This window comes from Variovorax sp. F042 (genome assembly GCF_057814215.1).
This window is the reverse complement of the sequence record NZ_JBVASX010000005.1, coordinates 1-223,539: the sequence shown is the minus strand read 5'-3', so window position 1 is coordinate 223,539 and position 223,539 is coordinate 1. Positions and strand designations below refer to the sequence as shown.

The 223,539-nt window shown below is 66.8% G+C and carries 211 protein-coding genes, 2 tRNA genes and 1 pseudogene (1 of these 214 only partly in view); 114 read left to right on the top strand and 100 right to left on the bottom strand.

Translation table 11 applies throughout. The annotated features are described in order from the left end of the window. From ACZYSP_RS18785 to ACZYSP_RS18770, 4 genes are all read left to right on the top strand, one after another. Positions 1-328, top strand: partial view of an acyl-CoA dehydrogenase family protein gene (locus ACZYSP_RS18785; RefSeq protein ID WP_489015849.1) — the 3' end only. The gene continues 806 nt to the left of window position 1, outside the view; 328 of the gene's 1,134 nt are visible here — the last part of the coding sequence; its start codon lies beyond the left edge, outside the window; its stop codon occupies positions 326-328. Positions 329-413: 85 nt separating this feature from the next. Further along, complete coding sequence (locus ACZYSP_RS18780; RefSeq protein ID WP_489015847.1) at positions 414-1,526, top strand: CaiB/BaiF CoA transferase family protein; 1,113 nt, start codon at positions 414-416, stop codon at positions 1,524-1,526. A gap of 11 nt (positions 1,527-1,537) precedes the next feature. Continuing rightward, entirely contained in the window at positions 1,538-3,097 is a 1,560-nt protein-coding gene (locus ACZYSP_RS18775; RefSeq protein WP_489015845.1) for a long-chain-fatty-acid--CoA ligase, read from the top strand. Between the two features lie 40 nt (positions 3,098-3,137). Further along, complete coding sequence (locus ACZYSP_RS18770) at positions 3,138-4,298, top strand: acyl-CoA dehydrogenase family protein (protein WP_489015843.1); 1,161 nt, start codon at positions 3,138-3,140, stop codon at positions 4,296-4,298. 16 nt (positions 4,299-4,314) lie between these two features. Here the strand turns inward: ACZYSP_RS18770 and ACZYSP_RS18765 are convergent, their stop codons facing one another. The 4 genes from ACZYSP_RS18765 to ACZYSP_RS18750 all read right to left on the bottom strand — a co-directional run bounded on the left by ACZYSP_RS18765 (position 4,315) and on the right by ACZYSP_RS18750 (position 9,464). Further along, positions 4,315-4,695, bottom strand: coding sequence for a hypothetical protein (locus ACZYSP_RS18765; protein ID WP_093056673.1), 381 nt, complete (start codon positions 4,693-4,695; stop codon positions 4,315-4,317). Between the two features lie 73 nt (positions 4,696-4,768). Beyond that, positions 4,769-5,578 (bottom strand): AP2 domain-containing protein, encoded by an 810-nt coding sequence (locus ACZYSP_RS18760; protein ID WP_489015841.1) that lies wholly within the window; start codon positions 5,576-5,578, stop codon positions 4,769-4,771. Positions 5,579-5,774: 196 nt separating this feature from the next. Next, entirely contained in the window at positions 5,775-6,605 is an 831-nt protein-coding gene (locus ACZYSP_RS18755) for an AP2 domain-containing protein (protein WP_354338636.1), read from the bottom strand. 180 nt (positions 6,606-6,785) lie between these two features. Then, on the bottom strand, positions 6,786-9,464 hold the full coding sequence (locus ACZYSP_RS18750) for a winged helix-turn-helix domain-containing protein (protein WP_489015838.1): 2,679 nt from the start codon (positions 9,462-9,464) through the stop codon (positions 6,786-6,788). Between the two features lie 105 nt (positions 9,465-9,569). Here ACZYSP_RS18750 and ACZYSP_RS18745 point away from each other — a divergent pair, with 105 nt between their 5' ends. From ACZYSP_RS18745 to ACZYSP_RS18730, 4 genes are all read left to right on the top strand, one after another. Beyond that, a complete protein-coding gene (locus ACZYSP_RS18745) occupies positions 9,570-10,352 on the top strand; it encodes an SDR family NAD(P)-dependent oxidoreductase (RefSeq protein ID WP_489015836.1) in 783 nt (260 codons plus the stop codon). 145 nt (positions 10,353-10,497) lie between these two features. Beyond that, a complete protein-coding gene (locus ACZYSP_RS18740; RefSeq protein WP_489015834.1) occupies positions 10,498-14,292 on the top strand; it encodes a patatin-like phospholipase family protein in 3,795 nt (1,264 codons plus the stop codon). Between the two features lie 102 nt (positions 14,293-14,394). Beyond that, positions 14,395-15,573 (top strand): acetyl-CoA C-acetyltransferase, encoded by a 1,179-nt coding sequence (locus tag ACZYSP_RS18735; RefSeq protein WP_489015832.1) that lies wholly within the window; start codon positions 14,395-14,397, stop codon positions 15,571-15,573. Positions 15,574-15,632: 59 nt separating this feature from the next. Beyond that, on the top strand, positions 15,633-16,802 hold the full coding sequence (locus tag ACZYSP_RS18730; protein ID WP_489015830.1) for a GGDEF domain-containing protein: 1,170 nt from the start codon (positions 15,633-15,635) through the stop codon (positions 16,800-16,802). A gap of 9 nt (positions 16,803-16,811) precedes the next feature. On the opposite strand, the gene ACZYSP_RS18725 is transcribed toward ACZYSP_RS18730, so the two are convergent. From ACZYSP_RS18725 to ACZYSP_RS18705, 5 genes are all read right to left on the bottom strand, one after another. Next, the gene (locus ACZYSP_RS18725) at positions 16,812-17,693 is read right to left on the bottom strand and encodes a DMT family transporter (RefSeq protein WP_489015828.1); all 882 of its coding nucleotides are present in this window, start codon (positions 17,691-17,693) and stop codon (positions 16,812-16,814) included. A 36-nt stretch (positions 17,694-17,729) separates the two neighbouring features. Further along, on the bottom strand, positions 17,730-18,509 hold the full coding sequence (locus ACZYSP_RS18720; protein ID WP_489015826.1) for a helix-turn-helix domain-containing protein: 780 nt from the start codon (positions 18,507-18,509) through the stop codon (positions 17,730-17,732). A 17-nt stretch (positions 18,510-18,526) separates the two neighbouring features. Then, positions 18,527-18,772 carry a hypothetical protein gene (locus ACZYSP_RS18715; RefSeq protein ID WP_093078442.1) on the bottom strand — a complete coding sequence of 82 codons (246 nt, stop codon included), beginning with the start codon at positions 18,770-18,772 and terminating at the stop codon, positions 18,527-18,529. 64 nt (positions 18,773-18,836) lie between these two features. After that, positions 18,837-19,631 carry a phosphodiesterase gene (locus tag ACZYSP_RS18710; protein ID WP_489015823.1) on the bottom strand — a complete coding sequence of 265 codons (795 nt, stop codon included), beginning with the start codon at positions 19,629-19,631 and terminating at the stop codon, positions 18,837-18,839. Between the two features lie 38 nt (positions 19,632-19,669). Continuing rightward, positions 19,670-20,341 carry a nitroreductase gene (locus ACZYSP_RS18705; RefSeq protein ID WP_489015821.1) on the bottom strand — a complete coding sequence of 224 codons (672 nt, stop codon included), beginning with the start codon at positions 20,339-20,341 and terminating at the stop codon, positions 19,670-19,672. A 122-nt stretch (positions 20,342-20,463) separates the two neighbouring features. Here ACZYSP_RS18705 and ACZYSP_RS18700 point away from each other — a divergent pair, with 122 nt between their 5' ends. Beyond that, positions 20,464-22,104 carry a 3-(methylthio)propionyl-CoA ligase gene (locus tag ACZYSP_RS18700; protein WP_489015819.1) on the top strand — a complete coding sequence of 547 codons (1,641 nt, stop codon included), beginning with the start codon at positions 20,464-20,466 and terminating at the stop codon, positions 22,102-22,104. Between the two features lie 218 nt (positions 22,105-22,322). On the opposite strand, the gene ACZYSP_RS18695 is transcribed toward ACZYSP_RS18700, so the two are convergent. The 6 genes from ACZYSP_RS18695 to ACZYSP_RS18670 form a co-directional block, all read right to left on the bottom strand. Continuing rightward, positions 22,323-22,775, bottom strand: coding sequence for a hypothetical protein (locus tag ACZYSP_RS18695; protein WP_093177370.1), 453 nt, complete (start codon positions 22,773-22,775; stop codon positions 22,323-22,325). A gap of 334 nt (positions 22,776-23,109) precedes the next feature. Further along, on the bottom strand, positions 23,110-23,586 hold the full coding sequence (locus ACZYSP_RS18690; protein WP_489015817.1) for a copper chaperone PCu(A)C: 477 nt from the start codon (positions 23,584-23,586) through the stop codon (positions 23,110-23,112). 33 nt (positions 23,587-23,619) lie between these two features. Next, complete coding sequence (locus ACZYSP_RS18685; RefSeq protein WP_489015815.1) at positions 23,620-24,246, bottom strand: SCO family protein; 627 nt, start codon at positions 24,244-24,246, stop codon at positions 23,620-23,622. 115 nt (positions 24,247-24,361) lie between these two features. Continuing rightward, positions 24,362-24,766 (bottom strand): DUF2946 family protein, encoded by a 405-nt coding sequence (locus ACZYSP_RS18680; RefSeq protein ID WP_489015814.1) that lies wholly within the window; start codon positions 24,764-24,766, stop codon positions 24,362-24,364. A gap of 80 nt (positions 24,767-24,846) precedes the next feature. Next, a tRNA-Met gene (locus ACZYSP_RS18675) sits at positions 24,847-24,923 on the bottom strand. Positions 24,924-24,977: 54 nt separating this feature from the next. Continuing rightward, positions 24,978-26,477 carry a vWA domain-containing protein gene (locus ACZYSP_RS18670; RefSeq protein ID WP_489015812.1) on the bottom strand — a complete coding sequence of 500 codons (1,500 nt, stop codon included), beginning with the start codon at positions 26,475-26,477 and terminating at the stop codon, positions 24,978-24,980. A 136-nt stretch (positions 26,478-26,613) separates the two neighbouring features. Here ACZYSP_RS18670 and ACZYSP_RS18665 point away from each other — a divergent pair, with 136 nt between their 5' ends. Together ACZYSP_RS18665 and ACZYSP_RS18660 are read left to right on the top strand one after the other, a co-directional pair. Further along, complete coding sequence (locus tag ACZYSP_RS18665; protein ID WP_489015810.1) at positions 26,614-27,279, top strand: sigma-70 family RNA polymerase sigma factor; 666 nt, start codon at positions 26,614-26,616, stop codon at positions 27,277-27,279. After that, positions 27,276-28,505 (top strand): hypothetical protein, encoded by a 1,230-nt coding sequence (locus tag ACZYSP_RS18660; RefSeq protein ID WP_489015808.1) that lies wholly within the window; start codon positions 27,276-27,278, stop codon positions 28,503-28,505. Before ACZYSP_RS18665 ends, ACZYSP_RS18660 begins: the two co-directional genes overlap by 4 nt. A gap of 5 nt (positions 28,506-28,510) precedes the next feature. Here ACZYSP_RS18660 and ACZYSP_RS18655 read toward each other — a convergent pair whose 3' ends face one another. Beyond that, on the bottom strand, positions 28,511-29,290 hold the full coding sequence (locus ACZYSP_RS18655; protein WP_093078457.1) for an enoyl-CoA hydratase: 780 nt from the start codon (positions 29,288-29,290) through the stop codon (positions 28,511-28,513). A gap of 98 nt (positions 29,291-29,388) precedes the next feature. Between ACZYSP_RS18655 and ACZYSP_RS18650 the strand changes: the two genes are divergently transcribed. Both ACZYSP_RS18650 and ACZYSP_RS18645 read left to right on the top strand, forming a co-directional pair. Then, the gene (locus ACZYSP_RS18650; RefSeq protein ID WP_489015806.1) at positions 29,389-29,724 is read left to right on the top strand and encodes an SMR family transporter; all 336 of its coding nucleotides are present in this window, start codon (positions 29,389-29,391) and stop codon (positions 29,722-29,724) included. 73 nt (positions 29,725-29,797) lie between these two features. Next, complete coding sequence (locus tag ACZYSP_RS18645; protein ID WP_489015804.1) at positions 29,798-30,385, top strand: DUF2325 domain-containing protein; 588 nt, start codon at positions 29,798-29,800, stop codon at positions 30,383-30,385. Here the strand turns inward: ACZYSP_RS18645 and ACZYSP_RS18640 are convergent. The 3 genes from ACZYSP_RS18640 to ACZYSP_RS18630 are packed head-to-tail and all read right to left on the bottom strand — an operon-like array spanning position 30,382 to position 34,120. Next, positions 30,382-32,229, bottom strand: a complete 1,848-nt coding sequence (locus ACZYSP_RS18640; protein WP_489015802.1) for a M61 family metallopeptidase — start codon at positions 32,227-32,229, stop codon at positions 30,382-30,384. The genes ACZYSP_RS18645 and ACZYSP_RS18640 overlap by 4 nt on opposite strands. Continuing rightward, positions 32,229-32,951, bottom strand: coding sequence for a DsbC family protein (locus tag ACZYSP_RS18635; RefSeq protein ID WP_489015800.1), 723 nt, complete (start codon positions 32,949-32,951; stop codon positions 32,229-32,231). Before ACZYSP_RS18635 ends, ACZYSP_RS18640 begins: the two co-directional genes overlap by 1 nt. Before the next feature lie 41 nt (positions 32,952-32,992). Beyond that, positions 32,993-34,120: an FAD-dependent monooxygenase gene (locus ACZYSP_RS18630; RefSeq protein ID WP_489015797.1), complete on the bottom strand. Its 1,128-nt coding sequence runs from the start codon at positions 34,118-34,120 to the stop codon at positions 32,993-32,995. 118 nt (positions 34,121-34,238) lie between these two features. On the opposite strand from ACZYSP_RS18630, the gene ACZYSP_RS18625 reads away from it, so the two are divergent. After that, on the top strand, positions 34,239-35,120 hold the full coding sequence (locus ACZYSP_RS18625; protein ID WP_307615870.1) for an MOSC domain-containing protein: 882 nt from the start codon (positions 34,239-34,241) through the stop codon (positions 35,118-35,120). 19 nt (positions 35,121-35,139) lie between these two features. Here ACZYSP_RS18625 and rbsD read toward each other — a convergent pair whose 3' ends face one another. From rbsD to ACZYSP_RS18595, 6 genes are read right to left on the bottom strand one after another with little or no spacing between them, the layout of a single operon-like run. Beyond that, on the bottom strand, positions 35,140-35,532 hold the full coding sequence (rbsD, locus tag ACZYSP_RS18620; RefSeq protein WP_093056648.1) for a D-ribose pyranase: 393 nt from the start codon (positions 35,530-35,532) through the stop codon (positions 35,140-35,142). Beyond that, positions 35,529-36,497: a ribokinase gene (rbsK, locus tag ACZYSP_RS18615; protein WP_489015794.1), complete on the bottom strand. Its 969-nt coding sequence runs from the start codon at positions 36,495-36,497 to the stop codon at positions 35,529-35,531. Before rbsK ends, rbsD begins: the two co-directional genes overlap by 4 nt. Continuing rightward, positions 36,494-37,585, bottom strand: coding sequence for a LacI family DNA-binding transcriptional regulator (locus ACZYSP_RS18610; protein ID WP_093056646.1), 1,092 nt, complete (start codon positions 37,583-37,585; stop codon positions 36,494-36,496). The genes rbsK and ACZYSP_RS18610 overlap by 4 nt, the downstream gene beginning before the upstream one ends. A gap of 36 nt (positions 37,586-37,621) precedes the next feature. Further along, positions 37,622-38,617 carry an ABC transporter permease gene (locus ACZYSP_RS18605; protein ID WP_489015792.1) on the bottom strand — a complete coding sequence of 332 codons (996 nt, stop codon included), beginning with the start codon at positions 38,615-38,617 and terminating at the stop codon, positions 37,622-37,624. After that, on the bottom strand, positions 38,614-40,206 hold the full coding sequence (locus tag ACZYSP_RS18600) for a sugar ABC transporter ATP-binding protein (RefSeq protein ID WP_093056644.1): 1,593 nt from the start codon (positions 40,204-40,206) through the stop codon (positions 38,614-38,616). Before ACZYSP_RS18600 ends, ACZYSP_RS18605 begins: the two co-directional genes overlap by 4 nt. 44 nt (positions 40,207-40,250) lie before the next feature. Further along, positions 40,251-41,204: a sugar ABC transporter substrate-binding protein gene (locus tag ACZYSP_RS18595; protein ID WP_093056643.1), complete on the bottom strand. Its 954-nt coding sequence runs from the start codon at positions 41,202-41,204 to the stop codon at positions 40,251-40,253. A 208-nt stretch (positions 41,205-41,412) separates the two neighbouring features. On the opposite strand from ACZYSP_RS18595, the gene ychF reads away from it, so the two are divergent. From ychF to ACZYSP_RS18575, 4 genes are all read left to right on the top strand, one after another. Further along, positions 41,413-42,504, top strand: coding sequence for a redox-regulated ATPase YchF (gene ychF, locus ACZYSP_RS18590; RefSeq protein WP_093056642.1), 1,092 nt, complete (start codon positions 41,413-41,415; stop codon positions 42,502-42,504). Between the two features lie 30 nt (positions 42,505-42,534). Beyond that, positions 42,535-43,056, top strand: a complete 522-nt coding sequence (locus tag ACZYSP_RS18585) for an ATPase (RefSeq protein ID WP_093078473.1) — start codon at positions 42,535-42,537, stop codon at positions 43,054-43,056. After that, the gene (locus ACZYSP_RS18580) at positions 43,053-43,238 is read left to right on the top strand and encodes a hypothetical protein (protein ID WP_093056640.1); all 186 of its coding nucleotides are present in this window, start codon (positions 43,053-43,055) and stop codon (positions 43,236-43,238) included. Before ACZYSP_RS18585 ends, ACZYSP_RS18580 begins: the two co-directional genes overlap by 4 nt. A 110-nt stretch (positions 43,239-43,348) precedes the next feature. Further along, a complete protein-coding gene (locus tag ACZYSP_RS18575; RefSeq protein WP_093078474.1) occupies positions 43,349-44,023 on the top strand; it encodes a glutathione S-transferase in 675 nt (224 codons plus the stop codon). On the opposite strand, the gene ACZYSP_RS18570 is transcribed toward ACZYSP_RS18575, so the two are convergent. After that, positions 44,024-44,488, bottom strand: a complete 465-nt coding sequence (locus ACZYSP_RS18570; protein ID WP_093056638.1) for a YqaA family protein — start codon at positions 44,486-44,488, stop codon at positions 44,024-44,026. 174 nt (positions 44,489-44,662) lie between these two features. On the opposite strand from ACZYSP_RS18570, the gene dusB reads away from it, so the two are divergent. The 3 genes from dusB to purH are packed head-to-tail and all read left to right on the top strand — an operon-like array spanning position 44,663 to position 47,605. Next, positions 44,663-45,727 carry a tRNA dihydrouridine synthase DusB gene (dusB, locus tag ACZYSP_RS18565; RefSeq protein ID WP_093056637.1) on the top strand — a complete coding sequence of 355 codons (1,065 nt, stop codon included), beginning with the start codon at positions 44,663-44,665 and terminating at the stop codon, positions 45,725-45,727. 17 nt (positions 45,728-45,744) lie between these two features. After that, on the top strand, positions 45,745-45,981 hold the full coding sequence (locus ACZYSP_RS18560; RefSeq protein WP_007838304.1) for a Fis family transcriptional regulator: 237 nt from the start codon (positions 45,745-45,747) through the stop codon (positions 45,979-45,981). Positions 45,982-45,997: 16 nt separating this feature from the next. Then, positions 45,998-47,605, top strand: a complete 1,608-nt coding sequence (purH, locus tag ACZYSP_RS18555; protein ID WP_093056636.1) for a bifunctional phosphoribosylaminoimidazolecarboxamide formyltransferase/IMP cyclohydrolase — start codon at positions 45,998-46,000, stop codon at positions 47,603-47,605. A gap of 107 nt (positions 47,606-47,712) precedes the next feature. Here the strand turns inward: purH and ACZYSP_RS18550 are convergent, their stop codons facing one another. From ACZYSP_RS18550 to thiD, 3 genes are read right to left on the bottom strand one after another with little or no spacing between them, the layout of a single operon-like run. Then, a complete protein-coding gene (locus ACZYSP_RS18550) occupies positions 47,713-48,198 on the bottom strand; it encodes a hypothetical protein (RefSeq protein ID WP_093078477.1) in 486 nt (161 codons plus the stop codon). 3 nt (positions 48,199-48,201) lie between these two features. After that, entirely contained in the window at positions 48,202-49,482 is a 1,281-nt protein-coding gene (gene hemL, locus ACZYSP_RS18545) for a glutamate-1-semialdehyde 2,1-aminomutase (protein ID WP_093056634.1), read from the bottom strand. Beyond that, positions 49,482-50,444: a bifunctional hydroxymethylpyrimidine kinase/phosphomethylpyrimidine kinase gene (gene thiD, locus ACZYSP_RS18540; protein WP_093056633.1), complete on the bottom strand. Its 963-nt coding sequence runs from the start codon at positions 50,442-50,444 to the stop codon at positions 49,482-49,484. The genes hemL and thiD overlap by 1 nt, the downstream gene beginning before the upstream one ends. A gap of 111 nt (positions 50,445-50,555) precedes the next feature. Between thiD and ACZYSP_RS18535 the strand changes: the two genes are divergently transcribed. The 6 genes from ACZYSP_RS18535 (at position 50,556) to ACZYSP_RS18510 (ending at position 60,642) form a co-directional block, all read left to right on the top strand. Further along, entirely contained in the window at positions 50,556-50,726 is a 171-nt protein-coding gene (locus tag ACZYSP_RS18535) for a rubredoxin (RefSeq protein WP_007838397.1), read from the top strand. An 84-nt stretch (positions 50,727-50,810) separates the two neighbouring features. Beyond that, entirely contained in the window at positions 50,811-51,209 is a 399-nt protein-coding gene (locus tag ACZYSP_RS18530; RefSeq protein ID WP_021012487.1) for a response regulator, read from the top strand. Then, a complete protein-coding gene (locus ACZYSP_RS18525; protein ID WP_093056632.1) occupies positions 51,209-51,574 on the top strand; it encodes a response regulator in 366 nt (121 codons plus the stop codon). The genes ACZYSP_RS18530 and ACZYSP_RS18525 overlap by 1 nt, the downstream gene beginning before the upstream one ends. A 19-nt stretch (positions 51,575-51,593) precedes the next feature. Continuing rightward, positions 51,594-52,127, top strand: coding sequence for a chemotaxis protein CheW (locus ACZYSP_RS18520; protein WP_093056631.1), 534 nt, complete (start codon positions 51,594-51,596; stop codon positions 52,125-52,127). A gap of 42 nt (positions 52,128-52,169) precedes the next feature. Beyond that, a complete protein-coding gene (locus ACZYSP_RS18515) occupies positions 52,170-54,485 on the top strand; it encodes a methyl-accepting chemotaxis protein (RefSeq protein ID WP_093056630.1) in 2,316 nt (771 codons plus the stop codon). Positions 54,486-54,519: 34 nt separating this feature from the next. Beyond that, positions 54,520-60,642 (top strand): hybrid sensor histidine kinase/response regulator, encoded by a 6,123-nt coding sequence (locus tag ACZYSP_RS18510; protein WP_489015780.1) that lies wholly within the window; start codon positions 54,520-54,522, stop codon positions 60,640-60,642. A 54-nt stretch (positions 60,643-60,696) separates the two neighbouring features. Here ACZYSP_RS18510 and ACZYSP_RS18505 read toward each other — a convergent pair whose 3' ends face one another. Then, complete coding sequence (locus ACZYSP_RS18505; protein ID WP_489015778.1) at positions 60,697-62,196, bottom strand: cryptochrome/photolyase family protein; 1,500 nt, start codon at positions 62,194-62,196, stop codon at positions 60,697-60,699. Between ACZYSP_RS18505 and ACZYSP_RS18500 the strand changes: the two genes are divergently transcribed. Genes ACZYSP_RS18500 through ACZYSP_RS18475 form a run of 6 tightly spaced genes read left to right on the top strand, consistent with a single transcriptional unit; the run spans position 62,197 to position 66,768 of the window. After that, positions 62,197-62,796 carry a YqgE/AlgH family protein gene (locus ACZYSP_RS18500; RefSeq protein WP_093056627.1) on the top strand — a complete coding sequence of 200 codons (600 nt, stop codon included), beginning with the start codon at positions 62,197-62,199 and terminating at the stop codon, positions 62,794-62,796. 11 nt (positions 62,797-62,807) lie between these two features. Beyond that, complete coding sequence (gene ruvX / locus ACZYSP_RS18495) at positions 62,808-63,257, top strand: Holliday junction resolvase RuvX (RefSeq protein WP_489015981.1); 450 nt, start codon at positions 62,808-62,810, stop codon at positions 63,255-63,257. Continuing rightward, positions 63,254-63,751, top strand: a complete 498-nt coding sequence (gene pyrR, locus ACZYSP_RS18490) for a bifunctional pyr operon transcriptional regulator/uracil phosphoribosyltransferase PyrR (RefSeq protein ID WP_093056626.1) — start codon at positions 63,254-63,256, stop codon at positions 63,749-63,751. The genes ruvX and pyrR overlap by 4 nt, the downstream gene beginning before the upstream one ends. Further along, positions 63,751-64,713: an aspartate carbamoyltransferase catalytic subunit gene (locus ACZYSP_RS18485; protein WP_093056625.1), complete on the top strand. Its 963-nt coding sequence runs from the start codon at positions 63,751-63,753 to the stop codon at positions 64,711-64,713. Before pyrR ends, ACZYSP_RS18485 begins: the two co-directional genes overlap by 1 nt. Further along, on the top strand, positions 64,710-65,993 hold the full coding sequence (locus ACZYSP_RS18480; protein ID WP_489015775.1) for a dihydroorotase: 1,284 nt from the start codon (positions 64,710-64,712) through the stop codon (positions 65,991-65,993). The genes ACZYSP_RS18485 and ACZYSP_RS18480 overlap by 4 nt, the downstream gene beginning before the upstream one ends. A 28-nt stretch (positions 65,994-66,021) precedes the next feature. Next, the gene (locus ACZYSP_RS18475; RefSeq protein WP_093177416.1) at positions 66,022-66,768 is read left to right on the top strand and encodes a lysophospholipid acyltransferase family protein; all 747 of its coding nucleotides are present in this window, start codon (positions 66,022-66,024) and stop codon (positions 66,766-66,768) included. 179 nt (positions 66,769-66,947) lie between these two features. Here the strand turns inward: ACZYSP_RS18475 and ACZYSP_RS18470 are convergent, their stop codons facing one another. Further along, positions 66,948-70,001, bottom strand: coding sequence for a hypothetical protein (locus tag ACZYSP_RS18470; RefSeq protein ID WP_489015772.1), 3,054 nt, complete (start codon positions 69,999-70,001; stop codon positions 66,948-66,950). A gap of 738 nt (positions 70,002-70,739) precedes the next feature. Next, on the bottom strand, positions 70,740-71,111 hold the full coding sequence (locus ACZYSP_RS18465) for a hypothetical protein (RefSeq protein WP_426390430.1): 372 nt from the start codon (positions 71,109-71,111) through the stop codon (positions 70,740-70,742). Positions 71,112-71,327: 216 nt separating this feature from the next. On the opposite strand from ACZYSP_RS18465, the pseudogene ACZYSP_RS18460 reads away from it, so the two are divergent. Continuing rightward, positions 71,328-71,585, top strand: a pseudogene (locus tag ACZYSP_RS18460) (helix-turn-helix domain-containing protein); the annotation flags it as partial. A gap of 199 nt (positions 71,586-71,784) precedes the next feature. On the opposite strand, the gene ACZYSP_RS18455 reads toward ACZYSP_RS18460, so the two are convergent. Further along, positions 71,785-71,859: transfer RNA gene (locus ACZYSP_RS18455), tRNA-Arg, on the bottom strand. A gap of 230 nt (positions 71,860-72,089) precedes the next feature. Here ACZYSP_RS18455 and ACZYSP_RS18450 point away from each other — a divergent pair. The 4 genes from ACZYSP_RS18450 (at position 72,090) to ACZYSP_RS18435 (ending at position 76,174) form a co-directional block, all read left to right on the top strand. Beyond that, positions 72,090-73,109 (top strand): Bug family tripartite tricarboxylate transporter substrate binding protein, encoded by a 1,020-nt coding sequence (locus ACZYSP_RS18450; RefSeq protein WP_093057507.1) that lies wholly within the window; start codon positions 72,090-72,092, stop codon positions 73,107-73,109. A 124-nt stretch (positions 73,110-73,233) separates the two neighbouring features. Further along, a complete protein-coding gene (locus ACZYSP_RS18445; protein WP_426390429.1) occupies positions 73,234-73,755 on the top strand; it encodes a tripartite tricarboxylate transporter TctB family protein in 522 nt (173 codons plus the stop codon). 24 nt (positions 73,756-73,779) lie between these two features. Further along, the gene (locus ACZYSP_RS18440) at positions 73,780-75,315 is read left to right on the top strand and encodes a tripartite tricarboxylate transporter permease (protein WP_489015769.1); all 1,536 of its coding nucleotides are present in this window, start codon (positions 73,780-73,782) and stop codon (positions 75,313-75,315) included. 22 nt (positions 75,316-75,337) lie between these two features. Next, the gene (locus ACZYSP_RS18435) at positions 75,338-76,174 is read left to right on the top strand and encodes a cytidylate kinase family protein (RefSeq protein ID WP_093079774.1); all 837 of its coding nucleotides are present in this window, start codon (positions 75,338-75,340) and stop codon (positions 76,172-76,174) included. A 284-nt stretch (positions 76,175-76,458) separates the two neighbouring features. Here ACZYSP_RS18435 and ACZYSP_RS18430 read toward each other — a convergent pair whose 3' ends face one another. Then, positions 76,459-77,067 carry a Crp/Fnr family transcriptional regulator gene (locus tag ACZYSP_RS18430; protein ID WP_093057638.1) on the bottom strand — a complete coding sequence of 203 codons (609 nt, stop codon included), beginning with the start codon at positions 77,065-77,067 and terminating at the stop codon, positions 76,459-76,461. 153 nt (positions 77,068-77,220) lie between these two features. On the opposite strand from ACZYSP_RS18430, the gene oxc reads away from it, so the two are divergent. The 11 genes from oxc to ACZYSP_RS18375 all read left to right on the top strand — a co-directional run bounded on the left by oxc (position 77,221) and on the right by ACZYSP_RS18375 (position 89,321). Further along, positions 77,221-79,047: an oxalyl-CoA decarboxylase gene (oxc, locus tag ACZYSP_RS18425; protein WP_093177422.1), complete on the top strand. Its 1,827-nt coding sequence runs from the start codon at positions 77,221-77,223 to the stop codon at positions 79,045-79,047. A 31-nt stretch (positions 79,048-79,078) separates the two neighbouring features. Continuing rightward, positions 79,079-80,341 (top strand): formyl-CoA transferase, encoded by a 1,263-nt coding sequence (frc, locus tag ACZYSP_RS18420; protein ID WP_093177424.1) that lies wholly within the window; start codon positions 79,079-79,081, stop codon positions 80,339-80,341. Positions 80,342-80,415: 74 nt separating this feature from the next. After that, positions 80,416-80,862 carry a PAS domain-containing protein gene (locus ACZYSP_RS18415; protein ID WP_093079768.1) on the top strand — a complete coding sequence of 149 codons (447 nt, stop codon included), beginning with the start codon at positions 80,416-80,418 and terminating at the stop codon, positions 80,860-80,862. Continuing rightward, entirely contained in the window at positions 80,859-82,106 is a 1,248-nt protein-coding gene (frc, locus tag ACZYSP_RS18410) for a formyl-CoA transferase (protein WP_093057514.1), read from the top strand. The genes ACZYSP_RS18415 and frc (ACZYSP_RS18410) overlap by 4 nt, the downstream gene beginning before the upstream one ends. Positions 82,107-82,338: 232 nt before the next feature. Further along, positions 82,339-82,656 (top strand): HAD family hydrolase, encoded by a 318-nt coding sequence (locus ACZYSP_RS18405; RefSeq protein ID WP_093057515.1) that lies wholly within the window; start codon positions 82,339-82,341, stop codon positions 82,654-82,656. Between the two features lie 32 nt (positions 82,657-82,688). Then, positions 82,689-83,861: an ADP-forming succinate--CoA ligase subunit beta gene (sucC, locus tag ACZYSP_RS18400; protein WP_489015765.1), complete on the top strand. Its 1,173-nt coding sequence runs from the start codon at positions 82,689-82,691 to the stop codon at positions 83,859-83,861. 226 nt (positions 83,862-84,087) lie between these two features. After that, a complete protein-coding gene (gene sucD, locus ACZYSP_RS18395) occupies positions 84,088-84,987 on the top strand; it encodes a succinate--CoA ligase subunit alpha (protein ID WP_093057517.1) in 900 nt (299 codons plus the stop codon). A gap of 51 nt (positions 84,988-85,038) precedes the next feature. Further along, entirely contained in the window at positions 85,039-85,815 is a 777-nt protein-coding gene (locus ACZYSP_RS18390) for a fumarylacetoacetate hydrolase family protein (RefSeq protein ID WP_489015762.1), read from the top strand. 47 nt (positions 85,816-85,862) lie between these two features. Then, positions 85,863-86,879, top strand: a complete 1,017-nt coding sequence (locus ACZYSP_RS18385) for a 2-dehydropantoate 2-reductase (RefSeq protein WP_093177591.1) — start codon at positions 85,863-85,865, stop codon at positions 86,877-86,879. Next, positions 86,876-88,294, top strand: coding sequence for a pyruvate kinase (gene pyk, locus ACZYSP_RS18380; protein WP_093057520.1), 1,419 nt, complete (start codon positions 86,876-86,878; stop codon positions 88,292-88,294). Before ACZYSP_RS18385 ends, pyk begins: the two co-directional genes overlap by 4 nt. A 79-nt stretch (positions 88,295-88,373) precedes the next feature. Next, positions 88,374-89,321 carry a LysR family transcriptional regulator gene (locus ACZYSP_RS18375; RefSeq protein WP_354337969.1) on the top strand — a complete coding sequence of 316 codons (948 nt, stop codon included), beginning with the start codon at positions 88,374-88,376 and terminating at the stop codon, positions 89,319-89,321. A 42-nt stretch (positions 89,322-89,363) separates the two neighbouring features. Here the strand turns inward: ACZYSP_RS18375 and ACZYSP_RS18370 are convergent, their stop codons facing one another. Continuing rightward, positions 89,364-89,528 (bottom strand): hypothetical protein, encoded by a 165-nt coding sequence (locus ACZYSP_RS18370; protein ID WP_176928890.1) that lies wholly within the window; start codon positions 89,526-89,528, stop codon positions 89,364-89,366. 674 nt (positions 89,529-90,202) lie between these two features. Between ACZYSP_RS18370 and oxlT the strand changes: the two genes are divergently transcribed. The 7 genes from oxlT to ACZYSP_RS18335 all read left to right on the top strand — a co-directional run bounded on the left by oxlT (position 90,203) and on the right by ACZYSP_RS18335 (position 98,508). Further along, positions 90,203-91,486, top strand: coding sequence for an oxalate/formate MFS antiporter (oxlT, locus tag ACZYSP_RS18365; protein WP_371127396.1), 1,284 nt, complete (start codon positions 90,203-90,205; stop codon positions 91,484-91,486). A 66-nt stretch (positions 91,487-91,552) separates the two neighbouring features. Further along, positions 91,553-92,092, top strand: coding sequence for a gamma carbonic anhydrase family protein (locus tag ACZYSP_RS18360; RefSeq protein ID WP_440532646.1), 540 nt, complete (start codon positions 91,553-91,555; stop codon positions 92,090-92,092). 263 nt (positions 92,093-92,355) lie between these two features. Further along, positions 92,356-92,889 carry a formate dehydrogenase subunit gamma gene (locus tag ACZYSP_RS18355; protein ID WP_489015758.1) on the top strand — a complete coding sequence of 178 codons (534 nt, stop codon included), beginning with the start codon at positions 92,356-92,358 and terminating at the stop codon, positions 92,887-92,889. After that, positions 92,886-94,445, top strand: coding sequence for a formate dehydrogenase beta subunit (locus ACZYSP_RS18350; protein ID WP_489015756.1), 1,560 nt, complete (start codon positions 92,886-92,888; stop codon positions 94,443-94,445). The genes ACZYSP_RS18355 and ACZYSP_RS18350 overlap by 4 nt, the downstream gene beginning before the upstream one ends. 34 nt (positions 94,446-94,479) lie before the next feature. Next, positions 94,480-97,353, top strand: a complete 2,874-nt coding sequence (gene fdhF, locus ACZYSP_RS18345; protein ID WP_093079747.1) for a formate dehydrogenase subunit alpha — start codon at positions 94,480-94,482, stop codon at positions 97,351-97,353. A gap of 13 nt (positions 97,354-97,366) precedes the next feature. After that, positions 97,367-98,218 carry a formate dehydrogenase accessory sulfurtransferase FdhD gene (gene fdhD / locus ACZYSP_RS18340; protein ID WP_489015754.1) on the top strand — a complete coding sequence of 284 codons (852 nt, stop codon included), beginning with the start codon at positions 97,367-97,369 and terminating at the stop codon, positions 98,216-98,218. A gap of 38 nt (positions 98,219-98,256) precedes the next feature. After that, complete coding sequence (locus ACZYSP_RS18335; protein WP_093057526.1) at positions 98,257-98,508, top strand: formate dehydrogenase subunit delta; 252 nt, start codon at positions 98,257-98,259, stop codon at positions 98,506-98,508. On the opposite strand, the gene ACZYSP_RS18330 is transcribed toward ACZYSP_RS18335, so the two are convergent. The 7 genes from ACZYSP_RS18330 to ACZYSP_RS18300 form a co-directional block, all read right to left on the bottom strand. Beyond that, entirely contained in the window at positions 98,450-98,767 is a 318-nt protein-coding gene (locus tag ACZYSP_RS18330; protein ID WP_489015751.1) for a hypothetical protein, read from the bottom strand. The genes ACZYSP_RS18335 and ACZYSP_RS18330 overlap by 59 nt on opposite strands. Before the next feature lie 95 nt (positions 98,768-98,862). After that, on the bottom strand, positions 98,863-102,924 hold the full coding sequence (locus ACZYSP_RS18325; RefSeq protein ID WP_489015749.1) for a translocation/assembly module TamB domain-containing protein: 4,062 nt from the start codon (positions 102,922-102,924) through the stop codon (positions 98,863-98,865). A 9-nt stretch (positions 102,925-102,933) separates the two neighbouring features. Continuing rightward, the gene (locus tag ACZYSP_RS18320; RefSeq protein ID WP_489015747.1) at positions 102,934-104,874 is read right to left on the bottom strand and encodes an autotransporter assembly complex protein TamA; all 1,941 of its coding nucleotides are present in this window, start codon (positions 104,872-104,874) and stop codon (positions 102,934-102,936) included. Between the two features lie 62 nt (positions 104,875-104,936). Further along, complete coding sequence (locus ACZYSP_RS18315; RefSeq protein ID WP_093057530.1) at positions 104,937-106,124, bottom strand: vWA domain-containing protein; 1,188 nt, start codon at positions 106,122-106,124, stop codon at positions 104,937-104,939. Between the two features lie 17 nt (positions 106,125-106,141). Further along, positions 106,142-106,729, bottom strand: coding sequence for a GNAT family N-acetyltransferase (locus tag ACZYSP_RS18310; protein ID WP_489015745.1), 588 nt, complete (start codon positions 106,727-106,729; stop codon positions 106,142-106,144). Between the two features lie 19 nt (positions 106,730-106,748). Further along, positions 106,749-106,994 carry a hypothetical protein gene (locus ACZYSP_RS18305; protein ID WP_093057533.1) on the bottom strand — a complete coding sequence of 82 codons (246 nt, stop codon included), beginning with the start codon at positions 106,992-106,994 and terminating at the stop codon, positions 106,749-106,751. Positions 106,995-106,998: 4 nt separating this feature from the next. Continuing rightward, the gene (locus tag ACZYSP_RS18300) at positions 106,999-107,853 is read right to left on the bottom strand and encodes an AAA family ATPase (RefSeq protein WP_093057534.1); all 855 of its coding nucleotides are present in this window, start codon (positions 107,851-107,853) and stop codon (positions 106,999-107,001) included. 160 nt (positions 107,854-108,013) lie between these two features. Between ACZYSP_RS18300 and ACZYSP_RS18295 the strand changes: the two genes are divergently transcribed. Further along, the gene (locus tag ACZYSP_RS18295; protein ID WP_093057535.1) at positions 108,014-108,706 is read left to right on the top strand and encodes a c-type cytochrome; all 693 of its coding nucleotides are present in this window, start codon (positions 108,014-108,016) and stop codon (positions 108,704-108,706) included. 66 nt (positions 108,707-108,772) lie between these two features. On the opposite strand, the gene pcaG is transcribed toward ACZYSP_RS18295, so the two are convergent. After that, a complete protein-coding gene (pcaG, locus tag ACZYSP_RS18290) occupies positions 108,773-109,381 on the bottom strand; it encodes a protocatechuate 3,4-dioxygenase subunit alpha (RefSeq protein WP_440532640.1) in 609 nt (202 codons plus the stop codon). 17 nt (positions 109,382-109,398) lie between these two features. Then, positions 109,399-110,124: a protocatechuate 3,4-dioxygenase subunit beta gene (gene pcaH / locus ACZYSP_RS18285; protein ID WP_093057537.1), complete on the bottom strand. Its 726-nt coding sequence runs from the start codon at positions 110,122-110,124 to the stop codon at positions 109,399-109,401. 104 nt (positions 110,125-110,228) lie between these two features. Here pcaH and ACZYSP_RS18280 point away from each other — a divergent pair, with 104 nt between their 5' ends. Next, a complete protein-coding gene (locus ACZYSP_RS18280) occupies positions 110,229-111,218 on the top strand; it encodes a LysR substrate-binding domain-containing protein (RefSeq protein WP_489015741.1) in 990 nt (329 codons plus the stop codon). 4 nt (positions 111,219-111,222) lie between these two features. Here ACZYSP_RS18280 and ACZYSP_RS18275 read toward each other — a convergent pair whose 3' ends face one another. Continuing rightward, positions 111,223-111,657, bottom strand: a complete 435-nt coding sequence (locus ACZYSP_RS18275; protein WP_093057539.1) for a DUF1841 family protein — start codon at positions 111,655-111,657, stop codon at positions 111,223-111,225. 314 nt (positions 111,658-111,971) lie between these two features. Here ACZYSP_RS18275 and ACZYSP_RS18270 point away from each other — a divergent pair, with 314 nt between their 5' ends. From ACZYSP_RS18270 to ACZYSP_RS18245, 6 genes are all read left to right on the top strand, one after another. After that, positions 111,972-116,081, top strand: a complete 4,110-nt coding sequence (locus tag ACZYSP_RS18270) for a hypothetical protein (RefSeq protein ID WP_489015739.1) — start codon at positions 111,972-111,974, stop codon at positions 116,079-116,081. 97 nt (positions 116,082-116,178) lie between these two features. Continuing rightward, entirely contained in the window at positions 116,179-116,682 is a 504-nt protein-coding gene (pal, locus tag ACZYSP_RS18265) for a peptidoglycan-associated lipoprotein Pal (RefSeq protein ID WP_093057541.1), read from the top strand. A 111-nt stretch (positions 116,683-116,793) separates the two neighbouring features. Further along, positions 116,794-119,910, top strand: coding sequence for a glutamate ligase domain-containing protein (locus ACZYSP_RS18260; protein ID WP_489015737.1), 3,117 nt, complete (start codon positions 116,794-116,796; stop codon positions 119,908-119,910). A gap of 357 nt (positions 119,911-120,267) precedes the next feature. Then, positions 120,268-122,088 (top strand): peptidase domain-containing ABC transporter, encoded by a 1,821-nt coding sequence (locus tag ACZYSP_RS18255; RefSeq protein ID WP_258352953.1) that lies wholly within the window; start codon positions 120,268-120,270, stop codon positions 122,086-122,088. 31 nt (positions 122,089-122,119) lie between these two features. Then, on the top strand, positions 122,120-123,436 hold the full coding sequence (locus tag ACZYSP_RS18250; protein ID WP_489015734.1) for an HlyD family type I secretion periplasmic adaptor subunit: 1,317 nt from the start codon (positions 122,120-122,122) through the stop codon (positions 123,434-123,436). Next, complete coding sequence (locus ACZYSP_RS18245) at positions 123,433-125,007, top strand: TolC family protein (protein ID WP_489015732.1); 1,575 nt, start codon at positions 123,433-123,435, stop codon at positions 125,005-125,007. Before ACZYSP_RS18250 ends, ACZYSP_RS18245 begins: the two co-directional genes overlap by 4 nt. 15 nt (positions 125,008-125,022) lie before the next feature. Here the strand turns inward: ACZYSP_RS18245 and ACZYSP_RS18240 are convergent, their stop codons facing one another. From ACZYSP_RS18240 to ACZYSP_RS18165, 16 genes are all read right to left on the bottom strand, one after another. Continuing rightward, positions 125,023-126,462 (bottom strand): sigma 54-interacting transcriptional regulator, encoded by a 1,440-nt coding sequence (locus tag ACZYSP_RS18240; RefSeq protein ID WP_093079715.1) that lies wholly within the window; start codon positions 126,460-126,462, stop codon positions 125,023-125,025. A 13-nt stretch (positions 126,463-126,475) separates the two neighbouring features. Then, on the bottom strand, positions 126,476-128,518 hold the full coding sequence (locus tag ACZYSP_RS18235; RefSeq protein ID WP_489015730.1) for a TadG family pilus assembly protein: 2,043 nt from the start codon (positions 128,516-128,518) through the stop codon (positions 126,476-126,478). 16 nt (positions 128,519-128,534) lie between these two features. Next, entirely contained in the window at positions 128,535-129,044 is a 510-nt protein-coding gene (locus ACZYSP_RS18230) for a TadE/TadG family type IV pilus assembly protein (RefSeq protein ID WP_489015728.1), read from the bottom strand. Continuing rightward, positions 129,041-129,514 (bottom strand): TadE/TadG family type IV pilus assembly protein, encoded by a 474-nt coding sequence (locus ACZYSP_RS18225; protein ID WP_426390411.1) that lies wholly within the window; start codon positions 129,512-129,514, stop codon positions 129,041-129,043. The genes ACZYSP_RS18230 and ACZYSP_RS18225 overlap by 4 nt, the downstream gene beginning before the upstream one ends. A gap of 27 nt (positions 129,515-129,541) precedes the next feature. Then, the gene (locus ACZYSP_RS18220) at positions 129,542-129,955 is read right to left on the bottom strand and encodes a DUF3613 domain-containing protein (RefSeq protein WP_489015726.1); all 414 of its coding nucleotides are present in this window, start codon (positions 129,953-129,955) and stop codon (positions 129,542-129,544) included. Continuing rightward, entirely contained in the window at positions 129,952-130,926 is a 975-nt protein-coding gene (locus tag ACZYSP_RS18215; RefSeq protein WP_489015724.1) for a tetratricopeptide repeat protein, read from the bottom strand. The genes ACZYSP_RS18220 and ACZYSP_RS18215 overlap by 4 nt, the downstream gene beginning before the upstream one ends. Beyond that, a complete protein-coding gene (locus tag ACZYSP_RS18210) occupies positions 130,923-131,882 on the bottom strand; it encodes a type II secretion system F family protein (RefSeq protein WP_258352962.1) in 960 nt (319 codons plus the stop codon). Before ACZYSP_RS18210 ends, ACZYSP_RS18215 begins: the two co-directional genes overlap by 4 nt. Beyond that, complete coding sequence (locus tag ACZYSP_RS18205) at positions 131,879-132,877, bottom strand: type II secretion system F family protein (RefSeq protein ID WP_489015722.1); 999 nt, start codon at positions 132,875-132,877, stop codon at positions 131,879-131,881. Before ACZYSP_RS18205 ends, ACZYSP_RS18210 begins: the two co-directional genes overlap by 4 nt. Next, a complete protein-coding gene (locus tag ACZYSP_RS18200) occupies positions 132,870-134,192 on the bottom strand; it encodes a TadA family conjugal transfer-associated ATPase (protein WP_093079695.1) in 1,323 nt (440 codons plus the stop codon). Before ACZYSP_RS18200 ends, ACZYSP_RS18205 begins: the two co-directional genes overlap by 8 nt. A 4-nt stretch (positions 134,193-134,196) precedes the next feature. Beyond that, a complete protein-coding gene (locus tag ACZYSP_RS18195; RefSeq protein ID WP_489015719.1) occupies positions 134,197-135,480 on the bottom strand; it encodes a CpaE/TadZ family protein in 1,284 nt (427 codons plus the stop codon). Between the two features lie 43 nt (positions 135,481-135,523). After that, a complete protein-coding gene (locus tag ACZYSP_RS18190; RefSeq protein WP_489015717.1) occupies positions 135,524-136,915 on the bottom strand; it encodes a type II and III secretion system protein family protein in 1,392 nt (463 codons plus the stop codon). Positions 136,916-136,954: 39 nt separating this feature from the next. After that, complete coding sequence (gene cpaB, locus ACZYSP_RS18185; protein ID WP_258352966.1) at positions 136,955-137,950, bottom strand: Flp pilus assembly protein CpaB; 996 nt, start codon at positions 137,948-137,950, stop codon at positions 136,955-136,957. An 81-nt stretch (positions 137,951-138,031) separates the two neighbouring features. Further along, the gene (locus ACZYSP_RS18180; protein ID WP_489015715.1) at positions 138,032-138,532 is read right to left on the bottom strand and encodes an A24 family peptidase; all 501 of its coding nucleotides are present in this window, start codon (positions 138,530-138,532) and stop codon (positions 138,032-138,034) included. A gap of 10 nt (positions 138,533-138,542) precedes the next feature. Further along, positions 138,543-138,734: a Flp family type IVb pilin gene (locus ACZYSP_RS18175; RefSeq protein WP_435466242.1), complete on the bottom strand. Its 192-nt coding sequence runs from the start codon at positions 138,732-138,734 to the stop codon at positions 138,543-138,545. Positions 138,735-139,159: 425 nt separating this feature from the next. Continuing rightward, complete coding sequence (locus tag ACZYSP_RS18170; RefSeq protein ID WP_489015712.1) at positions 139,160-140,644, bottom strand: L,D-transpeptidase family protein; 1,485 nt, start codon at positions 140,642-140,644, stop codon at positions 139,160-139,162. After that, positions 140,611-141,714 carry a YybH family protein gene (locus ACZYSP_RS18165; protein WP_489015710.1) on the bottom strand — a complete coding sequence of 368 codons (1,104 nt, stop codon included), beginning with the start codon at positions 141,712-141,714 and terminating at the stop codon, positions 140,611-140,613. The genes ACZYSP_RS18170 and ACZYSP_RS18165 overlap by 34 nt, the downstream gene beginning before the upstream one ends. A 157-nt stretch (positions 141,715-141,871) precedes the next feature. Here ACZYSP_RS18165 and ACZYSP_RS18160 point away from each other — a divergent pair, with 157 nt between their 5' ends. The 10 genes from ACZYSP_RS18160 (at position 141,872) to ACZYSP_RS18115 (ending at position 151,833) form a co-directional block, all read left to right on the top strand. After that, positions 141,872-142,834 (top strand): LysR family transcriptional regulator, encoded by a 963-nt coding sequence (locus ACZYSP_RS18160; RefSeq protein WP_489015708.1) that lies wholly within the window; start codon positions 141,872-141,874, stop codon positions 142,832-142,834. A gap of 130 nt (positions 142,835-142,964) precedes the next feature. Then, positions 142,965-143,486 carry a cupin domain-containing protein gene (locus ACZYSP_RS18155; protein WP_097198029.1) on the top strand — a complete coding sequence of 174 codons (522 nt, stop codon included), beginning with the start codon at positions 142,965-142,967 and terminating at the stop codon, positions 143,484-143,486. A 37-nt stretch (positions 143,487-143,523) separates the two neighbouring features. Next, on the top strand, positions 143,524-144,531 hold the full coding sequence (locus ACZYSP_RS18150; RefSeq protein WP_489015705.1) for a hydroxyquinol 1,2-dioxygenase: 1,008 nt from the start codon (positions 143,524-143,526) through the stop codon (positions 144,529-144,531). Between the two features lie 83 nt (positions 144,532-144,614). Continuing rightward, positions 144,615-146,078, top strand: a complete 1,464-nt coding sequence (locus ACZYSP_RS18145) for an aldehyde dehydrogenase family protein (protein ID WP_489015978.1) — start codon at positions 144,615-144,617, stop codon at positions 146,076-146,078. A 43-nt stretch (positions 146,079-146,121) separates the two neighbouring features. Continuing rightward, entirely contained in the window at positions 146,122-147,375 is a 1,254-nt protein-coding gene (locus tag ACZYSP_RS18140; protein ID WP_489015703.1) for an ABC transporter substrate-binding protein, read from the top strand. Between the two features lie 5 nt (positions 147,376-147,380). Next, a complete protein-coding gene (locus ACZYSP_RS18135; protein WP_489015701.1) occupies positions 147,381-148,100 on the top strand; it encodes an ABC transporter ATP-binding protein in 720 nt (239 codons plus the stop codon). After that, positions 148,097-148,813: an ABC transporter ATP-binding protein gene (locus tag ACZYSP_RS18130; RefSeq protein WP_097198031.1), complete on the top strand. Its 717-nt coding sequence runs from the start codon at positions 148,097-148,099 to the stop codon at positions 148,811-148,813. Before ACZYSP_RS18135 ends, ACZYSP_RS18130 begins: the two co-directional genes overlap by 4 nt. Further along, on the top strand, positions 148,806-149,669 hold the full coding sequence (locus ACZYSP_RS18125) for a branched-chain amino acid ABC transporter permease (protein ID WP_489015698.1): 864 nt from the start codon (positions 148,806-148,808) through the stop codon (positions 149,667-149,669). Before ACZYSP_RS18130 ends, ACZYSP_RS18125 begins: the two co-directional genes overlap by 8 nt. Positions 149,670-149,683: 14 nt before the next feature. After that, a complete protein-coding gene (locus ACZYSP_RS18120) occupies positions 149,684-150,691 on the top strand; it encodes a branched-chain amino acid ABC transporter permease (protein ID WP_426390398.1) in 1,008 nt (335 codons plus the stop codon). Between the two features lie 134 nt (positions 150,692-150,825). Continuing rightward, entirely contained in the window at positions 150,826-151,833 is a 1,008-nt protein-coding gene (locus ACZYSP_RS18115) for a Bug family tripartite tricarboxylate transporter substrate binding protein (RefSeq protein ID WP_093079659.1), read from the top strand. A 21-nt stretch (positions 151,834-151,854) separates the two neighbouring features. Here ACZYSP_RS18115 and ACZYSP_RS18110 read toward each other — a convergent pair whose 3' ends face one another. Together ACZYSP_RS18110 and ACZYSP_RS18105 are read right to left on the bottom strand one after the other, a co-directional pair. Next, positions 151,855-153,312: an esterase-like activity of phytase family protein gene (locus ACZYSP_RS18110; RefSeq protein WP_489015695.1), complete on the bottom strand. Its 1,458-nt coding sequence runs from the start codon at positions 153,310-153,312 to the stop codon at positions 151,855-151,857. Positions 153,313-153,391: 79 nt separating this feature from the next. Further along, a complete protein-coding gene (locus ACZYSP_RS18105; protein WP_093057569.1) occupies positions 153,392-154,177 on the bottom strand; it encodes an IclR family transcriptional regulator domain-containing protein in 786 nt (261 codons plus the stop codon). Positions 154,178-154,315: 138 nt separating this feature from the next. Between ACZYSP_RS18105 and ACZYSP_RS18100 the strand changes: the two genes are divergently transcribed. The 4 genes from ACZYSP_RS18100 to ACZYSP_RS18085 all read left to right on the top strand — a co-directional run bounded on the left by ACZYSP_RS18100 (position 154,316) and on the right by ACZYSP_RS18085 (position 158,092). Continuing rightward, positions 154,316-155,017 carry a 3-oxoacid CoA-transferase subunit A gene (locus ACZYSP_RS18100; protein ID WP_093177477.1) on the top strand — a complete coding sequence of 234 codons (702 nt, stop codon included), beginning with the start codon at positions 154,316-154,318 and terminating at the stop codon, positions 155,015-155,017. Positions 155,018-155,077: 60 nt separating this feature from the next. Further along, entirely contained in the window at positions 155,078-155,719 is a 642-nt protein-coding gene (locus ACZYSP_RS18095) for a 3-oxoacid CoA-transferase subunit B (RefSeq protein ID WP_093057571.1), read from the top strand. A gap of 32 nt (positions 155,720-155,751) precedes the next feature. Then, entirely contained in the window at positions 155,752-156,957 is a 1,206-nt protein-coding gene (pcaF, locus tag ACZYSP_RS18090) for a 3-oxoadipyl-CoA thiolase (protein ID WP_093057572.1), read from the top strand. A gap of 130 nt (positions 156,958-157,087) precedes the next feature. Continuing rightward, positions 157,088-158,092, top strand: a complete 1,005-nt coding sequence (locus tag ACZYSP_RS18085; protein ID WP_489015692.1) for a Bug family tripartite tricarboxylate transporter substrate binding protein — start codon at positions 157,088-157,090, stop codon at positions 158,090-158,092. Positions 158,093-158,108: 16 nt separating this feature from the next. Here ACZYSP_RS18085 and ACZYSP_RS18080 read toward each other — a convergent pair whose 3' ends face one another. Further along, positions 158,109-158,546 carry a ribbon-helix-helix domain-containing protein gene (locus ACZYSP_RS18080; protein WP_489015690.1) on the bottom strand — a complete coding sequence of 146 codons (438 nt, stop codon included), beginning with the start codon at positions 158,544-158,546 and terminating at the stop codon, positions 158,109-158,111. 82 nt (positions 158,547-158,628) lie between these two features. After that, entirely contained in the window at positions 158,629-159,207 is a 579-nt protein-coding gene (locus ACZYSP_RS18075; RefSeq protein WP_489015688.1) for a DJ-1/PfpI family protein, read from the bottom strand. Between the two features lie 357 nt (positions 159,208-159,564). Here ACZYSP_RS18075 and ACZYSP_RS18070 point away from each other — a divergent pair, with 357 nt between their 5' ends. After that, positions 159,565-159,981, top strand: a complete 417-nt coding sequence (locus ACZYSP_RS18070; protein WP_093057575.1) for a hypothetical protein — start codon at positions 159,565-159,567, stop codon at positions 159,979-159,981. 22 nt (positions 159,982-160,003) lie between these two features. Here the strand turns inward: ACZYSP_RS18070 and ACZYSP_RS18065 are convergent, their stop codons facing one another. Continuing rightward, positions 160,004-160,519: a DinB family protein gene (locus ACZYSP_RS18065; RefSeq protein WP_489015685.1), complete on the bottom strand. Its 516-nt coding sequence runs from the start codon at positions 160,517-160,519 to the stop codon at positions 160,004-160,006. A gap of 124 nt (positions 160,520-160,643) precedes the next feature. On the opposite strand from ACZYSP_RS18065, the gene ACZYSP_RS18060 reads away from it, so the two are divergent. Next, positions 160,644-161,240: a TetR/AcrR family transcriptional regulator gene (locus tag ACZYSP_RS18060; RefSeq protein WP_489015683.1), complete on the top strand. Its 597-nt coding sequence runs from the start codon at positions 160,644-160,646 to the stop codon at positions 161,238-161,240. Positions 161,241-161,244: 4 nt separating this feature from the next. Here ACZYSP_RS18060 and ACZYSP_RS18055 read toward each other — a convergent pair whose 3' ends face one another. The 8 genes from ACZYSP_RS18055 to ACZYSP_RS18020 form a co-directional block, all read right to left on the bottom strand. Next, entirely contained in the window at positions 161,245-161,475 is a 231-nt protein-coding gene (locus ACZYSP_RS18055) for a hypothetical protein (protein WP_093079631.1), read from the bottom strand. Positions 161,476-161,615: 140 nt separating this feature from the next. Next, complete coding sequence (gene lhpI, locus ACZYSP_RS18050; RefSeq protein WP_489015681.1) at positions 161,616-162,566, bottom strand: bifunctional Delta(1)-pyrroline-2-carboxylate/Delta(1)-piperideine-2-carboxylate reductase; 951 nt, start codon at positions 162,564-162,566, stop codon at positions 161,616-161,618. 8 nt (positions 162,567-162,574) lie between these two features. Then, on the bottom strand, positions 162,575-163,435 hold the full coding sequence (locus ACZYSP_RS18045; RefSeq protein ID WP_093177493.1) for an alpha/beta hydrolase: 861 nt from the start codon (positions 163,433-163,435) through the stop codon (positions 162,575-162,577). Further along, positions 163,432-164,007: a 3'-5' exonuclease family protein gene (locus tag ACZYSP_RS18040; RefSeq protein WP_093079623.1), complete on the bottom strand. Its 576-nt coding sequence runs from the start codon at positions 164,005-164,007 to the stop codon at positions 163,432-163,434. Before ACZYSP_RS18040 ends, ACZYSP_RS18045 begins: the two co-directional genes overlap by 4 nt. A gap of 44 nt (positions 164,008-164,051) precedes the next feature. Beyond that, positions 164,052-165,353, bottom strand: a complete 1,302-nt coding sequence (locus ACZYSP_RS18035; protein WP_489015679.1) for an SMI1/KNR4 family protein — start codon at positions 165,351-165,353, stop codon at positions 164,052-164,054. Between the two features lie 23 nt (positions 165,354-165,376). Next, entirely contained in the window at positions 165,377-166,237 is an 861-nt protein-coding gene (locus ACZYSP_RS18030; protein WP_489015677.1) for a 2'-5' RNA ligase family protein, read from the bottom strand. Positions 166,238-166,253: 16 nt separating this feature from the next. Continuing rightward, positions 166,254-167,858, bottom strand: a complete 1,605-nt coding sequence (gene rtcR / locus ACZYSP_RS18025) for an RNA repair transcriptional activator RtcR (RefSeq protein ID WP_489015675.1) — start codon at positions 167,856-167,858, stop codon at positions 166,254-166,256. A 107-nt stretch (positions 167,859-167,965) separates the two neighbouring features. Beyond that, positions 167,966-168,400, bottom strand: a complete 435-nt coding sequence (locus ACZYSP_RS18020) for a hypothetical protein (protein WP_143062613.1) — start codon at positions 168,398-168,400, stop codon at positions 167,966-167,968. A 150-nt stretch (positions 168,401-168,550) separates the two neighbouring features. On the opposite strand from ACZYSP_RS18020, the gene ACZYSP_RS18015 reads away from it, so the two are divergent. The 6 genes from ACZYSP_RS18015 (at position 168,551) to rtcA (ending at position 174,817) form a co-directional block, all read left to right on the top strand. Next, a complete protein-coding gene (locus ACZYSP_RS18015; protein WP_093079616.1) occupies positions 168,551-169,702 on the top strand; it encodes a slipin family protein in 1,152 nt (383 codons plus the stop codon). Between the two features lie 295 nt (positions 169,703-169,997). Next, positions 169,998-171,221: an RtcB family protein gene (locus tag ACZYSP_RS18010; RefSeq protein WP_093079613.1), complete on the top strand. Its 1,224-nt coding sequence runs from the start codon at positions 169,998-170,000 to the stop codon at positions 171,219-171,221. An 81-nt stretch (positions 171,222-171,302) separates the two neighbouring features. Continuing rightward, the gene (locus tag ACZYSP_RS18005) at positions 171,303-171,944 is read left to right on the top strand and encodes a zinc-ribbon domain containing protein (protein WP_489015672.1); all 642 of its coding nucleotides are present in this window, start codon (positions 171,303-171,305) and stop codon (positions 171,942-171,944) included. 11 nt (positions 171,945-171,955) lie between these two features. After that, positions 171,956-172,909: a ribonuclease Z gene (locus ACZYSP_RS18000; RefSeq protein ID WP_489015670.1), complete on the top strand. Its 954-nt coding sequence runs from the start codon at positions 171,956-171,958 to the stop codon at positions 172,907-172,909. A gap of 29 nt (positions 172,910-172,938) precedes the next feature. Then, positions 172,939-173,787 (top strand): nucleotidyltransferase domain-containing protein, encoded by an 849-nt coding sequence (locus tag ACZYSP_RS17995; protein WP_489015668.1) that lies wholly within the window; start codon positions 172,939-172,941, stop codon positions 173,785-173,787. Next, a complete protein-coding gene (rtcA, locus tag ACZYSP_RS17990) occupies positions 173,780-174,817 on the top strand; it encodes an RNA 3'-terminal phosphate cyclase (protein ID WP_489015666.1) in 1,038 nt (345 codons plus the stop codon). Before ACZYSP_RS17995 ends, rtcA begins: the two co-directional genes overlap by 8 nt. A 1-nt stretch (position 174,818) precedes the next feature. On the opposite strand, the gene ACZYSP_RS17985 is transcribed toward rtcA, so the two are convergent. After that, on the bottom strand, positions 174,819-175,268 hold the full coding sequence (locus ACZYSP_RS17985) for a MarR family winged helix-turn-helix transcriptional regulator (RefSeq protein ID WP_093057588.1): 450 nt from the start codon (positions 175,266-175,268) through the stop codon (positions 174,819-174,821). Between the two features lie 74 nt (positions 175,269-175,342). Here ACZYSP_RS17985 and ACZYSP_RS17980 point away from each other — a divergent pair, with 74 nt between their 5' ends. From ACZYSP_RS17980 to ACZYSP_RS17960, 5 genes are all read left to right on the top strand, one after another. Continuing rightward, positions 175,343-176,338, top strand: coding sequence for a Bug family tripartite tricarboxylate transporter substrate binding protein (locus ACZYSP_RS17980; protein WP_489015664.1), 996 nt, complete (start codon positions 175,343-175,345; stop codon positions 176,336-176,338). Between the two features lie 7 nt (positions 176,339-176,345). Then, a complete protein-coding gene (locus ACZYSP_RS17975) occupies positions 176,346-177,317 on the top strand; it encodes an amidohydrolase family protein (RefSeq protein WP_489015662.1) in 972 nt (323 codons plus the stop codon). A gap of 1 nt (position 177,318) precedes the next feature. Continuing rightward, a complete protein-coding gene (locus ACZYSP_RS17970; protein WP_093057591.1) occupies positions 177,319-178,533 on the top strand; it encodes a 3-hydroxybenzoate 6-monooxygenase in 1,215 nt (404 codons plus the stop codon). Positions 178,534-178,549: 16 nt separating this feature from the next. Continuing rightward, positions 178,550-178,960 (top strand): DoxX family protein, encoded by a 411-nt coding sequence (locus ACZYSP_RS17965; protein WP_489015659.1) that lies wholly within the window; start codon positions 178,550-178,552, stop codon positions 178,958-178,960. Between the two features lie 135 nt (positions 178,961-179,095). Continuing rightward, on the top strand, positions 179,096-180,157 hold the full coding sequence (locus ACZYSP_RS17960; RefSeq protein ID WP_093057593.1) for a maleylacetate reductase: 1,062 nt from the start codon (positions 179,096-179,098) through the stop codon (positions 180,155-180,157). Positions 180,158-180,181: 24 nt separating this feature from the next. Here ACZYSP_RS17960 and ACZYSP_RS17955 read toward each other — a convergent pair whose 3' ends face one another. Then, a complete protein-coding gene (locus tag ACZYSP_RS17955) occupies positions 180,182-180,538 on the bottom strand; it encodes an alpha/beta hydrolase (protein ID WP_489015657.1) in 357 nt (118 codons plus the stop codon). A 114-nt stretch (positions 180,539-180,652) separates the two neighbouring features. Then, positions 180,653-182,317 (bottom strand): adenylate/guanylate cyclase domain-containing protein, encoded by a 1,665-nt coding sequence (locus tag ACZYSP_RS17950; protein WP_489015655.1) that lies wholly within the window; start codon positions 182,315-182,317, stop codon positions 180,653-180,655. Between the two features lie 56 nt (positions 182,318-182,373). Here ACZYSP_RS17950 and ACZYSP_RS17945 point away from each other — a divergent pair, with 56 nt between their 5' ends. Beyond that, positions 182,374-183,093, top strand: coding sequence for a Crp/Fnr family transcriptional regulator (locus ACZYSP_RS17945; protein ID WP_489015653.1), 720 nt, complete (start codon positions 182,374-182,376; stop codon positions 183,091-183,093). A 12-nt stretch (positions 183,094-183,105) separates the two neighbouring features. Here ACZYSP_RS17945 and ACZYSP_RS17940 read toward each other — a convergent pair whose 3' ends face one another. Next, positions 183,106-183,579 carry a DoxX family protein gene (locus tag ACZYSP_RS17940; RefSeq protein ID WP_093057597.1) on the bottom strand — a complete coding sequence of 158 codons (474 nt, stop codon included), beginning with the start codon at positions 183,577-183,579 and terminating at the stop codon, positions 183,106-183,108. Positions 183,580-183,710: 131 nt separating this feature from the next. After that, positions 183,711-184,640 carry a LysR family transcriptional regulator gene (locus ACZYSP_RS17935; protein WP_307617052.1) on the bottom strand — a complete coding sequence of 310 codons (930 nt, stop codon included), beginning with the start codon at positions 184,638-184,640 and terminating at the stop codon, positions 183,711-183,713. A gap of 157 nt (positions 184,641-184,797) precedes the next feature. Here ACZYSP_RS17935 and ACZYSP_RS17930 point away from each other — a divergent pair, with 157 nt between their 5' ends. The 4 genes from ACZYSP_RS17930 to ACZYSP_RS17915 all read left to right on the top strand — a co-directional run bounded on the left by ACZYSP_RS17930 (position 184,798) and on the right by ACZYSP_RS17915 (position 188,110). Beyond that, on the top strand, positions 184,798-185,637 hold the full coding sequence (locus tag ACZYSP_RS17930; protein ID WP_489015650.1) for an intradiol ring-cleavage dioxygenase: 840 nt from the start codon (positions 184,798-184,800) through the stop codon (positions 185,635-185,637). A 33-nt stretch (positions 185,638-185,670) separates the two neighbouring features. Continuing rightward, complete coding sequence (locus ACZYSP_RS17925; RefSeq protein ID WP_489015648.1) at positions 185,671-186,276, top strand: nuclear transport factor 2 family protein; 606 nt, start codon at positions 185,671-185,673, stop codon at positions 186,274-186,276. A 6-nt stretch (positions 186,277-186,282) separates the two neighbouring features. Then, a complete protein-coding gene (locus ACZYSP_RS17920) occupies positions 186,283-187,263 on the top strand; it encodes a Bug family tripartite tricarboxylate transporter substrate binding protein (protein WP_489015646.1) in 981 nt (326 codons plus the stop codon). Between the two features lie 88 nt (positions 187,264-187,351). Further along, complete coding sequence (locus tag ACZYSP_RS17915; protein WP_093079571.1) at positions 187,352-188,110, top strand: sulfite exporter TauE/SafE family protein; 759 nt, start codon at positions 187,352-187,354, stop codon at positions 188,108-188,110. 15 nt (positions 188,111-188,125) lie between these two features. On the opposite strand, the gene ACZYSP_RS17910 is transcribed toward ACZYSP_RS17915, so the two are convergent. The 5 genes from ACZYSP_RS17910 to ACZYSP_RS17890 all read right to left on the bottom strand — a co-directional run bounded on the left by ACZYSP_RS17910 (position 188,126) and on the right by ACZYSP_RS17890 (position 191,510). Further along, entirely contained in the window at positions 188,126-188,485 is a 360-nt protein-coding gene (locus tag ACZYSP_RS17910) for a DUF1428 domain-containing protein (protein ID WP_093057602.1), read from the bottom strand. 70 nt (positions 188,486-188,555) lie between these two features. Then, positions 188,556-190,028: a DHA2 family efflux MFS transporter permease subunit gene (locus ACZYSP_RS17905; RefSeq protein ID WP_093079568.1), complete on the bottom strand. Its 1,473-nt coding sequence runs from the start codon at positions 190,026-190,028 to the stop codon at positions 188,556-188,558. Positions 190,029-190,065: 37 nt separating this feature from the next. After that, positions 190,066-190,485 carry a VOC family protein gene (locus tag ACZYSP_RS17900; protein WP_093057604.1) on the bottom strand — a complete coding sequence of 140 codons (420 nt, stop codon included), beginning with the start codon at positions 190,483-190,485 and terminating at the stop codon, positions 190,066-190,068. 17 nt (positions 190,486-190,502) lie between these two features. Beyond that, positions 190,503-191,030, bottom strand: a complete 528-nt coding sequence (locus tag ACZYSP_RS17895; RefSeq protein WP_093177530.1) for an SRPBCC family protein — start codon at positions 191,028-191,030, stop codon at positions 190,503-190,505. 42 nt (positions 191,031-191,072) lie between these two features. Beyond that, complete coding sequence (locus ACZYSP_RS17890; RefSeq protein WP_093079560.1) at positions 191,073-191,510, bottom strand: VOC family protein; 438 nt, start codon at positions 191,508-191,510, stop codon at positions 191,073-191,075. 130 nt (positions 191,511-191,640) lie between these two features. Between ACZYSP_RS17890 and ACZYSP_RS17885 the strand changes: the two genes are divergently transcribed. Continuing rightward, positions 191,641-192,294 carry a TetR/AcrR family transcriptional regulator gene (locus ACZYSP_RS17885; protein ID WP_489015641.1) on the top strand — a complete coding sequence of 218 codons (654 nt, stop codon included), beginning with the start codon at positions 191,641-191,643 and terminating at the stop codon, positions 192,292-192,294. Between the two features lie 15 nt (positions 192,295-192,309). Here the strand turns inward: ACZYSP_RS17885 and ACZYSP_RS17880 are convergent, their stop codons facing one another. From ACZYSP_RS17880 to ACZYSP_RS17835, 10 genes are all read right to left on the bottom strand, one after another. Beyond that, entirely contained in the window at positions 192,310-192,801 is a 492-nt protein-coding gene (locus ACZYSP_RS17880) for a MarR family winged helix-turn-helix transcriptional regulator (RefSeq protein ID WP_093079558.1), read from the bottom strand. 46 nt (positions 192,802-192,847) lie between these two features. Then, entirely contained in the window at positions 192,848-194,605 is a 1,758-nt protein-coding gene (locus tag ACZYSP_RS17875; protein WP_489015639.1) for an acyl-CoA dehydrogenase family protein, read from the bottom strand. 21 nt (positions 194,606-194,626) lie between these two features. Then, a complete protein-coding gene (locus ACZYSP_RS17870) occupies positions 194,627-196,372 on the bottom strand; it encodes a tannase/feruloyl esterase family alpha/beta hydrolase (protein ID WP_426390371.1) in 1,746 nt (581 codons plus the stop codon). Between the two features lie 46 nt (positions 196,373-196,418). Then, the gene (locus tag ACZYSP_RS17865) at positions 196,419-197,153 is read right to left on the bottom strand and encodes an ABC transporter ATP-binding protein (protein ID WP_093057611.1); all 735 of its coding nucleotides are present in this window, start codon (positions 197,151-197,153) and stop codon (positions 196,419-196,421) included. Position 197,154: 1 nt separating this feature from the next. Next, complete coding sequence (locus tag ACZYSP_RS17860; protein ID WP_489015636.1) at positions 197,155-198,966, bottom strand: branched-chain amino acid ABC transporter ATP-binding protein/permease; 1,812 nt, start codon at positions 198,964-198,966, stop codon at positions 197,155-197,157. 162 nt (positions 198,967-199,128) lie between these two features. Continuing rightward, the gene (locus ACZYSP_RS17855; RefSeq protein WP_093079547.1) at positions 199,129-200,169 is read right to left on the bottom strand and encodes a branched-chain amino acid ABC transporter permease; all 1,041 of its coding nucleotides are present in this window, start codon (positions 200,167-200,169) and stop codon (positions 199,129-199,131) included. Positions 200,170-200,191: 22 nt separating this feature from the next. Next, positions 200,192-201,337, bottom strand: a complete 1,146-nt coding sequence (locus ACZYSP_RS17850; protein ID WP_093079544.1) for an ABC transporter substrate-binding protein — start codon at positions 201,335-201,337, stop codon at positions 200,192-200,194. A gap of 55 nt (positions 201,338-201,392) precedes the next feature. Further along, positions 201,393-202,157, bottom strand: a complete 765-nt coding sequence (locus ACZYSP_RS17845; RefSeq protein WP_093057615.1) for an SDR family NAD(P)-dependent oxidoreductase — start codon at positions 202,155-202,157, stop codon at positions 201,393-201,395. Between the two features lie 21 nt (positions 202,158-202,178). Next, positions 202,179-204,032, bottom strand: coding sequence for a feruloyl-CoA synthase (locus ACZYSP_RS17840; RefSeq protein WP_097198064.1), 1,854 nt, complete (start codon positions 204,030-204,032; stop codon positions 202,179-202,181). Then, the gene (locus ACZYSP_RS17835) at positions 204,029-204,802 is read right to left on the bottom strand and encodes a crotonase/enoyl-CoA hydratase family protein (protein ID WP_093057617.1); all 774 of its coding nucleotides are present in this window, start codon (positions 204,800-204,802) and stop codon (positions 204,029-204,031) included. Before ACZYSP_RS17835 ends, ACZYSP_RS17840 begins: the two co-directional genes overlap by 4 nt. 104 nt (positions 204,803-204,906) lie before the next feature. On the opposite strand from ACZYSP_RS17835, the gene ACZYSP_RS17830 reads away from it, so the two are divergent. Further along, positions 204,907-205,773 carry an amidohydrolase family protein gene (locus ACZYSP_RS17830; protein WP_093177541.1) on the top strand — a complete coding sequence of 289 codons (867 nt, stop codon included), beginning with the start codon at positions 204,907-204,909 and terminating at the stop codon, positions 205,771-205,773. A 12-nt stretch (positions 205,774-205,785) separates the two neighbouring features. On the opposite strand, the gene kefC is transcribed toward ACZYSP_RS17830, so the two are convergent. Continuing rightward, complete coding sequence (kefC, locus tag ACZYSP_RS17825) at positions 205,786-207,651, bottom strand: glutathione-regulated potassium-efflux system protein KefC (protein WP_093057619.1); 1,866 nt, start codon at positions 207,649-207,651, stop codon at positions 205,786-205,788. Between the two features lie 2 nt (positions 207,652-207,653). Next, positions 207,654-208,403 (bottom strand): glutathione-regulated potassium-efflux system oxidoreductase KefF, encoded by a 750-nt coding sequence (gene kefF / locus ACZYSP_RS17820; RefSeq protein WP_307617067.1) that lies wholly within the window; start codon positions 208,401-208,403, stop codon positions 207,654-207,656. Between the two features lie 92 nt (positions 208,404-208,495). On the opposite strand from kefF, the gene ACZYSP_RS17815 reads away from it, so the two are divergent. Both ACZYSP_RS17815 and ACZYSP_RS17810 read left to right on the top strand, forming a co-directional pair. Further along, complete coding sequence (locus ACZYSP_RS17815; protein ID WP_489015631.1) at positions 208,496-209,116, top strand: nucleotide-binding protein; 621 nt, start codon at positions 208,496-208,498, stop codon at positions 209,114-209,116. Between the two features lie 78 nt (positions 209,117-209,194). After that, complete coding sequence (locus tag ACZYSP_RS17810) at positions 209,195-209,665, top strand: MaoC family dehydratase (protein ID WP_093057622.1); 471 nt, start codon at positions 209,195-209,197, stop codon at positions 209,663-209,665. Positions 209,666-209,692: 27 nt separating this feature from the next. Here ACZYSP_RS17810 and ACZYSP_RS17805 read toward each other — a convergent pair whose 3' ends face one another. The 3 genes from ACZYSP_RS17805 to ACZYSP_RS17795 all read right to left on the bottom strand — a co-directional run bounded on the left by ACZYSP_RS17805 (position 209,693) and on the right by ACZYSP_RS17795 (position 211,352). Continuing rightward, on the bottom strand, positions 209,693-209,989 hold the full coding sequence (locus tag ACZYSP_RS17805) for a DUF4148 domain-containing protein (protein ID WP_489015628.1): 297 nt from the start codon (positions 209,987-209,989) through the stop codon (positions 209,693-209,695). A 126-nt stretch (positions 209,990-210,115) separates the two neighbouring features. Next, positions 210,116-210,577 carry a tRNA (uridine(34)/cytosine(34)/5-carboxymethylaminomethyluridine(34)-2'-O)-methyltransferase TrmL gene (gene trmL, locus ACZYSP_RS17800; protein ID WP_093057648.1) on the bottom strand — a complete coding sequence of 154 codons (462 nt, stop codon included), beginning with the start codon at positions 210,575-210,577 and terminating at the stop codon, positions 210,116-210,118. Between the two features lie 31 nt (positions 210,578-210,608). Then, positions 210,609-211,352, bottom strand: a complete 744-nt coding sequence (locus tag ACZYSP_RS17795; RefSeq protein ID WP_489015627.1) for a phosphoribosyltransferase family protein — start codon at positions 211,350-211,352, stop codon at positions 210,609-210,611. Between the two features lie 23 nt (positions 211,353-211,375). Here ACZYSP_RS17795 and ACZYSP_RS17790 point away from each other — a divergent pair, with 23 nt between their 5' ends. From ACZYSP_RS17790 to ACZYSP_RS17755, 8 genes are all read left to right on the top strand, one after another. Further along, entirely contained in the window at positions 211,376-212,290 is a 915-nt protein-coding gene (locus ACZYSP_RS17790) for a class I SAM-dependent methyltransferase (RefSeq protein WP_093177548.1), read from the top strand. Positions 212,291-212,526: 236 nt separating this feature from the next. Further along, positions 212,527-213,003 carry a DUF2244 domain-containing protein gene (locus ACZYSP_RS17785; RefSeq protein WP_093057649.1) on the top strand — a complete coding sequence of 159 codons (477 nt, stop codon included), beginning with the start codon at positions 212,527-212,529 and terminating at the stop codon, positions 213,001-213,003. Between the two features lie 61 nt (positions 213,004-213,064). Next, positions 213,065-214,243 (top strand): cytochrome c oxidase subunit II, encoded by a 1,179-nt coding sequence (gene coxB, locus ACZYSP_RS17780; RefSeq protein ID WP_093079525.1) that lies wholly within the window; start codon positions 213,065-213,067, stop codon positions 214,241-214,243. 46 nt (positions 214,244-214,289) lie between these two features. Then, on the top strand, positions 214,290-215,930 hold the full coding sequence (ctaD, locus tag ACZYSP_RS17775; protein WP_093057627.1) for a cytochrome c oxidase subunit I: 1,641 nt from the start codon (positions 214,290-214,292) through the stop codon (positions 215,928-215,930). A gap of 27 nt (positions 215,931-215,957) precedes the next feature. After that, positions 215,958-216,071, top strand: coding sequence for a cytochrome oxidase small assembly protein (locus ACZYSP_RS17770; protein ID WP_019656111.1), 114 nt, complete (start codon positions 215,958-215,960; stop codon positions 216,069-216,071). Between the two features lie 33 nt (positions 216,072-216,104). Next, positions 216,105-216,731 carry a cytochrome c oxidase assembly protein gene (locus ACZYSP_RS17765; RefSeq protein WP_489015623.1) on the top strand — a complete coding sequence of 209 codons (627 nt, stop codon included), beginning with the start codon at positions 216,105-216,107 and terminating at the stop codon, positions 216,729-216,731. Further along, a complete protein-coding gene (locus tag ACZYSP_RS17760) occupies positions 216,728-216,958 on the top strand; it encodes a DUF2970 domain-containing protein (RefSeq protein ID WP_093079520.1) in 231 nt (76 codons plus the stop codon). Before ACZYSP_RS17765 ends, ACZYSP_RS17760 begins: the two co-directional genes overlap by 4 nt. A gap of 73 nt (positions 216,959-217,031) precedes the next feature. Further along, positions 217,032-217,913 carry a cytochrome c oxidase subunit 3 gene (locus ACZYSP_RS17755; RefSeq protein WP_093057630.1) on the top strand — a complete coding sequence of 294 codons (882 nt, stop codon included), beginning with the start codon at positions 217,032-217,034 and terminating at the stop codon, positions 217,911-217,913. Between the two features lie 77 nt (positions 217,914-217,990). On the opposite strand, the gene ACZYSP_RS17750 is transcribed toward ACZYSP_RS17755, so the two are convergent. Further along, a complete protein-coding gene (locus ACZYSP_RS17750) occupies positions 217,991-218,221 on the bottom strand; it encodes a twin transmembrane helix small protein (RefSeq protein ID WP_093057631.1) in 231 nt (76 codons plus the stop codon). 27 nt (positions 218,222-218,248) lie between these two features. Between ACZYSP_RS17750 and ACZYSP_RS17745 the strand changes: the two genes are divergently transcribed. Genes ACZYSP_RS17745 through ACZYSP_RS17720 form a run of 6 tightly spaced genes read left to right on the top strand, consistent with a single transcriptional unit; the run spans position 218,249 to position 223,376 of the window. Then, the gene (locus tag ACZYSP_RS17745; RefSeq protein WP_489015620.1) at positions 218,249-219,100 is read left to right on the top strand and encodes an SURF1 family protein; all 852 of its coding nucleotides are present in this window, start codon (positions 218,249-218,251) and stop codon (positions 219,098-219,100) included. Beyond that, on the top strand, positions 219,087-219,767 hold the full coding sequence (locus tag ACZYSP_RS17740; RefSeq protein ID WP_093057633.1) for a hypothetical protein: 681 nt from the start codon (positions 219,087-219,089) through the stop codon (positions 219,765-219,767). The genes ACZYSP_RS17745 and ACZYSP_RS17740 overlap by 14 nt, the downstream gene beginning before the upstream one ends. An 8-nt stretch (positions 219,768-219,775) precedes the next feature. Then, positions 219,776-221,008 carry a COX15/CtaA family protein gene (locus tag ACZYSP_RS17735; RefSeq protein ID WP_489015618.1) on the top strand — a complete coding sequence of 411 codons (1,233 nt, stop codon included), beginning with the start codon at positions 219,776-219,778 and terminating at the stop codon, positions 221,006-221,008. Then, complete coding sequence (gene cyoE / locus ACZYSP_RS17730) at positions 221,005-221,910, top strand: heme o synthase (protein ID WP_093057635.1); 906 nt, start codon at positions 221,005-221,007, stop codon at positions 221,908-221,910. The genes ACZYSP_RS17735 and cyoE overlap by 4 nt, the downstream gene beginning before the upstream one ends. A gap of 10 nt (positions 221,911-221,920) precedes the next feature. Next, the gene (locus ACZYSP_RS17725) at positions 221,921-222,538 is read left to right on the top strand and encodes an SCO family protein (protein ID WP_093057636.1); all 618 of its coding nucleotides are present in this window, start codon (positions 221,921-221,923) and stop codon (positions 222,536-222,538) included. 16 nt (positions 222,539-222,554) lie between these two features. After that, positions 222,555-223,376, top strand: coding sequence for a DNA alkylation repair protein (locus ACZYSP_RS17720; protein WP_093057637.1), 822 nt, complete (start codon positions 222,555-222,557; stop codon positions 223,374-223,376). Positions 223,377-223,539 lie beyond the last annotated feature (163 nt).

The window sequence follows — 223,539 nt, the reverse complement described above, 5'->3', positions numbered from 1 at the left end:
CTCCAGCTTCCAGGTGCTGCAGCACCGCCTGGCCGACATGCACATGGCGCTGGAGCAGGCCGCCGCGCTCACTGCGAGCGTCGGCGAGCACGTCGACACAGCCGACCACAACGAGCGCGCCCGTGCCGTGTCTTCCACCAAGGTCGCAGCCGCCAAGGCCTGCAAAGCCGTGGGGCAGGGCGCGGTGCAGCTGCACGGCGGCATGGGCATGACGGAGGAACTGGCGGTCGGCCACTACGTGCGCCGCGCCACGCTCATCGAAGGCCAGTTCGGCCCGCCCGCGTGGCATTTGCGCCGCGTGGCGAAGCTGCGCCCGGCCGCAACGTAGACATCGGGGGCCCGCATTCGTCGCTTTGGACGATGCAGCCCCGCCGCCCCCGAGCCAAGATGCCTCCACACACAGGAGACAGACCATGGCAGGTCCATTGCAAGGCCTTCGGGTGATCGAGATGGCGGGCATCGGCCCCGGGCCCTTCTGCGCGATGCTGTTCGCCGACATGGGCGCGGAGGTGGTCCGCATCGAGCGCCCCGGCACGCGCACCGCGCCGCACGACATCCTCGCGCGCGGGCGCAGCACGCTGCAGGTCGACCTGCGCGCGGAAGGCGCGGCGCAATCCGTGCTCGACGCCATCGCCAAGGCCGACGTGCTCATCGAGGGCTTTCGCCCCGGCGTGATGGAGCGCCTGGGCCTCGGCCCCGCCGAATGCCATGCGCGCAACCCGCGGCTGGTCTATGGCCGCATGACAGGCTGGGGCCAGCACGGCCCGCTGGCGCATGCCGCAGGCCATGACATCAACTACATCGCGATCAGCGGCGCGCTGCACGCCATCGGCCGCGCGGGCGAGCCGCCGGTGCCGCCGCTCAACTACGTGGGCGACTTCGGTGGCGGCGCGATGCTGCTGGCCTTCGGCATCCTCGCCGCACTGCACGAGGCGAAGAATTCCGGTCAGGGCCAGGTGGTCGATGCCGCCATGACCGATGGCGCGGCACTGCTGTCGGCCATGATGTACGGATTCAAGTCGGCTGGCCAGTGGAGCAACCAGCGCGGCGAGAACATGCTCGACGGCGGCGCGCACTTCTACGATACCTACGCGTGTGCCGACGGCAAGTACGTGGCCGTCGGCGCCATCGAGCCGCAGTTCTATGCGCTCATGCGCGAGCGCTGCGGCATCGCCGACGACCCCGCCTTCGACGCACAGATGGACGCCGACCGCTGGCCGCTGCTCAAGCTGCGCATGGCCGACGTGTTCCGCACCCGCACGCGCGACGAGTGGTGCGTGCTGCTCGAAGGCAGCGACGCCTGCTTCGCGCCCGTGCTCGACTGGGACGAGGCCCCGGAGCATCCGCACAACGTGGCGCGCGGCACCTTCGCCAACGTGGGCGGCGTGGTGCAGCCCGCGCCCGCGCCGCGCTTCAGCCGCACCGCGCCCGTGGTGCCCCCGGCCACGGCGCGCGACGACGGCCTCACCATGCTGCGCCGCTGGGGCGTGGCGGCGGATGCCATCGCACCCCTGTGCGGCGCCTGAAGGAGCCCCGCATGTTCCTCACCCAACCCCTGCTCAAAGGCCGCCGCGAAAACGCCAAAGCCACCGCCGTGGTCTGCGGCAACACGCGCCTGGACTTCGGCGCCTTCACCGACCGCGTCGCGCGCCTGGGCGCCGTGCTGAAGCAGCTCGGCATGGCGCGTGGCGACCGCGTCGGCATGATGAGCCTCAACTCGCACCGCTTCGTCGAATACTTCTTCGGCGCCTGGTGGGGCGGCGGCGTCATCAACCCGGTCAACATCCGCTGGAATCCGAAGGAGGTCGCGTACTCGCTCGACGACTGCGACACCCGCATCCTGCTGGTCGACGACCTCTTCGCGCCCATGGTGCCCGCGCTGCGCCAGCTGTCGAAGTCGCTGCGCACCGTGGTGTATTGCGGCGACGGTGCCGTGCCCGAGGGCATGGCCGGCTACGAGGCGCTGCTGGCGCAAGCGCAGCCCATCGACGACGCACCGCACAGCGGCGACGAGCTCGCGGCCATCATGTACACGGGCGGCACTACTGGCCAGCCCAAGGGCGTGATGCTCACGCACGGCAGCCTGTGCATCAATGCGCTGGGCACGGTGGCGGCATTGCCGCGCGACACGCACGACGCGGCCGCCATCGTCGCGGCGCCCATGTTCCACGTGGCCGGCTGCGGCGTGGCGTTGCAGAGCCTGCTGCGGCAGATGCCGGTGCACGTGGTGCCGATGTTCGACGAGCTGGCCGTGCTGCAGACCCTGCAGTCGGCGCGCATCACAGAGATGTTCCTGGTGCCGACCATGATCAAGCGCGTGATCGAGCATCCGCGCTTCGCCGAATTCGACCTGTCCAGCCTGCGCCTGCTGTCGTACGGCGCGGCGCCCATCGACGCGGCACTGCTCGACCAGACCATGCGCGCCTTTCCGGGCACCGCGTTCGCGCAGGTGTACGGCATGACCGAGCTGTCGCCCGTCGTCACCGCGCTGCCGCCGCACTGCCACCTGCCCGGGCCCGACCGCGAGCGCCTGCTGCGCTCGGCGGGCACGCCGATCTCCATTGCCGAAGTGCGCATCGTCGACGGCGAAGACAACGAGCTGCCCCACGGCCAGGTCGGCGAGATCGTCGCGCGCGGCCCCATGGTCATGAAGGGCTACTGGAACAAGCCCGAGCAGACCGAGGCCGCGCTGCGCGGCGGCTGGATGCACACCGGCGACGGCGGCTACATGGACGAGCAGGGCTTCGTGTACGTGGTCGACCGCATGAAGGACATGATCGTGAGCGGCGGCGAGAACGTGTATTCGGCCGAGGTCGAGAACGCCATCGCACAGATGCCGCAAGTGCTGATGTCCGCCGTGATCGGCGTGCCCGACGACAAGTGGGGCGAGCGCGTGCATGCGGTGATCGTGCGGCGCGAAGGCATGGCGCTGGAGGCAGAGGCGGTCATCGCCCACTGCCGTGAGCAGATCGCCGGCTACAAGTGCCCGCGCAGCGTGGAGTTCCGCGACGCGCTGCCGCTCTCGGCGGCCGGCAAGCTGCAGAAGTTCCAGCTGCGCGAACCCTTCTGGGCCGGCAGGGAGCGCCGCGTCGGCTGAGCGCCCGAAGACTGCAAGACAACAAACCAAGGAAGACAACATGTCCATCGATTTCCGCCGCTCCTGGAGCGACGAAGACCTGGAGCTGTACCGCGACAACGTGGTGCGCTTCGTCGAGACCGAAGTGCTCCCGCACGACGAGGAAGCCCGCAAGCGCGGCCACGTGGGGCACGAGGTGTGGCGCAAGGCCGGCGCCCTGGGCCTGCTGTGCGCCGACATTCCCGAGGAATACGGCGGCGCCGGTGGCGACTTCCGCCATGAGGCCGTGGTCTACGAGGAGATGTCGCGCCGCGCGCTCACCGGCATGGCAACTTCGGTGCACGCTATCGTGGCGCATTACTTCCTCAACCACGGCACCGAGGCGCAGAAGCTCCACTACCTGCCGCGCATGGCGCGCGGCGAGCTGGTGGGCGCCATCGCCATGACCGAACCCGGCACGGGCTCCGACCTGCAGGGCGTGCGCACCCGCGCCGAGAAAACGAAGGATGGGAAGGACGGCGGCTACCTCATCAACGGCTCCAAGACCTTCATCACCAACGGCTTTCTCGCCGGCGTGGTGCTGGTGTTGGCCAAGACCGATCCGACGCAAGGCGCCAAGGGCACGTCGATCCTCATCGTCGAGACCGAGGGCTGCAAGGGCTTTCGAGTGGGCCGCGTGCTCGACAAGATCGGCATGAAGGCGCAGGACACCTCCGAGCTTTTCTTCGACGACGTGCGCGTGTCCGCCGATGCTCTGCTGGGCGGCGTGGAAGGGCAGGGCTTTTTCCAGCTCATGAGCGACCTGCCTTACGAGCGCACCATCATCGGCCTGAGCGCGCTGGCCACCATGGAAGGCGCCTACCAGGCCACGCTCGACTACGTGCGCGACCGCAAGGCCTTCGGCAAGCCGATCGCAGAGTTCCAGAACACCAGGTTCAAGCTGGCCGAGATCGCCACGCAGATCAAGGTGGGCCGCGCCTTCATCGACCGCTGCGTGGAAGACCTCGTGGCCGGCAAGCTCGACACCGCCACCGCCTCGATGGCCAAGCTCTGGGGCTCGGAGGCGCAGGGCCGCGTGATCGACGAGTGCCTGCAGTTGTTCGGCGGCTACGGCTTCATGAACGAGTACATGGTGGCGCGCATGTACGCCGACGCCCGGGTGCAGCGCATCTACGGCGGCACCAACGAGATCATGAAGGAAGTGATCGCCAGGGCGCTTTGAGCCGCAGCGTGTTCAGTCAGGACAGCCGCCGGATCTCCGCCCGTGCAATCTCGCGGTGGGGGTACGACGGCGAGAGGCCGATGAACTGCGTGTATTTCTCGCGCGCCGCATCGGTGTGGCCCGCGTCTTCCAGCTCCAGCGCCTCCAGCGTGAACTGGGTGAAGAGCCGGTTGGCATCGTTCTCGCGCGCCGACGCGGCCAGCGACTTGGGCTGCAGTTCGGGTTGCGCGGCGTAGATCTGCCGCTGCACTTCGATCACTTCGATCAGCGCGCGGCCGATGCGCTGGATGTTCTCGTCCACGGGGTCGAGGCCGGTGGCCCGTACATCCGCAGCGGCCTGGTCCAGCAGATGCGAGGCCACGCGCAGCAACTGGTGGAGCTGTTTGTGCGTCGTCATGGGTGGGCCGCTCCGCGCACGCAGCAGCTTTCGGGCTTCGCCGCTTCGGCGAAGCCGGTTTCGTGCAGGGCCCTCATCCGTTGTTCCGCTTGGCGCTGGATGCCGCCGCCCGTGTGCGCGGCTTGCGCTGCGAGGCTGGCTGGGCCGCGGCTTCTTCCTCGGCACGCAGCTTCTCGGCGAGCTGGCTTGTCCGCTCGGCGATGGCCAGGCTCTTGGCCATTTCGGCGCCGTGCACCTTCACCGAGAACGCCTTGCTCACGCTGCCCTTGCCCGTGGTGTAGGTAATGGCCAGCCAGTAGCCGGGATGGCTGGGGTTGGGCGTCTTGAAGTGGACGCCGCTCACGCCGCTGGTGTTGTTGCGCCGGGTGATTTCCGATTTGGAGCGCTTGGCCGTGCGCGGCCCGGGCGGATGGGCCGACAGCCCCATGCGGATCGCCTCTTCGGCCGGATGAATGCGCGCCAGCCCCGTCATGCGCTTGAGCTGCTGCGCGCGCTCCTGGATCGCCAGCGCCTGCGCGTCGTCGCCCAGGTCCGCGACGGAGAAGTCGGTGCGAAGAATCTCGTCGGGCGCGATGTAGGTCTTGGCCATCCACGCCCGCACCCGGCCGCCCGGCGCGAGATGGTGGAACACGCCCGTCACGCCGGTGCTGTTGTTGGTGCGGGGTTTTTCGGCCCGCTCGCGGCGTGCCTGCGGTGGCACGCTGCGCACGATGAAGTCGCGCCAGTCCTGCGCGTGGAGCAGGGCCTGTTCCGCGCCGCCGTAGCTGGCCTTGCCGAACAGCCTGTGATGGCGAACGCCATTGCGAACTATGGAAACCTCGAAACCCCAGGACCTGGAGTAGATGCCGTACATGGCTGCCGGGTTGGGGATACCTTTGGGCATTCTCGACGTGATGCTGCTGCTTTTGCACTCAGTTTTGCTGAGTCTGATGGGCTCCCCGATTCGCTCGTCGCTCATCGGCGCGCGCATTTCGCAGCTATTTTGGCCCAAGCGCCATGACGATTCCGCGGAAGCGGTCATGCCCGGGACAACGCGGGGCACAGCGCCGGGGATGAGGCGTGCGTTTTCGCCGGCCCTTTCACTGCTGCGGCCTCGCCTCGGCGGTGGCCAGGCCGTGCTGCCGAGCGCCTTGCTGGGCGCCCTGCCGGAAGGGAATGGTGAGCGGGTCGTTGGCGGGGGCGGTGTTCGACATCAGCTTCTGCTCGAGCTGGCGCTCGCGCTCCTCGATGGCCAGCAGCTTGGCCTTCTCTGGCCCGTGCTCCTTGATGGAGAAGGCCTTGCTCACGCTGCCCTTGCCCGCGGTGTAGGTGATGGCGAGCCAGTAGCCCGGGTGGCCCGGGTTGGGCGCCTTGAAATGCACGCCGCTCACGCCGCTGGAATTGGTGCTGCGCCTGATCTCGGACTTCGAGCGCTTGGGCGCCAGCAGTTCGGAGTGGGTGGTCGGCGGGCTCTTGCGGATCGTTTCCTCGGCCGGATGCAGCTTCGCCAGCCCGGCCATGCGCTCCAGCTGCCGCTCACGCTCCTCGATGGCCAGCGCCTGCGCGGCCTCGCCCACCAAGTTCACGGGAAAGTCGGTGCGCAGGATCTCGTCCTGCCCGATATAGGTCTTGGCGACCCAGGCGCGCACCCTGCCGCCCGAGGCGACCTGGCAGAACACGCCCGACACGCCGGTGGTGTTGTTGATCCGCAGCTTCTCGGCCCGGGTGCGCCGCGGCACCGGCGGCACGCTGCGCACCACGCCGTCGCGCCAGTTCTGTGCCTGCAGCAGCGCCTGCTCCTCGCCGCCGTAGCTGGCGCGGCCGAACTGCTTGTAGTAGCGCGTGCCATTGCGCACGATCGACACCTCGAAGCCCCAGGCACGAGGGTAGATGCCATACATGGCGGCGGGGTTGGGAATACCTTTGGGCATGGTGGCTTCGGCTTGCGTCGCTCTCTGTTGCTTGCGGTACCGCAGCGTTCGGAAGGCGCGGTTCCTGAGAGGGATGCTAGGGATTGCGAGGCGGCCGGGGTATCACCGGAATCCGTAGTAATCGTGACTGCCGAAGTCACTGTTGAAGCACTAAGTTCTACATTGAGGCCGGACAGGCTGCTACCTGATCACCCCGAGCCTGCGCGCAATGGCCACAGCCTGCGTCCGGCTCTTCGCGTCCAGCTTCATGTTGATGTTGCGCAGGTGCGTGCGCACCGTGCTGTCCGACACGAACAGCTTCTCCGCCATTGCGTTGTTCGAATAGCCCTCGGCCAGCAACTGCAGCACGCGGATTTCCTTGCGCGTCAGCGGCTCCTTCATGGCGTTGTCGCCGGTCGGCACTTCCGCTTCGCCTGTTGCCGCTGGTCCCACGGCGTGCAGCAGCCGCTGCAGATGGTCCGCCAGGATCGGGTCGTTGGTGCTGCCGCTGCGCGCGCCCTCATGCTGCGCCGCCGCATACCGATGCACCAGCATTCCCACGGCCGGCCCCTCGTCGAGGATCAGCCGCATGAATCCTTCCTGGCTTGCCGTCTGCAGCACTTCGCCGAATTCGTCGACGGCGGCGGCCACGTCGCCCACGCGCTGCAGTGCCAGCGCTCGCAGCACCTTGAGCTTGAGCACGCGCCGGTTGCGGGCCGAGGCCAGCGCGGCATGCAGCTCTGCGTCGAGCACGCCCAGCGCCGCACGCGCATCGCCGAAGGTGATCTCCCAGCGTGCCTTGGCCAGCGCGAGGTAGTCGAGGTCGTGCGCCGGCAGGCGTTGCCGCTGCTCGCGCTCCCACAGCGCGGGGTCGTCCGCGCGCAGCAGTTCGTCGTGCGATGCGGGCCCGTTGCCCTGCAGCAGCAGCATGCGCGAGCGCTCCAGCTTGGCGCCCGCCACCACGCGCGGCAACTGCCGGTGGTGGCCCAGGTATTCGAGCTCGGTCAAGGCCTGGAAGGCCGCGTCGATGTCGCCCGCATGGAAGGCGAGGCGCGAGCGCATCACATGGCTCAGGATCATGTGGTCGGGCAGGCCCACGTCGCGCGCCAGCGGCAGGTACACGTTCAGCAGGTGCTCGGCCTGCACGAGCTGGTTGGTCTCGTACACGGCCCCTGCGTACAGCACGCCGGCCCATGCATTGCCGTGGCTGTGGTTGTAGGACACCGCATGCGTCGAATCGACCGCCATGCGCAGCCGCGCGGTGGCCTGCCGCAGGCGGCCTTCGTGCAGGTCGAACAGGCCGGCCAGCGACTCGGTATACATGCGGTTGAAGGTGCTGTTGCCCTGCTCGCGCCGCGCCACGTCCAGCAGGCGCCGCGCCTCCTGCTGGTCGCCGCGCACGGCCAGGATGTGGGACATGGCGTTGAGCAGCACGCTGTCGGCAAAGGCCAGGCCGGTCGGCAGGCGCGCCAGGCTCGGCCGGCCGGCTTCGTAGGCCTCGTCGTGCCGGTCCTGCATGGCCAGCAGCAGGGGCACCAGCGTGTGGGCGCTGGCGCGCACTTCGGCAATGGGGCTGTCGAGGCAACCCGACTGCTCCAGCTGCCGCATCGCGTCCCACGGGCCGTGCGTGAAGCAGGTGGCCCACAGCGAGATGGGCTGCAGGAACGGGTGTTCGCGCAGCTGATGCTCGGGTATGGCCGAGAACCAGCGCGCCAGCATGCGCATGCGGCCCTGTTCGAGGAACTGCGCCGCGTAGCTGTCGAGCAGGGTCAGCGCATACGGGTGGTCGCCGCCTTCGATGGCATGGTCGATGGCGGGCACGGGGCGGTCATGCGCTTCGTACCAGCCCGCCGCCGCGAGGTGCAGGCGCTCCAGTTCGCCGGGCTGCTCGCGCGCCAGCTGCGCGCGCAGGAAGTCGGCAAACAGGCTGTGATAGCGCCATGCATCGCCATCGCCGCTCACGGGCGTGACGAACAGGTTCGACGCGGCCAGCCGTTCGAGAATGGCTGCGCAGTCCACGCGCGGGCACAGCGCCTGGCACACCGACGCGTCCAGCTGCCGCAGGATGCTGGTGCGCAGCAGGAAGTCGCGTATCTCCTGCGGCTGGTGCGCGAGCACGTCTTCGGCCAGGTAGTCGGCCACGGCGCGGTCTGAGCCTGAAAAGCGTTCGACGAAACCGCTCGTGGTGCCATGCCGCTCCAGCGCCATCGACGCGAGCCAGATCGCGGCCACCCAGCCTTCGGTCTTGCGATACAGCTGCGACAGCATGTCGGCCGGCAACGCCTGGGTTGCCTGCGCCTGGCGCAAGCTGAAGAAGGCGCTGGTTTCTTCGAGGCTGAAGCGCAGGCGGTCGGTGTCGATCTCCATCAGCTGGCCGCGCGCGCGCAGCCGCCCCAGGCCCAGGTCGGGCAGGCTGCGCGAGCCGATCACGATCTGCCCGCGTCGCGGCAGGTGCTCGATGATCTCGCGCACCAGCCCCAGCACGGCCGGCTCCTGCACTCTTTCGAAGTCGTCGAGAAACAGCGTGAAGGGCGAGTCGTGGGCGGCCAGCGCAGCCACGGCATCGAAGGGCGCATTGGCGAGCGGCTCTTCCACACCCAGGCGCTGCACGGCCTCGGCCAGGCATGCGAGAAAGCGCGAGACGTCGTTGTCGGCGCGGTCCAGCGTGAGCCACGCGGTGGCAATGCCCTGCGCCTCCATGCGCTCGCGGATCTGCGCCATGGCCGTCGTCTTGCCGAAACCGGCCGGCGCCCGCACGAGCACCAGCTTCACGGCTGCCGAGGCGATCTCCTCGCTGATAGCGGTGCGCAGCACCTGCGTGGCGACGAAGGCCGGGGGGTTGAGCTTGGTTTCGAGAATCCGGGGTGTGGGGGACTGCATGCGGTGCTGCTGAAATCCCGTCGTTTCCGACGATGTGTGCGGCTGATTCTGCTTCCTAAACTGGCTGTGGACAAACCCGTCAAGACACCTCAAGGACACCAGCAGATGCAACTCGATTCCAGCATTGCAGCCGTCGTCACCGGCGGCGCCTCGGGGCTCGGCGCCGCCACCGCGCGCCGCCTCGCCAGCCACGGCGTGAAGGTCGCGCTGTTCGATCTCAACGCCGGGCAGGGCGAAGCCTTGGCCAAAGAGCTGGGCGGCGTCTTCTGCAAGGTCGACGTCACATCCGAAGAGCAGGTCGATGCGGCGTTCGCCAGGGCACGCGCGGCGCACGGGCAGGAGCGCGTGCTCGTCAACTGCGCCGGCACCGGCAACGCGGTGAAGACCGCGAGCCGCGACAAGGCCACGGGCGAGATCAAGCACTTTCCGCTCGCGAATTTCGACCGCATCATCCAGATCAACCTGGTCGGCACCTTCCGCTGCATTGCCAAGTCGGCGGCCGGCATGCTCACGCTCGACATGCTGCAGGACGGCGAGCGCGGCGCCATCGTCAACACCGCCTCGGTGGCCGCGCAGGACGGCCAGATGGGCCAGGCCGCCTACACCGCGTCGAAGGCCGGTATCGTCGGCATGACGCTGCCGATCGCGCGCGACCTCATGAGCGAGGGCATCCGCGTGAACACCATCCTGCCGGGCATCTTCGACACGCCGCTGCTGCAGGGCGCGCCCGACAACGTGAAGGCCGCGCTGGCGGCGTCGGTGCCGTTTCCGAAGCGGCTGGGCAACCCGGCGGAGTACGCGACGCTGGCGGAGCTGATGATCACCAACGGGTATTTCAACGGCGAAAGCGTGAGGCTCGACGGCGCTATCCGCATGGCGCCGCGCTGAGCGGTTCGACCCTCCGCACGCTCGCGCACGGACATACCTCTTATGGGGGATGTGCAGGCGCGCACCTTCCGATTGAATTCGCAGCCAGAGGCAGCATGGCCGGGCGATGCATCGGCCGTACCAGGTGCCACTGGAGGGGAATTCGATGAGCGTTATCGACGAAGAGGTGGCCAAGCGACGCGACGCGCTGGGCGATCCCGCTTTGACAGGTTCGACCCGGAAGTGGGGGCTTGCGCTTTCGGGTGGTGGCATCCGCAGCGCAACTTTCTGCCTCGGCGTCTTCAGCGCGCTCGCGCGGCGAGGGGCGCTGCTGCGCTTCGACCTGATGTCCTCGGTGTCGGGCGGCGGCTATGCAGCCTCCATGCTCGGGCGGCTCTTCAGCAGGGCGCGCAATCGCGCGGATCTCGATCGCATCCAGGACGAAGTCGGCAAGGCCGGATCGAGCTGGTTCATCTGGTGGCTGCGCGCCAACGGTCGCTACCTGATTCCGCGCGGGCCGCTCGACCGCACCTTCGCGGTGGCGCTGTACCTGCGCAACCTGCTCGGCGTGCACGTGGAACTGGGCCTGGTGTCCGTGCTGGCGGGGCTCGCGCTTGCAGCGCTGAATCTGGTGGCCTGGTGGGGCATGGCGGAAGTGGGGTACCTGCCCGGCATCGCGGGCTACTTCCAGTGGCTGGCCGAGTGGCTGCCGTCGTGGACCCCGGTGGTCTGGCTGGCGCTGCCGGTGGTCGGAGTGTTCGTGCTGGTCCATGCGTCGGCTTATTGGGCCGTGCCGTGGGTGGCGGCCACGCGCCAGCAAGGCGGCGTCTGGAGGATCTGCCTGGCCGTGCTGGTCGCGAGTGCCCTGCTGCTCGGGCTGGGCCTGACATTCGGAGATGTCCGCAGCGAGACCGGCGACGATCTCAGGAACTTTCTCTGGAGCGGTTTCGGCGTGCTGATCGCCGTCTGGTTCTTTGCCGTGCGCCTGGCGGACGGCGTGTTGACGGAGTCCGAAGACCGCGGCACGCACCAGCCGCAGTCCGACAAGGCGCGCAACCTCCTGACGAACAAGCTCGCCTTCAGTTTTCGCGTGCTGATCGTCGTGCTGGCGATCGGTCTGGCCGATCGGCTCGCATGGCATGTGGCGTTCCAGCAGATCGGGCTGGCGAGTGCGGGCATTTATCTCGCGATGGCAGCGGCAGTGTTGCGTGCGGTGCTGCCGCTGGCGTCGAACCTGGTGCCGGGGCGGTCGACGTCGAAGGCCCTCATGGCCATTGCGCATCTGCTGGGCTATTTGCTGGCCTTCCTGCTGTTCGCGTGGTGGGTGTCGCTGGTGTACAAGGCCGTGCTGGGCGGGCTGTTCGTGCCGCGCCAGGACCTGGCTTTTTCCGATGCATGGCGCATCTGGGGGCTGCTGCTGGTGCCGGTCGTGAGCTATCTCTGGTGCACGGGCAAGACGCCGGCGTTCCTGAACCTCTCGTCGCTGCATGCCTTCTACCGGGCACGGCTGATCCGCAGCTATCTGGGTGCGGCCAACGCGCAGCGTTTCGGCCAGCCTTCGGCGCAGGGCGCGTACGGGGTTCTGGGGGCGTTGGACTCCGTGCCGGCCGTGTTCCCGCCAAACCTGGACACCGCTTCGGTCAACACGATCGTTGCGGACGATGACGCCGATCTTGCGCACTACAAGCCGCAGGCCCCTGGAGGACCGGTCCACCTGCTCAACGTGTGCCTCAACCAGACCAAGGACCCGAGGGGGCAGCTCTTCAACCAGGACCGCCGTGGCCTGTCGTTGACCGTGGCGTCAGGCGGCTTCATGCGGGTGGGGCAGGAAGAGTGGAAAGAGTTGAAAGGCAGCGACACGCCGATGACGCTCGGCAGCTGGATGGCGGTGTCGGGTGCCGCCGTGGCACCGGGCCTGGGCAAGCTCACGCGTGGCGGAGTGGCTGCGCTGCTCGTGTTCGCGGGCGTGCGGCTGGGCTACTGGTGGCGCCAGCCGGAGAAAGACAGGAAGCATTGGTCGGATTTCCTGACCAAGTCGTGGGGCCTGATGCGCGAGACGCTGGCGATCTTCGAGGGCAAGGAAGGCCGCGACTGGTTCATGACCGATGGCGGGCATTTCGAGAACACCGGCGCCTACGCGTTGCTCTCGGAACGCGCGGAAGTCATCGTCGTGGTGGATTGCGGAGCCGACCCCGACTACACCTTCGGCGATGTCGAAAACCTGGTGCGCAAGGCACGCATCGACTTGCAGGCCGACATCGAGTTCCTGCGGCCCCGGCGGGCATTGCCGGGCGAGGTTCCGCGCGGGCTGGCGTCGGAGCCCCCGGGCTTCTACGGTGCGCTGCACGCATTCGGCTCGCTGCAGGAGCTGGCCTCGAACGCGAGCAATGCCTGCCTGGCGGTGGCCCGGATCAATTACTCCGACAGGGACGGGGTTGTGGAGGTGGGGCCGAAGCTGAAGCGGGAGCGCGGAATCCTGCTGATCGTCAAGCCGAACATGTGCAAGGGCCTGCCCATCGATCTTCAGAACTTCAAGCGGGCAGCGCCAACCTTTCCCCAGGAAACGACCGCCGACCAGTTCTTCTCGGAAGCGCAATGGGAGAGCTACTTCCGGCTCGGGCAGGTCCTGGCGCAGGACCTGAGCCCGGCATTCATCGAGGCTCTGCGCGCGGACTGCGTCAAGAACGAGCCGGCGCATTTCGTGCCGGACGACTGCTCGGTGGCTCTGTCGGGCGCTGCGCTGAACGGCGACGAGAAAGCGGCGCGCGGGCGCATCATCGGCAGCGTGGGCGCAACGGCGGTGGGTGCGTCGATCGGGCTGGGCGCGGCGGCGACGCTGGGGGTGTCCGCCTGGCAGGCGATCGACAGTGTGAAGGTGGGGAGCGCCAGCCGCGTGGACAGGGAGCGCAAGGCGCTCGATGAACTGAGCGATCTCTGGAGCAAGCTGCCTGCGGCTCTTCCTGCGAATGCGAGGCCGACGCAGGTCGCTCCCCAGCTCGAGGCGCTGGCCAGCGAACTTCTCAAGACTGCGGATACGCTGTGCCCGGCTGGCGAGGTGGACTGGTTCAAGCGCTCCGAGCTGGCCAGGCGCATCTATGCCGACACCCTCAGCGAGTGCCGCAAGGTGGTGCCCTATGTCTTTTCTCGCGCTTGCAAGGGGCTTGTGGAGGCAGAGCATCCGGAGGCGCAGAGCAGGCTTGCCGTCTGCCTCAAGCAGGAGCCGGGCAAGACCTCCAAGGAGCCGCTGCCGCGCTATTGGGGCTATGACTATTCGGCCGTGGCGCCGCTCGATGGCATGCACCTTTGCAGTCCATTCCGCGCCGAATTGCTTAAAGCCCGCAATCGGTATCTGGCTGATTACGGAGAGGCCGACGATCAAAGCGCTTCGCTGTCCGGGAAGGATGCAGGAGCGCCGGAGTCGAACGACCTTGGCGCGCGACGCGCATGCCCCAAGGTAGAGGCGACGCCAGCCGGGGCCCCGCCGCCGGCAGTTTCTCCTGCCGCGATTCCACCAGCACCAGCTGCGTCGTCGCCCGCATCTGCCGCATCGTCGCCTTCTGTTGCACCACCAGCGCCAGTCGCTCCCGCTGCGACGCCTCGCAGCGAGGCCGCGAGGAGCGAGTCCTGCAAGGGCGAGAGGGTCTACATCCAGATTTACGACGGCAGCCAGAGAGACAGCGTACGTACCTATCGTGAGCGTTGGCAGCAAATAGGTGCCAGCGTGCCGCCGATCGAAGACGTCACGGAGTCGGCGCGCAAGAACAACCTCCCGCCGCCGAGGCAGGTGAGCCAGCCCACGGTGCGCTATCACGACAAGGCGTCGATCGGTTGTGCCTACGCGCTGCTTCGCGAGGTGGGCTATCCCAATTGGCTCGTGGAGCAGCTGTCCCCCCGACTCAAGCCGAGCAATCGCACCGTCGAGGTCTGGATTCCGACCTCGGCGTCACTTCCCGCCAAGTAGGGGACGGAAAGCGGGAGTCCAAAATCGTCCGTTCCGACGACGCTGCGCCGCGGCACGGGGCCAACAATTCTCCAAACCCCAGATCCCATTGGAGAACTCCCCATGCCCGAAGCCTTCATCGTCGCCGCCGCACGTACCGCCGGAGGCCGTCGCAACGGCCGCCTTGCCGGCTGGCACCCGGCCGATCTCGCCGCGCAGGTGCTCAACGCTCTGGTGGAGCGCACCGATGCCGACCCGGCACTGGTCGAGGACGTCATCATGGGCTGCGTCGACCAGGCCGGCGAGCAGTCTTCCAACATCGCGCGCAACGCGGTGCTGGCGTCGAAGCTGCCTGAATCCGTGCCGGCTACTTCGGTCGACCGCCAGTGCGGCTCGTCGCAGCAGGCGCTGCATTTCGCGGCGCAGGCCGTGATGTCGGGCAGCATGGACATCGTGATCGCCGCCGGCGTGGAAAGCATGACGCGCGTGCCGATGGGCATGCCCAGCACGCTGCCGCTGAAGAATGGCCTGGGCTTCTACGTGAGCCCGCTCATGGCCAGGCGCTACCCCGACATCCAGTTCAGCCAGTTCACCGGCGCCGAGATGATCGCCAGGAACTACGGCATCGAGAAAGACGAGCTCGACCGCTACGCATTCGAAAGCCACAAGCGCGCCATTGCCGCCACCCAGGCCGGCCTTTTCGAGCGCGAGATCGTGCCGATTGCGGTGCGCATGGCCGACGGCACCGAGCCCGGCGAACTGCACACCACCGACGAGGGCATCCGCTACGACGCCACGCTGGAGAGCATCGCGGCCGTCAAGCTCATTGCCGAAGGTGGGCGCTGCACCGCCGCCACCGCCAGCCAGATCTGCGACGGCGCGAGCGGCCTGATGGTGGTGAACGAGCGCGGCCTGAAGACGCTGGGCGTGAAGCCGCTTGCGCGCATCCACCACATGAGCGTGATGGGGCACGACCCGGTGATCATGCTGGAGGCACCGCTGCCCGCTACGCAGCGTGCACTGAAGAAGGCGGGCATGAAGATCGAGGACATCGACCTGTACGAAGTCAACGAGGCCTTCGCACCGGTGCCGCTGGCCTGGCTGCAGGCGCTGGGCGCCGACCCGGCCCGGCTGAACGTGAACGGCGGCGCGATCGCGCTGGGCCATCCGCTGGGCGCCTCGGGCACCAAGCTGATGACCACGCTGGTCCACGCGCTCGGCCAGCGCGGCAAGCGCTACGGCCTGCAGACCATGTGCGAGGGCGGCGGCATGGCCAACGTGACCATCGTCGAGCGGCTCTGAGCGCAGCGCGCCCGCGCTGCGGGGCGCCCGGATCGGCGATGCCAACATAATCGGGCCCCATGGGCGCCCTGCCAGCCATCCTCGATCCTCGCTCCGTCATCATTCTTGCGGGGCTCATGGGCGTTGTGATGGCGCTGGTGGTGTTCTTCATGCGGCGCAGCTACCCGGCCACCATCCAGGGGCTGGACGAGTGGTCCCAGGCGCCGCTGATGGCGTTCGTGAGCACCATGCTGTTTGCGGCGCGCGGCTTCTTTCCGGACTTCCTCACGATCGTCGTCGCCAACTTCGTGCTGTACCAGGCCTGCATCCTGTACTACGCGGGCAGCCAGAAATTCCTGCTCGGGCGCCGCGACACCCGGGGCTGGACGGTGCTCAACGGCTGCCTGGCGCTGGCCATGTTCTGGTTCAGCAGCGTGAAGCCCGACTTCGAGACCCGCCTGCTGCTCATTACCCTGGCAGTGTCGGCGCTGTTCTTCTTCCACGCCCAGCTGTACATGCGCCACGAGGGCCGGGTGTTCGGCAAGCGGCTGATGATCGGGCTGCTGCTGGCGCAGGCGCTGGTGGCCGGCCTGCGCTTCTTGTCGGTGGTGGCGGGGCTGGCTGGCAGCAGCCTGATGGACGGCACTTGGATCCAGTCGCTCTACATCAGCATGTACTCGTTCACCGTGCTGCTGCTGTCCATCGCCGTCATCCTCATGGCCACCGACCGGGTGCACACCGAGTTCGAATACCTGGCCACGCGCGACCCGCTCACCGGCGCGCTCAACCGGCGCGCGGTGCTGGATGCATGCGGCACCGTGTTCGCCTCGGGCCGCCGGCGCATGGCGCTGCTGATGGTGGACCTGGACCACTTCAAGGACATCAACGACCGCTTCGGCCACCAGATGGGCGACGCGGTGCTGCGCGAGGCCGTCGGCCGCATGCAGCGCGCCATCGGCGACAAGGGCCTGCTCGGGCGCTACGGCGGCGAAGAATTCGTGGTGCTGCTGCCCGACGTGGGCAAGGCCGAGGCGATGGAGATCGCCGCGCGCCTCAAGCAGAACATCGACGAACCGTTCCCGGCCGATTCGCCGATGGCCGCTGTCGGCTCGATGGCGGTGAGCATCGGCGTGGCGGCCAGCGAGAGCGGCACGGGCAGCATTGGCGTCGACGACGTGCTGGCGCTGGCTGATGCTGCGCTGTATCGCGCGAAGGCGATGGGGCGGGATCAGGTGATTGCGGCTGCCTGAGGGTTGTTGTCAGCGCCGCACCGCACCGCTCGCCAGCACGATCCCGGGCACCACCAGCGCCAGGGCCAGCAGCACCGCACCGGTGATCGGTTCGTTCATCCAGGCCGCCGCGCCCAGCGTGGTCAGCACCGGCACCAGCGCCGCCGACAGCGATGCGCGCGGCGCGCCGAGCCGTGCGACGGCCACCATATAGACCACCAGCCCAAGCACTCCTGCACCCACACCTTGCGTCGTGGCCTGCAGCGCGACATCGGGCCATGGCGCGCTGAGCAGCCGCCGCGGTGCGCCGGCGATCGATATCACAGGCAACAGCATCAGCGCCGACCACCCGTTCACGAACGCCGCGCCTTGCCACGGCGTGAGCCCGCAGTGCGCGAACGCGAGCGAATGCACGGCCCACAGCATGGCCGCCGCAAGAAAGAGCAGATCGCCGCGCCAGTCGAGCGAGCCGCCGCGAAAGCTCCCCGCAGCGAACAGTGCCATGCCGATGGCAATGCAGGCCAGCCCGACAAGCCTGAGGCCCTCGACCTTCTGCCTCTTGTGAAGCCATGCGCCGATGGCGGTGAAGAGCGGCAGGCTGCCCGCCATGAAGATGCCCATGTGGCTCGCAGGCGCCCATTGCGCGCCGGCCAGCACCAGCAGTCCGAAGGGCAGGCCGCCGCCGATGACGAGCAGCGCGAGCACCAGCGGCGAGGTCTTCGGCGCGATGCGCTTGCTGCCGAACCACAGCGGCCAGAGCAGCAGCGCCGGAATGCCGTAGCGCATCAGCGCCAGCTCCATCGGCCCGAGCGTGGTGGTCACGCCGTGGCGCGAGACGAGTTGCCAGGCGCTGCCGATGAAGGCTGCGGCCAGCGCGGCGAGCAGGCCTGCAGAAAGGTTGCGATCCATCATCGCGGCGAGTCTCGCGACCGCGCCGCGCGACGGCTATCAAATTCGTGCGCTGCCGGCCAGCACGCGACGGGCTTCGCCCAGCGTCACGCTCACCTCGCGGCGGAACACCGCGCCCAGGTGGCTCTGGCTGCAATAGCCGAGGTCGTGCGCGATGCCCGCGAGGTTGCTGTCGCCATCGACGAGCCGCTCCATGGCTGCTGCGAGCCGCAGGTGCTGGCGGTACTGATGCAGGCTCAGGCCAGTCTGCTGCCGGAAGCTGCGTGCCAGATGGAATGGCGAGCGCGAGACCGCGTCGGCGACTTCGTGCATAGGGAGCTTCACCTCCCGGTCGGCGGTTTCCGCGAGCAGCCGTTTCGCGCGCATGACCGCGCCCGTCAGCGGCAACTGCCGGCGCGACGTGCCGAGTTCATCGACCAGTGAAGCGATGGCATCCGCACCTGCATCGCCTGCACGCAGTTGTCGCTGTGCCGCGTGAACTCGGTACAGCGACCGTGGTGAAAGCAGGCAGAACACCGGCGCCGCATCTGCGCAAGACGGCCGGTGTCGGCTCACGACCATGCTGTGTCGGGCCGCGTGTGCCACCGGCCGCAACTGATAGACCATGGCGTCGCAGAACTGCATGGCGGTGAGCCCGTCGACCAGCCAGGTGCCGTCGCCTGTGCGCACATCGAGCACCGTGCGGCCCACCGGGAAGATGATGCGCCGCGATTCCAGCGTGTAGGGGCTGCTCCAGTCAGGCCCCTGGTGCGCGTGGGAGCGCACGTGCTCGACCGTGAACTCGTGTCCGGTGTAGAGAAGGGTGCGTTCCTGTGGCATGACTGGATGGCCGTCGACTACTTTTCGCCCCAGCGCCAGCGCGGCGGCTCGCCCTTGATCCAGCAGACGGCGACAAGCGCGATGGTCAGGACCATGAGGGCCGCGAAGAACAGCAGGGGTTCCCGTTCGGGGCGGATGGACAACACAGCCGTCACCACCAGCAGGCCGTACACGGCCATCACCGCCCAGCCTTGCCAGCAGTTGGGCAGGCCCCAGCCCCAGCCGTAGCGCTTGGCGGGAAACCAGTAGGGCTGCTTTTGCATCACGTCTCCTTGTCGATTTGCCGGATTCTGTCCGCTCTGCCTGAAGGGATGCTGAGCCCCGGCCTCACGCAAATGGGTAAGGCCCTTGCATCTTCCCGATGTGGCTCACATGGCTCACCATGCCGTGCGCTTCGTTCCACAGGTGCAGCATGCAGCCGGGCCGGCCCATGAAGGAGGCCGGAGCCGCATCGGCGGCCAGCTGCAGCGCGATCTCGGTCGTGCTGCTCGGGCATGAACACACGACCGTGCCTGCCCAGCGCCGCAGCATGGTGCGGTGCACGTGGCCGCACAGCACCAGCTCGATGTTGGAGGCGCTGCGCACGATGGCTTCGAGCGGCGCCGTGTCCATGTAGCGGTACGTATCCATGTAGGGAATGCCGCTCATGAAGGGCGGGTGATGCAACATCAGCAGTGTTGGCTTGATGCGATCGGTTTCGAGCGTGCGCTGCAGCCACGCCAATCCTTGCGCATCGATGCCGCCATGGTGAAGCCCGGGAATGCACGAGTCCAGCGCCACGATGCGCACCGCATGGTCGTCGATGCAGTAGTGCAGCGCGCCTTCGGCCGGCAGGTACGCGTGGTCCGCGAAGGCTGCACGAAAGTTCTCGCGGTGATCGTGGTTGCCGGGAATCACGAGGTACGGAAACGTCAGCTTCGCGAGCAGGTGCCGCACCTGTGCGTATTCCTCTGGCTTGCCTTCGTCGACGAGGTCGCCGGTCAGCAGCACCAGGTCGGGCTTGCGGTCGAGCCCGTGCAGGTGGTCGATGGCTTCCTCGAACATGCGGTTCGAGTCGGCCACGCCCTGGTAGAGCTGGCCTGCGGGGCGGATGTGGGGGTCGGAGATCTGTGCGATGAGCATGCCGCATCATCAAGCACGATCCGTTCCCTCCGGTGGATTCAGATGCCGACGAACTCGGCCACGTCGGTCAGCGGTGCGCGCTCGGTCACCAGCGCATCGAGCGGGCGGCTGCGGTCCGCATAGCCGATGGACATGCCAGTGAACAGCATGCGCTCGGGTGGCAGCGCGATGAACTGGCCGATGGTCTGCGGGTAGATCGCCCAGCACTCCTGCGGGCAGCTGTCGAGCCCTTCTCCGCGCAGCAGCAGCATCACGTTCTGCAGCATCATCCCCAGGTCGGACCACTGTGGCGGGCCCATGCGGCGGTCGACGCTGCAGAACAGCGCCAGCGGCGCGCCGAAGAACTGGTAGTTGCGCGCAAACCATTCGCGGCGCGCGGCCTTGTCTTCGCGCGGAATGCCCAGGCGCGCATACATTGCCTCGCCCACGGCGAAGCGGCGGTCGCGATACGGCGCTGCAAGCTCGCGCGGGTAGATGTCGTACTCGCTGCCTTCGCCGGTGGGCGCCTCCTGCACGCGCGTGCGCATGATCGCCTTGAGCTCGGCGAGTTTTTCTCCGCCCACCACATGCAGATGCCATGGCTGCAGGTTGCCGCCCGAAGGCGCGCGCAGCGCCTGCTCGACGACGCGGCGGATGACGTCGCCGGGCACCGGCGTGTCGAGAAAGTCGCGCACCGAGCGGCGGGTGGCGATGGCGTCCTGAACGTTCATGCAAAAGTCCTCTTGAAAGGCCATGCTAGGGGCAACCCTCGAACGACCTCAATCGTCCGTTCCGACGATGCGGCGCTGAGTGGCGGCTGCCTAGCATCGCCCCAGCGTACAGGAGACAAAACATGTTCGGATTGATGCAAGACCACCCGCTGCTGATCTCGTCGCTCATCGATCACGCAGCCACCTTCCACCCGCATGCCGAAGTCGTGGGTCGCACGGTGGAGGGGCCGGTGCATCGCACCAACTACGCGGAGATACAGCGCCGCGCCAAGCAGGTGGCCAACGCGCTGACGACGCTGGGCATCGAACCCGGCGACCGCGTGGGCACGCTCGCGTGGAACACTTATCGCCACCTGGCGCTGTACTTCGGCGTGTCGGGTTCTGGCGCGGTGCTGCACACGGTGAACCCGCGGCTCTTTCCGGAGCAGGTCGACTACATCGTCAACCACGCCGAAGACAAGGTGCTGTTCTTCGATGCCAACTTCGCTCCGCTGGTCGAGAAGCTCGCGCCCGGCCTGAAGTCGGTGCGCGCCTTCATCGCGATGACCGACCGCGCCCACATGCCCGCCATCGACGTGCCCAACCTGCTGTGCTACGACGAGCTCATCGGCGCGCAGAGCGAGAGCTACTCCTGGCCCGAGTTCGACGAGCGCACTGCCTCGTCGCTTTGCTACACCTCGGGCACCACCGGCAACCCGAAGGGCGTGCTGTATTCGCACCGCTCGACCGTGCTGCACTCGCTGATGGAATGTGCCCCCGACACCTTCGGCGTCAACTCGCAGATGACGCTGCTGCTCGCGGTGCCCATGTTCCACGCCAACGCATGGGGCATGCCGTATGCAGCCGCGATGACCGGCATGAAGCTCGTCATGCCCGGCCCGCACATGGACGGCCAGAGCCTGTACGAGCTGATGCGCGACGAGAAGGTCGGCTTCTCGCAGGCCGTGCCCACCATCTGGCTCATGCTGTTCCAGTACTTCGACGCGCACCCCGAAATCGACACGCGCGCCATTGGCCTGAAGCGCATCGGCGTGGGGGGCGCGGCCACGCCGCGCAGCATGATCGAACGCTTCGAGCGCGACTTCGGCGCCGACTTCGTGCAGGGCTGGGGTATGACCGAGACCAGCCCCATCGGCGTGATCGGCAACCTGCTGCCCAAGCATTTGTCGATGCCGAAGGAAGAACAGATGCGCGTGAAGATGCGCCAGGGCCGCGGCGTGTGGGGCGTGGAGCTGAAGATCGTCGGCGAGGACGGCCAGCGCCTGCCGCACGACGGCAAGGCCTTCGGCCATCTGCACGTGCGCGGCCCATGGATTGCGAGCGGCTACTTCAAGAGCGAGGGCGGCCCGGTGCTCGACGCCGAAGGTTTCTTTCCGACCGGCGACGTCGCCAACATCGACGAAGACGGCTACGTGCAACTGGTCGATCGCGCGAAGGACGTCATCAAGTCGGGTGGCGAATGGATTTCTTCCATCGACCTGGAGAACGCCGCGAGCATGCACCCGGCCGTGGCCGAAGCGGCGGTGATCGGCATCGCGCATCCGAAGTGGCAGGAGCGTCCGCTGCTCATCGTGGTGAAGCGTGCTGGCGCCGAAGTCACTCGCGAGGAACTGCTCACTTTCCTCGCGCAGCGCGTCGTGAAGTGGTGGCTACCGGAAGACGTGGTCTTCGTCGACACGCTGCCGCATACAGCCACCGGCAAGCTGCTGAAGACCAAGCTGCGCGAGCAGTTCAAAGGTTACGTTGCGACGACATCTGTTTGACGGTTTGATGACTTGTTAGATTTTTCTGTGGACAACTCTGTGAGTTGTGGGTGGAGGCGCAGAGGCGAAGCGAGGATTGGCGTGGCTTCCCATCACGTTGCCTGTTGAATAGGCAGCCCTTCGATGGGGGAGGCCGAAAGGCATAGGGTGGGCGCGTATGTATACAAACAGGAGGGGCAGTCGGCATCGACTCCCTCCGCAAACTGGACACCGCGAAACTAGCTGGTGCCCCGCGCCAGCTGAGCCCGCCCGAACGGCGTGATACGCCGGATCACCGCCAGCTCCTGCGGCTCGCGGCTCTCCTTCCACGCCAGCACCGGGCTGATCGCGGCATCGACGAACCCGGCCTGCTTCAGCGCCTCGATGCAGTTGATCTCCTGCGCGTCGTCCACGCGAAGCGGGAATGTCGAACGTTCGATCATGCGCAGGTAGTGCAGCGGTTCGATGCCCGTGCGTGCCGGCTTCGGTGGTGCGTCGGTGTTGCTGGCGTTGCGACCGCGCAGGTTGTCGATCTCGGCGTGCCCCTCGTCGGTGATGCAGACCACCAGCGCCGCCTGCGCCAGCCTGTAGCTGCCCCCGGTGTCGAAAGCAGGGTCGATGGCGGCCTCGATCAGGCCGGTTGCTTTCAGGACGGAAACGCGTCGCACGTCCTGCGCGTCCGTCACGTGCATTGGCAGGCGAGCATGCTCCAAATGAAGAAGGTAACTGAGCGGCACCGAAGATCCCCTGTCTACGTATCCCTCGGCCCTCATGCCGCGTCATGCCGTCCAGCCAAAGCAGGGACGGCAAGAACGCCCCCGACTTCCTGGACAACTCATGCGCCCCGGACCAATCCAGCCCGCGAGGGTGTTGGTCGAGAAGGGTGTGAATTGTGAATATTTGTCAACAATTCTTGTAGGACGGCCGGTCGAGCGCCATCACCGAAACAGGGTATTTCCTCTGGCCGGGTTCTGGGGTTTCAGGATCGGCTGCGTTGGCGCGGCCGACCCTCGACGCGTTCGCTCCTCAGTGCTTGTGGCTACCGTGCCCCGCGGGTTGCGCAGAGGCATTGAGCGCCCGCACCGGTGCCTTCACCTCGACCGATTCGCGCTTGCCGTCCTTGCCTTCGAACACCAGCGTGAGCGGCACGGTGTCGCCTTCCTTCACCTGCTGCTTGAGGTCGAGCAGCATCACGTGATAGCCGCCGGGCTTGAGCTCGACGGTCTTGCCGGCGGGCAGGTCGAGCGCAGGGATCTGGCGCATGCGCATCACGTTGTCCTGCATGGCCATTTCGTGCACCTCAACGATGGGCGTGACGGGCGAGCTGGCCGAGACCAGTTTGGTGTCTTTCGCAGCGCTGAGCTGCATGAACGCGCCGGTGGTCTTCTGCTGCGGCACGGTGGCGCGCACCCACGCGTCCTTGATGGTGACCTGGGCGTGCGCGTGTGCGGCGAGCAATGTGGCGATGGCGATGAGGAGGGTGTGTGCGATGGGGTTTTTCATGGATGAAATCTCCTGAGGTTGAAGCGATGGAAGTCAGGCGGATGCGGTCTGAAAAATCTGGCGGAGGTCTTGCGCGCATTCTTCCGCGCTCTGTTCGTGGCGCAGCACAAGGCGGATCTTTCCCTTCGGGTCGAACACGTAGCTGAAGGCCGAGTGGTCCATGGTGTACGAGGAGCCCGTGGGCACTTTCTTGTAGAACACCTTGAAGTCTTTCGCGGTCTCGCTGGTTCGCTGCATGTCGCCATAGAGGCCTATGAAGCTGGGGTCGAAGGCCTGCGTGTAGGCCTTGAGCACGACAGGCAGATCGCGCTCGGGGTCGACGGTGACGAAGATCACCTGAAGGCGCTCGCCGTCTGCACCGAGTAGTCGCTTTATCTCTGCCGCGCGCACGAGTGCTGTGGGGCACACGTCGGGGCACTGGGTGAAGCCGAAGAACATCATCACTGCCTTGCCCTTGAAGTCGGCCAGTGTGCGTTCATGGCCGTCCGCGTCGGTCAAACGGAAATCCTGCGCGTATCTGGCGCCGGTGATGTCGACGCCGTTGAAGCTGGCGGGCAGCACCTTGTCGCAGGCCGCGAGGGTCGTGAGGGTCGTGAGCGCGGCGAGGCTGCCGGCGGAAAGCAGCAGGAATCGCCTTGTTGGATGGGGGGTGTGGATCATGGAAAAGCTCTCTTCGGCACGGGTGCGTGTGCCGACGAATTCATTGCAGGAACGCACGCGACGAGCGAGCCTCGACCGAGGCGGCCGCATCGCGCGCGCAAGAACTGAAGAAGCGTCAGGAGAGCGAAGGAGGCCCGCGCGCCGGCAAGGGTGCAGCGGTGACCGCGGCGATGTGCGCGGACGGAATCGGCTGGACTGCGCGAGCCAGCGGCATGAGCGCGGGCAGCTCGACGGTGGGCGTTGTCACGGGCGGGGCGCCGTTGAGCACGCACAGCGGGCAGTCCATGTGGCCCGCACCCAGCTCTTGCGCGCCGTCGTCGGTGTGCACGATGGCCTTCACCGAACCGGCGTTCGAGCAGACCAATTCCACGGTCTGCGGATGCACGACCGGAGAAGCGATGGCCACGCCAAGCGACAGCGCGAACCACAGCAGCACCCAGCGGATCAGGCCCACGCCCGGATGCCGCAAGCCCGCGCGGGCGGCGGGTGGGTTCGGTGTGGCGAGGGAAGGCGCGAGCATCGGCGCGGATTATCGGTCAGCATGCCCGGCAAAGAAAAAAGCCTTGTAAGTCGTTGACTCACAAGGCTTTTTCGTTTTGTTGGTGGCTCTTCACGGACTCGAACCGCGGACCTGTGGATTATGATTCCATCGCTCTAACCGACTGAGCTAAAGAGCCGTCAGTGCTGATTTGCACCGAGCCCAAAATTATAGCCCAGGCTGAGGGCCCAGTTCAACCACCCGCGGGCAACTTGCCCAATTCTTCGGAAACCAGCCGCACGATCAGCTTGTCCAGCGTCTGCACCGAGTAGTTGCCGACGTCATGCACGGTCTGCGTTCCCGGGCCGCTCGCCGGGTTCGTCGCTTCCTTGTAGGTCAGGAACACGAAGCGCCCGCCGGTGTATTGCGCGATCTGGCGCTGGATGTATTCGCCCTGCTTGTCGAGCCCCGATGCGCCCACGCTCAACACCTTGATACCCTTGCCCAGCGCGGCGACCATGTCGTCGTCGTACTGCGGACCGCCGTAGTCGAGGTGCGGCGGCGCATCGGCCAGCAGCACCACGAGGCGCGTGGTGCCGTTGCCGCGCCAGCTCATCTTGTGGATGGTTTCGTTCAGGGCCTCGTTCATCGCCTCGGGGTAGTCGCCGCCGCCTGCAGCACGCAGCGCATCGAGCACGCCCTGGAAGGCGTTGAGGTCGTTGGTGAAGTCGTGGCGGCGCACGAGAAATTCGTCAGAGCGGTCGCGATACGCCACCAGGCCGAAACAGGTGTCGGGGCGGCTCGGCAGTTTGGCGACCTGGTCGGCGATGGTGCGCAGCGTGGTCTTGAGCTTCGCGATCTCGTCGTCCATCGAGCCGGTGGCGTCGATCAGGAAGACCAGGTCGAGCCTGGCGCGCGCGGGGGCAGCGCCGGGCTTGCCGTCGAGCACGACGTCGACGGCGTTCTTCTGGCCGCGCTGCAGGAAGGCGGTGCTCTGGCGGCCGTTCCTGCGCACGGTCACTTCGTACACCGGGCTCTGCGCCTTGTCGAATGCGTTCGGATGCAGCCAGGCGCGCCCGCCCGCATCGGTGCGGGCCCACATGGCGGCGCCGTTCGCGGCCTGCACCGCCACTTCGGCATCGGGCACGACCGCGCCGCGGGCGTCGCGCACCTGGAGGAGGTAGCGCGCGCTGATGTCGCGCTCACGGTGGACGACCTGCGTGCGACCGCGGAAGGCCAGGTATTCGCTGAAGTCGGCGTTGTCGTCGACCATGCCGGCGGTGACGGGTTCGTTGGCGGGGCGCGGGGCTTGGGCCGGTGGCTGAAGGCCGCCGCTTATGCGCGGCGCTGCGGGCGCGGCCGGCGCAGCAGCTTCAGCGATGGCGCTGGCAAGGGGCTCGGCGGCGGGTGCCGGCATTGATTTCGCGGCCGAGACCGACGGCGAGCCGGGCCGGCGCAGGCTGTAGTCCTTCATCGCGTCGGTGTCCGCAAGCTCGCGCCGGTCGCGTGCGACGCGCGCGATGCCCGGTGTCTCGTAGGTCTGGACTGGCCTCGCGCAGTGCGTGGCCGACGGCGCCTCGAAGTTCGGCACCGTCTGCGCCACCTGCAGGCGGCTGTCGGGTGCGGGCGTGGGCCAGCGCGTGGCGCCGGCAACGGCAGGGGGCTCGGTGGCGCCGCAGGCGGCCAGGAGCAGTTGGGCACACAGCAGTACGACGAGCGGGCGGCGAAACCTGGGAACGAAAGCTTGGGTCATGAAAGCACTCCGGGTGGTTGAGTGCAGGCTGATACGGCCGACCACCGCCAGCGGGGTTGAGCCTCGTCGACTTTTTTTGCCGCCCCGAACCCCGGCGCGGTCCGCCGCCCGTACAAGCTGGGGTGAAAATCCTCCGATGTCCGCGCTTCCCCGCGCCCCTTCCGCCAAGAACGCCCCCGAGCGCCAGGCCATGCCCGACGACCAGTTGATGCTGGCCTACGCGCAGGGCGACGCCGCCGCGTTCGACGTGCTCTACGCGCGCCACGAAGGCGGACTGTTCCGCTTCGTCAAGCGGCTGCTGGGCGCGCGGCTCGTGGCGCAGGCCGACGAGGTATTCCAGGACACCTGGGTGCGGATCATCTCGGCGCGCGACAGCTTTTCGCCGCAGGGCGCGACGTGGCGCACCTGGGCCTTCACCATCGCGCACAACCTGGCGATGGACCGGCTGCGTGTGAGCGGGCGCGAAGTGACGCTCGATGCGCACCCGGACGATGACAGCGAACCCGTGCCCATGCTCGACCGCGGCGTGCGCGGGGCCGTCGATGCGGCGGCGCACCCGTCGGCCGAAGAGCTGGCGTTCTGGCGTGCCGCGGGCCGTCGCCTGCTGGCTTGCCTCGACGAACTGCCGGCCGATCAACGCGCCGCGTTCCTGCTGCACCATGAAGACGGCCTGACCGTCGAGGCGCTGGCCGCGAGCCTGGAGATCGGTTTCGAGACCGTGCGCAGCCGCCTGCGCTATGGCTTGCAAAAACTGCGCGGGTGCATGGAGCGCTATCTGTCGGTGCTGGAGCAACGGGCATGAGCGGCAACAACACCAAGTTCGACGACGACAACAACGGCGATCTGCGCGACCCCGCGCTGCGCCGCGCGCTGGACCATGCGCCCGACAGCGATGCCAGGCCCGATCCGCGCACGCGCGACGCGATCCTGAAGATGGCGCACAACCTTGCCGAGGCGCCGGTGACAGCCAGCCCTGCCGCCAACAGCGCGAGCGCCGCGCCGTGGTGGCGACGCCTCTTCGGCGGTGGCGGTGAGCCGCGTGCGCGCATGCCGTGGAACGCGGCTTTCGCGACGGTGCTGGTGGCTGGTTTCGTGGCGGTGCTGTGGCATCGCGAGCCTGTGCCCGATGCGCGACTCGATGGTGAAGCCCGCGTGGGCGGGGCGACTGCGCAAGCGCCGGCGCCGGTGGCGCCGCCTGCAACGGCTCCGGCGCAAGCGTCCGCGGAGGCCGCGCCTCCAGCCGAAGCGCCGGCAGCCGCCGCCGCGCCGCCACCAGTCGTTGCGCAAGCCCCCGTAGCGCCTGCCGCGGAGCAACGCGCCAAGGCCCCGGCCCCGCGCGATTCTTCTTCCCCGAAAAAGGCGGCCGATGCGGCGAGCGCAGATGCTCTCCAGCGTGCCGCGCCGAAGCCATCTCTCAAGCAGGCGGCTCCTGCGCCCGTCGCGCCCGCCGAGCCGGTCACACCTTCGACACCGCCCGCCATCGTGGCCGAGCAATCCGCACCCGCACCCGTCTTGCGCGATGAACGCCGCGAAGCCCCCGTGGAAAACGAACGGCGAAGCGCTTATGCAGCAGGAGCGCCGGCAGCGCCACCGCCACCAGCCGCCGCACCCGCGAACCAGGACAGCGCCAACGCCGAGGTTTCCGGCGGACTGCGTTCGACCGCGCCGGGCGCTGCCGCCAAGGCCATGACAAGGCCTCGGAGCGCAGCGGCGTCTTTCTCGGCGCTGGAGCGATGGACGTCCTTCAACTTCACGCGTTCAGGCGCCAGCGTGCGCCACGAGCGCGGCGACATCGAAGGCTTGCCGGCGCTCGTGAGCACCGTGGCGCGTTCGGCCACGTCGCCCGACGAACCGCTCGCCGCACCGGTTGAGGCGCGGCTCGAGCTGTACCGGGGCAATGCGCCGGTCGCCGTGCTGGAAATCGCCGGCGGCCAGGTGCGCTGGACATCGCAGCCCGGCGGCGCGGCTCTCGTCGGCACGCCGCCAGCGCAGGCGCTCGACGCGCTGCGCTCGCTGCTTACGCGCTGATCAGATCAGGCGTTCTTGAAATCCGGCGCGCGCTTGTTGAGGAAGGCGTCCATGCCTTCCTTCTGGTCGACGGTGGCGAACAGCGCGTGGAACAGTCGGCGCTCGAACATCACGCCGTCGCTCAGGCCGCTTTCGAAGGCGCGGTTGACCGATTCCTTCGCCGCCATCACCGAGATCTGCGAGTAGCCACAGATGATCAGCGCCGCGCCCAGCGCCTCGTCGGCGAGCTTTTCGAAAGGCACCACGCGGCTCACGAGGCCGGCGCGTTCGGCTTCGGCGGCGTCCATCATGCGGGCCGTGAGCACCATGTCCATGGCCTTGCTCTTGCCCACTGCGCGTGGCAGGCGCTGCGTGCCCCCGGCGCCGGGGATCACGCCGATCTTGATTTCGGGCTGGCCGAACTTCGCGTTGTCGGCCGCGATGATGAAGTCGCACATCATCGCCAGCTCGCAGCCGCCGCCCAGCGCGAAGCCGGCCACCGCGCCAATCACCGGCTTGCGGATCGAGCGGATGGTTTCCCAGTTGCGCGTGATGTAGTCGCCTTTGTAGGTGTCGATGAAGCTGTACTTGGCCATCGCCGCGATGTCTGCGCCGGCCGCGAAGGCGCGCTCGCTGCCCGTGAGGATGATGCAGCCGATGGCGTCGTCCGCATCGAAGGCCTTCAGGGCCTGGCCCAGCTCGGTCATGAGCGCGTCGTTGAGCGCATTCAGGGCCTTCGGGCGGTTGAGGGTGATGATGCCGACCTTGCCTGCTTCGGTCCGCACTTCGATGTTTTCGTAGCTCATGGTGTCTCCGGGGGAAGGGGAAGAAAAACGCGCTTCACTATACCCAGCATGGCCGGCGCGGGTGGCGGGGCATTGCGAGTTCCCATAGAGTGCCCGCCATGAGTTCCAACTACGCCTACCTGTTCGTCGCCATCGTGGCCGAAGTGATCGCCACCAGTTTCCTCAAGGGGTCCGAGGGCTTCACCCGGCTGTGGCCCACGCTGGCCTCGGTGGTGGGCTATGTGATTGCGTTCTTCTTTCTCTCGCTCACGCTGCGCACCATCCCCACGGGCATCGCCTATGCGATCTGGTCCGGCGTGGGCATCGTGCTGATCTCGCTGGTGGGCTGGCTGTGGTTCGGGCAGAAGCTCGATGGGCCGGCCATTGCGGGGCTCGGGCTGATCATCGCGGGCGTGGTGGTGGTAAACGTGTTTTCCAAGTCGGTTTCCCACTGAGCGACCCCGCTCGGCACATGTGGCTTTTAGTTGAGAATTATTCTCATCTAGAATGCCCGCCATGGAGTTCCCGATGCAAGAACATGCCGTGTTGCTGCGGGCCTATGCCCGCGTGCAGGAGCGCTGCTCGCGCCTGCTGGTCGAGCAGGCCGCGCTCGTCGAAAGGCTCGAAGCGCAGATCGTGCGTTTGCGCGGCGCGCTGGTGGCGCGCGACTCGGCCATTGCCATCGTGCGCGAAGAGCTCGCGGTGCGTGCCGCCGTAGGCGGGGCGCTGCCGAAGCGGCTGAGCGCGCTGCTGTCGCCGGGCAGCAAGCGCCATCTGATGATGCCGCCCGAGCCGCAGGCGCCCGCCGATCTGCGTGAGAAGGCCGTGCTGTGCGTCGGCCATGAAGACGAGGCGCCTTCGCTCGCGCGCCAGCTGGTCGAGATTGCCGGCGGCCGCTACCTGCACCACGACGGCGGAGACGATGCGGACGATCCCGCGCTCGAAGCCAGCCTGCGCGCGGCCGATCTCGTGATCTGCCAGACCGGCTGCGTGAGCCACGGTGCCTACTGGCGCGTGCAAGACCACTGCCGACGCACCGGCAAGCCCTGCGTACTGGTGGGCGAGCCGCAGCCGATGATCTTTGTGCGGCAGCCGACTGCGGCGGAAAACGCCTAGCCGGCCAACCAGCCCGCCACCTTCGTGGCGTCGTGCGAGAACAGGCGCCAGGTGGTCACACCGACAGGCAACACCAGCGGCAGCCTGATCAGCTTGCGGTCGCGCGCCACGATGGCCGTGCACTTCGTCGCATCGCCCAGGTACAGCGCCAGGTCGTCGAGCTTGGCGATGCGCCAGGCCTGCGCAGGCTGCTGCTGGCCCTTCTTGCCGGCAGCAGGCAACTCGATGCCGATCCACTCGTCGTTTGCGGAGAAGCCGGCCTTCTCGGCCGCCCCGCCCCGCAACACCACCTTCACCTGAACGCTGCCATTGGCCTCGGCCACGCGCAGGCCCAACGCCTGCGCCTGCTGCGACGGGTCCTCCAGCGTGGCAACGCCGTGCGCGCGCAGCAGTTGCGCGAGCGGAAGCTCCTCGGTCGAATGCACCCAGCGCGCCAGCTCCAGCGCATACGAGCGGCCGCTCACGGCCTCGAGCGCCGCTGCAATGTCGGCCTCGCTGATCGGCCCGCCACTGCTGTGCGTCCACAGGTGGCGCATCACGTCGTCGAGCGAGCCCTTGCCTTCATGGCGCAGCGTGAGGTCGAAGCAAAGCGCCACCAGCGCGCCCTTGGTGTAGTAGCTCACCGTGCTGTTGGGCGTCTGCTCGTCCTGGCGGTAGTACTTGACCCAGGCGTCGAAGCTCGCGTCAGCCACCGGCTGCACCAGTCGGCCCGGCGTCTGCATGACCTGGTTGATGGTCTTGTTCAGCAGGCGCAGGTAGGCTGCGTCGTCGATGCGACCGGCGCGGCGCAGCAGCAGGTCGTCGTAGTAGCTGGTGAAGCCTTCGAAGAACCACAGCAGCTGCGTGTAGTTCTCCTGGCTGTAGTCGTAGCGCGCGAACTCGGCCGGCCGCATGCGCTTGACGTTCCAGGTGTGGAAGTACTCGTGGCTGATGAGGCCCATCAGCGTGGTGTAGCCGTCGGGCTGCTTCTTCTTTTCGCCGCGCTGCGGAAGGTCGCGGCGGTTGCAGATCAGCGCGGTGGAATGGCGGTGTTCGAGCCCGCCATAACCGTCGTCGACGGCGTTGAGCATGAACACGTAGCGGTCGATCGGCGGCTTCGGTCCGCCGCGCTTGCCGACCTTGTCGCCGTGCCAGAAGCGCATCTCGGCTTCGCAGATCGCCTTTGTGTCGGCGATCAACCTCTCGCCATCGAAGGATGCAGCGGCACCGGCAATCACGAAGCGGTGCGGCACGCCGCAGGCTTCGAATTCGGCACTCCAGAAGGTACCCAGCTCGACCGGGCTGTCGGCCAGCTCGTCGTAGCCTGATGCGTGGTAGTTGCCGAAGCCATGCTTGTCGGCCTTCAGCGGCACGAGCGCGGTGGCGCACGACCAGCGCGCGGCGTCGTCGGCCAGCTTGGGTGCGACGATCTCCAGCGCATGCGGCGCCTCGGTCTGGCCTTCTACGCGCAGGCAAACGCTGGTGCCGTTGAAGAAGCCGCGTTCGGCATCGAGCCAGGCGGTGCGCACCGAGTTGTCGTACGCGCAGACCTGGTAGTGCAGCACCAACGGCTGGCCGGGCGTGCATTCGACGAGCCAGCTGCATTTGTCGAGCTGCATCAGCGCCGGCTTGCGGCGGCCCTGCGTGGCGCGCAGGCCCTGCAGGTTCTTGGCGAATTCGCGGACCAGGTAGCTACCGGGAATCCACACCGGCAGCGACACGTGCTGCTGCGCGGCGGGCGCGTCGATGGTGAGCGTCACGGCAAAGAGATGCGCGTGCAGGTCCGCGCATTCGACGCGATAGCGCACGCCGGCCACGGGTGCGGCGACAGCGGCGGCGCGCCGCGAAACGGTCTTCGTCGCCATCAGCTGGACGAAGCAGCGAGTTGCTTCTCGACCTGCTCTGCGGGAATGGCGCCGGGCGTGCGCGTACCGTCGCTGAAGATCAGCGTGGGCGTGCCTGTGATGTTGTACTTGCGGCCGAACTCGACGTTGCGCTGCAGCGCGGTCACGTCGCAGCCGTTAGGCGCGGTGGTGGGACGGGTGCTCGACTCCATCCAGTCGCCCCAGGCCTTGCTCTTGTCCTTGCTGCACCAGATGTCGCGCGACTTGATGTTCGAATCGGGGCCGAGCACCGGGTACAGGAACAGGTACACGGTGACGTTGTCGACCGTCTTCATGTCCTTCTCGAAGCGCTTGCAGTAGCCGCAGTTCGGGTCTTCGAACACCGCGAGCTTGCGCTTGCCGTTGCCGCGCACGATCTTGATCGAGTCCTTCAGCGGCAACTGGTCGAAGGCGACCGCGCTGAGTTTTTCCACGCGCTCTTCGGTCAGGTTCTTGCGCGACTTCACGTCGATCAGGTTGCCCTGGATGAGGTAGTTGCCCTGCTCGTCGGTGTAGAAGATCTGCGAGCCGTTCACGCGCACTTCGTAGACACCCGGAATCGGCGACTTCGACACTTCGTCGATGGCCGGGAACTGCGGAATGCGTGCGGGCAGGTTCTTGCGGATCTCGGCTTCGCCGGCTGTGGCGGCCGCGACCGCGCCCAGCGTGCAGGCGGCGAGTAAGAGGTTGCGTACGAGTGTCATCGGGAGATCCGTTGGTTCGGTTCTAAAAGAGGGGCGGGGTGTCAGGCCTTCAGGCCCATGGCCTGCGCCGTGATCCAGCGCTTGACGAGGCGCGTGCGGTCGAAGCCGCGCATGCCCCAGTTGCGCAATGCAGGAAGCGGACCCAGGTTGTGCGCAAAGAGTTGCTGCAGCCCGTCGGTCGCCAGGCTCATCTGCAGCACGTCGGCGCGGCGGGCGCGTTCGTAGCGGCGCAGCAGGCGCGCATCGCCCACGCTGCGCCAGTAGTCGCGGTTCTTGATCACGTCGGCCAGCGCGGCCGCATCGGCCAGGCCCAGGTTCAGGCCCTGGCCCGCGAGCGGGTGCACAGTGTGGGCCGCATCGCCCGCCAGTGCCCAGGAGCGGTTCGGCTGCCCGGGCATGGCGCCGGTCCAGCGGTCGGCGATGGCGCGGGCCAGCGGCCAGGCGCCGCGCTCGCTCGTGAGCTTGAGCGCGCCGAGCGCGTTGTGGCTGGCTTCGGTGATGGCGGCGTTGAATTCGTCGTTGCCCTGCGCGAGCAGTTCGGGCGCGCGCAACTGGTCGACCGACCACACCAGCGCGACCGTCTTGCCGTGCGCGCCGCCGAGCGGCAGCAGCGCGAGCACTTCGCCCTTGTCGTTGAACCACTGGCGCGCGATGCCGTCGTGCGACTGCCCGGCCTCCAGGCGCGCCGCGATCGCATGCTGCGGATAGCGCGTGACCTCGTAGCTCACGCCGAGGGCTTCGCGCGTGGTGCTGGCCTTGCCTTCGCACACCACGGTGAGTGGGGCTGCCACCGGCTCGGTCACCACTTCGATCAGGGGCTGAAAGCGCACCGCGTCGGCCAGTTGCTGTTCGAGCGCGGGCACGTCGACGATCCAGGCCAGCGCGTCGACCTTCTGGCGCGCGGCGCTGAACTGCACCCGGCCGCCTTCGTCGCCATGCACGAGCATCTCGCGCACGGCCGTGGCATGGGCCCCATCGGGCCAGGCGCGCAGCGATTCGAGCAGCGTGCGGGAGGCGGTGTTGAGCGCGTAGGCGCGGATGTCTTCCTTGCCCTGCGTGGCCGGCGGCACCACCAGCGCGACGCGCACACGCTCGCGCGCGAGCAGCAGGGCCAGCGTACGGCCGACGATGCCGGCGCCGCGAATGCAAACTTCTGGGGGGAGGGCCATGAATCGATTGTAGGAGTTGCCCGCCAGCCCGCGCCCGGCGCCTTTCCCCCGGGGTGCCAAGGTCTTCCGGCTGCCGCGATGCGGGACAATTGCGGCCGAATTCCAAGGAACCCCCACCGTGTCCCAGCCCGCTTTCGACCTCGAAGCCACCATCGCGCGCCTGTTCGTCTACCCGGTCAAGTCCTGCGCCGGGGTCGAGCTTCCCGAAATGCTGCTGACCGAGACCGGCCTGGAGTTCGACCGGGCCTGGATGGTGGTCGACGCCCAGGGCGAATTCGTCTCCCAGCGGCAGCTGCCGCGCATGGCGCTGATCAAGCCGCAGATGAAGCACATGGAAGTGGTGCTGCGCGCCCCCGGCATGCTGGCGCTGCACCTGGCTTTCGACCGGGTCGAGAAGCCGGTGCGGGTGCGCGTGTGGAAGGACGACGTGGCTGCCTACGACATGGGCGACATCGCCGCACAGTGGTTCAGCGACTTTCTCTCCGAACCCGGCAAGCCGCAGACCCTGCGCCTCGTGCGCTTCGACCCCGAGCACAAGCGCCTGTCGAGCATGAAGTGGACCGACGGCGTCGAAGCGCAGACCCAGTTCGCCGACGGCTACGCGCTGCTGGTGGCGAGCGAGGGCTCGCTGGCGGAACTCAACGAACGCCTCGCGGCGCAGGGCCACGGTGCAGTGGGCATCGAGCGCTTCCGTCCCAACATCGTGCTGGCGGGCATCGAGTCGCACGACGAAGACCGGGTCGACGCGCTGCACATCACGACCGGCGAAGGCGAGGCCGAGCTGCGCCCCGTCAAGCCCTGCACGCGCTGCCCGATTCCCGACATCGATCCGGCCACGGCCCTCAGCAGCCCCGAGGTCGGCGACACGCTGCGTACCTACCGCGCCGACGCGCGGGTGGATGGCGGCATCACCTTCGGCATGAACTGCATCGTGATCCAGGGCGTGGAGCACATGCTCAAGGTCGGGCAGGCGGTGGGCGCGAACTACAAGTTCGAGTGACCGGCGCCAGGCCGGCGCTTCAGAACTTCACTCCGGCGATCAGGATGATGTTCGCGTAGGGCGTGCATTCGCCCGTGCGCACGACGGCGCGCGCCTTTGCCGTGCGGCGCTTGAATTCTTCGTGCGACACCGTCTGCGGCGCGATCCCCAGCGACTGCGGATACCAGCTCGGCAGCTTCTTCGCATCGCCCAGCGCCTCGTCGGCCACCACGATGCCTTCCACCTGCATTTCCGACAGCACGGCCTGCAGCACGTCGGTGAGCTGCGGCACGCCGCGCGCCACGGCGAGGTCGATGCGGCGCGGGCCGTCGGGAATCGGCAGGCCGGCGTCGCCAAGCACGAGCATGTCGCCATGGCCCAGCGAAGCGATCACATGGGACAGTTCGGCATGCAGCAGGGGGGAGCGTTTCACAGCTTGATCCAGTCGGGAGGCAGGGGGCTGCGCAGCACGGCGTCGCGCTGCGGAATGGAAGGTTGGGCGCCGGGCTGCTGGATGCACAGCGCGGCAGCGCGGATGCCCAGGCGCACGGCTTCGTCGAAGGGCTGGCCTTCGCCCAGTGCGACTGCGAGCGCGCCCAGGAAGGTGTCGCCGGCGGCCGTGGTGTCGACCGCCTGCACCTTCGGCGCGGGATGGTGACGCGCGCCGTCGGCATCGACTGCCACGGCGCCACGCGCGCCGAGCGTGACGACCACGCGCGCAATGCCCTTGGCGCGCAGGGCCTGGCCGGCCTGGGCCGCTTCCTGCGGACTGTCGGCGGACTGGCCGCACAGCGTCTGCGCCTCGATCTCGTTGACGACCAGCGTGTCGATCTGCGGCCACAGCGGTTCGGCGATCGCCTGCACCGGCGACGGGTTGAGCAACACCTTGCAGCCCGCACCATGCGCCACCGCGATGGCGCGCGCGACCTGGTCCATCGGCGTCTCGAACTGCGTCACGAGGAAGGCCGCGCCCTGCACCTGCTGCTTCAGCGCAGCCTCGTCAATCTTGACCCGGGCGTTGGCGCCGGGAATCATCACGATGCGGTTCTGGCCGCTGTCCTCCACGAGGATCAGCGCCGTGCCGGTCGGCTCGCCCGCCACGGTGCGCAGCGCGGCGGTGTCGATGCCGTCACGCTCCAATGCCTGGCGCAGCGACTGGCCGTGCGCGTCGTCGCCGACGCAGCCGATCATTTGCACCTGGCCGCCTTCGCGCGCGCAGCTCACCGCCTGGTTGGCGCCCTTGCCGCCGGGAATGTTGGCGATGGAATGGCCCAGCAGGGTTTCGCCCGCGGCCGGCGCGTGCGGCACACGCAGCACCAGGTCCATGTTGAGGCTGCCGAGCACCACGATGCGCGGCGCCTGGATGGAACTGGTGGAAGAAGAAGGCTTCAGGCTCACGGGGTGCGGGACTTTCGGGTTTCCGTTGAAGGCGTTTCGGTCGCGACGGGTGCGGCGGGCTCGCGGAAGCTCGCGTGCCGCGCGGTCGAGGCGCGCACTCGCAGCTCGGGCTGCAGCACCACCTTGCGCGCGTCGCGCCGCTTGCCGCCGACGCGTTCGAGCAGCATGTCGACCGCCAACGCGCCGATGCGCTCCTTGGGCTGCGCCACGGTGGTGAGCGGGGGGCTTGTGTAGGCCGAGAGTTCGATGTCGTCGAAGCCGACGATCGAGAGTTCGTCGGGCACCCGCACGCCGCTTTCATGCGCGGCACGCAGCGCGCCGATGGCCATCAGGTCGTTGCAGACGAACACGGCCGAGGGCTTGCGCTCGGTGCGAAGAATGGCGTGCATCGCCTCGTAGCCGCCCTGGCTGGTGAAGCCGCCGCGCCACAGCAGCGCTTCGGCATTCGCGATGTCGGGCGTTGCGCCGGTCTCGGCCAGCGCCATGCGCCAGCCCTCGATGCGCTGCTCGCTCGGCATCACGCCCACCGGCCCGCCGATGCAGGCAATGCGCTTGTGGCCGAGCGACAGCAGGTGCCGCACCGCGAGCAGGCCGCCCTGCATGTGCGCGGTTTCCACCAGGTCGCAGGCCGGGTCGGCGATCTCGCGGTCGACCAGCACCGTGGGCATGCGCAGGCCGCGCAATTGCTTCATGAGGGAGTCGTCGTCGCCCGCGCCGGTCGACACCACGATCAGTCCGTCGATGCGGCGCTCGGCCAGCACCTGCAGGTAGACGCTCTGGCGGTGAGGCTCGTCGTCGGTGTTGCACAGCACCAGCGTGTAGCCGGCGCCGAAGCAGCGGTCTTCCACGATGCGCACGATCTCGGCGAAGTAGGGGTTCGAGCTGTTGGGAATCAGCATGCCCAGCGTCGAGGTGGTGTTGCTCTTCAGGCTGCGCGCCATCGCGTTGGGCACGTAGCCCAGCTCGCGGATGGCGAGCTCCACGCGCTCGCGCACCTTGGCGCTCACGTGGCGGGTGTCGTTGACCACGTGCGACACGGTGGTGACGGACACATCCGCCTTGAGTGCGACGTCCTTGATGGTGGCCATGGCTTTTCCTGTTCCTGGTGGGGCGGGATGCTGTCGTCAGGCCAGGCGGCGGTCGGCACGGCGCTGGCGGAGGGTGTCGATGATCACCGCCACCACGATCACGACGCCGGTGATGATGCGTTTGCTCGGCTCGCTCGCCCCAACCTGCGCGAGGCCGGCTTCGAGTACCGCGATGATCAGCACGCCGAAGAAGGTGTTGATCACCGAGCCGCGCCCGCCCATGAGGCTGGTGCCGCCGATGACCACGGCAGCGATCACCTGCAGCTCGATGCCGACGCCGGCATTGGGGTCGGCCGCTTCGAGGCGCGCCGATTGCATCAGCCCTGCGAGCCCGGCCAGCAGCCCGGTAACGGCGAACACGATGATGCGGATGGGGCGCGGGTCGACGCCCGCCAGGCGCATGGCTTCTTCATTTGTGCCGATGCCCACCACGTGGCGGCCGAACACCGTGCGCGTGAGCACCATCTGCCCGATGACCACCAGCACCACCGCCAGCACGAAGGCGGCCGAGATGCCGCCGATCCACGGCGCGGCCAGGCCCGAGATGGCGTCGCCCACGTACTGCGTGCGCGAATCGGTCACGAGGTAGGCGCCGCCGCGCACCGCTTCGAGCATGCCCAGCGAGACGATGAAGCTCGGCAGCCGCCATGCGACCGACACCGCGCCCGTGACCGTGCCGCAGATGAGCCCGGTAACGAGGCCGAGCACTGCGGCCACAGGCACCGAGAGCTTCCATTCGAGGATGGCCGCCGCCGTGACGGCCGCGCTCAGCGCCAGCACCGAGCCGACGGACAGGTCGATGCCCGCGATGATCAGCACGAAGGTCATGCCGACCGCCATCACGGCCAGTGCGGGAATTTCATTCGCGATGGAGACGAAGGTTTCGCGCGTCAGGAAGTATTCGCTCAGCGAACCGAAGAGCGCGATCATGCCCACGAGCACGACCGTCAGGCCCAGGTAGGTGCCGAGCTGGCCCTTGAGTGCGGAGGGCGAGGCCGGCGGGTTTTGTTTGGTGGAGGCTTCGGCGTTCATTGTGTGTCGGCGGTGACCGGGGTCGAATCGGAAACGGGGGATACCGTCGGCGGGCTGGCGGCGCGTCCTGTCGCGTCGCTGAATGCTGCCGCCAGCAGCGATTGTTCGGTCCACTCGCCGCGCTCGAACACCGCGACCAGCCGGCCGGCGCTCATCACGCCGATGCGGTCGCACATGGCCATCAGTTCGCGCAGGTCGCTCGACACCATCAGCAGCGCCTTGCCGGCGTCGGTCATGCGGTCGAGTTCGGCGTACAGGTCGGCGCGCGCGCCCACGTCCACGCCGCGCGTGGGCTCGTCGAGCAGCAGCACCTTGCATTCGCGGTGCAGCCAGCGTGCGAACACCACCTTCTGCTGGTTGCCGCCGCTGAGCGTGGCAACCGGTTGTTCGATGCTGCGCGAACGGATGCGCAGCAGTTCCACCAGCTTCTGCGCAATGCTGCGCTCTTTGGCGCGCTGCAGCCAGCCGGCGTGCGAGATAGCGCCAAGATCGCTCAGCGTGGCGTTGACGCGGATCGATTGCGTCAGCAGCAGGCCCTGCGACTTGCGGTCTTCGGTGACGAGGCCGATGCCCGCGCGGATGGCCTGCATCGGCGAGCGCCAGCCCTTGCGCGCGTGCTTCGTGGGCTGGCCGTTTTCATAAAGGGTGATCTCGCCGCGGTCGGCGCGGTCGGCGCCGAACAGCAGCCGCACCAGTTCGGTCCGGCCCGAGCCGACCAGGCCGGCCAGGCCCATGACTTCGCCCGCGCGCAGGTCGATGTCGACGTCGCGCACGACCTGCGCCCGGCCGATGCCGCGCGCGCTCAGCAACACGGGGCCCGCCACGCGGCGGTCGCGGCCCTCGTGCTCGTGCACCGCACGGCCGACCATGCGCTGCACCAGTTCGGATTCGCGCACGCCGGCCATGGCGCGCACGTCCACCAGCCGGCCGTCGCGCAGCACCGCGACGCGGTCGGCGATGCGCTGCAGTTCCTCGAGGCGGTGCGACACGTACACGATGGCCACGCCGCGCGCCTTCAGCAGCTCGATCTGCTCGAACAGGTGCGAGGTTTCGCGCGGGGTGAGCATGGCGGTGGGCTCGTCGAGCACCAGCACGCGCGTGTCGTCCTGCAGGTTGCGCGCGATCTCCACCATCTGCTGCTGGCCGATGCCCAGCCGCGCCACGGGCGTGGCCGGGTCGATGTTTTCCATGCCGATCTTGGCGAGCTGGCGCGCGGCCAGCTCGTGCAGCTTGCTGCGGCGGATCCAGCCGGTCTTGTTGGGCAGCCGGTCGAGCAGCAGGTTCTCGGCCACCGACAGCGTGGTGACGAGGCCGAGTTCCTGCATGACCATGCGCACGCCCAGCCGCTCGGCGTCGCGGCGCGAACCGGGCGCAAAGGGCTTGCCGTCGAGCAGCATCTGGCCGCGCGTGGGCTGCACCAGGCCGCAGACGATCTTCGACAGGGTGCTCTTGCCGGCGCCGTTCTCGCCCGTGAGGGCCAGCACTTCGCCGGCATTGAGCACGAGCGAGACGTCGTCCAGCACCGGCGCCGCATAGTCCTTGCCCATGGCGCTCAGCGAGAGCACGGGCATGGCCGTTGTGAGATTCATGGCGGCGGATGCTGTCAACGTCTGTACTTTCTCTTGCTGCGTGCTTACTTCGAGTCTTTGGTGACCAGCACCACGTCGGTCTTCACTTCGGCGGGCATCTCCGACTGCTTCTTCTTGTCGGCGATGGCCTTCAGCGCGGTCTCGATGCCGAACACGGCCTGCTTGGCGGCGAACTGGTCGGCGGTGGCGAGCACGCGACCGTCCTTCAGCATCGGCTTGATGGCGCCGATGTTGTCGTAGCCCACCACCAGCACCTTGCCGGTCTTGCCCGCGGCCTTGACCGCAGCCACGGCGCCCAGCGCCATGCTGTCGTTGCCGGCGAGCAGGGCCTTCAGGTCGGGGTGCTCGCGCATCATGCCGGCGGCCACGGTGTTGCCCTTGTCGATTTCCCACTGGCCGGACTGCACGCCCACCACCGTCACGCCGGCGGCCTTCATTGCGTCCTGGTAGCCCAGCGTGCGCTGCTGCGCATTGAAGGTGGTCGACACGCCTTCGATGATGCCGACCTTGTCGCCCGCCTTCAGCTCCTTGGCGAGCGCATCGCCCACCAGCTTGGCTCCGGCGCGGTTGTCGGGGCCCACGAACGGCACCAGGATGCCCTTTTCCTTCAGTGCGGCACCGTCGAGCTGGTTGTCGATGTTGACCACCAGGATGCCCTTGTCGATGGCCGCCTTGATCACCGGCACCAGCGCCTTCGAATCGGCCGGAGCGATGACCAGCGCGTTGATCTTCTGCGCCACCATCTGCTCGACCATCTTGATCTGGGCGGAGGTGTCGGTCTCGTCCTTGATGCCGTTGGCCACCAGCGTGTATTCGGCGGCATGGGCCTTCTGGTGCGCCTTGGCGCCGTCTTCCATGGTGCGGAAGAACTCGTTGGCCAGCGACTTCATGACCAGCGCGACCTTGGGCTTGTCCTGGGCGAGGGCGGGTGTTCCGGCCATGGCGCCCAGCAGCGTGAGTGCGGCGGCGCTTTGCAGGGTACGGCGGGTGAACTTCATGGTGAATGTCTCCTGAGGTGGTTGATCAGAACGGTGCGCCGGTCTTTGCCGGGGGCCCCGATGTTAGCTGAGGGAAACGTTTGCGCAAACGTTTGCCGGTCGGTGCTAACCCTGAGGTTTTGAGCAAGCAAATGCGAGCTCGAAGACCTGCCGGACGGGCCTGCAACTATGCTCGCCTAAAATCGCGGGTTACCCAAGAGGACCTCCCATGAGTTTGCAATGCGGCATCGTCGGCCTGCCCAACGTCGGTAAATCCACCCTTTTCAATGCGTTGACCAAGGCCGGCATCGCGGCGGAAAACTATCCGTTCTGCACCATCGAGCCCAACGTGGGCGTGGTGGAAGTGCCCGACCCCCGTCTCGCGCAACTGAGCGAGATCGTCAAGCCCGAGCGCGTGGTGCCTGCCATCGTCGAGTTCGTCGACATCGCCGGCCTGGTGGCCGGTGCCAGCACCGGCGAAGGCCTGGGCAACAAGTTTCTGGCGCACATCCGCGAGACCGACGCCACCGTCAACGTGGTGCGCTGCTTCGACGACGAGAACGTGATCCACGTGGCCGGCAAGGTCGACCCGATCTCCGACATCGAAGTGATCCAGACCGAACTTTGCCTGGCCGACCTGGCCACGGTCGAGAAGGCGCTGCACCGTCACACCAAGGTGGCCCGTTCCGGCGACAAGGACGCGCAAAAGCTCGTCGGCCTGCTCGAGCGCTGCCAGGCCGCGCTGAACGAGAACACGCCGGTGCGCGCGCTCGACTTCACCAAGGAAGAGCTGCCGCTGGTCAAGAGCTTCACGCTGATCACCGCCAAGCCCGCGATGTTCGTGGGCAACGTGGCGGAAGACGGCTTCGAGAACAACCCGTATCTCGACCGCCTGCGCGAATACGCGGCCAAGCAGGGCGCGCCCGTGGTCGCCATCTGCGCCAAGATCGAAGCCGACCTGGCCGAGATGGACGACGAAGACAAGAAGATGTTCCTCGCCGAGATCGGCCAGGAAGAGCCGGGCCTGAACCGCCTGATCCGCGCGGCCTTCAAGCTGCTGGGCCTGCAAACGTATTTCACCGCTGGCGTGAAGGAAGTGCGTGCATGGACCATCCACATCGGCGACACCGGCCCGCAGGCGGCCGGCGTGATCCACGGCGACTTCGAGAAGGGCTACATCCGCGCCCAGACCATCGCGTTCGAGGACTACATCGCCTTCAAGGGCGAGCAGGGCGCGAAGGACGCGGGGAAGATGCGTTCTGAAGGCAAGGAATACGTCGTGAAAGATGGCGACGTGATGAACTTCCTGTTCAGCTCCTGACGCCACTCTCCCGAGCGAAATGCTCCGTTGATGAGCCTTCCCAAGATCGTCATCATTGCGGGCCCCAACGGGGCGGGAAAGACTACCTTCGCCCGCGCTTTCCTTCCGCAGGAAGCGCAAATCTCGCGTTTCATCAATGCGGATCTGATCGCCGCCGGGCTGTCACCCTTCGCGCCGGAGGCCGAAGCCATCAAGGCCGGGCGATTGATGCTGGAAGAGATTGCCGAGTGCGTTCGTCGTCGGGAGAGCTTTGCTTTCGAGACCACGTTGTCGGGACTGAGCTATCTGCGCCACATCGGCGCATGGAGGAAGTCTGGCTATCACGTGAGCCTTTTCTTTCTGGCGCTTCCGACGGCAGAATTTGCAGTCGCGCGCGTGGCGGAACGTGTCCGGCAAGGCGGGCATCACATTCCTGAAGATGTGATTCGCCGTCGTTTCGAGGCGGGGCGTCGGAATTTTGACGACCGTTATCGCGCTGCGGTGGATGCCTGGGCGCTGTACGACAACGCTGGCGAAGAGCCAGATCTCATCGAATGGGGAGAAGCACCATGACCCGTGAACAGCTGATGCAAGCAAAGGACAAGGACCTGGCCGCTTCGCTGATCGCGATTCGGCGCGCCGCACGGGAAGCGCGAGAAGCCGCGGTGCGCACCAACACTGCCATCGTGGTGCAACGTGGCCAGAAATCAGTCCGCATCACGGCTGACGAACTGCGCAAGGCCGGGGTGAAGTAGGCGTCGAGCACAGTGCTGGCAGCCGCCGGCCCGCACATCCGGCTGGGTCGCCAAGGCCGGTTTCTTGGGTAGACTGCGCGCGCCCTATTTCTCCTCCAAGGCCCGCCTTCATGCTCACCGTCCACCACCTCAACAACTCGCGCTCGCAGCGTGTGCTCTGGCTGCTCGAAGAACTCGAGCTGCCGTACGAGATCGTTCACTACCAGCGCGATCCGCAAACCAGTCTGGCGCCCGCTTCGCTGCGGGCCATTCATCCGCTGGGCAAGTCACCGGTGGTAACGACGGATGACGGACTCACGCTTGCGGAATCGGGCGCGATCATCGAGACACTCGTCGAGCGCTACGGCCACGGTCGCCTCGCGCCCGCGGCCGGTTCGCCGGAGGCGCTGCGCTATCGCTACTGGCTGCACTTTGCCGAAGGCACGGCAATGTCGCCGTTGCTGCTCAAGCTGGTGTTCGATCGCATCGAGACGAGCAAGATGCCTTTCTTCGCGAAGCCGATCGCCAAGGCAATCTCGGCCAAGGCGAAGTCGGCGTTCATCAATCCGAACATCGCAAGCCATCTGAACTACATGGAAGCCGAACTCGGCAAGAGCGAGTGGTTCGCCGGCGACGAGTTCACGGGCGCGGACATCCAGATGAGCTTCGTGGTCGAAGCCGCGCAGGCGCGCGGCGGGCTCGATGCGAAGCGGCCGAAGCTGATGGCGTACCTGGAGCGCATCCACGCGCGTCCCGCGTACAAGCGCGCGCTCGAACGCGGCGGCCCCTACGCCTTGTTGAGCTGATCAGAAGATCTGCAGCAGCGCCACCGTCATGGTGATGTAGCGCAGGAACTTGCCCACGGCCATGTAGGCAACGCATGGCCAGAACGGCAGCTTGAGCCAACCCGCGACCGCGCACAGCGGGTCGCCCACCAGCGGCAGCCAGCTCAGCAGGCAGGCCTTCGGGCCGAGCCGCTCCAGCCAGCCCAGAACGCGCACATGATGTTTCGAGTGCGAGTATTTGTCGGCCACCTTGTGCGCTCCGTAGCCCATCCACCAGTCGACTGCGCCCCCCAGCGTGTTGCCTATGGTCGCCACCGCGATGGCCGGCCAGAACATGTCGGGGTTGAGCTTGAGCAGCCCGAAGAGAAAGGGCTCGGAGCCCACCGGCAGTAGCGTCGCGGAGACGAACGCCGCCACGAACAAGGTCGAGAGACCGTACTGCGGCAGTGCCAGCAGCGCCATGAGGGAGTCGAGCCAGGCTTGCATAAGGTCGGCGCAGTATAGGCAGCGCGTGCTTCGCAACCCCGCAGGAGAAAGCCCCGGAATGCACCGGTGTTTGTACGGGTACCCAGGGCGCAAATCGTTTCAGTCGCTGAAATGCGGCGTGGCTACAATCGTGCCTCATTTTTCAGCAGCCGAACGCGCACGCTCCTCTTTCCAATGACCTTGCAGATCGGCACCCACACGCTGGAAAACCGCCTGTTCGTCGCGCCCATGGCCGGCGTGACGGACCGGCCCTTCCGCATGCTGTGCCGCGAACTCGGTGCCGGCTACGCGGTCAGCGAGATGGTCACGTCGCGCAAGGAACTCTGGGGCACGCTCAAGACATCGCGTCGCGCGAACCATGATGGCGAACCGGGCCCCATTGCGGTGCAGATCGCAGGCACCGATGCGGCCATGATGGCCGAGGCCACGGTCTACAACATCGAGCGCGGTGCGCAGATCATCGACATCAACATGGGCTGCCCGGCCAAGAAGGTCTGCAACAAGTGGGCGGGTTCTGCGCTGATGCGCGACGAGCCACTGGCGCTTGAAATCGTGCAGGCCGTGGTCGATGCCGCGCAGCCTTTCGGCGTGCCGGTCACGCTCAAGATGCGCACCGGCTGGAGCCAGGAGCACCGCAACGCGGTGAAGCTCGCGCGCGATTTCGAATCGGCCGGCGTGCAGATGCTCACGGTGCACGGCCGCACGCGCGAGCAGGGCTACAAGGGCTTTGCCGAGTACGACACCATCGCCGCCGTGAAGGCCGCGGTGCGCGTGCCGGTGGTGGCCAACGGCGACATCCGCTCTCCCGAGAAGGCACGCGACGTGCTTGCGGCCACCGGCGCCGACGCGGTGATGATCGGCCGCGCCGCGCAGGGCCGCCCGTGGATCTTCCGCGAGATCGCGCACTTCCTGGAAACGGGCACGCACCGCGCGCCGCCGCTGGTGGCCGAAGTGCGCCGCTTGCTGCTCGACCATCTCGTGGAGCACTATGCGCTTTACGGCGACTACAGCGGTGTGCGCACGGCGCGCAAGCACATCGGCTGGTATGTGCGCACGCTGCCCGACGGAGAAGCGTTTCGCGCACGCATGAACACCATCGAGGACTGTGCCGAGCAGCTGCGCGCGGTCGGCGACTATTTCGACGGGCTGGCGGACCGCATGGACCGCATGCCCGTGCAGCACCTGGCGGACGAAGAGGCGTCGCCAGGTGAAGAGGAGGCGGCTTGCGCCGTCGATTGAGAAAAAGAGAAGAAGCAATGAGCAAGAAACATATCGAGGACTGCGTGCGCACCAGTCTGGACAGCTACTTTCGCGATCTGCGTGGCACCGAACCCGACGGCATGTACGAAATGCTCGTGCGCGTGGTCGAGAAACCCCTGCTCGACGTCGTGATGACGCGCGCGGAAGGCAATCAATCCAAAGCCGCGCAATGGCTGGGCCTGAATCGCAACACGCTTCGCAAGAAGCTCGTTGAACACAAACTTTTGAAATAACTCCACGGCATATCCAATGGCCCAGACCGCACTCATCTCCGTTTCCGACAAGACCGGCATTCTCGAATTCGCCCAGGCGCTGCATGCGCTGGGCATCAAGCTGCTGTCCACCGGCGGCACCGCCAAGCTGCTGGCCGATGCCGGCCTGCCCGTCACCGAAGTTGCCGACCACACCGGCTTTCCGGAGATGCTCGATGGCCGCGTGAAGACGCTGCACCCGAAGATCCACGGCGGCCTGCTCGCGCGCCGCGACCTGCCCGCGCACGTGGCGGCCATCAAGGAACACGGCATCGACACCATCGACCTGCTGGTGGTCAACCTGTACCCGTTCGAAGCCACCGTGGCCAAGCCCGGCTGCACGCTTGAAGACGCGATCGAGAACATCGACATCGGCGGCCCGGCCATGGTGCGCAGCGCGGCCAAGAACTGGAAGGACGTGGGCGTGCTCACCGACGCATCGCAGTACGCGGTGGCGCTCGCCGAGCTGAAGGCCGACGGCAAGCTCAGCGACAAGACCAAGTTCGCGTTTTCGGTGGCCGCGTTCAACCGCATCGCCGACTACGACGGTGCCATCAGCGACTACCTCTCGGCCATCGACTTCGACGCCAGCATCGGCCAGCCCGCGCCCAAGCGCTCGCTGTTCCCCGCGCAAAGCAACGGCCGCTTCGTGAAGGTGCAAGACCTGCGCTACGGCGAGAACCCGCACCAGCAGGCCGCGTTCTACCGCGACCTGTATCCGGCGCCCGGTTCGCTCGTGTCGGCGAAGCAGCTGCAGGGCAAGGAGCTGAGCTACAACAACATCGCCGACGCCGATGCTGCATGGGAATGCGTGAAGAGCTTCGACGTGCCGGCCTGCGTGATCGTGAAGCACGCCAACCCCTGCGGCGTTGCCATCGGCAAGGATGCTGCCGAGGCTTACGGCAAGGCCTTCAAGACCGACCCGACCTCGGCCTTCGGCGGCATCATTGCCTTCAATCGACCGGTCGACGGCGCGACGGCCCAGGAGATCTCCAAGCAGTTCGTCGAAGTGCTGATGGCGCCCGATTACACGCCCGAGGCACTGGAGCTGTTCCAGGCGACCAAGAACCGGCAGAACGTGCGCATTCTCAAGATATCGCTGCCGCCGGGCGGCGCGAGCGACTGGGACAACGGCCGCAATGCGATGGACGTGAAGCGCATCGGCTCAGGCTTGTTGATGCAGACCGCCGACAACCATGAGCTCGCGGCCAGCGACCTCAAGGTGGTCAGCAAGAAGCAGCCCACGCCGCAGCAACTGCAAGACCTGCTCTTCGCATGGAAGGTCGCGAAGTACGTGAAGAGCAACGCGATCGTGTTCTGCGCCAACGGCATGACCATGGGCGTGGGCGCGGGCCAGATGAGCCGCCTCGATTCGGCGCGCATCGCCAGCATCAAGGCCGAGCACGCCGGCCTGTCGCTGAAGGACACCGCCGTGGCCAGCGACGCCTTCTTCCCGTTCCGCGACGGCCTCGACGTGGTGGTCGATGCGGGCGCGAGCTGCGTCATCCAGCCGGGTGGCTCGATGCGCGACCAGGAAGTGATCGATGCCGCCGACGAGCGTGGCGTCGTGATGGTGCTTTCGGGCGTGCGCCACTTCAGGCACTGACGACGCTCCTTCAAGAACACCGCGGAACCGGCTTTGCCGGGCCGCAGGTGTTGCCCCCGGTGGGGGTTGGCGAAGCGACACGAAGTGCGCGAAGCCTGGGGGCGAGCCTATTCTCCGAACCGGTATTTCAGTTGGAAGGTGATGGCGCCGTACAGCCGGTTCTTGATCGTCGGCACGTAGGCGATGTTGAGGCCCCAGTTCTTGCCTTCGATGGCAGCCACCGGAAGGATGGCCGGGAACCAGTTGCCGTTGCGGTAGTTGGGATAGCCGTCGAAGCCGCCGACCACGGCGCCGAACTTCACGCCGTAGAACTCGACGGGCAACACATACAGGCCCACGTAGTTCGACTGCCGGCGATCGCTGTTGCGGAAGGTGCCCGCGGTGAGGCGGTAGGTGTCGTTCAGCGGGTACTCGAAACCCAGCCCCTGGTTGACGTTCTCCAGGCCCTTGCCACTGTCGAAGTGCGCCGAGTAGAAACCCGGGTTGATCCAGATGTTCTTCGGATCGAAGGAGGACTGCGCAGTTGCCAGGCCGGGTAGAAGAAGAGCAAGAAGAGGAATGCTCAGCACCGGCAACGTGCGCAGGGGGTTCATGGGCTAGGGCGTCCTGAAGATTTGTCTTGCGGCTTCGATGGTGGCGGCGATGTCGTCGTCGCTGTGGGCTGCGCTCACGAAACCTGCCTCGTAAAGCGCGGGGGCAATATACACGCCGCGATCGAGCAAACCGTGAAACAGCGCATTGAATTTCGCGTTGTCGGTTGTCATCACGGTGGCATAGTTTTGCGGCAGGTCCTTCATCAGGAAGAAGCCGAACATGCCGCCTTCGCTGTCGGCATTGAAGGGCTGGCCTTCGGCTGCTGCGGCGGCCTTCAGGCCATCGACCAGCGTGCGCGTTTTCTTGCCGAGCGCTTCGTAGAAGCCGGGCTTTGCAATTTCCTTCAGCGTGGCAAGACCACATGCCGTGGCCACCGGATTACCCGACAGCGTGCCGGCCTGGTAGACCGGGCCCAGCGGCGCAAGCTGTTCCATGATCGCGCGCGGGCCGCCGAAGGCCGCGAGCGGCATGCCGCCGCCGATGACCTTGCCGAGCACCGTGAGGTCGGGCTTGATGCCCAGCACGCCCTGTGCGCCGTGCAGGCCCACGCGAAAGCCGGTCATCACTTCATCGAAGATCAGCAGGGCGCCGTGCTGCGTGCAGAGCTCGCGGCAGCGCTTGGCGAACTCGGGCGTGGCGCGCACGAAGTTCATGTTGCCGGCAATGGCTTCGATCATCAGGCAGGCGATGTCGCTGCCGTGCAGGGCGAAGGCTTCTTCGAGCTGCTGCAGGTTGTTGTACTCGAGCACGATGGTGTGCTGTACCACCTCTGGCGGCACGCCGGCCGAGGTCGGGTTGCCGAAGGTGGCGAGGCCGGAGCCGGCCTTCACCAGCAGTGCGTCGGCGTGGCCGTGGTAGCAGCCCTCGAACTTGACGATGCTCTTGCGGCCGGTGGCGCCGCGCGCCAGGCGCAGCGCGCTCATCGCGGCTTCGGTGCCGGAGCTCACGAGCCGCACCATCTCCATCGACGGCACCAGCGCGAGGATGGCCTCGGCCAGTTCGATCTCGCGCTCGGTCGGCGCGCCGTACGAGAAGCCTTCGAGCACGGCCTTCTGCACCGCCTCGACCACGGCAGGGTGGCCATGGCCCAGGATCATCGGACCCCAGGAGCCGATGTAGTCGATGTAGCGCTTGTCGTTGGCGTCCCAGAAGTAGGCGCCCTGTGCGCGCTGGATGAAGCGGGGCGTGCCGCCCACGGCCTTGAAGGCGCGTACGGGCGAGTTGACGCCCCCGGGGATCACGGCGCGGGCGCGCTCGAAAAGAATGTCGTTGCGGTCGGTCATCAGTGTCGGGTGTCGTGTGGGGGGAGGGCGAAGTCCGGCGCGGCGTCCGGGTCTTCATCGTCTTCGTCGTCCTCGGGCTCGGCCCAGAACAGGCGGTCGGGCAGCACATGGCCCATGCCGGGGCGAAAGCCCGCGTCGAGGCAGCGGTCCATGTAGGCCAGCGCCTCGGTGGTCGCGGCCACGAGGTCGGTGCCGCTTGCGAGCAGGGCGGCCAGGGCGGCCGACAGGGTGTCGCCGGCGCCGGCGAAGACGGCTTCGAGCCGTTCGTACTTCTCGTTGGCGAGCACCGATTGCGGCGAGGCCAGAACGTTGTCGATGAACTGCTCGGGCAGCACCATGCCGGTTACCAGCGTATAGGGCACGCCGAACTCGCCGGCGGCCTTGGCAATGTCGCGCGCACCGGGCGGACGCTCGCCGTTCCAGTCCGGAAGCAGCCAGCGCCACAGAGTACTGTGGTTTCCAACCAACACCGTCGTTTGAGGCAAAACCAGCTCCCGAAAAGCGTCCAGATAGGGCTCGATCAGGTTCTCGTCCCACCACGAAAGGTTGGGCATGTAGGCCACCACGGGCACCTCGGGATAGTCGGCGGCGGTCTCGGCGATGGTGCTCAGGGCCTCGGGGGTGCCGGCAAAGCCCACCTTGATCAACTGGACTTCCACGTCCTCCAGGATGGCGCGCGCCTGCTCGGCAATGGCCTCCTCGTCGAAGGGAAAGTGGTCGAAAATCTCGGCCGTGTCCCTGGCGTAGGCGCCTGTGACGACGGGCAGGACGTGTGCGCCCACCGACGCCATGGCGAGGGCGTCGGCGCCCAGCCCGCCCGCACCGCTGGGGTCGCTGGCGTTGAATACCAGCACGCAGGGAGGATTCAGGTCGCGCTCGGCCAGCTCGCCTTCATCCTGCGAGGGGTCGTTAAGATCGCCCGGTTTGCGGGTTTTGTCTGCTGGAAGTAAGTAGATGGTCATACGCCGGGCGGAATCCCCTGGATGGTGGCATAGGCGCGACGTTTACCGTCTGCCAGTGAGATACGCATAGATACACTCGTTGCATTTAATGAACAAGGACTTTAAGCTCCGATGAATACGAAAACTTGGATGTGCCTGATTTGTGGGTGGATCTATGACGAAGCGGTTGGTGTACCGGAAGACGGCATCGCGGCAGGCACGGCCTGGGCCGATGTCCCGATGAACTGGACCTGTCCTGAGTGCGGTGCGCGCAAGGAAGACTTCGAAATGGTTGAAATCTGAAAGCATGGCATAGATAGAGCTACGCGGTCTGCGTCGATGTTCGGCGCGGCGGGCTTCCAAGTCTCATGAGCAGGAGCGTTTGCAATGGGCCCGAATGGATCAGGTTACAAGGTGCTTGTCATCGACGACAGCAATACCATCCGGCGCAGTGCCGAGATTTTTCTGAAGCAGGGTGGGCACGAGGTTCTTCTTGCGGAGGACGGCTTCGACGCGCTCTCCAAGGTTAACGACCACAAGCCGCATCTGATTTTCTGCGACATCCTGATGCCGCGACTCGACGGCTACCAGACGTGCGCCATCATCAAGCGCAACGCCCATTTTTCCAACGTTCCGGTCGTCATGCTGTCTTCGAAAGACGGTGTATTCGACAAGGCCCGCGGCCGTATGGTCGGATCGCAAGACTACCTGACCAAGCCTTTCACCAAAGACCAGCTGCTGCAGGCCGTGCAGCAGTTTGGCATCGTTCAACAGGAAGTGCAGTAATGCCTATTCGCAAAATCCTCGTCGTCGACGACTCCAAGACGGAACTGGTGTTCCTGACCGACCTCCTCCAGAAGAACGGCTTTGCCGTCAAGACGGCTGAAAACGCCGACGACGCCATGCGCCGCCTGGAAGAAGACCACCCCGACCTGATCCTCATGGACGTCGTGATGCCCGGCCAGAACGGCTTTCAGCTCACGCGCGCCATTGCCCGCGACCCGAAGTACGCGGCGATCCCGATCATCCTGTGCACCAGCAAGAACCAGGAAACCGACCGCGTCTGGGGCATGCGCCAGGGCGCACGCGACTACATCGTGAAGCCGGTCAACGCAGCCGACCTGATGTCCAAGATCAGCGCGCTGAACTGAGCGAAAGCCTGCCGAGTCCATGGCGAATCGCGATGCTCTGAGAGCCTTCCAGTCCCGGCTGGCGAGCCGCCTGCAGGCCGCTCGCACGACGGGCGTGGCTGCCACGTGGCTGGCGGTCGAGGCGGGCGAGGGCAAATACCTCTTTCCGCTGGGACACGCCGGCGAAATCTTTCCCTGGACGCCGCCACAGCCCGTGCCCTACACGGAGCCGTGGTTCCTCGGCGTTGCCAACCTTCGCGGCGGCCTCTATGGCGTCGTGCAGCTGTCGGCATTCGCCTCCGGCGTCCCGGTCGCGCTGGCCGCCACCGAGGCGGCGCGCATCCAGTCGCGGCTCGTTGCTTTCAACGAGCTGCTCGAAGTCAACTGCGCATTGCTGGTCGATCGACTGGCGGGGTTGCGGGGGGCGGAGGCCTTCACGGCGTCCGAGCCTCCTGGCGCAGAAGCACCTGCCTGGCATGGGCATCTGTTTACCGATGCAGCGGGGGAGCGCTGGCAGGAAGTCAACCTGCAAGCGCTTTCGCAGCAACCCCAGTTTTTGAGTATTGGTGCGTAGTGCTCCCGCACGCCGTACCGGAAACCACCTGAAGGACCGACCGTGAGCTCGATCGCCGACAAGTTCAAGAAATTACTGCCCGTGAACAACGGGAACGACAAGGCCCGCGTCGATGGCTCCGGTTCCACGATATCGCTTGACGATGTCGATACCGTCCAGGTTCCGGACGAGAAAACCGTGCGCCTCGCCAGGAAAGGTGCCGTGACCACGGACACCAGCTTCGGCGAGCTCGACCTGCCGGGCGGCGGCGGCGACGCCGCCAACGAGCCGGGCGCCACGGTTGCCGAAGCGGCGCCCGACACCACCGGCGGCCGCGCGGGCTCCAACCCGGCGAGGCAGCAGCGGATCCTGGCCATCCTGCTGGCCGTCGTGGTGCTGTTGCTGCTGCTGGTTGCCGGCTCCGCCATTCTTCGCGCGGAACGCCTGGCGCAGCAGGTGGCGGCCACCGGCCAGTCGCTGATGCAGTCGCAGCGTCTTGCCAAGTCGATCTCGCAGGCCCTCGTCGGCAGCGCCTCGGCGTTCGTCGAAGTGAAGGACAGCGCCGACGACCTCTCGCGCCGCGTACAGGGCCTGACCAACGGCGACGACTCGTTGCGCCTGGAACGCGTGGGCAACCAGTACGACGAGGAGATGAACAAGATCAATCCTCTCGTCACCCGCGCCGACGCCAGCGCCAAGGCCGTGCTGGCCCAGCGCCAGATCCTGACGCAGGTGGGTGCCGCTCTGCGCGACATCAACCAGCAGTCGTCCACGCTGCTCGAAATGACGGAAACCGTCGCGTCGCTGAAGATGCAGCAGAACGCCACGCTGCCTGAAATCTCGGCCGCCGGCCAGCTCGTGATGCTGACGCAGCGCATCGGCAAGTCGACCAACGAGTTCTTCACGGTCGAGGGCGTGAACCCCGACGCCGTGTTCCTGCTGGGCAAGGACCTGAACACCTTCCAGGAAACCACCCGCGGCCTGCTCGACGGCAACGCGCAGCAGCGCTTCCCCGGCTCGAAAGACCCGCAGACCCGCCAGCAGCTCGAAGCCATCCTGAAGACCTACGAGCAGATGCGCACACAGGCTTCGGCCATTCTGGGCAACCTGCAGGGCCTGGTGGCGGCGCGTGAAGCGCAGGCTTCCATCCTGACCGACAGCGAGCCGCTGCGTAAGTCGCTCGGCGACCTGCAGGAAAAGCTCTCCGCACGCACCGGCCTGGGCGCCGGCACCATCGTGCTGCTGTTCGTGCTGTCGCTGGCCGCCCTGGCACTCGCTGGCGCCATCGGTTTCGTGCAGGTGCGCGAAGGCCGTGAACGTGCCGCCGTCGCCGAACGCGAACGTCTGGCTGCCGAACAGGCTTCCGACGAAGCCGGCCGCGTGAACAACGCCAACCAGGCCGCCATTCTTCGGCTGATGAACGAACTGCAGACAGTGGCCGAAGGCGACCTGACCCAGGAAGCAACCGTGACCGAGGACATCACCGGCGCCATCGCCGACTCGGTGAACTACACGGTGGAAGAACTGCGACTGCTGGTGGGCAACGTGCAGAACACGGCTACCCGCGTGGCGCAGACGACGTCGCAGGTGGAAAGCACCTCGACCGAGCTGCTGGCCGCCTCGACCGAACAGCTGCGCGAAATTCGCGAAACCGGCCAGTCGGTGCTGACCATGGCCGAGCGAATCAACGGCGTGTCTACCCAGGCGCAAGAGTCCGCCACGGTGGCGCGCCAGTCGCTGCAGGCTGCATCCTCGGGTCTGCAGGCCGTGCAGAACGCCATCGGCGGTATGAACTCCATCCGCGACCAGATCCAGGAAACCTCCAAGCGGATCAAGCGCCTGGGCGAATCCTCGCAGGAGATTGGCGAAATCACCGAGCTGATCTCGGACATTACCGAACAGACGAACGTGCTGGCCCTGAACGCCGCCATCCAGGCCGCATCGGCCGGTGAAGCCGGACGAGGCTTCTCGGTGGTGGCGGAAGAAGTTCAGCGACTGGCCGAACGCTCCGCAGACGCCACGCGCCAGATCTCGGCGCTGGTGAAGGCGATTCAGACCGACACGCAGGATGCCGTGGGCGCCATGGAGCGCTCCACGCAGGGTGTGGTCGAAGGGGCCAAGCTGTCCGACAACGCGGGTACCGCGCTGTCCGAGATCGACCGCGTGTCGCGCCGACTCGCTGACCTGATTGAGCAGATTTCGCAATCCGCCTCCCGCGAAGCCGATTCGGCCAACGTGGTGGCCGCGAACATCCAGCACATTTTTGCCGTGACGGAACAGACCGGAGAAGGTACGCGCACCACCGCTCAGCAGGTGCGCGAACTGTCGCAGATGGCCGAAGAACTGCGTCGTTCGGTGGCTCGTTTCAAGATTGCCTGACCCACAAGATAGATAAGAACGGCGAGCACCCAACGTGTCGATTCAAACCCCTGCCACGGCCCCCCTCGCCGGCAATGTGCCGGCCACCGAAGACCTCGGGCCGCTGGCCTGGGTGCTGGGAGAAATCCAGAAATCCCTCGACGGTGTAGGCAAGTCGCTGCGGCGCTTCGTGCGCGACGTGGACGCTGCAGCCGAGCCCGAGGCCGGCCCGCTGCAGATGGCCCGCCAGCAACTGCACCAGGCCGTTGGCGCGCTCCAGATGGTGGGGCATTCCTCGCCCGCGCTGGTGCTCGGCGCCATCGAGTTCGCGGTGCAGGGCTTCATCGCCGAACCGCAGCGCTGCACCGACGCCGCGGTGGTCAAGATCGAGCGTGCCGGCTTCGCCGTCACCGATTTCCTCAACGCCCTGCTGGCCGGCAAGCCCGTGTCGTCGGTGGCGCTGTTTCCCCAGTACCGCGACGTGCTGGAGCTCGTCGGCAACGAGCGCGTGCACCCGGCCGACCTGTGGAGCACCGCCTGGCGCTGGGTCGAGGTCAAGCCCGCGCTGACGCAGGCCGCCATCGCCTATGACCCGGCCGTGCGCTCGAAGCTCGACCGCGAAGTGCTGCAACTGGTCAAGACCGGCGACGTGCAGGCCGCCCGGCGGCTGCATGCGCTGTGCCTGGGGCTCGGCCGCGGCGCATTGCTGCCCCGCGTCGCCAGCTTCTGGACCCTGGCCGCCGGCTTCTTCGAAGCCCTGGCCACCGGGCTGATCACGCCCGATTCCTACGTCAAGCGCGCCGCCTCGCGCGTGCTGCTGCAATACGCCACGCTCGCGCGCGGCGACAGCCTCGTGTCCGACCGTCTCGGACAAGACCTGCTGTTCTTCTGCGCGCAGGCCGTGCCCACCGCCAGCGACGACGCCGCCACGCTGCGCACCGTGCGCAGCGCCTGGGGCATCGCCGGCGAACAGCGCATCGACTACACCGTCGAGCAGTTCGGCCGCTTCGATCCGCTGGTGCTGCAACAAGCGCGCAAGCGTATCGAGACCGCCAAGGAAATGTGGTCGGGCCTCTCGGGCGGCGACATCACCCGCACGCGCCAGGTGGCCGACACCTTCGCGCAGCTCGGCGAATCGCTGCAGAAGCTGCACCCGCCGAGCCTGCCGATGGTGCAGGCGCTGACCCATTCGGTCGAAGCCTCCGTGCGTTCCGGCCAGGCCCCGGGCACCGAACTCGCGATGGAAGTCGCCACCTCGGTGCTCTACCTGGAAGCCGCGCTCGAAGACCTCGACCCGAGCGATCCGCAGCTCACCTCGCGCACCCTGCAGCTGGCGGGCCGCATCGAACGCGTGCGCGCGGGCGGCCATTCCGAGCCGCTCGAGCCGTGGATGGAAGACCTCTACCGCCGCGTGAGCGACCGCCAGACCATGGGCACCGTGGTCGACGAGCTGCGCAGCCACCTGAGCGAACTCGAAAAATCGCTCGACCAGTATTTCCGCCGCCCGGCCGAAAAGGGCCTGTTGCGCACAGTGCCGACGCAGCTCCTGCAGATGCGTGGTGTGTTCTCCGTGCTCGGCCTCGACCAGGCCGCGCTCACCGTTCAGCGCATGCGCGACGACGTCGAGGCGATGCTCGTCAGCACCTCGCCGGCCGAAGAAATGGCCGGCTTCGACGCGCTGGGCAACAACCTCGGCGCGCTCGGTTTCCTGATCGACATGCTGGGCTACCAGCCCGCGCTGGCCAAGCGCCTGTTCGTGTTCGACGCCGACGCCGGCGAACTCAAGCCGCTGATGGGCCGCCAGGCCACCGACAGCACTGCTGCCGACGGCACCGCTCCGAGCCCGGCTCCGGTCGCCCAGGCCGTGCTCAGCATCGAGGAAGTCGATGCACAGATCGCCTCGAAGCTCGCCGCGCTCGCCACGCCCAACCGCAAGGCCAAGGTTTCGCCGATCGAGGAATTCAGCAGCAAGGCCGACAGCTGGACGAACAAGATTTCCGGTCCGTCCGCGCTGCCCGACACCGAAGTCACCGAGCTCGAAGAAGACGACCTGCAGAACATCTTCCTCGACGAAGCCCGCGAGGTGGTGCAGAACGGCCTGGCCGCCATCGCCGAACTCGCCAGCTACCCGGACGACACCGAAGAACTCACGATCCTGCGTCGTGCCTTCCACACGCTCAAGGGCAGCTCGCGCATGGTCGGCCTCACCGACTTCGGCGACGCCGCCTGGTCGCTCGAACAGGTGCTCAACACCTGGCTGGCCGACCAGCGCGCCGCCACGCCGGAACTGCTGTCGGCCACCGAACGCACGATGAAGGACTTCAGCCAGTGGGTCGAGGCCATTGCCTCGGGCTCCGCGCACGGCTGGCAGTCGGCACCATTCAGCCGCGTGGCCAACGCGCTGCTGGCCGGCGAGCCCGTGCCCCCGCCGGTGCGCGTGGCCGATGCGGAGGCCCTGGCGGTCGCCGCGCGCCACATCGCGGCCGAAGCGCCTCATTCCGCGCCAGCGCCGCTCGAAGTTGCGGCGCCGGTGCCGGCGCAGCTGCCGCCCCTGCAATTGCCCGATCTGCCGGACCTGTCGCTTACCTCGGAAGCTCCCGTACCGGCTGCGGCGCCCGAGGTGCCGTTCGAAACCGTGGCCTGGCAGGAGCCCGAGAAGGCTGTCACGCCCGAGCCCGACGACGATTTCGCATCGACCGACTTCATCGATTTCGAAGCGAAGCAGACCACCGAGCCTGCAGCGCTGGGAGCCTTGCCGAGCGGCGAGGAGTTCGATTTCCTGGCGCCCCCTGCGAAGACACCAGCGGCCGCCGAACCGGAGCCGGCAGAGCCCGCTCCAGTCATCGAATCGATCGAAGCCACCGTGCCGACCACCGCCGGCCTGCCCGACCTGGACTGGGAGCCCGAGCCGCTGCCCGTGCAGGCTGCTGCCGTTGTTGCAGCCGAGCCCGAAGTCATCGAAGCCGCGGCGCTGCCGCTGCACGAAGAAGAGCCTGAAGAACCGGTCGCCGCACCCGAGCCGCAACCGGTGGCTGAAGCAGAGCCGGAGCCCGAGCCCGAACTGCCCGCCCCGGCGGTTGCCGAAGAAGTGCTCGTGCCCATCTTCGAAGCACCCCCCGTGCCCGAAGAGCCGCAGATCCTCGTTGCCGACAAAGCAACAGAAGCAGAAGCGCCCGAACCCGTCGTGGCCGCTGCGCCCGTCGCACCGCAGGAAAGCGCCGAAGACCAGGTCAAGGTCATCGGCCCGCTGCGCATCGGCATCCAGCTCTACAACGTCTACCTCAACGAGGCCGACGAATGGTCGCGCCAACTCGCCACCGACGTCGGCGAATGGGCGCTCGAATCGCACGAACGCCTGCCCGACTCGACCGTTGCGCTGGCCCATTCGCTGGCCGGCAGCTCGGCCACGGTCGGCTTCCACAGCCTGTCGGGCATGGCCCGCCTGTTCGAAGCCGCGCTGCAGCATCTGCAGATGCAGGGCAGCGGCACGCGTGAGCAGGGCATGGTGCTGGTGGCCGCGGCCGACGAGCTGCGCCGCCTGCTGCACCAGTTCGCCGTCGGCTTCCTGCGCGATCCGGCCGAAGGCACGCTGCAGGCGCTGCGCGACATCGCCAATTCGCCGATGCCGACCGAAGTTGCCATGCGCGCCGAAGTCCGGCCGCTGCAGCAGGTGGTGGTCAGCGATTCCGTCGCCGACGTGGCGCTGGACGATTCCGAAGACGCCATCGACCTGGCCGACGCGGTCGACGTCGACCTGTTCCCGATCTTCGAGGAAGAGGCGGCCGAACTGCTGCCCCAGCTCGGCGAGGCGCTGCGCCAGTGGGCGCATCACCCCGACGACAGCGCGCCGCGCGCCTCGGTGCTGCGTACGCTGCACACGCTCAAGGGCAGCGCACGGCTGGCCGGCGCCATGCGCCTTGGCGAGCGCGCGCACCGCATGGAGTCCGAGATCGAAGTCCTGGGCTCCCAGGGCGCGGAACGGGCCGACATCGAAAAGCTGCTGACGCGCCTCGACGCCCTGCAGGCCACCTTCGACGCACTGCGCGCGGCCGACGATGCCACGCAGGTCGAGCTGGCCCAGATCGTGGCCGCGGCCACCGCGACCGCATCCGCCGCCCAGCTGCTGCAGGTGGCGCCCGAAGCCGGCGTGCCGGCGAACGACGAAACCGCCACCCCCGTGGCGGGCCTGGAAGACGAAGAATCCGTCGCTGCCGCACCGGCCGCACCCACGACGCTGCAACCGCGCCCCGCGCCCGCACTGCTCACGCCCCTGCGTGCCGCAACGGGCCAGGCCGTGCGCATCCGCACCCAGCTGCTCGACCGCCTGGTCGCGCAGACCGGCGAGGTCATCATCACGCGTTCGCGCCTGGAGGCCGAACTGGGCCAGCTGCGCGGCTCGCTGTCCGACCTCACGGGCAATCTGGACCGCCTGCGCCAGCAACTGCGCGACATCGAAGTGCAGGCCGAAAGCCAGATGCAGTCCCGCCTGGCGCAAGCCAAGGACTCGCAACAGGGCTTCGACCCGCTGGAGTTCGACCGCTTCACCCGCGTGCAGGAACTCACGCGCATGATGGCCGAGTCGGTGAACGACGTGGCCACCGTGCAGCGCACGCTGCAAAAGACGGTGCAGGCGACGGAAGACGACCTCAGCGTGCAGGCACGCCAGACGCGCGAACTGCAGCGCGGCCTGCTGCGCACGCGCATGGTGGAGTTCGAAGGCATCTCCGACCGCCTCTACCGCGTGGTGCGCCAGGCCTCGAAGGACACCGGCAAGCAGGTGCGCCTGGATATCGTCGGCGGCTCCATCGAAATGGACCGCGGCGTACTGGACCGCATGACGCCCGCCTTCGAGCACTTGCTGCGCAACTGCGTGGCCCACGGCATCGAGGATTCGGCCGTGCGCGAGAAGGCCGGCAAGGACGCCAGCGGCCTGATCGTCATCGACCTGCACCATGAAGGCAACGACGTCTCGGTGAGCTTCCGCGACGACGGCGCCGGCCTCGACAACAAGCGCATCGCCGAGCGCGCCCGCGCTCTCGGCCTGCTCGGCCACGACCAGGAGCTGTCGGCCGAAGAAGCCACCGAGCTGATCTTCAAGCCCGGCTTCTCGACGGCGGGCCAGGTCTCCGAACTGGCCGGCCGCGGCATCGGCATGGACGTGGTGCGCGCGCAGATCGCGGCGCTCGGCGGCCGCATCGAAACGCACAGCAACCCAGGCCAGGGCACCACCTTCAAGCTGGTGCTGCCGCTGACCACCGCCGTGACGCACGTGGTGATGCTGCGCGCGGGCGAGGTGTCGATCGGCGTGCCGTCGAACCTGGTGGAGCTGGTGCAGCGCGTGGGCGGAACCGACCTCGAGGCCGCCTACCTGCACAACAGCCATCCCTTCGGCCACGAACAGGTGCCGTTCTACTGGGCCGGCGCGCTGCTGCAGGCCTCGACCCGCAGCGAGCATGCGGGCGCCAAGAACAACACGATCGTGGTCGTGCGAAGCGCCGCGCAGCGCGTGGCCCTGCACGTGGACGAAGTGCTGGGCAACCAGGAAGTCGTGGTCAAGAACCTCGGCCCGCAGCTCGCGCGGCTGCCCGGCCTGGCCGGCATCTCGGTGCTGGCTTCGGGCGCGGTGGCGCTGATCTACAACCCGGTGGCGCTGGCCGCGGTGCACGGCGAACAGGCGCGCGAGCGCCAGGCCGCCGCGCTGGTGGCGCCGGCGCATGCCGCATCGGCTACGGCCGGGCAGGGCGCGCCGCAGGAGCCGTTGCCGGTGCTGGCCCCGGTGGCACCGCAGATTCCGCTGGTGCTGGTGGTGGACGACTCCATCACCGTGCGCCGCGTCACGCAGCGTCTGCTGCAGCGCGAAGGCTATCGCGTGTCGCTCGCGGCCGACGGCCTGCAGGCGCTCGAACGGCTGCAGCAGGAACGCCCGGCGGTGGTGCTGTCGGACATCGAGATGCCGCGCATGGACGGCTTCGACCTGGCCCGCAACATCCGCGCCGACGCCGCGCTGGCCGAGCTGCCGATCATCATGATCACCTCGCGCATCGCCGAGAAGCACCGCGACTACGCGCGCACGCTGGGCGTGAACCACTACCTCGGCAAGCCGTACTCGGAAGAGGAACTGCTGCGCCTGGTGCGTGCGTACACGAGCGAGTCGACGACGCTGGCTGCCGCCGCCTGACGCGCGGTTTTCAGGCAGCGATAAAGAAAAGGGCCTTCGGGCCCTTTTCTTTTTCTATTTCTGCAGCGCCTTCGCCCGCGCCACTCCGTAGCGCTGCAGCGTCTTCTCGCGCGCTTCGGCGTGGTCCACCACCGGCTTCGGGTACGTCTCGCCGAGCTTGATGCCGGCCGCCTCCAGCTCCACCGGCGACGCCATCCACGGCGCATGGATCGCCGCATTCGACAGCCCCGCCAGCTGCGGCAGGTAGCGGCGGATGAACTTGCCCTCGGGGTCGAAGCGCTCGCTCTGCGTCACCGGATTGAAGATGCGGAAGTAGGGCTGCGCGTCGCAGCCGCTCGAACTGGCCCACTGCCAGCCGCCGTTGTTCGAGGCCAGCTCGAAGTCATTCAGGTGCAGCGCGAAGTAGGCCTCGCCGCGCCGCCAGTCCAGCCCCAGGTCTTTGCACAGGAAGCTCGCCACCACCATGCGCAGGCGGTTGTGCATGTAGCCGCTCTGGTTGATCTGCAGCATGGCCGCGTCCACCAGCGGGTAGCCGGTGCGGCCCTGGCACCAGGCGTCGAACAGCTGGTCGGCGTGCTTGCCGTGGTGCCAGGCGATCTTGTCGTACTCGGGCCGGAAGCTCTTCGACTCGCCGCCCCTGTGCACGTGCGGAAAGTGCACCAGGATCTGGAAGTAGAACTCGCGCCAGATCAGCTCGCTCAGCCAGGTCGTCGCCCCGGCGTTGCCCTGCAGCGAGAGCTGGTGCGCCAGGCTGGCCATCTGCCGGATCGACACCGTGCCGAAGCGCAGGTGCACGCCCATGTAGCTGGGCCCGCGCACCGCCGGAAAGTCGCGCGCCTCGTGGTAGCGGTCGATGCGCTCGAAGAAATCCTCGAACAGCAGGCCCGCGCCGCGCGTGCCCGTGGGAATTTCCAGCGCCGAGAGGTTGCTCTTCTCGAAGCCGATCTCCCGCAGCGCCGGCACCGGCTCGCCATAGGCCTGCGGCGAGGGCGCCAGCGCGTCGGCGTGGCTGCGCACCGGGTACGACTTGAGGAAGAACGCATCGACCTTCGCCAGCCAGGCCCGCTTGTAGGGGGTGAACACCGTGTAAGGCTGGTCGGTCTTGGTCATGACCTCGTCGCGGTCGAAGACGGTGGAGTCTTTGTAGGTGTGGAAGGCCACGCCGGCATTGGCCAGCGCGCCGAACACCTTGGCGTCGCGCTCCAGCGCGTCGGGTTCGTCGTCGCGGTTGGCAAATACCGCCTGCACGCCGAGCTCGCGCGCCAGCGCCGGAATTTCCTGCACCGCCGCGGCATGCCGCACGATCAGCCCGCCGCCCAGCGCGCGCAGTTCGGCCTCGAGCTCCACCAGCGATTCGCGGATGAATTCGACCCGGCGGTCGACCGTGGGCAGGGCGTCGAGGATGGCCTTGTCGAACACGAAAACGCAGACCACCTGGCGGCAGGCCCGCAGCGCGCGATACAGGGCCGCGTTGTCGTCCACCCGGAGGTCTCGGCGGAACCACATGAGCCCTTTGGGATAGGTCTTGTCAACGGCCAGTAAAATCGGAGGCATATGGCCGCCGATTCTGCCCCGATGAACCTTACGCATCACTTTTTGATAGCGATGCCCGGGATGGAAGACAAAACTTTCAACCGCAGCGTCGTGTACCTCTGCGAACACAGCGAGCGCGGTGCGCTCGGCCTGGTAATCAACAAACCCAGCGACATCAACCTGAGGGTGCTGTTCGAGAAGATCGAGCTCCACCTGGCGCGCCCCGAGCTGGGCGAAGCTCCCGTCTTCCAGGGCGGCCCGGTGCAGACCGAACGCGGCTTCGTGCTGCACGAGCCGGTCTTCACCCAGGCCGAGAAGCCCGAGGAATCGGTCTACGCCTCGACCATGACCATCCCCGGCGGGCTCGAAATGACCACCTCCAAGGACGTGCTGGAGGCCCTGGCCACCGGCGCGGGCCCGCGCAAGGTGCTGGTTTCGCTGGGCTATGCGGCCTGGGGCGAAGGCCAGCTCGAATCGGAACTGGCCGAAAACAGCTGGCTTACCGTGGGCGCCGACCCGGCCGTGATCTTCGACACCCCGATCGAGCAGCGCTACGACAGGGCGCTGCTGCTGCTGGGCCTCGAAGCGTGGAAATTGTCGCCGGACGCCGGACACGCATGAGCGCAGCCGCCATGCCAGACGCTCCCGCTCCCACCGCTTCTTCTCCCGTTCCCGCTGCTGCCGCTCCCGTCCCAGCCCATTTCCAGACCTTCCTGGCCTTCGACTTCGGCCTGAAGCGCACGGGCGTGGCCAGCGGCAACCGGCTGCTGCAGACGGCCACCCCGCAGCCCACCATCAAGGCCGAGGGCGACGCCCGCTTCGCGCAGGTCGAGGCCCGCATCAAGGAATGGCAGCCCGACGCGCTGGTGATCGGCGTGCCCTACCACCCCGACGGCGCCCCGCACGAGAACACCCGCCGCGCGCAGAAGTTCGCGCGCCAGCTGCGCGGCCGTTTCAACCTCCAGGTGTTCGAGGTCGACGAGCGCTACAGCACCACCGAGGCGCTGGCCTCCGGCGCGCGCGATGCCGATGCCGCCTCGGCCTGCATCATCCTGGAGCAATTCTTGAGGAGTCTCACGTGAGTTCAATTCCCGATGCCGAAGCGCTCTACACCAAGCTGCTTGCCGGCGTTAAGACGCTGATGCGCCCTGAAACCAGGCTGGTCGGCATCACCTCCGGCGGCGCCTGGCTGGTCGAGCGCCTGCAGAAAGACCTGGGCCTGAGCGGCGCCCCCGGCGTCATCTCGTCGGCCATGCACCGTGACGACTTCGCGCGCCGCGGCCTCTCGGCCAGCGCGCAGACCGTGCTGCCCTTCGACGTGAACGGCACCGACGTGCTGCTGCTCGACGACGTGCTCTACACCGGCCGCACCATCCGAGCGGTGCTCAACGAGCTGTTCGACTTCGGTCGCCCCGCCAGCGTGCGCCTCGCGGTGCTGGTGGACCGGGGCGGACGCGAACTGCCCGTGGCCGCCGACTTCGCCGCCACCACGCTCACGCTGCCGAACACCCAACTGCTTGCCCTGGCCCGCGCCGCAGACGGCGCCTTCAGCCTCAAGGTGGAGGAAAGCAAGTAATGCTCTACAAGCGAAATCCGCAGCTCAACAAGAACGGCGAGCTGATCCACCTGCTGTCGATCGAAGGCCTGCCCAAGGACATCGTCACGCACATCCTCGACACCGCCGCCAACTTCACGAGCGTGAGCGACCGCGAGGTGAAGAAGGTGCCTCTGCTGCGCGGCAAGAGCGTGTTCAACCTGTTCTTCGAGAACAGCACCCGCACCCGCACCACCTTCGAGATCGCGGCCAAGCGCCTCTCGGCCGATGTCATCAACCTCGACATCGCGCGCTCCTCGGCCACCAAGGGCGAATCGCTGCTCGACACCATCGCCAACCTGAGCGCGATGGCGGCCGACCTGTTCGTGGTGCGCCACAGCGAGTCGGGCGCGCCGTACCTGATCGCGCAGCACGTGGCGCCGCACGTGCACGTGGTGAACGCCGGCGACGGCCGCCACGCGCACCCGACGCAGGGGCTGCTCGACATGTACACGATCCGCCACTACAAGAAAGACTTCTCGAACCTCACGGTCGCCATCGTCGGCGACGTGCTGCACTCGCGCGTGGCGCGCTCCGACATCCATGCGCTCACCACGCTCGGCTGCGCAGAAGTGCGCGTGGTGGGCCCCAAGACGCTGGTGCCGAGCGACATGGCCGGCATGGGCGTGCGCGTGTGCCACACGCTCGAAGAGGGCATCAAGGACTGCGACGTCGTCATCATGCTGCGCCTGCAGAACGAGCGCATGAGCGGCGCGCTGCTGCCGTCGTCGCAGGAGTTCTTCAAGACCTTCGGCCTTACGCCCGAGAAGCTGCAGCTCGCCAAGCCGGACGCCATCGTGATGCACCCGGGCCCGATCAACCGCGGCGTGGAGATCGACTCCGCCGTGGTCGACGGCAAGCAGAGCGTGATCCTCCCGCAGGTCACTTTCGGCATCGCCGTGCGCATGGCGGTGATGAGCATCGTGGCAGGTAACGAAGCATGAACACACTGATCACCAACGGCCGCGTCGTCGACCCTGCATCGGGCATCGACAAGAAGGCCGACATCGCCATCGCCGACGGCAAGATCGCCGGCATCGGCAGCATCCCTGCCGGCTTCAAGGCCGAGCGCACCATCGATGCCGCGGGCTGCATCGTCGCCCCCGGTCTCGTCGACCTTGCCGCGCGCCTGCGCGAGCCCGGCTACGAACACGAAGGCATGCTCGAAAGCGAAATGGCCGCGGCCATTGCCGGCGGCGTCACCAGCCTCGTGTGCCCGCCCGACACCGACCCCGTGCTCGACGAACCCGGCCTGGTCGAGATGCTCAAGTTCCGCGCCGAGAAGCTGCAGTGCGCGCGCCTGTTTCCGCTCGGCGCGCTCACGCGCAACCTCGCCGGCGGCGTGCTGACCGAGATGGCCGAGCTCACCGAGGCCGGCTGCATCGGCTTCAGCCAGGCCGACGTGCCGCTGGCCGACACGCAGGTGCTGCAGCGCGCGCTGTCGTACGCCAGCACCTTCGGCTACACCGTGTGGCTGCGTCCGCAAGATCGCGACCTCGGCAAGGGCGTTGCGGCCAGCGGCCCGCTCGCCACGCGGCTCGGCCTCGCGGGCGTGCCCGTGTCGGCCGAGACGATCGCCATCTTCACCATCGTCGAGCTGATGAAGGCCACCGGTGCACGCGTGCACCTGTGCCGCATCTCCAGCGCCCGCGGCGTGGCGCTGGTGCGCGAAGCCAAGGCGCAGGGCCTGCCGCTCACCTGCGACGTCAGCATCAACTCGCTGCACCTGGTCGACACCGACATCGGCTACTTCGACAGCCGTGCACGCCTGAACCCGCCGCTGCGCCAGCAAGGCGACCGCGAGGCGCTTTCTGCCGCGCTGGCCGACGGCACCATCGATGCGCTGGTGTCCGACCACACGCCGGTCGAGGCCGACGCCAAGACGCTGCCCTTTGCCGAGAGCGAAGCGGGCGCGACCGGGCTCGAGCTGCTGCTGCCGCTCGCGCTGCAATGGGGCGAGCGCAGCGGCGCGGGCGTCGCGCGCGCCATCGAGGTCATCACCTCCGCCCCCGCTCGCCTGCTGGCCGCCGAAGACGCGGGCACCGGTATCGGCCGCCTGGTGGAAGGCGGCGTGGCCGACCTGTGCATTGCCGACCCCGGGCTCGAATGGCAGGTGCTGCCCGATGCGCTCAAGAGCCAGGGCAAGCACACGCCGTTCGCCGGCTATCCGATGCAGGGCCGCGCACGGCACACGCTTGTGGCGGGCCGGATCGTGCACGGCTGACAGACAGAAAGAAAGAACGACGCCCCCGATGGTTCATTCGTTGAAAGCCTGCTGGCGCCTGCTGCACGCGGTGGGGCATGCGCTGGTCGGCTGGTGGACGATTCGCTTCACCTTTCCCAGCCTCGAGCAGGCAGAGCGCAATGCGCGCGTGCAGGCATGGTCGAAGCGCATGCTCGAGATCATGGGCATCACGCTGAAGGTGCAGGGCACGCCGCCGCCCGAGGGGCCGGTGCTGCTCATTTGCAATCACCTCTCGTGGCTCGACATCACCTGCCTCCATGCGGCACGCCATGTGCGCTTCGTGTCGAAGTCGGACGTCAAGAACTGGCCGCTGATCGGCACGCTTTCCAACGGCTCCGGCACGCTCTACATCGAGCGCGAACGCCGCCGCGACGCACTGCGCGTGGTGCACCACATGACCGAGGCGCTGCGCAACGGCGACCTGATCGGCGTGTTTCCCGAAGGCACGACCAGCGACGGCCGCGGCCTGCTGCCGTTCCATGCCAACCTGCTGCAGGCAGCCATTTCCTCGGGTGCACCCGTGCTGCCCGCCGCGCTGCGCTTTGCCGATGCCGCCACCGGCGAGACCAGCCAGGCCCCACGCTACATCGACGACGACAGCCTCGCCGCGTCGCTGTGGAACACCCTGCGCGCGCCGCCGCTGCTGGCCATCGTGCGCTTCGGCGAGCCGCAGGACCCGCACGGCCGCGAGCGCCGCGCCTGGGCGCAGTCGCTGCATGAAGACGTGCAGCAGTTGCGCCGCGAAACACACTGAAGTCAAAAAAAGCGCTCCTCGAGGGAGCGCTTAACGACGCAGGAATGCGCCGTGAGGAGGAACCGGGAGCCCTTCGGCAAATGCTGCCTGCCGAAGGCCTTCAAGCCTCCACTTTGACCGTGTGCGCGGCCCGTGCCTGCGGGATAAGGCAGGCCGGGCGCGTCGGTGCTTGCCTACAGTCAGCCCAGCAGGCCGTGCAGGATGTTGGTGACCGGGCTCACGACGTGGTTCACCGTCTGCTCGACCTGGCTGGTGATCGGCGCCACCACTTCGGCCAGGCCCGAGCCGACGGCGTGGCCCGCGCCTTCGACCACGCTGGCCACCGTGTCGACCACCGGCGCCACGACACCCGTGGCCCCTGCCAGGATGTCCGTTGCCGGAGCCGCGGCGTGGGAGACCGTGCTGCCCACGGTCTCGACTGCCGGAGCGACTGCGTCGCCCGCCGGCTGCAGGACGTTGGCCACGGCGCCGTCGCCGCCCAGCGCGCCGAGCAGACTGCCGACGAGACCGTCCGCGCCCAGCAGGCCGCCGACCAGGCCGTCGCTGCCCAGGAGGTTGCCCACGATGCCGTCCTCGCCGAGAACACCACCGAGCAGGCCGCCACCGCTGCCACTGCCGCCGCCGAGTACGCCGCCAAGGAGGCCATCGTCACCCAGGACACCGCCCAGGAGACCGCCGTCGCCGCCGGTCACGCCACCGAGCACGCCACCCAGCAGGCCATCGTCACCCAGGACACCGCCCAGGAGACCGCCGTCGCCGCCGGTCACACCGCCGAGTACGCCACCCAGCAGGCCGTCGTCACCCAAGACACCGCCAAGGAGGCCACCGTCACCGCCGAGTACGCCGCCCAGCAGACCGCCTTCGCCCAAGACGCCACCGAGGAGGCCACCGTCGCCGCTGAGTACGCCACCCAACAGGCCGTCGTCACCAAGGACACCGCCGAGGAGACCACCGTCACCTCCGAGTACGCCGCCCAGCAGACCGCCTTCGCCCAGGACACCGCCGAGGAGACCGCCGTCGCCGCCCAGCAGACCGCCTTCGCCCAGGACACCGCCGAGGAGACCGCCGTCGCCGCCGAGCACTCCGCCCAGCAGGCCGCCATCACCCAGGACCCCGCCGAGGAGGCCGCCATCGCTGCCAAGCAGACCGCCCAACAGACCACCGTCGCCCAGCACGCCACCGAGCAAGCCGCCATCACCGCCCAGCAGGCTGCCGAGCGGGCCTTCGGCGCCGAGAAGGCCGTCGTCGGCCAGAACACCGCCCAGCAGGCCGTCGTCACCGAGAAGGCCGCCAAGCAAGCCGTTATCGCCCAGCACGCCGCTGAGCAGGCCGCCATCTCCCCCGAGCAAACCGGCCAGGGGTGTCTCGCTCAGCAGGTCGCCGACCACGCCGTCGGGTCCGAGCAGGCTGTCGACCAGCCCGCCTTCGCCAAGCAGGCCGCCGGTGAGGCCTTCGCTGCCCAGCAAGCCGGCGAGCGAGCCGTCGCCGCCGAGCACGCCGCCCAACGGGCCATCGTCGCCGAGGAGGCCGTCAACACCGCCGAGCACGCCGCCAAGCAAGCCACCGTCACCGCCAAGCAGACCGCCCAGCAGGCCGTCGTCACCCAGCACGCCGCCAAGCAGGCCGCCGTCGCCGCCGAGCACACCGCCCAACAGGCCGTCGTCACCCAGCACGCCACCGAGCAAGCCGCTGTCACCGCCGAGCAGGCCACCCAGCAGGCCGTCGTCGCCAAGCACTCCGCCAAGCAAACCGCCGTCGCCGCCGAGCAGACCGCCCAGCAGGCCGTTATCACCCAGGACGCCACCGAGCAGCCCGCCGTCACCGCCGAGCAGGCCGCCAAGGAGCCCGTCATCGCCAAGCAGTTGCCCGATCAGACCGTCTTCGCCGAGCACGTTGCCCAGCAGGCTGCCGTCGCCCAGCAGACCTTCGAGCACCTGCCCGACCACGCCGTCGGTGCCGACCAGTTCGTCCACGAGGCCGTCGATGCCAAGGCCGGTGGTCACGCCGCCGAGCAGGCCTTCGCTGCCGAGCACGTTTTCGAGGATGTTGCTCAACGCATCGGTCAGGTAGTCGACCTGGCCGATCAGCGACCCGACGAGCGCGTCAGTCAAGCCGTCGCCCAGCAGCCCGTCCACCACGGGGGTGAGCACGCCGCCGATGTTGACGGCCAGGTTGTCGACGGTGTTGTCCAGCGGATCGAATGCGTTCGGATCGTCGGGCCTGAACTCGTTGCCCGCGATCGGCGAGAGCACGTCGTCCAGCAGATCCGTGAGGCCGTCGGCCGCGGGCATCAGCGATGCCAATGTGCCGGATGAACTGGCGGCGACGCTTCTGGCCGCGGCGGCGCTGCCACCTCCGAGGCCGAGGACGTTGTCCAGGGAGCCGAGCAGATGGCCGGCGAGGCTGTCGCCTGGATCGAGCAAGTGGTCGGCATCAGCGTCCGCATCGGCGTCTGCGTCTGCATCCGCGTCGGCATCAGCGTCCGCATCTGCATCTGCATCTGCATCTGCATCGGCGTCTGCATCGGCGTCTGCATCGGCGTCGGCGTCGGCGTCGGCGTCGGCGTCAGCATCACCGTCTGCATCCGAGTCGGCATCTGCATCCGCATCTGCGTCGGCATCGCTGTCGCCAACGCCCGGAACGAAGAAAGGAACCGCGCCGCCGTCGCTGCCGCCGCCACCGCTCAGCGCGGCGCCGAGCGCGACAGCACCCAGTGCGCCGAGCGCGAATTCACCCAGCCCGATGCCGCTGCCGGCAGCGGTCTTCTTGCTCACCGCAAGCGCCGCGGCTTCCGCGTCGCTGTCGGGCGAAGTCACTTCCAGGTCGCCCGAGGCCACGTCCACATTCACCTGCTCGAGGCCGCTGGCCAGCTTGGTCGTGCTGATGGTGGCGTCGGTGCCGCCTGTGAAGACGCCGGACAGCGGCGCCTTGTTGGTGGCCGATCCGGGGAAGAGAACATTGGCGTGGCCGTCCTGCGGAACGATCACGCGGTCGCCGGCCATCAGCGCCTGGCTGCCGTCGACGGGAATCGAGACGCCGTCGCGCATGAGGACCGTGCCGGGCGTGGCGTTCGACAGCGATCCGATGCCGGCCGGCGCCGCGGGCTGAACTGCGGCGGCGGTAGTGCCCATGGGGGCAATCGGCTTCACTGTCGCCTGGGCGATGACCACCGGCGCAGCACCGTTGTCGGCGCCTCCGGCGATCGAAGAAATCGATGCATTGGCATCCGTCATGGCAGTCTCCTCGGTGGTGGGACTTACTGACGGGGCAACTTGCGTGCCGCATTCTCGCGATGCATCGAGCGCGCATGCGCCGAATGTGCAAGCTATTGATTCATATGAGTTTTTTGCCGGATCAGTGCCGCGATGGAGATCGGCGAAAGCCCTTGGCTGAGCGCTCTTCGGCGCTTGTTACGTAGCGTTGTTACGCGCTGGGGTCGTAACGAGTGCTCGCGCAACGGCAGTCGCCGAAGGCTTCGGCAACGGGTATCTGAACAGGGGCTTGCTGTTCGACAGGAATCGAAAATCATCCTGCAGGCCGCATGAATACTAGATGTCTTGATTTTTTGTTCCAAAGATACCGACAAAAGTACCGGCAAATTCTTTAGTGTCGTGCTTGCGCAACTACGGGATGGGGTTGGATTTTCTCATCGCGAGGCGCTGGGAGCGTTGCGACCGTGCAGCACTTGCGGAGCTACAAGAGGCGAGCCTATTGGTATCGGTGCCATCTCTACGGCGTGCGTTTTCCCTGCTCGCAACGGGAATTGGGCCAACACCATCGCCGCTCGCGGCGCTTCAGAGGAGATGCAACTGCTTGTCGTTGGCCCCCTTCACCTGGCCGAACCAGATAGCCGACTTGATCGGTTGGCTGCACGTGGTTTGGCGGTCCATTGGCTGATTACGTGATCGCCCAAAGAAAAGCTTTCTGTAGAGGGTCAGTCACTTGAGCCGGTGCGCAATGCTGAGCCAAGGCTACTTGCGCTTCTGGCTTTGATACATCGCGGTTAGCGTGTTCGCCAAATCGTCTGCAACCGCAAAAATCAGTGCATCCGGCATCAGCGCGCACCCTCTGTCCAAGACCATTTTTATTGATGTGGGGTCTGGGACTTCCAAAACCATCTTGACTGTGGTGCCAGTGGAATTCTTGCTTGATAGGTAACCCTGCACCCAAGAGGTCATCATTGCCTCCGTGATGGTTTCCATAGCCAGCCCTGCCGGCGCCTTGCGAGCCTTGATCCAAACATCGCATGAACTGTTGCCGACGCCACCGATTGCGACCTGCGCCTGCAGCAGACCAGTCGCACACAGCATGATTGCCAGGATAACGTATCGAATAGATTTCATGAGCCCATTTTCCACGAGGCGGCGGGCCTCTAAGAGCGCTCGTAAGTACCTACTATGTGCTGCAGCGATGTGGCCGATGCCTGAGTCGAAGCTGAATTGAAACTCGCGGGTGTTGATTGCCGCCGAAAATTGACCCTCTAAAGCCAGTAATTTCCGTCTAAGACTGACCCACGTAAAACTCTACCCTGCTCATTTTTAAAGCAGGGGATCCTAGGAGTGATAGACGTGGCGACATTGAGTGTCATCAGACGCTGGGCCCTGCGCGAGCAGATGTCCATTCGCGAGATAGCCAGGCGTACAGGCCTGTCTCGCAACACCGTAAAGAAGTATCTGCGTGCGGGCGAAGAAATGCCGCGCTACGCCAAGCGGACGGGCTCAAGCAAGCTCGATCCCTATGCCGAGAAGCTCGCGACCTGGCTCGCGATCGAGGCAACCAAATCGCGGAAACAGCGGCGCAATCTGCGGCAGATCCACACACTCAACCTAAAAAGGAGAACACCAAGCACTTATCCACACCGTGAAGCCTTCAGGCTCACAAAGCGAGTGGGTCAGTATTCAATGGAAATCTAGGGTCAGAGATCGGCGGAATCCAACAGTGAGGCAAAGAAAAACCCGCTACGCTGGAGAAACGTGCGGGTTTTGATGCCTGGTGAGACACCGTGATGTCGGTATTTGGTGCCTTCGACAGGAATCGAACCTGTATCTGAGTCTTAGGAGGACCCCGTTCTATCCATTGAACTACGAAGACGGATTGAGGCGAGAGGAGAGGAGACCCCGCTGCGCGCCGCGATTTTATAGGCTTGGCGATGACAGGACGCGCAGGGCCCGCCAGCGCGGGCTAACCCGAATACGAAATCTGCGAAAAGTTGACCGCGATCAAGCAGGCGTGAATCAGTGGCGCGCACCATCGTGCCGGTCCGTATCTCTGCTCAGATCCAAGAACAAAAAAGAGCGAAACACTACACAGGAGACAACCTGATGAAGAAGATCGCTTCGCTCGTTCTGGGCCGTACGAAGGTCGTTGCCGCGGCCGTCCTGGCGCTGGCAGCCGCCACGCCCGCCCTCGCATGGGAACCCACCAAGCCGGTGGAGTTCGTGATTCCCGCCGGCACCGGCGGAGGCGCCGATCAGATGGGGCGCCTGCTGCAGGGCATCGTCATCAAATACAAGCTGATGAAGGAGCCTCTGATCGTCGTCAACAAGTCGGGCGGCGCGGGCGCCGAGGGCTTTCTGGCGGTGAAGGAGGCCAAGGGCGATCCGCACAAGATCGTCATCTCGCTGTCGAACCTGTTCACCACGCCGATGGCTACGGGCGTGCCTTTCAACTGGAAGGACATGACACCGGTCGCCATGCTGGCCCTCGACCAGTTCGTGCTGTGGACCAACGCGACCGAGCCCTACAAGAACGCCGGCGAGTACATCACCGCGGTGAAGACCGCGGGGCCGAGCAAGTTCAAGATGGCCGGCACGGGCTCGAAACAGGAAGACCAGATCATCACGGTCGCGCTCGAGAAAGCCACCGGCACCAAGTTCATCTACGTGCCGTTCAAGGGCGGCGGCGAGGTGGCGGTTCAGCTGGTGGGCGGCCATGTGAATTCGACGGTGAACAACCCGATCGAGGCGGTGGCGCAGTGGCGCGCGGGCAAGCTGCGCGCGCTGTGCGTGTTCGACGACGAGCGCATGCCGTTCAAGGCCAAGGTCACGGACACGCAGTCGTGGAACGACATCCCCACCTGCAAGGAAGCGGGCGTGCCCACCAAGTACACGATGCTGCGCGGCATCTTCATGCCGCCCGGCGTGACGCCCGACCAGCTTGCGTTCTACAAGGACCTGCTGGTCAAGGTCGCCGCCACGCCGGAGTGGAAGGAGTACATGGAGAAGGGTGCCTTCAACCCGACCTTCATGACCGGCGACGCCTTCGCGAAATGGCTCACCGAGGCCGAGGCCACGCATCGCACGCTGATGGCTGACGCGGGCTTCCTCGCAAGCAACAAGTAGCCGACAGGTCGCGACGGCGGCACGCGCCGCGCGGCACCCACAGAGTGCCGGCGGCCCGACGGACGGCGTGCGCGCCGCATCCGTCCCTTCTTTCTTTCTCACACACAACCACGATGGGGGCTCCATGGAGCACGACGAAACATCCGAGGGCCCGGCGCGTTCGGGCATCTCCACCCACCTGGTCGAAGCGGCGGTGGCATTGGCGCTGCTGGTGATCGGCCTGGTGGTGGTCTTCGAGGCGCGCAAGCTGGGCGCGGGCTGGACCACTGACGGCCCCGGCGCGGGCTACTTCCCGTTCTTCATCGGCGTGATCATCACGATCTCGGGCGCCGGCATCCTCTACCAGGCACTGCTCGGCAAGAGCCGCAACACCGCGGTGTTCGTCGATTCGGTGCAGCTCAAGCGCGTGCTGTCGGTGCTGGTGCCGGCCACGGTCTACGTGCTGGCGATCACCTTCCTCGGCATCTACCTGGCATCGGCGATCTACATCGCGCTGTTCATGGTGGTGCTGGGCAAGTACGCGTGGCTCAAGAGCGTGCTTGCCGCGCTGGCGGTCAACACGCTGTTTTTCTTCATGTTCGAGGTCTGGTTCAAGGTGCCGCTGTTCAAGGGCACTCTCGATCCGCTTCGATTCCTCGGCTACTGAACCTACTCACGGAGCACAAGCGAAATGGAAGAAATCAGTGCCCTGATGCAGGGCTTTTCAGTGATCCTCACGCCGATGAACATCGGCCTGATGTTCGTCGGCATCATCCTCGGCGTGTTGATCGGCGTGCTGCCCGGCCTCGGCGGCGCCAACGGCGTGGCGATCCTGCTGCCGCTCACCTTCACGATGTCGCCGACCTCGGCCATCATCATGCTGTCGTGCATCTACTGGGGGGCGCTGTTCGGCGGGGCCATCACCTCGATCCTGTTCAACATACCGGGCGAGCCGTGGTCGGTGGCCACCACCTTCGACGGCTATCCGATGGCGCAGAACGGGCAGGCCGGCGCGGCGCTTACGACGGCCTTCACCTCGTCGTTCGTGGGCGCCTTTCTCGCGGTGGTGATGATCACCTTCCTCGCGCCGCTGGTCGCCAAGTTCGCACTCAAGTTCGGCTCGCCCGAATTCTTCGCGGTGTACTTGCTGACCTTCTGCAGCTTCGTCGGCATGGGCAAGGGCTCGCCCTTCAAGATCCTGGCGTCGATGGCGCTGGGCTTCGCACTTGCGAGCGTGGGCATGGACACCGTCACCGGCCAGCTGCGCCTGACCTTCGGCCAGCCCGAGCTGATGCGCGGCTTCGACTTCCTGATTGCGGTGATCGGCCTGTTCGGCATCGGCGAAATTCTGCTGTCGATGGAAGAGGGCCTGAAGTTCTCCGGCAAGAGCGCGAAGATCGATCCCAAGGTGGTGTGGCAAACGTGGAAGCAGCTGCCCAAATACTGGGTGACCTCCATCCGCAGCTCGCTCATCGGCATCTGGATGGGCATCACGCCCGGCGGCGCGACGCCGGCCTCGTTCATGAGCTATGGCCTTGCCAAGAAGATGTCGAAGAAGGGCGCCAAGTTCGGCACCGGCGAAATGGAAGGCGTGGTCGCACCCGAAACCGCCGCGCACGCCGCCGGCACCAGCGCACTGCTGCCCATGCTGGCGCTGGGCATCCCTGGTTCGCCTACCGCTGCCGTGTTGCTGGGTGGCCTGCTGATCTGGGGCCTGCAGCCCGGGCCGCTGCTGTTCGTCGAGCAGAAAGACTTCGTCTGGGGCCTGATCGCCAGCATGTACCTCGGCAACATCGTCGGCCTGATCGTGGTGCTCAGCACCGTGCCGCTGTTCGCGTCGATCCTGCGTATTCCGTTCTCGATCATCGCGCCGGTGATCATCGTGATCTGCGCGATCGGCGCCTACACCGTGCACAACGCGATGCTCGACATCTGGTTCATGCTCGGCTTCGGCGTGATGGGCTATCTCTTCAAGAAGCTCGACTTTCCGCTCGCGCCGCTGGTGCTTGCGCTGGTGCTCGGCGACAAGGCCGAAGACTCCTTCCGCCAGGCCATGCTGGTGTCGCAGGGCGACGTGATGGTGATGTTCTCGAACCCGCTGGTCGGCGGCATCACCACGCTGGCGCTGGTGCTGCTGTTCTGGCCGCTGATCTCGAAGGCGCTGGCGCTGTTCAACAGAAAGCCGAAGAAGCCCGACGAGTTCGCGGTCGAACGGCCGGTGGACTGAAACACAACGAGGAGCCAAAGACATGCCTGTGATCGCACTGACCCAGGAGATGGGTTCCCTCGCGAAAGACGTTTCGCTGAAACTCGCCGAAACGCTCGGCCTCGCCGTGATGCGCCATGAAGTCATCGAGCACGTGGCAGACCGCATGCAGGTCTCCACGAGCCTGATCGGCCGGCTGCGCGGCGGCAAGGCCGGTCTGGTGGAGCGCCTGACCACCGACTCGCGCAGCGTGGCGCTCTACACGGCCGAGGAACTGTTCGCGCTGGCCGACCGTGGCAATGTGGTGCTGCGCGGCTGGGGTGCCACCTGCCTGCTGCGGCCGGTGCCGCACGTGGTGTGCGTGCGCATCACGCGTTCGCTGAAGAAGCGCGTCGAGTGGCTGATGGGCGACCTCGAAACCGACGACGCCGAATTTGCCGAAGCCGAGATCCGCCGCAGCGACCAGGCGCACGCCGCGCGCATGCACGCGCAGTTCGGCGTGACCTGGGGCGACCCGGTGCTCTACGACCTGGTGCTCAACACCGACCGCCTGTCGGTCGAGAGTTGCGTCGAGCAGATCCGCCTGATGGTGAACCGGCCCGAGTTCGCAGAAACGCCGGCGTCGCGTGCGCTGCTTGCCAACATGGCGCTGGAAGCGCGTGTGCGCGCCGCGCTGAAGGAGCATGAGGCCACGCGCGACATCAACGTGACGATCACCGCGAACCAGGGCGAGGTGATGCTGCGCGGCATCGTGCTCAACAGCGATGAGCGGGCGCAGGCCGAGGCGGTTGCTGCGGAGGTGTCAGGCGTCAGTGGTGTCCACAACCAGCTCAGGTTGATGGCAAGCACGCGGCGTTTTGCTTCGGCGAAGCAGACGTAGGTTTCTTTCGGGGGCGCGCTCACGCCGACGGGGTACCTTGCTCCGCGAATGTCCCCCGGCCTGCGGCCTCCTCCTTTATTTCGCTGCGCAAGGCACCCCATCGACGTGATCGTTCAGCGCAGCGTTTGATCGGCCCGCACAACGACTGCGCCGATGTGCGAATGGCATCGGGTGCTCCCCGCAGCGAAATAAAGGAGGAGGCCGCAGGCCGGGGGACATTCGCGGAGGGGAGTACCCGGTGTCATTCGCACGTACCCCGAACAAACCCGAACGAACGAAAGAAGCTAAATCTTCCCGCGCTTCCTCAACCGACTAAGGGTTTCTGCTGAGAGATTCAGATACGAAGCCAGCTCCTTGCTCGGAATCCGGTCCTCGAGCTCCGGATGCTTTCGGATGAACCGATGCACGCGCCCCGCCGCATCGAGCAAATGCAGCGTGATCGTGTGCGCCATGATCTCGCTCATGCCCCGCATCACCAGGAACTCGAACAGTTCCTTGGTTTCCGCATGCCGGTTCAGAAAGGCGATCCATTCCTTCAGCGGAAGGCTCGCCACCCGCGCCTTCGTCACGCAGACGATGCCGTAGGGCGTGGGCGTGCCCAGCCGCAGCGCGGCGTAGCTCGTTTCCATGTCGTTCTCGTCGGCGAAGCGAAGGATCATTTCCTTGCCCTCCGGGTTGCTCACCACCCGCTTGAGGATGCCGTCGAGGATGAAGTATTGCTCCATCTCCCGCACGCCCTGATGCAACAGGAATTCGCCCTTGTTGCCGTCCACGATGACGAGATGGGTTTCCAGTTCGGCGCGGTCGGCTTCGCTCAGGTCCTTGAGAAGGATGTTCTGCCGGAGCTGGGCACGAATGATGTTTTTCTCCGGGTGGTTTTCCAACAACGTCATGGTCACCGTCTTGCTCGATTTTTTCGCTGCCGGCGCCATTCATCGGGGCGCGCCGTTTTCGGGAAAGTTGACCGAGGTCAACGGCCGAAAGCTTGAGCCCGAATCATAGTCTTGGCTCGGGCCTTGGCCATTCACCCATGCAGAAGGAGAGACATGTCTTCAGTCAGAACAGAGAAAGAGGCAACCACCACGCTGGACGATGCCCTCAAGCCCGTGAAAACCCGCGATGCCGATGGCGAACAAGTGGTTCGCGCCATCAAGAGCTTGACGGAAGACGCGCCGGCCGCCGAGACCATCGACGGCTTCCATCTTGTCATCGATGCGCTCAAGCTCAACGACATCGACACCATCTTCGGCCTGCCCGGCATCCCGATCACCGACCTCACGCGCATGGCCCAGGCCGAAGGCCTGCGCGTCATCTCGTTCCGCCACGAGCAGCACGCCGGCAACGCCGCAGCAGCAGCCGGCTTCCTCACGCAGAAGCCCGGCATCTGCCTGACCGTGTCGGCCCCCGGTTTTCTCAACGGCCTCACCGCGCTGGCCAACGCCACCACCAACTGCTTTCCGATGATCCTCATCAGCGGCTCCAGCGAGCGCGAGATCGTCGACCTGCAGCAGGGCGACTACGAGGAAATGGACCAGCTCGCCATCGCCAAGCCGCTGTGCAAGGCCGCCTTCCGCGTGCTGCATGCTGAAGACATCGGCGTGGGCATTGCACGCGCCATCCGCGCTGCGCTGTCGGGCCGCCCGGGCGGTGTGTACCTCGACCTGCCCGCCAAGCTGTTCGCGCAGACCATGGACGCAGCGGCCGGCAAGAAGTCGCTCATCAAGGTGGTCGACCCCGCGCCGCGCCAGATCCCGGCTCCCGATGCCGTCAAGCGCGCGCTTGACCTGCTCAAGGGCGCAAAGCGCCCGCTGATCCTGCTCGGCAAGGGCGCTGCCTACGCACAGGCCGATGCCGACATCCGCGCATTCGTCGAGAAGACCGGCATTCCCTACCTGCCGATGTCGATGGCCAAGGGCCTGCTGCCCGACACCCATGTGCAGTCGGCCGCTGCCGCGCGCTCCTACGTGCTGCAGGAAGCCGACGTGGTGCTGCTGGTCGGTGCGCGCCTGAACTGGCTGCTCTCGCACGGCAAGGGCAAGACCTGGGCGCAGGAAAAGGGCGCCAAGCAGTTCATCCAGATCGACATCGCGCCGACCGAGATCGACAGCAACGTCGCCATCGAAGCACCCGTGATCGGCGACATCGGCTCCTGCGTTGCCGCGCTGCTGGCCGGCATCGATGCCAAGTGGGCCAAGCCGCCGGCCGAGTGGACCGGTGCCATTGCCGAGCGCAAGGACAAGAACCTGTCGAAGATGGCCGTCACGCTGGCCGCGCGGCCCTCGCCGATGAACTTCCACAGCGCGCTCAGCGTGATCCGCGACCAGGTGAAGGCGCGGCCCGATGCCATCGTCGTCAACGAAGGCGCCAACACGCTCGACTTCGCGCGCAGCATCGTCGACATGTACGAGCCGCGCAAGCGCCTCGACGTGGGCACCTGGGGGATCATGGGCATCGGCATGGGCTTCTCGGTGGCCGCGGCCGTGGTCACCGGCAAGCCGGTGATCGCCATCGAGGGCGACAGCGCCTTCGGCTTCAGCGGCATGGAGGTGGAAACCATCTGCCGCTACAACCTGCCCATCTGCGTCATCGTCTTCAACAACAACGGCGTCTACCGCGGCACCGACGTGAACGCCAGCGGCACACCCGACGTGGCGCCCACCGTGTTCGTCAAGAACGCGCGCTACGACAAGCTGATGGAAGCCTTCGGCGGCGTCGGCGTGCACGCCACCACTGCCGATGAACTCCAGAAGGCCCTGGCCGAGGCCGTCGCCTCGGGCCGGCCCACCCTGATCAATGCCGTCATCGACGAGACCGCGGGCACCGAAAGCGGCCGCATCACGAGCCTGAACCCCAGCACGGCGAAGAAGAAGTAACCCGAGTTCCATCATTCAAGGAGATATCCAAATGAGCAGCAGCAACAACAAACCACTCAGCGGCATCAAGATCATCGACTTCACGCACGTGCAAGCCGGTCCCGCCTGCACGCAGATGCTGGCCTGGTTCGGCGCGGACGTCATCAAGGTCGAGCGCCCGGGCGCCGGCGACGTCACGCGTTCGCAGCTGCGCGACATTCCCGATGTCGATGCGCTGTACTTCACCATGCTCAACAGCAACAAGCGCTCGCTGACGCTGGACACCAAGCAGCCCGAAGGCAAGGTCGTGCTGGAGAAGCTGATCCGCGAATCCGACGTGCTGGTCGAGAACTTCGGCCCCGGCGCGCTCGATCGCATGGGCTTCACCTGGGAACGCATCCAGGAACTCAATCCGAAGATGATCGTCGCCTCGGTCAAGGGCTTCAGCGACGGCCACCACTACGACGACCTGAAGGTGTACGAGAACGTCGCGCAGTGCGCAGGCGGTGCCGCCTCGACCACCGGCTTCTGGGACGGCCCGCCCACCGTGAGCGCTGCCGCCCTTGGCGACAGCAACACCGGCATGCACCTGGCCATCGGCATCCTCACGGCCATCATCGGCCGCCAGCAGACCGGCAAGGGCCAGCGCGTGGCCTGCGCGATGCAGGACGCGGTGCTCAACCTGTGCCGCGTGAAGATGCGCGACCAGCTGCGCCTCGACAAACTTGGCTACCTGGAGGAATACCCGCAGTACCCGCACGGCACCTTCAGCGACGTGGTGCCGCGCGGCGGCAATGCCGGCGGCGGCGGCCAGCCGGGCTGGGTGCTCAAGTGCAAGGGCTGGGAGACCGACCCGAACGCCTACATCTACTTCACGGTGCAGGGCCATGCCTGGGCTCCGATCTGCGACGCCATCGGCAAGCCCGAGTGGAAGACCGACCCCGACTACACGACCCCGAAGGCACGCCAGCCGCACATCACCGACATCTTCGCGACCATCGAAGGCTGGCTGGCCGACAAGACCAAGTTCGAGGCGGTCGACATCCTGCGCAAGTTCGACATTCCCTGCGCGCCGGTGCTGACGATGAAGGAGCTGCTGCACGACCCGTCGCTGCGCGCCAGCGGCTCCATCGTCGAAGTGCCGCACAAGGAGCGCGGCAGCTACTTCACCGTGGGCAGCCCCATCAAGTTCTCGGACCTCAAGCCCGAGATCACCGGCTCGCCGCTCCTGGGCGAGCACACCGACGAAGTGCTGGCGGAGCTGGGCTACAGCAAGGACCAGATCTCCAACCTGCGCGAAGCCAAGGCTGTGTAGGCCGGGTTCGCTGCGGGGGCTTCACCCCCTGCAGTGAACGACGACATGTAGACAGGCAGCGCCGGGAGGCACGTATGCAAACGAACCTGGATTTCAAGCAGCTCGTCGAAGGCGCCGGCGACGCGATCATGGTGTGCGATGCGGCAGGCGCGATCACGTTGTGGAATCGCGCCTCCGAGCGCATCTTCGGCTTCACCGAAGCCGAGGCGCTCGGCAAGTCGCTCGACCTGATCATTCCCCAGCGCCAACGCCAGCGGCACTGGGACGGCTACAACAAAACGATGGAAACCGGCGTCACCAAGTACGGCGCCGACCTGCTGCGCGTACCGGCGCTGCACAAGGACGGGCACACGCTGTCGATCGCCTTCACGGTGTCGATGCTGTTCTCCGCCGATCACGAGGTCACGGGCATCGTTGCCATCGTTCGCGACGAGACCGCCCGCTTTGCCGAGGAGCGCAAATTGCGCGCCCGTCTGGTAGAAGTCGAAGCCACGATGATCAAAGAAGGAGACAGTCAATGAGCAAAGCACTCGAGGGCGTTCGAATCCTCGATTTCACCCATGTGCAGTCCGGCCCCACCTGCACCCAACTGCTGGCCTGGTTCGGTGCCGACGTGATCAAGGTCGAGCGCGCAGGCGAAGGCGACGCAACGCGCGGCCAGCTGCGCGACATTCCCGGTGCGGACAGCCTCTACTTCACGATGCTGAACCACAACAAGCGCTCGATCACGCTGGACACCAAGAAGCCCAAGGGCAAGGAAGTTCTCGACAGCCTGATCAAGACCTGCGACGTGCTGGTCGAGAACTTCGCGCCTGGCGCACTCGACCGCATGGGCATTACCTGGGCCCACATCCAGAAGCTCAACCCTCGCATGATCGTGGCTTCGGTCAAGGGCTTCGGCCCCGGCAAGTACGAGCACTGCAAGGTTTATGAGAACGTGGCCCAGTGCGCCGGCGGCGCGGCATCGACCACCGGTTTCGAGGACGGCCCGCCGCTCGTGACCGGCGCGCAGATCGGCGACAGCGGCACCGGCCTGCACCTGGCGCTCGGCATCCTCGCCGCGCTGTTCCAGCGCAACAGCACCGGGCGTGGCCAGCAGGTGCTCGCGCCCATGCAGGACGCCGTGCTCAACCTGTGCCGCGTGAAGATGCGCGACCAGCAGCGCCTGGAACGCACCGGCACCATGCACGAGTACCCGCAGTACCCCGACGGCAAGTTCGGCGACGCGGTGCCGCGCGCCGGCAATGCATCGGGCGGCGGCCAGCCCGGCTCGATTCTCAAGTGCAAGGGCTGGGAGACCGACCCCAACGCATACATCTACTTCATCACGCAGGCGGCCGTGTGGCCTGCGGTGTGCAAGGTCATCGGCGAAGAGGGCTGGATCAACGACGAGGCCTACGCCACGCCGGCCGCGCGCCTGCTGCACCTGAAGCCGATCTTCGCGCGCATCGAGCAATGGACCATGACCAAGACCAAGTTCGAGGCCATGGACATCCTCAACGAGTACGACATTCCCTGCGGGCCGATCCTCTCGATGAAGGAGATCGCCGCGGACGAATCGCTGCGCGAGACCGGCACCATCGTCGAGGTCGACCACCCGGTGCGCGGCAAGTACCTGACGGTGGGCAACCCCATCAAGATGTCCGACAGCCCGACGGTGGTGACGCGTTCGCCGCTGCTCGGCGAACACACCGAGGAAGTGCTGCGGCAGCTCGGCTACGGCGCGGACGAGCTGGAGACATTGCGGGCCGAACGCGTGATCTGAGGCACGGCGGGCGCAGGCCCGTTGCCATCGTGAGTTGAAAAGAATGCGCTGCCCGCGGGTGGCGCGGAAGGCCCTTGGGCGCGCGGATTTCGCGCCTTCCATGCATAACTCATGGCGAATGGTTTTTATAAATTCATTTAATTTTTATTTATTGTCCATCGACCCTACATTTTGGACTCGCCGGGATTTTTCATCCGATTCATCAATTCGGCATTCATTCAAGGAGAAGGTCATGGAAAACCATTCACCCATTCAGTACTGGCGCGACGAAATCGAGCGCAATGCCTATAACGCAGCATTCTTCGAATTGGGGCTGCGCTGGCATTGGGACGGCGAAACCTACGACCGCCTGATGGGCCTGAGCCAGAGCGCCAACGAGCGGATCGGCCACTACCTGAAGACCCATCAGCCGCATCTGCTGAAGGCCTACGACGCCGAATTCCTGGCCGAGGCAATTGAGCAGAAGAAGGAATTGCACAGAAAGCGGGAAATGGCTTCGTCGAGCTATTTCAATTGGGCGGAAAGCCACGGCGTCGAGCTCGGCGCCTGAAATTCCTTGCAAATAAACAGCCTGCTGCGACCATGAACATCCACGAATACCAGGGCAAGGACGTGTTGCGCCAATACGGCGTGGCGACACCCCGTGGATTCGTCTGCCGTTCGCCCGACGAGGCGGCAGACGCCGCCGCCCGTCTCGGTGGCCGGGCCTGGGTGGTCAAGGCGCAGATTCATGCGGGCGGCCGCGGCAAGGGCGGCGGCGTGAAGCCCGCGTGGTCCGTCGCCGAAGTGCGGCGGCACGCGGACCAGATGCTCGGCATGACGCTGAAGACGCCGCAGACCGGCCCCGAAGGCCGCGTGGTGAAGCGGCTGCTGGTCGAGGAGAGTGTCGAGATCGACAAGGAGCTGTACCTCGGCTTCGTGGTCGACCGCAATTCGCAGCGCGTGGCGCTGATGGCGTCGAGCGAAGGCGGCACGGACATCGAGGAGGTGGCCGCACGCACGCCCGAGAAGATCCACAAGCTCTTCATCGATCCGGACACCGGCCTGCGGATTGCCGATGCAGACGGCATCGCGCGCCGCATCGGCATTGCCGAGCGCTCGGTGGTGCAGGCGCGCGTGTTCATGCAGAACCTCTACCAGGCCTTCGATGGCAGCGACGCTTCGCTGGCCGAGATCAATCCGCTGGTGCTCACACGCGACGGCCGAGTGATTGCGCTCGACGCCAAGTTCGACTTCGACGCCAACGCGCTGTTCCGCCAGCCGGAGATTGCCGCGATGCGCGACTTCGACGAAGAAGATCCGGTGGAGGTCGAGGCCTCGAAGTTCGATCTTTCGTACATCGCGCTCGACGGCGACATCGGCTGCCTGGTCAATGGCGCGGGCCTTGCGATGGCGACGATGGACGCAATCAAGCTCTACGGCGGTTCGCCCGCCAACTTCCTCGACGTGGGCGGCGGTGCAACGGCGGAGAAGGTGACAGAGGCCTTCAAGCTGATGCTGCGCAACCCGAAGCTCAAGGCAGTGCTCGTCAACATCTTCGGCGGCATCATGAAGTGCGACGTGATCGCGCACGGCGTGGTCACTGCCGCGCGCGAGACCGGCCTCACCGTGCCGCTCATCGTGCGCATGAAGGGCACCAACGAGGACCTGGGAAGGACCATCCTCGCGCAGTCTGGACTGTCGATCATCAACACAGACGACATGGCCGAGGCTGCACAGCGGGCCATCGGTGCGGCTCGGAACTGGATGCGCTAGGTATGAACGCCTGCTCCCTCATTCGCTGCGTCGTTTCGGGGCACGCTCATGCCGACGGGGTACCTTGCTCCGCGAATGTCCCCCGGCCTGCGGCCTCCTCCTTTATTTCGCTGCGCAAGGCACCCCATCGGCGTGATCGATCAGTGCGGTCGTTGATCGGCCAGCGCCAGAGCCAGAGCTGTACACGCACCCCGAAGCCAAGCAACCCCAAGATGGAGCAAATGAAATGTCCATCCTGATCAACAAGCACACCCGCGTCATCACGCAGGGCATCACCGGCAAGACCGGCAGCTTCCACACACAGGCTTGCCTTGAATACGGCAACGGCAAACACTGCTTCGTAGCAGGAGTGAACCCGCTGAAGGCAGGCGGCTCACTGGCCGGCATCCCGATCTTCGGCACCGTGAAAGAGGCAAAGGCCGAGACAGGCGCCACCGTCTCCGTGATCTACGTGCCACCAGCCTTCGCAGCAGCGGCAATCGACGAAGCAGTCGATGCTGAACTCGACCTCGTCATCTGCATCACCGAAGGCATCCCGGTGCGCGACATGATCCGCACCCGCCACCGCATGCAGGGCCGCAAGACGTTGCTGCTCGGACCCAACTGCCCAGGGCTCATCACGCCCGGCGAAATCAAGATCGGCATCATGCCGGGCCACATCCACCAGCGCGGTCGCATCGGTGTCGTCTCGCGCTCGGGCACGCTGACCTACGAGGCCGCGAGCCAGCTCGCGAGCTTCGGCATCGGGCAGTCGACTGTGGTCGGCATCGGCGGCGACCCGGTCGGCGGGCTGCGGCACATCGACGTGCTGAAGATGTTCAACGACGACCCGCGCACCGACGCCGTGATCATGGTCGGCGAGATCGGCGGCGATGCTGAAGAGGAGTGCGCGCGCTGGATCCGCGACCACATGCGCAAGCCCGTGGTCGGCTTCATCGCAGGCGCCAGCGCACCGCCCGGCAAGCGCATGGGCCATGCGGGCGCCATCATTTCCGGCGGCCGCGGCACTGCCGAGGAAAAGCTCGCGGTGATGAAGGAATGCGGCATCCACGTGACGCGCAATCCGGCCGAGATGGGAAAGCTGCTCGCCTCGCTCGTCATCCCCGACTACCTCCCGTTCGACTGACTGACGGTAGGCCGCCCAGAATTTTCATCAATCCAGAAAGCAGATAACAACATGGAACAGCAGCAGAAGAAATGGGTCCGCTTCGAGCATGCCGGTGGCATCGGCTTCGGCACACTGGAAGGCGATGCCGTGCACGAGCGCCAGGGCGACATGTTCAGCAGCTCGGAGCTCACGGGCCGCGTGTTCGCACTGGCCGGGCTGCAACTGCTCACGCCCACCGAGCCGACCAAGGTGATTGCGCTGTGGAACAACTTCCACGCATTGGGCGCAAAGCTGAGCCTGCCGGTGCCGGCCGAGCCGCTGTACCTGCTGAAGACGCCCAATTCATATCTCGCCCCCGGCGCTCCCATCCGCAAGCCGCTGTGCGACGGCAAGGTGGTGTTCGAAGGCGAGCTCGGCATCGTGATCGGCAAGACCGCCACCGCCGTCTCCGAAGCCGATGCGCTCGACCACGTGTTTGGGTACACCTGCGCCAACGACGTGACGGTGGCCGACATCCTCAATCGCGACGCATCGTTCGCGCAGTGGGTGCGCGCCAAGGGCTTCGACACCTTCTGCCCGATGGGCCCGGTGGTTGCCACCGGCCTCGATCCCGCAACGCTCACCGTGACCACGTTGCTCAACGGCGAGGTGCGACAGAACTACCCGATCAGCGACATGCGCTTTTCGGTGCAGCAACTCGTGAGCCTCATCTCGCAGGACATGACGCTGCACCGCGGCGACGTGATCCTCTGCGGCACCTCGGTCGGCGTCGGCTCCATGAAGCCCGGCAGCCTCGTGGAGATCGAGATCGACGGCATCGGCAAGCTCAGCAACCGCTTCGGCTGACACATCGCCGAAGGGTCGCGCAACGAATTCAACTCTTGGGGATCGACATGAAGATTGCAATCATCGGCGCGGGCGCCATCGGCGGACTGGTCGGCGCGAAGCTCGCGCTGGCCGGCGAAGACGTGACGTTCATCGTGCGCGGCGCCAATCTCGATGCCATTGGCAAGAACGGCATCAAGCTGATCTCGGCCGAAGGCGAGGAGCAGGTGGCGCGCAACGTCAAGGCCACCGACCGCTATGACGAAGCCGGCCCGCAGGACATCGTCGTCCTCGCGATGAAGGCCCACCAGGTCGAGGCGGTGGCCAACGACGTGCCAAAGCTGTTCGGGCCCGAAACGGTGGTCGTGACGATGCAGAACGGCATCCCGTACTGGTACTTCCACCAGCATGGCGGCGCGCTCGCGGGTACGCCGGTGCGCAGCGTCGATCCCTCGGGACTCGTTGCCACGAAGATCCCTGCGCAGCGCGTGATCGGCTGCGTGGTGTATCCGGCATCGGAGCTGATCGCGCCTGGCGTGGTCAAGCACATCGAAGGCGACCGCTTCCCGGTCGGCGAGCTCGATGGCTCGGCGAGCGAGCGTGTGAACCGTGTCTCTGCCTGCTTCACCGGCGCAGGCTTCAAGGCACCCGTGCTCGACAACATCCGCTCCGAGATCTGGCTCAAGCTGTGGGGCAACCTGACCTTCAACCCGATCAGCAGCCTCTCGCATTCGACCCTGGTCGACATCTGCCAGTATCCGCCGTCGCGCGAGCTTGCCGCCGCGATGATGCGCGAGGCCCAGGCCGTTGCGCACAAGCTCGGCATCGAGTTCCGCGTGACGCTCGAAAAGCGCATCGCGGGCGCGGAGAAGGTCGGCAAGCACAAGACATCGATGCTGCAGGACGTGGAAGCAGGGCGCGCACCAGAGATCGATGCGCTGGTGGGCGCGGTGGTCGAGCTGGCCCGTCTCACCGAAACCCCGACGCCGCACATCGACACCGTCTACAGCCTGGTCAAGCTGCTCGCGCGCACCATGGAAGACCAGCGCGGCCGCGTCAAGCTCCATGAAATGACAGCAGCATGAGACGCACACGCAGCGCAAAGATCGTCGCCACGCTCGGCCCGGCCACCACCGACGAGCCGGCCATCCGCGCGCTGTTCGAGCGTGGCGTGGACGTGTTCCGGCTCAACTTCAGCCACGGCACGCAGCACGACCACGCGCGGCGTCTGGAAACCATCCGCCGCCTCGAGAAGGAATTCAACCGGCCCATCGGCATCCTGCTCGATTTGCAGGGGCCCAAGCTGCGGCTGGGCACTTTCGAAGGCGGTCGCGCGCAGCTCGACGCGGGCGCGCGCTTCCGGCTCGACATGGACAAGACCAGCGGCAGTGCACGCCGCGCGCCGCTGCCGCATCCGGAAATCTTCGCCGCGCTGCAGGACGGCACCGAGCTGCTGCTCGACGATGGCAAGCTGCGGCTGCGCGTGGACAGCCACGGCGCCGACTTCGCAGAGACCACGGTGCTGGTCGGCGGGCCTATCTCCGATCGCAAAGGCGTCAACGTGCCGAGCGTGCTGCTGCCGATTTCGCCGCTGACACCGAAGGACCGCGACGACCTCGACTTCGGCCTGTCGATGGGCGTCGACTGGGTTGCGCTCTCGTTCGTGCAACGGCCGGAGGACATCGAGGAGGCGCGCGCCATCATCGGCACGCGCGCCTGGATCATGGCCAAGCTGGAGAAGCCCGCGGCCATCGAGCATCTGGATGCGATCGTCGCGCTGTGCGACGGCCTGATGGTGGCGCGCGGCGACCTCGGCGTGGAGCTGCCGCCCGAGCAGGTGCCCGAGCTGCAGCGCCTGATCGTGCGCGCCTGCCGCAAGGGCGGCAAGCCGGTGGTGGTGGCGACGCAGATGCTCGAATCGATGATTGCCTCGCCGGTGCCCACGCGCGCCGAGGTGTCGGACGTTGCAACCGCTATCTACGACGGCGTCGATGCGGTGATGCTCTCGGCCGAATCGGCCTCGGGCAAGTACCCGCTCGAAGCGGTCGCGATGATGGACCGCATCATCGTGCGCGTGGAGGCCGATCCTTCATACCGCGCGGGCATCGACGCCACGCACGATGCGGCGCTGTCGACCACGGCAGATGCTGTCTGCGCCTCGCTGCGCCAGGTGGCCGCGCTGCTCGCGCCGGCCGCCACCGTGACGTACACCTCCTCGGGCTTCACCAGCCTGCGCGCGGCGCGAGAGCGCCCGGCGGTGCCGATATTGAGCCTCACGCCCGACACCGTCGCGGCGCGCCGCATGGCGATGGTGTGGGGCGTGCATGCGGTGCTGGTCGACGACGTGCACGACGTGGGCGAGATGATCGAATGCGCCTGCCGCACGGCACGCGCCGAGGGCTTCGCGAAGGCGGGCGACGACGTGGTGGTGGTCGCGGGCCTGCCCTTCGGGCAATCGGGCACCACCAACCTGCTGCACGTCGCGCGGATACCGGACTGAAGCGGACTGAGCGCGCGGCGCCAGCGCAGGCGTTGGCGCGCTGTACGATGCCGCTCGACTGCAGCCACCCTCTTTCCCGATGAAGCATGCGACCCTGCGCCAGTTGAAAGTCTTCGAGGCAGTGGCGCGGCTGCTGAGTTTTTCGCGCGCGGCCGAGGAGCTTCACCTCACGCAGCCCGCCGTCTCCACGCAGGTGCGCAAGCTCGAGGAGCACGCGGGCAATGCGTTGTTCGAGCAGTTCGGCAAGAAGATCTATCTCACGCCTGCGGGCACCGAACTGCTGCAGATCAGCCGCGCGATCATCCAGCAGTTCGAAGCGGCCGAGAACGCGATGATGCAGTTCAAGGGCGTCTCGGGCGGCAAGCTCAACGTGGGTGTGATCAGCGCGGGCGACTACTTCTTTCCGCGCCTGCTGGTCGAGTTCGCGAGCCGGCACCAGGGCGTGACGTTGAACTTCACGGTGCACAACCGCGCGGGGCTGCTGACCCACATCGCAGAGAACCTCACGGATCTCGCGATCATGGTGCGGCCGCCGACCGACCTGGACACCGTCAACCAGCCCTTCGCGCCGCACCCTTATGTGATCGTCGCGGCACCGAGCCATCCGCTGGTGGGTGTGAAGAAGATCCCGATGGCACGGCTGATGCGCGAGCCCTTCGTGGTGCGCGAGAAAGCATCGGACACCTGGCATTCGATGGAAGACGGCTTTGGCGGCGATCTGAGCGGCATCAACATCGCGATGGAGATCCGCAGCACCGAGACCATCAAGCAGGCGGTGATCGCGGGCATGGGCGTGAGCTTCGTGTCGGCCCACACGGTGAGCCAGGAGATGCGCGCGGGCAGTCTCTGCGTGCTCGACGTCGAAGGCTTTCCGCTGATGCTCAACTGGTACGTGGTGCACCGCCGAAGCAAGCGCCTGCCGCCGGTGGCGCAGGCCTTCAAGGACTTTCTGCTGAGCGACGGGCCGTCGCTGATCTCGCAGATCGTGCCGTTCGGGAACCACAAAGAAAAAGAGCGCGGCGAGTAACTCGCGCGCGCTCTTTGTAGGGGAGGGGTCCGGTGCGGCGGCTCAACGCTGCACGGCCGCCCTGCGGCGTTGCATCAGCGCGGCACGTGCGGCCTTGTAGAAGATCACGATGGGCATTGCGGCGAACAGTTCGCGCATTGCGTCGTTGGCGGTGGACGACGAGGCCGGGGTACGGAGGCTGCTGGAATTCAGTGTGGTGTGGCTCATTGAGGGCTCCAAAGGATTGAATCTAAAAGACCGAAGGGATTACCCTGAATTTTAGGGTTTACCCTAGACGAGAGCAAACGCCATTTTTGCGTTTCTTGACCTAGGTCAATTTTTTCGGAGGCAGACAGGTTCTTGCGTAGGCCTGGAACCCGTCTGCAGGAGCGCTTCCGGAGCACATGAGCGAGCGCGCAACGCGCATCGCAAATTCATGAAGGCCATCGCACTGGCCATCGAAAGTTCGCGCGAAGACTTCCGCGATTTTTTCTTCATCGCACCATGCTGCCGCAATGCCGTCGCATCGCGCGATGCACATCGCATGCAGCGCGATGCACGCACGCATCGCGGTGTGTTTCGAACGGCATCGACACACACAAAGCGCGCGTGCAACGAGGCCTCGTGCTAGGGATATCACGGGGGTCCCACGAGGGCGCGATTCGTGTGAACTTGACTGAGGTCAAGAGTTTTTGAGTCGCTCAGTCCGACAGTCATTCACGCGCAGAAAACTGGTGATCCCAATGCCGTGTAGCGATGCCAAGGAAACCTCGTCGCCTTTCGATGCGCACCGATCGCTCGACTGATTGCTCTGTATTCGCAGCCTGTCGGATTTAAACGAAAACACCAAGGACAACTCCATGACTCGGCCCACCTCCACGACCGCGGGTTCCAACCCCGCGATGTATCCCCCGTCCGAAACCTATGGCGCGACCGCGACGCGATCCGAGGCTTACCGATGGGGGCAGTTGCTGATCGGCATCGTCTGCATGGCGATGATCGCCAACCTGCAGTACGGATGGACGCTCTTCGTCAATCCGATCGCAGACAAGCACGGCTGGAGCCGCGCCGCGATCCAGGTCGCGTTCACCATCTTCGTGCTCACCGAGACATGGCTCGTGCCCATCGAAGGCTACCTGGTCGACCGCTTCGGCCCGCGTCCCGTGGTGCTGGTGGGCGGCGTGCTGTGCGGCCTGGGTTGGGTGCTCAACTCGGTGGCCGACTCGCTGCCGCTGCTGTACATCGCGGCGGCCGTTGGCGGTATCGGCGCCGGTGCTGTCTACGGCACCTGCGTGGGCAATGCGCTCAAGTGGTTCCCCGATCGCCGGGGGCTTGCAGCGGGCATGACCGCAGCGGGCTTCGGTGCTGGCTCGGCCCTCACGATCATTCCGATCTCCGCGATGATCAAGTCGAGCGGCTATGAATCTGCGTTTCTGTATTTTGGGATCGGGCAGGGACTCATCGTGTTCCTGCTCGCATGGATGCTGACCCGCGCGCCAAGCCACTCCAAGGCGTCGAACAGCCGCAACGTGCAGCAGGCTGGCCGCGACTACGCGCCGTCCGAGGTGCTGCGCTCGCCCGTCTTCTGGGTGATGTACGCGATGTTCGTGATGGTGGCCGCCGGCGGCCTGATGGCCACGGCGCAGCTTGCGCCCATCGCCAAGGACTTCAAGATCATGGACGTGCCGGTCAACATCATGGGCCTGGTGCTGCCCGCGCTGACCTTCGCGCTCGCCATCGACCGCGTGCTCAACGGCCTCACGCGGCCCTTCTTCGGCTGGGTGTCCGACAAGATCGGCCGCGAGCAGACCATGTTCATCGCCTTCGCGATGGAGTCGGTCGGCATCCTGATGCTCTATCACTACGGCCAGAACCCGATCCTCTTCGTGATCCTGACCGGCATCGTGTTCTTTGCCTGGGGCGAGATCTACAGCCTGTTCCCGTCGACCTGCGCCGACACCTTCGGATCGAAGTACGCGGCGTCGAACGCAGGCATGCTCTACACCGCGAAGGGCACGGCCTCGCTGCTGGTGCCGCTGTCGAGCGTGCTCGCGGCTGCCACCGGCAGCTGGCAGGCGGTCTTCATCGTGGCCAGCGCGGTCAATGCGCTCGCGGCGCTGATGGCGTGGTTCGTGTTGCGGCCGATGCGCCGCAAGCACATCGAGGCGAGCCGCGTCGTCGAATAAATAGACCACCATCGGCTTTCCGTCAGCCGGTACCATCCGGCTTTCTTCCGCCCACGCAGCCCTGCCATGAAGATGGCAGGGCTTTTCGCCGATGCACAGGAGCCCGCAGTGACGATCTACCGACTTGACGCGCATGAACCGGTCATCGACGCCAGCGCCCGCGTGGCCGAGAGCGCCAGCGTGATCGGACAGGTCGTGCTCGCAGCCGGCAGCCGCGTCGGCGCGAATGCGGTGCTGCGCGGCGACAACGAGCCCATCACCATCGGCCGCGGCAGCCATGTGCAGGCGGGCGTGATGCTGCATGCCGACCCGGGCTATCCGCTGACCATCGGCGACGACGTGACGGTGGAGCCGCACGTGATGCTCCATGGCTGCACCGTCGGCGACGGTGCCGTGGTCGGCGAGCACACCATTGCGCTCAACGGCTCGGTGGTCGGCCGTGCGTGCATCGTCGAGTCCGGCTCGCTGCTGACCGAGGGCAAGGTCTTTCCCGACCGCTCGCGCATCGCGGGCAGGCCCGCGAAGGTCACGGGCGAGGTCGACGACGCCGAGGCCGAAGCGCTTCTGCTCAGGGCGCGCGGCAGCGCCGGTCCCTTCGCTCGCTAGGGCCTTTCAGCACCCCTCCCGAAACCCTGCCCGCCCGCAGGGTTTGTGCGCATTGGCACCGTGCTTGTTTCGGCGGAAATTGACTTGCGTCAAGGCCCCCGGCGCCCGATTCATCGACATTGATCCTCAAGCGGATGGCCGCGGGATTCACGTCGAATTTCATGACGTTGGTCCCGCGACAGAACCACGATGAAAACAGCTCCGCTTGCAAGCAGACAGCAATGCAGCAGCGGCGCCGGAAACGGACCAGATCGGACGGGATCATGAAACTACAACAAGCGCAGCAGGGGCACGAGGTACCGCATCCGGCCTCCGGCCCCACCGACAAGGAAGACGAACTCGCCGCCGTGCATCGCAGCCTGCTGCAGCATGCGGACGAACCAGGCGCGCTGCTGCCGATCCTGCACGACGTGCAGGACGCGCTGGGCTACATCCCCGCGCACACGGTGCCGGTGATTGCCGACGTGCTGAACCTCTCGCGTGCGGAGGTGCACGGTGTCGTCACCTACTACCACCACTTCCGTGCCGAGCCGGCTGGCCGGCACGTGATCCAGATCTGCCGCGCCGAGGCCTGCCAGGCGATGGGCGCCGACGCCTTGCTCGCCCATGCAGAACTGCGCCTGGGATGCAATGCGCATGGCACTTCGAAGGACGGAGCCTTCACGCTGGAGCCCGCGTTCTGCCTCGGCCTGTGCGCCTCGTCGCCCGCGATGACGCTCGACGACCAGCCGCATGCGCGCATGACGGCCAAGAGCTTCGATGCATTGGTCGCGCAGACCAGCGGAGGCCGAGCATGAGCACCATCACCGTCTACGTGCCGCGCGACTCGGCAGCGCTTGCAGCAGGGGCCGACCGCGTGGCCCGATGCATCGCGAAGGAAGCTGCGGCGCGTGGCCTCATGCTCGAACTCGTGCGCAACGGTTCGCGCGGCATGTTCTGGCTCGAACCGCTGGTCGAGGTGAACACACCGAGCGGCCGCATCGCCTACGGACCGGTGACGCCCGACGACGTGGCCGGCCTGTTCGATGCCGGCTTCCTCACTGGCGGCAAGCACCCGCTGGCTCTAGGCCTGACCGAAGACATTCCGTACCTGAAGAAGCAGGAGCGCCTGACCTTCGCGCGCATGGGCATCACCGACCCGGTGTCGCTGACCGACTACCAGGCCTACGAAGGCTTCGCTGGCCTGCGCCGCGCGCTGGCCCTCGCACCCGAGGAAATCGTGCAGCAGGTGCTCGACTCGGGCCTGCGCGGTCGCGGCGGCGCGGCCTTCCCGGCCGGCATCAAGTGGAAGACGGTGCTGGGCACGGCTGCGGCGCAGAAGTACATCGTCTGCAATGCCGACGAGGGCGACTCGGGCACCTACTCCGACCGCATGACGATGGAGGGCGACCCCTTCATGCTGATCGAGGGCATGACCATCGCCGGCCTCGCCACCGGCGCCACGCAGGGCTACATCTACGTGCGTTCGGAATACCCGCACGCGATAGCGACGCTGAACGAGGCCATCCGCATTGCCGAAGCAGCGGGCTTTCTCGGCGACAACATCCTGCGTTCGGGCAAGCGCTTCTCGCTCGCCGTGCGCAAGGGCGCGGGCTCGTATGTGTGCGGCGAGGAAACGGCACTGCTCGAAAGCCTCGAAGGCAAGCGCGGCATCGTGCGCGCCAAGCCGCCGCTGCCGGCCATCGAGGGCCTGTTCGGGCAGCCCACGCTGATCAACAACGTCATCACGCTGGCAAGCGTGCCGCTGATCCTGGCGCGCGGCGCGGCCTTCTATCGCGACTACGGCGTCGGCCGTTCGCGCGGCACGCTGCCGATGCAACTGGCCGGCAACATCAAGTACGGCGGCCTGGTGGAGAAGGCTTTCGGCGTCACGCTGCGCGAGCTGCTGTACGACTACGGCGGCGGCTCGGCCTCGGGCCGGCCGATCAAGGCGGTGCAGGTGGGCGGGCCGCTTGGTGCCTACCTGCCCGAATCGCAATGGGACCTGCCACTCGACTACGAGACCTACGCGGCCGTCGGCGGCACGGTGGGCCACGGCGGCATCGTGGTGCACGACGACACGGCCGACCTGTCGAAGCTCGCGCGCTATGCCATGGAGTTCTGCGCGCTCGAGTCGTGCGGCAAGTGCACACCATGCCGCATCGGATCGACGCGCGGCGTCGAGGTCATCGACAAGATCCGCAACAACCAGAACCGTCCGCAGCAGGTGATCTTGCTGCGCGACCTGTGCAACACGATGGTCCACGGCTCGCTGTGCGCCATGGGCGGCATGACGCCGTTCCCGGTGCTCTCGGCACTCGACCACTTCCCGCAGGACTTCGGTCTCGTGGTTCCCGATCGCGAAGCTGCCTAGGCGGTTGCGGCGCAGCAGCAGGAGTAAGAAAGACATGTTGGACCATCTCAAGGAAACCGATTACGGTACCCCCAAGCGCGAATCCACGCGCGAGGTGACGCTGGAGATCGACGGCAACGAAGTGACGGTGCCCGCGGGCACTTCGCTGATGCGCGCGGCGGTGGATGCGGGCATCCAGGTGCCCAAGCTCTGCGCTACCGACAGCCTGGAGCCCTTCGGCTCCTGCCGGCTGTGCCTGGTCGAGATCGAGGGCCGCAAGGGCTTTCCGGCCTCTTGCACCACGCCTGCCGAAGCCGGCATGAAGGTGCGCACCCAGACGCCCAAGCTGCAGGACCTGCGCAAGGGCGTGATGGAGCTCTACATCTCCGACCATCCGCTGGATTGCCTCACCTGCTCGGCCAACGGCAATTGCGAGCTGCAGGACATGGCGGGCGTCACCGGCCTGCGCAACGTGCGCTACGGCTTCGATGGCGCCAATCACCTGAAGAGCGAGAAGGACGAGTCGAACCCGTACTTCAGCTACGACCCGTCGAAGTGCATCGTGTGCAACCGCTGCGTGCGTGCCTGCGAGGAAACGCAGGGCACCTTCGCGCTGACCATCAGCGGCCGCGGCTTCGAGTCGCGCGTGTCGCCGGGCCAGGACGAGGCCTTCATGGATTCGGAGTGCGTGAGCTGCGGTGCCTGCGTCGAAGCCTGCCCCACCGCCACCCTGCAGGAAAAGTCGGTGATCTGGCTCGGCCAGCCCGAGCACAGCGTGATCACCACCTGCGCCTACTGCGGCGTGGGCTGCGCCTTCAAGGCCGAGATGAAGGGCAACGAGGTCGTGCGCATGGTGCCGTGGAAAGACGGCAAGGCCAACGAAGGCCACTCCTGCGTCAAGGGCCGCTTCGCCTGGGGCTATGCGACGCACCAGGACCGCATGCTCAAGCCGATGATCCGCAAGAACATCACCGATCCATGGCAGGAAGTGAGCTGGGACACCGCGCTCAACTACGCCGCGGGCGAGTTCAAGCGCCTGCAGGCCAAGTACGGCAAAGACTCCATCGGCGGCATCACCTCGTCGCGCTGCACCAACGAGGAAACCTACCTGGTCCAGAAGCTGGTGCGTGCCGCCTTCGGCAACAACAACGTCGACACCTGTGCACGCGTGTGCCACTCGCCCACGGGCTACGGCCTGAAGCAGACGCTGGGCGAATCGGCGGGTACGCAGACCTTTGCCTCGGTCGACAAGGCCGACGTCATCATGGTGATCGGCGCCAACCCGACCGATGGGCACCCGGTGTTCGCATCGCGCATGAAGAAGCGGCTGCGCCAGGGCGCGAAGCTGATCGTGGTCGATCCGCGCCGCATCGACATCGTGAAGTCACCTCACGTCAAGGCTTCGCACCACCTGCAGCTCAAGCCCGGCACCAACGTGGCCGTGGTGACGGCGCTGGCGCACGTCATCGTCACCGAAGGGCTTATGGCCGACGACTTCGTGGCCGAGCGCTGCGATACGGCTTCGTTCAAGGAGTGGAAGTCGTACGTCGAGCAGCCCGAGCAATCGCCCGAAGCCACTGAAAAGGCGACCGGCGTGCCGGCGGCCGAGCTGCGCGCCGCTGCGCGTCTGTTCGCCACGGCCGGCAACGGCGCCATCTACTACGGCCTGGGCGTGACCGAACACAGCCAGGGCTCGACGACGGTGATGGGCATCGCCAACCTCGCGATGGTCACCGGCAACGTCGGGCGCGAAGGCGTGGGTGTCAACCCGCTGCGCGGCCAGAACAACGTGCAGGGCGCCTGCGACATGGGCTCGTTCCCGCATGAGTTGCCGGGCTACCGCCATGTGTCGGACAGCACCACGCGCGCCTCGTTCGAGGCCGCCTGGGGCGTGCAGATCAACCCCGAGCCGGGCCTGCGCATTCCCAACATGTTCGACGCCGCCATCGGCGGCAGCTTCAAGGGCCTGTACTGCGAAGGCGAGGACATCGTGCAGTCCGACCCGAACACGCAGCACGTGGCGGCCGCGATGATGGGCATGGAGTGCGTGGTGGTGCAGGACATGTTCCTCAACGAAACCGCCAAGTACGCCCACGTGTTCCTGCCGGGCTCCTCGTTCCTCGAGAAGGACGGTACCTTCACCAATGCCGAGCGCCGCATCTCGCGCGTTCGCAAGGTGATGCCGCCCAAGGCCGGCTATGCCGACTGGGAAGTGACCGTGAAGCTGGCGCAGGCCCTCGGCTATCCGATGGACTACAAGAGCCCCGAAGAGATCATGGACGAGATCGCCGCGCTGACGCCCACCTTCCACGGCGTGAGCTACAAGCGCATCGACGAGCTCGGCAGCATCCAGTGGCCCTGCAACGACGAGGCGCCCGACGGCACGCCCACGATGCACATCGACCACTTCGTGCGCGGCAAGGGCAAGTTCATCGTCACGCAGTACGTGGCGACGGACGAGAAGGTCACGCGCAAGTTCCCGCTGCTGCTGACCACCGGGCGCATCCTCTCGCAGTACAACGTGGGCGCGCAGACGCGCCGCACCGACAACAACCAGTGGCACAGCGAAGACCGGCTGGAGATTCATCCGCACGACGCTGAGGAACGCGGCGTGAGCGACGGCGACTGGGTGGGCATCCAGAGCCGCGCTGGCGAGACGGTGCTGCGCGCCACGGTGTCCGAGCGCATGCAGCCGGGCGTGGTGTACACCACCTTCCACTTTCCCGAGTCGGGCGCCAACGTCATCACCACCGACAACTCCGACTGGGCCACCAACTGCCCCGAATACAAGGTCACAGCCGTGCAGGTGATGCCCGTGATGCAGCCTTCGGCCTGGCAGCAGGAGTACAGCCGCTTCAACCAGACGCAGCAGGACCTGCTTGCCGCCGCATCGGCGCAGCAAAGCGGCGAGACGGTGCCGGCCAAGTGAGAGTGTTCGCCGCATGAACCTGGTCACCGACGCCGTTCAGTTCTGCGAAGGCGCGCAGCTGCTGCCCGTGCGCGGAGTGCGCGGCGGCCGGCCATTCGACGTGCAGGACTGGGTGGCCGAGGAAGTGCCCGTGGCGCTCGAATACAACGGCATCTCGCACGCGGTGATGCTCGCGACGCCGCTCGACCTGGAAGACTTCGCGCTCGGCTTCTCGCTCAGCGAGGGCATTCTCGAAGCGGCGCACGAGCTTTATTCGGTGGAAGCCGAGCCGTCGGCGCTAGGCGTCACGGTGCATCTGCAGGTGTCGGGCGCGGCCTTTGCGCGCCTCAAGCTGCGCCGCCGCTCGATGGCCGGGCGCACCGGCTGCGGCCTGTGCGGCACCGAAAGCCTGACGCAGGTGTCGCGCGAACTGCCCGTGCTGAGCAGCGAGGGCGCCGCGCAGTTCGACCGCGAGGCTATCGGCCGTGCGATGTCGCAGCTGCCATCGCAGCAGACGCTGCAAGAGGCTACCGGTGCCGTGCACGCGGCCGCCTGGTGCTCGGCGGAAGGCGAAGTGATGTGGCTGCGCGAGGACGTGGGCCGCCACAACGCGCTCGACAAGCTGGTGGGCGCGCTCGCGGCCAACGACGTCGATGCTTCCACGGGCTTCATCGCAGTGACCAGCCGCGCGAGTTTCGAGATGGTGCAGAAGGCCGCGATGGCCGGCGCGCCGCTGCTCGCCGCGGTGTCGGCGCCGACCTCGTTCGCGGTGGCCACGGCGCAGCGCGCGGGCCTCACGCTGGTGGGCTTCGTGCGGCAGCAGGACCTGGGCGTCTACAGCCATCCGCAGCGGCTGCGCACGGCGGAACCGCAGCGCGTGCGCTGACGCTTCATCAACAAACAACTCATTTTCTCGAAGGCCCCATGGAGCACGATCATTCGGCACAGCTGGTCAAGATGGCCAATCAGATCGGCACCTTCTTCCAGGCGCAATCGCCGAGCGATGCCGGCGCTGCCACGCAGGCGATTGCCGGGCACCTGAAGTCGTTCTGGGCGCCGAGCATGCGCATCCAGCTGATACGCGACTTCGACGCCGGCAAGACGCCGCTGCTGATGCCTATCGTGGCATCAGCGATTCGCGGCCATCGGGCGACACTGCTGCCTGCTGCGCCATGAGCAGCGACTCGTAGTACAGGCACAGCGGCATCGCGACGAACACCATGCCCGCGACGTAGATCACGAGGCTGGTGACCGGGAACTGCATCTCGTCCCAGTACGGTATGGAAGCCACCGCCGCGATGACGGCGATCAGCGTGATCACGCCGCGCAGCGTGCCGCGCATGAACGCGATGCGCGAGAGCCCCGGTGGGGCATATGTCCGAGGGCCTTGCGCAAAGCTCTGAAGGCCCTCGCCCTTGTCTCCATCTTTTTTCATCGTCGTCGCTCCTCGGTGAAGGCGAAGACGGTTCTTATCACGCGCGCAAGACGCGGGTCAAGGCCGAAGTCCGGCTACTGCGGGACAACCCGCGCTCAGTCGTACTTCACGGTGTAGATCAGGTCGAGCCCGCTCGTCTGCCCCGCCTGCCCGCGCAGCGTGAGCCGCGTCGTCAGGTCGTAGAAGATGAAGATCGTGCCGAATGTGCCGCCCAGGCTGCGTTCGTAGGTGAGGTAGAAATCTTTCGACAGCCGCTTGCCCAGCGTGACCGCCGACTCGCGCAGGTCGCCGCCGCTGCCCGGCCCCTTGAAGCCGAGTTCGTCCAGCCCGAAACGGCTGGCCAGGCTGCCGCCGCTGCCACTGCCGCCGATCTTGCCAAGCAGCGACAGCGCGGCCTGCTGCAGCAGCGCAGACTCGCCGCCGCTGGTGGCCGAAGCGCGGCCCAGGATCACCCATGACAGCGTTTCGGCATCGGACAGCGCGGGCTCCGAATAGAGCTTCACGCGCGGCGATTGCGCGGTGCCGGTGATCTGCACGCCCGCGCGCTGCGACAGGTTCGGGCGGATCGCCAGGACGTCCAGCGCCGGGTTGTCGAACGGCCCGTTGAAACGCGCCACGCCGGTTTCCACGTCGAGCTGCTGGCCGTAGGCGCGGTACTGGCCTTTCACGGTCTTCACTTCGCCGGTGATGCGCGGCGGGGCATTCAGCCTCGTGCTGCGGATCTCCAGGTCGCCTTCGAGGCGCGTGGTGATGCCGCGGCCCTGCACCGCGAAGTCGTCGCCCAGGTCGAAGTTGATGACGATGTCCGGCGGCTTGGCGGTCTGCGGCTTGGCGGCCTGCGCATCGGCCTGGGCGGATTCGCGCTGCGCCGTCTCGGTGGCCTCGCGGTCCTTGGCGGCGGAGCGCACGACGACGTCGCTGCCCAGGCTGGGCGCGGTCTCGTCGGGCAGGATGATGACGGCGCGGTCGGTCTTGAGCTTGCCGCGCACATTGAACTGGCCGTTGTCGAGCCGGGCCTGCACATCGCCCGAGAGCGTGACCTGCCGGTCGGTGCGCACCAGCACGCGCAACGCGCGCAACTGGCCCTGCAGGGCCATGCGGATGCCCGAGGCCGTGCCGCTGGCGGGGCCCCAACTGAGGTCGCCGCTGGCCGAGAGCGTGCCGCCGTCGCTGCGGGCCTCGCTGGCCGAGGTGCTGCGGTTGCCGCTCTGGCCGGCGATGCGCGTGGAGCTGCCGGTGCCGCCCTTGAGCGTGAATTCGGTGATCTCGATGCGCTCGCCGCTGAGCGTGGCGCGCAGGCGGCCATCGCGCAGGTCCAGCCCTTCGACCGGTGCGCGCAGCGCGAGCTTGTCGGCGCCCAGCGTGCCGTTCCAGCGCGGCACGGCGCGGTTGCCCGACAGCGTGGCGCCGGCGTCGAGCGTGCCGGCAATGCGCCAGCCCGGCGGCGCGAGCATCGACCACACGCCGAGGTTCGGCAGCGCGGCCTTGATGGTGCCGCCCAGCGGTGCGTCGGGCGCCCACTGCCAGCCGCCGGCGCGCTGCTGCACGCGGGTGTTGATGTCGGCGTCGATCTTGCCGGCGCGTTCGCTGTCCCACGCGAGAACGGCGTGCACCGCGTCGCCTTCGGCATCGAGCCGCAGTTCGGCCTGGCGCAGGCCGGCCGGCGTGCTGGGCGCGTCACCGTTCCCGGAGGAGGAGTTCATCGTGCGTTCGCTCGCAGTGCCCGTTCCGGTGCTGGTGATGCGAGTGACGAGCGCGGCCTCGCCGGCCTGCACGCGGATGTCGCCGCTCTGGCGGCCGATGCGGGCCTTGGCGCGCAGCGTGTCGCCGGCGTCGATGTCCCAGTCGCCGTTGAACATCAAGTCGCCGCTGATGCCGTATTCGCCCAGCGTGGTATTGGCGCCGAACGCGCCGGCCCAGGCCATCGGCAGGCCCTGCAGCTGTCCCTTGGACTGCACGCGGAACACGCGGTTGGGCGCCGCGCCGCTCTGGCTGAAGCGCAGCGGCTGCCAGTCGATGCGCACGGTGCCGGGCACCGGGCCGCGCAAGGTGGCCGCGGCGGCGGATGCTTCGACGTCGAGGCGGGGTGCATTGCCGCTGGTGGTGCGGATGGTTGCGGTGACTTCGCGGCTCAGCTCCAGCACCCACGGGTCGCCGGGGCGGGCGCTGTCCTGTGCCTGCAGCTTCAGGCTGGCCAGCGCCGCGCGCCATTGGCCGGCGCCGGCGATGCCGCCGCTGGCGCGGGTGTCGATGTTGAACTTCTGCGTGCCGGTGGCGGCTTCGCCCTTCAGCGTGAGCGAGGCCTGTGCGAGGCTGCCTTCGAGATCGGCGCGCAGGTCGCGCAGTTGCACGGCGGTTGTCGTGCCGCCGGGTGTGGCCGAGGGCAGGCTCAGGTCGAGCCGCGGCACGCCGAGCACGGCCTTGAGGCTGGGCTCGGCGCCGCGCTGCGCGGGCGCGTTGGCGTTCTGCAACCGGCGCTGGATGGTCTGCCAGCCGCCTTGCCAGCTGGCGTCGAGCTTCGCCGAGCCCTTTGCGCTGGCGTTCGCGAATACGCCGGACAGCCCGGGCAGGCTTTGCACCCAGCGCTGTACGACGTCAGCATCGTCGATGCTGACCTTGATGTCGCCACCACCCGCAGATGGCGCAATGCGGCCATCGACCTGCGCGCTGCCGCCAGGCAGCACGAGGTTGAGCTTGCCGCTGGCAGCCTGCTCGGCCACGCGCACCTGCAGCCGGCCGTCGACGCTGGCGCGCTGGGCCTCGATGCGCAGCGTGCGCAGGTCGAGCACCTGGTCTTTCCATTGGCCCTGGGCCAGCACGCGGTCGAGCGCGAAGCCTGGCAGGGCCTTGCTGCCGGCGCCGCCCTCTGCGCGCAAGGCACCGTCGAAGGTGATGGTGCTTTCCTTCTGCTCGGCCTTGAGCTGGCCGCTGACGGGCGCGCCCGAGAGTTCGGTGTACAGCGCGCCGGGCCGCACGCCGCGCACGGTGGCCTGCGCCTGCCACGGCGACGGCGCGGGGCTCCACTTGCCGGCCGCATCGATGCGCCCGCCGCCCGCGCGCACGGTGGCTTCGGGAACGCTCCAGCTCGTGCCGTCGAAGCCGACCTTGGCCTGCACCTGTTCGAGCGGCAGTTTCTCCTTGTCCCACGGGCCGGGCACGGCGTTGCGGATGTCGGCCGAGGCCTTCCATGCGGCGGGGCCGGTGTCGGCGTCGGGCTGCAGTTCGACCGTGCCGGTGAGCTGCGTCTGGGGCGCGCCGGGCCACAGGCTCGACGCATCGACGTTGCGCAGGTCGGCCTTCGCGTCGATCACCGGCTGGGGCAGCCAGGGCGCGATCTGTGCCTGCAGGCTGGCTTCCATCGGCGCATCGGCGTTTTCTTCGGCCGGCTTCAGCTCGGCCGCTACCTGCAGCCGCGCGGCGGTGCCGGCGAGCGTGCCCTTCACGGTGGCGGTGGCCAGCACGTCGATGTTGTGGTCCTCGGCCAGCGGCGCCTTCACGCGGCCATCGAGCGATGCGTCGATGGCCATGGGCGCGGGGCCTTGCAGCTTCACGCGGGTGCTGTAGTGGCCGTCGGCGATGTCCACGCCCTTGACCTCCAGCACGTGCTCGGCGGCCTTGTAGCTGTAGCTGCCCGAGAGGTTGAGCGCCTGCAGAGCGGGCGGGCCGGCCCAGCGCACTTCGTCGATGCGGAAGGGCAGCTCGACCTCGATCGGCAGCGCGAGCTGTTCGAGCGGCTCGGTGGGCTTGTCGCTGGGCGGGCCGCGCTTTTCGATGAGCACCTGCTTCGCGTGCACCTCGCCGAGCTGCACCTTGCGTTGCAGCAGCGGCGCGAGCTGCCAGCCGATGGTGGCCTCGTTCACTTCGACGGCGATGCTTTCGCTCTGGTACTTGAGCCAGCCGATGTGGCCGCCGGTGCGCAGCGAGCCGCTCACGTCGCGGCTTTCGAGCGTCTGCCCGGCCGGCAGCCGCTGCGCCGCCTGCGCGATCGCGAAGGCGAGCGAGGTGTTCGAGCCCAGCCACCACCACGCGCCCGCGACCAGCAGCACCACGGCGAGCAGCAGGCCGGCCACGGTCCAGGCCAGGGCGCGCATTGCCCGGCGCGCGCGCGAGCGGCGGGGGGCGAGGGGCGTTGGCGTGGGGTCTGCGTCGGTCTGCATCGAAAAAAATCAGAAGGTGAAGCCGAGGCGGAAGTGCAGGCGGAATTTCTTCGAGTCCACGCCGTAGGCCAGATCGGCCTGCACCGGCCCCACGGGGCTGCGCCAGCGCGCGCCCACGCCCACGCCCACCTTGGGCTTGAGCTCGCCGGGCTTGTCGGCCACGGCGCCGGCATCGGCGAACACCACGCTCTCCCATTCGGTGAGCTTGCCGTTGTAGACGAAGGGGCGCTGCCACTCCACGCTGGCCACGCCGAGGTAGCGGCCCGCAACGGTCTGGCCGTCGGCGCGCACGGTGCCGATCTGCTTGTAGCTGTAGCCGCGCACGGTGGTGTCGCCGCCGGTCAGGAACATCAGCGTGGACGGGATCTGCGCGCTGTCTTTGGCCGACACCGCGCCGGCCTCCAGGCGCAGCTGCAGGCGGCTGCGGCGCGCGCGTGCTTCCTTGTCGTCCGCCGAGCCCAGCGGCAGCACGCCGAGCCAGCGTGCGTAGGTGCGCGTGAAGGGCGTCTGCTCGCCGGTGAGCGTGTAGCCCGCGGCCACTTCGAGTGCGAGACCGAAGCCGCGCGAGGGCGACGCGTTGTCGTCGAAATAGCGGCCGGTCCAGCCCCAGTTGGCCGTCACGGCAGAGGCCGAGGGCGGTGCGTTGATGCCGCGGTTCTGCGCGTAGTCGTACTGCAGGAAGTAGCTGCGGTCGATGTGGTCGCCCGACTTGCTGCGCCCGCCTCGCAGGCGTCCGCTGTCGACCACGTAGCTGCCCGATTGCTCGCTCTTCAGTTCGGCGCCCGAGAACCATTGCCAGCCCCGGTCGTCGGGAATCGCCTTCCACTCGGTGCCGAGCGACTTGATGTCGTTGTCGACCGACAGCCGCGAGACGGAGCGCCAGCCCAGCAGCGGAATCTGGTTGTGGATGTGGTCGATCGACAGGCGCGGGCCGTTGTCGGTGGTGAAGCCCACGCCCATCACCACCTTCTGCAGCGGTGCCTCGCGCAGTTGCGCGATCACCGGCGCGGCCAGCGGGTTGCCGCTCTCGGTGTCGAGCGTGAGGAACACCGAGTCGTAGTAGCCGCTGCTGGCCAGGCGCTGCTGGGCATCGAGCAGCTTCTGCTGGTCGTAGTCGGTGCCGCTGGGCAGGCGCGCGATGCGGCGCGCGCCGTCGGGGTCGTAGCGCTGGATGCCGTGCAGCATGAGCGGACCGAATTTGTAGGCCGGGCCCGACTGGTAGGTGACGCTGAGGCGGGCCTCGCTGCGGTCGGCGTCCACTTCGGCGCGGCTGATCTCGATGCTGCCGGTGGGAAAGCGCTTGGCCGTCAGGCTGCGCAGCGCGGTGGTCTTGGCATCGTCCCAGGCCTGCTGGGTGAAGGGTTGGCCGGCGCGCAGGGCCCAGTTGGTGCGGATCGAATCGCGCTGCGCCTCGGCGGTTGCGTCGTTTGCGATCGGGCCGCCGTAGCTGATCTGCACGTTGCTCACCTTGGTGCTCTCGCCGGGCGAGACGGTGATGACGATTTCGCGCGGGGCCTTGGTGTTTTCGGGTGTCTCGTTGAGTTCGAGCGTCAGCGTGGGCGAGAAGTAGCCCATGGTGCCGAGCAGCTCGCGTGCATTGGCTTCGGCGGCCACCATGAGGCGGGAGATTTCGGTGGCGCCGAGGTCGTCGAGCTCGCGGTAGCGCTGGATCTCGAGGTGCAGCTTGAGGTAGTCGCGAACGGCCTCGGGGCCGCGCACATCGACGGTGAAGGCGTCGCGCTTGTCGGTTTTTTTCTTATCGTCGTCCTTGCCGTCGTCAGTGGCGGCGGCGCTGTCGGCAGCACCGCTGCGCACGAGGCCGGCTGCGGGCTTGTTGTCTTCGGGCGCCTCTTTCTTCGGCAGCAGGCTGCAGCCTTGCAAGAGCAGGACGCCGGAAAAAAGCAAAGCCGGCCACCATGCCGGCGAAGAAACTGAAACCACCCTGACCATGGGCGGATTCTGACAGCAAGATTCGCCGGTTCCTGAAGCGTCCGGATACAGATGGCTTCGTCCTACTTGGACAGCATGCGCATCGCGTCTTCGAGGCCTCGCAGGGTCAGGGGGTACATGCGGTTCGACATGAGCTGCTGCATCACCGCGATGCTCTGGCGGTACTGCCACACGCCCTGCGGCTCGGGGTTGATCCACGCGAACTTCGGAAAGGTGTGCGTCAGGCGCTGGATCCACTCGGCGCCGGCCTCTTCGTTGTTGTATTCGACGCTGCCGCCGGGCTGCAATATCTCGTAGGGGCTCATCGTGGCGTCGCCGACGAAGATGAGCTTGTAGTCCTTGTTGTACTTGCGCAGGATGTCCCAGGTGGCGAACTTCTCGGAGAAGCGGCGCTTGTTGTTCTTCCACATGAAGTCGTACACGCAGTTGTGGAAGTAGAAGAATTCGAGGTGCTTGAACTCGGTCTTCACGGCCGAGAACAGCTCTTCCACGCGCTGGATGTGCTCGTCCATCGTGCCGCCCACGTCCATCAGCAGCAGCACCTTGACGTTGTTGTGGCGCTCGGGCCGCATCTTGATGTCGAGGTAGCCGGCATTGGCCGCGGTCGAGTGGATGGTGTCGTCGAGGTCCAGTTCTTCGTCGTGGCCTTCGCGCGCGAACTTGCGCAGCCGGCGCAGCGCAACCTTGATGTTGCGCGTGCCAAGCTCCTGCGTGTCGTCATAGTCCTTGTAGGCGCGCTGGTCCCACACCTTCACTGCGCTCTTGTTCTTGCCGGCCCCACCAATGCGGATGCCTTGCGGGTTGTAGCCGCCGTTGCCGAAGGGCGAGGTGCCACCGGTGCCGATCCACTTGCTGCCGCCCTCGTGGCGTTCCTTCTGCTCCTCGAAGCGCTTCTTGAGCGTTTCCATGAGCTCGTCCCAGCCCATCTTCTCGATCTTGGCTTTTTCCTCGGCGGTGAACTCACGTTCGAGCGTTTTCTTGAGCCAGTCGAGCGGCACTTCCTTCGTGAAGTCGGTCAGCATCTCCACGCCCTTGAAGTAGGCGGCGAAGGCGCGGTCGAACTTGTCGTAGTGCTTCTCGTCCTTCACGAGCGCGGTGCGCGAGAGGTAGTAGAAGTCGTCGATGCCGTAGGCGCCGTCGGAGTTGGGGCCCACCACGTCGGCCTGCAGGGCTTCGAGCAGCGTGAGGTATTCCTTGACCGACACCGGCAGCTTGGCCGAGCGCAGGGTGTAGAAGAAGTCGATGAGCATGGGGCGCCCCTTGTGTTTCAGCCGCGCGGCTTGTCGAGCAGGTACAGCAGCTGGGCCTTCACCTCGGGCCATTCGCCCGCGCGCAAGCTGTACATGACGGTGTCGCGGATGGTGCCGTCGCGGCGCATCGCGTGGCCGCGGATCACGCCGTCTTTCTTGGCGCCCAGCCGCTCGATGGCGCGCTGCGAGGCGTAGTTGAAGTTGTCGGTGCGCCAGCCCACGGTGTTGCAGCCGAGTGCGTCGAAGGCATGCGTGAGCATCAGCAGCTTGCAGGTGGTGTTGACGTGCGTGCGCTGGCAGCGCGCGGCGTACCACGTGTAGCCGATCTCCACGCGCTTCACACCCGGCAGGATGTCGTGGAAGCTGGTGCTGCCGAGCACCGTGCCGGTGGCCTCGTCGGTCACTGCGAAGGCGAAGCGGTCTGCGGTCTTCAGCGCGGTCTCGATGTAGGCGCGCGTGTCCTGCGGCTCAGGCACTGAGGTGACGCGCAGTTTCCACAACTCGCCATCGGCGGCCGCGGCGCGCAGGCCGTCTTCATGAGCCAGCGACAGCGGCACCAGCGCGATGCCGCGGGCCTTAAGCGTGACGGGTTCGACGAACGCCATTTCAAACTCTCTTGTGTTTTCAGCCTTTGGGATCGCCATACTTGCGCACGTACCAGGCGCGCGCCAGTTGCACCCCGCCACCGCCGCCCAGGCCGATCAGCAGGATCCCGAAGATTTCCTTGTTGCCGTAACCGGCGGCGCCGAAGGCATCGAGGCCCAGCAGCAGCCCCAGCCCGCGGCCGAGCAGCGCACCCAGCACGAACAGCACTGCCTGGGCAATGCCCAGCTTCATCAGCTGCCCCGTGGGATGCGGCGTCTGGCTCATGGACTCAGCGGTTGTTGCGTTGCATGAAGACGAGCTTCTCGAACAGCGTCACGTCCTGCTCGTTCTTGAGCAGCGCGCCCACCAGCGGCGGCACGGCGACCTTGTCGTCCTTGCTCTGCAGCGCTTCGAGCGGAATGTCTTCGGCCACCAGCAGCTTGAGCCAGTCGAGCAGCTCGGAGGTCGAGGGCTTCTTCTTCAGGCCGGGCAGGTTGCGCACGTCGTAGAAGGTCTTCATCGCGGCCGTGAGCAGCTCTTGCTTCAGGCCAGGGAAGTGCACGGCGACGATGTGCTTCATCGTCTCGGCATCGGGGAACTTGATGTAGTGGAAGAAGCAGCGGCGCAGGAAGGCGTCGGGCAGCTCCTTCTCGTTGTTGGAGGTGATGAACACCACGGGCCGGTGCTTGGCGCGAATGAGTTCTCGCGTCTCGTAGCAGTAGAACTCCATGCGATCGATTTCGCGCAGCAGGTCGTTCGGGAATTCGATGTCGGCCTTGTCGATCTCGTCGATGAGCAGCGCCACCGGCTGGTCGGCCGTGAAGGCCTGCCAGAGCACGCCCTTGATGATGTAGTTCTGGATGTCCTTGACGCGCTCGCCGCCGTCGACGTCTTTGAGCTGCGAGTCGCGCAGGCGGCTCACGGCGTCGTATTCATACAGGCCCTGCTGTGCCTTGGTGGTCGACTTGATGTGCCACTGCAGCAGCGGCAGGCCGAGCGATTGGGCCACTTCCTCGGCCAGCATGGTCTTGCCCGTGCCGGGCTCGCCCTTGACGAGCAGTGGGCGCTTGAGAGTGATGGCCGCATTGACCGCGAGCATCAGGTCTTGCGTGGCGACGTAATTGTCTGAGCCCTGGAATTTCATGAGTGAGATGAGTGAGACGGAGGCTGGGGTGGAGAAAAGAACACACTCGACACGCGTTGTGCAGCCTCAGGGTTGGCCTGCACAGGGTTCCAGGGGACCCCTGCATATAATCGAATGTTGATTCGAAAAACTGTACTCTCCACGAGATTGTGCGCGCAAAATGAACAAGTTGTTGACCACGATGTTTGCCCTTGCTGTCGCTTGCGTGACGGTCTCGGCTGAAGCCCAGCAAGTCACTGGCAAGGCCCAGGACGGAGCAAAGAAGGTTGCGATGTGCGTGGGCTGCCACGGCATCATTGGCTATCAGGCCAGCTTCCCGGAGATCCACAAGGTGCCGATGATCGCCGGCCAGAGCGCCACGTACATCACGGCCGCGCTCACCGCGTACAAGGGCGGCGACCGCAAGCATCCCACCATGCGTGCCATTGCCGACACGCTCACCGACCAGGACATCGCCGACCTCGCTGCCTACTACAGCCAGTTGGGCCTGAAGGACGGCAGTGCACCGCCGGCCACGCTGGCCAAGGCCACGCCCTCGAATGTCGAGGCGCTCATCACCCGCAACGCCGACAACAACTGCACCAAGTGCCACGGCGCCAACTTCAACACGCCGAACGACGGCACCGTGCCCAAGCTGGCCGGCCAGCATGCCGACTACCTGTTCGTCGCGCTCAAGTCGTACCGCGTGAAGAACAACCCGCACCTCGGCCGCTCGAATGCGGTGATGGGCCAGCAGGTCGAAGACAAGAAGTTCACCAACGCCGAGCTCAAGACGCTGGCCAGCTACATCAGCTCGCTGCCCGGCGAACTGAAGACGGTGCCCGAATCGCGCATTCACCACGGCGCCGAATAAGCGCTTCGCTCATAACAAAAAAGCCCGCTGCGAGCGGGCTTTTTTGCGTCCGGGATTTCCCTGAGATCAGACGTCGAAGAAGGCAGTCTCGTCAGTGCCCTGCATGCGGATGTCGAAGCGATACGTCACTGCGCCGCCTTGCTCCACGCGCTCGGCGATCAGCGTGTGGCGGCGATCGGCCGGCACGCTCTGCAGCACTGCGTCCTTCGCGTTGGCTTCGGCTTCGTCGCTGAAGTACACGCGCGTGAACGCATGCAGCAGCAGGCCGCGCATCAGCACGATCACGTTGATGTGCGGTGCTTCGCCGGGCGATTCAGCGCCGGGCTTCACGGTGTGGAACACGAAGCGGTTGCCTTCGGCGGTGCCCGTGCCGACGCGGCCGAAGGCGCGAAAGCCCATGGCGCGTGCCTCGTCGGGCGTCTGCGGGTAGCGGCCTTCGCCGTCGGGCTGGCTGATCTCGACCAGCGCGTCGTTGATCGGGTTGCCGTCGCCGTCGATCACCCGGCCTTCGAGGCGGATGCGCTGGCCGCTGGCCTTGTCGAGCGCCAGCACGGCGTCGAAGGGCTGGTCGAAGTCGTAGCCGTACTGCGTGGCGGTGAGGCCGTAGGCGAAGTAGGGGCCCACGGTTTGCGAGGGGGTCTGGCCGAAGTCGGCTTCCTGTGCGGTCATCAACATGGTGTGTGTCTCCTGGCTCAGCGGTTCTCGAAAGGCGTTTCGTCCGCGCCGCGCAGCACGATGTCGAACTGGTAGCCCAGTGCGTAGCCCTCTTCGGTGATGTCGAGGCTGAAATCGGCGATGAGACGGTTGCGGTAGCGCTCGGGCGTGCCGGTGATCATCGGGTCGTACTGCATCAGCGGGTCGCCGGGGAAGTACATCTGCGTGACCAGGCGGCTCGCGAAGCTCTGGCCGAACAGCGACAGGTGGATGTGCTGCGGGCGCCATGCGTTCGGGTGATTGCCCCAGGGGTAGGCGCCGGGCTTGATGGTGAGAAAGCGGTAGCGGCCTTCGCTGTCGGTCAGGCAGCGGCCCGCGCCCAGGAAGTTGGGGTCCAGCGGTGCGTCGTGCTGGTCGACCTTGTGCACGTAGCGGCCGGCGGCGTTGGCCTGCCACAGTTCGACCAGCGTGTTGGCCACCGGGCGGCGGCGCTCGTCGAGCACCTGGCCGGTGAGGATCATGCGTTCGCCCAGCGGTTCGCCGTTGCGGCGCGCGTTGCGCGTGAGGTCGTTGTCGAACTCGCCGATGCTGTCGTGGCCGTACACCGGCTGCTGCAGTTCGCCGAGCGAGGCCTTCAGCGGAATCAGCGGCTTCTGCGGGCCGCGCTTCACGGTCGACTTGTAGCCGGGGTAGACATAACTGGGGTGGGCTTCCCAGTCGCGCGGGGTGAGGATGGGCGAGGGGCCCTTGGTCTTGGTCAACATGTACGTTGTCTCCTGTCGTGGGACGAATCCGGAAGCCGCCACTTTAGAAGCGGCATCCGATGATGTAAATTGAAGATTGCTCCGTTCTCAATAACCAGAAGGCATTGAAAGACTCCGCCGATCTTCGCCAGGACTTCGTGCGCAATGTGCAGTTGCGGCACCTGCGCTGCCTCGTTGCCGTAGCGCAGGAGCGCCACCTCGCGCGCGCGGCCGAACGGCTGGCGCTGAGCCAGCCGGCCGTGTCGAAGACGCTCTCCGAGCTGGAGTCCATCGTCGGCACGCGGCTGGTCGAGCGCAGCAAGGCCGGCCGGCGCGGCGTGCAGGGTCTCACGGCCGCCGGCGAGCAACTGCTCGCGCATGCGCTGCGCGTGCTCGAAGCGCTCGATGCCAGCGCGCAGGCCGTGGCGCCAGCGGCTGGCGGGCGCATCGAGCGCTTGCGCATCGGCGCGCTGCCGAGCGTGGCGCCGGCCCTGCTGCCGATGGCGCTGGCACGGCTGCGCGACAGCCGGCCTTCGGTGCAGATCGTGGTGAAGAGCGCCGCCAACCCCACGCTGCTCGACGAGTTGCGCGCCGGCGAGCTCGACCTGGTGGTCGGCCGCATGAGCGATCCGCGCCTGATGGGCGGCCTGAGCTTCGAGCTGCTGTACACCGAGCCGCTGGTGTTCGCCGTGCGCGCGGGCCATCCGCTGGCGCTGAAGGCGGCGTCGGTGCAGGCGGTGCTGGCTTATCCGCTGGTGGTGTACGGCGAGGGCACGATCCCGCGCCACAACACCGAGAGCTTCCTGTCGGCGCGCGGCCTGGTGTTGCCGGCCAACGCATTGCAGACGCTCGACGTGGCGGTGGCGCGCGCGCTGGTGGCGGTGTCCGATGCGGTATGGATCACGCCGCTGGGCGCCGCGCGCAGCGAGCTGGCGGACGGGCGCCTCGCGCGGTTGCGCATCGAGACGGCTGGCACCGAAGAACCGGTCGGGCTGCTGCAGCGCAGCGATGCCGAGCCTTCGGCGCTGCGCGGCGCCATGGCAGCGCTGCTGCGCGAGGCTGCGAAGCAGCAGGGCGCGGTGCCGCAGCGGCCCAGGAAAACATCCCGCGGCTAACTGGCTAGTCTTTCGTGGCCCTGCGCTGCACGCAGGCCACGTAGCCCTCGCCATCCGGCGGCCGGCCCGCGCGCTGGCTCTCCCACATCATCTGGCCCAGGCAGTCCATCGCCTCGTGATGCGCATGCAGCAGCGAGCCGCGGCGCGCTGCCAGCAGCTCGACGGCCTGGCGAATGCCGCGCGGCTGGTCGATGGAGCACTGCTCGCTGATCGACAGATGCATCGACAGATGAAGGAACGGGTTCTCGCGCCCGTTCGATCCGTCGTACACCCGCGCCACCGCCGCGTCGGCATCGACAAGGTCCTCGTGGTACTCGGGGTGCTCGTCGATCCAGCCGGCCGCGATGGTCTCTAGCGCTTCCATCGGCAGGCCCTGCCGGTGCTTGGCGTACACGTCGCAGAAGAAGCGGCGCACGTCTTCCTGGGAGGGGTTGAACATATATAGATAGAGCAGAAGAAAAAGAGGGATGGGAGCCGTGTGTGGGGGCCGTGTTTGCGAGCCGTTTCGCAGGCGGCTTCGGGAGCTTGGGATGTGTCGGATGTTCCGGGTACAGGGCGTTACATCGTTACGTAACGAATCGCCAAATGACCTTCTTACGAGCTGTTTCCACACCCTGGTGGAAACCCCCGCTTAAAGAAAAATCTCCATACAAATCAACAGGTTGCATTGCTCTGGACCGCTTTGGCATGGGGCGCGAAAAAAGCGGCACGCTAGTTGCCCCTTAGTAGGCATCTTTTGTTACAGAGGCTGCCATGACCGCTCAACAAGCATCGACCAATTCGACCGAAGGACTTGCCGCCGCTGGCGTCGCTCCTGTGGTCATTGCCCAGGCCACCGTCACTCCGCTGGGCGCTCCTGCCTCGCTGAGCTCGGCGGCGCCCGCCGCAGCTGCTGGCCCGTCCAGCATCGGCACATTATCGAATGCCACGCCGGGTGTCGCAGTGATGCGCGACGGTGTCAGCATTCCCGTCGATGGCAATCAGACTCTGATGGCCGGTGACCGCGTGATCGTTCCGCAGGACGGCCACGCCAATGTTCTCTTCCCCGGATCGGCCACCAACAAGGCCCCGCTGGCCGGTGTGTTCACCGGCGGCACCGACGCCACCATCGGCTCGACCAAGCTGCCGGGCGGCCTCGAACAAGTGAATGTGGATGTCGCCTCGGGCGACCTGCAAGTGACCCCGCCGGACAGCGACGCAGATGCCGCTGCCCTGGCTGTGACCAAGAAGCTCGCAGCCGGCAGCGGCATCGGGCTGGGTGAATTCGCACTCGGCGCTCTGGGCGCCGCAGCGCTTGGCGCCGCCCTCAGCGGTGGCGGCGGCGGCAGCGACAGCGTTGTTCCGCTGCTCGTCGGTTCGGGCAATCCGACCACGCCCACCACGCCGGGCGACTCCGACGCGGACGCCGACTCGGATGCAGATGCCGACGCCGACGCGGATGCGGACGGTGATGCAGATGCCGACGCCGATGCAGATGCAGATGCCGATGCCGATGCCGATGCCGATGCTGACGCCGATGCTGACGCCGATGCCGATGCCGATGCCGATGCCGATGCCGATGCTGACGCCGATGCCGATGCCGATGCTGACGCCGATGCCGATGCTGACGCCGATGCCGATGCTGACGCCGATGCCGATGCCGATGCCGATGCTGACGCCGATGCCGATGCCGATGCTGACGCCGATGCCGATGCTGATGCTGATGCTGATGCTGATGCTGATGCTGACGCCGATGCCGATGCCGATGCCGATGCCGATGCCGATGCCGACGCAGACGCAGACGCAGACGCAGACGCAGACCACCTCCTCGATCCAGGCGATGGCGCCGTCGGTCACGTCACCGACAGCCTCGGCAATGCGCTCGGCCTTGGCGACTCGCTCACGCCGGTCAACAACGTGGTCGACGGCCTGACCGACACGCTCGACGACGTGCTCGCTCCGGTGCTCGGCAGCGAGTTCACGCCGAACGATCCCAACCAGTTCGACCCTATCGACAACACCGTCGGCAGCGTGACCGGCCTGCTGGGCGACTCCCTGAGCCCGACGCTCGACAACCTGCTGGGCGAGGGCGCCACGACCGCCATCCTCGGCACGGTGCTGGGCCAGGTCGACTACCTGACCGACGCGCTGGACAACGGCCTGACCAACCTGATCGGTGACCACGGCATCATCAGCGGCCTGACCGACGCCCTCGGCCTCGGCGGCCTCACCGACCAGCTGGTGGGCGACGACGGCCTCCTGGGCGGCGTGCTCGGCAACGTGCTCGGCGACGGCAGCCTGGTGTCAGGCCTGCTGGCTGACGATGGCCTTGTCGGTGGCCTGCTCGGCGAAGACGGCCTTGTCGGCGGCCTGCTGGGCGAAGACGGCGCCGTGGGCGGCCTGCTCGGCAATGTGCTGGGCAGCGACGGCCTCGTGGGCGGCCTGCTCGGCGACGGCGCGGTGGGCAGCCTGACCGGCGGCCTGCTGGGTGACGAGGGCCTGCTGGGTGGCCTGCTCGGCGATGGCAGCGCACTGGGCGGTGTTCTGGGCGACGACGGCCTCGTGGGCGGTCTGCTCGGCGGCGACGGCGCCCTCTCGGGTCTGCTGGGCAGCAGCGGCCTCACCGGCGAGCTGCTGGGCCACGGTGGCCTGGTCGACAGCCTGCTCGGCCAGGACGGCGCGATCTCCGGCCTCATCTCTGACAGCCCGCTGGGTGGCCTGCTCGGTGGCGAAGGCGGTCTCCTGGGCGGCGCGCTCGACGGCCTGCTCGCTGACGACGGCCTGGTAGGCGGCTTGCTGGGTGACGATGGTCTCGTCGGCGGTCTGCTCGGTGGCGATGGCCTCCTGGGTGGCGTGCTGGGCGGCGACGGCCTGCTGGGCGGTGTGCTCGGCGACGACGGCCTGCTCGGCGGCGTGCTGGGCGACGATGGTCTGGTGGGTGGCCTGCTCGGTGGCGATGGCCTTCTGGGCGGCGTGCTGGGCGATGACGGTCTGGTCGGCGGCCTGCTGGGCGGCGACGGCATCGTGGGCGGCCTGCTCGGTGACGACGGTCTGGTGGGTGGTTTGCTGGGCGACGATGGCCTGCTGGGTGGCGTGCTCGGCGGCGACGGCCTCGCTGGCGGCCTGCTCGGGCCGGATGGCCTGGTTGGCGGCCTGCTTGGCGAAGACGGTCCGGTCGGTGGCCTGCTGGGTGATGACGGCCTGCTTGGCGGTCTGCTCGGCGATGTGCTGGGTGGCATCGGCGGTGGCGGCACCCCGGGCACCGGCGCGGCGCTGCTCGACCCGGCCGACGGCGTGCTCGGCAACCTGGCCGACGGCCTGAACACCGGCCTGCTGGGCGGGCTCGGCCTGGGCAACGTACTCGGGCCGGTTGTCGGCGTCGCGGACGGCCTGACCGACACGGTCGACGGCCTGCTGGGCCCGGTGCTCGGCACCAGCTTCACGGGGAACGACCCCAACGTGCTCGACCCGGTCGACGGCCTCGTTGGCCAGGTGGCGAGCGGTGCCTCCGGCCTGCTGAGCCCGCTGACAGATCAACTGCTCGGCGCGAACACGACGGCCGCGCTGCTGAATGGTGTCACGGCTCAAGTCGACTACCTGACGGATGGTGTGGCCAACCTGCTGGGGGGCGATGGCCTGCTCGGCGGCGTCTTGGGTGACGACGGCCTGTTGGGTGGCGTCCTCGGCGGTGACGGCGGCCTCCTTGGCGGCGTCTTGGGTGACGACGGCCTGTTGGGTGGCGTCCTCGGCGGTGACGGCGGCCTCCTTGGCGGCGTCCTGGGTGATGACGGCCTGCTGGGCGGTGTGCTCGGCGGCGACGGCGGTCTCCTCGGTGGCGTCCTGGGCGACGACGGCTTGCTGGGCGGCGTGCTCGGCGGCGACGGTGGCCTCCTTGGCGGCGTCCTCGGCGGCGACGGTGGCCTCCTTGGCGGTGTCCTGGGTGACGACGGCCTGCTGGGTGGCGTGCTCGGCGGTGTTACCGGCGGCGACGGCGGCCTGCTCGGCGGCATCCTCGGCGACGACGGCTTGCTGGGTGGTGTGCTCGGCGGCGTGACCGGTGGCGACGGCGGTCTTCTCGGCGGCATCCTCGGTGACGACGGCTTGCTGGGTGGCGTACTCGGCGGCGTGACCGGTGGCGACGGCGGCCTGCTCGGCGGCATCCTCGGTGACGACGGTCTGCTGGGTGGCGTACTCGGCGGCGTGACCGGTGGCGACGGTGGCCTGCTCGGCGGCATCCTCGGTGACGACGGCTTGCTGGGTGGCGTACTCGGCGGTGTGACCGGTGGCGACACCGGCGGCGTGCTCGGCGGCATCCTCGGTGACGATGGCCTGCTGGGCGGCGTACTCGGCGGTGTGACCGGTGGCGACACCGGCGGCGTGCTCGGCGGCATCCTCGGTGACGACGGCCTGCTGGGCGGCGTACTCGGCGGTGTGACCGGTGGCGACACCGGTGGCCTGCTCGGCGGTGTGCTCGGCAACGATGGCCTGGTAGGCGGTCTGCTCGGCAACGACGGCCTCGTCGGCAGCCTCCTGGGTCAGGACGGTCTGGTGGGTGGCCTGCTCGGCGGTCTGACCGGCACCGACAGCCCGGTGGCCAACATCCTGCAGCCGGTGACCTCGGTCGCCAGCGGCCTGACCGACACCGTGGCCCCGATCGTCTCGAACGCGACGGGCGCGGTGCACGACGTGACGGCTCCGGTGACCGACATCCTGGCCGGTGCCACGACGGCCACCGCTCCGGTGGCAGACGCTGTCAGCAGCGTGGTGAACGGTGTCGAACATGCAGTCACCCCGCTGGTGACCGATGTCGTGACCCCGATCACCAGCCTGGTCGAGCACGCCGCGTCGCCCGTGACGAACATCCTTCACGGTCTGCTGGGCTGATCACTAAAAGACAAAGAAGGAAGAGGGGCGAGGGAGCTAGTAGCTGCTGCAGCACCAGGGACAGGCCACCACCGGCCTGTCCCTCGAAAGGACCGATATGAAAAAGAATTTCCGCACACTGACCATCGTCGCCCTCGGCGCAGCCCTCGTGGGTTGCGCGGCCCCGAAAGCGGGCCGCGACGATGCAACGTACTACTACTCGAACAAGGCCGCCACCGCGGTGCCGAAGGTGGAGCCGGCACCGCCGCCGCCGCCGCAGAACGGACCGGTCGGCGTGCCGAAGATCGTCTACTTCGACTTCGACAAATACAACATCAGGCCGGGCGATCGCAACATCGTCGAGGCGCATGCGAGCTTCCTGCGCAACCGGCCGGCGAGCCGGGTCGTGATCGAAGGCCACACCGACCAGCGCGGCGGCCGCGAGTACAACCTCGCGCTGGGCCAGCGCCGTGCCGATTCGGTACAGCGCACGCTCACGCAGCTCGGCGTACCCGCCGAGCGCATCGAAGCCATCAGCTGGGGCCTGGAAAAACCAGCGTCGCTCGAAACCACCGAGGAGGGCTATCAGCTCAATCGCCGAGCCGAATTCAGCTACCGCTGAACCGGATCACCGCGATGACTTCGACGACGGCGGTTTCCGGCCCACGCACACGTCATCAAAGCGAGAGCAGATGACGGGCGCGGCCGGTCTCCCGCATTCGTCCGGAGCCGAATGATGTCCTTCCCAGACCAGCTCCACGCCTGCCACGAACGCCTGGTGTCGGTGTGCGCGGCGCTGCCTGCCCCGTACCCGGCGTTCACGCTGTTCTTCTCCGTGAGCGATGGCTCGCAGCGCGCACACGTCGTGCACGCGCGGGCCGCCGATTTCGAGACCGCCTGGCGCGAAGGCGCCGAGCATGCCGAGCGCTGGGTGCGCGAGCGCGGCATCGTGTCGCCGTGGCTGCGCATCGACTGGGTCGAGGGCGCGAGCCCGATGGACTGGGCCCAGTTCAAGACACAGCTCACCGCCGTCAAGCGCAACTACTTCCGCCTCGGCCTGGCCTTCGACAAAGACTTCGCGCTGGCCTTCACCGAGCAGGAGCTCAACGCCAACGCCATGCTGTGCGGCGATTCGACCATTCCGCATTCGGTGGTGAACGCGCGCAACTTCGAGGTCTACGGCCAGGCGCGTTTCCAGAGTTCGCCGCCGCTGGACATGCCCTCGGACCAGCCGGTCTACCTGCTCGCCACGGTGGGCGTGTTCTGCCAGCCCGACGGCGTGGTGCACAAGCTGGTGGGCACGGGGCTCGACGCGGGCCGCCGCCAGCTGCCGGCACTCAACCCGCAGTCGGTGCTCGACCTCGTGCGCAGCGGCTCGTCGTACCTGGCGCGCCAGGTGCAGAGCGACGGCCTCTTCGTGTACGGCTACTTTCCGTGCTTCGACCGCCGCATTCCGACCTACGACGCGATGCGCCATGCGAGCGCGCTCTACGCAATGATCGAAGCGTGGGAGCTCACGCGCGACGAAACGCTGCGCGCGGCCATCGACCGCTCGCTCGACCACCTCACGAGCTCGCTGATCCGCGACTACACGCTGCTGGACGGGCGCGCGGTGGCGTTCCTGGTAGACACCGGCGGCGAGATCAAGCTCGGCGGCAACGCGGCTTGCGTGCTCGCGCTGGTGAAGTACTGCGAGCTGATGGACACGCGCCGCTGGCTGCCGCTGCTGGAAAAGCTCGCGCTCGGCATCGCCTCGCTGCAAGACCCGGCCACCGGCCGCTTCAACCACGTGCTGCATGCGGCCGACCTCACGGTCAAGCAGGCCTCGCGCATCATTTACTACGACGGCGAAGCGGCCTACGGCCTCATGCGCCTGTATGCCCTCACGCGCGACCCGCAATGGTTGGCCGTGGTCGAAAAGGCGTTCGATCATTTCATCTCCAGCCAGCACTGGCAGGCGCACGACCACTGGCTCAGCTGCTGCGTGTACGAGCTCACGCACTGGAGCCCGCAGGAGAAGTACTTTCGCTTTGGCCTGCAGAACGTGGCGGGGTATCTGGACTTTGTGCTCGACCGGAAGACCACCTTCCCGACGCTGCTCGAACTCATGCTGGCCGCGCAGCAGATGCTCCAGCGGCTCGAGGGCATGCCCGCGATGCGGCACCTGCTCGACGAGCTCGACGTCGAGAAGTTCTACCGGGCGCTCGACTACCGCGCGCACTACCTGCTCAACGGCTTCTTCTGGCCCGAGATGGCGATGTACTTCCGGCGGCCTTCCACCGTCGTCGGCTCGTTCTTCATCCGCCATCACTCGTTCCGCGTGCGCATCGACGACGTCGAGCAGTACGTGTCGGGCTTCGTCGCCTATCACCGCTACCTGGTGGAGCGGCGCGCCTCGCCCGGCGCGGCCGGCACGGGCGGCGGTGGCAGCACCGGCGTGGGCGGCGCGCGCGACGACGGCGCCGTCTGGACCGCGAGCGAGATGGCACGCGTCACCGGCGGCGAATGGGTCGTCAAGCCCGAAGACGGCTGGCGCGCCACCGGCGTGGCGCAGCGCTCTTTCATGCGCAAGGGCCGCGTGGTGTTCGACCACCAGACGCGGCCGTCGAAGACACCACTGGCGGCCGTCACGCTCAAGGGCGTGCTGCAACCGGCGGCAGCCGTGCTGTGCACCGACCCCAAGCCGCACCTCGACAAGCGCGTGCCCGTGCTCAAGGTGTCGAACGTGCTGCAGGCCGTGCTGGAGCTGGGCGACCATGCGCGCGCCGAGTTCACCGGCCGCGTGTGCGGCGTGCTCGGCAGCGGCGCGACGAACGGCGCGGCAAGCGGCACCGTCGCCGCCATGCTGGCCGGCGCGCTCACCGTGTGGGGCGAGGTCGGCCAGCCCGAGGGCAACGTCAGCCTGCCATCGGGCATCGCCTGGAACATGACCTGCATGCCGCGGCACGCGGCCTACTGGGTGCTGGAGATGGGCACCTCGCACATGCCGGCGTCGGCGCAGCTGGTGCGGCCTTCGCTGGTGGTGGTGACGGGGCTGTCGGCCGCGTCGCAGAAACACCGCGGCCCGTCGGAGGCCGCAGCGCGGCTCGACAGCCGGATCTTCCAGGCCATGGCGCCGGGCGACAGCGTGGTGCTCAACCGCGACATGCCCGAGTTCGCGACCTTTGCCGAAGCGGCGATGGCGCAGCAACTGCAGATCGTGACTTGCGGCGAGCACAAGGACGCCGATGTGCGCCTGCTCGCCTTCGACCATGGCGAAGTGCAGGCGATGGTGGCGGGCGAGCCCTTTCAGCTGCGGCTCAATGCGCCTGGGCGCCACATGGGCGCGAGCGCCATCGCCGCGCTCGCGGCCCTGCAGGCAATGCGCCTGCCGCTGGCGGCCGCGGTCGAGCCCTTCGCGCACTTCGAGCCGCCGGGCGGCCGTGGCGCACTGCACACCATTCACATCGGCGGCGGCAGCTTCAAGCTGATCGACGAGACCTACGACGCCAACCCGAGCTCGATGCGCGCGGCGCTGGAGCTGCTGTCGCAGGCGCCCTGCGAGCCGTCGCGCCGCGTGGCGATCCTCGGCGACATGCAGGAGCTCGGCCCCGCCGCGCAACGCCACCACCTCGACCTCGAAGCCGAGCTGCTGGCCTCCCAGCCCGACCGCGTGCTGCTGTGCGGCCCGCTGATGCGGGCGCTGCACACGCGCATTCGCACCAAGGTGCGCTCGCACTGGTTCGTCGACGTGTCCGATCTGTCGACCGCGCTCGGCAGCCTGCTGCAGCCCGGCGACTGGGTGCTGGCGAAGAGTTCAGCGGGCGTCGGCCTGTCCCGGTTGGCCCGGGTTTTGAAAGCACTGCCATGAGATGGAACGTACTCGCGAACTCGCCCTTCGAACATGAGGCGCCGCTGCGTCGGCAGCCGTTGCGCCGCTGGTGGCTGGGCTGGCTGCAACTGCTGTGCGCATGGGTGCTTTGCATGCTGCTTTGCGCCAACATCGCATTGGTGTTCGCAGAGGGTTTGCCCCAATCAAACAGGGAGGCCAAAGCAGGGAGTCCGGCCGGTTGCGCGGTCAAGGGAAGCGCCGCGCAACCGGAGCCGGTTCATGGGAGGCGAAAGCTGTCGTGTTGATGTGCACGGCGAGTGAATTTTTGCCTTGTAACAGCCGGGTAACAGTTGATAATGACGCAGGCGTCATTGCACGACGGATCGGCTCTTTCCCATGATCAAGTTCCTCTTGCCCAGTCAATTGGTTGCCGACACGCCAGACGAACCTGGCGCCAGTCCCTATGCGGGCGCCTTGAACGCCGCATTCCGAGCGGCCTATCCGCTGGTGAAGAGCGCGGCGTGGCGCTCGCTACCCATCAGCCTGTTCGGGCTGCTGCCCTCGATCTTCCTGCTGCAGGTGTATGACCGCGTGCTCTCGCGCAGCGGCACCTCGACGCTTGCCGCGCTGGTCAGCGGCATTCTGTTTTTCCTGTGCATCGAGTTCTGGCTGCGCACGCGCCGCTCGCGGCTGCTGCGCAATGCGGGCGCCATCATCGACCACGGTGTGTCGGGCGCGCTGCTGAACTCGATGCTGGGCCGCCCGCTGCGCGCGCTCGAAGCACGGCCCGCTTCTGTGTGGCACCTGTACTTCCGCGACGTGGCCTCGGTGCGCGGCACCGTCACCGGCGGGCTCGCGCAATCGATCTTCGACCTGCCGATGGCCATCTTCGCGCTCATCGTCATCGGCATCGTCGCGCTGCCGGTGCTGCCGGTGGTGGCGCTGTTCCTGGCCATCATGTCTTTCCTGGCGTGGTGGTGGGCCGACGAAGTGCGCTCCGGCCGCGTCGAGGAAGTGCAGCGCGGCCGTGGCCTTGAGCGCGTCACGGCCGAGATCTGCAACGCGCGCGAAACCCTCAAGGCCCAGGCCAACGACGCGCCGACCATCGAGATGTGGCGCAAGACCTACAACTCATGGCTCACCGAGAGCTTCAGCAAGAACGGCCAGATCGAAACCGCGCGCGACGGCACCACCGTGCTGCTCACCGTGTTCTCGGTCGTCGTGGTGACCGTTGGCGCGGTCTCGGTGATGGAGCAGTGGATGACGGTGGGCGGCCTCGTCGCATCGAACATGCTGGCGCTCAAGGCGCTGCAGCCGGTGGCGGGGCTGGTGTCGAACTGGCGCTCGCTGGCCACCGCGAAGGAAGCCGCCAAGCGGCTCGAAACCGTTCTGCGCGAACCGGTCGAGAAGCCGCCCACGGGCATGACGCTGCCGCAGCCGCTGGGCCGCATCACCCTGAAGGACGTGAGCTTCAGCTTCACCGAAACAGCGCAGCAGCCGGTGCTGGAAAACGTCGACCTCGACATCGGCCCGGGCGGGCTGCACGTGATCGTCGGGCGCAACGGCGCGGGCAAGTCCACGCTGGTGAAGCTGCTGTCGGGCCTGTACACGCCCACGCGCGGCATCGTCAGCATTGGCGAGTACGACCTCTCGCAGTTCGGCCGCGAAGAGCTGTCGCACTGGATCAGCTATCTCTCGCAGGAGGTCTACTGGTTCGGCGGCTCGCTCATCGACGTGATGCGCCGCACGGCCCCGGGCCAGAGCGACGAGCAGATCGTTGCGGCCTGCAAGCTCTCGGGCGCGCACGACTTCATCTCGCGGCTGCCCGATGGCTACCGCACCATGGTCGGCGAAGGCGGCACCGGCGTGTCGGTGGGCGAGCGGCGCAAGCTGGCGCTGGCCATGAGCTTTCTGCGCAAGCCCTCGGTGCTGGTGCTCGACGAGCCCAGCAACGACCTCGACTTCCAGAGCGAGCGCAACCTGCTCGCCACGCTGCTCGCGGTGGCCAAGGTGCGCACCGTGGTGGTGGTCACGCATTCGCTGCGCATCGTCTCCGCCGCCAGCGTGGTCTACCACGTCACGGGGCTGGGCAATGTGGAGCAGGGCACGGCCGCAGTGATGGTGCCGAAGTTGTTCGGCGTGAAGAAGCCGCTGGTCGCGCTGGGCGATGCGGAAGACGGTGCAGCGGGGGCCACGGCCTCCCGCTCGATGGCGTGATGCGCGAATGACGAGTGACCGGGGACGCGATTTGAAATCAGATTTGCCGCAGATTCTTCAGGACGAGAACGACAAGCGCGCGGCCCAGACCTCGCCGCAGGGGCGGCGGCGCCAGTGGGTCATCGGCGGCGCGATCGGCGTGCTGGCCCTGGTGGGCCTTGGCTTCCCGATGGAGACCGTGGTGGTCGCGCCCGGCCGCGTGATCCCTTCTGACCGCGTCAAGTCGATCCAGCATTTGGAAGGCGGCATCGTCAGCAACGTGCTGGTGAAGGAAGGCGACAAGGTCAAGCAGGGCCAGTCGCTGGTCGAGATCGACCTGGGCGGCAGCGGCCTCAACCTCGAAGAACTCACTGCCCGCTATGCCGCCACGCAGGCTACCCGCGTGCGCCTCATCGCCGAGAGCCGCGGCCAGCCGCTCAAGCGCGAATCTTTTGCCACCGACATCGACGAAGCCGTGTTCGAAGGCGAGACCGGCGCCTACCAGGCGCGCGCGCTCGAACAGCGCGGCGTGATGGCAGGCGCCGTGTCGGGCCTGGAGCAGGCGCGCAGCAAGCAGCTGGAGCAGCAGGCCAAGGTCAAGGGCTTGAGTGACCGGTTGGTGCTGGCGCAGAAGGAACTGGAAATTTCCGAACAGCTGCTCAGCGAGAAGCTGGTCGGCCAGGTCGAGGTGCTGGAGAAGCGGCGCCAGGCCGAGAGCGCGCGCAGCGAACTCGCGGTGGCGCGCCAGGGCGTGATTTCAGCCAACGCTTCCATCACCGAGGCGCAGGCCAAGATGGCCGAGGCCGAAGGGCGCTTTCGCCGCCGCGCATCGGATGAACTGGCCACGGTGGAGCGGCAGTTCGCCAGCCTGAGCGAAGACCTGGCGCGTGCCCGCACCCAGCGTTCGCGCACGGTGGTGAAGGCGCCGTCGGACGGCATCGTCAAGGGCCTGCGCAACTCCAGCCCGGGCTGGGTGGTGAAGCCCGGCGAGTCGATTCTCGAAGTGGTGCCCGACGAGGACGAGATCATGGTCGAGGCGCGGCTCAACCCCAACGACCGCGGCTTCATCGAAGTGGGCCAGCAGGCGCGGGTGAAGATCACCGCCTACGACTACCTGCGCTACGGCGCGGTCGACGGCAAGGTCAAGCTGGTGGCGGCCGATGCCGACCGCGACCCCGCCATTTCCAGCGGTGCGCCGTACTACCGGCTGCTCATCAGCATGTCTCAGTCCCACGTGGGGCGCGACGAGAACCGCATTACCGCCGGCATGGAGTCCGAAGTGGACTTGCGTGTGGGCACCGACCCGTTCATCTGGTACATCCTGCGACCTGTGCTCAAGCTGCGGCGCGAAGCCTTCCGCGAACCATGAAGTACCGCAAACCGGTCGACCTGCGCCGCATGGGCTCCGGCGCTGTCTGCGCAGCGTTGTGCGCGAGCTTCGCGCTGCCGCCCGCTGCCTTTGCGCAGGAGCAACAACAGCAGCAGCAGGAGGCAGGTGCCAGGCTCATGCTTGCGCGCCGCCTGTCCCCGCCGTCGCTCGGCGCCGCGAGCTACACCCAGCAGGTGAAGCAGGCCCTGATAACGCTGTCGCAGGAATACCCTGAAGTGCAGACCGCGCAGGCGGCAGCCAACACCAGCAGCTACAGCGTGGATGCGGCCAAGCAGGCGCGCTACCCGCGCTTCAAGCTCGGCACTTCGTCCGGCAACTACAACAGCGGCGCGGAAAACGCCAAGACCCAAAGCTACACCGTGCTCACCGCCGAGGCGCGCATGAGCCTGATCGACGGCGGTGCCATGAGCGCCGCACAGCGCGCCGCCGAAGCGGGCAACCAGGCGGACGACGAAGCCGTCATCACCACCTCGCAGAAGGTGGTGCTGGACGCGCTCACCGCTTACCTGCAGGTGCAGCGCTTCGACCTCAAGAAGCAGATCGCGCACAAGGCCACTGAAGTGGTGGCCGAAATCTCCAAGGCCGAGGCCCGCCGCGTGGCGCTGGGCGTGAGCGGTGACAACGACCTGAACATGGCGGCCTCGCGGCGCGCGCTGGTGGCCGCGCGCGAGTCCGACTTCGAGGCGCAGCGCGACGAGGCGCTCGCCAAGTTCCGCAACTACTTCAAGTTCTCGCCCAATCCCGAGTCGCTGCCCGTGCTCGCGGCACCGACGCAATGGCGTATCGGCTCGCAGGAAGAGGCGCTGCGCCGCGCAGAGTCGCGCAGCACCGAAATTGCAGAGGCGCAGGGCCGCATCGACCGCGCCAAGGCGCTGGCCGACCAGCAGGACGCGAGCCTCTACCCGTCGCTCGACGCCGTGCTCGTGAAGAGCAAAGACCCGCGCGGCGTGTCGCCGCAAGACCCGACGCGCGCGGCCGTCGAACTCAACTGGAACTTCGGCAACGGCTTCGACCGGCAGCTGCGCCTGAAGTCGGCGCTGGCCGAAGTCGCCAACCAGGAAGCCAAGCTCGAAGGCGTGAAGCTCAACCTGTTCGAGCTCACGTCGGCATCGTGGTCGCGCACCGTCTCCGGCCGCGAGCGCGAGAAGCAGCTGATGGAAGCCGTCAGCACCGCCGGCCAGGCCTTCCGCGGTCGCCGCCGCCTGATGGAGTTCGGTCGCGAGACCCTGCCCAAGGTGCTCGACGCGCAGCTCGACTACTACACGCTGCTTTTCGACTACGTCGACGGCGTGTTCGACCTGCGCATCTCCGAACTGCGCCTGGCGCGCACCACCGGCGAACTGCGCATCGACCCGGTGGGCACCAACGGCTGGATCGACCGCCTCTTCGGCGCGCCCAGCCGCCAGGTGCTGACGGAAGACGGCCTGCTGGCAAAGCTCTGTATCTCGAGCAACACGGCCTGCGCGAGCGAGCCGGTGGCCGAGCGCAGCGTGGATGCGGCTGGAGCGAACCCGCCGCTGCGCAAGACCCCGCGCCTTTCGATGCCCTGAGGCCGCTGTCGTCGGTCAGGCGTCTTCGGGGATGCCCGGCTCGCCGTCGAGGATCTGGTACTTGCGCATCTTCTCCCACAGCACCTTGCGGCTGATGCCCAGGTGCTGCGCGGTGTCCTGGCGCTTCCAGTCGTTGATCTCCAGCGCCGCGATGATACGGTTGCGCTCGCTGCTGTTCCAGCCCTTGCGGTCGGCGCTGCCATCGAGCGAGCTGCCATTGCCGTTGCTGCTGCCGCCGCCCATGCCATTGCGGTCGGCGAAGATCGCCGGCGCGGGCGTGCCGCGCGTGAGTGCGATGGCGCGCTGGATCAGGTTCTGGTCCCAGGCGTGCAGTTGCCGCGCGATCACGCCCACGCGCTCCGCGAGATTGCGCAGCTGCCGCACGTTGCCCGGAAAGTAAGTCTCGGCCACCGCGTCGCTGAGCCAGTGCGGCGTTTCGCCGAGCGTTTCGAGCTCGTCGCCCAGCACGTTGGTCAGCAGCGCCTTGAAGATCGCGATCTTGTCGACCTCGCCGCGCTCTTCGAGGCTGGGCACGTGCAGCTCGATCACAGCGAGCCGGTAGAACAGGTCGGCGCGAAACTCGCCGCTCGCCACCATCTCGCGCAGGTTGCGGTTGGTGGCCGCCACCAGCCGGAAGTCGACGCGCACCGGCGCCGTCGCGCCCAGCCGCGTGACCGCACTGTCTTCCAGCACGCGCAGCAGCTTCACTTGCTGATAGCGCGGCAGGTCGCCGATTTCATCGAGGAACAGCGTGCCGCCCGTGGCCTGCTCGAAGTAGCCGCGATGCGCATGCACCGCGCCCGTGAACGAACCCTTGGTGTGGCCGAAGAACAGCGACTCGAAAAGCCCGTCGGGAATCGCGCCGCAGTTCACCGCCACGAACGCGCCCTTGCTGTAGTGCTGGTGCCCCAGGTGCAGCTGCTGCGCAATGCGCTCCTTGCCCACGCCCGTTTCGCCGCGCACCAGCACGCTGTGGTCGCAGTCGGCAAAGGCGCCCACCTCGGCCAGCAGCGCCTTCATTGCTTCGGAGTGCGCCACCAGCACATCGGGCGGCTGCGGCGCAACCTCGCGCGCGCGCAACTGCCGCACCAGCTTGGCGACCATCGTGCGCAGCTCCGCGCAGGTGAAGTCGTACGGCAGCACATGCAGATATTCGGGCGGATAAGTGCGCGAATCGCGCTCGCGCGAACCCGCCGCAACCCAGATCACCGGCATGCCCTGCAGCAGCTCGGTGGCATGCGCCAGCCCGCCGCTGTCGATGACCGTGACGCTGATGATCGCCACCGAGGGACGCAGCGCGGCACCGCGATCCTGCGGCGGAGGCGGCAGGCCATCGGCCCGGATCACCTCCACGTCGAAGCTCGCCATGCACCGCGCGATGCGGTCGAGGATGTCGGCTTTGCCTTCCCAGACAAAGAGGTCGAGTTCGTCGAAGTTGGAGGCGGGGGAATTCATCGGAGGGGGAGCGTCAATACACAAGCATGGGCAGGCCCTTGCAGTCGAGCGACTTCAGGTTCACGTCGATCTGGCCGAGGTTGATGCCGAGTACGTTTGTCAGGAGAGGGGTGAGGACCGATGTACCGACGGCGTCGAGCAGCGGCTTGAGCAGGCCGGCCAGGACAGAAAGTGCGTTTGAAACCTTCCCTCCCGTATTAGCGTCCGTCGTCTTGCTTAGGGTGTCTTTGATCATGCTCTTGCACCCATTGACATCACCGCCGCCGAGAAGAATCACGCCTGAACATGGGTTGGCAATACTTGTGAGCAGGCCAGCAAGCCCATTTAGCAATCCCGTAAGTAAGCCGCTTGCTTGTGAGTTCTGGTTGATGACGGCGCGCGCCTGATCGAGTCGCAGGGCACGGCAGGAAGACGTATCCACCGAACAGACACTGGCTGTGTTGTTCCAGATCTGGTTGGTAATTTTGTCTAAATCTCCACTACTGGGGGTGCCCGTTGGCGTAGGCCCACCGAAGAGCAAGTTGGTCAATTGGGTTACGAGGTCCGCCACCAGTGTGCCCACCTGTAGGTTGTTGACTGGCGTCGTACCAGTCTCACCTTCTGCGAGTGTCAGTTGAGAGTCGGGCCCGGGCAGCACGCCAAGATTGAGGTGATTGGTCACCTTGAGCAGCCCCAGAACGTTGATGAGTTCCGTGTCTTTCAGCGTGGACGGATAGCTGCAGACAGTCGACTTGGAGAACAGGTCCGTCGACGCGATCTGTCCTACGCATATGTTCGCAATCTTGCTTGTCACCTGGAACTTCACGCGATCCTTGCCGCTCACGGGGTCCTGGAGCGCTGGGGTACACATGTCGGTGATCGTGCCGGTGCCCGTCACTGCGTCGAGCACGATCGGCAGGTCGAGCTTGACCAGCGGCGCCAGCAGCGAACCGAGCAGGCCGGCATCGGTTGTCACGTGGATGAAGGTGCGTACCTGCGCGTTGTAGGCCGTGGCGCCAATGCCGCCGATGGCCACCGAAGGTGGCTCGATCACCGTCACTTGGGTGGTGACTTTCGCCAGCCCCAGCAGGTTGATGTTGAGCCCCGCGTCGACGGCATGCTGCGAGGTCGCCACGCCGATCGAGGAGTAGAGCAGGTCCAGCGCGCCCACACCCACGTTCAACGCTCCGCTTCCGCTGCCGCCCGGCGAGACGATCTCCGCGAACAGGCCGCGGGGACCACCGGCGACGGAGCCCAGCTGCACCATGAGGTTGGTGATCCCGAGCTTGGCCTGGATGGCCTGGAGCAATGCGATGTTGCTGCTCAGCAGGCTGTTCTGGCCCGCCAGTGTCACGATGGCATTGAGCAGGTCGCCCAGCGCCACGGAGCGGCCCGCGAGCAGCGTGTTCAGTTCGCCGACGCCGATGTCGGCGGAGACCGGGATGCCCAATGCGGCCAGCAGCCCGCCCGGCGTGATCTTGGCCTGGGCGAGGCCGTCGTAGGCCACCAGGGAGGTGCCCGACAGGTCGAGCCCGATGCCCTTGAGCAGCCGCCCCAGCGTCGAGTCGCCGCTGACGGTGATGAGCTTGCTGCCCACGGAGAACTCGGCGAGCGGCGCGCTGAGTGCTGCCACGGCGCTGACGCTGATGAGCCGGTTGCCCGTGAAGAACGACAGCAGCGTGGGTGAAGCCTTCTGGAAGGCCACGCGCACTGCATTGGCCGGGCCCGTGACGGCGGGCGTCTGGAAGCTCGTGTCCTTGTCCCAGTAGCCGCACTGGACCTCGCCCGCGGCCAGCGTCAGCCCCACCGGCATGTTGGCGCTCGAGCCGCCCGGCGCACCGTTGGCGTTCAGTTGCGCCGCCGTGATTGCGGCCGCGCAGCCGCCACGGATCTGCTGCGCACCCGCCAGCGCGGCAAGGTCCGCCGCCTTCTGGAACTCCCGCTTCATGAAGTAAATGAAGCCGATCTCGGTGCCGATCAGCGTGATGACGACCAGGCTCATCGCGATCGCAGTGTTGATGAGGACCGACCCGCGGGATCGCGTGCGGCGGGAGTGGCTCCGGAATGCGGCGTTCATGGCGATGGCGTCCTCTTCAGGACGATCGAAGCGCGGCGCTCGTCCGGCTTTGGAGTTGGGTAGGCATCCACTGCTCCACCAGTGGAATCTTCGGCAGCAGCTGGTTCGCGCTGTACGGATAGCTCACGGTGACGTCATAGCGGATGTAGGCCCCCGGGGCGCTCGGATCGCTGCGTGTCACGTTCACCGGAACATTGGTGACGATCCAGCTGCGCCGTGTCACCACGCTGCTGTTGGCCGATGCGGGCACCACGAGCGAGTTGGCCAGCGAGTCGTACACGGCGTCCTTGACCCGCTGGTCGCCTGCCGTCGGCGCCGGCGTCAGCAGGCCCACGGCCCGTGCTCCCTCTTCCGACGCGCGCGTGACCGATTGCTGCAGATAGAACACCGCACCGAAGGTCACGAGCGCGTACAGCACGCTGAACAAAATGATGAAGACCATCGCGAACTCGATGGCGGCCACGCCGCGCTGCCGGTCGCGCATGGCCGCGCCCTTGCTGCCGTTCGAACGGCGCCCGGTGCTCATGGCGCCCTCCCGTCAAGAAGCATGCTGGCCTTGCCGACGATCTGGTCGGGCATGGCGAAACTGGGAAAGGGCGGCAGCAGGAGCTTCAGGTTGGTGGCCGTGACGGTCACGACCATCTGGCAACGGGTGTCCCAGGTGGCGCCGCAAGTGGGGGCGGCGCAGTTGTTGGTGACCACCCCGCACACGGTGGCACTGACGCTGCGTGTCACGGTGGTCGGCATCCAGCTGCTGCTTGTCGTGGCAGTGGTCTGGGCCAGGGTGGCGCGTGCCGGCAGGGTGGGCTGGTAGCGCAGCGCTGCGCGCGCCCCGTCTTCCGCCGCGTTCTGCAGCCCCAGGCGAAACGCGAACAGCATGCCGTAGCTGATGATTCCGTAGAGCAAGGAGAAGGAGATCAGGAACACCATGGCGAACTCGACCGCGTACGCGCCGCGCTGGGCGTGCGCTCGGGTGCGAAGGCGTTGGGTGTTCATGGCGATGCCTGGCGTGTCTGCCTCGGCCTACTTCGTCGGCGCAGCACCGCCGCCAACCGCCGTCTGCTTGACGATCGAGCCCATGCTTTCCGGAATCGGGAACTCGAAGCTCTTCAGATAGCGTTGGTAGCTGCGACTCGCGATCTCGCCGGCAATGGGCCGCGGCGTGGCGGATGCGATCTCGCCGCCGCGCTGCCATGCGAGCAGGTCCTGCGTGGTGTCGCCCACCTGTGGCGACCCGTACAACACGAACTCTTCTTCCGCCCCGGCCATTTCTTCCTGGCCCTGCGGCGGCACGGGCACTGGCGCCGCCGCAGGCTCCGGCGCCTTGGGCGGCGTCGCCTGCTGTGCGAGCGCGGAGGGGGCGGCTGCCATCAGCGCGGCCGCAAGGCCGAATGCGGCCAACAGCGCGGCGAGACGGGTGGCGTGTGCTTTTCTCATGGGGTGCCTTGTGAGGTCGAATTCGGTGAAAGGGAGACCGCGGCATCCGCGGTGGATGGATTGCGCTGGCTGGCCGTGCGGATGCCGCCCGTGCCGGACCAGCGCGAGGCCTTGAGCATCAGGGGAGGCTGTTGCGGCGCCAGGTCTTCGCGCGCCAGTTCCGTGGTGGTGTTGGGAAGCGGACGCACTGCCGCAACAAGAGGCGGCATGGCGCCGGCTGCCGCGAGGGGCACCGCGCCGCCTGCGCGCAGTTGCTGCGCGGCGTCCCGCACTGCTGCGCGCGCAGCGGGGGACATGCGGTTGGCTTCCATCAGGCTGTTCGCCTGCTCGCCCTGGCCCGTTACTTCGAGGTAGAGCGCGAGGTTGGACTGGGCCTGGGTGCTGTCGGGGCGCAGTTGCAGCGCCTGCATCAGCGGCAGTCGGGCGTCGGCGATCTGTCCCGCGCGCAGGTTGGCATAGCCCAGGTCGCTGAGCAGCAGGGCATCGGTCGGTGTCAGGCGCTGGGCCTGCTTCAACAGCTGCACGGCTTCAGGGTAGCTGCCGCGCGCGCCTGCCAGCAGGCCGAGGCCACGGTAGCCGGCGCTTTCGAGCGGTGTGCCCAGCAGGCGCTTGTAGGCCTGCTCGCTCAAGTTGGCTTGGCCGGTTTGGCGCAGGGCATCGGCGCGCATGCGAGTGGACTCGGGCGACACGCCCCAGCGCTGCTCGAGCGCGTCGATGTGCGCCAGCGATGCGAACCACAAGCCTTCCTTCTGCATCTGCTCGACGAGCTTGAGGTAGGTGGCCTTGGTGTCGACGGCGGCACCGGCCTTGGTGTCGGCGGCGGCTTCGGCGGACGCGCGCTGCTGCGCATCGGCAGCGGCTGCGTACTGGTCCTTGAGTGCGCCGCATCCGGTAATGGCCATGGCAGCGACGGTACAGGCCAGCAGGCGAATGGCAGGGCCCGCGCGCTTGGGAAGAATTAGTGTTTTCATTTGCCGATGGCTCCCAGTGAACGGAATATGGCGATGAAGCCCGGCCCCGCGGTGACGATGACCAGCGCCGGCAGCAGCGTGATCACCATGACGCCGGTCATCTTCACGGTGATCTTTCCGATGCGCTCCTTCATCTCCGAGCGGCGGCTTTCGCGCAGCCGGTCGCTGAATATGCGCAGCGGCTCCTGCACCGCGCCGCCGTGCCGGTCGACCTGCACCAGCAGCGAGACGAGGCCGCGCATGTTCTCGTTCTTGTGCAGCGTCGCAAGGCGATGCAGCGAATGCTCGCGGGTGCGGCCCTGGCTGTATTGCGAATTGGCGATGCCCAACTCGTAGCCCAGCACGCGCAGCACGTGCGAGAAGTCGGTGGCCATGATCTGCAGGCTCTGGTCCAGGCTCAGGCCCACGCCCTGCAGCAGCCGCAGCAGGTCGATGAACAGGGGAAGCTCCCGGGCCGCGCGCTCGCGCCGGCTGGCGGCAAAGCGGCCGAGCACCCACTTGGGCGCCATGAAGCCGACGGCCGCTGCCGTCGCGAGGACGATGGTGACTGTGCTGCGCGTGTGCCCGCTGCTCCAGAAGACATAGGCCAGCAGCGGGAGCGCCAAGGCGAGGGAGATCCGCGTGATCAGGAAGACCAGCTGCGCCCGCTTCGACCGAAGGCCGCACTGGTCGATGAGGTTGCGGTCTTCGTCCGCCACCAGTGCCCGGCCGAGACGCGAGTCCAACCAGTGGAAGGGCAGGTCGAGCTCGGGCTTGGGTGGTGCATCCGGGTCCGCGAGTTCGACGGCGGATTTCGGATCGGGTGCGACGACCGCCTGCCGGATGGCCCGGCCGATGACCTGCCCGCTGCGCGTGCGACGCAGCTCGGCCGCGACGAGCGCGCCAGCGCCGACCAGCAGGCCCAGCGCCAGCAGCACAAGGCTGAAGATGGCAAGTTGATTGGGTGTCAACGTCATGCCAGCCTCGCCAGCCGGTATAGGAGCGCAGCGCCCGTCAGCTGCAGGCCCACCGCGGAAAAGATCAGGATGCGGCCCGTGCCGTCGTTCCACATTCCCATGAAATAGCTGGGGTTGGTGAAGATCAGGAAGGCGCCCACGCCCACGGGCAGCAGGCCGAGGATCCAGGCCGACAGGCGCGTCTCCGAGGACAGGGCGCTGAGCTCCTGCTCCGCCTGCTCGCGGTCGCGCATGAAGTTGCCAACGCGCTCCAGCAGCAGGTCGGCGCGGCCGCCGTAGCGAACGCCCAGGCCCATGATGGAGGCGAGCAGGTACATCTCCTCGATGCGCACGTTGTCCGCCGTCTGGTGCAGCGCGCGGTCGAGGTCCACCCCCGCACGCACCAGGGCCGCCGAGCGATCCAGATGACCGCGCAGCGGAGCCTGCGTGGTAGCAATCGCCAGCTGGAATGCCGCCTGCGTGGAGTTGCCGATGGTGATCAGGCGCACCATGGCATCGATGTAGCCGGGGAGCTGGTGAATCAGCTTGCGGCGGAACTTCTGCAGTTGCAGCCACAGGGCGAAACTCGTCATCAGCAGAAGAAGAAACAGCACGCCCAGCGCCGCGAGCCATCCGACGAAAACGCCGACCAGCAGGCAGATGGCGACGATGGCGATCAGCGCGAAGACGATGGTGCGCGGCTCGATCACGCCCACCATCCACCCAGGGACCGCGCGCTCGAGCAGGCCGGTGCGAGCGGGCGTGGCGGACCCCGCCCCACCGTCGAACCACGGGTCCGTGGTCAGGCTGGAGGCAAGGCCCTCGCCGGGGAGATCCCGCAGGGGCATCGGCACGGCGGTTGCCGTGGCCGCCGTGCTGGTGGCCAGAATCTGCTGATTCAGATGCCGTTCCGTCGCCTGCCGCGCCTGCCGGCCCTTCGCCCATTGCCACAGCAGCACCCCTGCGGCTGCCAGCAGCAGCGCCACGCAGGCGACCGCGAGCAGGACTTCACGCACGGTTGTCTCCCCCGTGTTGCGACGCACGCTGCAGCGACTGGCGGAAGCGCGTGATCTTGGGCGAGTGCGGCGCGATGCCCAGCGACACCCAGCGGTCGCGCTCCTCGCCGTCGGGCGAGGCGACCGGCTCGTAGCGGTACAGCTCCTGCATCGCCACCACGTTGTCGTTGACGCCCGTGACCTCGCTCAGCGAGATGATGCGACGCTGGCCACTCGAAAGCCGCCCGATCTGCACGATGAAGTCGATGGCGTTGGCGATCTGCCGACGCAGGCTGACTTCGCTGCCCTGATAGCCGGCGAAGCCCGCGAGCATTTCGAGGCGGTACAGGCATTCGCGCGGCGAACTGGCGTGGATGGTGCCCATCGAGCCTTCGTGGCCGGTGTTCATGGCCTGCATCATCTCGATCACTTCGGCACCGCGCACCTCGCCCACGATGATGCGGTCGGGCCGCATGCGCAGGCTGTTGCGCAGCAGGTCGCGGATCGACACCACGCCCGTGCCGTCGAAGCCGCCGGGGCGGCTCTCGAGCCGCACCACGTGGCTGGTGCCGAGCGAGAGTTCGGCCGTGTCCTCGATGGTGATAACGCGCTCGCGCGCCGGGATGAAGCTGGCGAGTGCGTTCAGCAGCGAGGTCTTGCCCGAGCTGGTGCCACCGCTCACGAGGATGTTGCAGCGCGCGCGCACCGCGATCTCCAGCAGCTGCGCCATGCCCGCGTCGAAGGTGCCGAGCTTGACCAGGTCGGCCGGCGTGAGCGGCTCCTTGCGAAACTTGCGGATCGAGACCGACAGGCCATCGATGGCCAGCGGCTCGATGATCACGTTGATGCGGCCGCCATCGGGCAGGCGCGCGTCGACCATCGGGTTCGACTCGTCGAGCCGTCGGCCCAGCGGCGCGAGGATGCGGCGCACGATGCGCATCACGTGCTCCGCATCGGCGAAGCGCACGGTCTCGCGCTCCAGCATGCCGTGGCGTGACACGTACACGTTCTGGTAGCCGTTGATCAGGATGTCTTCGACCGCCGGGTCGTTGAGCAGGTCTTCCAGCGGGCCGAAGCCCGCGAGCTCCTTCGTCAACGCATCGGAGATGAGCTGCATCTCGCGGTCGTTGATCGGCACGCGGCGCAGGCGCACGAAGCTGTCGACCTCCAGTTCGACGAACTGCTGGATCGAGGCGCGCGACCAGCGGCCGAACTCCGCGCCCAGCTCCTCGATGCGACTGAGCAGGTGGTCATGCGTCCAGCTCTTGATGTCCTGGAACTGCTGGGAGTTGATGAACGCCTGGTCGTCGTCGGCAAATTCGATATCGGTGGACATGGGCTCAACCTTCGTGTGAACTCTTCCAGAGGCCGGTAACTTGCGACATGAGCGCAACCCAGCGTGGATCCTTGGCCGGGGGTTGGCCCGTGGCAGACATGTATTCCTGGTGCAGGCTGCGGGCGAGTCCCGTCACGGCCTGCGCATAGGGGTCGCTGCGCGCGGTGCGCACGAGCATCTCGCCGCGGCTGGCTGCAGCGAGCAATTGCGCGCTGCGCGCCGGCAGCACATGCCGCAGCGGAAGTTCGAGGCGCTCGGCGATGTCCTTGGCCGACAGGCCCACGTGGCCGTCGAACTTGTTGACCACCAGCGACAGGCGTTCGATCTCGACGCCGCGCGCGCGCAGCTCCTTGAGCATGTTGGCTGTGGACACGATGCCGCCGATGCTCTGGTCGCACACGACCCACGCCTGCTGCGCTTCGCGCACGGTCTGCGCCATGAAGTCGATGGTCGAGAAGCCGCCGAGGTCGGCGATCTGGAAATCGAAGAAGTCGGCCAGTCGCTTGATGAGTGCGACCGAGTCGGCATGCGAGATCTCGCGCACCTGCGCCAGGCTGGCGGGCAGCGGCAGCACGGCCACGCCGCTGGTGTGATGCGCGAGCGCGGTGTGCAGCAGCGTCTGGTCGAGCCGGCGCAGGTTGCGCACGCCATCGACAAAGCTGAAGCCGCTTTGCGTGTCGAGGTAGAGCAGGCCGTCGCGCGCTGGCAGGCCCAGGTCGAGCAGTGCCACGCCATGCCGCGTGCTGCGGCCCGGCGGGCGCGCGGGCGCCTGCGTGAGTTGGTCGTTCAGCGTCAGGGCCAGGCTGGTGGCCAGCGTGGTCACGCCGAGGCCGGCGCGCGCGCCGAGCAGTGCCAGCGTGCTGCCGCGCGTGCCGCCCTGCAGGGTGCTGCGCCGCTCCAGCAGCGTGCGCAGCGTGGTCACTGCATCGGAAGGAGGCGCGGCAATGTCGATGAAGTCGTCCACGCCCGCGCGCAGGGCCGAAAGCATGGCGGCGGGCTCGGCCGACACGCCGGTGGCCAGCACGGGCAGCGTCGGCCAGTCGCGCTTGAGGCGCTGGTGGAGTTGGTTGGCGGCGGCGGCCTGGTCGGGTGAGAAGTCGATGAAGACCGCCACCGGCCCCAGCAGGGCGATGCGCTCGTCGATCGACTTCGTTTCCGGGGGCAGGACCACCACGGAGCCGAGGGTGCCGAGCGCGTCGGTCAGCCAGGTGATGTGGCTGCCGTTGCTCGAAGCGAACAGGTAGGTTTCGCTGCCTGTTTCAGGGATGCTGTCGCGTGGTGCGTTCATGGTGCCAGCCTGCGATGCATGTTCCGGGTCATCGTTGTTGCCGTCAGCGTGAGAAGCCGGGCACGGGTGTGTCGACTGCGCCGCCAAGGAAATACGAGCGCCACACTGCGCCGTCGCGCCGTTCGGCGCCGCCGGGCAGGTACGGTGTGAGGTCGGTGCCGCGCGCAATGGGCTTGACCAGGTGCGGGGTGACCAGGATCACCAGTTCCTTCTCGTTCATCTTGTAGTTGGTCTTGCTGAAGAAGGTGCCCAGGATCGGCAGGTCGCCGAGCAAAGGCACCTTGTCGGCGTTCGAGGTGGTGGTGCGGCTCACGAGCCCGCCGATGATGAAGCTCTCGCCGTCGCCCAGCTCTACCGTGGTGTCGGCACGGCGTGTGGTGATCGCCGGCACGGCGACACCATTGAGGCTCAAAGAGTTGGTGTAGTCGAGGTCGCTGGCTTCGGGGGCGACTTTCAGCACGATGCGTTCGTTCGACAGGACCGTGGGCGTCAGCGTGAGGCCGATGCCGAAGGGCTTGTATTCGATGCTGGTGGTGCCCAGGCCTTGTGGCACTGGAATCGGCAGTTCGCCGCCGGCCAGGAAGCTCGCACTCTGGCCAGACAGCGCCACCAGCGTGGGCTCGGCGAGCACGCGCGCCATGCCGTTGCCTTCGAGGAAGCCCACATTCAGGCCGATGCCGGCCTTGCTGAAGTTGAAGAGAAGACTGAAGGCCTGTGCCAGGGGGTTGCTGTACTCGCCACTGATCTGTCCGTTGGCCGCGAAGGTCGTGCTTCCGAGCGAGGAGGGCGAGAACACGCCGAAGCTGAAACCGTTCGAATTGGGGCGCGTGCTGAAGATGTTCAGGCCGGCCTGCTTGAGCACGCTGCGGTTGAATTCCACCACCTTCACTTCGACCTGCACGGTGTTGCTTCGCACGTTCACGACGGAGCGGTCGATCAGTTCGGCCTTGTCGCTGGCGCTGCTTGCCAGCGCGGTGTCGCGTGCCTGCTGGTGAGCGGGCATGCTGTCCATCGACCCCGCGAGCGTGGACGTGCGGCGCCGCACTTCGACGATGTAGGTCGTGGCTGCGGAGTTGCCCTTTTCCCAGACCATCAGCGAGGTGCGTCCCGCGGCCTTGCCGGTCACGATGAGTCGTGCCCCCGGCGAATTCTGTGTCTTGCGCGTGATGGTGACGCCGGCCACCGCCTCGTCGCCGATGGCCATCCGGTCGATGCCCTTGTCGATCAGCAGCTCTTGCTGCGTGCCGGCGGTCATCACCAGGGGGCGCTGCAGCTGTGGGCGCACCGGCTGTGCGTCCGCGGCCGTCGATGCCACCGGCCAGACGGTTTGAGCCATCGCGCACAGGGCGATCAGGGACGGGCGCAGCAGCCGCGACGAGACATTCATGGGGCTGCGAATGGCACGGGTCGACTGCTCGCGAGGCTTATAGGGCATTTGTTTTTCCTGGATGACGGGTGTCGGCTGGCTGCGTGCTCAGTAGTTCACGGTTTCGCTGCGTTCGCCGCGAATGACCTCGACCTGGAGCCCGCCTCGCGCAGGCCCGGCAGCGCGTGGCGCGCCGGCGGCGGTGCGGACTTCGGCGGCTTGCGGACGGACGCTGGGGCCCTTGCCTCCGGTGACGAGGTCGGCGGCGGTCAGGCCGGCCTGGGCGCGGTCGAGTCCTTCGAGCGGCGCACGGCGCGATTCGCCCGCCTTGGGCGGTGGCAGTTGCAGGGCCGTGGGCAGTTCGGCGAAGAGCTTCGGATCGGGCTCCGACAGATCGGTCGGGTTGCGCAGGGCGAGCATCAGGCGGCCGCTGGCGTCGCCGATGGTCAGGCGGTTCACGTCGTCCAGAGGTACGGCAAGTACGGCCGTGCGGGCCTGCTCGCCGCGCTGGGCCTGCTGCGCGGCCGCCTTGTCCGGCGACTTGGAAGGCAGCCCGTCGACGGAGGCACTGCCGAAGGCCAGCACGCGCTTGCGTGCGAGCAGCAGGCGGGCCTGGCTGCGGTCCACGTCCTTGCCGTCCGACTTGAGCATGATGAAGACGTCGACGAAGTCACCGGGCTGGATCTTGTTGCCTACGCCCATGACTTCGTCGGCTTTGATCGCCACGGCGCGTTCACCTTCGCCGATGCGCAGTGCGAGACCGGAGACCAGTTGGTTCTCCATCACCGGAGTGCCTTCGGCGAGATCGAGCACCGGCACGCGGCCGGCGGCAACGGTCACATCCTGGAAGGCGCCGGTGGGGTTGATCGTCAGTCGTTCCACGCGCAGCGCGTCTGCCGGAATCGCCAGGCCCGCGGGCAGCGGCTTGGCGGCCACCACGACCGGGTAGACAAGCACCTGCTGGGCTTTGGTGGGAGTGGCCGCAGTGCCGGTAGCCGCTGTTGCCGGTGCGGGCGCCTGGCGGCTCAGCATCCAGGCATAGACGCCCAATGCAATGGCCAGGAGCACCAGGATGGCTGCGAGGATTTTTGAGAGATTGATCATGGGCGGCGGACTGAGGGATGAGGGCAAGCAATCATGAAAAGTGAGGGATGAATGGCCTGCATGGACAGAGGCAGCTGTCTGCTAGCTCTGTCGGCCCCAGAACATCCAAGCCACCGTGGCCAACGCAAGGTAGGCCGCATAAGGAATGAAGCGAGCCCGGCTTTGCGAAGCGCCGCCGGCGGCTGGAGAGGGCTGGCCCGACAGGATCAGGGCAAGCCGTGGGGAGACGGGCCAACGCTGCAGGGCGTACCAGAGTGCGCCATGCGCCCCGGCCAGCAGACCCGCGCCAATCCAGATCGGCGCCAGTGCCCACAGGCCGACCCAGAGTCCGAGAGCGCCAGCGAATTTCACGTCGCCTGCTCCCATGAGACCCATTGCATAGAAGAGCAACAGGAAACCGAAACCCGATGCGGCGCCTGCGAGTGCCGCTGTCCAGTTGACGCCGAAGGGCTGTGCCCCGAAGCCGATGACTGCCAGGGCCACGACGGCTCCGGACAGGACCAGCCAGTTGGGCACACGCCGCTTCCGGAAGTCATAGACAGCGACACAGAGCAACCAGAGCAAACAGGCCAATGCCGACACTTGTTTTTATTTACTTTGGCGTGACGGTGGTCGTCAGCTTGTCGGTAATGTCCTGGAAGACCTTGGCCAGTCGTTTGCCAAGGCCGTCGTCTCCAGCCAAAACAGCCACGATCGCGACGGAAATAAGCCCCGCAATAATTCCATATTCAATTGCGGTTGCACCTTCTTCGTCGCGCAGAAAACGAGTAATAGAGCTAAGCATGATTTCCCCTTTCAGGAAGTGTTAACAAAGGCTTGCGAGGTGGATGTTATACAGCGTAACTCCGTGTATCAACAAGGCAAACCCGCAAGACTTTCGCCCAGGTGTGCTAGCCAAAAGGAGTAAAGCAGGATGGCTGCAAGCCTCCTGCCAGCCCGAGCCAGGAAGAGACCTGGTCAGCTGGTGGACAGTTTGGAAGTGAATTTTTCCCTCTGTAGGGCGCGCGGCGCCTCCCATGAAGAGGGGATGCGACGTTACGTCGCCGGGAACGCGCGAAACGGGGGTGTTACGGGAACAAGTGCGTTACGTGTTACGTAGCACGAAGCCCCAAAGGGCCAGATGTAACAGTGAAAAAAGGCTAAACCCGTGAGCAAAAAGTCACGGGTTTGAGGGGGTGACCCCGTCGCCGAGAGGGATTCGACCGGGCCTCAGCCCAGGATTTCTTCGTGAAAGAGCTTCCAGTCGGTACCCTGGCGTAACCAGTACTGGCGCCGGGAACGTCCGCTCTTCTCGCCTTCGAACACTTCGCCGAAGGTAACAATCATGGTGTCGTCACCGTCCCGCCAGTGGAGGTACGACATGTCCTTGAATTGCACACGCTTGCCCTGCGCGTATTTCACTTCTTCGTCGACAGCCGAAATTCCTTCAGTGGATTTCTTGCTGCTGCGCTGGAAATCGGGCAAATAGAATTTCTTCAATTGCGCTTCATTTCCATTGGCTCGCGCATCTTTCCAGCCATTGATAGCGCTTGTAATTGACTGGGTTTCTTTTTCGGCCTGCGGTTGTGAAATCCATTGCAGGCTGCGCGCGGTGACCACCGGGGTGGCGCCGATTTGCACTTTTCGCAAAAGCTGCTTCAGGTCAGGGTTTGCCATGACCACGCACCCGTCGCTTGCCAGCGGCGCCCGGGCGAACTGCTGGGGCGGGGTGCCGTGCAGCCAGATGCCGCCGCCGGTCTTGCCGCGCCGCACGTCGTACGGGTTGGGGTAGTTGATGGGCAGGGCGCCCGCGCCGTAGAAGTCTTTCAGCGACTTCGGATCGAGGCTGCTGGTGATGTAGTACACGCCCAGCGGGGTGCGCGCGTCGCCCTCGGTGACCTTGTCGGTGCCCGACTTGCCGACCGAGATGTAGTAGTCGGCCGTGAGCTTCAGGCCCTTGTCCGAGTTCTCGAACAGGTACAGCCGCGAGCGCGAGGCGTCGACGGCAATGGCGTAGCGGCTGCGGGTCGAGAGCGTCAGGAACTGCGACGGCACGGTGTTGGCCGGCGGACGCTCGCGCAGGGCCTGCAGGCGGCGCTTCGATTCCTCGTGCAGCTCGGCCATGGCGGGGTTGCCGCGCATCTTCGCGATGCTGGCGGTGTCGGGCAGGGCATTCGACGGGGGTACTTGTGCCGCAAGCAGATCGCCGTAGACGAGCTGCGCAAGCTGGAAGTTCGGGTAGTCGCGCACCAGGTCGCGGGCCTTGGCCAGCGCGGGGCGGGCCTGTCCGCGGCCGAACATTTCATAGACCGCGATCAGGCGGGCTTCGGCGTTGCTGGCTTCCTGGATGGAGGAGGCGGATGCCGACCTGCGTGTGGGCCTTGTTGCCGTCGCGGCAGCTGTTCGGGCCTCTGCAGCAGCCACGCCCTTCTTGCCCTTGGCGGAGGCAGACCGACCGTTCGCACCGCGCGTGGCGGAACGGCTGCTGCTCGCAGCCTTGGCCTTGGTGCCGCCGCTGGCGGCTTTGGCGCTGCCCGCCTTGTGGGTGCTGTTCGACGCCAGCGCCGCACCGGGCGCCGCCAGCATCAGCGCCGATGCGGTCATCAGCGCTGCGAGCAGTTGTCCGCTGCGCAGACGAAACGGGGGATTCTGAAGCCGGCCGAGCCGGACGATGTCTGCCACTAGCCGCCGACGCTTTCCTTGCGAATGTGCCATTGATTGCCGGAGCGCTGCAGGTCCAGCGTCTTGCGGCTCGAAACGTTGAGGTTGTCCGCGCGATAGATCTGGCGGAACTTGGCCGTCGCGTTCTGTCCGTCGACCTTGATCGCGAGGTTCTCGATGTTCACGCTGATGCTCGACTTGCCGACGATGCGGGCGCGGCGGTCTTCTTCCCAGCCCTTGCGGCTCTGGCCGCCGGTGGGCGTGAAGTCGGGGCCGTAGGCCGCGAGGTAGCGGTCCATGTCCTGGCTGGCCCAGGCCGAAGCCCAGGCGCGCACGGCGGATTCGACTTCGGCATTGGAAGCGGTGCTGGCCGCGGGGGCTGGTGCAGGTGCTGGAGCCGGCGCCGCTTCGGGCGCCTTTGCCTCGGGCGCCTTGGGCGCGGCGGTCACCGGTGCGGGAGCTGCGGCAACCTTGACTGGTGGCGGCGGCGCAGCGGGGGCTGGCGCGGGAGCCGGCGCCTTTGCCGCCGGGACAGGTGCTGCCGAGGCCACCAGGGCTGCCGGCTTGGTGCCCGGCGGTGTCGGCGTGAAGAGCGTGCGGATCACCGCCAGCTTGGGCTGCACGGCCGTGTTGTTCTGGTCGAGCTGCAGGGCCTTGCTGTAGGCCTGGCTGGCCAGCCGTGCATACACGTCGCCGAGGTTTTCCTGGGCGGTGGCGTAGCTGGGGTTGGTGCGAATGGCGCTTTCGAGCGCGCTGCGTGCCTTGTCGAACTGGTTCTGGCTCGCGTAGATCACCGCGAGGTTGTTGTACGGCTCGGGCAGCTCGGGCGCGTCCAGCGTGAGCTGGGTGAAGGCGGCGATGGCCTCGTTGCGCTTGCCGGTGTCGAGCTGGATCACGCCCTTGAGAAAGCGCATCTGCGGGTCGCGCGGCTTGTCTTTGAGGAAGGCGTCGGCCTTCGTCAGGGCCTCGTCGAGCTTGCCGGCCTGCATGAGCTTGTCGACCTCCTCATGCTCGATGGCGGCCAGCGCCGGGAGCACGGCGCCACAGGTTGCCGCGGCCAGGAACAGGGCGCGCACGGTGGGGGAGAAGCTGAAACGGGCGCGTGGCCGGGGGCTCTTGGGCATTGCGGACAAGACCTCGTAGGGGTGGGTGATGCGGCAGGGATTGTAAGTGGGGCACGTAACTCCCCGACACAGGGATAACGGTCTTTCGCGGCCTTTAGGCTTGCCCGCAACGTCCCGTGGCGCCCCGCGCCGACCGGCCCCGCAGTACAGTGCCGCCGTGGACCGCCTCCAAAGCATTGAAACTTTCGTTCGCGTCGCGCAGACCCAGAGCTTTGCGGAAGCGGCGCGGCAGCTGCGCGTGGCCAATTCAGTCGTCACTACGCGGGTCAAGCAACTCGAAGAGTTTCTGGGCGCGCCGCTGTTCCACCGCAGCACGCGCGTGGTGAGGCTCAGCGACATGGGCCAGGCCTTTCTGCGCGACTGCACCGAGCTGGTGGGGCGCGCCAACGACATCGTCGACCAGATGCGCGATGCGCGCGGCACGCCCTCGGGCATCCTGCGCGTGCATGCACTCACCGGCATGGTGCTGGGCCGCTTCGCCACGCTGCTGCGCGAGTTCCAGACGACCTACCCTGACATCCACCTCGAGCTGATCGTGAGCGACGCGGTGGCCGACCCCGTGAAGGCCGGCGTCGACTGCGCGCTGCAGATCTTTCCCGCGGCCTCGCAGGAGCTGGTGTCGCGGCCGCTCTTTCCGGTGCGGCGGGTGCTCTGCGCCACTCCGGCGTACCTCGAAGCGCACGGCGCGCCCGCTGCGCCGCGCGACCTGCACCGGCACAAGCTGGGCCTCTACTCGGGCTACCCCACGCGCGACCGATGGACCTTTCACCACGAGGGCGAGCAGACCACCATCTACCTGAATGCCGCGCTGCTGACCAACAGCGTGCACCTGCTGCGCGAATATGCACTGGAGCATGCGGGCATCGTCTGCCTGCCCACGCTCGTGGCGGGCGATGCCATTGCGCGCGGCGAGCTGCGCGTGGTGCTGGCCGAGCACCAGCTGTCGTCGTTCTCGCTGAGCGCGGTTTATGCGGGCACCTCGCGCAATGCGCTGAAGCTGCGCCTCTTCATCGAACACATCGCCACCCGCTTCACGCGCGTGCCGCCGTGGGACGCCACGTTGATCGAGCGAGGCCTTATTCCTGCCGAGCTCATCGAGTTCAGCCGCTCCAGCGGATAGCGCCCGAACGGGGGTAAACCCCTGCGATTGTTCGGAAGCTCCGAATAATCCTCTTCCAAACTGGTCCCTACCGGTGCCGCCGCTTGACTCCTAGAGTTCACCCATCACTGGAGACAACAGGAGACAAGCCATGACAGCCACCACTGCGACCGCCTACAAGACCCGCTTCGGTTCACTCAAGCACTTCGAGAAGGGTCATGTCGAGCCCATCGACGACGACGTTCGCCACTACGCGTTCTCCAACTGCTTCGAGATCGCGAGCATCAGCAAACCCTACGAGAAGGTCGTGTTCGGCCAGAACCAGATCTACGTACTGGAGACGCTGCGCGCCGAAGGCACATCGCCCTGGTACACCTGCGCGCACGACGAATTCGCGCTCGTGATGGACGGCGACGTCGAAGTGCACCTCGTGCAGCTCGACGACGGCCAGACAGTGGCCGACAAGGAAAAGAACGGCGCCGTGCTCGTCAAGGGCGAGCCCAAGGGCAAGAAGATGGGCTGGATGAAGCTCTCGCGCGGCCACCAGGGCCTGCTGCCGAAGAACACCGCCTATCAGTTCCGCAGCGCGGGCGAGCCGGGCGTGATCGTCCTGCAAAGCTGCAAGGGCGATCTCTCGGTCGAGAAGTGGGCCGACATCTGCCAATCGCACTGAGTGCATTGACCGCACCCGAACCCAGGAGCCACACACCATGAACGCACCCGCAGAACTCGCCAAGGTGATCGCGTCGCAGCCCGACGCCACGCTCGGCTACAAGGACTTTTCGCTCGGCAGCTTCAGCTTTCGCCGCGACGAATACTTCGTGCACATCGGCTGGAAGACCCGCGACGGCCGCCCCATGAGCCACACCATGGACGCCGGCAGCTATCTGCGCGCACTGATGCGCGACGTGGCCTGGGGCTTCTTCTACGGCTGGGTCAACTTCGACGACGTGTTCGGCACCGTCAACCACTACGAGTCGGTCGACCTGTACGCCGGCAGCTTCAACGGCACCATGAAGGACGCGGGCATCGACCTGCTGGAGAACTTCCCGACCGCGCAGATCCGCGCCACCTTCGAGGCCATGCTCGACGACTGGACCAACGAGAGCTTCGACCCCTTCGCCGCGCCGCAGGAAACCGGCTCGCCCTACGGCCGCAAGAACGGCAACAACACCGCCAAGATCACGAGGGCGCGTGAACTTGCCAAGCGCTGCGTGGGCCTGAAGGGCGACCTCGACCTGCGCAGCGACGAACGCGGCGCTCCGGTGAACCGCGCCTTTGCCGACGTGCCGCAGTGCCAGCCCGAGCTGCACCCCGAGCCCGGCTTCGAGAACGACGTGCACGCCTTCAATCTCTTCGGCTTCCTGAGCCGCTCGCAGGTCACCTGGAACCCGAGCTTCACCTCGGTGGTGAAGCACAGCTACATGTGCCCGACGACCGAGGAGCACATCCTGCCGATCATCCACGGCAACGATCGTGTCGAGTGGTTCTTCCAGATGACCGACGAAATCCACTGGGACTGCGGCGACAAGAACACCGGCAGGCCCATGGCCCGCGTGATCATGAAGGCCGGCGACATGGCAGCCATGCCCGCCTACTGCCGCCACCAGGGCTTCAGCCCCAAGCGCTCGATGCTGCTGGTGTGGGAGAACGGGTCGCCGAGCCTGGTGTACGAAATCCAGAAGGGCGAGAGCCCGGAGATTCCGGTCGAGTTCTGACCGGCTTTTCTCTCCCTCCCGACGCCCTTCCATCCAACTCTCCCCAAGCGGGGAGGGAGAGGAAACTCATGCCTGCTCTTTCCATTCGCCACCAGCTCTTCATCGACGGCCGCTTCGTCGACGCCGAATCCGGCGAGACCCTCGCCACGCTGAACCCGCACGACAACACGCCCATCGCCCAGGTCGCGCTGGCCGGCAAGGCCGACATCGACAAGGCCGTCGCCGCGGCGAAGCGTGCCTTCCCCAGATGGAGCCGCATGGCTGCCGCCGACCGTGGCCGCATCCTGCTGAAGCTCGCCGACCTCATCGAAGCCAACGGCGAAGAGCTCGCGCGCCTCGAATCGCTCGACACCGGCCACCCGATCCGCGATTCGCGCCGGCTCGACGTGCCGCGCACGGCAGCGTGCTTCCGCTACTTCGGCGGCATGGCCGACAAGTTCCAGGGCGAGACCATTCCGGTCGAAGAGGGCTTTCTCAACTACACGCTGCGCGAGCCCGTCGGCATCGTCGGCCAGGTGGTGCCGTGGAACTTTCCGCTGATGTTCACCAGCTGGAAGATGGCGCCCGCGCTCGCGGCCGGCAACTGCATCGTGATGAAGCCGGCGGAGATCACGCCGCTGTCGTCCCTGCGCATCGCCGAGCTGATGGCCGAGGCCGGCCTGCCGCCCGGCGTGGTCAACATGCTGCCGGGGCTCGGCAGCGTGGCGGGCCAGTACATCGCCGAGCATCCGGAGATCGCCAAGATCGCCTTCACCGGCAGCACCGCCACGGGCCGGCGCATCGTGCAGGCCAGCGCGGGCAACCTGAAGAAGGTGCAGCTCGAACTCGGCGGCAAGGGGCCGAACATCGTCTTTGAAGACGCGAACCTGCAGGCTGCAGTCAACGGGAGCGCGTGGGCCATCTTCCACAACCAGGGGCAGGCCTGCATTGCGGGCTCGCGGCTGATGCTGCACGAGAAGATCGCCGATGCCTTCCTCGAGCAGTTCATTCCGCTTGCGAAGTCGATCCGCCTCGGCGACCCGCTCGACGAGGCGACGGAGATGGGCCCGCTCACCAGCGCGCAGCATCGCGAGCGCGTGCTGAGCTATGTGGAAGTGGCGCTGGGCGAGGGCGGCGAACTGCTCGCGGGCGGCAAGTCGCCAGGCGGCGATCTTGCGAAGGGCTGCTACGTCGAGCCCACCGTGATGCGCGCCAGGTCGTACAAGGACCGCGTCGCGCAGGAAGAGGTGTTCGGCCCGTTCGTCACCGTGCTCACCTTCAAGAACGACGAAGAGGCGATGCAGATCGCCAACGGCACCGACTACGGCCTCGGCAGCGGCCTGTGGACCAACAACCTGCAGCGCGCCCACAAGGTCGCGCGCGACCTGCACGCCGGCATGGTCTGGATCAACAGCTACAAGCGCGTGAACCCCGGCTCGCCCTTCGGCGGCGTCGGCCAGAGCGGCTACGGCCGCGAGATGGGGTTCGATGCGATGCGCGAATACACGCAGGTCAAGAGCGTGTGGGTGAACGTCGACGCGCAGATACCGCCGCACTTCGCGCGCTGACCCCTGATCGGGCGGCACAAAAACACAAGAGACGGAGACAACCATGACATTCAATCGCAGACAGTTCACGCAGGCCACGGCCGCGCTGGTGGCTTCGGGCGCAACGCCACTGGTGTTCGCGGCCGACACGCTGAAGATCGGCTACGTGTCGCCTCAGACCGGTCCGCTCGCGCCCTTCGGCGAGGCAGACAAATGGGTCATCGACCAGATGAAGACCGCCTTCAAGGACGGCATCAGTGTCGGCGGCAAGAAATACGCGGTGCAGATCGTGCTGAAGGACAGCCAGTCGAACCCCAACCGCGCGGGCGAGGTGGCGAACGACCTGATCCTGAAAGACAAGGTCGCGCTGGTGCTCACCGCCGGCACGCCCGAAACCGCCAACCCCGTGAGTGATGCCTGTGAACTCAACGAGGTGCCCTGCATCTCCAGCGTGGTGCCGTGGCAGCCCTGGTTCTTCGGCCGCAAGGGCGACCCGGCGAAGGGCTTCAACTGGACGTATCACATGTTCTGGGGCCTCGAAGACGTCATCGCCAACTTCACCAACGGCTGGAAGACGCTCGCCACCAACAAGAAGGTGGGCGGCCTGTTCCCGAACGACGGCGACGGCAACGCCTGGGGCGACAAGGAACTGGGCTTCCCCAAGCCACTCGCGCAGATGGGCTTCACGCTCACCGACCCTGGGCGCTTCCAGAACGGCACGCAAGATTTCAGCGCGCAGATCGCGGCCTTCAAGAAAGAGGGCGTCGAGATCGTCACTGGCGTAGTGATTCCGCCGGACGCGAAGACCTTCCTCACGCAGGCGCGGCAACAGGGCTTCAAGCCGAAGATCGTCACGCTCGGCAAGGCACTGCTGTTCCCCGGCGCGATCGAGGCGCTGGGTGACCTGGGCGATGGCCTGTCGACCGAGGTGTGGTGGAGCCCATCGCATCCGTTCACCTCGAGCCTCACGCAGCAAAGCGCCAAGGCGCTGGCCGATGCCTATGAAGCCGGTGCGAAGAAGCAGTGGACGCAGCCCATCGGCTTTGCGCATGCGTTGTTTGAAGTGGCAGCGAATGCGCTCGGGCGTGCCAAGTCGCTGAAGGCTTCGGACGTGCGCGACGCCGTGGCATCGACCTCGATCAACTCGGTAGTCGGCCCGGTGAAGTGGGGCGGCCAGGGGCCGTTCAAGAACGTCAGCAAGACACCGCTGGTGCTCGGCCAGTGGGGCAAGGGCCAGAAGTACAAGGTGGAGCTGACCATCGTGAACAACGAGGCGGCGACGAACATTCCTGCCGGCGGCAAGCTGCGGCTGCTCTGACCGTCATGACGCTGCTGGCACTGCATGCCGTGAGCAAGTCCTACGGAGCGCTCAAGGTCACGGACGACATCACGCTGTCGGTGGCCGAGGGCGAGACGCTGGGCATCCTCGGGCCGAACGGCGCGGGGAAGACCACGCTGTTCAACCTGATCTCGGGCGACGTGCGCGTCGATGCGGGGCGCGTGGAATACGCGGGCCGCGACGTGACGCGGCTGCGGCCGCACGAGCGCTGCCACGCGGGCATCGGGCGCAGCTACCAGGTGCCGCAGCCCTTCGGCAACATGAGCGTGTTCGAGAACCTCGTCACGGCCGCCTGCTTCGGCGGGCAGCAGACCGAGCGCGATGCATGGCAGACGGCGCACGAGGTGCTGGAGCAGACGGGGCTGATGCCGCACGCGAACAAGCCTGCGGGTGGGCTGACCCTGCTCGATCGCAAGCGGCTGGAGCTGGCGCGCGCGCTGGCGACGCGGCCGCAGTTGCTGCTGCTCGACGAGATCGCGGGCGGGCTGACGGAGCCAGAGGCCGCGGTGCTGGTCGGGGAGCTCAAGCGCATCAAGGCACGCGGCGTGACGATGATCTGGATCGAGCACGTGGTGCATGCGCTGCTGTCGCTGGCGGACCGCTTGTTCGTCATCAACTTCGGGCAGAAGCTGGCGGAAGGCGAGCCGCGCGCGGTGATGAACGACCCGGAGGTGCGGCGCGTGTACATGGGGATGGAGGCATGAGCGCGCTGCTTTCCACCCACGCCCTCAAGGCTTTCTACGGCGACGCCCAGGCCCTGTTCGGCATCGACTTCTCGCTGGCCCGTGGCGAGCTCGTCGCCATCATCGGTGCCAACGGCGCAGGCAAGTCGACCTTTCTCAAGAGCCTTACGGGCCTGGTGCGCGCGCCTCGCGAAGCGATCAGCTTCAAGGGTGAGCCCATCGGCGGGATGCCTCCCGGCGACATCGTGCGCCGCGGCCTTGCCATGGTTCCCGAAGGCCGACGCCTGTTTCCCAGCCTCAGCGTCGAGGAGAACCTGCTCATGGGTGCCACCGCCGCGCGCAAGGGCCCGTGGAACCTTCAGCGCCTGTACGCGCTGTTTCCCATCCTCGCAGAGAAGCGAAACCAGCCCGGCACGTCGCTGTCGGGCGGCCAGCAGCAGATGGTCGCGCTCGGCCGCGCGCTCATGAGCAACCCCGAGCTGCTGCTGTGCGACGAGCTGTCGCTCGGTCTCGCGCCTATAGTCATCCGCGAGATCTATGCCGCCATGCCGACCATCACCGGCGAGGGCATGACCGTGGTCATCGTCGAGCAGGACGTGACCATGGCGCGCCAGGTCTCTCAGCGCATCTACTGCTTCCAGGAAGGCCGCGTGTCGCTCGAAGGAAATTCCGCCGACCTGACGCGCGAGCAGATCTCGCAGGCCTACTTCGGCATCGAGGCCGCCCATGCTTGAAACCTTCGTTCAAGGCGTGCTGCTCGGCGGCCTCTACACGCTGTTCGCGCTGGGCCAGTCGCTGATGTTCGGCGTGATGCGGCTCACCAATACGGCGCAGGGTGACTTCATCATCCTCGGCGCGTTCGCGGTCATCGCGGGCGTGTCGCTGACGGGCGATGCCATGCCCTGGCTCGTGGCGCTCGCGGTGCTGCCGGTGGCCTTCGGTTTCGGCTACGCGCTGCAGCGCTACGTGCTCAACGGCACGCTCGGCAAGGACCCGCTGCCTTCGCTGGTCGTCACTTTCGGCCTGTCGATCGTCATTCAGAACCTGCTGCTCGAACTGTTCTCGGCCGATCCGCGCGCGATAGAGACCGGCGGGCTCAACACGCAGGGCATTGCGCTGGGCGATGCGATGTCGCTCGGCGTACTGCCGCTCATCGTGCTGGCCATTGCGGTCGTTGCGACGGGCGCTCTGCAGTGGCTCTTTGCGCGCACGGCGCTGGGCCGGTCGTTTCGCGCCGTGTCCGACGACCGCGAGATCGCGGAGCTCATGGGGCTGAACGCGAAGAAGGTCTACGCGCTTGCCACTGCGATCGCCTTCGTGCTGATCGCCATCGCGGGTGCGCTGCAGGGCATGCGAACAACCGTCTCGCCTTCCGACGGGCCGCTGCTGCTGCTCTTCGCGTTCGAGGCGGTGATCATCGGCGGCATGGGCTCCTTCTGGGGCACGCTGGCCGGCGCGATGATTCTCGGCATCACGCAGCAGATCGGCTTCAGGCTCGATCCGGGCTGGGGCATATGGTTCGGGCACATCGTGTTCCTCGTCGTGCTGGTGCTGCGCCCGCAGGGGCTCTTTCCGAAAACGCGTGGATGAACCGAATGACGAGCATGCCCCCACCCCTCATCGCCGTCGAGCGTGCCACCGCCGCGAGCCGCGTCGCACTCTTCGTCGGCATCGCCCTCGTGCTCGTTGCCGCCAGCCTCCCGTGGTGGGGCGAGTCGAGCTGGATGCGCGAGTTCGTCGAGATCGCCTGCTACTTCATCTTCGCGATGATGTGGAATCTGCTTGCCGGATACGGCGGAATGGTGAGCATCGGGCAGCAGGCCTTCTTCGGCTTCGGTGGCTACGTGATGCTGATGCTCGGCAACTTCGCGGGCATCAATCCGTTCATTGCGATTCCGCTGGGCGCGCTGGCGGCGGGGCTCATCGCCATTCCCGTTTCCTTTGTCGCGTTTCGTCTGTCGGGTGGCTACTTCGCGATCGGCACATGGGTCATCGCGGAGGTGTTCCGCCTGAGCTTCGCCAACGTGTCGGCGGTGGGCGGCGGCTCGGGCACTACGCTCACCGCGCTGCGCGGCATCGAGAAGGCCACGCGCGAAAGCACCACCTACTGGATGGCGCTGGCCTGCGTGGTCGCGGCCATCGCGCTGGTGTACCTGTTCCTGCGCAGCAAGCGCGGCCTGGCGTTGCTGGCGATACGCGACAACGAAGTGGCGGCCGAGTCGCAAGGCATTCCGGTGGCGCGCATGAAGCTCGCGGTGTATGTGGTCGCGGCCTTCGGCGCGGGGCTCGCGGGGGCGCTGTACTTCGTGGGCAATTTGCGCATAAGCCCCGATGCGGCCTTCAGCGTCAACTGGACGGCTTTCGCCATCTTCATGGTGGTCATCGGCGGCATCGGCCGCATCGAGGGGCCGCTGGTGGGCGCGCTCATCTTCTGGGCGCTCAACAAGTTCCTGAGCGACTACGGCACCTGGTACCTGCTGGGCCTGGGCATGCTGGCGATCCTCGTCACGCTGTTCTTCAAGCAGGGGCTGTGGGGCTATGCGCAGCAGCGCTGGGGCTGGTCGCTTTTTCCGACGCAGAGGCGGTTGCTGGGGGCTTCGTCGCGAAGGTGAAGTGCTGTCGCGTCCGACGCGATAAAGGCCCTGTGCAAACCTCCTTCTGACTTGCGCAGCAGAGCATGATCCTGTAACGTTTGAAACAAAGTGGTGACATTTCACCGCTTCTTTTCATCGCTCTGGAGCCTCCCTTGACGATCACCAAACGCCGCTTGCTCGAAGGCGGCGCTGCAGCCGTTGCCACTTCGTTGTTCGCACCGGGCTCCTGGGCCCAACAACGCCCGGCAGCCGGTGCCGACGCCTGGCCGACCAAGCCCGTCCACATCCTCGTGGGCTTTCCTGCCGGCGCATCGCCCGACCTCGCGACTCGCGCCATTGCCGAACCGCTGTCGAAGATCCTGCGCCAGCCGGTGGTCGTCGAGAACAAGCCCGGCGCCAGCGGCAACACCGTGGCCGACCTGGTGGCCAAGGCCACCGACGATCACACCATCGGCGCGCTGATCAACGGCAACCTCACCATCGCCAAGCTGCTCAATCCGGCGCTGCCTTTCGACCCCGAGAAAGACTTTGCGCCCGTCGGCCTTATCGGCACCGCGCCGCTGGTGCTGGCTGTCTCGGGCAGCGCCACGGGCAAGACCGCGGCCGACCAACTGCTGTGGGTGCGCAACCTCGGCAGCGGCGGCAAGTACGGCACGCCGGGCGTAGGCACCGTGGGCCACCTGGGCATGGAGCTCATCAAGAGCCGCGCGGCCATCACCGCGCAGCACAAGCCCTACACCGGCAACCCGCAGGTCATTGCGGGCCTGCTCGCCAACGAGATCCAGCTGGCGCTGCTGCCGCCCGGCCTCGCGTTGCCGCACATCAAGTCGGGAAAGATCAAGGCCATTGGCGTGACCTCGCCCGAGCGCAGCCCGCTGGCCAGCGAACTGCCCACGATTCGCGATGCGGACGTGCGCGGCGCCGACCTCGAAATCTGGACCGCGCTGGCCGCGCCCGCCGGCATGAAGCCCGCGGCCGTCGCCAAGCTCAATGCAGCGCTGGTCGAAGTGATCAGCTCTCCCGACGTGAGCGAGGCGCTGCTGAAGACCGGCTGGCAGGCACAGCCCGGCTCACCTGACACGCTGGCCAAGCGCATGCGCGCCGACACCACGCGCCTGGGCGGCGTGATCATCATGAAGGGCATCCACTCGGAGAGCTGACCGAGGGAGCCCCGGCTCTCCTTACGTCTTCGACGCGACGCGCTTGAACAGCGCTTGGTCAAAGCGGATCGTGATGACTTCCGTGTCGTCCGGCTTGCCGGGAACGCGACCGTCTTCCGTCGGGAAGTTGGTGTCGATCGCAACGGCCAGGGTGTTGTCGTCCACCACCTCGACGCTCTCGACCGAATCGAAGGGCATGCTGAACTTGCCAGCCACCACGCTGGCCAGCGGACCGCCGATGTCCGTCGGGTCGGAGATGTTCAGCAAGTCGACGAGCAGCGTCTTCTTCAGCACACCGTCGGCATCCTTCACGTCGAGGTCGACCATGTACAGGCGCTTGACCACTGCCTTCGAGCCGTACAGGCTGTCGCGCTCGATCAGAACGAACTTGTTGCCGCCCACGTTGGTCATGTCGCCGATCACGATCTGGTTGTCCTTGGCGGGACCGTCCTTCTTGTAGACCGGGTTCTTGCCGGTGTAGAGCATCGAGGCGGGGTCGAACTCGAAGAAGTTCAGGTAGCGCTCGTCGTCTGCCACCGGCCGCAACGAGGCCAGCGCGGGCGCTGCTTCGGGCACCGCGTAGAGGCGGCTGCTGTCGCCGTTGAAGGCCAGGCTCTCGAAGCCCCGGCTCGAGAGCGAGGTTGCGGTGGCGCCGTCGTTCATCACCAGCGGGTTGGACGGGCTGCGCAGGAACGGATGTGGCACCGGGTCGCCCATCAGCGTGCCGTTCTTGTCGAAGTGCAGGATGTAGGGGCCGAACTCCTCGCCCACGAACCAGGTGCCGTCCTTGGCGCGGGCGATCGACTCGACGTCGAGGTCGAAGCCTGTCAGCAGCCGGCCGCTGACGATGCGCGCATCCACCGGCTTGCCGCTGTCGACCAGGTTGTTGCCGGACACCGTCTGGTAGTTGGCGTAGTCGGCGGTGATCTTCAGGTCGACGCCCTTGCCGTCCTTCAGGAAGCCGTTGGCGTCGTTGAAATTGACGTGGCTGTTCACCTTGATGGTGCCGGGCACCGTCGTGCCGTTGGCCGCGGTGCGGAAGTCGATGTTGACGTTGTAGAAGCCGACCACGAAGTCGCCGGAGTTGCCCTTGCTGCCGTAGCCGTTGTCGGGCATGGCGGTCCAGGTGCCGTCATCGTTCTTCAGCAGTGCCGAGAAGCCCGGGAGCGGCTGTCCGTCGACGAAGGGTGGCGTCACGCCGAGCGCGGCGGTGATGAACTGGCCGGTGGTCGGGCCGGGCCAGCGAAACGTGTCGGCCAGGGAAGCCCAGCCGGTCAGCTTGTGGGGCAATCCTGCCGAGTCGTCTTGTGGCGGCTGGGGAGCAGGTGCTGGCGCGGGAGGCGGAGCGGGCGTTGCCGCTACCGGGAGAAAGGCAACACCGCCGCCGTCACTGCCGCCGCACGCGGCGAGAACAGCAGAGGAAACGACTGCCAGCATCAGGTGAAGCGGCAAGTTGGACGAGGCGAAGCGAACGGACATGAATGGACCCTCCCATGGTTTTTAGTGCGAAGCGCAATCTAAAAAGCCGGTGTGACGTGTCCATGAATACCCATTCGGGTCAGAGCATGCGCGAGATCCGCTCCGCCGCCTCGCGCAGCGCCGGCAACATCGTCTCCTGCATTGCCTTCGCGCTGGTGCGGTTCGCTTGTCCGCTGATGTTGAGTGCGGCCACCATGCGCCCTTGCCGATCGACGATAGGTGCGGCTACCGAGATCAGGCCTTCTTCGAGTTCCTGGTTCACCAGGCACCACTGCTGCTTGCGTGCCTGCGCCACCTTGGCCATGAGCGCGTCGATGTCGGTCACCGTGTGCTTCGTCAGCGCCTCGATGTTCGAGGCTTCGAGTCGCGCGCGCGCCTCGTCGTCATCGAGGTCCGCCAGCAGCAGCCGGCCCAGCGATGTGCAGTAGGCCGGCAGGCGAGAGCCCACACCCAGGTTGATGTGCATGATCTTCTTCGTCGGCACGCGCAGCACGTAGACGATGTCCGTCGCGTCGAGCACGGCGGCCGAGCACGACTCCTGCACCTGCTGCACCAGCGCTTCCATCACCGGCTCGGCGCGGTTCCAGATCGGCATGGACGAGAGGTACGCAAACCCCAGGTCGAGGATGCGCGGCGTGAGCGTGAAGAGCTTGCCGTCGGTCACCACATAGCCCAGCGTCTGCAGCGTGAGCAGGATGCGGCGTGCCCCCGCGCGCGTCAGCCCGCTGCCGGCGGCCACCTCGCTGAGCGTCTGGTGCGGCGCATTGGCGCTGAACGAGCGGATCACCTGCAGCCCCCGCGCAAAAGACTGCACGTAGCTGTCGCCGGGTGCGGGTGTATCGGGTTGTGTGGGGTGGGTTGCCATGGTGCGCGATCCTCTCTAAAATTCATTATACGAACAAATGTTCTTTAGACGAACAAATCGGCGGTTCGCAGAATCGGTCGGCGTGTTCAGGCGGTTCGCTTCCTCGCTTTCTTTTCTTCACTCCCGGAGACAGGCTTCATGATCAACAAGATCGCGCGCTCGGTCGCCGATGCCTTGGCAGGCATCCCAGACGGCGCCACGGTTCTCATCGGCGGCTTCGGCACAGCCGGCATTCCCAACGAACTCATCGAGGGCCTCGTCGAACAGGGCGCCAAGGACCTCACCGTCGTCAACAACAACGCGGGCAACGGAGAGACCGGCCTCGCGGCGCTGCTGAAGGCCGGCCGCGTTCGCAAGATCATCTGCAGCTTCCCGCGCCAGGCCGACAGCCAGGTGTTCGACGGGCTCTACCGCAGCGGCAAGCTCGAGCTCGAACTCGTGCCCCAGGGCAATCTCGCCGAGCGCATCCGTGCGGCGGGCGCAGGCATCGGCGCCTTCTTCTGCCCGACCGGCTACGGCACGCAACTGGCCGGCAACCGCGAGACCCGCGAGATCGACGGCAAGCAGTACGTGCTCGAGTACCCCATCCACGGCGACGTGGCGCTCATCAAGGCCGAGCGCGGCGACCGCTGGGGCAACCTGGTCTACCGCAAGGCCGCACGCAACTTCGGCCCAGTGATGGCGATGGCCTCGAAGAAGACGGTGGCCACCGTGCACGACATCGCAGAACTCGGCACCCTCGACCCCGAAACCATCGTCACCCCGGGCATCTTCGTGCACCAGGTGGTGCGCATCGAACGCGTCGCCACGCAGGCCGGCGGCTTCAAGAAGGCAGCTTGAGCTGCCGGGCCGCCCCAAAGCGAAAACCGTAGCGCGAAAGCGCGGAGGAATCTAATTCTCATGACTTACCAACGTCGCACCAAGGACCAATTGGCCGCCCGCGTGGCGCAGGACATCTTCGACGGCGCCGTCGTCAACCTCGGCATCGGCCAGCCCACGCTGGTGGCCAACCACCTGCCCAAGGGCCGCGAGGTCATCCTGCAGAGCGAAAACGGTATCCTCGGCATGGGCCCCGCGCCTGAAGCCGGCGAAGAAGACTACGACCTCATCAACGCCGGCAAGCAGCCCGTCACGCTGCTGCCGGGCGGCTCGTTCTTCCACCACTCCGACAGCTTCGCGATGATGCGCGGCGGCCATCTCGACATCTGCGTGCTCGGCGCGTTCCAGGTGTCGGCCACCGGCGACCTCGCCAACTGGCACACCGGCGAGAAAGACGCCATTCCCGCCGTCGGCGGCGCAATGGACCTCGCCATCGGCGCCAAGCAGACGTGGGTCATGATGGATCTGCTGACCAAGCAGGGCGTGAGCAAGCTGGTGAAGGAATGCACCTATCCGCTGACCGGCATCGCCTGCGTCAAGCGCGTGTACTCCGACCTCGCCACGCTCGAATGCACGCCGCAGGGCCTGAAGCTCGTCGACCTCGTCGACGGCCTCAGCCGCGAAGAACTCGAAAAGCTCGTCGGACTTCCGATCGCAGCCTGATCCTTTTTCAAGCAATCAAAGAGAGACAGCTCATGACCAACCAAGCCTTCATCTGCGACGCCGTTCGCACTCCCTTCGGCCGCTACGGCGGTTCGCTCAGCAGCGTGCGCACCGACGACCTGGGCGCCGTGCCCCTCAAGGCGCTGATGGAACGCAACAAGAACGTCGACTGGCAGGCCGTGAGCGACGTGCTCTATGGCTGCGCCAACCAGGCTGGCGAAGACAACCGCAACGTCGCGCGCATGTCGGCGCTGCTGGCGGGCCTGCCGCTCGAAATCGGCGGCGGCACCATCAACCGGCTGTGCGGCTCGGGCCTCGATGCCGTGGGCACCGCAGCCCGCGCCATTCGCGCAGGCGAAGCCGGTTTGATGATCGCCGGCGGCGTGGAAAGCATGAGCCGCGCCCCCTTCGTCATGCCCAAGGCCGAGAGCGCCTTCAGCCGCAACAACGCCGTGTACGACACCACCATCGGCTGGCGCTTCGTCAACAAGCTCATGAAGGCACAGTACGGCGTCGACTCCATGCCCGAGACGGCCGAGAACGTGGCCACCGACTACAAGATCGAGCGCGAGGCACAAGACCTGATGGCCCTGAACTCGCAGCTGCGCGCCGTGGCCTCGCAGAAGTCGGGCTTCTTCGACGCCGAGATCGTGCCCGTGAGCGTGCCGCAGAAGAAGGGCGACGCGATCATCGTCAACAAGGACGAGCATCCGCGCGAGACCAGCCTCGAATCGCTCGCCAAGCTCAAGGGCGTTGTGCGCCCCGACGGCACCGTGACGGCCGGCAATGCCAGCGGCGTGAACGACGGTGCCTGCGCGCTGCTGCTGGCTGATGAAGCCAGTGCCGCGAAGCACGGCCTCACGCCGCGCGCCCGCGTGGTCGGCATGGCCACCGCCGGCGTCGCGCCGCGCGTGATGGGCATCGGCCCCGCGCCCGCCACGCAGAAGGTGCTGGCGCTCACCGGCCTCACCATCGACCAGATCGACGTCATCGAACTGAACGAAGCCTTTGCCGCGCAAGGCCTTGCCGTGCTGCGCCTGCTGGGCCTGAAGGACGACGACGCCCGCGTCAACATCAACGGCGGCGCCATTGCGCTGGGCCATCCGCTCGGCGCCAGCGGTGCGCGCCTGGCCACCACCGCAGTCAACCAGCTGCACAAGGGCGGCGGCCGCTACGCGCTGTGCACGATGTGCATCGGCGTGGGCCAGGGCATCGCGGTGATTCTCGAACGCGTCTGACCGCGCCACGAAGACACGACGACAAAAAGATAACCAGAGAAGCAAGAAGACAAGGCCATCGGAAGCCGCAGGCATAGCGGCCCGATGGCATTTTTTTAACCCAAGAGGACAGAGAGAAATGGATCAGAGGATGAAGAACCACACGTCGAAGACAACGCGCCGCAGCGCCGGCCTGGCCGCGCTTGCGCTGGCAACCGCAGCCCTGCTGCCTGCAACGGCACCGGCGCAGCAGGCTTTTCCCAGCAAGCCCGTGCGCATCATCACGCCGTTTCCCGTGGGCGGCGGCCCCGACGGCGTGGCGCGCCTGGTGGCCGACAAGCTCTCGCGCGCCTGGGGTCAGCCGGTGGTGGTCGAGAACCGCCCGGGTGGCAACGGCTTCATCGCCATCGACGCCTTCAAGCGCGGCGCCAAGGACGGCCACGACATCATCGTGCTCGACAACGTGCGCCTGGCCGCGTACCCCGCGCTGTTCAAGAAGCTGCCCTACGACTCGGCCAAGGACTTCGACGCGCTGCTGCCGCTGTTCAAGACCTACTTCTTCTTCACCGTTGCCACCAACAGCAAGTACAAGACCGTGGGCGACCTGATCGCCGACGCCAAGGCCAACCCCGGCAAGCTCGACTACGGTTCGTGGTCGGTCGGCAACCCGGTGCACCTGGGCTCCGAGCTCTTCGAGTCGGCCACCGGCACGCAGATGGAACACGTGATCTACAAGGAGACTACGCAGCTGTACACGTCCGTGGCAACCGGTGAGCTGGCATTTGCTTTGGGCAGCAGCGCCACCGCCGGCCCGCTGCAGCGCGCGAACAAGCTGCGCTTCCTGGCGGCTGCCGCGCCGCAACGCGTGGCCGCCTTCCCCGACGTGCCGACGGTGTCCGAGTCAGGTGGTCCGAAGGGCTTCGAGGTCATCGGCTGGAATGCGATCGCGGTGCCCAAGGGCCTGCCCGCATCGGTCACAGAGAAGATCAAGCGCGACATCGAGAAGGGCCTGGCCGAACCCGACGTGCTGGAGAAGTTCAAGAGCTTCGGCTATGAGCCCTTCCCGACCACGCGGCCGCAGTTCGACGAGTTCGTGGCGAGCGAGACGAAGCGGTTCACCGACGTGATCCGCAAGGCGAACGTTTCGCTGGACTGACGAGGCAGGGCGCGGCCTACGCGTGCCGCCGCGCCGCCACGTGCAGCGTGCGCACGCGGGCCGGCGTCTGCACATCCGCAGCAGGCCGTTGTTCGGGCAGGGGGCTGCCCCAGCCCTGCGGTAGTTCGTGCAGCACGGCCTTCGCATCGAGCGAGCGGATCGCCACCGTGTTGTCGGCCGGAATGCGTCCCTGCGCCAGCAGCGCTTCGTAGCGCAAGGCGCTCACCCGCAGGAACGACGCGAAGTTACCGACCTCGCCGCGCGCAGCCACCAGCTCGTCGTAGAGCCGCTCGATGAGCTGCACCACGACCATGCCGTCGCGTTGCGCAATTTCTTCGAGCACCTGCCAGAACAGGTTCTCGAGCCGGATGCTGGTGACGACGCCGTGCAGCCGCACCGAGCGCGTGCGCGCGTCGTAGCTCTGTGGGTCTGCACTGATGAAGACCTCGCACATGGGCCGTCTCCTTGAGGGGCGTGGGGTGGTTAGGCGACGCACGCACTGTAGCGCCGCCCATCTGCCGAAGCGAGCCGGCGGCTCAGTGTTCGATGCGCGTGCCCAGCACCATCAGGAACTGCGAGAGCCATGCCGGGTGCGCCGGCCATGCAGGCGCGGTGACCAGGTTGCGATCGGTCACGGCCTGATCGACCGGAATGCCCATGTACTCGGCGCCCGCCAGTTCCACCTCGACCTGGCAGGCCGGGTAGGCCGACACCTTGCGGCCCTTCAGCAGGCCCGTGGCCGCGAGCAACTGCGCGCCGTGGCACACCGCCGCCAGCGGCTTGTCGGTGGCCAGGAAGTGCCTCGCGATCTCGACCACGCGGCTGTGCATGCGCAGGTACTCGGGCGCGCGGCCACCGGGAATGACGAGGGCGTCGTAAGCCTCGGGGCGAACGTCGGCGAAGCTGGCGTTCAGCGTGAAGCGGTGGCCCGGTTTCTCGCTGTAGGTCTGTGCGCCCTCGAAGTCGTGGATGGCGGTGTGAATCCAGTCGCCGGCCTTCTTGTCCGGCGCCACGGCATGCACCGTGTGGCCCACGGCGAGCAGCGTCTGGAAGGGCACCATGGTTTCGTAGTCTTCGGCGTAGTCGCCGCAGAGCATCAGGATCTTGCGAGCCATCTCTTGTCTCCTTCGAATGAGGTTGGAATGCGGCTTGGCGCCGGGGCGCCTGCCGTCGCCGCATTATTCGAAGGGGGAGTGCCCAGCGGGTAGCAGCCGGCTGTGACTCCGCTGCACCGGCCTCAGATGAGCGTCGCGCGCACGCCGCGCGCCATCGCGGGCGCGCCTGGTTGAGGGAAGGCGCTGGTGCAGTTAACAGAAGTTCGCAAAGATTGCAGGGCGTGCCAAAGAGCTGTGCCGCGCCACAGGGTCGTCATTGACCTGCCTTTTCGCCTGAATAGTCTCGCTCAGGGTTTTCCCGCATCTCCGGGCCGACCTCATCCGGACAGACAGACAACTTACAGAAAAGGCCGAATCATGAAGACCACCCAACTCGCCCTCGCTGCTGCGCTCACCGTGCTTGCAGTCGCTTCCGCCAATGCCCAGCAACGCACTCGCGAAGCCGTCGAAGCCGAAGCCATCGCCGCCGCTCATGCGCCGGACCAGAACGTCACGCGCGGCTCGCGCGGTGCCGATCCGTTCAAGTCCGTGGCCGATCCCGAAGCCGTGTACAAGCAAGCCGTTGAAACCGCCAGCGCGCCCAACCAGAACGTGACGCGCGGCTCGCGTGGCGCCGATCCCTTCACGTCCAGCCGCGACCCGGCTCAGGTTTATCAGGAAGCCATGGCCACCGCCGCGGCGCCCGACCAGAACGTGACCGGCGGCTCGCGCGTCAACAGCCGGGTCATCTCGACCATGCAGAACCCCGTGCTGCAGTCGGCACAGGGCAAGTAAGCAAGCTCCGAAAGCGCCGCAGCTACGCACTGCTCCGCGCGCGGCGCGCGGGCTCGGCCTGATGCAGATAGCCGGTGAATGTGTCGGGCGGCGACGAGCCCGTGAGCCGGGTCAGGATGCGGCCGACTTCGCCCCGGTGATAGCCCGCATGGGTCGCCACGTGGGCCAGCATCTCCTCGCGCGACATCCGCCCCGGGGCTCCGTCGGTGAACGTGAACTCGATGCTTTCCTCGAGCTCCCGCGGGTTCAGGCGCGCGACGTAGTCGACGTACCAGCGATCGGTTTCCTTCACTGACTCGGCCAACGCTTGCAGCAGCGGCGGCTCTTGCGCACCCGTCGCGGTGTAGGCATGCGTCATGCTCTGGACATTCGCGACGAAGATGCGGTCGACGATGCAGGCGTGGTTGAAGACGCGAAGCGCCATGCGGTATTCGTCGGGCGGGCCTTGCCTGGCCAGGTCGGCCAAACCCGCGAGCAGCCCCTCGTCGGCCCAGGCCTTGTACTGGAACAGCGAAGTCAGAAGCGTCTGCGTACTCATCACAATCTCCCTTTGAAGCATGAAATGCACGCCTCGCGTTTCATCGGATGGCCGCCAGCGTGCGGTCCTATTCTTGAGTGGAGCCTCGAACTTGGGTACTCGCATTCCCCCGCCGCGCAGGACCATGCGCAAAGCGCCGCGCCAGCAGCGTTCGCGCGTCACGGTGGACGTGATCGTCGAAGCCGCAACTCGCGTTCTGGCGCGCCGCGGATGGGCGCGGTTCACAACCAACGAGATTGCGGCCGTCGCGGGCGTGAGCGTCGGCTCGCTCTACCAGTACTTTCCGAACAAGCTGGCGATTGCCGAAGCGATCCGCCAGCGTCATCTCGACGAGGTGCTCGTGGCGTTGTCCGGCGCCGGGGACGACAACGAGGCCATCCCGCTCGACCAGCGGGCGGCGCGGTTTGCCGACGGTGTCATTGCCGCCCATTCGGTCGACGAGGCGCTGCACCGGGTTCTGCTCGACGAGGTGCCGCTCGTGGCGCGGTCGAGCTATGCGGAGTTCGAGGCGCAATACCAGCGACGCTATCGGGCGCTGATCGCCGCGAGCGCGAGCGGTGCCGCTGGTGATGACGAGACGGCCGCCCGCGTGCTCTCATCCGCCGTCGAAGGGGTCGTCCACGCGGCGGCGCATCGTGGCGACCTGGGCTTGCCCGCGCTCAGAAGCGAACTTGTCAGGTTGATCCTTGCCTACCTGCGCGACCGCCAGCAGGCAGCGTGAACGCTCAGGCGTAGGCCTTGGTCGAGCGCAATTGCAGCAAGGCCAGCATGCGCGCTTCCTCCGCATCCCGCAGGCTCTTGGCGGCCCGGCTGGCGGAGTACGACACGTAGAGCGTGTCGATCGCTTTCTCCCAGCACTGGGCCGTCTGGTAGATGCTGTCGGCACTTCCCGGCTTGGCCGGCACGGCGTATCCGGCCTTGCGAAGGATGTTGGCTTTGTGGTCGGTGCTGAGCATGACGTGGTCCCCCCAGTCGATGGTGTGAGGACCACGATATCCGCGATGCAGCATGTGCGCTATTGGCCACACGACGTATCTAGATGTAGGAAAAACCCGTCCTCAAGGGGCTTTGGCGGCCAGAAAATAGGCCATAAGGCTTAGTTCCCGTCTCTCGATTGCCACACAAGGGTGGCGGCAGTCAGGTCTTCCAGGGCACTGCCGACGGCCTTGAACACGGTACGTTCTCCGGCGGCCGAGCGACCCGGATGCTCCGCGCGGCACAGCGTGGCCAGCGTGCCCCGGACCTCTTCCGCACGCAGCGTGCCGGCGGCCATCGCGTCGAGCAGATCGCCGGATTTCTGCAGCGCCTCTTCCGTGTCCACGAAGGTTTGTGCGCCTGCAAAGCACTGCACGTCGGCCTCGCGCATCGCGGGTGTGAAGCTGCCGATCAGGTCCAGGTGTGAGCCCGGCGCCAGCCATTCGCCGCGCACCAGCGGCGCGGTGGCCAGCGTGGCGCAGCTCACGATGTCGGCCTGGCGCACGGCTGCTTCCAGGTCGGTGGTTGCCCGCGCGTTCCAGCCCTCGGCACGCCACCGCGCGGCCAGCGCTTCGGCGCCTTCGGCCCGGTGGTTCCACACCCACAGTTCGTCTATGGGCCGCACGCTCGCGTGCGCGGCCGGCAGCATGCGAGCGATGCGGCCGGTGCCCAGCACCAGCAGCCGATGCGCGTCCTGCCGTGCCAGAAACGAGGCCCCAAGTGCCGACGCCGCGGCCGTGCGGCGTGCGGTGATCTCATTGCCGTCCATCATCGCCAGCGGCACGCCGGTGTGCGCGTCGTACAGCACATAGGTCGCATGCAGCCCGGGCAGGCCGCGCGCGCTGTTGCCGGGAAAGATGTTGATGGTCTTGATGCCCAGGAAACCCGCGTCGCTCCACGCCGGCATGATGAGCACGGTGCCTTTGCTGCTGCCGTCGCTTCCCGCGGTCTCGATGCCGTGCACGTGGCGCGGCGGAACCTGGGCCCCGGCCGCGAAGGCCGCGTGCAGCGCGGGCACCAGCCGCTCGAAGCTCAGCGGTGCGCGGGTGGCGGCTTCGTCGAAATGCTTCATGGCTGTCGTCATTGCTGCAGCGGATGCTGCGCGGACTCGAAGAACGCGGTCAGCGCCTTGCGGTAGGCGGTGCCGTACCGCAGGGCCGTCATCGGTTCGAGGTGACTGGCGCCCGGCACCTCGATCAGCCGCTTGGGCTCGCGCGCATCGGCCAGCAGGCGCCTCGAATGCGTGGGCGAAATCACCTGGTCGGCCGTGCCATGGATCAGCAGCAGCGGAATGGGCGACACGGCCGCCACGTACTTCGACGCCGCGTACTCGTCGCTCACCAGCATGCCCGCACCCCACAGCTTGTCGTTGGCAATCGATGAGTAGGAATAGAAAGTCGACTCGATGGCCGCCGCCCTCACGCCCGCCCGGTTACCCGCACCGACCACCGCAATGGCATTGGTGCCGCCCAGGCTCTGCCCGAAGACGAACAGCCGCTGCGCATCGACATCGCTGCGCGAGCGCACGTAGTTCAGCGCGGCGTTGGAATCCTCGAACACGCCCTTGGGCTCCGGCTTGCCTTCGGACTGGCCGTAGCCGCGGTAGTCGAACACGAACACGTTGTAGTCCTGCTTCGGCAGCCAGGCCGCGAAGCGCCAGTGCGTGCTCATGTTCTGCGCGTTTCCATGGAAGTGCACCACCGTGCCCTTGGCTTCCTTCGGGTTCCGGCGGTTCTCCGCGGGCAGGAACCAGCCGCTCAGGCGCGTGCCGTCTGCGCTGGTGAATTGCACGCTCTCGTAGCGCAGGCCCAGAACGTCGGGCGTTTCATAGGCCACGCTGTCGGGGTAGTAGAACATCGACTGCACGCAGCCCGTCAGCATGAGCGGCAGCGCGCACAGCGCCAGCTTCTTGCACCACCGGCGGACAGCGCTGTTCGTCATGTCTGCTTGCTGCCTGCGGTGGCCGCGCGGTTCTCCGCGAGCATGTTGCAGAAGAGGGCACCTTGCTCGATGGCGTCGTCCAGCGCGACGTGCGTGTGCGGCAGCTTGTCGAACCAGCGGCGCGGCATGGCGCGCTTGGTGCTGTCACGGTAGTCGAGCCTGAGCATCGCCATGGCGAACGACTTGACGTCGAGCGCCGAGTGGCTGAACGGACTCTCGCCCGCAAAGCGCATCAGGTACCAGTAGACAAAAAGAAAGTCGAAGCCCGCCGGGTAGGCGACGAACACCGGCCGCGCGGGCAGGCCCTTGAGCCAGCTCACGTAGTTCTTCATCGCGTGAGCCGGGTCCTGCAGATCGGTGCGGCATGCGGCCCAGGCCTCGGGCTGGGTCTTCCACCAGGCAGCGGTCTTGGGGTCGGCCTCGGCGCCGGGCAGGGTGTGCAGGTTGGCGCTGAAGGTGGAGACGAGTTGCTTGTCGGCCGTGTAGGCGGCCGAGCCGAAGCTGAGCATCGAGTTCGGGCCCGGGATGGGGCCGTCGGATTCGACGTCTGTGCTTATGTAGATTTCTGACATGGGGGTTGGAGTCTTTCTTGGCTGCAGATGTGCTGCATGCCTTTTCAGTTCGGGGCGGTGGAGAGCCAGCGCTTCCACCACGGATGTTTTGCCGATGCGATTGCCGATGGAGCATCAGGCTCGGACGCATCCGGCGACAGGAATATCTTGCAAGCCTTTGCGCGATTCCTGAGGCTTTCGACGGTGCTTGCAGGTGCCCATTCCGACGGCTCGCTTTCGAGCTGGTCGAGTGCCCAACGGAGTTCGGACTCCGCTTCGTCCAATATGGAGTCACCAGTAACTGCGCCCTGTATAGCGGCCAGCAGTTGCTGCGGGCTGCCTTTGTCGAACCAGAATGCGCATGCGGCGATGTACGAAAAAATCGCGGCCTTCATGCCGACGTCGCCAGGGCTGGTGGTCTTTGTTGACGACAGGTGCCGTGCCAGGTCGTGCTGTACGTTGAGCATGCCGTCCACCATTTCGTCGCATCCAACTGGTAATTCGAAGTGCTGCTGCAGCAGTTGTGCCCACAGCACCTCATCCAACCGATCCTGCAGCGCGAACTCCGTGCCGAAGCCGATGGCCGAGGCGTAAGCCTCGAGGTTGGGATAAAGGGCCTGGGCGCAGAAGATCGCAAACGCCGCGGCCTTTGGGTTCGAGAGATTTGAGAGCCTGGGAGAGAAGGCCTTGGATAAGCGGGCCCGTGCTTGCGACTCGGAGACTTGCTGGATGTTCTGCTCGACCCAGTGCAAGTACCAGTCGTTGAAACCCATGGGGGTTCCGTCCTTGTTCAGGAAGGGCTCGATGCCGCCGTAGTCCGCGCGCAGGTCGCGCCAGACGGTGCCTGCCAGCGGGCCGCTGACGACCAGCCAATTGCGCAAGGCGCATCCTTCATGACAGATGGGGATGGCTCCGTCGGTGATGCTTGTTGCGTAGTAGTCGCTTTCAAGCCGTTTGTCCCAGGCTTCATGCAACCGGTCTTGTTCGTCGACGGGCATATCTTCTGGCGGATCGGGTTGTTGACTCCAGAAGTCATCAGGGAGGTTCCATGCGCTGCGCAAGGGGAACGGTTTCGACAAGTCTCCGACGAGCTTGTAGCCGTCGTCCCAACTGGAGAGGTCGTGACTCTGGTCCTGCATGCCGAGAGGAAACACGCCATACGCCGGGCCTGCACCGCCATTCCCGATCTCGGTGATGAACCTGCGGTACTCATCGGGAAACCTGCACTGGTGCTTTGCCTCCACCTGCGCGACCTCTTCTTCGGAAAGCGGCGGATTCAGGTCGTACCAGTGCGCTTTCGCCGCGAAGCAACTGCAGTCCAGGTCGAGCCGCTTGAGCGTTTGAAGGTGGGACAGGATATCGGTCACGACGGGCTCATTCCTCTTGCTTGTTATTCGATTCCGAGAATCGATGGAACCGAGCGTTGAAGTTCCTCGACCAGTTCGGGGTCCATGTATTTGTATTCATCGGGAATGTCGAGCACATGGATCGGCTTGCCTTCCAGCATCCGCGTGAACTCGGCCACCAGCCGCGACTTGTGCTTTTCTTCCATCACGAGGATCACGTCGGCCCATTCGATGTCGTCGACGGACACCTTGTGCCGCGCGTTCGGGCTCGTGCCGGCGGAGCGTGCGGAAATCAGCGGGTGCCGGCGCCAGAGTTGTTCCGCGGTCGGGCTGCGCCACTGGTTGCGGCTGCAGATGAAGAGGACGTTGCGCATGAATCGGGTGGAGGCTTGGGGCAGCTGGAAGACATGCATGTCTTGCCAGCGCCCGGACGAGTTTTCTATCAGCGTGACTTCGGCGCACGTCGCATGCACGGCGCCAGATGCGAGGAGGCGAATCTGCAGTTCGGCGGCTGCCGCATCCGCGTCGAGCGCGTTGCCGTGCGCCACCGTCAGATGCGGAATGACGCCTTGGTGTTCGCCGCCGTACGGCGGGAAATCGGGGAAGGCTTCCACGAGCGCCATCGTCATTTCGATGAAGGGCGCGGCCGGTTCCGGTGCGAGGTGGGTGGTTTCGGGGAAGCGTCCGACCTTGGCCAGGGAAAAGTCGAACGACGGCGTCTTGTTCAGAACCTGCTGCGCACGCTCCAGCACTTCGGGTGTGATCAGTGCAGGGTCCATGAAAGGCACGAGCACCGTGATGTGCGCCGGCACGTCGAGTGCGACAGTCGCGTCGTAGCGGCAGCGCAGGTCCCCGACAAGAGCCTCGGCAGCGGGAACTTTCACGGCGAATGCGGAGATGGCCATCGCGGCGGAGGATAGCTCAGGCGTTGGCGATCTGGCCCCAGTCGAGCCCGTGCTTGACGAGGTACTTGCGCAGCCTGTCTGCATCGTTCACCACGCTGCGTTGCGCGCGCGAGGCCTGGAAGAGCTGGCGGCCCGCATCGGACAGGCTGCGCGATTGCCGGCAGACGCGCACCACCGCTTCGAGCTGCAGGCGGTCGAACAGGTCGAGCGCTGCTGCGCGCTCTTCGCCGAGTAGCGCATCGAGATCGACGTCGCCGCCCGCGGCTGCCGACGGCCCCTGGTGCTTCCACAGCCACCGTAGCCGCGCAATCTCCGCCTCTACCAGCGCCACCGGAATCCGTCCGCCATCGGCCAGCGTCGCCAGCCGCGTCACGCTCGCCGACAGGTCGCGGAAGTTGCCGCTCCAGATCGCCTCGCCGCTCTGCGCAAAACGCAGGTAGGCCGCGCGTGCCTCGGCGTTGAAGCGCACCACGCGATGGTTCTCCGTTGCGTGAATGGCCAGCAGGTGATCGACGTTGGGCTCGATGTCCTCGGGGCGCTGCGCGAGGCCCGGCAGGTCGTAGGTCCAGAGGTTGATCCGTGCGAACAGGTCTTCGCGGAATCGGCCTTCAGCTACGTCGCTGCGCAGGTCGCGGTTGGTGCCGGCGATGAGCTGGAAGTCGCTCTCCACTTCCTTGTCGGCGCCCACCGGGAAGAAGCGCTTCTCCTCGATCGCCTTCAACAGCATGGCTTGCTCGTCGAGCCCGAGCTCGCCGATCTCGTCGAGGAAGAGGGCGCCCTGGTGCGCAGTGCGCAGCAGGCCCGCACGATCACTTGCCGCTCCGGTGAAGGAGCCCTTCTTGTGCCCGAACAGCGTGGACGCCGCCCCGTCCCCGCGCAGCGTCGCGCAGTTCACTTCCACGAATGGCCCCGTCATCTGGTGCCGTGCCTGCTTCAGCTCGAACATGCGCCGCGCCAGGAACGACTTGCCAGCGCCCGTCGGCCCGATCAGCAGGATCGGCGCGCGCGATCGCACGGCCACGCGTTCGATTTCGTCGATCAGCGCATTGAAGCGTGCGTTGCGCGTGGCGATGCCGCTCTTCAGGAACGCGACCGCATCGCGCTGCTCTGCATCGAAGCGCCGCGCGATCACGTCGTAGCGCGACAGGTCGAGGTCGATCAGCGTGCACTTGCCGGCCTCGCCTTCGCGCTGCTTCCTGGGCGGCGAAGTCTGTGCCAGCACGCCGGGCACCACGCGCGATTCCGACAGCAGAAACATGCAGATCTGTGCAACGTGCGTGCCGGTGGTGATGTGCGTCCAGTACTGCTCGCGCTCGGTGTCGAAGCTGTAGCTGCGCGCCCAGTCGTACAGGCGCGTGTAGACCTCGCCGAAATCCCACGGGTCCGCAAGGTCGAGCGGCACGAGGTTGACGGTGGTCTCGGGGGACACGGTGGCGATGTCGGCCTTCACCACTTCCGCCAGCGCCTTGTGCCGCAGCGTGTAGAGCAACTCCATGCGCGAGACGACCATGTCCTCGTGCTGCGCGAGCGAGACGGTGGGGCGCCACTTGTTCCAGCGGCCCGCGCCTTGGCCGGCATCGAGCTGGGTGCCGAGGAAGCCGATGACGACGATTGGCTTCATAGATATAAAACTAGCTGAGTTTATAAATGAATGTGAATTCTATCTAGCTTGATATTGCGAGCAATGGCGCTGAGAAAAGAATTTCTCCTTTCATATCAACGACTTGTTCAACGCCGGCCCGCAACGGTGCCAAGCTGGCACGCTGGCTGCAATAGATCACCCGTCAGGATGCAGTTCAACCGCTCGCAGGTGCCGCATGAAAGCGGCCCGGTGCAGCAAGCCAGGTCTGTCCTTGGGTTTGCCGTATGCCGCAGCTGAACTGGCTGGCAACTGGGCTTGTTCCAGTTCTGCTCATGGTTGAGCACCGTGTTGACCACATGGCGTTGCGGGTTCGATTCCCGCGAAAAACCCGGCGGTGCTTGCACCGCCATCTGATGGGGGCGAAAGCCCCTCCGCCCCGGCACACCGGAGCGATGGCGCAGGGCATGCAAATGCCTTGCGGCGCGCGACACCGTGCCAAGCGCAGGCGGCTTGCGCACCGCGTGTGTGGCAAGGAACTGCGTGCAGCCATCGACGGCGAGGGAAGTGACGGCGTTGCACATGCGACGACGGGAGGCACCTACCGAACCGCGCGACCGCTGCACGTCAGGCCTTGGCTACCGCAGTGCCCGCCGCCTGCCCTTTCGAGGGCCTGGATTGAGTGACTGAACGAAACGAATAACCGAACTGAACAACGCGTGGGAGTAGAAAAAATGCTGGGTTTCAACCGAATCACGATCAAGAAGAACGAACGCGCGCTGCTGCTGCGCAATGGCGATTTCGAGCAACTGCTCGGCGCGGGCAAGCACTGGGTGTTCTCGCGTTTCGACCGCATCGAACTGGAGCGCTTCGCGCTCGCCCAGCCGGCGTTCGAGCACGAGCTGGCCGATTACTTCCTGGCGCGCGAGCCCGAACTGGTCGAGCGTGAGTTTGTGCACGTGTCGCTTGGTGAGGCCGAAGTTGGCCTGCGCATGGAAGACGGCGTGCTGGTGCAGATCCTGCCGCCTGCCACGCGCAAGCTGTACTGGCGCGGTCTGCGTCAGCAGCGCGTCGACGTGATCGACGTGGCCGACGATGCGCGTCTGCCGGCTGAACTGGTTTCGAAGCTGCAGAGCGTGGCCCTGCGTCCGCGTGCGGTGGCTGGCCTCGACGGTGTGTTGCTGGTCCAGGTGCCCGAGTTCCATGTCGGCGTGTTGACGCTGCAGGGCCAGATGCAGGAGCTGCTGCCGCCGGGTAACCACGGTTTCTGGCGCTTCAACCGTCAAGTGGCCGTGTCCTGTGTGGACCTGCGTGCGCAGATTGCCGAAGTGAGCGGCCAGGAAATCCTGACCCGCGACAAAGTGGGCCTGCGCTTGAACATGTCGGCGGTCTGGCGCTTCGCCGATGTGCGGCAGGCAATGGCGCAGATGCCGAAGCCTGCCGAACATGTGTACCGCGAGCTGCAGTTCGGGCTGCGTGCAGCCGTCGGCGAGCAGACGCTCGACGCATTGCTGGAGAACAAGGCGGCCATCGACCAGACGGTGCTGGCGCAGGTGCGTGAGCGGCTGGAAGGTACCGGCATTGTGCTGGAGAGCGTAGGCGTGAAGGACATCATCCTGCCCGGCGAGATGAAGACCATCCTCGCCCAGGTGGTGGAGGCCGAGAAGTCGGCCCAGGCCAACGTGATCCGTCGCCGTGAGGAAACCGCGGCCACGCGCTCGCTGCTGAACACCGCCAAGGTGATGGAGGGCAACCCCGTCGCGTTGCGAATGAAGGAACTCGAAACGCTGGAACGGGTGGCCGAGCGGATCGACAAGATCTCCGTGATCGGCGGCTTGGACCAGGTGCTCAACGGGCTGGTGACGCTTCGGCCGAGCGGTTCCTGAGCGATAGGCAGAGAGAGATACGGGCACGCAGGCACAGAAGGGAGCGCCACTGCCAAAAATGTTGATATTGCCGGCAGCCTGGGTAAGACCAGGTACGGCGGGAAAGTCGGTTGACGAGCAAGGTTGAGGATGCAGGTGCTGGCTCCGATGACGGGTCTGTCACTGGCGCGCGTTTCCAATCGTCGACTGGGCCATCGGACTCAAGAGCCATGGTCGCCGTATTGATGCGGATTCGAATCCCGCCGTGTCCACCAGTTGGTCGTAAAGAATAGATAGACAGACAGAAAGAAAAGAAATGGAACAGAACTACAACCTCCACGAAGTCGAAAACGGCGTGCCCGTGAAGATGTGGACCCGCGGCGTGCCCGTGGAAGCCGAAGCGCAGAAGCAGCTCGAGAACGCCGCGCGCCTGCCTATCGTGTTCAAGCACATCGCGGCCATGCCCGACGTGCACTACGGCATCGGTGCGACCGTGGGTTCGGTGATCCCGACCTTCAAGGCCATCATCCCGGCCGCGGTGGGCGTGGACATCGGCTGCGGAATGATGGCGTGCAAGACCACGCTGCATGCCAACGACCTGCCCGACAACCTGGGACCGCTGCGCGGCGCGATCGAGAAGGCCGTGCCGCACGGCTCGAACCCCAAGCGCATGGGCCGCGATAAAGGCTCGTGGGAAACGCCACCGAACGAAACCGACGTGGCGTGGGGTGCGCTGAAGGACGAGTTCGACGCGATCTGCGAAGACTACCCGCGCCTGAAGAACACCAACAACCACAAGCACCTGGGAACGCTGGGTACGGGCAACCACTTCATCGAGGTGTGCCTGGATGAAGCGGGTTCCGTGTGGTTCATGCTGCACTCGGGTTCGCGCGGCGTGGGTAACGCCATCGGTACGCACTTCATCGAGCTTGCCAAGAAAGACGCCGAGCTGCACCAGCGCAACCTGCCCGATCAGGACCTGGCGTACTTCGAGGAAGGTGCCCAGTATTTCGGCGACTACGTGCGTGCAGTGGGCTGGGCCCAGAAGTTCGCGCGTGCGAACCGCGAAGTGATGATGCAGCGCGTGGTCGCGGCCGTGCGCAAGGTCATCACCAAGCCCTTCGAGGCGCACGTGGAAGCGGTGAACTGCCACCACAACTACGTGAGCCGCGAAACGCACTTCGGTGAAGACGTGCTCATCACCCGCAAGGGCGCGGTGAGCGCAAAGGCCGGTGAGCTAGGGATCATCCCCGGCAGCATGGGCGCCAAGAGCTTCATCGTGCGCGGAAAGGGCAACCCCGAGAGCTTCATGAGCTGCAGCCACGGCGCCGGTCGAAAGATGAGCCGTACCAAGGCCAAGAAGCTCTACACGGTGGCCGACCAGATCGCCGCGACCGAAGGCGTGGAATGCCGAAAAGACGCCGACGTGATCGACGAGATTCCGATGGCCTACAAGGACATCGACGCGGTGATGGATGCGCAGAAAGACCTGGTGGAGGTGGTCTACACGCTCAAGCAGGTCGTTTGCGTGAAAGGTTGAACGCGATGCTGTAGGAGGGGAAAGGGTCCGCGACAAGCGGGCCCGCCTTCGTAGCGTCGCATTACGAAGGTTCGAAGAAAAATGAAGAGCAACAAACAACGCCGCGCCGAGATCAAGGCGCATCGCCTCAATCGCGCTGTCGCACAGGCTGCACGCCTGCGCGCGCAGGATGTCCGACCGCTGCGGCCCGACGACGAATACTCGCCTGGACGAGAGCTGGCGGATCGGCTCGTTTTGCAGCTGCATAACAACACGTATGGAATGCTGCCTGCCTTCTACGTAGCGCGCCCTTTCACCTGCCGCGATTGCGGTGCCGAAGAGGTGTGGACCGCCAAGCAACAGAAGTGGTGGTACGAGGTAGTGCACGGCGCCATCGATAGCCGGGCGGTGCGTTGCCTTGCATGCCGCCGCGCGCGTCGCCAGTGCTTGCGGAACACCGGGCCGGGCGCGAACCTTCTGCGCGAGCAGACGGATCGCCTGCGTGCGTTGGGCGCAACGAAGCCGAATGCGCAAGCCGAAGCCGAAATCGAAGCCGCACTGCAAAGCAAGTGGTGGAGCCTGCGTGTCGTAGCGATTCAGACGCTCGGTCGTTGGGGAGGCGCGGAGAATCTCGCAAGGCTCCATGCGTTCATGGCGGCCCGTCCGGAAGGCGGACGCCGATACTTTGGTTGGGAGCGGGTCGCTGCAGACGCCGCGAGAAGCGCACTGATGTACAGGGAGTGATCGACGTGATGATGAAACTGACTTTCCTGGGGACCTCTTCAGGCACCCCCACGCGCCACCGCAACGTCTCCGGACTCGCCGTGCAGACGGTGCTCAACGCCGACTGGTTCCTGATCGACTGCGGCGAGGGCACGCAGCATCGCGTGCTGCAAACGCCGCTGTCTCTGAACGACCTGGTCGCCGTCTGCATCACGCATGTGCACGGCGACCATTGCTACGGCCTGCCGGGCCTGCTCGCGAGCGCGGGCATGGGCAAGCGCACGAAGCCGCTGAAGCTGATCGCACCGCTGCCGGTGTGGGAGTGGTTCGAAGCCACGCGCGCACTGACCGACCTGCATCTGCCCTACGAGGTCGAGCACGTGGATCTCGAAGACCAGCCGCTGGTATACGAGGCGCCCGGCGTGCGCATCGACCGCCATGTGCTGCGGCACCGGGTGCCCAGCCACGCCTACCGCGTGCAGGTCGAGACTCGCCGCTCGCGGCTAAAGGCCGATGCGCTGCGTGCCATCGGCCTGCCGCCGGGCCCTGCATGGCGCGCGCTGCAGACCGGCGAAGACGTGCCCTTCAACGGCGAGGTACTTCGCAGTGCCGACTACGCGGACACGCAGGTGGACACGGCAATCGCGGTGCTGGGCGGCGACAACGCCGAGCCCGCGCTGCTGCGCGATGCCTGCAAGGGCGCGCAACTGCTGGTGCACGAAGCCACCTTCACGCAGGACGCGCTCGACAAGGTCGGCCCCGGGCCGATGCACAGTTCCGCGCGCCTATTGGCCGAGTTTGCGCAAACCGTCGAAGTGCCGAACCTGATCCTCACGCATTTCAGCGCGCGCCACCAGAACGAAGAGGGTATGACGGCGCTGATGGCCGAGACGCAGGCGCACTACAGCGGCAATGCGTTCCTGGCCAATGACCTGGACGTGTACGAGCTCGACAGTGCCGGCAAGGTGACAGTCACGCGGGCCTGACGAGAGAAAAGAAGAAAGAAGAATCGAAGATGAGCACCGAAGAAGAATTCCTGCGCTCCGCCCACCCGATCGAGCCCGCCATGCGCGCGCAGATCATGGAGGCCCTGCGCGACATCGAAGCGAAGCACGACGTGACCGTGCTCTTCGCCTGCGAATCCGGCAGTCGCGGCTGGGGCTTTGCCTCGCCCGACAGCGACTACGACGTGCGCTTCATCTACGTCAACCGCCTGCCGTGGTACCTCACGGTGACGCCGCGCCGCGACGTGATCGAGGTGCCGATCAGCGGCGACATCGACATCAACGGCTGGGACCTGCGCAAGGCACTAGGCCTGATGCGCGAGTCGAACCCGACGCTGCTCGAATGGCTGCGCTCGCCCATCGTGTACCGCGACGACGCGGTGGCGATGCCGCGTTTCCGCGCGCTGTCGGAGGCGGTGTTTTCCAACGCGCGCGGCTGGCATCACTACAGCTCGATGGCGAAGAAGAATTTCCGCGAGCACCTGCAGGCCGACGAGGTGCGCTACAAGAAATACCTCTACGTGCTGCGCCCGCTGCTGGCCGCGCGCTGGATCCGCTCGCAACCCGGCGTGCCGCCGATGCGCTTCGCCGATCTGGCGCAGCGCACGCTCGACCCAGTGCGCGACGCCGCACTGATCGACGAGATCAACGCGCTGCTCGAAGTGAAGATGCGCGCGGGCGAAGCCGCGACCAGCCCGCGCTGGCCCGGCATCCATGCGTTCATCGAATCCGAGCTGGCAGCCAATGCGGCGGAGCCGGTGACGCCGCTGCCGCAGGCCGAAGAGGCAGGTCTCGATGCATTCCTGTACGAGACGGTGCTGCGCTTCGAGAAGGCAAAGACGGAGGCCGCGCATGATTGAACTCGACGGTTCGCAAGGCGAGGGCGGCGGCCAGATCCTGCGCACCAGCCTCGCGCTGTCGGTGGTCACGGGCCAGCCGCTGACTATCGAGAAGATCCGCGCGGGCCGCGCCAAGCCGGGGCTGATGCGCCAGCACCTTGCGTGCGTGAACGCGGTTGCCGAAATCAGTGGCGCGCAGGTTGAAGGCGCGGAGCTGGGTTCGCAGTCGCTGCGCTTCCAGCCCGGCCCGGTGCGCGCGGGCGAGTACCGCTTCGCGATTGCCAGCGCGGGCAGCTGCATGCTGGTGCTGCAGACGGTGCTGCCACCGCTGCTGCTTGCTGGCGCGACGAGCCGTGTGCATCTGAGCGGCGGTACGCACAACCCGATGGCGCCGCCGTTCCACTTCCTGGAGCGCGCCTTTGCAGCGCTGGTGCGCCGCCTGGGCGCGGACCTGCAACTGACGCTGCGCCGCTGCGGCTTCTATCCGGCTGGTGGCGGCGAGGTCGAAGCGACCATCGTGCCGGCGGCCGGCGCGCTGCAGCCATTCGATCTGATGGCGCGCGGCGCGCACCAGTCGAACTACGCCGAATGCCTGGCGCCCGGCCTGCCGCGCCATGTGCCGACGCGTGAGCTCGACACGCTGGGCGGCGCGATGGGTTGGTCTGGCGAGCAGCTGCGCTTCGGCACGGTGCGCCAGAACGAAGGCCCCGGCAATGCGCTGATGGCCACGCTGGCGTACGAGCACGTCACCGAGGTCTTCACGGCCTTCGGCGAGAAGTCGCTGAGCGCCGAGCAGGTGGCGCACTGTCTGGTGAAGGAGCTGCGCGCGTTCCAGAAGAGCGAGGCCGCGGTCGGCCCGCACCTTGCGGATCAGCTGGCGTTGCTGCTGGCGCTCGCGGCGTGGCAGAGCAAGAAGGCCTGCGCCTTTACCTGCAGCGAGGTGACGGAGCACACGCGCACCAACTGCGCGGTGATCGAGCGCTTCCTGCCGGTGCGATTCGCGATCACCGAGAGCCGTCAGGCTTCGACTGTGCAGGTCTCGCCGGCCTAGCTCAGGCCAGCGGCGTTGCGTTGGCGTACAGGCGCAGCAGCATCGCGCGCAGCGTCTTCACTTCCGCCGCGCTGAAGTCCGAGGTGGCCACCGCCTCGTAGTGCTGCGCGAGCGGAATCAGCTCGCAGGTCAGCGCGAGGCCGCGCTCGGTGAGCGCGATGCGCACCGCGCGCTTGTCGGTGTCGCACTTCTCGCGCGCCACCAGTTCATTCGCCGCCAGCCGGTCGACGATGCGCGACAGCGCCGACAGATCGGTCGACGCGTGCGTGGCCAGTTCAGACAGTGTCTGCCGCGGCGTGTGCTGCAGCGACGCACACACGCGCCATTCGCTGAGGCTGAGTCCGTAGGGCTTCAATGCCTTCGCAAAGGCATTGCCCATGCGCGCGCCGGCGCGTGCCAGCAGGAAGGGAATCGCCTTCTCGAGGTCGTGATCTTGGGGCAGGGTTTTCATCTAGACATGCTTGAACAATCAAGTATATAGTCCGCCGCAATTACTTGAATAATCAAGCAAATATGGAGACGATCATGAGCCTGAAGCCTTTACGCCGAGCTGCCGTCGCATGTGCCGTTGCACTGTCTTTCCTGGGAACGATGCCGCTGGCAAACGCTCAGGGAACGGCTACCAAGTGGCCCCAGCAGGCGGTGCGTTTCGTGGTGCCGTTCCCCGCAGGGTCGGCGCCTGACGTGCTGATCCGCCATGTGGGCGCCAAGCTCGGCGAGAAGTGGGGACAAGGCGTGATCGTCGACAACAAGCCCGGCGGCAGCGGCGTGATCGGCATGAACGCGATCCTGGCTGCGCCTGCCGATGGCTACACCTTCGGCTTCGTGCAGGGCTCGGCCATCTCGGTGGCGCCGAGCACCATCAAGGGCGTGACCTACGACTTCAACCGCGACTTCGTGCCGGTCACGCTCGCGGCCGTCGCGCCTTTCATGCTCGCGGTACCAGCCAATTCACCCTACAAGACGCTGGCCGACTTCATCGCCGCCGCACGCGCCAAACCGCAGGGCATCGAGGTGGCAGACAACGGCCGCGGCACCGCGCCGCACCTGGCTTCGGCATTGCTTGGGCTGCAGTCGGGCGCGCAGTTTCTCGAAGTGCACTACCCGGGCGGTGCACAGGCCATGCAGGCCACGCTGGGCGGGCAGACCCAGATGATGGTCGAGACCTACAACGTGGTCGCCGGCAACGTGCAGGGCGGGCGCATGCGCGTGCTGGCCAGCATGGGCGACCGCGTCGAGGCCGGGCTGGAGCAGTTCCCGCTTGCGAGCAAGACAGTGCCCGGTGCGGTGGCGCACGGCTGGTTTGCCGTCATCGCGAAGAAGGGCGTCGACCCGCAGGTGCTCGCGAAGCTCAACAAGGACATGAACGAGGCGCTGCTGCTGCCCGACGTGGTGGCCAAGTCGCGCGAGCTGGGCACTTACCCGCGCCCGGGCACTCCCGAACAGCTGGCGCGCTACATCGCCGACGACCGCAAGACCTGGCAGGACGTGCTGGACAAGCTCAACATCAAACCGGAGTGATTCATCGATGAAGAACAAGATAGCGCTCGAAGAGCATTTCGCGATCGACCTGACGATCGCCGACTCGCAGGTATACGCCCGCCCCGAGGTATGGCAGGGCCTGAAGAACAACCTGCTCGACTTCGAGCAGCAGCGCATCGAGCAAATGGACGAGTGGGGCACCGAGCTGTCGATCCTCTCGCTCAACTCGCCGGCGGTGCAGGCCATTCCCGATGCGAAGCGCGCCGTCGAAGTCGCGCAGCGCGCCAACGACGTGCTGGCCGAGCAGACGAAGCGCCATCCCACGCGCTTTGGTGGGTTCGCGGCGTTGCCCATGCAAGACCCCGAGGCGGCCGCGCGCGAGCTGGAGCGTTGCGTGACGCAGCTGGGCTTCCACGGCTTCCTGGTCAACGGCTTCTCGCAGGTGGGCGACGAGAACACCGTCGTCTACTACGACGACCCGCGCTTCGCCGACTTCTGGGCCGTCGCCGCTGCATTGAAGAAACCCTTCTACATGCACCCGCGCGACCCGTTGCTGAGCCGCGAGCCCATCTACGAAGGAGCGCACTGGCTCACCGGCCCAACCTGGGCCTTCGCGGTGGAGACCGGCCTGCATGCGCTGCGCATCATGTCGAGCGGCCTGTTCGACCGGCACCCCGACCTGCAGATGATCCTCGGCCACTTCGGCGAGGGCATTCCCTTCAACATCTGGCGCGTCGACCACATCCTGCGAAAGGGCCGGCGCGGCATGCCCTGCGACAAGGAAATCGGCGACTACCTGCGCAGCAACGTGCACATCACGACCAGCGGCAACTTCCGCACGCCCACGCTGCTGTCGACCATGCTCGAAGTGGGGGCGGACCGCATCATGTATTCGGTCGACTACCCGTTCGAGAAGCATGAAGACGCGGCCCGCTGGTTCGACAAGTGCGAGATCAGCGAGAACGACCGCCAGAAGATCGGCCGCGACAACGCGCGCAAGCTGTTCGGATTGAAGTGACATGCGCACCGTGAAAGACACCCGCCCCGTGCTCGTGGCCGGCGGCGGCATCGGCGGGCTCGCCGCTGCGCTGGCATTGGTGCGCGAGGGCTATCGCGTGAAGGTGATCGAGCAGGCGGGCCAGATCGGCGAGATCGGTGCCGGCATCCAGCTCAGCCCCAACGCCTTCGCGGCTTGCGACGCGTTGGGCGTGGGCGAGCATCTGCGCGCCAAGGCGGTCTACACCGAAGAGATGGTGATGTTCGATGCCATCGACGCGAAGCGCGTGGCGAGCATCTCGTTGTCCGATCGCTTTCGCGAGCGCTTCGGCAACCCCTATGCGGTGATCCACCGCGCCGACATCCATGGTGCGTTGCTCGAAGGCGTGAAGGCCACGACAGAAGGCATCGAGTTCCTCACCTCGACCAAGGTCGTGCACATCGAGCAGGACGATGCAGGCGTGACGCTGATCGATGCACAGGGCGGCCGTCACGAGGGCCAGGCCGTGATCGGCTGCGACGGCGTGCGCTCGGCGGTGCGCCAACAGTACGTGGGCGACAGCATCCGCGTATCGGGCCATGTGGTGTTTCGTGCCGTGATCGACACGGCCGACTTCCCCGAGGCGCTGCGCTTCACCGCGCCATGCATCTGGGTCGGGCCCAACTGCCACCTGGTGCACTACCCGTTGAAGGGCGGCGACAAGTTCAACATGGCGGTCACCTTCCATAGCGACCAGCCTGAGGAATGGGGTTCGATGGACGGTGACCCAGCCGAGGTGCAGCGCTACTTCCGCCCGACCTGCGAGCAGGTGCAGCAGCTGCTGCGCATTCCGAAAGCGTGGAAGCGCTATTCCACAGCCGACCGCAACCCCATCGAGCAATGGACATTCGGCCGCGCCACGCTGCTGGGCGATGCGGCGCACCCGATGGTGCAGTACCTGGCGCAGGGCGCGTGCATGGCCTGCGAGGACGCCGTGACGCTGGGCCTCGCGCTGCGCCGCGAAGAGGGCGACTGGCCGCGCGCGCTGGCTTTATACGAACGCTCCCGCGTTGCCCGCACCGCGCGTGTCGTGCTCTCGGCCCGCGAGATGGGCCGCATCTACCACGCCAAGGGCGTCGAGCGGCTGGTGCGCAACAGCATGTGGACGGGCAGGCCGCAGGAGCGCTTCTACGACGCGCTCGAATGGCTCTACGGCTGGACGGCCGCCAACTGCCTGGGCGACGAGAAGGCCGCGTGAAATTCAAGGAAACGACATGACGACAAACGAACCCTTTCGCGGCTGGACCGTGGCCGCCCGCGTGCTGATGGCAGTGATCTTCCTGGTCGCGGGTGTGCGCAAGCTCATGGCCTATGGCGCAACGCTCGGCTACTTCGCCAAGCTCGGCATCCCGCTGGCCGACGTGGTGCTGCCGTTGACCATCGCGCTCGAGATCGGCGGCGGGCTGCTGCTGATCGCCGGCTGGCGCGTGCAATGGGTTGCCGGCGCGCTGGCCTTGTTCACGCTGGCCACGGCCTTCGCAGCGCATGCGTTCTGGGCCGCCGACGCGGCGCAGTTCAATGCGCAGCTCAACAATTTCCTGAAGAACGTGGCCATGGCCGGCGGTTTCCTGCTGCTCATCGTTCAGTCGGGCGCTGGCGAGAGGACGGCCGGCTATCGAAGCTGAGCGGAAAACTCCTTTCCGTTCCTGTCGTTGAATGAGTAGGCGGCCCGGCGGGACACTCGCCCGGCGGGCCGCCGGCGTATCGTGATGCCCGGCATCGGCCGTTCATGAACATTCGAGAGACAAACAGGAAAAGCCATGACCACACCATCGTTCGTCTACACCAGCGTGCCCCAGCGGGTGGTGTTCGGCGCGGGCTCGCTGCAGCACCTGGCGCGCGAGATCGACCTACTAGGTGCGCGCCGGGCCCTGGTGCTGTCCACGCCCGAGCAGCGCCCGCAGGCCGAGCGCGTGGCCGACATGCTGGGCGCACACGCGGCCGGTGTGTTCGACCGTGCCGTGATGCATGTGCCGATCGAAACGGCGCGTGAGGCGCGGGAAGTGGCCGCCCGGCTGGGCGCGGATTGTGCCGTGGCCATCGGTGGCGGTTCCACCACCGGGCTGGGCAAGGCCATCGCGCTCGATTCGGGCCTGCCGATCCTCGCCATCCCTACAACCTACGCGGGCTCCGAGATGACGCCGATCTACGGCATCACCGAAGCCGGCATGAAGAAGACGGGCAAGGATTTCAAGGTGCTGCCGCGCACCGTCATCTACGACCCCGAGCTCTCGCTGGGCTTGCCCGTGGGCATGAGCGTGACCAGCGGCATCAACGCCATCGCGCATGCGGCCGAAGGGCTCTACGCGGTCGATTCGAATCCGATCATGGACCTGATGGCGCAGGAAGGCATTGCAGCACTGGGCCGCGCGTTGCCGGCGATCCGTGCCACGCCCAAGGATGCGAGTGCCCGCAGCGACGCGCTCTATGGCGCCTGGCTCTGCGGCACGGTGCTCGGCAATGTCGGCATGGCGCTGCACCACAAGCTGTGCCACACGCTGGGCGGCAGCTTCAACCTGCCGCATGCCGAGACCCACACCATCGTGCTGCCGCATGCGCTGGCCTACAACGCCGAAGCGGCGCCGCAGGCCATGGCGCGTATCGCGCAGGCGCTTGGGGGAAGCACTGCCGCGCAAGCCGTGTACGACCTTGCGCGCGACAACGGCGCGCCGGTTGCGCTGCGCGACATCGGCATGAAGGAATCCGATCTCGACCTGGCCTGCGAGCATGCGCTGAAAAACCAGTACCCCAATCCGCGCCCTCTGGAGCGCGATGCGATTCGTGCCTTGTTGCAGAACGCGTGGGAAGGTGTGCGGCCCTGATTTGCGGCAGGGCCGCGTCGCCGCTTACAGGCCGGCCTGGCGCGTGAACGACACCGTCGGCTTGCTGTAAGCCGAGGGCACCTGGTCGCGGTAGAACGCGCGGCGGTCCAGGCTTTGCAGCGGGTCGTGAGCGGTGGCCACGGCCTGGTCGCGCACCGCATTGCGGTCGAGCGTGGAGTTGACGGCCAAAGTGCCTTCAGCGGCGCTGTCGGAGTAGGAGTTGCCGGCGCGCGTGGCAGCCACGGCTTCGGCCTGCACGTCCATGCGGCTGGCGGACGAGGTGATGGCGTGCACGCCTTCGTAGGTTTCAGCGTGCGCGCCTGCTGCGCCGAGCATGGCGAATGCGGCGGCGGAGATGGCGATGAGTTGCTTGGTGTTCATGATGCGAGTCCCTTTGACTGTCAGTGTGGGCGGCGGACATTCGTCGTTGCCACGGGATGCAGTGTGAAATCGCATCGTGGTTTGCGCTGTGCGTTTGCGCACCGCTTTCGGCAATTACAGCGAGGCGACGGCGTGCGGCGCGTAGAGCACCGCAAGAGGTTCGGAGCGTCCCCGCACGGTGAGCGTTTCGATCGCGCCCATGGCCTCCGCAACACCGGCCTGCTCGGCCGCGAACAGCGAGACGACGAGGCGCGATGCGGCCGTCTTCGAGTGGTCCTGCAGCCGGCTCGCGGTGTTGACCACTTCACCGATGGCCGTGAAGGTCGTGGTTTCCAGATAGCCCACTTCACCCACCGCCGCACGGCCCGCATGCAGGCCCATGCCGAACTCCAGCCGCTGGCCGAACTGCGCCTCGAAGCCTTCGCTCCATGCATCCATGCGCTGGCCGATCAGCTCGGTCGCGTGCAGTGCCTGCCTGCAGGCGGTGGGCAGGTCGCATTCGAGCCCGAAGATCGCCATCACGCTGTCGCCGATGAACTGGTTCGGCACGCCGCCGCTTTCGCGCACGGCCGCACCGACGGTGGCGAAGTAGCGGTCGAGCACATAGGCCAGGTCGAAGGGCCACTGCCGCTCCGACAGGCCCGACCAGCGCCGAAGGTCGACGAACAGGATCGCCACGTCGCGCTCGCGCCCGAAGCTGCCGACCGGCGCGGGCCGGCCTTCATTGGGCAGCGGCGCGAACAGCGGCGTGACCTCGACGTCGCCGCGCGGGCGCAGCTGGCAGGCCAGGCGCACGTCGGCCGGCGCGCGCACGCGTTCGAGCGTGCGCTGCTCGTCGCGGCCGGGTTCGCCGATGTGTTCGACCGGGCCGGCCACGCGCACGCGGCAGGTCGAGCAGCGCGCCCGTCCGCCGCAGATCGATACATGAGCGATGCCGTGCGAGCGGCTCGCTTCCAGCACGCTCCAGCCGCGCGGCACCTGCACCGTGCGGCCGGGGTAGCGCAGCGTGACCGATGGCTGCCGCGACCAGCGCGCAAAGCTGTTGCGCCCCCAGCGCGCCCCCAGCAGCGCGACCAGCGCCAGCCCGTAGAACCACTTGATGTTGCCTTCGGCCGTATTCAGCGCCTTGCCTTGCTCGGGCGTGGGAAGCACGGTGGGCGGCACGCCGCTCCACTGGAACTCGCGCCCCATGGAGACGAAGCCCATCGCCGCCGTCAGCGGCAGCACAACCGCAATGGCCAGCAGCAGGTAGGAAAAGCGTCGCCAGGCCGGCTGCGCCCGCAGTGCGAAATGCAGGCCCAGGCAGCCGTGGACCCAGGCCGCCAGCATCATCAGCAGCTGTGCGGCCGCGCCCTGCCAGTCCCACAGCCCCCAGACCACGCGCACATACGAGCCCTCGATGCCATAGGCCAGGTAGGCGCCGCGCATGGCAGTGAGGTGCGTGGCCAGCAGCAGCGGCAGCGCAAAGCCCAGCAGTACGCGCAGGCCTTCGAGCGCCGGCATGCGCAGGGTGCGGCGCTCCCACAGGGCGACCACGGCCAGCGCCAGGTGGGTGGCGGCCGCGCCGTACAGCAGCACGGTGCCTGGCAGGCTGTGCCAGAACTTCTGCACGCCGCGCAGCACGGTCTCGGCCGCGGCAAAGGAATAGATGCCCAGCGAATGGTTCAGCAGATGCGCCGTGATGTAGGCCATCAGCACCAGCCCGCTCGCCCAGCGGAGATTGCGCCGTGTCGGCGGTCTCAGGGAAAAAGGGGGAGCGTGAGGGGAACGTCTGTCCATGAACGGGTTCGAAGCGGCACCCGAGCATAATCCGCGCGCCCCTACCTAGCCCTGGCATGGCCAAACCTGAACTCACCCCCCGCTCCAGCCTCGCGCTGCGCCAGATCGCGCTGCTCGAAGGCCTTTCAGACCAGCGCCTGGACCTGCTGGCCCAGCAATGCCTGTGGCACAGCGTGGAAGCCGGCAAGCCCCTGCTGCTGCGCGCCGAGCAGCAGGGCGACCTGTTCCTGCTGGTCTCGGGCCGGGTGCGGGTGACGACCTACTCGGCCAACGGCCGGCAGGTGACTTTCCGCGATTCCGAAGCCGGCGAGCACTTCGGCGACATCGCCGCCATCGACGGCGGCCCGCGCTCCGCCGACGTGGTCACGCTCGAACCCAGCGTGGTCGCCAGCCTCGACCGCGCCGCCTTCATGGCCCTGCTGCACGATGAGCCGCTTGTGGCCCAGCGCGTGATGCTGCGGCTGGTGTCGCTGGTGCGGCAGTTGTCGGAACGTGTCATCGACCTGAGCACCCTCGGCGTGCAGAACCGGCTGCATGCCGAACTGCTGCGCCTGGCCCGCACCGCCGGTATCGACGGCAACCAGGCCCGGCTGGACCCGGCTCCCAAGCATGCGGCGCTGGCCAGCCAGATCAGCACCAACCGCGAGCAGGTCACCCGCGAGCTGAATGTGCTGGTGCGCAACGGCGTGCTGCGCAAGGACGACAAGGCCCTGCTGGTGGCCGACGTCGCCCGCCTGGAATTGATGGTTTCGCAGGTCAGGGGCGACGCCGGCTGAGCCGGAAGACGCTCAGTTCCAGCGACCCTTGACACCACCGATGGAGAAGCGGCCGGCACCCAGCAGCACCACCGTCAGCGCGCCGAACAGGTACAGGCCCTGCAGTTCCAGCGCCCAGCCGCCCTGCTTGGTCAGAGAGAACAGGTCGGCCATGTGCACCAGGCCGAAGGCCACCAGCATGTTGATGACCACCACGGCGGCGGCCGCGCGGGTGAAGACGCCCGCGATCATCAGTAGCGGCGCGACGATTTCGCCCACGTACACCAGGTAGGCCAGCCCACCCGGCAGCCCGGCCTTGGCCAGCATGCCGCCGATGAAGCCCACGCCGGCCGACAGCTTGAAGATGCCGTGCAGCAGCACCAGGAAGCCGATCGTCACGCGAATCAGCAGCTTGCCGGAATCGTCCAGCGCGGCGGGGGAGAGGGCGGAAAGCGGCGATGCGATCGGCGCACGCGGGGTGTTGGCGGCTGCGGCCTGGGTGTTCATGGCAGATCCTTGCTTGGTGGAAAACGGTGGTCCGCCGCGGAATGCGACGGTTGCGGTTCTAGTTTGCGAGGCCGCCGAAATGCGGGATGTGCGTTTACGCACATGTTTTGGCGAAAGGCCGTTTTGCCCGGTCAGTGGCTGCCGAAGTGGCCTGTCCACTTTCTTTCGTAGTCCATTTTTGCGAAATGCGCCGCCATGAAGTCGATGAAGCTGCGCACCTTCGCCGACAGGTGCTTGCGGCTCGGGTACGCCAGGTTGATCGTCAGGTGCGGCAGGTCCCAGTCGTCCAGCGTGGGCACCAGCCGGCCGGCCACGATGTCTTCGTAGACGATGTAGGTCGGCTGCACCAGGATGCCCATGCCGTCGAGCGCGGCGGCGCGCAGCACCTGGCCGTCGTTCGATTCGAGCAGACCCGTCACCGACACCGTGTGCGTCTCCCCGCCACGGCTGAAGCGCAGCTCGTTCGGGTTGTTGGCGTAGGTGTAGATCAGCAGCTTGTGCTGCTTCAGATCGTCCAGCGTCTTCGGAAAACCGTGCTGCGCAAAGTAGCGCGGCGAGGCCGCCAGGATGCGCCGCGTCTCGCCGAGCCGGCGGATCGTGACGTTCGAATCGGGCTCGTACTCGCGCGTGCGGATCGCCACGTCGATGTTGTTGTCGATCAGGTCGAAGTAGCGGTTTGCGGCCTCCACGTGCACCGTCACGCCCGGGTAGCGCTGCGTGTATTCGCGCAGCAGCGGTGCGATGTGATGGATCGAGAAAGAAAGCGAGGCCGTCACGCGCAGCACGCCGGTTGGGTTGAGCGCGGTGGCGTTCACCGTCGATTCGGCGTCCGCCAGGTCGGCCAGGATGGTGCGGGCGCGGCCGCAGAACTCGCGGCCGGTGTCGGTGAGGTACAGGCGGCGCGTATTGCGCTCGACCAGCCGCGCGCCCAGCCTTTCTTCGAGCGCACTCAGGTGGCGGCTCGCGGCGGCGTTGGAGAGGCCCAGCGCCTCGGCCGCGCGGCTCAGGCTGCCGGCATCGGCGATCTGCACGAGCAGGGCGATTTCGGTCCAGCGGTCCATGGGGTGGTGTCTCCAGGCTTGTTTTTCAGGGCCGGACGATTTTGGCGCAGGGCAGGCTCGACCGTTCCGCTGGGCGGAAAAATCATTTGCGCCCTGGTGCTTTCGTGCGAACGGCGTGCGGCCTACAGTGCGCCGAGACAACATGGAGACAGCCACGATGCGCAACCTCAACCAGGACAACATCACCCAGGCCGTGCTCGCGCGCTTCGCCGATACCCCCAGCCCGCGCCTGCACGAGATCATGACCAGCCTGGTGCAGCACCTGCACGCCTTCGCCCGCGAGGTGAAGCTCACCGAGGACGAGTGGTTCCAGGGCATCCAGTACCTCACCGCCACCGGCCAGAAGTGCGACGACAAGCGGCAGGAGTTCATCCTGCTGTCCGACGTGCTGGGCCTGTCGATGCTCACCATCGCGATGAACAACGACAAGCCTGCCGGCTGCACCGAGGCCACCGTGTTCGGACCCTTCTACTTCGAGGGCGCGCCCGAGTACGAGCACGGCGACGACGTGGCCAACGGCGCTGTAGGCGCGCCCTGCGACGTGTTCGCCACGGTGCGCGGGCTCGACGGCGAGCCGGTGGCCAATGCGGTGGTCGACGTGTGGCAGGCCGACGAAGGCGGCCACTACGACGTGCAGCACCAAGGGCTGGACCACGCAGAGAACCGCGGCCGCCTGCGCACTGCGGCCGATGGCTCGCTGCATTTCCGCAGCGTGCTGGCCGAGGCCTATCCGATCCCGGTCGATGGGCCCGTGGGCGACCTGCTGCGCGCGACCAAACGCCACCCGTGGCGGCCCGCGCATCTGCATTTCAAGATCGAGGCGCCGGGCTACGAACGGCTCATCACCCACGTGTTCCGCGACGGCGACCAGTGGCTCGACTCCGACGCGGTGTTCGCGGTGCGGCAGTCGCTGGTCGCGCCATGGAAGAAGCAGGACAACGGCCGCTGGCGGCTGGACTTCGACTTCGTGCTCAACCCGTTGAAGCAGCCTGCCTGATCCAAACAAAAAACAATGAAGGAGACAACGCAAATGACAGACACCCTGCAGCAGGAGCTGCTGATCCGCCGGATGATCGAGCGCTGGGCCGTGTGGCGCGACGCTGGCGACTGGGAGCGCTTCGCCACCGTTTGGCACCCCGATGGCGTGATGATGGCCACGTGGTTCCAGGGCCCGTACGCCGAATTCATCCGCGTCACGCAGGAGGGCTGGGCCAAGGGCGTGAGCATCCTGCACTTTCTGGGCGGCTCGGCCGTCGAGGTGGCTGACGAGCGCGCCATCGCGCAGACCAAGATGACCATCTCGCAGCGCGGCATGGTCGAGGGCGTGCTGTGCGATGTGGTGTGCACCGGCCGCTTCTACGACTTCGTGGAAAAGCATGGCGGCGAATGGAAGCTGCTGCACCGCCAGCCGATCTACGAGAAGGACCGCATCGACCCGGTGGACCCGGCGGCCACGGTGAAGCTCGATGCAGCCGTGCTGGCCGACCTGCCCGAAGGTTATCGCCACCTTGCGTACATCCAGCAGCGCATCGGCTACACGGTGAAGCTGGACATGCCGATGCTCAAGGGGCCGGCGGTGGAGGCGCTGTACCAGCGCGGCGCGCGCTGGCTCGCTGGCGGCGCACTCGAGCGCTGAACGGCCATGGACACCACACTCGACCGCCGCAGCGTCATGGCTGCGGCGCTGGCGATGCTCGCCATGCCGAAACTCGTGCTTGCACAAGACTGGCCTGCGAAGCCGCTCAAGCTCGTCGTGCCGCAGCCGCCCGGCGGCGGCTTCGACTTTGTCGGCCGGCTGCTTGGCGAGCGTCTGTCGCGCGCACTGGGCCAGCCCGTGATCGTCGACAACCGCTCGGGCTCCGGCACGGTGGTCGGCACCGACTTCGTCGCCAAGGCGCCGGCCGATGGCTACACGCTGCTGGTCGGCTCGGTGTCGAACCTCGCGCTCAACATGGGGCTGTACAAGAACCTGCCCTACGACTCGCTGCGCGACTTCGAGCCGCTGGGGCTGGCCGTGGCCTACAGCTACACGCTGATGGCGCGGAAAGACCTGCCGCAGGCCACGCTGAAAGACGTGGTGGCGTTTGCCAAAGCCAACCCGAAGAAGCTCAACTACGCATCGGCGGGCAACGGTTCAGGGCAGCATGTGATTGCGGCGGCGCTGTGGCAGCAGGCCGGTGTGGAGCTGACGCACGTGCCGTACCGCGGTGCGCAGGCGGCTTACCAAGACTTGCTTGGCGGTCGGGTCGATCTGTTCTTCGACCTTTCGCCGACGGCGCGGCCGCAGGTGGTGGCTGGCAACGCGAAGGCGCTTGCGGTGTCGGGTGCATCGCGGCTGCCGACGCAGCCTGACGTTCCCACCATTGGCGAGACTGGCGTGGCGAAGCTGGAGCTTGAATCGTGGTTCGGCCTCTTCGCACCGGCGAAGACACCGCCGGCGGTGCTGGAGCGACTGCGTGCCGAGCTTGCAAAGGTCATCGCAATGCCTGAGGTGATGGATTCGTTCGTGAAGGCCGGTGGCAAGCCGCTCGCGCTGTCGCAGGCTGACACGCACGCGCTGGTGCGCAAGGACGTGGAGCGTTGGAGTCGCACGGTGCGTGAGCTGGGTATTCAGCCGGAGTAGCGCCAGAGCGCCTGCACGGCGCGCCCTGTCCTGCTACGCTCGCGAAGCCCGCCGCCCCGGTGGGCTTTTTTCTGCGCTTCCTCTGCCCATGGCCTTTCCCCTCATCACCGACCCGCATTTCTATGCGGTCGCCATTCCCGCCGTGCTGCTGCTCGGCATCAGCAAGAGCGGGTTCGGCGCGGGCTTCGGTTCGCTCGCGGTGCCGATGATGGCGCTGGCCGTCACGGTGCCGCAGGCGGCCGCCATCCTGATGCCGCTGTTGCTGCTGATGGATGTGCTGGGCCTGGCGGCGTTCCGGCGCGACTTCGACCGTTCGCTGCTCAAGTTTTTGATTCCGTTCGGGCTGCTCGGCACGGTGATCGGCACGCTGCTGTTTCGCATGCTGTCGGCGCACACGGTGGCGGGCATCGTCGGTGTGTTCACGTTGCTGTTTCTGGCGCAGCGCCTGCTGCTTCCACCCAAGCCCAATGACCCGCTGCCTTCGCGCGGCGTGGGCGCGGTGCTGACCACGGTGTCGGGCTTCACAAGCTTCATCGCGCATGCGGGCGGGCCGCCCATCAATGCCTATGTGATTCCGCTGCGGCTGTCGCCGGTGGTCTTCACCGCAACGATGGCCTACTTCTTCTTCGTGGTGAATCTCAGCAAGTGGATTCCCTACGCGTGGCTCGGCCTGCTCGACTTTCGCACGCTGGCCACGTCGCTGGTGCTGATGCCGCTCGCGCCCCTCGGCGTGTGGGTCGGCATCCGCATCGCTCGGCGCATCGATGCGACCTGGTTCTATCGCTTCGTGTACCTGGGCATGTTGCTCACGGGCCTGAAGCTCGTCTATGACGGCTTCCTGGCCTGAGCGTGTCGGGCGAGGTCAGAGCTCGACGATGCTCTTGAAGCCACCGAAGATCATCCGCTTGGCATCGAAGGGCATGGTCTTCGGGTCCATTGCCGCGATGCGCGGGTCGGCCATGACCTTCGCGTTCACCGTGTCGCGGTGCTTGCGCGACTTGTAGACGATCCACGAGAAGGCCACGGTCTCGTCGGTCTTCAGCTTCACGCTCTGCGGAAACGAGGTCAGCTTGCCGGGCTTCACGTCGTCGGCGATGCACTCCACATATTCGATCGCGCCGTATTCCATCCAGACCTTGCCGGCCTTGCGCGCCAGCTTGCGGTAGGCCTCGACGTTGGCGGTGGGAATGGCGACGATGAAGCCGTCTACATAACGAGCCATGGGTGTTCTCCTGAATAAAGAGTGGAACCGTTGAAGAAAGAAAACCGGCGGTTGCATGGCGTGTTGCCGCTCACGATGCCGCCGTCTCCCGGGGTGCTCCTTTTCCGTCAGCCTTTTCGTTGTTCTCCATTTGCCCAGGCATGACGGTGCGAAGCAGCAAGGCCCCGATCAAACCCGCCGCCGCCGCGAACACGGCACCGACGAGAAACGCAAGGTTGTAGCCACCGGTGAGGGCCAGCGGCATCTGCGCGCCGGCCGCTTCCATCGACGCGCTGCGCGCTGCCGCGGCGCTGGCCAGCACGGCCAGGCCCAGTGCGCCGCCCATCATGAAAGAGGTGTTGACCACGCCCGAGGCCAGGCCCGAATCGGACGGGCTCACCTCGCTCATGGCCGCCAGCAGCACCGGATTGAAGGCCATGCCCGCGCCGAGGCCGAGCAGCATCATCCCGGGCAGCACGTCGGTCACGAAGCTGCCGTTGACCGGCGCGCGCGCGAACAGTGCCAGCCCGATGGCCGCGAGCCAGAGCCCGGCGGCCAGCGGTTTGCGAATGCCGAAGCGCATCACGATCTTGGCCGACAGGCCGAGCGAGAACACCGCCATGATCACGTTGGCCGGCAGGAAGGCCAGCCCGATCTGCATGGGCGTGTAGTTCAGCACCAGCTGCATGTACAGCGCCGAGATGAAGAACCACGCGAACATTGCCGCGGCCCACAGCACGCCGACCACGTTGGAGACCGACACGCTGCGCAGCTTGAACAGGCCCAGCGGCATCAGCGGATGCTGCACGCGCGACTCGATGCCGATGAAGATGGCCAGCAGCACCACGGCCGCGCCGAGCAGGCTCACCGTTTGCGTGGAGCCCCAGCCGGCCTCGTTGCCGTTGACCACGCCGTACACCGCGAGCATCAGCGACAGCGTGACGGTGATGGCGCCCGCAACGTCGAGCTTCTCGCCATGCGCATGGCCGCGCGCGCTGGGCAGCAGCGCCACGCACAGCGCGTACACGGCCACGCCGATCGGCAGGTTCACCAGGAAGATCCAGTGCCAGCTCAGCGTGCTCGTCAGCAGGCCACCCAGCAGCACACCGATGCTGCCGCCGCCCGCGCACACGAAGCCGTACACGCCCATGGCTTTTGCGCGGTCGGCCGGTTCGGTGAAGAGATTCATGATGAGCGAGAGCGACACGGCAGAGACCACTGCGCCGCCCAGGCCCTGCACCGCGCGCGCCGCCACCAGCAGGCCCTGCGAGGTCGAGACCCCGCAGGCCAGCGATGCCAGCGTGAACAGCACCAGGCCCGCGAGGAACACGCGGCGGTGGCCGTACAGGTCGCCGAGCCTGCCGCCCAGCAGCAGGAAACCGCCGAAGGTCAGCATGTAGGCGTTCACCACCCAGACCAGCGAGGTCTCGGTGAAGCCCAGGTCGGTACGGATCGAGGGCAGCGCCACATTCACGATGGTGGTGTCGAGCACGATCATCAGAACGCCGAGGCACAGCACCATCAATGCGAGCCAGCGCTTTCGGCTGTCGAGTTGGTTGGTCATGGGAAGTGCAATTCCTGTAGAGCGATGGGAGGAAGGGTCAGACCAGCGGCTTCCCGCCGTTGATCAGCCACGGCGTGCCGAAGCGGTCGGTCACCATGCCGAAGCCTTCGACCCAGAAGGTCTTCTCAAAGGGCATGGAGACCTTGCCGCCGTCGGCAAAGGCGTCGAACACGCGGCGCGCTTCGGCGACGGTATCGAGCGTCAGCGCGACGCCGAAGCCCTTCATGCCTTCGTACGGCTGGCCGGGCATGGAGTCGGAGGCCATGAGCATGCCGTCGCCGTAGGCCAGGGAGGCATGCATGATGCGCTTCTTCGCCTCGGGCGGGAACTGCTCGGTGTCGGGTGCTTCGCCGATGGTCATCATCATCTGCATGGTGCCGCCGAGCGTCTTCTCGTAGAAGCGCATGGCCTCTGCTGCGTTGCCGTCGAACGTGAGGTAAGCGTGGATGGGGGACATGAGGTTTCCTTGTGGGGTTACTTTTCGGTGGCCGTCTTGAGATTGGCAAGGCCTGCTTCGAAGTCCTTGCCGATCATCTGGTCCATGTTGAAGAAGATGCCCATGAGCTTTGCAACGTAAGGGCTGGGGCCATGCATGGCCCAGGTGACCTGCGTCGCATTGCCCTGGGGCTGCAGTGTGAATTCGGCCGTGTTGTGGCCTTCGAAGGGCTTGATGAAGTCGAGCTTGATCGCGACCTTCGACGAAGGCGTCGACTCAACGATCTCCATGCTCCCGGCACCCGCCTTGTCGTTGCCCTCCCAGGCGTAGGTTGCGCCCTTGCCGCTCGCCGTGCCGCCGAAGGTGCGCTTCATGGCGGGGTCGAGCTTCTCGTAGGGCGACCATGCGCTCCAGCGGTGGAAGTCGTCGATCAGCGGAAAGATCTTGTCGGCCGGCGCGTCGATGCGCGCAGTGCGTTCCACGCGGAAGGTGTCGGGCCGGGTGGCGGCGAAGATCAGCAGTGCGGCGATCGCGAGCACGATGACGAGGGCGATTTTCTTGAGCATGTCGGGAGCTTTTTCGGAAGATGGATTGGAGCGTGCGGGGAATCAGGTGGGGTGCGCGACGACCAGCAGCCAGCCCACGCCGAAGCGGTCGGTCAGCATGCCGAAGTTCGAGGTGAAGAAGGTCGGGATCAGCGGCTGCATGACCTGGCCGCCTTCGGCGAGTGCGTTGAACCACTTGACGACTTCGGTGTCGGTGTTGGCGGTGAGCGCGAGCATGATGCCCTCGAACTTCGCTTGTCCCGAGCAGCGGCCATCGGAGGCCATCAACTCGGTGTCGCCGATGCGGAACACCGCGTGCATCACCTTGTTTGCATCGGGTGTGCCGCCGGCGCAACCGGCTTCGGCGTTCTCTGAAGGGGCTCCTGCAGGCGCTTCGCTGTAGCGCATGAGCTGCACGACCTCGGCGCCGAGCGCCTTCTTGTAGAAGCCGAGCGCTTCGTCGCAGCGGCCTTCGAACGAGAGGTAAGACTGGACTTTCATGGCGATTCCTTTGGATTGGAGAGGTGACTCGGGGGCCCCGGTGTCATGGGCCGCAAACAATCGGATTACTTTGTGTACACCGTCCACAAAGAATAACAGGGATAATGGACAGTGTCCACATGGAATTGCAATGAAGCTCAACAACGTCCCCGACAGCCTGCCGCCCGCCCGCAGCACTTATCGCCACGGCGACCTGCGCCGGGCGCTGCTGGACGCGGGCATTGAACTGGCGCGCGACGGCGGCCCCGACGCGGTGGTGCTGCGCGAGGCCACGCGGCGCGCGGGCGTGGTGCCCAATGCGGCGTACCGGCACTTCGGCAGCCGGCAGGAGCTGTTGCTCGCGGTGCGCGAGGCGGCCCTCGCCGCGGCGGCGACCGCGATGGAAAAGGAGCTGGCGGTGCTGCCCTGCGACCAGCCGCCGGCAGACTTCGCACGGGCGCAGGTGCGCGCCGTCGGCACCGCCTATCTGCGCTTCGCGCAGGCCGAGCCGGGTCTATTCCGCACGGCCTTCGTGATCTCCGATGAGGGCAGCGGCGAACTCGGCCCGGGCAAGGCGGGCGCCGGTGGACTGGACCCGTTCCAGCTGCTGGGCAAGGCCATCGACCGGCTGGTGGATGCCGGCGTGCTCGACCCGGCGCGGCGCCCGAATGCCGAATACCTCGCGTGGAGCGCGGTGCACGGGCTGGCGCTGCTCATCATCGACGGGCCGCTGCGCGAGATGCCGGCCGAGGCTGCCCACAGCCTTGGCCAGCAATTGATCGATATGGTCGAGCGGGGCCTCTGAGCCCCCTTCAAAACGCTAGAAATAGATCTTCTGCAGCAGCCGGATCAGCGTCTCGCGTTCCCGCGCGGTCAGCTTGGCGCTGGCGTCGGCTTCGAGCTGGATCACGGTCTGCTCGGCCTCGCGGACCAGCGCCTCGCCAGCCGCCGTGAGATGCAGCCCGACGGCGCGGCCGTCATGCGGGTGGGGGCGGCGTTCGATCAGGCCCCGGCTGTCCAGCGTGGCCACCAGGCTCACGAGATTCGGCGGAAGGATGTCCAGCGCGTTGCACAGCTGTCGCGACGTGGCGCCCGGGTTGTGCGCCAGCAGCGACAGCACTGAAAAGTCGATCTGCTTCAGCCCGTAGGGCGCCATGCGCTCCGCAAAGAAGGCGCTGACGATCAGCCACGCTCGGCGCGCGTTGTAGCCGACCAGGGTTTCGAGCATGCGTGCGTCGAGCCGGTCCTGCTTGCCTTGCGGCACTACGGCCTGCTCGCCTTTCGCGGGGGCGGATTTCGGGGAGGGTGGCATGGCCCGAGCGTAACCGCGAGTGGATGCATGCGAGCGATTCGAGTGGCTAGTTGGCGACACCCGGGGGCGTCGCGGCATGATGGCTCAGGGCCACCGTCTCGCAGGCCCGCTTGACGATGCCCAGGCGCATTTCGAACTCGGGCAGCACCCAGCGGCGGAAGGCGGCCGCCGCCCGGGCCTTGTCAGCGTCTTGAGGCGCCACTGCCTCGATGCGCGCCCAGGCCCACGCCATCATCGCGAGCATCGTCACGCGCAGGTAGTCGTCGGCCACCTCGTAGGGCAGCACCGGGTTGGCATGCGCCGCCATCGCGACGGTGGTGCCCAGGTAGCGCAGTTGCGCCAGCCGGCGCTGCACGTCGGCATCGGCCTCGCGCGAGGCGTCGAGCGTGTCGCGCAGTTCGAGCAGCACGGCCGACATGCCCACGCCGCCGTCGGGCAACACCTTGCGCACCAGCAGGTCGATGGCCTGGATCTCGTTGGTGCCCTCGTAGATCATGGTCACGCGCGCGTCGCGCACGATCTGTTCGATGCCCCATTCGCGCACGTAGCCGTGGCCGCCGAACACCTGCAGGCATTCGCTCGCGCCGTGAAAGGCCTGGTGCGTGCACGCGGCCTTCAGCACCGGCGTGACGAACGAACACCAGCGCTGCGCTCGCTCGCGTGCCTTCGGGTCGGCGTCATGCGCGGCGACGTCGAGCATCAGCGCACTGCGGTAGGCGAGGGTGCGCGCACCGTCGATCCAGGCGCGCTGCGTATCGAGAATGCGGCGCACGGCCGGGTGTTCGGTGATCAGGTCGGCCGGCTCGCTGCCGCGGCTGGCGGGCACGGGGCCGGGGGCTCGCATCTGGCGGCGCTCGGCGGCATAGGCGTCGGCCTTCTGCCAGGCGGCGTCGAGCAGGCCGATGCCTTGCAGCGCCACATGCAGGCGCGCCGAATTCATCATCACGAACATCGCAGCCAGGCCGCGGCCGGGCTCGCCGACCAGCCAGCCGGTGGCATCGTCGAAGCGCATCGTGCAGGTGGGGCTGCCGTGCAGGCCCATCTTTTCTTCTATACGTTCGCAGTGCACCGCGTTGCGCGTGCCGTCGGGCAGCAGCTTCGGGACCAGCACCAGCGACAGGCCCTTGGGGCCGGCCGGCGCATCGGGCAGGCGACACAGCACGAGATGCACGATGTTCGGCGTCAGGTCGTGTTCGCCGCCGGAAATGAAGATCTTGCCGCCGTTCACCCGCAGGCTGCCGTCGGCCTGCCCCACCTGCGGTGTGGCGCGCGTGCGCACCTGGCCCAGGTCGCTGCCCGCATGGGCTTCGGTGAGGCACATGGTGGCGAGCCACTCGCCGGTCGCGATCTTCTGCAGATAGCGCTGCTTCAGCTCCTCGCTGCCGTGATGCTTGAGGCAGGCGTACGCGCCATGCAGCAGGCCGGGCGCCATCGTGAGGCCATGGTTGGCGGCGGCCAGCCATTCGTAGAGCACCGCTTCGAGCACCGCGGGCAGGCCCTGGCCGCCGTCTTCCGTCGCGGCCGACAGCGCGGGCCAGCCGCCGTCGACGAAGGCCTGGTACGCCTCGCGAAAGCCCGGCGGCGAGACCACTTCGCCGTCGACAAAGCGGCAGCCGATCTCGTCGCCGCCACGGTTGATGGGCGCCACCACCTCGCCGACGAAGCGGCTTGCCTCTTCGAGCACTTGCGACTGCAGGGCCTCGTCGACTTCGGCAAAAGGCGCGAGTGTGGCCAGGCGCGCGGGCGCGTCGAGCACGGCATTGAGCAGGAAGCTGACGTCTTCGGGGCGGGGCTGGTAATCCATCGGGGGCTCGGTAACTCGGTATCAAGGCGTCGGGAGCTTGCACGCGAAGCTGCTCGCGCGTTCGGTATCGCCGCCGGTGTAGGTTGCGACTTGCGGGTAGGGGCACAGCGGCCGCGTGCGTTGCGCCGACCAGTTGGCCGGCACCTCGGCGTTGGGCATCGGCGTGCCCGCGCCGCGCGCCGAGGCGGTAACCGATGCGGGCGCCTTGCCCTGCTCGACCCAGTCGACCAGCGCGCTCAGCATGTCGAACTGGTCGGTGGCCGGGCCGCCCGCGCAGTGGTTCATGCCGGGCACCGGGAAGTAGCGTGCGAACGACGAGGCATCGCCGCCATTCGCGGCCTGCACACGGTCGTACCAGGCTTGCGTGTCGTCGGACGAGAACACCGGGTCGCTGGTGCCGTGGTAGACGATCATGCGGCCTCCGCGGTTGCGCAACGCGCCCAGGTTGGCCGCGTCGGGCGGCGTCATGAACGACAGGGCCGATTCGCGGAACACGCCATCGGTGGCCGCGATGCGCGGTGCGTCGCGGTCCATGTCGAAGCCCAGCGCAAAGGGCAGGCCCTGCGGCCGGTCGGCCAGTGGCGGCGTGCTGAAGATGAAGCCCACGGCACCCGCGTCGCGCGTCGGCGGGCTCGCGAACTTCCACTCACGCCAGTTGGCGCCGCTCACGCCCGCGTCGAACGGGAAGCTGCTGTAGATCGGCTGGCCCGCGCTGTTGCGCGCGCCCTTGAACACGTCGGCAAGCGCCTTCTTCTGCGGCGCGCTGAGGCACATGCCGTCACGCGTACCCGCCGCGCAGGTGGGCACCGCCGTCTGGATGTCGAAGCGCGTCTTGCAGGCATTGACGTTCGACACGATGCCGTCGGCAAGGCCGTCGAGAGCGTCGCAGCGCTGCAGCACCTTGTCGGCCACCAGCTTCAGCTCGGCCGGCGTGAACGCGCTCTGCAGGTCGGGCTGGCCGGCGGGTGTCTTCGCGCTGGCCACCGCCGCGTATTGCTGCGCGCCGTAGAGCTGCGCGACTGCCGCCTTCGGCAGGTTGAAGCCGGGGTCGCCCGCGAGGATGCCGTCGTACTGGTCGGCCGAGCGCACGGCAGCCACCATTGCATGCCGCCCGCCGTTGGAGCAGCCACCGAAGTAGGAGCGGTCGGGTCCGCGGCCATAGGCCTTGGCGATCAGGTTCTTGGCCATCGGCGTGAGCTGCGAAACGGCGTTGTAGCCATAGTCGAGCCGCGCCTGCGGGTCGAGCCCGAAGCGCGGGCCCATCGAACCCGCATGGCCGGCGTCGGAACTGATGACGGCAAAGCCCATCTGCAGCGCGCTGCTGCGCGGGCCGCCACCGCCGATGCCGCCGAGCGCCGGCACCACGACGCCGTCGAGCCCGCCGTTGGCCTGGTAGAAGAAGCGGCCGTTCCACGCAACGGGCAGCCGCATCTCGAAGCCGATGGCATAGCGCTGGTTGTCGACGGGGCTCGTGCGCTCGTTCATGCGACCCTGCACGAGGCAGTGCGCGGGCGCGCTCATGGCCACGCCGCCGACCGTGACGGTGCCGGCCGGTACGTCAGTGACCGAGGTGTAGACCGTGCCCGGCAGCGCGGCGCGGGCGGCAAGGTCGGTGCAGGCCTGGAGCGTGCCGGGCCGCGCGGCGGCCAGCGGCGCATGCGGTGCCGTATTCGGTGCCGCGGGCCGGCCCGCGCAGGCCGCGAGCAACGCGGCAACGCCGAGCGCGGTTGCGCACAGGCCGAGGTGGACGTGGCTCTGTCGGGTCATCAAGTTGTCTCCTTGCCGCGCATGCCGCGGCTTTCTTTTCTTCTCGTCAGGCGGCTTTTCTTGCCGCGCCCAGGTAGGTGTCGATCACGCGCGAATCGACCGCGAGTTCTTGCGCCTTGCCTTCCAGGCTCACGCTGCCCATCTCGAGCACGTAGCCGTGGTCCGCCACTTCAAGCGCTGCGCGTGCGTTCTGTTCCACCAGCAGGATCGTCACGCCCGTGGCGCGCAGCGCATCGACCGTGCGGAAGATCTCCTGCACCACCAGCGGCGCCAGGCCCAGGCTGGGCTCGTCGAGCATCAGCAGCGTGGGGCGCGACATCAGTGCGCGGCCCACTGCCAGCATCTGCCGCTCGCCGCCCGACAGCGTGCCGGCCAGCTGAGCGCGGCGCTCCTTCAGGCGCGGGAACAGCGTGTAGACCTCGTCGATGCGGTCGCGCCACTGCCTGTTGCGCAGCCGCACCTGGCGGAATGCGCCCAGCACGAGGTTGTCTTCCACCGGCATGGTGCCGAACAGCTCGCGCTTCTCGGGCACCAGCGCAATGCCGAGCATCACGCGCTCCTCGAGCGACAGCGCTGAGATCGGCTGGCCCTTGAACTCGATGACGCCCTTGGCGGGCAGCACGCCCATCAGCGCATTGAGCAGGGTGGACTTGCCGGCGCCGTTCGGGCCGATGACGGTGACGACGCTGCCCTGGTCGGCCTGCAGGTCAATGCCGTGCAGCACTTCGGCGCGGCCGTAGCCGGCGTGCAGGTCGCGGATGCGGAGCAAGGGGGTTGTCATTTCAGTGCTCCGTGCCCAGGTACGCGGCGCGCACCTTGTCGCTGTTCTGCACCTCGGCGGGCGTGCCCTCCATCAGGTGCGTGCCGAATTCCATCACCACGATGTGGTCGCAGATGTCCATCACCAGTCCCATGTCGTGCTCGACCAGCAGGATGCTCATGCCTTCGCCGCGCAGTTGCCGCAGCACCTTGCCCAGCGCTTCCTTTTCCTTGTGGCGCAGGCCGGCCGCGGGCTCGTCGAGCAGCAGCAGGGCCGGGTCGGCGCACAGCGCGCGTGCAATCTCAAGCAGGCGCTGCTGGCCCATCGCGAGGTTGCCAGCGAGTTCGTGCAGCAAGGCGCCCATGCCCACGCGCTGCAGCTGGCGCTCGGCCTCGCGGAACAGCGCGCGCTCTTCGGCGCGGTCGATGCGCAGCATGGCTGCAATGGCGCCCTTGCGCCCGCGCAGGTGCGCGCCCAGCGCCACGTTCTCCAGCACCGTCATGTCGGCCACCATCTTCACGTGCTGGAAGGTGCGCGACACGCCGCGCTGCGCGATCTGCCGTGCGCCGAGCCCGCCGATGCCTTCGCCACGGAAGCGCACCGCGCCGCCCGAGAGGCCGAGCACGCCGGTCACCAGGTTGAAGGTGGTCGACTTGCCCGCGCCGTTCGGCCCGATCAGGCCGACGATCTGGCCGGCGCGCGTCTGGAAGCTGATGTCGTTAACGGCTACCAGCCCGCCGAAGGTCTTGCGGATGGCCTGCACGTCGAGCACCACCTCGCCGGCGGCCGGCTTGGCGCGCGCGGGCAGGTCCTTCGCGCCTTGCCAGTCGACGCTGCGGCGCGGACGCGGCAGGCGCCGGTCGATGAATGCCCAGAGCCCTTCGGGCAGGTACTTGAGCACCAGCACGATCATGATGCCGAACACGATCAGCTCGTAGCTGCCGGCCGTGCCGATCAGCTTGGGCAGCAGCACCTGCAGCTGGTCTTCGAGCAGCTTGACCACGCCCGAGCCGGCGATGGCGCCCCACACATGGGCCGCGCCGCCGAGCACCGCCATGAACAGGTACTCGATGCCCATCTTCAGGCCGAAGGGCGAGGGGTTCACCGTGCGCTGGAAGTGAGCGAACAGCCAGCCCGAGATCGACGCGAGCATGGCCGCCAGCACGAAGATGCCGATCTTGAAGCGCAGCGTGTTCACGCCCATGGCCTCGGCCATCTGCGAGCCGCCCGCCAGCGAGCGGATGGCGCGGCCGCTGCGCGAGTCGAGCAGGCGGATCACCGCGAATGCGGCAAGCAGCGCGAAGATCCACACCACCGCATAGAACATGCGCTGCTGCCCGACCTCGAAGCCGAATACGGTGAGGCCCTTCACGCCCAGGATGCCGTCGTACTTGCCGAGTGCATCGAGGTTGCCCATGAGGTAGTACAGCGACAGCGCCCAAGCGATGGTGGCCAGCGGCAGGTAGTGGCCCGACATGCGTAGCGTGATCGCGCCGATGATCGCAGCGCTGGCTCCGGTGAGCGCCAGCCCGATGAAGAGCGTGACCCACGGCGAGAGGCCGGTGTTCACCGTGAGGTAGGCGGTGGTGTACGCACCGATGCCCACGAAGGCCGCCTGCCCGAAGGAAGTGAGGCCGCCCACGCCGGTGAGCAATACCAGGCCGAGCACGGGCAGCGTGTAGATGCCGATGTAGTTGAGCTGGATGATCCAGAAGTCGGGCAGCGGGAGCAGCGGCAGCGCGATCAGCACCAGGATCAGCGCGAGCGGGCCCCAGGTGCGTAGCGCGCTCTTGTCGGGCACGCGGGCCGAAGATGGGTTCAGGAGCGCTTCCATTTTCAGTTGTCCATTGCGCTGTGCGCGACCCACGGCCCATGAGACCGGCGCGGCCAAGGCGCGGAACACCGCGGAACCGGCTCTGCCGGGCCGCTGGTGTTGCCCCCGGTGAGGGGGAAGGAGAAGCGACACGAAGTGCGCGAAGCCTGGGGGAGTTTCATTTCAATGCTCCTCGTCCGAATGGCCGCTGGTCAGCGAGCGCCACAGCAATACAGGCAGGATGATGGTGAACACGATCACTTCCTTGAACGAGCTGGCCCAGAACGAGCCGAAGGCCTCGATGACGCCCACAGCCAGTGCGCCAAGCAACGCCCCTGGATAGCTGGCGAGACCGCCGATCACACCAGCCACGAAGCCCTTCAGGCCGATGAGAAAACCCGAGTCGTAGAACACCGTGGTGGTCGGCCCGATCAGCAGGCCCGAGAGGGCACCGATCAGCGCCGCCATCGCGAAGGTGAGCTGCCCGGCCGCCTGCGTCGAGATGCCCATCAGCCGAGCGCCCAGCCGGTTCACCGCCGTGGCCCGCAGCGCCTTGCCGTACAGGCTGCGCTCGAAGAACAGCCACAGCAGCACGATCAGCGCGGCCGATACGCCGAAGATGATCAGCGCCTGCCCGCTCACGTTGAGCGGCCCGAGCGCCATGCGCTCGTCCCAGAACGGCGGATTGCGAAAGCCCTCCGCGCCGAAGAACAGCAGGCCCAGCCCGGTCATCGCAAAGTGCACGCCCACCGAGACGATCAGCAGCACCAGCGAACTCGCGCCCGCCAACGACTGATACGCCACGCGATACACCAGGGGCCCGAAGGCCGTGACGATGAACACCGTGAGCAGGGCCTGCACGCCGATCGGCAGGTTGCGCGGGCCGGCCCAGGCCGACACCGCGCAAATGATGGCGGGGAGGGCGAATGTGCGCAGCGCCGCCTTCAGCCCGCTCGCCGCGCTGCCGCTGTGGCGCCAGGTGGTGGCCAGGTCCATCAGCGCGGCGACGCCGGCCAATATGAGCAGCAGCCACACCGTGCCCGGCGTCTTGCCCGTCTGGAAGATCGCCAGCGTCAGCGCGCCGTACGCCACGAATTCGCCCTGCGGGATGAAGATGACGCGGGTCACCGTGAAGACGAGCACGATGCCCATGCCCAGCAGGGCATAGATCGCGCCATTGGTGAGTCCGTCCAGCGTCAGGATGCTGGCGATTGAAAGATCCATGGCGTGCGGTCGTGGCGAAGGATTACTGTTCGACCTTGAAGGCGCCGTTCACCACCTTGAGCATCACGCCGGTCTCGGTCGTGTAGCCCCAGTGGTCTTGCGCGGTCCAGTTGAGCACGCCGTGCGCGAGCACCGTGCGGCCCATGCTTTCGAGCGCGTCGCGCAGCGCGGCGCGGAACTCCGGCGTGCCGGGCTTGGCCTTCTTGAGCGCGACCGGCACGGCCTTCTCGAGCACAGTGAGCGCATCGGCCGAATGGCCGGCGAACTGGTTGCGCGAGCCGGGGCCGTAGACCTTTTCGTAGCCCTGCACGAAGGCGACCGCGGCGGCCTTCGACGGGTGGCTGTCGGGCAGTTGCTCCGCCACGGTGGCGGGGCCCGACACCACGAAGGTGCCCTCGGCGTCCTTGCCGGCGGTGCGCATCAGGTCTTGCGTGGCGGCGGCGTGCGTCTGGTAGACCTTGCCTTTGTAGCCGCGCTCCATCACTGCTTTTTGCGGCATGCCGGCGCCGCTGCCCGAGGCCACGATCAGGATCGCATCGGGGTTGGCGGACGTGAGCTTCAGCACCTGGCCGGTCACGCTGGTGTCGGCGCGCGCGAAGCGCTCGGTGGCGACGATCTTGATGCCGTTCTTCGCCGCTTCTGCGGTCAGCGCCTTCAGCCACAGCTCGCCGTAGGCGTCGGTGTAGCCGAGGAAGCCGACCGTCTTCACGTTCTGCTTCTTCATGTGCGCGACCACCGCGAAGGCCATCACGTCGTTCGACTGCGGCAGGCGGAAGAACCATTTGTCCTTGCCCGGCGGCAGGCCGGCGGGCGCGGTGGAGATCTGCGGCGTGCCCGCTTCGGCCGTCACGTCGGCCATCGGGATGGCGACCGGCGTGGCGCTGGAGCCGACGATGACGTCGGCCTTGTCTTCGGTGACGAGGCGCTGCGCGTCTTTCACGCCGGTGGTCGGGTCGGTGGCATCGTCGAGCACGACGACCTTCAGCGTTTCGCCCGCGATGGTCTTGGGCCAGATCATGATGCCGTTCTTCACCGGAATACCCAGGCCCGAGGCGGGGCCCGTGAGCGGCTGCACCACGCCGATGGTGATGTCGGCATGGGCCATGCCGACCATGCCGGTGGCCATGAGCGCCAGCATGGCGGCGAGGGTGGTCTTCTTGAAGGTCATCGATGTCTCCTGATACGTTGTGAGGCGAGAACTTGGGAACGCGAAAAGGTGCGGCTCAGCGCGGCGCCATGCGCAGTGCGCCGTCGAGGCGGATCACTTCGCCGTTGAGGTGCCCGTTGGTGACGATGTGGCAGGCCAGCTCGGCGAACTCCGAGGGCTTGCCCAGGCGCGGGGGGAAGGGAATGGATGCTGCCAGCGAGTGCTGCACCGCCTCGGGCAGCTCCAGCAGCAGCGGCGTGGCGAACAGGCCAGGCGCCACGGTGCACACGCGAATGGCGTGCTGCGCAAGGTCGCGCGCCATCGGCAGCGTCATGCCGACCAGGCCGCCCTTGGAGGCGCTGTAGGCCTGCTGGCCCACCTGGCCGTCGAAGGCGGCGACCGAGGCGGTGAAGAGCATCACGCCCTTTTCGCCGTTGTCGAGCGCATCGAGCTTCGCGCAGCGCGCGGCGAACAGGCGCGCCATGTTGTAGCCGCCGATCAGGTTGATGTTGACCACGCGCACGAAGTCTTCGAGCGGCGCGGGATTGCCGTCCTTGCCGACGATGCGTTTGGCGCTGCCGATGCCGGCCACGTTCATCAGGATGCGCGCGGTGCCGTGCGCGGCCTCGGCCTTGTCGAGCGCGGCGTTCACGCTGTCGGTGTCGGTGATGTCGCAGACGCAGGCGACGCCGCCGATTTCGGCGGCCACCTTTTCAGCGAGCGCGGCATTGCGGTCGAGCACTGCGACCTTGGCGCCCAGGCGTGCGAGTTCGCGTGCGGTGGCTTCGCCGAGGCCCGATGCGCCGCCGGTGACGAGGGCGGCTTGTCCTTCGATCTTCATTCTTGTGTCTCCTGGATGGGGTTAGCGGGGCTTGACGGTGAAGGGCAGGGTGCCGTCGTGCATTGCATCGGCCAGCGCGGCGCGATGCTTGAGCACGGAGCGCTGGTTGATGGAGCCCTTGTCGGTCACTTCGCCCTTGTCGATGGACGGCGGCTCTGCCATCAGGTGCAGCCGTGCGATGCGGTTGGCACTGCCGGTGGCGCTCGCGGCCAGCGTGTCGGCGACCTGCTGGAAGTGCGCCTGCACCGGTGCGCTCTCGAGCACCTGCTGCATGGTGGCGTCGGGGGCCAGGCCGGCGAGCTGCCGCACCTTCTGCGTAGGGAAGATCAGCGCGCCGACTTCCTTCAGGTTGATGCCGGTCAGCACCGCGTCCTGCACGTATGGCGCGCCGGCCGCGATGATCTTCGCGCGCATCGGGCCCACGCTCACGAAGGTTCCGGTGGCGAGCTTGAAGTCTTCAGCGATGCGGCCGTCGAAGCGCAGGCCGCGGTGGATGTTGCCGTCGTCTATCCACTTCACGGCGTCGCCGGTGGAGAAGAAGCCTTCGTCGTCGAAAGCCTCGGCCGTGGCATCGGGCGCGCGCCAGTAGCCGGGCGTGATGTTGGGGCCGCGGTAGCGCACCTCGGTCTTGCCGTCGACGTCGATCAGCTTGAGCTCGATGCCGGGTGCCGGCAGGCCCACGTCGCCCGACTTCACGTCGGGGCCGGTCACGTAGAGCGCGAAGGGGCCGGATTCGGTCATGCCGAGGCCGGTGCCCATGACGATGCGCTCGCCGACTTCCGACTCCTGCGTCTTGTGCAGGCTGTCCCACACGGGCTGCGACAGCGCGGCGCCCGAGTAGAAGAACATCTTCACGCGCGACAGCAGGTTGCGGCGCAGCACCGCGTCGGTTTCCATGGCGTGCGCGATGGCCTCGAAGCCGGTGGGCACGTTGAAGTAGATGGTGGGCGCGATCTCGCGCAGGTTGCGCAGCGTCTCGGCCATGCCGCCGGGCGTGGGCTTGCCGTCGTCGACGTAGAGCGTGCCGCCGTTGTCCAGCACGATGCCCACGTTGTGGTTGCCGCCGAAGGTGTGGTTCCAGGGAAGCCAGTCGACCAGCACCGGCGGCTCTTCGCCCAGCGCTGGAATCGACTGGCGCAGTTGCTGCTGGTTGGCGCACCACATGCGGTGCGTGTTGATCACGGCCTTGGGCATCTTGGTGGAGCCCGAGGTGAAGAGGAACTTGGTGATGGTGTCGGGGCCGGTCGACTGCATGACCGCGTCGATGGCCGGCGTGGCGAGTGTCGAGGCCAGAGCGTCGAGCGAGGTGGTGGCGCGGCCTTCGAGCTGGCCTTCTGCAATGACGACTTCGGTTTCGGCGGGAACGACGGCTGCGATGGCGCGGCCGTAGCGCGCGGCATCGGTGGCGAACACGAGGCCCGGCGTCAGCGTGTCGAACACGTGGCGCAGCTTCTCGAAGTCCTGGCTCACGAGCGAGTAGGGCGGCGACACGGGGCAGTAGGGCACGCCAGCGTAGAGGCAGCCGAGTGCGAGCAGCGCGTGATCGATGCCGTTCTCGCTGAGGATGGCCACAGGGCGCTCGGCATTCAGGCCGCGGTTCAACAGGGCTTGTCCGATACCGCGGGCCTTCTGCAGCGCCTCCGCGTAGCTCACGCGGATCCAGTCGCCGGTGCTGCCGTCGGCCAGCCGTTCGCGGCGGGCGATGAAGGTGCGATCGGGCGTCTGTTCGGCCCAGTGCGCGAGGCGGTCGGTCATGCGCTCGCGGTAGGTTTCGAGCTGCGTCTCGGCGGTCAGGTACTGCGTGCCCGGTGCGCCGTCGCGCAGCACGGCGCGCGTCACGCCGAAGGCCAGGGGGCGGTATCGGATGGCGGTCATGTCTTGCTCACCTTCGCGCCCCGGCCTTCGAGGAAGTCGCGCACGCGTTCCTTGGCTTCGGGGGCGGCCTGTGCGATGCCGGCCATCAGCGCTTCGGTGAAGAAGCCGTGGTCGGCCGACTGTTCTGCAATGCGCGGCAGTGCGTGCATCAGCGCGTAGTTGGTCAGCGGCGCGTTGGTGGCGATGCGCTTGGCGAGTTCGAAGGCCTTGTCGAAGGCCGTGCCTTCGTCGACCAGGTACTGCGCGAAGTTGGCGCGCTCGCCGTCCTCGGCGTTGTAGACGCGGCCGGTCATCATCATGTCGGTCATGCGAGCCACGCCGATCAGCTTGGGAATGCGCACCGAGCCGCCGCCGCCCACGAAGATGCCGCGCGAGCCTTCGGGCAATGCGTAGAAGGTGCTGCGATCGGCCACGCGGATGTGGCAGGCGCTGGCCAGTTCGAGCCCGCCGCCGACCACCGCGCCGTGCAGCGCCGCTACTACCGGCACCGGGCCATGCTGGATGAGATCGAGCGCCGCGTGCCACATGCGCGAGTGCTGCAGGCCCTGGCCGGCGTCGCGCTCTTTCAGCTCGCTCAGGTCGAGGCCGGCGCAGAAATGCGGGCCTTCGCCGTCGATCACCGCGGCGCGCACCGTGGAAGGCAATTTCTCGAAGGTGTCGCGCAGCGCGAGGATCAGGCCGTCGGACAACGCATTGCGCTTGGTGCCGCGCGTCAGGCGAACGATGGCGACTTCGTCGCGGAGCTCGATGTGAAGGTCTGGATTGGTCATGATGGTGTTCGGGGTTGCGTTGGATTATGGTTATGAGAAATAATCAATTCAAGGCATTTGGACCTGCCCGATGCTAGGGACTTACCCGTACTGGAGACAAACACATGGACCACCAGAACCTGATCGCGATCGACATCCACACCCACGCCGAGGTGAGCTGCTGGAACCCTTTCGACAACTACGGCGAGGAATACGACCGCGCCGCCGACAAGTACTTCGGCTCCAGCGGCCGGCCCACCATTGCGGAGAGCGTGGCGTACTACCGTGAAAGAAAGATCGGCCTGGTGATGTTCATGGTCGACGCCGAATCGAACATGGGCCGCCGCCGCATCCCGAACGAGGAGATCGCCGAGGCCGCGCAGAAGAACAGCGACATCATGATCGCCTTCGGCAGCATCGATCCGCACAAGGGAAAGATGGGCGCACGCGAGGCGCGCCGGCTCATCGAAGAGCACGGCGTGAAGGGCTTCAAGTTTCACCCGACGGTTCAGGGCTACCACCCCTACGACAAGATGGCCTGGCCCATCTACGAAGTGATTGCCGAGTACGGCCTGCCGGCCATCTTCCACACCGGCCACAGCGGCATCGGCTCGGGCATGCGCTGCGGCGGCGGGCTGCGGCTCGAATACAGCAACCCGATGCACCTGGACGACGTGGCCATCGACTTCCCCGACATGCAGATCGTGATGGCGCACCCCAGCTTCCCCTGGCAGGACGAGGCGCTGAGCGTGGCCACGCACAAGCCGAACGTGTGGATCGACCTGTCGGGCTGGAGCCCCAAGTACTTTCCGAAGCAGCTGGTGCAGTACGCCAACACGCTGCTGAAAGATCGCATCCTGTTCGGCAGCGACTACCCGCTGATCACGCCCGACCGTTGGATGCGTGACTTCGAGGCGGCGGGGTTCAAGCCCGAGGTGATGCCGGGCATCCTGAAGGGCAATGCGGTCAGGCTGCTGAAGCTGGCGGCCTGACGGCGGCGGTCGCTACGCGTCCGCTTCTTCCTTCGGCGCGGTTTCCTCGCCGTCCAGCCGGTCCCAGTCGCGCCCCGAGCGGCGCTGCCGCTCCTCGCGCTCGCGCGCCATCTGCTCCTCGAACTGCTGCCGGCCAGCCTTGTTGGCGGCGATCAGCTTGGCGCGGTCCTTGTAGTGAGGATAGATCTCGTCGCTGAGCTTGATGTTCCGGCGGCGGAAGCGCATGGTCGATTCGCGCGCTTCATGCGCCGGCCAGCCCAGCGCTTCGAGCGTCGCACGGGCGCTGCGCAGCGACGATTCGAACACCTCGCGCTCGACCTCCGTCACGCCGCGGTCGCGCAGCTGGAACAGGTGCGTCACGTTGCGCGCCCGCGCGATGATGCGGGCCTGCGGAAAGTTCTCCTTCACGAGATCGACGATCTCCAGCGACTGCTCGATGTCGTCCACCGCCACCACGATGGCTTTTGCCGTGCCGGCTCCCGCGGTGCGCAGCAGGTCGAGCCGGGTGGCGTCGCCGTAGAACACGCGAAAGCCGAACTGGCGCAGGCCTTCGACAGTGTCGGCGTCGTGGTCGAGCACCGTCACGCGCAGGCCCTGCGACATCAGCATGCGCCCGACGATCTGGCCGTAGCGGCCGAAGCCGCAGATCAGCACCTTGGCGTCCTGCTGCTCCGAAATTTCTTCGAGCTGTGGGCCCTGATTGCGGCTGTAGCGCGGCAGCACGAACTTGTCGAGCAGCACCAGCAGCAGCGGCGACAGCAGCATCGACAGCGCCACTGCGCCGATCAGCAGCGATGTGATCTCGGGCGGCAGCACATCGGGCCCCGCGGCCTGGAACACCACGAATGCGAACTCGCCGCCCTGCGCGAGCAACAGCGTGAACACGGGCCGCTCCTGGTAGGCGATGCCCATCGCCTTGGCGAGCGAATAGATCACCACCAGCTTGATGACCATGAAGCCGACCACCAGCATCGCCATGACCCACGGGCTCGCGATCAGCACGCCGAAGTTGATCGACATGCCCACGGCAATGAAGAACAGGCCCAGCAGCAGGCCCTTGAAGGGCTCGATGTCGGTTTCGAGCTCGCGCCGGTATTCGCTTTCTGCCAGCAGCACGCCGGCGAGAAAGGCGCCGAGCGCCATCGACAGGCCCACCAGCTGCATCAGCGCCGCGATGGCCACCACCAGCAAGAGGGCGGCGGCGGTGAAGATCTCGGGTGTGTCGCTGCGCGCGATCCAGCGCAGGATGGGGCGCAGCAGCAGCCGGCCGCCGAGGATGATGCCGCCGATCACGCCGAGGATCTTCGCGGCTTCCAGCGCCCGCTCCAGCCCGGTGATCGACTGTTCGGCCGCGGTGGCGCCGGCAAGCAGCGGCAGCAGCGCGAGGATGGGGATGGCCGCCACGTCCTGGAACAGCAGGATCGAGAAGCCGGCCTGCCCGCTGGGCGTTTTCAGCAGGTTGCGCTCGCCGAACACCTGCAGCGCGATGGCGGTGGACGACAGCGCCAGGCCCAGCGCGGCCACCAGTGCCACGCGCCATTCGGCGCCCACGGCCCAGCCCACCGCGAACAGCACCACGGCGCAGCTCAGCACCTGCGCTGCGCCCCAGCCGAAGATGGGACGGCGCAGGCTCCACAGGCGCTTGGGTTCGAGTTCGAGGCCCACGAGAAACAGCATCAGCACCACGCCGAACTCGGCGAAATGCAGCACGTCTTCGACGCTGGACACGAGCCCCAGCCCCCAGGGACCGATGGCGATGCCGGCCACGAGGTAGCCGATGATCGAGCCGAGGCCCAGGGCCTTCGAAAGCGGCACCACCAGCACGGCGGCGCCAAGATAGATAAGGCTGCTGGTCAGCCAGGCGGGTGCGTGTTCCATGCTCAGGCCGCCTTCTTGCCGTGGTTGTCTGCGGAGGCGTTCGCAAGGCCGTGGGTCACGGCGGCATGGAAGGCGCTGGCCGCCGCCTTGTCGAGCTCATCGACCTCGGCCGGCCGGTCGCTCTCGGGCACGGGGCAGGCCACGCAGGCGTCGATCTCCTCGATCTCGGGCCAGTCGGGGTAGCTGCCCAGGCGCTGGGCGAAGGTTTCGACATGCGACTTCACATCCGCCTCGCTGGCGCTGCGCGCGCCGTAGAAGATCAGCGGCGGCAGAAAGCGCATGCCGCACAGCGCAGCGGTCTGCTCGTAGGGCGGCAGGAAGGCGTCGAAAAAGTAGCGGTGGTAGTTCTGCGGGTGGTAGCTCGCTTCGGGGCTGCCCGTGGTGGCGACCAGCCACAAGTCCTTGCCCTGCAGGGCCGTGCCGCCGGGACCATAGGCCCAGCCGTAGCTGAGCACGTCGTCGACCCAGAGCTTCTGCAGCGCAGGCATCGAGTACCACTGGATCGGGTGCACCAGCACCACGAGGCTGGCCTGGGCGAGCCGGGCCTGCTCGGCCTCGACGTCGATGGCGAAGTCGGGGTAGCTGCCGTAGAGGTCGTTCACGTCGACGCCGGGCACGGCGCGCGCGGCGGCGAGCATGCGGCGGTTGACTCGGGAGTCGCGCCAGTGCGGGTGCGCCGCCAGCACGTAGATGCCGCTGGAATTGCCGCCGGAGCTGTCGGCGGGATTTCCCATGGATGTTGTTGTCGTCATCCCGCGAACATATCTCAGTCAGGGCCGATGCGTCGGGCAAAAACGCGCCAGCGACTACCATTCCAGCTGTCCCAGTTCTGGAGGAGAGCTTTATGCCGGTGGTTCTGGTCGCCAATCCCAAGGGTGGGGTCGGCAAGTCGACGATCGCGACGAATGTTGCGGGCTATTTCGCAAGCCGTGGTCATGCCGTGATGCTGGGCGACGTGGATCGCCAGCAGTCTTCGCGGCTCTGGCTGGGCCTGCGCCCGCCGCTGGCCCGGCCCATCGCCACTTGGGAGGCCACGGGCGAGAGCACGGTGGTGCGGCCGCCGCGCGGCACCACGCACGCGGTGCTCGACACGCCGGCCGGCCTGCACGGCTGGCGCTTCAAGGAGGTGCTGGCGCTGGCCGACCGCGTGATCGTGCCGCTGCAGCCGAGCATCTTCGACATCTACGCGACACGCGATTTCCTCGACCGGCTGCAGGAGAACCGCCGCGCCGAGAAAACGAAGATCGGCCTTGTTGGCATGCGCGTGAACGCCCGCACGGTGGCGGCCGACCGGCTCCACGAGTTCATCGCCGGGCTCGGCGTGCCGGTGATCGGCGAGCTGCGCGACACGCAGAACTACGTGCAGCTCGCGGCGCGCGGGCTCACGCTGTTCGACATCGCTCCCGGCCGTGTGCAGCGCGACCTGGAGCAGTGGCAGCCGATCTGCGAATGGCTCGACGCCTGAGCCGCCAGCCTGCTCCCGGTTTTCCCTGAGCCCGGTTGTCGCCCGCCCGACAGCCGTGCGGGCGCCCCAGACGCCAGAATGCCTCGCATGACAAAAAAGACATTCCAGACCCTTCAGGATCTCGCTGCCTGCGTCGGCCAGGAAGTCGCCGTGAGCGACTGGATCACCATCACGCAGGAGCAGGTCAACCAGTTCGCCGAGGCGACGGGCGACCACCAGTGGATCCATGTCGACATCGAGCGAGCCAAGGCCGGCCCCTTCGGCGGGCCGATTGCCCACGGTTTCCTGACGTTGTCGCTGCTGCCGCGCTTCTACGAAACGGCACTCGACGTGGTCGAGTCGCGCATGGGCGTGAACTACGGCTTGAACAAGGTGCGCTTCATGTCGCCGGTGCCGGTGGGCAAGCGCCTGCGGGCTCGCATGAAGCTGCTGACCTCCGAGGCGATTGCCAACGATGGCTTCCAGATGACCTGGGAAACCACCATCGAGCTCGAAGGCGCCGCCAAGCCGGCCTGCGTGGCCGAGTCGGTGGTGCGCCGCTACCGCTGAGGAAGCGGCGGCCCTCCCTCTTTCTTCTTACATCCGGCGGCCGGTCACTTCGCCGTAGGCCGCGGCGCCCTGGCGGGTGATGCTCCGCGCGTTGGCGCGCACCGCGTTGCGGTCGACGTTGCCGCTCCTGGCCTGCTGCACGCCGGTGCCGCCGTTGCTGATCTGCAGCGGCTGGCGTGCTTCGGCCTGCACTTGCGCGCGCGACAGCGTCGACTGGAAAGGCGCGGGCGGCAGTGGGTTCTGTTCACCCTGGAAGGCCTGGGCGCCGCTGGCGAGGGCGAGCGTGGCGAAGGCGGAAAAGGCAATCGACTTGATGGCATTCATGGCAAGACTCCTTGGGGCAAGGCGGTGGATGGACCAGATGCCGAGTCGCTTTTGCGGCCGGCATGTCTTCCATACGGCGCGTCTTGCCGATCGGATGTGCCCCTGATGTTCGAAGGGGCGACCGCTTCAGCCGAAGCCGTTCTGCCGCCAGGCCTCGAACACCGTCACGGCCACCGCATTCGAGAGGTTCAGGCTGCGCTGCCCTTCGCGCATCGGCAGCCGCAAGCGCTGCGGCTCGGCGAAGCTGTCGCGCACGGCGGGCGGCAGGCCGCTGGTCTCCGAGCCGAACACCAGCCAGTCGCCGGGCTGGAAGCGCACGTCGTGCACGGCCCGCGTGCCGCGCGTGGTGAGGGCGAACATGCGATCGGCGGCAGGCTGCTCGGCGGCGAGCAGGGCCTGCCAGTCGGCATGGCGCTTGACCTCGGCGTACTCGTGATAGTCGAGCCCGGCGCGGCGCAGCAGGCGGTCGTCCATCGAAAAGCCCAGCGGCTCGACCAGGTGCAGCGTGCAGCCGGTGTTGGCTGCGAGCCGGATCACGTTGCCGGTGTTCGGCGGGATTTCGGGGTGGACCAGGACGATATGGAACATGCGCCCATTGTCGGCGCGCCGCATCGAAGGCTCAGCGCGGCGGATCGGTCCGGGCCAGCACGACGGCGGTGATGTGGGCCGCACCAGCCAGCCGCAGCACCTCGGCGGCCGTGAACAGCGAGGCGCCGCTGGTCATCACGTCGTCGACCAGCACGAGGCGCCGGCCGCGCAGCTTTTCGGCGCGCATCGGCTCCACCGCGAAGGCGCCGCGCAGGTTGCGTAATCGGTCGGCGCGCGAAAGGCCGCTCTGGGCGGGCGTCTCGCGGGTGCGCAGGAGCAGGGTGGCGTCAGTCTTGGAAGGTGCCAGCCGCCGTGCCAGTTCGTGCGCCTGGTTGAAGCCGCGTTCGCGCAGCCGGCCGGGTGCCAGCGGCATCGGCAGCACGGCGTCGCAGGCCTCCAGAGCCGGCTCTACCCAGGGCGCGCTGCGCAGCAGCGTGGCGAACGGCCCGGCCCAGCCTGCCTCGCCACGGAACTTGAAGGCTGCGATGGCGTCCGGCCACGGCCACGCGTAGGTGCAGGCCGCGAGGCAGGTGTCCAGCGGCGGCGGGTGCTTCACGCAATCGCCGCAGCGGCTCACGCCTTCGGGCACGGGCAGGGCGCAGCTGCCGCATCGCGCGGTGGGCGGTGCGAAGCGGGCCACGCAGGCATCGCACACCGGGCGCGAAGGCCAGGCGCGGCAGACCGCGCACTGGCTGGGCAGCCGCGCAAGCAGCGAAGTGAAGGCCCCGAGAGGCCTGAAAGGCAGGAAAGGCCACAGGGCCCGATGGCTGAGCATTGCCTCAATATACTCACGGCCCCATGGCCACCGACCCCTCACGACGACCGCCGACCATCGATGCCACGGCGGCGGCCCGCTGGCGCCGGCTTGCGCCGGCCGACGGCTCCCCCTGGCTGCACGAGGAAATCGGCCGCCGCATGGAAGACCGGCTGCAATGGATCAAGGCCCAGCCCCGCACCTGGGCCGACTGGGCGCCGCTGCGCAGCGGCCTCGAGGCGCACGAGCTCGTCGCTCGCCGCTACAAGGACGCCGCTTCTTTCGTGATCGAACCCGAGCCCGGGCTGGCCGCCGCAACCGGCCAGGCGCTGAGCGCGCCGTGGTGGAGCGCGCGCCGCTGGCAGGCTGGCAAGGCGCGCTTCGACGCACCGCCCGAAGACGGCGTCGACCTGCTCTGGGCCAACATGTCGCTGCACATGGCGGCCGACCCCGAAGCGCTCATTTCGCACTGGCACAAGCTGGTGGCGACAGACGGCTTTCTCATGTTCTCCTGCCTCGGGCCCGATACGGTGCGAGAGCTGCGCGCACTGCATGCCCGCCTCGGCTGGCCGGCCGCGGGTCATGAGTTCACCGACATGCACGACTGGGGTGACATGCTGGTGCACGCCGGCTTTGCCGAACCCGTGATGGACATGGAGCGCATCGTGCTGACCTGGGCCACGCCCGAGGCGGCGCTGGCCGAGCTGCGCACGCTGGGCCGCAACCTGCACCCGGCGCGCTTTGCGGCGCTGCGCGGCAAGGCCTGGCACCAGTCATTGAAGAAGGCGCTACCCGAGCTCGCGCCGGCCGAAGAAGGAGGCGGGCGCATCGCGCTGACCTTCGAGGTCATCTACGGCCACGCGTTCAAGCCGGCGCCGCGCGTGTCGTTGTCGGCCGAAAGCGCGGTGTCGCTGCGCGAGATGCGCTCGATGCTGCAACGGGGGCGTCCGGGCGCTTGATCGCCCGTTCGATCGCCTGTTGATCGTGCGGCAAAAACGCATGGCGCACGAGCCGTTTTTTGCCTACTAGTAGTGACCCGTAGGCGTCCCATAGGGCACTCGGGCGCAGATATCTACCCGCTACAATCCGCCGTTGCGTGAAACTCGCGGGTATTGTCCCGCGATCGAGGGGTGTCGAATCCTGTTTGTACGAGGGGTTTGGCGACCGTCGACGCACCGATTTGCTGAACTCGCCCGTGTCGAATTCCGTGTTTCGATTTGCCACCGTTTCAGGCCAGAGCATCCACTGGTTCCTGAAGCGGAATTGCTCGGTGACGCCGAGCCAGCTGGGCTGGCTCTACGCCTCGCTGTGCGTGGTATCGCTCGGCATCGGCACCCTGTTCTGGCTGCACGGTGCGCCGCTGGTACTGCCTTTCGCCTGGCTCGAACTGGCCGCTGTCGGATTTGCGTTCATGGTCTATGCACGGCATGCGACCGACGGCGAAAAGATCGCGCTGCAGGAAGGGCGGCTCGTCGTGGAGCTCGAGAACGGCGGGCACTACGAACGCACGGAATTTCTTCCGCACCAGGTGCGGATCGAACCCCAGACCGGCGATCGCTCGCTGATCGAGGTCTCGGGGCAGGGTCGATCGGTCAGGGTGGGGCGCTATGTACGCCCGGAGTTGCGTGCGGCGTTGGCCCGCGAGATTCGCATGGCGTTGCGTGGCGCCTGAGGGGGCTCGCGCAGTGCTGCACGGTTGGGTTTGTCGAAAAAATTGAAGAAACGTGAACACGATGAAGAGCATTTGGCGCAATAAGTACAGGCCGGCGAATCTGTTGCTGGCGGCCGGCGCGGCTTTCAGCAGCGCGGCGCACGCAGTCAACGATCTGCCCGGCGGCCCCTCGGTGCGCCAGTTGAATCTTCCGGTCGGCGTGACCAAGATCGCGCAGGAGCAGCATCTGCTCCACACGATCATGATGATCCTGTGCACGGTCATCTTCGTCGCCGTGTTCGCGGTCATGTTCTATTCGATCTGGAAGCACCGCAAGTCGGTCGGCCACAAGGCGGCCAACTTCCATGAATCGGTGGTGGTCGAGGTCATCTGGACCATCGTGCCCTTCCTCATCGTGATCGTGATGGCGCTGCCCGCCACCAAGGTGCTGGTGGCCCAGAAGGACACCACCAACGCCGACCTCACGATCAAGACCACGGGCTACCAGTGGAAGTGGGGCTACGACTACCTGAACGGCGAAGGCGAGGGCCTGGCCTTCATCTCCACGCTCGACAGCTCGCAGCGCGCCATGTCCGACGCAGGCGCCAAGGGCGCGATGCCCGACGACTACCTGCTCAAGGTCGACAACCCGCTGGTGGTGCCGGTCAACAAGAAGATCCGCATCATCACCACCGCGAACGACGTGATCCACGCCTTCGCCGTGCCGCAGCTGGGCCTCAAGCAGGACGCGATCCCCGGCTTCGTGCGCGACACCTGGTTCCGCGCCGAGACCGTGGGCGACTACTACGGCCAGTGCCAGGAACTGTGCGGCAAGGAACACGCCTACATGCCGATCCACGTGAAGGTGGTCTCGTCGGCCGACTACACGACCTGGGTGGCAGCCAAGCGCAAGGAAGCCGCCGCCAAGCTCGACGACCCGACCAAGGTCTGGGCGCTGCCCGACATGCTGGTGCGCGGCGAGAAGGTCTACGCCGCCAACTGCGCCGCCTGCCACCAGGCCAACGGCAAGGGCGCTGGCCCGATCAAGCCGCTCGACGGCTCCCCGAAGGTGACCGACGCCGATCACAAGATCCAGCTGACGGTGCTGCTCACCGGCCAGAACAACGGCGCGATGCCCTCCTGGAAGCAGCTGAGCGATACCGATCTCGCGGCAGTGGCCACGTACACCAAGAACAGCTGGTCGAACAAGACGGGCCAGCTGGTGCAGCCGGCCGAAGTGCTGGCCCTGCGCGCCAAGTGATGCGGCAGCAGCGCCCCGCGACGAAGAAATTGCAAGGAACAACGAAATGAGTGCAGTCCTCGACCCCCACGGTCACGCAGTCCCCGGCGACCACGCACACGACGAGCATCACGATCACCACGCGCCCACCGGCTGGCGCCGCTGGGTGTTCGCGACCAACCACAAGGACATCGGCACGCTCTACCTGCTGTTCAGCTTCACGATGCTGATGGTGGGCGGCGTGCTCGCGCTGCTGATCCGCGCCGAGCTGTTCCAGCCCGGCCTGCAGCTGGTGAACCCCGAGCTGTTCAACCAGTTCACCACCATGCACGGCCTGATCATGGTGTTCGGCGCCATCATGCCGGCCTTCGTGGGCTTCGCGAACTGGATGATTCCGCTGCAGGTGGGCGCCTCCGACATGGCGTTCGCGCGCATGAACAACTTCAGCTTCTGGCTGCTGATCCCGGCGGCGCTGATGCTGGTGGGCTCGTTCTTCATGCCCGGCGGCGCACCCGCTGCCGGCTGGACGCTGTACGCGCCGCTCACGCTGCAGATGGGCCCCTCGATGGACGCCGGCATCTTCGCGATGCACATCATGGGCGCCTCGTCGATCATGGGTTCGATCAACATCATCGTCACCATCCTCAACATGCGCGCCCCCGGCATGACGCTGATGAAGATGCCGATGTTCTGCTGGACCTGGCTCATCACCGCCTACCTGCTGATTGCCGTGATGCCCGTGCTTGCCGGCGCCATTACGATGACGCTGACCGACCGCCACTTCGGCACCAGCTTCTTCAACCCCGCAGGCGGCGGCGACCCGGTGATGTACCAGCACATCTTCTGGTTCTTCGGCCACCCCGAGGTCTACATCATGATCTTGCCGGCCTTCGGCATCATCAGCCAGGTGGTGCCGGCCTTTGCCCGCAAGCGCCTGTTCGGCTACGCCTCGATGGTGTACGCCACCTCGTCGATCGCCATCCTGTCGTTCATCGTGTGGGCGCACCACATGTTCACGACCGGCATGCCGCTCACCGGCCAGCTGTTCTTCATGTACGCGACCATGCTGATCGCGGTGCCCACGGCCGTGAAGATCTTCAACTGGATCGCGACCATGTGGCAGGGCTCGATGACCTTCGAGACGCCCATGCTGTTCGCGGTCGGCTTCATCTTCGTGTTCACGATGGGCGGCTTCACCGGCCTGATCCTGGCCGTTGCGCCGATCGACACGCAACTGCAGGACACCTACTACGTGGTGGCCCACTTCCACTACGTGCTGGTGGCCGGCTCGCTGTTCGCCATGTTCTCGGGCTTCTACTACTGGGTGCCCAAGTGGACTGGCGTGATGTACAACGAAACGCGCGGCAAGGTGCACTTCTGGTGGTCGCTGATCTCGTTCAACGTGACCTTCTTCCCGATGCACTTCCTGGGCCTGGCCGGCATGCCGCGACGCTATGCCGACTACCCGATGCAGTTCGCCGATTTCAACGCCGTGGCGTCGGTCGGTGCCTTCTTCTTCGGCTTCGCTCAGGTGTACTTCTTCCTCTTCATCGTGCTGCCCACCATGCGCGGCAAGGGCGAGAAGGCCACGCAAAAGCCGTGGGAAGGCGCCGAAGGCCTCGAATGGGAAGTGCCTTCGCCGGCACCGTTCCATACCTTCGAGAACCCGCCCAAGCTCGACGCGACCGCCACCAAGGTGATCGGCTGATCACCCGGTGACTGAATCGAAAGCACGATGACACCCGAACAGAAAAGGAACAACCGTCGCATGGGGCTCACGCTGGCTTCCATCGCGGTGGTGTTCTTCATCGGCTTCATCGTTCGCATGGTCTGGTTCAGCGGCCGCTGAACCGCCACCCACGCAACGAACGGGAGCACACGCATGAGCCTCGGTCCACGCATCCGCCGCGCCAATGCCCGCATGGTCGGCAAGCTGGCCGTCGTGGCCTGCGGCATGTTCGCGTTCGGCTATGCGCTGGTGCCGATGTACCGCGCCATCTGCGAGATGACCGGCATCAACATCCTCGCGCTCTCCGAGCTCGAGGTGCCGGGCGGTGCCAGCGGCGGCAAGAACGTGCGCGTGCCCGACAACACGCAGGTCGACATGACTCGCACCATCACGGTCGAGTTCGACTCCAACGTGCGCGGCGGCCTCTGGGACTTCAAGCCCGCGGAGCGGACCATCCAGGTGCACCCGGGCCAGCTCAACACGGTGATGTACGAGTTCCAGAACGTGCAGAACCGCCGCATGGCTGCGCAGGCCATTCCGAGCTACGCGCCGCAGCAGGCTGCGCCGTACTTCAACAAGCTCGAGTGCTTCTGCTTCAACCAGTACACGCTCGATCCGGGCGAGAAGAAGCAGTGGCCGGTCGCGTTCGTGATCGACCCCAAGATTTCCAAAGACGTGAAGACCATCACGCTGTCGTACACCTTCTTCGAAGTGGGCGGCAAGACACCCGCGGCGCCTGTGGCGGCCGTTTCGAACACCGCCAATGAGCCGCGCTCGTGACCGATCCGCAGAACCAGCCGGGGCCCCGGCCGAAGGCTTCGCTGTGGGACACAGTGAAGGCGGTGGGCTGGTCGTTCTTCGGTGTGCGCAAGAACAGCGCCTACCAGGAAGACCTGGGCAAGCTGAACCCGCTGCACATCATCGCGGTGGCGTTCGTGGCCGTGATCGTCTTCGTGGTCGCGCTGGTGCTGCTGGTGCGCCATGTGGTCGCATCGGCCGCAGCCTGACTGACGAAAAAGCATTCCGCGACAGCAAGCAGAATCCATTGAATCGAGAGAAGAAAGAAAGCCAGGAGCTGATATGAGTTCAACCACCCACGGCACCACGCCCTACTACTTCGTGCCCGGACCGTCGGCCTATCCGGTCTCGGCCGCGATCGGCCTGTTCTTCGTGATCCTGGGCGCCGCGCAATGGATCAATGGCCACGAGTGGGGCGCGTGGTCCCTGCTGGCGGGCATGGTGATCTGGCTCGGCACGCTCTTCGTGTGGTTCCGCACCGCCATCGGCGAAAGCGAGAGCGGCCAGTACGGTCACAAGGTCGACCTCTCGTTCCGCTGGAGCATGAGCTGGTTCATCTTCTCGGAAGTGATGTTCTTCGGCGCGTTCTTCACCGCGCTGTGGTGGGCCCGCACCCATTCGCTGCCCGCGCTCGGCAGCCTGGACAACGCGATCCTCTGGCCCGACTTCAAGGCTGTGTGGCCCAGCGTCGCCGCAGGCGCGACCGCTTCGCCGGCCGGCATCGTCGAGCCCTTCCAGACCGTCGGCCCGTTCTGGCTGCCTACGATCAACACCGCGCTGCTGCTGAGCTCGGGCGTGACGCTCACCATTGCCCACCATGCGCTGCGTGCCGGCCACCGTGCACAAACGATCCGCTTCATGTGGCTCACCGTGCTGCTCGGCATGATCTTCCTGGGCGTGCAGGGCTACGAGTACCACCACCTGTACACCGAACTGAACCTCAAGCTCAGCTCGGGCACCTACGGTTCGACTTTCTTCATGTTGACGGGCTTCCACGGCCTGCACGTGTTCATCGGCATGCTGATGCTGCTGTTCATCACGCTGCGCCTGCGCAAGGGCCACTTCACGCCGGAGCGCCACTTCGGCTTCGAAGGCGCGGCCTGGTACTGGCACTTCGTGGACGTGGTCTGGCTCGGCCTCTACATGCTGGTCTATTGGCTTTGAGCGAAGAACCTCGCGGCATTCCACGAAAAAGGCGCCGTAAGGCGCCTTTTTCGTGGTTCTCATGGAACGAGCACCATCTACTTGCCGAGCGGGAGTCCGGTGGGCTGGATGTAGCCGAGTTTCCAGGCGAGCAGCATGCAGAGGAACAAAAACACCGACAGGCCGATCCGAAAGGTGAGCGCTCGCGCCATGCCGCCGCTCTTGGCGCGCCCGTTGCGCCCGTCCTTCAGCATGAAGTACAGGGCGAACGCGAGGCTCGCGAAGATGCCCAGGAACACCAGGGCGACGAAATATTTCATGACCCGCATTATCGGCCGCACGCCCCGTTCTCTCCAGTGACCCCTGAACCCTTGTATTCCGAAGACCGGCGCCGCCCGGGCCGTTTCTGGCTGATCACCATCGCCGCCGTGCTGACCGTGGCGGCCACCGTTTCGCTAGGCCGCTGGCAGCTCTCGCGCGCCGCGCAGAAGGAAGCGCTGCAGGCCGACATCGACGCCCAGAAGCTCAAGCCGGCGCTGACCCAGGCCGAATTCCTGGCGCTGGAGAAAGCCTCCGACTCGCTGCACCGTCCGGTGCGCCTGCGCGGGCTCTGGCTGCCAACGCAGACCGTGTACCTCGACAACCGCCAGATGCACGGCACGCCCGGCTTCTACGTGCTGACGCCCTTCGCCCTCGAAGGCACCGAGCAGGCGGTGATGGTGCAGCGCGGCTGGATCCAGCGCAATTTCGTCGATCGCACGCAGCTGGGTGCGGTCGAGACGCCAGCCGGCATCGTCGAGGTCACGGGCCTGATCGAGCCGCCGCCGAGCCATCTGCTGGAGCTGGGCACGTCCGCACCGGCGCCCGTGCCCGCCGCCTCTGCGCCCGCCACGGCAGCCTCCGCGCCGGCCGCCCCGGCACCGGCCGCCGAAGGGTATTCGCCCATCCGGCAAAATCTCGACCTGGAGGCCTTCCGTGCCGAGACCAAACTGCCGCTGCGCACCGACGTGTCGCTGCAGCAGAGCGGACCGGCTTCCGAGGGCCTGCAGCGCGACTGGCCGGCCCCGGCGCTGGGCCTGGAGAGGCACTACGGTTACGCATTCCAGTGGTTCGGCCTGTCGGCCCTCGTCGTCATCCTCTATGTCTGGTTCCAATTCATCACACCCTTCCGCCGCTCAAGGCGCCGCGCACGCGATGGCCGCTTCTGACGAGCCGCTGGGCCTGACGGTGCATTCGATGCCGTCGCCCAACCAGGCGCTCGACGGTGCGGAGGGCCGGCGCACGGTCGTCGGGCGCTGGAAGATGATCGCCGTGATGCTGATGTGCGCGGCGCCGGTCATTGCCTCGTACTTCACCTACTACGTGATCCGGCCCGAAGGCCGCAGCGTCTATGGCGAGCTGATCGATCCGCAGCACGAGCTGCCGAAGCTGATCGCCACCGACCGCAACGGCGCTCCGGTCGACTTCGCCACGCTCAAGGGCCAATGGCTGCTGGTGGCCGTGGCCGATGCCGCCTGCGACGCGCTGTGCGAGCAGCAGCTCTACCTGCAACGGCAACTGCGCGAAAGCCTGGGCCGCGAGAAAGACCGCATGGACCGCGTCTGGCTCGTGAGCGACGCCGCTCCCGTGCCTGAGCGCCTGAACAACGGCCTGCACGGCGCCACCGTGCTGCGCGTGCCGGCCGACCAACTGGCCAAGTGGCTCGCGCCTGTGCAGGGCCACTCGCTGGCCGAACACCTGTACGTGGTCGACCCGATGGGTAACTGGATGATGCGTTTCCCTGCCCGCATGGACGCCGCCGGCGCCGGCCGCGCCAAGCGCGACCTAGACCGCCTGCTGCGCGCCTCGGCGTCGTGGGACGAACCGGGCCGCTGAAACCTCGCATGGACACGAGCTCGCTCTACGATCTGAAGCCCATCGCCTGGCTCATGGCCGCCGGCGTGCTGATCGCGCTCGGCCCGCTGGTGTGGGTGTGGCGCCGCAACGCGGGCGCAGGCCCGGCGCGGCGGCTGCATGCGCTGACCGTGCTCACGCTGTTCCTCACTTTCGATCTCACGCTGTTCGGCGCCTTCACGCGGCTCACCGATTCGGGCCTGGGCTGCCCCGACTGGCCCGGCTGCTACGGCAATGCCAGCCCGGCCGGCGCGCGCCACGAGATCGCGATGGCGCAAGCCGCACAGCCGACCGGCCCGGTGACGCACAGCAAGGCCTGGGTCGAGATGGTTCACCGCTACCTGGCAACGGGTGTCGGCGTGCTGATCCTAGTGCTGGCCCTGGCGACCTGGCTGGTGCGCTGGTGGCCTTCCATTGGGCCCAAGGCCGGCAACGCGCCGCAGCCTCCGCCTGCCATCGCGCAAGTTGTGCTGAATCCTTGGTGGCCGACGGCGACGCTCGTTGGCGTGAGCTTGCAAGGTGCATTCGGCGCGCTCACCGTCACCTGGAAATTGTTCCCGGCCATCGTCACCACGCATTTGATGGGCGCCATCGTGCTGCTGGCGCTACTGTGCATCCAAGCGGTGCGCTACCAGCAGAGCGCGGCGCAGCGACTGCCCACGCCCGTGTCGCCCGCACTGCGCAACGGCCTGATCGCGACTACTGTGCTGCTGGTGCTGCAGATCGCGCTCGGCGGCTGGGTCAGCACCAACTACGCGGTGCTGGCCTGCACGCAGTTCCCGACCTGCCAGGACAGCTGGTGGCCAGCCATGAATTTCGCGCAGGGCTTCGAGATCTGGCGCCATCTCGGCGTGACCGGCGAAGGCCAGCCGCTCGATTTTTCCGCGCTCACCGCGATTCACTACGCGCATCGGCTGATGGCCTATGCCGTGTTCGTCGCGCTCGGCGTGCTGGCATGGCGCCTGCGCCGCATCGAGACACTCCGCCCGCAGGCGCGATGGCTCGCGGGCCTGGCGCTGCTTCAGCTGGCCACGGGCCTTGGCAACGTGCTGCTCGGCTGGCCGTTGGCCGCGGCCGTGCTTCATACCGGCGGCGCCGCAGCGCTGGCCGTGGTGCTCACCTGGGCCCTGTGCGAGAGCCGGCGCGAGCTGGCGGCGCAGACTGCGCGCGCCAGTGACAATGCACCAGGTCACAACAACAATCAAAGGAAGGCCGCCGCGTGAGCACCCCGATCCCCGTTCAGCAAACCAGTACCGCGAATGTGCTGCGCCAGTTCTACGCGCTGACCAAGCCGCGCGTGGTGCAGCTGATCGTGTTCTGCGCGCTGATCGGCATGGTGCTGGCCGTGCCCGGCCTGCCTTCGTGGGCCGATGTGCAGCGCGCCGTGCTGGCCTGCATCGGCATCTGGCTGGTGGCGGGTGCAGCGGCGGCGTTCAACTGCCTGGTCGAGAAGGGCATCGACGCCAAGATGAAGCGCACCGCCTGGCGCCCCACGGCGCGCGGGCAGCTCAGCGATCTGCAGGCGCTGATTTTCTCGGCGCTGCTGTGCGCTGCCGGCTCGGTGCTGCTGTGGTTCACGGTCAATCCGCTCACCATGTGGCTGACCTTTGCCACCTTCGTCGGCTACGCGGTGATCTACACCGTGATCCTCAAGCCGCTGACGCCGCAGAACATCGTGATCGGCGGTGCGTCGGGCGCGATGCCGCCGGTGCTGGGCTGGGCCGCGATGACGGGCGACGTGGGGCCCGAGGCGCTGATTCTTTTCCTCATCATCTTCCTGTGGACGCCGCCGCACTTCTGGGCGCTGGCGCTCTACCGCGTCGAGGACTACCGCAAGGCCGGCCTGCCGATGCTGCCCGTCACGCACGGCAACGAGTTCACGCGGCTGCAGGTGCTGCTCTACACCTTCATTTTGTTCGCGGCCTGCCTGATGCCCTTCATCTACGGCATGAGCGGCTGGCTGTACCTGGCGGTTGCCGTTGCCGTGAGCATCGGCTTCACCGGTTATGCGTTTGCGCTGTGGCGCAACTACTCCGACACGCTGGCGCGCAAGACCTTCCGCTTTTCGCTGATCCACCTGAGCGTGCTGTTCCTGGCGCTGCTCGTCGATCACTACATTCACTGACCACGTTTCCATGAACAAGCGCAACGCTCTTCGACTGATTGCCGCGGGCGCCGGCTGGGTGGGCGTGACCGCCACCCTCGGCCTGGGCCTCTCGGCCTGCAGCGAGACCAAGCAAAGCTTCACTGCGGTCGACATCACCGGTGCCGACTACGCCAAGGACTTCTCGCTGAAGGACGCGGACGGCAAGGTCCGCACCATGGCCGACTTCAAGGGCAAGGTGGTCGTGCTGTTCTTCGGCTATGCGCAATGCCCCGACGTCTGCCCGACCACGATGACCGAGATGGCGCAGGTCAAGCAGCAACTCGGCAAGGACGGCGACAAGCTGCAGGTGCTGTTCGTCACGGTCGACCCCGCGCGGGACACGGCCGAGGTGCTCAAGGCCTACATGGGCGCGTTCGACCCGAGTTTCGTCGCGCTGATCCCGACGGCCGACGAGCTGGTCGCGCTCGCGAAGGACTACAAGGTCTACTACAAGAAGGTCGACGGCAAGACGCCGACCAGCTATTCGATGGACCACTCGGCCGCCAGCTACGTCTACGACACGCAGGGCCGGCTGCGGCTCTACGCGCGCTACGGCGCGGGCGTGCCGTCGATGGTGTCCGACCTGAAGACGCTGCTGGCTTCCTGAGAAGGGCTCCGGGCACATGGACGCCGGCTCGGTCGAGCACCTGAAAGGGCGCAAGGGGGCCTTCCGTATCGCGCTGATCCCGCCCGAGGTGCTGGGCGCCCTCAACGACGGGCTGCTCGAAACCGTCAACCTCAACGAATTCATGGCGCTGGAGCTGCCCCGGCTGGCGCGCAGCGTGGCGGGGCACATCGGTCTCGATGCGCAGAGCGAACGGCTGGCAGACACGATCGCGATGCTGAGCGCCTTCAAGCCGATGCAGCGGCACGGGCACATCGCGCGTGCGCTCTACGACCTGACGGCGCTGCATGGCGAGCGCGATGCCGTCGCCCACCGGCTGGCCACGCACGCAAGCGACGTGGCCCGCTGCTGGGCTGCGCAGTGGGTCACGCTCTCGGGCCTGCCGCTGCCGGCGCAGCTGGAGGCGGTGCGCCGCTTCGCCGCCGACTCGCATTTCGGCGTGCGGGAAATCGCATGGATGGCGGTGCGCGACGCGGTCATCGAGTCGCTCGACGAAGCGTTCGCACTGCTGCAGCCGTGGGTGCTTGACGCCGACCCCAACATCCGCCGCTTTGCCAGCGAGCTCACGCGTCCGCGCGGCGTGTGGTGCGCGCAGATCGATGCGCTGAAGACCGAGCCGTGGCGCGCGCTGCCGCTGATCGAACCACTGCGCGCCGACCCCAGCCGCTATGTGCAGAACTCGGTGGCGAACTGGCTCAACGACGCGAGCAAGAGCCAGGGCGAGTGGGTCGACAAGCTCTGCGCGCGGTGGGTGGCGGAGTCGGACACGGCCGAAACCCGCTACATCGCCAAGCGGGCGATGCGGACGCTTTCCAAATGAAAAAAGCCCGGAGATACGGGGCTTTTTCCTTGGAGGTGACCCGTCCTGACCTGGGTTGACACCTTTTCCCTCAGAAAAGGCGAGTCAATGGAATCAGGCATCAAACGCACGCAGCGGGACTACACGCTGGCTTTTAAGCTGTCGGTGGTCGATCAGGTAGAAA

Bases quoted from the DNA above. Each gene is read 5' to 3' on its own strand.
- ACZYSP_RS18780 (WP_489015847.1), top strand. From the start codon at position 414: ATGGCAGGTCCATTGCAAGGCCTTCGGGTGATCGAGATGGCGGGCATC.
- ACZYSP_RS18775 (WP_489015845.1), top strand. From the start codon at position 1,538: ATGTTCCTCACCCAACCCCTGCTCAAAGGCCGCCGCGAAAACGCCAAA.
- ACZYSP_RS18770 (WP_489015843.1), top strand. From the start codon at position 3,138: ATGTCCATCGATTTCCGCCGCTCCTGGAGCGACGAAGACCTGGAGCTG.
- ACZYSP_RS18765 (WP_093056673.1), bottom strand. From the start codon at position 4,695: ATGACGACGCACAAACAGCTCCACCAGTTGCTGCGCGTGGCCTCGCAT.
- ACZYSP_RS18760 (WP_489015841.1), bottom strand. From the start codon at position 5,578: ATGCCCAAAGGTATCCCCAACCCGGCAGCCATGTACGGCATCTACTCC.
- ACZYSP_RS18755 (WP_354338636.1), bottom strand. From the start codon at position 6,605: ATGCCCAAAGGTATTCCCAACCCCGCCGCCATGTATGGCATCTACCCT.
- ACZYSP_RS18750 (WP_489015838.1), bottom strand. From the start codon at position 9,464: ATGCAGTCCCCCACACCCCGGATTCTCGAAACCAAGCTCAACCCCCCG.
- ACZYSP_RS18745 (WP_489015836.1), top strand. From the start codon at position 9,570: ATGCAACTCGATTCCAGCATTGCAGCCGTCGTCACCGGCGGCGCCTCG.
- ACZYSP_RS18740 (WP_489015834.1), top strand. From the start codon at position 10,498: ATGAGCGTTATCGACGAAGAGGTGGCCAAGCGACGCGACGCGCTGGGC.
- ACZYSP_RS18735 (WP_489015832.1), top strand. From the start codon at position 14,395: ATGCCCGAAGCCTTCATCGTCGCCGCCGCACGTACCGCCGGAGGCCGT.
- ACZYSP_RS18730 (WP_489015830.1), top strand. From the start codon at position 15,633: ATGGGCGCCCTGCCAGCCATCCTCGATCCTCGCTCCGTCATCATTCTT.
- ACZYSP_RS18725 (WP_489015828.1), bottom strand. From the start codon at position 17,693: ATGATGGATCGCAACCTTTCTGCAGGCCTGCTCGCCGCGCTGGCCGCA.
- ACZYSP_RS18720 (WP_489015826.1), bottom strand. From the start codon at position 18,509: ATGCCACAGGAACGCACCCTTCTCTACACCGGACACGAGTTCACGGTC.
- ACZYSP_RS18715 (WP_093078442.1), bottom strand. From the start codon at position 18,772: ATGCAAAAGCAGCCCTACTGGTTTCCCGCCAAGCGCTACGGCTGGGGC.
- ACZYSP_RS18710 (WP_489015823.1), bottom strand. From the start codon at position 19,631: ATGCTCATCGCACAGATCTCCGACCCCCACATCCGCCCCGCAGGCCAG.
- ACZYSP_RS18705 (WP_489015821.1), bottom strand. From the start codon at position 20,341: ATGAACGTTCAGGACGCCATCGCCACCCGCCGCTCGGTGCGCGACTTT.
- ACZYSP_RS18700 (WP_489015819.1), top strand. From the start codon at position 20,464: ATGTTCGGATTGATGCAAGACCACCCGCTGCTGATCTCGTCGCTCATC.
- ACZYSP_RS18695 (WP_093177370.1), bottom strand. From the start codon at position 22,775: ATGCACGTGACGGACGCGCAGGACGTGCGACGCGTTTCCGTCCTGAAA.
- ACZYSP_RS18690 (WP_489015817.1), bottom strand. From the start codon at position 23,586: ATGAAAAACCCCATCGCACACACCCTCCTCATCGCCATCGCCACATTG.
- ACZYSP_RS18685 (WP_489015815.1), bottom strand. From the start codon at position 24,246: ATGATCCACACCCCCCATCCAACAAGGCGATTCCTGCTGCTTTCCGCC.
- ACZYSP_RS18680 (WP_489015814.1), bottom strand. From the start codon at position 24,766: ATGCTCGCGCCTTCCCTCGCCACACCGAACCCACCCGCCGCCCGCGCG.
- ACZYSP_RS18670 (WP_489015812.1), bottom strand. From the start codon at position 26,477: ATGACCCAAGCTTTCGTTCCCAGGTTTCGCCGCCCGCTCGTCGTACTG.
- ACZYSP_RS18665 (WP_489015810.1), top strand. From the start codon at position 26,614: ATGTCCGCGCTTCCCCGCGCCCCTTCCGCCAAGAACGCCCCCGAGCGC.
- ACZYSP_RS18660 (WP_489015808.1), top strand. From the start codon at position 27,276: ATGAGCGGCAACAACACCAAGTTCGACGACGACAACAACGGCGATCTG.
- ACZYSP_RS18655 (WP_093078457.1), bottom strand. From the start codon at position 29,290: ATGAGCTACGAAAACATCGAAGTGCGGACCGAAGCAGGCAAGGTCGGC.
- ACZYSP_RS18650 (WP_489015806.1), top strand. From the start codon at position 29,389: ATGAGTTCCAACTACGCCTACCTGTTCGTCGCCATCGTGGCCGAAGTG.
- ACZYSP_RS18645 (WP_489015804.1), top strand. From the start codon at position 29,798: ATGCAAGAACATGCCGTGTTGCTGCGGGCCTATGCCCGCGTGCAGGAG.
- ACZYSP_RS18640 (WP_489015802.1), bottom strand. From the start codon at position 32,229: ATGGCGACGAAGACCGTTTCGCGGCGCGCCGCCGCTGTCGCCGCACCC.
- ACZYSP_RS18635 (WP_489015800.1), bottom strand. From the start codon at position 32,951: ATGACACTCGTACGCAACCTCTTACTCGCCGCCTGCACGCTGGGCGCG.
- ACZYSP_RS18630 (WP_489015797.1), bottom strand. From the start codon at position 34,120: ATGGCCCTCCCCCCAGAAGTTTGCATTCGCGGCGCCGGCATCGTCGGC.
- ACZYSP_RS18610 (WP_093056646.1), bottom strand. From the start codon at position 37,585: ATGGCCACCATCAAGGACGTCGCACTCAAGGCGGATGTGTCCGTCACC.
- ACZYSP_RS18605 (WP_489015792.1), bottom strand. From the start codon at position 38,617: ATGAACGCCGAAGCCTCCACCAAACAAAACCCGCCGGCCTCGCCCTCC.
- ACZYSP_RS18600 (WP_093056644.1), bottom strand. From the start codon at position 40,206: ATGAATCTCACAACGGCCATGCCCGTGCTCTCGCTGAGCGCCATGGGC.
- ACZYSP_RS18595 (WP_093056643.1), bottom strand. From the start codon at position 41,204: ATGAAGTTCACCCGCCGTACCCTGCAAAGCGCCGCCGCACTCACGCTG.
- ychF (WP_093056642.1), top strand. From the start codon at position 41,413: ATGAGTTTGCAATGCGGCATCGTCGGCCTGCCCAACGTCGGTAAATCC.
- ACZYSP_RS18585 (WP_093078473.1), top strand. From the start codon at position 42,535: ATGAGCCTTCCCAAGATCGTCATCATTGCGGGCCCCAACGGGGCGGGA.
- ACZYSP_RS18580 (WP_093056640.1), top strand. From the start codon at position 43,053: ATGACCCGTGAACAGCTGATGCAAGCAAAGGACAAGGACCTGGCCGCT.
- ACZYSP_RS18575 (WP_093078474.1), top strand. From the start codon at position 43,349: ATGCTCACCGTCCACCACCTCAACAACTCGCGCTCGCAGCGTGTGCTC.
- ACZYSP_RS18570 (WP_093056638.1), bottom strand. From the start codon at position 44,488: ATGCAAGCCTGGCTCGACTCCCTCATGGCGCTGCTGGCACTGCCGCAG.
- dusB (WP_093056637.1), top strand. From the start codon at position 44,663: ATGACCTTGCAGATCGGCACCCACACGCTGGAAAACCGCCTGTTCGTC.
- ACZYSP_RS18560 (WP_007838304.1), top strand. From the start codon at position 45,745: ATGAGCAAGAAACATATCGAGGACTGCGTGCGCACCAGTCTGGACAGC.
- purH (WP_093056636.1), top strand. From the start codon at position 45,998: ATGGCCCAGACCGCACTCATCTCCGTTTCCGACAAGACCGGCATTCTC.
- ACZYSP_RS18550 (WP_093078477.1), bottom strand. From the start codon at position 48,198: ATGAACCCCCTGCGCACGTTGCCGGTGCTGAGCATTCCTCTTCTTGCT.
- hemL (WP_093056634.1), bottom strand. From the start codon at position 49,482: ATGACCGACCGCAACGACATTCTTTTCGAGCGCGCCCGCGCCGTGATC.
- thiD (WP_093056633.1), bottom strand. From the start codon at position 50,444: ATGACCATCTACTTACTTCCAGCAGACAAAACCCGCAAACCGGGCGAT.
- ACZYSP_RS18535 (WP_007838397.1), top strand. From the start codon at position 50,556: ATGAATACGAAAACTTGGATGTGCCTGATTTGTGGGTGGATCTATGAC.
- ACZYSP_RS18530 (WP_021012487.1), top strand. From the start codon at position 50,811: ATGGGCCCGAATGGATCAGGTTACAAGGTGCTTGTCATCGACGACAGC.
- ACZYSP_RS18525 (WP_093056632.1), top strand. From the start codon at position 51,209: ATGCCTATTCGCAAAATCCTCGTCGTCGACGACTCCAAGACGGAACTG.
- ACZYSP_RS18520 (WP_093056631.1), top strand. From the start codon at position 51,594: ATGGCGAATCGCGATGCTCTGAGAGCCTTCCAGTCCCGGCTGGCGAGC.
- ACZYSP_RS18505 (WP_489015778.1), bottom strand. From the start codon at position 62,196: ATGCCTCCGATTTTACTGGCCGTTGACAAGACCTATCCCAAAGGGCTC.
- ACZYSP_RS18500 (WP_093056627.1), top strand. From the start codon at position 62,197: ATGGCCGCCGATTCTGCCCCGATGAACCTTACGCATCACTTTTTGATA.
- ruvX (WP_489015981.1), top strand. From the start codon at position 62,808: ATGCCAGACGCTCCCGCTCCCACCGCTTCTTCTCCCGTTCCCGCTGCT.
- ACZYSP_RS18485 (WP_093056625.1), top strand. From the start codon at position 63,751: ATGCTCTACAAGCGAAATCCGCAGCTCAACAAGAACGGCGAGCTGATC.
- ACZYSP_RS18480 (WP_489015775.1), top strand. From the start codon at position 64,710: ATGAACACACTGATCACCAACGGCCGCGTCGTCGACCCTGCATCGGGC.
- ACZYSP_RS18475 (WP_093177416.1), top strand. From the start codon at position 66,022: ATGGTTCATTCGTTGAAAGCCTGCTGGCGCCTGCTGCACGCGGTGGGG.
- ACZYSP_RS18470 (WP_489015772.1), bottom strand. From the start codon at position 70,001: ATGACGGATGCCAATGCATCGATTTCTTCGATCGCCGGAGGCGCCGAC.
- ACZYSP_RS18465 (WP_426390430.1), bottom strand. From the start codon at position 71,111: ATGAAATCTATTCGATACGTTATCCTGGCAATCATGCTGTGTGCGACT.
- ACZYSP_RS18450 (WP_093057507.1), top strand. From the start codon at position 72,090: ATGAAGAAGATCGCTTCGCTCGTTCTGGGCCGTACGAAGGTCGTTGCC.
- ACZYSP_RS18445 (WP_426390429.1), top strand. From the start codon at position 73,234: ATGGAGCACGACGAAACATCCGAGGGCCCGGCGCGTTCGGGCATCTCC.
- ACZYSP_RS18440 (WP_489015769.1), top strand. From the start codon at position 73,780: ATGGAAGAAATCAGTGCCCTGATGCAGGGCTTTTCAGTGATCCTCACG.
- ACZYSP_RS18435 (WP_093079774.1), top strand. From the start codon at position 75,338: ATGCCTGTGATCGCACTGACCCAGGAGATGGGTTCCCTCGCGAAAGAC.
- ACZYSP_RS18430 (WP_093057638.1), bottom strand. From the start codon at position 77,067: ATGACGTTGTTGGAAAACCACCCGGAGAAAAACATCATTCGTGCCCAG.
- oxc (WP_093177422.1), top strand. From the start codon at position 77,221: ATGTCTTCAGTCAGAACAGAGAAAGAGGCAACCACCACGCTGGACGAT.
- frc (WP_093177424.1), top strand. From the start codon at position 79,079: ATGAGCAGCAGCAACAACAAACCACTCAGCGGCATCAAGATCATCGAC.
- ACZYSP_RS18415 (WP_093079768.1), top strand. From the start codon at position 80,416: ATGCAAACGAACCTGGATTTCAAGCAGCTCGTCGAAGGCGCCGGCGAC.
- frc (WP_093057514.1), top strand. From the start codon at position 80,859: ATGAGCAAAGCACTCGAGGGCGTTCGAATCCTCGATTTCACCCATGTG.
- ACZYSP_RS18405 (WP_093057515.1), top strand. From the start codon at position 82,339: ATGGAAAACCATTCACCCATTCAGTACTGGCGCGACGAAATCGAGCGC.
- sucC (WP_489015765.1), top strand. From the start codon at position 82,689: ATGAACATCCACGAATACCAGGGCAAGGACGTGTTGCGCCAATACGGC.
- sucD (WP_093057517.1), top strand. From the start codon at position 84,088: ATGTCCATCCTGATCAACAAGCACACCCGCGTCATCACGCAGGGCATC.
- ACZYSP_RS18390 (WP_489015762.1), top strand. From the start codon at position 85,039: ATGGAACAGCAGCAGAAGAAATGGGTCCGCTTCGAGCATGCCGGTGGC.
- ACZYSP_RS18385 (WP_093177591.1), top strand. From the start codon at position 85,863: ATGAAGATTGCAATCATCGGCGCGGGCGCCATCGGCGGACTGGTCGGC.
- pyk (WP_093057520.1), top strand. From the start codon at position 86,876: ATGAGACGCACACGCAGCGCAAAGATCGTCGCCACGCTCGGCCCGGCC.
- ACZYSP_RS18375 (WP_354337969.1), top strand. From the start codon at position 88,374: ATGAAGCATGCGACCCTGCGCCAGTTGAAAGTCTTCGAGGCAGTGGCG.
- ACZYSP_RS18370 (WP_176928890.1), bottom strand. From the start codon at position 89,528: ATGAGCCACACCACACTGAATTCCAGCAGCCTCCGTACCCCGGCCTCG.
- oxlT (WP_371127396.1), top strand. From the start codon at position 90,203: ATGTATCCCCCGTCCGAAACCTATGGCGCGACCGCGACGCGATCCGAG.
- ACZYSP_RS18360 (WP_440532646.1), top strand. From the start codon at position 91,553: ATGAAGATGGCAGGGCTTTTCGCCGATGCACAGGAGCCCGCAGTGACG.
- ACZYSP_RS18355 (WP_489015758.1), top strand. From the start codon at position 92,356: ATGAAACTACAACAAGCGCAGCAGGGGCACGAGGTACCGCATCCGGCC.
- ACZYSP_RS18350 (WP_489015756.1), top strand. From the start codon at position 92,886: ATGAGCACCATCACCGTCTACGTGCCGCGCGACTCGGCAGCGCTTGCA.
- fdhF (WP_093079747.1), top strand. From the start codon at position 94,480: ATGTTGGACCATCTCAAGGAAACCGATTACGGTACCCCCAAGCGCGAA.
- fdhD (WP_489015754.1), top strand. From the start codon at position 97,367: ATGAACCTGGTCACCGACGCCGTTCAGTTCTGCGAAGGCGCGCAGCTG.
- ACZYSP_RS18335 (WP_093057526.1), top strand. From the start codon at position 98,257: ATGGAGCACGATCATTCGGCACAGCTGGTCAAGATGGCCAATCAGATC.
- ACZYSP_RS18330 (WP_489015751.1), bottom strand. From the start codon at position 98,767: ATGAAAAAAGATGGAGACAAGGGCGAGGGCCTTCAGAGCTTTGCGCAA.
- ACZYSP_RS18325 (WP_489015749.1), bottom strand. From the start codon at position 102,924: ATGCAGACCGACGCAGACCCCACGCCAACGCCCCTCGCCCCCCGCCGC.
- ACZYSP_RS18320 (WP_489015747.1), bottom strand. From the start codon at position 104,874: ATGGTCAGGGTGGTTTCAGTTTCTTCGCCGGCATGGTGGCCGGCTTTG.
- ACZYSP_RS18315 (WP_093057530.1), bottom strand. From the start codon at position 106,124: ATGCTCATCGACTTCTTCTACACCCTGCGCTCGGCCAAGCTGCCGGTG.
- ACZYSP_RS18310 (WP_489015745.1), bottom strand. From the start codon at position 106,729: ATGGCGTTCGTCGAACCCGTCACGCTTAAGGCCCGCGGCATCGCGCTG.
- ACZYSP_RS18305 (WP_093057533.1), bottom strand. From the start codon at position 106,994: ATGAGCCAGACGCCGCATCCCACGGGGCAGCTGATGAAGCTGGGCATT.
- ACZYSP_RS18300 (WP_093057534.1), bottom strand. From the start codon at position 107,853: ATGAAATTCCAGGGCTCAGACAATTACGTCGCCACGCAAGACCTGATG.
- ACZYSP_RS18295 (WP_093057535.1), top strand. From the start codon at position 108,014: ATGAACAAGTTGTTGACCACGATGTTTGCCCTTGCTGTCGCTTGCGTG.
- pcaG (WP_440532640.1), bottom strand. From the start codon at position 109,381: ATGTTGATGACCGCACAGGAAGCCGACTTCGGCCAGACCCCCTCGCAA.
- pcaH (WP_093057537.1), bottom strand. From the start codon at position 110,124: ATGTTGACCAAGACCAAGGGCCCCTCGCCCATCCTCACCCCGCGCGAC.
- ACZYSP_RS18275 (WP_093057539.1), bottom strand. From the start codon at position 111,657: ATGTTCAACCCCTCCCAGGAAGACGTGCGCCGCTTCTTCTGCGACGTG.
- ACZYSP_RS18270 (WP_489015739.1), top strand. From the start codon at position 111,972: ATGACCGCTCAACAAGCATCGACCAATTCGACCGAAGGACTTGCCGCC.
- pal (WP_093057541.1), top strand. From the start codon at position 116,179: ATGAAAAAGAATTTCCGCACACTGACCATCGTCGCCCTCGGCGCAGCC.
- ACZYSP_RS18260 (WP_489015737.1), top strand. From the start codon at position 116,794: ATGATGTCCTTCCCAGACCAGCTCCACGCCTGCCACGAACGCCTGGTG.
- ACZYSP_RS18255 (WP_258352953.1), top strand. From the start codon at position 120,268: ATGATCAAGTTCCTCTTGCCCAGTCAATTGGTTGCCGACACGCCAGAC.
- ACZYSP_RS18245 (WP_489015732.1), top strand. From the start codon at position 123,433: ATGAAGTACCGCAAACCGGTCGACCTGCGCCGCATGGGCTCCGGCGCT.
- ACZYSP_RS18240 (WP_093079715.1), bottom strand. From the start codon at position 126,462: ATGAATTCCCCCGCCTCCAACTTCGACGAACTCGACCTCTTTGTCTGG.
- ACZYSP_RS18235 (WP_489015730.1), bottom strand. From the start codon at position 128,518: ATGAACGCCGCATTCCGGAGCCACTCCCGCCGCACGCGATCCCGCGGG.
- ACZYSP_RS18230 (WP_489015728.1), bottom strand. From the start codon at position 129,044: ATGAGCACCGGGCGCCGTTCGAACGGCAGCAAGGGCGCGGCCATGCGC.
- ACZYSP_RS18225 (WP_426390411.1), bottom strand. From the start codon at position 129,514: ATGAACACCCAACGCCTTCGCACCCGAGCGCACGCCCAGCGCGGCGCG.
- ACZYSP_RS18220 (WP_489015726.1), bottom strand. From the start codon at position 129,955: ATGAGAAAAGCACACGCCACCCGTCTCGCCGCGCTGTTGGCCGCATTC.
- ACZYSP_RS18215 (WP_489015724.1), bottom strand. From the start codon at position 130,926: ATGAAAACACTAATTCTTCCCAAGCGCGCGGGCCCTGCCATTCGCCTG.
- ACZYSP_RS18210 (WP_258352962.1), bottom strand. From the start codon at position 131,882: ATGACGTTGACACCCAATCAACTTGCCATCTTCAGCCTTGTGCTGCTG.
- ACZYSP_RS18200 (WP_093079695.1), bottom strand. From the start codon at position 134,192: ATGTCCACCGATATCGAATTTGCCGACGACGACCAGGCGTTCATCAAC.
- ACZYSP_RS18195 (WP_489015719.1), bottom strand. From the start codon at position 135,480: ATGAACGCACCACGCGACAGCATCCCTGAAACAGGCAGCGAAACCTAC.
- ACZYSP_RS18190 (WP_489015717.1), bottom strand. From the start codon at position 136,915: ATGCCCTATAAGCCTCGCGAGCAGTCGACCCGTGCCATTCGCAGCCCC.
- cpaB (WP_258352966.1), bottom strand. From the start codon at position 137,950: ATGATCAATCTCTCAAAAATCCTCGCAGCCATCCTGGTGCTCCTGGCC.
- ACZYSP_RS18175 (WP_435466242.1), bottom strand. From the start codon at position 138,734: ATGCTTAGCTCTATTACTCGTTTTCTGCGCGACGAAGAAGGTGCAACC.
- ACZYSP_RS18170 (WP_489015712.1), bottom strand. From the start codon at position 140,644: ATGGCACATTCGCAAGGAAAGCGTCGGCGGCTAGTGGCAGACATCGTC.
- ACZYSP_RS18165 (WP_489015710.1), bottom strand. From the start codon at position 141,714: ATGCCCAAGAGCCCCCGGCCACGCGCCCGTTTCAGCTTCTCCCCCACC.
- ACZYSP_RS18155 (WP_097198029.1), top strand. From the start codon at position 142,965: ATGACAGCCACCACTGCGACCGCCTACAAGACCCGCTTCGGTTCACTC.
- ACZYSP_RS18150 (WP_489015705.1), top strand. From the start codon at position 143,524: ATGAACGCACCCGCAGAACTCGCCAAGGTGATCGCGTCGCAGCCCGAC.
- ACZYSP_RS18140 (WP_489015703.1), top strand. From the start codon at position 146,122: ATGACATTCAATCGCAGACAGTTCACGCAGGCCACGGCCGCGCTGGTG.
- ACZYSP_RS18135 (WP_489015701.1), top strand. From the start codon at position 147,381: ATGACGCTGCTGGCACTGCATGCCGTGAGCAAGTCCTACGGAGCGCTC.
- ACZYSP_RS18130 (WP_097198031.1), top strand. From the start codon at position 148,097: ATGAGCGCGCTGCTTTCCACCCACGCCCTCAAGGCTTTCTACGGCGAC.
- ACZYSP_RS18125 (WP_489015698.1), top strand. From the start codon at position 148,806: ATGCTTGAAACCTTCGTTCAAGGCGTGCTGCTCGGCGGCCTCTACACG.
- ACZYSP_RS18120 (WP_426390398.1), top strand. From the start codon at position 149,684: ATGCCCCCACCCCTCATCGCCGTCGAGCGTGCCACCGCCGCGAGCCGC.
- ACZYSP_RS18110 (WP_489015695.1), bottom strand. From the start codon at position 153,312: ATGTCCGTTCGCTTCGCCTCGTCCAACTTGCCGCTTCACCTGATGCTG.
- ACZYSP_RS18105 (WP_093057569.1), bottom strand. From the start codon at position 154,177: ATGGCAACCCACCCCACACAACCCGATACACCCGCACCCGGCGACAGC.
- ACZYSP_RS18100 (WP_093177477.1), top strand. From the start codon at position 154,316: ATGATCAACAAGATCGCGCGCTCGGTCGCCGATGCCTTGGCAGGCATC.
- ACZYSP_RS18095 (WP_093057571.1), top strand. From the start codon at position 155,078: ATGACTTACCAACGTCGCACCAAGGACCAATTGGCCGCCCGCGTGGCG.
- pcaF (WP_093057572.1), top strand. From the start codon at position 155,752: ATGACCAACCAAGCCTTCATCTGCGACGCCGTTCGCACTCCCTTCGGC.
- ACZYSP_RS18085 (WP_489015692.1), top strand. From the start codon at position 157,088: ATGAAGAACCACACGTCGAAGACAACGCGCCGCAGCGCCGGCCTGGCC.
- ACZYSP_RS18080 (WP_489015690.1), bottom strand. From the start codon at position 158,546: ATGTGCGAGGTCTTCATCAGTGCAGACCCACAGAGCTACGACGCGCGC.
- ACZYSP_RS18075 (WP_489015688.1), bottom strand. From the start codon at position 159,207: ATGGCTCGCAAGATCCTGATGCTCTGCGGCGACTACGCCGAAGACTAC.
- ACZYSP_RS18070 (WP_093057575.1), top strand. From the start codon at position 159,565: ATGAAGACCACCCAACTCGCCCTCGCTGCTGCGCTCACCGTGCTTGCA.
- ACZYSP_RS18065 (WP_489015685.1), bottom strand. From the start codon at position 160,519: ATGAGTACGCAGACGCTTCTGACTTCGCTGTTCCAGTACAAGGCCTGG.
- ACZYSP_RS18060 (WP_489015683.1), top strand. From the start codon at position 160,644: ATGCGCAAAGCGCCGCGCCAGCAGCGTTCGCGCGTCACGGTGGACGTG.
- ACZYSP_RS18055 (WP_093079631.1), bottom strand. From the start codon at position 161,475: ATGCTCAGCACCGACCACAAAGCCAACATCCTTCGCAAGGCCGGATAC.
- lhpI (WP_489015681.1), bottom strand. From the start codon at position 162,566: ATGAAGCATTTCGACGAAGCCGCCACCCGCGCACCGCTGAGCTTCGAG.
- ACZYSP_RS18045 (WP_093177493.1), bottom strand. From the start codon at position 163,435: ATGACGAACAGCGCTGTCCGCCGGTGGTGCAAGAAGCTGGCGCTGTGC.
- ACZYSP_RS18040 (WP_093079623.1), bottom strand. From the start codon at position 164,007: ATGTCAGAAATCTACATAAGCACAGACGTCGAATCCGACGGCCCCATC.
- ACZYSP_RS18030 (WP_489015677.1), bottom strand. From the start codon at position 166,237: ATGGCCATCTCCGCATTCGCCGTGAAAGTTCCCGCTGCCGAGGCTCTT.
- rtcR (WP_489015675.1), bottom strand. From the start codon at position 167,858: ATGAAGCCAATCGTCGTCATCGGCTTCCTCGGCACCCAGCTCGATGCC.
- ACZYSP_RS18020 (WP_143062613.1), bottom strand. From the start codon at position 168,400: ATGTGCAACGCCGTCACTTCCCTCGCCGTCGATGGCTGCACGCAGTTC.
- ACZYSP_RS18015 (WP_093079616.1), top strand. From the start codon at position 168,551: ATGCTGGGTTTCAACCGAATCACGATCAAGAAGAACGAACGCGCGCTG.
- ACZYSP_RS18010 (WP_093079613.1), top strand. From the start codon at position 169,998: ATGGAACAGAACTACAACCTCCACGAAGTCGAAAACGGCGTGCCCGTG.
- ACZYSP_RS18005 (WP_489015672.1), top strand. From the start codon at position 171,303: ATGAAGAGCAACAAACAACGCCGCGCCGAGATCAAGGCGCATCGCCTC.
- ACZYSP_RS18000 (WP_489015670.1), top strand. From the start codon at position 171,956: ATGAAACTGACTTTCCTGGGGACCTCTTCAGGCACCCCCACGCGCCAC.
- ACZYSP_RS17995 (WP_489015668.1), top strand. From the start codon at position 172,939: ATGAGCACCGAAGAAGAATTCCTGCGCTCCGCCCACCCGATCGAGCCC.
- rtcA (WP_489015666.1), top strand. From the start codon at position 173,780: ATGATTGAACTCGACGGTTCGCAAGGCGAGGGCGGCGGCCAGATCCTG.
- ACZYSP_RS17985 (WP_093057588.1), bottom strand. From the start codon at position 175,268: ATGAAAACCCTGCCCCAAGATCACGACCTCGAGAAGGCGATTCCCTTC.
- ACZYSP_RS17980 (WP_489015664.1), top strand. From the start codon at position 175,343: ATGAGCCTGAAGCCTTTACGCCGAGCTGCCGTCGCATGTGCCGTTGCA.
- ACZYSP_RS17975 (WP_489015662.1), top strand. From the start codon at position 176,346: ATGAAGAACAAGATAGCGCTCGAAGAGCATTTCGCGATCGACCTGACG.
- ACZYSP_RS17970 (WP_093057591.1), top strand. From the start codon at position 177,319: ATGCGCACCGTGAAAGACACCCGCCCCGTGCTCGTGGCCGGCGGCGGC.
- ACZYSP_RS17965 (WP_489015659.1), top strand. From the start codon at position 178,550: ATGACGACAAACGAACCCTTTCGCGGCTGGACCGTGGCCGCCCGCGTG.
- ACZYSP_RS17960 (WP_093057593.1), top strand. From the start codon at position 179,096: ATGACCACACCATCGTTCGTCTACACCAGCGTGCCCCAGCGGGTGGTG.
- ACZYSP_RS17955 (WP_489015657.1), bottom strand. From the start codon at position 180,538: ATGAACACCAAGCAACTCATCGCCATCTCCGCCGCCGCATTCGCCATG.
- ACZYSP_RS17950 (WP_489015655.1), bottom strand. From the start codon at position 182,317: ATGGACAGACGTTCCCCTCACGCTCCCCCTTTTTCCCTGAGACCGCCG.
- ACZYSP_RS17945 (WP_489015653.1), top strand. From the start codon at position 182,374: ATGGCCAAACCTGAACTCACCCCCCGCTCCAGCCTCGCGCTGCGCCAG.
- ACZYSP_RS17940 (WP_093057597.1), bottom strand. From the start codon at position 183,579: ATGAACACCCAGGCCGCAGCCGCCAACACCCCGCGTGCGCCGATCGCA.
- ACZYSP_RS17935 (WP_307617052.1), bottom strand. From the start codon at position 184,640: ATGGACCGCTGGACCGAAATCGCCCTGCTCGTGCAGATCGCCGATGCC.
- ACZYSP_RS17930 (WP_489015650.1), top strand. From the start codon at position 184,798: ATGCGCAACCTCAACCAGGACAACATCACCCAGGCCGTGCTCGCGCGC.
- ACZYSP_RS17925 (WP_489015648.1), top strand. From the start codon at position 185,671: ATGACAGACACCCTGCAGCAGGAGCTGCTGATCCGCCGGATGATCGAG.
- ACZYSP_RS17920 (WP_489015646.1), top strand. From the start codon at position 186,283: ATGGACACCACACTCGACCGCCGCAGCGTCATGGCTGCGGCGCTGGCG.
- ACZYSP_RS17915 (WP_093079571.1), top strand. From the start codon at position 187,352: ATGGCCTTTCCCCTCATCACCGACCCGCATTTCTATGCGGTCGCCATT.
- ACZYSP_RS17910 (WP_093057602.1), bottom strand. From the start codon at position 188,485: ATGGCTCGTTATGTAGACGGCTTCATCGTCGCCATTCCCACCGCCAAC.
- ACZYSP_RS17905 (WP_093079568.1), bottom strand. From the start codon at position 190,028: ATGACCAACCAACTCGACAGCCGAAAGCGCTGGCTCGCATTGATGGTG.
- ACZYSP_RS17900 (WP_093057604.1), bottom strand. From the start codon at position 190,485: ATGTCCCCCATCCACGCTTACCTCACGTTCGACGGCAACGCAGCAGAG.
- ACZYSP_RS17895 (WP_093177530.1), bottom strand. From the start codon at position 191,030: ATGCTCAAGAAAATCGCCCTCGTCATCGTGCTCGCGATCGCCGCACTG.
- ACZYSP_RS17890 (WP_093079560.1), bottom strand. From the start codon at position 191,510: ATGAAAGTCCAGTCTTACCTCTCGTTCGAAGGCCGCTGCGACGAAGCG.
- ACZYSP_RS17885 (WP_489015641.1), top strand. From the start codon at position 191,641: ATGAAGCTCAACAACGTCCCCGACAGCCTGCCGCCCGCCCGCAGCACT.
- ACZYSP_RS17880 (WP_093079558.1), bottom strand. From the start codon at position 192,801: ATGCCACCCTCCCCGAAATCCGCCCCCGCGAAAGGCGAGCAGGCCGTA.
- ACZYSP_RS17875 (WP_489015639.1), bottom strand. From the start codon at position 194,605: ATGGATTACCAGCCCCGCCCCGAAGACGTCAGCTTCCTGCTCAATGCC.
- ACZYSP_RS17870 (WP_426390371.1), bottom strand. From the start codon at position 196,372: ATGACCCGACAGAGCCACGTCCACCTCGGCCTGTGCGCAACCGCGCTC.
- ACZYSP_RS17865 (WP_093057611.1), bottom strand. From the start codon at position 197,153: ATGACAACCCCCTTGCTCCGCATCCGCGACCTGCACGCCGGCTACGGC.
- ACZYSP_RS17860 (WP_489015636.1), bottom strand. From the start codon at position 198,966: ATGGAAGCGCTCCTGAACCCATCTTCGGCCCGCGTGCCCGACAAGAGC.
- ACZYSP_RS17855 (WP_093079547.1), bottom strand. From the start codon at position 200,169: ATGGATCTTTCAATCGCCAGCATCCTGACGCTGGACGGACTCACCAAT.
- ACZYSP_RS17850 (WP_093079544.1), bottom strand. From the start codon at position 201,337: ATGACCTTCAAGAAGACCACCCTCGCCGCCATGCTGGCGCTCATGGCC.
- ACZYSP_RS17845 (WP_093057615.1), bottom strand. From the start codon at position 202,157: ATGAAGATCGAAGGACAAGCCGCCCTCGTCACCGGCGGCGCATCGGGC.
- ACZYSP_RS17840 (WP_097198064.1), bottom strand. From the start codon at position 204,032: ATGACCGCCATCCGATACCGCCCCCTGGCCTTCGGCGTGACGCGCGCC.
- ACZYSP_RS17835 (WP_093057617.1), bottom strand. From the start codon at position 204,802: ATGACCAATCCAGACCTTCACATCGAGCTCCGCGACGAAGTCGCCATC.
- ACZYSP_RS17830 (WP_093177541.1), top strand. From the start codon at position 204,907: ATGGACCACCAGAACCTGATCGCGATCGACATCCACACCCACGCCGAG.
- kefC (WP_093057619.1), bottom strand. From the start codon at position 207,651: ATGGAACACGCACCCGCCTGGCTGACCAGCAGCCTTATCTATCTTGGC.
- kefF (WP_307617067.1), bottom strand. From the start codon at position 208,403: ATGACGACAACAACATCCATGGGAAATCCCGCCGACAGCTCCGGCGGC.
- ACZYSP_RS17815 (WP_489015631.1), top strand. From the start codon at position 208,496: ATGCCGGTGGTTCTGGTCGCCAATCCCAAGGGTGGGGTCGGCAAGTCG.
- ACZYSP_RS17810 (WP_093057622.1), top strand. From the start codon at position 209,195: ATGCCTCGCATGACAAAAAAGACATTCCAGACCCTTCAGGATCTCGCT.
- ACZYSP_RS17805 (WP_489015628.1), bottom strand. From the start codon at position 209,989: ATGAATGCCATCAAGTCGATTGCCTTTTCCGCCTTCGCCACGCTCGCC.
- trmL (WP_093057648.1), bottom strand. From the start codon at position 210,577: ATGTTCCATATCGTCCTGGTCCACCCCGAAATCCCGCCGAACACCGGC.
- ACZYSP_RS17795 (WP_489015627.1), bottom strand. From the start codon at position 211,352: ATGCTCAGCCATCGGGCCCTGTGGCCTTTCCTGCCTTTCAGGCCTCTC.
- ACZYSP_RS17790 (WP_093177548.1), top strand. From the start codon at position 211,376: ATGGCCACCGACCCCTCACGACGACCGCCGACCATCGATGCCACGGCG.
- coxB (WP_093079525.1), top strand. From the start codon at position 213,065: ATGAAGAGCATTTGGCGCAATAAGTACAGGCCGGCGAATCTGTTGCTG.
- ctaD (WP_093057627.1), top strand. From the start codon at position 214,290: ATGAGTGCAGTCCTCGACCCCCACGGTCACGCAGTCCCCGGCGACCAC.
- ACZYSP_RS17770 (WP_019656111.1), top strand. From the start codon at position 215,958: ATGACACCCGAACAGAAAAGGAACAACCGTCGCATGGGGCTCACGCTG.
- ACZYSP_RS17765 (WP_489015623.1), top strand. From the start codon at position 216,105: ATGAGCCTCGGTCCACGCATCCGCCGCGCCAATGCCCGCATGGTCGGC.
- ACZYSP_RS17755 (WP_093057630.1), top strand. From the start codon at position 217,032: ATGAGTTCAACCACCCACGGCACCACGCCCTACTACTTCGTGCCCGGA.
- ACZYSP_RS17750 (WP_093057631.1), bottom strand. From the start codon at position 218,221: ATGCGGGTCATGAAATATTTCGTCGCCCTGGTGTTCCTGGGCATCTTC.
- ACZYSP_RS17740 (WP_093057633.1), top strand. From the start codon at position 219,087: ATGGCCGCTTCTGACGAGCCGCTGGGCCTGACGGTGCATTCGATGCCG.
- ACZYSP_RS17735 (WP_489015618.1), top strand. From the start codon at position 219,776: ATGGACACGAGCTCGCTCTACGATCTGAAGCCCATCGCCTGGCTCATG.
- ACZYSP_RS17725 (WP_093057636.1), top strand. From the start codon at position 221,921: ATGAACAAGCGCAACGCTCTTCGACTGATTGCCGCGGGCGCCGGCTGG.
- ACZYSP_RS17720 (WP_093057637.1), top strand. From the start codon at position 222,555: ATGGACGCCGGCTCGGTCGAGCACCTGAAAGGGCGCAAGGGGGCCTTC.